Consider the following 230,686-nt stretch of genomic DNA (forward strand, 5'->3'; position numbering starts at 1 on the left):
ATGTTATGGCTAATTTAATATTGATAAAAATAAAGCATAGAAATAAAAATGCTATGTTATTTGAAATTTTTTACTGGGGGATAAATATTTTTATCACATGTATTAAAATTATCTGCTTAAATTCTAAGACCCAACTTAATCTAATAAATATTAGTATAAATAATACATTAATATTAGATTAAGATTGGGTAGTTAATTAACGTTGCTCCATGATTTCTGAAAAAATAACATTAATCATCATTTTTTAAGATTAAATCAAAGCGGAAGCCATCAACTCTTTCAAATTCTAATTCAAATAGTAAGGTATCTGAATTGACTTCAATTTGATTTTTTACAGCATTATAAGTAAGTAGCAGTGTTAAATTTAACTATATTATATCTATCATAAATGACGAGATGAGCAACATGTTTCATACCATCATCAAGAATATCACCAACTGTTACAAAAGCTTTGTCTGAATCGATATATGCAGGTTCGTCGATTCCATGTACGCGGATAAACGCCCGGTAAGGAAAACCATCACCAGTTTTGTTTAAAAAACGAATGGCTAACTGTTCTTTATTACTTGACATATATAACCTCATCTAGTATTTGGTATATTAAAATTTTGCTAATTAGATGCGCATCTATATTTTATATAATACATTAGCTACATTGCTTTAAGTTATATATAAAATCAAATTCAAAATTTAGAATTTTCATTATTAAATTTTGTTATTATTTTTTTATTGTTATTGAAAAAATGGATTTTTGTATAAAGTATAAAAAATAAATTTTATTTATATAAAAATAAAGGTAATGATATAATATCATGATGAAAGTTTTTATATGATTAATGAAGTTATTATAATATTTTTAATCTTTAATTATTAATTATTAATTATTGAAAGTATAAAATAAACATGGTTATAGTTAATAATAAATTTAACGAAGTATTTGATATCACTATTTAATAATTTTTTAGTTATTTAATAAATTAAAATTAGTTTTATTATTTTTGGTTAATTGCTTTCACATATTAGTCATTTTTATTTTTTTTAATCACTAAAAATAATTAGTTAAGTTAGTGATTTTGTAATTAGTGAGCAACAATCTTGGCTTTTGATAATGATATTATATGTAATAAAGTTTTTCGTTTAATATATCCATTCATTTAATAAAATTTTGTGCTATTTTAAATAATCTTTTTAACAAAATGTTTTTTTATCGATATTATATAATAAGTTATTTAATTTTTCGTTAAATTGATAGAGTGCTATAATCGCTTATATCTATGTTATTCTTGCTAAAAGCGAGATGAAAAAATCAATTTTAAGATAAAAAATGATGAAAAAAAGTTACGCTTAATATTATTTACCTAATTATTGATTATTCTATATTATATAAAAAATAAATAATTATTAAATTTTGTTATAATTTGTGATATGTTGGCATTTTGTTTTAAATATTTATTTTATGTTCTTAATTTATTGAAAAAATAAATTTTTTGTTGATTGATTTTTTTAATATTTAAGGATTATTTTAAATAAAAAAATAGATACGTTTTTAATAAAATTGTGACAACATATATCTTTGTATTAGAAAAAGTAGTCTTAGTATTAATACAACAAATAGTATTATAAAGGTCGAAAAATACCATCCAATTATTTGCCAAAGTGTGAATTAATTAATAATTATAAATAATGTCAAAAATGAGATATACCCAGCAGTTTACTTGCGGGTGTTAATCCATTAATTAAACAATCTGGTTGACCATCATAGGCAATTTTTCCATCTGCAATTACGATAGACCGAGTTGCTATTTGGCTAGCATCTTCCAAATTATGGGAAACCATCAGTAAGGTTAATTGTCGTTCATCACACACCTGTTTAAGTAATGTTAACATTTCATTACGTAAAGCTAGATTGAGAGCAGAAAAAGGTTCATCTAACAATAAAATCGGTTTTTGGCGGATCAAACAACGCGCTAACGCAGTACGTTGGCGTTGTCCGCCTGATATTTGTGCAGGTAAACGAGTGATACAATTATTAAGAGAAACTTGTTCTATGATCTGTTTTACTGCGCGATGTTGAGCTCTTTCTAATCTTAAATTTGGTGAAATGCCTAACGCAATATTTTGCCAAACAGTTAAATGAGAAAAGAGGTTATTTTCCTGAAAAAGGATAGAAACTGGCCGCTTGGCGGGTGGTGTAGCAGTATGATTTTGTCTATTTAGCCAAATTTTCCCCTGTTTGGGATATTGAAATCCAGCGATCAAATCCAGTAGAGTACTTTTCCCAGCACCACTAGGGCCTAATATAGCCACCCTTTCAGCTCTATTTATTTGAAAATCAAACTGCATTGTTAGATTTTCATAACAAGAGACAAGTTGATTTAATTTAATCATGCTCTTTTCCTGATAAATATTCTAATAAACTGAATAAGCTGAAACAAAGTAATAGCATTAACAACGCGGTAACTGCCGCATCATTATTACGGTAAGAGCCTAATTGCTGATAGAGATAATAAGGTAGGGTACGAAAGTTCTCATTACCAAACAGTGCAATAATACCAAAATCACCTATTGACAGTATACAGGCAAAAGCGAATGCTTGTCCTATTGTACGTTTCAAAGCTTTTAATTCAATTAGAGCAAGTCGATTTATGCCTTTGATCTGTAATGAAAGGCATAATAAATTATAGCGTTCAGCTAAGTCATACATCTGATTTTCTAATATTTTTAAGGAATAAGGAATAGCCATTAAAGCATTCGTCAAGATGATTAAACTATAAGGCGAGTAGGTTAAATTAATAGTATTATTTAGCAATAAAAAGAAGCCGGTAGCTAAAACTATGCCTGGCATTGCAAGTATTAATAATCCACTTAATTCGAAAGTTCGATAAAGCAGTATTGAGCGGCCCAGACGTAATTCACGACTACTCCAAAGCAACATCATAGTAAGAATAATACAAAGTACGCCAGCACTAATAGCGATAAAAATCGAATTAATGCCGGCTTGCCATAAGCCTGGCTGTTGTAACACGTGTAATAGCGTTAAGTTTAAACCATCAACGATAATAGCCAAGAAAGGCGGAATTAAGAAAAGTATGGTCATACTAATCAGTAATGTATCCCACCATTTCTGCCATCGACTATCAGCTGGATTTGTCCACCGCAATTGTCGACTAGCACCGACGGAAAAGACGACATTTAATTTTTGACTTAATAATACTAGCCCTAAACAGCAAAAAAGTTGGATCAGAGCCAGCAAAGCAGCTTTATTGAGATCAAAATCATAACTTAATGATTGATAGATAGCGAGTTCAATGGTGGTTGCAGCAGGCCCTCCGCCAAGCGTCAGTACGTTAGCAAAACTGGCGAAGCACAACATAAAAATCAGGGCCGATGTTGGTAAAATCTGTCGTCTAAGATAAGGCCATTCAACAATCCGAAAATGTTGCCATTGGTTCATGCCGAGTTGTGCGGCAAGCTGACGTTGCTCAACTGAAATATTCTCTAGCGCGAGCAACAGCATCCGTATAGCTAATGGTAAATTAAAAAAGACATGTGCTAATAAAATGCCTTTTAGGCCGTAAGGGGTAAATTGGTAATTAATACCTAACCATTGACAAAATTGAGCAATCCATCCCACCCGACCATAGACGGTTAATAAGCCAAAAATGGCCACTAGTACTGGCAATACCAGTGTCATCGAACATAAGCGTAAAAACAGTATCCGACCTGGAAAATGGCGTCGAAAAAGGGCTTTGGCGAGAAATATTGCAGGGATAACGGATAAGACGGTCGATAGTAATGCTTGCAAAAATGTAAAGCCAATGACGTGCCATAAATAGCTGTCATCAATAAATTCTTGCCAGCTTATTTGCGGGGCATGTAACCATAAAGTGCTGAAAGTAACTACCGCAATAGTGATTAATAGGCCGGACACAACTATGCCAGGCCAAAGTGAACTCCCTATTGGTGGCTGACGGCATTTTGCCATAAATTGATCCATTGATTGCGATGTTGAGTAATATCTTCTGCATTAAATTGTAATGATTTTTTTGGCACAGGTATTTGTTGATAAACGTCGGGTAAGGGTATATCAATGATTGGATACATCCAATTGGTTGTCGGCAACGTTTTTTGGAACGTTGGTGATAACATAAATTGCATGAATTGTTTAGCTAGCTTAGGCTGCTTGCTGGTTGCTAATTGGGCTGCCACTTCAATTTGTAGATAGTGACCCTCACTAAATAGTGCCGCAGCATAATTATTTTTTTTATCATTTAACAGATGAAAACCTGGTGAAGAGCTATAACTGAGGACAAAATCGCTTTCACCTTTTAAAAACAATCCATATGATTCGCTCCAACCTTTAGTAACGGTTACGGTTTTTTGGGTTATTTTTTGCCAAGCCTGAGCACTGTTTTGCCCATAAATTTTTTGTATCCAAAGTAATAACCCTAAACCTGGTGTACTGGTACGTGGATCTTGGTAAATAATTTTCCATGGTTGGGGGCTATTAATAAGTTCATCAAGACTTTTAGGCACTTCAGCTGATCCGCGTTTTATCATAAATAAAAGCAAAATAACCATAATCGTAAGGGATAAAAATATTGTTATCCCATTTTATGGGTAATTTCAGTTGACTGATGTCAATTTTACTTTCAGTAAATAAACCCGTTTTTTTTGCTAGATCAATTAAGTTATTATCAAGTCCGAGCACAATATCAGCTGGGCTATTTTTTCCTTCCATTCTAAGGCGATTTAATAACGCAACTCCATCACTTAGGCCAATTAGCTTCAGTTCACAGTGACAGATTTGTTCGAAGGCAGGCTTTATTGTAGGCCCTGGTCCCCAATCTGCGATGAAGGAATTATAAGTGTAAACGGTTAATATAGATTTTGCCTGGAGAGCGAAAGCTGAACAACAAATTAAACCAATACTAACTATTTTTAGCAGTACATTCTTCAATATTGAGTTCTCCTATATAATTAAATAAAAGTGATGCTCTAGGATTTGTGGAATGGACAGTAATGAAGCTATTTATTGATGAATAAATCATTAGAGTGGCTCAAATCCCTAGGCCGATGTTAATCGGATCAGGTTCGACGAGTTTTTCTCAGCCAGCTATTAACAGTATTAATCATAGCTTGAGATGGCCTTATTGTAAGATGTTATCTTATAATTGCAAATACTATATTTGATAAAGGCTTACCATATAGAGTAGTATGAAACAATAAGTTATCTTTTAAATTTTTAACGAGGTAGTCAGATGGTTGACAATGATGGCTACCGCCCGAATGTAGGAATTGTAATTTGTAATCGGCAGGGCCAGGTATTATGGGCTCGTCGCTATGGGCAACATTCATGGCAGTTTCCTCAAGGGGGCATTAATCCTGAAGAATCGCCAGAACAGGCAATGTATCGGGAATTATTCGAAGAGGTTGGGTTGGATTGTAAAGATGTTAAAATATTAGCATCTACCCGGAACTGGTTACGTTACAAATTACCTAAACGTTTGGTGCGTTGGGACACAAAGCCAGTTTGTATAGGGCAAAAGCAACGTTGGTTTTTGTTACAATTGGTTTGTAATGAACATAATATTAATGTGCAAACAAGTAAAACGCCTGAATTTGATAGTTGGCGTTGGGTGAGTTATTGGTATCCTGTGCGTCAGGTTGTTTCTTTTAAACGCGATGTTTATCGGCGCGTTATGAAAGAATTTGCTCCGATGGTTATGTCACTGCAAAAATAGTGCAATGATATCAAATAAAAGCCATACCTGTAGGCGTAAACGTGGCTAAATAAATTTAGCGAAAGAAAGTAGGTTTATGTTTATTTTAATAGCCAACTTTTGTCGTTTTGAAAGCGAAGTGAGAGTAGTGAAAGCTACTCTTGTTTATTTTTTGGAAAATTTACTAGCCAAAGTATGCATTAGATAGATTTGTTGATGAATTTAATCAATAAAAAATACTATTAGATTTTAAACCGCATGCAGTCATGCAATTCTATCAAGCTCTATAAAACTAAAGAGTGGAGACGATGAATAATAGTTATATTGTGTTTCCTGATATTGATCCTGTTATATTCTCAATTGGTCCAATAGCCCTTCATTGGTATGGTTTGATGTATTTGGTGGGATTTGTTTTCGCTTTATGGTTGGCAAAACGGAGAGCCGGAAAAGCAAATAGTGGCTGGACCAAAAACGAAGTCGAAAATCTGCTCTATATTGGTTTCTTAGGTGTCTTTATTGGTGGACGTTTAGGCTATGTTTTATTTTATAATTTGCCGGCCTTCCTGAGCAATCCTTTGTATCTATTTAAAGTTTGGGACGGAGGAATGTCTTTTCATGGTGGGTTAATTGGTGTGATATGCGCCATGTGGTGGTATGCACGCAGAACCCATCGCCATTTTTTTCAAGTTGCCGATTTTGTTGCCCCATTAATCCCATTTGGATTAGGTATGGGACGTATTGGTAATTTTATTAATGGTGAACTTTGGGGACGTGTAACATTAGATACACCATGGGCAATGTTATTCCCAGGCTCACGAGCAGAAGACATTCAGATTGTTAGTCAAGACCCTTTTTTATTACCGATTTTAGAGCAGTATGGCGTATTACCACGACACCCTTCCCAACTTTATGAGATGTTTTTTGAAGGGAGCATTTTATTTATTATTTTGAATCTGTTTATTCGTAAACCACGCCCAATGGGCTGTGTTTCAGGATTGTTTTTGATTGGTTATGGGGCTTTCCGTATTTTTGTTGAATTTTTCCGTCAGCCGGATGCGCAGTTGGGGCTATTTGGTGGTGTAAGTATGGGGCAAATTTTGTCAGTCCCTATGATCATTATTGGTATTTTAATGATGATCTGGGCCTATAAGAAAGATAGCCATTGTACGGACTATTCCATTATTAGCAAGGCAGAAAAGAGTAAGTAGCAGAAAATTTTAATACAGTGTTTTTATAGTATTAAATAATAGATTCTAAGCGAGTAATAATAATGAAACAATATCTGGATTTATGTCAGCGTATTATTGATAAAGGTCAGTGGGTAGAAAATAAACGCACAGGAGTTCGGTGTTTAACGGTTATTAATGCTGATCTTGAATATGATGTCGCAAATAACCAGTTTCCTTTAATTACAACTCGCAAAAGTTTTTATAAAGCGGCTATTGCTGAATTATTAGGTTATCTAAGAGGTTATTCTAACGCTGCACAATTTCGTGATATTGGCTGTAATACATGGAATGCCAATGCGAATGAAAATCAGGCATGGCTCAATAATCCGAACCGTAAAGGTGAAGATGACATGGGGCGAGTTTATGGTGTTCAGGGGCGTTCATGGCAACGGCCTGATGGTACTTATTTAGATCAGCTGCAAACAGTTATTAGCAACCTTTCGGTAGGAATAGATGATCGTGCCGAGATAATCACTTTTTACAATCCGGGTGAGTTTGAATTAGGTTGTTTACGCCCTTGTATGCATACGCACACTTTTTCTCTGCTAGCTGATACGCTTTATTTAACTTCATATCAACGTAGTTGTGATGTTCCTTTGGGACTAAACTTTAATCAAATTCAATGTTTTGTTTTACTGGCACTGGTTGCTCAGATCACGGGTCACAAACCAGGTAAGGCTTACCATAAGATAGTGAATGCTCACATTTATGAAAATCAACTTTCGATTATGCGTGATATCCAGTTGAAGCGTACTCCTTATTCTTTGCCGCAACTACGTATTACTCCTAATATTAAAACATTAAAAGATATTGAAACCTGGGTGACTAGTGATGATTTTGAAGTCATTGGTTACCAATATCATGATGCAATTAAATATCCATTTACGGTATGAAATTTTTTGTGGGCGCCTTGATCATTAACATGAATAAGGTGACTACTCATCTTATTTGCTGTTTTTAATTAATATTATGGTTTAATTAATAAATAGCTACTAAAAACATTAAAATCTGGGAGGCGTTTCTATCTTTCCTCCCCAGTTTTTTGTAATACCAATTTTCTAATAGATCTGTTTCTCTTCTATCTTATTTGAGCATTTATTTTTTTATCCTAAATACATAACAATAGTTTGTATTAATTGTGCTACATATGGCAAAAATATATGCGCCAACAAGGGTTCACTCTGCTTGAAATTATGATTGCGATTGTTAGCATTAAGGGGTGGCGAAATTATCAACAAAAAATACATTTAATTGTTGTTACGCAAAAAGTTGCCGCTTTTATTGCCCGTCATCAAATGCAGGCGGCTTATTTGAATCAAGAGAGGCAATTGAAATTGATAGTTCAAATGGATAAAACTTCAAATTGGATGCTGGTAGTTGCAATTAAAGGTAAAAAAGATACCCAGCAAAGTACAGAGATGAAGTGGATTAATAGGCATAATGAAATAGTGTTGCAAAATTACAGTCGAATATCGACCTTGTTGCTAGGTAAAAGAGGAACGGCATTACCGACTACTTTACGTTTTAGCAATCAATCAGCAGAGATCTCGATCATTATTTCGGGTTTGGGACGAGTGCGTTTATGTAGTAATCAAAGGCTGGGGGGAATAGCTAAATGCTAAATAAACACATTTCCTTTAATTGTAAGCAACAAGGTGTTTCTCTGATAGAAGTCCTAATCAGCTTAATAATAAGTAGTATTGTTTTTCTCGCTATCATAACGTTATATCCATTACTGACACAGCAAATCAATCGATTATATCAAGCTTATCATCTTGATATTGTGGCGAGGCAATTCTTATTAATGTTGGAAAAAGATGTTCGACGTTCAGGTTATTGTTTTGGTGATTGTGTCGGAGTGGCATTGAAAATTAGTGAAAAACGAGGAGAGGCTGAGCATTCCTGTATTCATCTTATTTATGATTACAATTTAGATGGCAGATGGCAGATGGCAGATGGCAAATGGCAAATGGCAAATGGCAAATGGCAAATGGCAAATGGCAAATGGCAAATGGCAAATGGCAAATGGCAAATGGCAAATGGCAAATGGCAAATGGCAAATGGCAAATGGCAAATGGCAAATGGCAAATGGCAAATGGCAAATGGCAAATGGCAACTGGCAACTGGCAACTGGCAACTGGCAACTGGCAACAGATGAGACTTCTGATTTCTTTATCTATCGTATTCATCGAGGTAAGCTGGAAATACACCGTAGCGGAGTAGATTGTGAAGGGCAAGGATGGATAAACCTATTTGATCCCAAACAGATAATAGTTTCACAATTTGCTTTAAAAGAGGTGATCATAGATGAAAAACGTTTTTTAGCTATATTTTTAAGTCTATCTCCGCGAGCATATCCAGATCTATTAAGGGAATACCAACTAAAAATTTATTTAAGAAATCAATCGATATGAAACAGATAAATTGGTTTTTCCTCACAAGTTTGAACAGCAAGGGAGCGTTTTATTAATGGCGATAATAATGCTTATTTCTATGAGTTTATTAATGTTAAAAGCGTTGCATCATCATCAGAATAATATATTGCAGATGTTGGAAAGTGAACGAAGTTATTGGCTTTTTTTGAGCAAGCTGAGTCTGCATTGACTTGGGGAAAATATCAACCTTGGGTTATGACTAAGGAAAAAAATGCCTCATGGTCTTGTCTGCAACCGTTAGGCGCTAATTTTAAAAGTTGTGTGCGTTACTATAAAAATGATTATTATCTAATTAGCCGGCCATGCTTATTTTGAGGGTAAAGCTATATTTACACTTTATCAATGGCTTAAGAAAGATAAAAATGCCATATCTGGTTTTGTTCCTCTAAAACAGGGATGGTTGAATTTTTGCCCAGTTAAAAGAGCGGAATTCTGTCAATGAAAAATTCTAAGACTAACAGGCAATCTGGAATGGCAATAACCGAAGTTATGGTAGCTATAGCCTTATTTGCTATTTCAGCTATCGCATTAATAAAATATGTTCATAATCTAATGGCTGGATTTTCTCTCGGATGGCAAAAAACACAGCAATTTCGCATGATGCACACTTTTTTTGAAAGTGGAGAAGCGATGCTAGGCATTGACTCTATTAGTGCCAATATAACAAATAATATGCCTAAAAATATTTATTTATCATATCATTACGTGAAAATTACAGATAATTGTAAGCAGATATTAGTTATATTTAAGATGCCTTATAACCAATTAACTGCTGCATCAAGGTGGTACTGTTCGTCAGGAAAAGATTATGCTACAAATTTATCATTCTAATCAATTAGATATTCACAAAGAGCTTATTTCTAGTTTGATCAAAAATAATCCCTTGACCCAGCCGTTTGAGCAAGAAATTATTTTGGTTCAAAGTCCAGGTATGTCGCAATGGCTACAAATAGAGCTTGCGCAAAGCTTGGGAATTGCCGCTAATATTTCTTTTCCGCTACCGGCAACTTATATTTGGGACATGTTTACTCGGGTTTTATCTGATATCCCATCAGAGAGTGCTTTTACCAAAAAGGCAATGACTTGGAAATTAATGACGATTTTACCTTCCTTGCTACAAGAACCTGAATTCAAGCCTCTTAGACAATATCTTAATGAGGATATGGGTAAACGTAAGTTGTATCAGTTATCAGCTCGGATTGCTGCTCTGTTTGACCAATATTTAGTTTACCGTCCCCAATGGTTAGAAAGCTGGCGTAAAAAACAACTAATTGAGGGATTAAGTGGTAATCAGCAATGGCAAAAACGTCTTTGGTTAGCGTTGACAGAGTATACGGAAAAGCTTAATCAATCTAAATGGCATCGGGCAAATCTCTATCAACAATTTATACAAAGTTTGCATGCTAATCTGCCTTCACATATTAGGTTGCCAAAACGTGTATTTATCTGTGGTATCGCCGCATTACCTCCGGTTTATTTGCAGGCATTAAATGCCCTTGGTCAGCATATAGATATTCATTTAATGTTTACTAACCCATGTCGTTATTATTGGGGAGATATTCAGAGCTATGCTTCTTTGGCAAAACTTGAACGACGCAAATTAAAAAATTATCGAAATAACTATGAAATTGCGCGTTTCAAGGAAGAAAGTTCACCTGATACGTTATTTAATCAACAAGGTGAACAATTTCTGACTAATCCGCTGTTAGCTTCTTGGGGTAAATTAGGCCGTGACAACCTCTATTTCATGTCTCAGTTGGAGCTATCTAATGAAGTTGCTGCCTTTGTAGATTTACCACGTGATTGTTTGTTGCACCAAGTGCAGCGAGATATTTTAGATTTAGAAGATCATGCGCAACTTGGCTTAACCGAAGCGAGTTATAATAATAGTCTTTCAAAAAGACAATTAAGCAAACAAGATAAATCATTAACATTTCATTCATGCCATAGCCCACAACGTGAAATTGAAGTATTGCAAGATTATTTATTGCGTCTCTTTGAAGACGATCCAGATCTAACACCCAAAGATATAATTGTAATGGTGGCAGATATTGATAGTTACGCCCCTTATATCCAAGCGGTGTTTAGTCATGTGTCCCCTGAACGTCGGTTACCTTTTTCTATTTCAGATAGAAAAGCCAGGCAGGTACATCCTATTTTGCAAGCTTTTATTTCGTTACTTGATTTACCCCAAAGTCGTTTTACCACAGAACAAGTATTAGCTTTATTAGAAGTGCCTTCACTGGCTCGTCGATTTTCTATTTACGATGATGAATTACTTTTATTGCGACGATGGATTAACGAATCAGGTATCCGTTGGGGGCTTGATGATGAAAACATTGCAATGCTGGAATTAGCAGCAACAGGGCAAAATACCTGGGCTTTTGGTTTAAATAGAATGTTGCTTGGTTATGCGATGGATAGTCATGTAGGGACTTGGAATAAAATTTTACCTTATGATGAATGTACAGGGTTATCCGCTAAATTAGCTGGGCAGCTTGCCGCATTTATTGATTCGTTGGCTAGTTGGAGAAGTAAACTTAATCAGGAAAGGAAATTGTCAGAATGGTTGCCATTATGTCAATGCCTGTTAGATGCTTTTTTTGAGACTGATGAACAAATTGAAGCGATATTCATATTTATGCTCCAGCAATGGCAAAAAACAATTGAGACTGGAATAGCGGCAAAATATGAAGAAATAGTTCCTCTATCGCTTATTCGCGATGAATTAGCAACCTGTTTTGATGATGAAAAGATCAGTCAACGTTTTCTTGCAGGTGCAATTAATTTTTGTACTCTAATGCCTATGCGTGCTATTCCTTTTAAGGTTGTGTGTTTATTAGGTATGAACGACAGGATATATCCACGCTCAATACCACCACTGGGTTTTGATTTAATGGCTGAGCAGCCCCAACGCGGTGACAGAAAGCGTCGAGATGATGATCGCTATCTATTTTTGGAAGCTTTAAATTCCGCTTCTCAACTATTTTATGTTAGCTATATTGGGCATGCTATACGTGACAATCAAGCACATAATCCCTCGGTGCTAGTAAATGAATTACTTGATTATATTAGCCAAAGTTTTTGTTTAGAGGGTGATGAACATTTAAATATTGATCTTAGTGCTGATAGAGTAAAAGAACATTTAGTGACCAAACATACGCGAGTACCTTTTGCGACAGAGAATTATTTGCCTAATAGCATTCATCAGAGTTATGCCAGTGAATGGTTATCAGTAGCCAGAAAACAAGGTAATCCACGGCCTGAATTCTGTACTCCGTTAACGCCAATGATAGAACATGACAATGAAATATTATTAGAGCAGTTACTCTCTTTTTATCGACACCCAATCCGAGCGTTTTTTCAACAAAGGTTAAAAGTTAATTTTTTTAATGAAGAAGTACAATTACCGGAGAATGAGCCTTTTATTGTAAATAATTTACAACGATATAAATATAATGAACGCTTATTTAAGGCGATGATTTATGAAGAGTCACTGGAGGAGCTTTTAACGACTTTGCGTGCAACGGGTGGATTACCGGCAGAACATTTTGGTCAAATTTATTGGGAAAAACAGATCCAAGATATGCAGCCATTAGCTGATAAAGTAAAGATAAATTGTCATGAATATTTTAATAAACTATTCGTCGAACCCTTTGAGAATATTCGTTTGGCTGGTCAATTACGAAATATTCAGCAAAACGGTATTATTCGTTATCGTCCTGCAAATTTAACGATTAATGATGGTTTATCTCTATGGATAGAACATTTAATTTTTTGTTTAACTGTTAGATCTGGTGAAAGTTACTATTGGGGAAGAGATAATAGTGAATGGTGTTTTGAGTCAGTGGACAAATATCAGGCGAAAGTATATTTACAACAACTTATTAATGGTTATCAAGAGGGGATGAATTCGCCATTACCACTTTTTAATAAAAGTGGTTGGAATTGGTTAATGTCATGCTATAACAAAAAAAGTGAACAATTTGATTTTGAGTCTGAGGCTGTTTTGCAAAAAGCAAAAATGCAGCTTATCCACTCCTTACAAGGTACCTATAATCAGCCAGGTGAAATGGAAGATAGCTATATTGGTCGTGCTTTCAGTAAAATAGATAGTAATTTGCTTGAAACAATACAAAAAAAGGCACGTACTTATTTATTGCCAATGGCAATCTATAGAAAAAATAAAAAGGGTATGTAATAAGATGCTTAAAGTAACAAGGGTTGTTATGAAAAACATGATAGTCGTGCTCTTATCACTATTTAGTACGGTAAGCTTTGCTAAGCAGAATTGGCAAGTTTTGCCTGATAGGATAAACAAAAGTGAAAAAGATACTCGAGGGTATCAGGCGATAAAACTTTCTAATGATATGATTGTATTGCTAATATCTGATCCTAAGGCCAGTAAATCATTAGCTGCGGTTAGCTTACCAGTTGGCACAATGGAAAGTCCTGATCAACAACTTGGTTTGGCACATTACCTTGAACACATGGTATTGATGGGCTCTAAACGCTATCCTGAGTCAGGTGAAATATCAGAATTTTTGCAAAAACATGGTGGCAATCATAATGCTAGTACGGCTTCTAATCTTACTACTTACTATTTAAAAGTTGAAAATGGTGCTTTAAAAGCAGCCACAGATCGCTTGGCAAGTGCATTAGCCGAGCCATTACTTGATCCTAAAAATGCCGATCGAGAACGTAATGCAGTCAATGCAGAATTAACAATGGCACGTGCTCGCGATGGAATGCGATTATGGCAAGTGCGTTCTGAAACACTTAATCCGGCTCATCCTAATTCACGTTTTTCCGGTGGAAATTTAGAAACGTTAAGCGATAAGCCTGGTAGCCATTTACAGACTGAGCTCAAGAATTTTTATTATCGCTATTACTCAGCTAATTTAATGAAAGGTATTTTGTATGGCAATGACTCATTGAGTCAATTAGCCAAAATCGCAGCTGAAACTTTTGGTCGTATTCCAAATCGAAAGGCTATTGTTCCTGAAATAACGGTACCTGCCATAACCGATAAAGAAAAAGGAATAATAATTCATTATGTGCCAGCACAACCTAAAAAAGTTCTGCAACTTGAATTTAGTATTGCAAATAATTTAATAGAATTTCGCAGTAAGTCAAATGAATATATTGGCTATTTGATAGGAAATCGAAGTAAAAATACCCTTGCTGATTGGTTACTAAAGAATGGTCTTGCTGAAGAGATTAATGTTGACGTTGTACCAGATGTTGATTGTAATAATGGCATTTTTTCAATAAACGTTTTATTAACGGATAACGGATTGGGAAATAGAGATAAGATTATTGCGGCAATATTTTCCTATATTGATTTATTAAAAGAACAAGGTATTAAGAGTGGTTATTTTAACGAGATTGCAAATGTTCTGAAGCTTTCATTTCAACATAATTCTATTGTTCGTGATATGAATTATATTCAGCAACTATCTAATCAAATGTTGAATATCCCAATTGCACATGTGCTTGATGCTAATTACATTGCTGATCGTTTTGATCCTAAAGCAATAAGCAGCCGTTTAGCAGAATTAACTCCCTATAATGCCAGAATTTGGTTTATCGCACCGAATGAACCACATAATAAAGAAGCCTATTTTCTCAATGCTCCTTATCAAGTTGATAAAATTAACAGCCAACAATATCAGCGATGGGCTGATTTAAAAGAAGCAATGCATTTTTCGTTACCTGAATTGAACCCTTATATTGCTGATGATTTTTCTTTAATTAAAAGTTCTCGTCATTATCAGCATCCAGAATTCGTATATGAGCAAGGAAATGTGCGGGTAGTCTATATGCCAAGTCAATATTTTGCTGATGAACCTAAAGGCGGGATTGCGATAGATTTACGTAATGAGCAGAGCAGTAAAACGGCAAAAGCTCAAGTTAGTGCAGCGTTATTAGAATATCTGGCCTCTTTAAAATTGTCTCAATTAAGTTACCAAGCTTCTGTCGCCGGAATGGAACTGGTTGTGTCTTCAAATTTAGGCCTGCAATTGAAAACCAGTGGTTATACTCAACATCTAGCGGAATTGACGACAAAAATGGTTAAGGAATTTCTTACCTTCACAATTTCTGCCGACGAAGTTACACAAGCAAAATCATGGTATAGGGAACAGCTTGAAGTTAGCAATAATCTTAAAGCCTTTGAGTTAGCAATGCAGCCAAAACAACGTTTAGAAAAAGTACCTTATTTTGAGCAAGAACAGCGCTTAAAGGCCCTGGAAACGATCACAGCAAGTGACATCCTAAACTACCGTCAAGAGACTATTGACAATGCTGCTTTACAAGCGATTGTATTCGGCAATCTAACACAAAAGCAAGGCATTGATATTATTAAGTCTATTGCCCATTTATTGAATAATAAAGGTAAGAATTGGTGGAGAGGCGATATTATTGTTGTTGATAAACAGCATAAAGCAAATTTCCAACATCAGGCAAATAGTACAGATAATGCGCTAGCAGAAATATTTATTCCGACAGGATATGATCGTTATAGTGGATTTGTCTTATCAAATATTTTGGCCAATATTTTACATCCTTGGTTTTTTGAGCAACTTAGGACGCAAGAACAATTAGGCTATGCTGTTTTTGCCTTTACTACTAGCCTTGGTGAGCAATGGGGATTAGGTTTTTTATTGCAAAGTAATAATAAAACCCCTGCTTATTTGAATACACGCTATCAAAATTTTTATCAATTAGCCTTTAAAAAATTAAATGCAATGCCAAAAAAAGAATTTGAGCAATACAAAAAGGCACTATTGACGGAAATGGGACAGCCTCCGCAAACTTTTTATGAAGAGATAGATCGTTTTTTACCAGATTTTGCGAGGAATAATTTTGCTTTTGATAGCAGAAAAAAATTAATCAAAGTATTGAAAACGGTTACACAGCAAGATCTATTAACTTTTTATAACAATGCCGTTTTGCAACAAACAGGTTTAGCTTTTGTTTCACAAATTATTGCCAAAGAGGTTAATAAAGAAGGCTATGCTCAATTGAAAGATTGGATAACTTATCCGACTGCATCTGAATTACAAAAGATTTTGCCAATTGAGGTAGATGCTAAGTGAGTAATCGGCGAATACAGGCTTATCAACTGGATCCTTATTGTTTGCCTCTCTATGGCCAGCGATTGATAGAAGCTTCAGCAGGAACAGGAAAAACCTATACGATAGCTTTGCTCTATTTGCGATTGCTATTAGGTGTTGGGCAAAAAAATGCATTTTCTCGCCCATTAAGTGTTGAAGAGATTTTAGTCGTCACTTTTACTGAAGCGGCAACCGATGAGCTACGATCACGTATTTGCCACAATATTCATCAGATGAGAATGGCTTGTATTAGAGATGGTATTGGTTTTGAAAAAGAGCCAATGTACCGAACCTTACTATCTTCTATTTCAGATAAAGAGGTGGCTGCTGAATGGTTACTTGCTGCTGAACGTCAAATGGATGAAGCGGCAATTTATACTATCCATGGATTCTGTCAACGCATGTTGGTGCATAATGCTTTTGAGTCAGGTATGCTATTTGAGCAATCAATAATAAAAGATGAATATACCATACAAAAACAGGCTTGTGCTGATTTTTGGCGCTGCAACTTCTATCCACTGAATTATTCTATATCAAAAGTTATTGTTGATGAATGGAGTGACCCAGAGGCCCTTTTAGCCGAAATAAAGCCTTATTTACAAGGCGATATTCCGAATTTTGTTAACCAATCGATTGAAGCGCAATCAATAAAACAGCGTCATCAGACCCTAATTGACACGATAAAAAAAGTAAAAGAGTTGTGGCTTTTAAATTCAGCAAGTTTCATTGATTTAATTACTGATACCGCTATTAATAAACGTAGTTATAGTCGCCGTAATTTACCGGGTTGGATAGCTGCGGTTACTGGTTGGGCTCAATCAGCAACAGTCGATTATAAAACCCCTAAAGAACTAGCTCGTTTTTGCCAATCTGCATTGATAGATAAAACACCGACAGGTCAAGTACCTGAACATGAGGTTTTTCGTGCTATTGATAATTTGATGCAACAATCACTTACATTACGCGATATCATTATTTCAAAAGCGATTATTGACGTTCGTCAAACAATTGTTAAAGAGAAAAGACGACGTGGAGAGATTGGGTTTGATGATTTATTAAGTCATTTAGATCAGGCACTACATGCAGAAGGTGGTGAGCGATTATCTAACACGATCCGTAATCGTTACCCGGTTGTTATGGTTGATGAGTTTCAAGATACTGATCCGCAACAATATCGCATTTTTCAACGTATTTATCAGGGGCATAATCATTGTGGTTTGTTATTTATTGGCGATCCTAAACAAGCTATTTATGCTTTCCGTGGGGCGGATATTTTTACTTATCTTAAAGCTAAAGATCAGATTGAATCACACTATACTCTTGATACTAATTGGCGCTCTTCACCAAGTATGGTAGCAGCTATTAATCAATTATTCAGTCGGGCAACAAAACCGTTTTTATTTGAGCGAATACCTTTTAACACAGTTGATTCAGCCTCTTCAAATCAGCATTTAGCATTTATTCATAAAACAGCAAAATTATCAGCTTTAAATTTTTGTTATTTAGATAAAGAAGCGGTTTCAACCTTGGATTATCAACAAACGATGGCCTATCAGTGTGCTAGTCAGATTTGTGATTGGCTTAAAGGGGGAGAGAATGGAACAACCTGGCTGTATCGAAATGATGTAAAACAGCCGGTAACAGCTGCGGATATTATGGTGTTAGTCAGAAGTCGTCGCGAAGCAGTAATGATACGAGAAGCATTAAGTAAATTTAATATTTCGTCAGTTTTTCTTTCTAATCAAGAAAGCGTTTTTGCTACTGATGAAGCGCGCGATCTATTATGGTTATTACAAGCCGTGCTCTCACCTGAAAAGGAGCGTACGCTGCGTTGTGCATTAGCTACTCGTTTAATTGGACTAAGTGCACAGGATATTGAGCAATTAAATCAAGATGAAAATCAGTGGGAGATGCGGGTTGAAGAGTTTGCCAATTATTTATTGATTTGGCAGCGACATGGTATTTTGCCTGCATTACGAGCTATTATGGTTAACTATCGGATTGCTGAAAACCTACTGATGGATAATATAGATGGTGAAAGGCGCTTGATGGATGTGATGCATCTGAGTGAATTGTTGCAAGAAGCTGAATTACAGCTTGAAAGTGAGCATGCTCTAGTTCGCTGGTTAGCTCAGCAGATCGATCACCCCGATCCGTTAGTAGAAAATCAGCAAATACGTCTAGAGAGTGATAGTCACTTGGTGAGTATTAGTACGATCCATAAATCTAAAGGTTTAGAATTCCCGATTGTTTGGTTACCTTTTGCCTGTCAATTCTCGCAGCAAAAATTGGCCACGTTCCATGATCGTGATAATTTTCAAACTTGCCTTGATCTGACCCAACAAGAAGAGAGCGTCAGGCTGGCTAATGAAGAGCGTTTAGCCGAAGATTTGCGGCTGTTATATGTTGCACTAACGCGCTCAAAATATCATTGTAGTGTTGGTATTGCACCTTTAATAAAAGGTCGTCCTAGTGGGGAAAGTAGTAATACGGATTTGCATCAAAGCGCATTAGGTTATTTATTGCAAAATGGACAGCCAGGTAATGCGACTTTATTGCGTGATGCTCTAGGTGCATTAGCGAGTGAAAATATTAGCATCGCACCCGTTAGTGATATTAACTTATCGCCTTGGTACCCGAAAGAAAATACACCGGTGAAGTTATTGGCTCGAAATTTTACAGGGCAGATCCAAAATACCTGGCGGGTTACGAGTTATTCAGGATTAACCTATCATGATATGTATTCTGATAAATTTACTGCTAGTGATATAAGTATTGAGATTGCTATACAAGATTTGGCACCTAAAATGGACGTTGATGCGCAAGGTGACAGCTCATTGGTTCAAGGTGAAATAGCAGAGTGGAGTGTTCATACCTTTCCTAAGGGGGCCACAGCAGGAACTTTTTTGCATTCCCTGTTGGAATTACTGCCATTTAATCAACATCCACAAGAGTCTTGGTTAGCTGAAAAATTAGAGCAAGCCGGTTTTTCCGCTGATTGGGCACCAGTGCTTAAAATGTGGCTAATAAATATTTTTGACACCCCTTTACTTAGTGATAGCCTCAGCTTGTCAAAGATCACGCCTGAGAATCAATTAAATGAAATGCAATTTCATTTACCGATAGAAAAATTGTTATTGCCATCTACATTAGATAGGCTAACTCATCAATATGATGTTTTATCTCAACGTTGCCCACCGCTTAGTTTTGAGCTAGTAACGGGTGTTTTAAAAGGTTTTATTGATTTAGTTTTTTGCTGGCAAGACAAATTTTATCTGCTTGATTATAAATCAAATTGGTTAGGAGAAAATGGTCTGGCATATAGTCAGGAGGCCATACAGAATACCATGATTGACCATAGATATGATTTACAGTATCAGCTTTATACATTAGCTATGCATCGTTATTTACGGAATCGTTTACCTAATTATGATTATCAAAAACATTTTGGTGGTGTTATCTACCTTTTTTTGCGTGGATTTGATGCGACAAACCCTGGTTATGGTATTTATCATACTATTCCTCCTTATGAGTTTATTAATAGCCTGGATGAGTTATTTAATGCAACTAATCGAGGTGAGCAATGATGATAACTTTACTAAAGCGAGCTGCTGAGCTTAATTTGTTTAGTTGTTTAGACATACAACTTGCTATTCGGTTAGCGGATGATGAAAACCCATTATTGTTATTAATATTTGCAATATTAAGTGCTGAAACTCGAGCAGGCCATGTTTGTTTATTTATTGATAAGCTCGAACCGGCTTATTTATTTGAAGGTAGACAGGCGGAAATGGCTTTTATGCTCTGGGAAATGGCAGGAGTACCTGATAGTAACAGGATTTATACTGAGCTTAAACAATGTAATGCAGTTTGTGAGGCACCGCAATCAGCAGCAAAACCATTAGTATTATCAGATAACAAACTTTATTTTCAGCGGATGTGGGCTGATGAAGGATTAGTGGCTGATTTTTTTTCTCGCCATTTGTTAGAAACCGTTGATGAACAGCGATTAGCGACTATTTTAACTGGTTTTTTTGCGTCCACGAAAACTCAAGATTGGCAAAAAATAGCTGTTGCAGTTGCAGTAACCAGTCGGATCGCAGTTATTTCTGGTGGGCCGGGTACAGGAAAAACCACGACAGTGGCACGTTTATTAGCTACTTTAGTTCAATTAAGTGATGAAAAGTTAATCATTCAGCTAGCGGCGCCGACAGGAAAAGCGGCTGCTCGATTAACAGAATCATTAAATAATGCATTATTAAAACTGAATTTATCTGCTGATGAGTATGCGGTTATGCCAGAACAAGCGCAGACTGTGCATCGATTATTAGGCGCTCAACCCAATAGCCAATTATTACGTTATCACAAAGACAATCTACTTTTGCTAGACGTTTTAATTATTGATGAAGCATCGATGGTTGATCTGTCTATGATGGCTAGATTAATTGAAGCTCTACCAGATCATGCCCGTGTCATTTTGCTAGGTGATAAAGATCAAATAGCTTCTGTTGAAGCGGGCGATGTCCTTGGCGATCTTTGTCGTTTTTCAGAATCGGGATACAGTCGTGAAAGAGCGGCACAACTGACTAAAATCACAGCTTGTAATTTATCTGATTTTATATCGAATGATGGGCCAGAGGTTAAAGATAGGATTTGTTTATTACGAAAAAGTTATCGTTTTGATGCGCAATCAGGAATTGGTCGACTAGCTACTGCAATTAACAAAGGTAATATTAAACAGGTTGAGCAACTATTAGCGCTGCAAAATGCGGATATTGCTTTTCATTCAATTGCTTCGTCTGAGAAATATGGCAAATTACTTTTTGATGCGGCCGAATGTTACCGTTGCTATCTGGATATGATAAAAACGGGTCGAGATCCCGAAGAAATCCTGACTACTTTTAATCGTTATCGTTTATTAGCGGCTTTGAGGGAAGGACCATACGGGGTTACAGGGTTAAATGATAAATTAGAACAGCTTTTACATCGTCAAGGAAGTATTCGACGGCCTGCCTATAGCTGGAATAAAAACTATGAAGGTCGCCCAATAATGATCACCAAAAATGATCGTCCTCTTGGCTTATTTAATGGTGATATTGGTGTTATGTTACGGGATGGTCAACAAGATTTAAAAGCCTATTTTCAATTGCCTAATGGGGTGATAAAAAAAATACAACCTAGTCGTTTACCTCAGCATGAAACTGCGTTTGTTATGACAGTACATAAATCTCAAGGGTCAGAATTTGAACATGCCGCATTAGTTTTACCGCCAATTTTTACTCCTATTATTAGTAAAGAGCTTATTTATACTGCAATTACCAGAGCAAAAATTCAGTTGACGATTTATGCTGAGCGTCATGTTTTTGCTAAAGCGTTAATGACCTCAACGGAACGGCACAGTGGTTTGACTGAGCGCTTACTTTAATGAAAGTAGAACCCATTTTATTCGTTATTTTGTTTGATATTATTAATAGTGAATATCAATAGCGATAAAAGTAAAAAATAATAAATATTTAATTGTAGCGAACTGAATTGAAGTATTGCGATATATAACTTTAGTTTTTGCTTTAATTAATTAGTAACTTATTGCTATCAATTATTTTAATTCTGCTATTGATTGTTTTTTAGAAATATGAATGATTGATATTTGAGATGCTACAAAATATCTTTGCGATTTATTCTTATTCAATGGGAGGATACAAATAAAATGTTAAATTCAGCATCTCAGATTGGGAATTATTCATCTCAAATAGTTAATTAACAGGTTGCTTCTGCGCAAATGGATACGACTACGAATACAGAGAATAAACTTAGCTCTCAATTAAAAACAGTAGGAAATTCTAGTATCGATCTACTTGAGGTAAAAGAAAAGGAAAATGATTTATTTGAGGTAATTAAAAGTAATGAATATCTTCTAACTATTGCCAATACATCTCAATCTACTGAGCAAGCTGACAGGTTTTATCGAGCTGGATTAGCTGTCGGGATTGTTGATGATTTTTCAACCACTGATAAAGAGGTACAAATAGACCACGCAAAAATTAAGACTAATAACATTTGTGGAGTTTTTCCTGTAGAAAATTTTTCTATAGAAAATCAAAGTGATGACCAAAAAACGGCAATTAAATATAGAGGGATAGGTTTTGTAAAGAGTCTTCTATCAGTTGCTTCTAGTACTCCTTTGGACTCGACCGTCTATGCTTAGGCATTAAATATTGGTAGTGTGGCTAAAAATGGGGGATCGACCGACAGTACAATGGTTAAGCATTTTTCAACTATGTGGAATATGCATGATGGTTTACATCAAAAGCAGCCGCACCACTTGCAGCAGCAATAAAAAATAATTAATTAACTGTTATTTTATTTTCGGCTCTTCTCTTCGTTAAATAGAGAGGAGCCGATATTTTTTGTTTTTTGCTTAAGAGTAATAGAAAACGTTATTTATTTAAATAGTGCATTTTTTATTGTAATTGGGTTTATTAATTAAATTTTTAATTAATATTAAGTATTAAAATTTTTGAGCATCGTTGATAATTATAAAGCGTTTGTTTTTTTATTGGCAACATATCAACTTTTGCTGGAAAAAATCCTCTTTCTAGAAACCAGTGAGTACTTCGGTTTGTTAATACAAAAAGTTTTTCTAAATTTAAATTTTTGGCTTGTAGAGTAATGTGTTTAAGCAGTGTTTCACCCCTTGATAAATTACGATAATCAGGATGTACAGCCAGGCAAGCCATTTCTCCAGACTTTTCTTCTAAGTAGTCATAAAGTGCTACGCAAGCGATGATCATATTTTCTCGCTCGATGATAGTAAATTTGTCAATTTCTATATCTAATTGTTCACGTGAACGGCAAATTAATATTCCTTGCTGTTCCAACGGTTGAATTAATTCTAATATTCCTGCTATATCATTGATATTAGCTCGACGAATTTGTTCACAATTTTCCATGATAATTTGGCTACCGATACCCTCATGAGAGAAAAGTTCTTGTAATAAAGCACCATTCTCTTGATAACTTATCAAATGGCTACGACGAACACCTTGTCGGCATGCTTTGATTGCGCTATATAAAAAATGCAGTATGTCAGAATGATTATTTGGCTGTTTTTCTACTTTTCAGCTTCATTCGGCGAGAGTTCCGATAATATATTGCCATTTTTATCACTAATTCCTTGTGAAGAGCAAAATCCAATTAATTTTTCTGCTTTTAATTTTATTGCCAATTGTGTTGCGATAGTTTCTGTCGACAAATTAAAACTTTCTCCGGTGACCGAAACAGCAATTGGCTAATTAATACAATGGAGCCGTTTTTTAAATGATGGTTGATGGATACTTCATCGACTCTTCGTATACCTCCGCTATGACAGTAATCAACACCATCGCCAATCCCTAAAGGTTGAGCAATAATAAAATTACCACTGATGACATTTATATGGGCACTTTGCAATGGGGTATTGTTGAGACTCATTGATAACAGAGCAGTAATATCTAATTGTAATGTCCCCGATATTTGTTTAGCTAACTCTAGGTTATTTGCATCAGTGACGCGAATATTTTTATGGTAGATTATCGGATACTGTTGGTTTATGAGTTTTTTATCTATCTGTGGACGTATGCCATAAACAATAGCTAGCCGAATACCCAGACTGTGTAATAAACCGATATCGCTAATTGATATGAGCAAAATTTTTATCTGCGATAGTGTTACCGTTTAATGTAATAACAAAGGTTTTATCGCGATGTATATTAATATAGGGAACAGAGTGGCGAAATCCATTAACTAAATCAGTACGACGTGCTTTCATATGTTCCTCATATAAATGACTGTTCTTAATGAAAGTATTTTTATGATTTTTGACACAAAATAGCAAGAAGAAATGCATGAAAAATCATCATTATTGCTTCAGAATATATTAGTAGCTAATTATTTATAAAGAACAATTTATTAATGACAGTTGATTAATGATTGGTTAAAGTTTTCTATAGTTATTTTTTTGTTGTTGATAATATTGAGCGGTTTATAATTATTTGATGCTTTAAGTGGATTTTTCGATGGATCATTCAAATCACGGTTTTTCAAGACGACGTCTTCTGCAAGGTGCAGTGGCTACTATGCTGTTAAGTATTAGTCCATTCGGGCTAGCTTTATCTTCAAGTATAGTTGCTATTCGTATCTGGCCTGCCTCTAGTTATACCCGAGTAACGTTAGAATCGAGTATTGCTTTAAAATATCGTCAATTTGCTTTATCTGGGCCTGATCGTATTGTTGTCGATTTAGAAAATATGCAGTTAAATAGTGTGTTGCAGGGCATTAGCCAGCAAATCAGTTCACGTGATCCTTATTTAAAATTAGTCAGAGTAGGCCAATTTGATCAAAAAACGGTTCGCTTAGTTTTTGAAGTAAAAACTCATGTTGAACCACAAATGTTTACTATTGCGCCGGTTGCTGGTTTTAAACATCGTTTAGTGGTTGATTTTTATCCTGCTTCAGGTGTTTACACTGATGATGATCCGTTGTTAGCGCTATTAGAAGATTATAACAAAGGTAAATTGGATAATACGTTGACGGTTAAAGCGAAAAAGCCAGCGGGTAAAGCCGGGAGAGATAGGCCAATTATCATCATGATTGATCCTGGTCATGGTGGAGAAGATCCTGGTGCTATAGGAAAATATAAAACGCGGGAAAAAGATATCGTATTGCAAATTGCACGTAGATTAAAAATATTAATTAATCGTGAACCTAAGATGAAAGTTTATATGACTCGTAATGAAGATGTTTTTATTCCTTTAAAAGTGCGAGTTGCAAAAGCGCGGAAAATGCAAGCTGATTTATTTGTTTCTATTCACGCTGATGCCTTTACTAATCGTAAGGCGAGAGGTTCCTCAGTATTTGCATTATCGACCAAAGGAGCAACCAGTAATACCGCCCGTTATTTAGCTCAAACACAGAATGAGGCCGATCAGATTGGTGGTGTCAGTAAAAGTGGTGATAAATATCTTGATCACACCATGTTTGATTTAGTTCAGACGGCGACTATTAATGATAGTTTGAAATTTGGTACAGAAGTGCTTAAACGGATGGGTAACGTTAACAAATTGCATAAGAACATTGTTGATCAAGCGGGTTTTGCGGTATTAAAGGCACCAGACATCCCGTCCATTCTAGTTGAAACTGCTTTTATTAGTAATATTGCAGAAGAACGAAAACTAAAGACAGCAAAATTCCAACAGCAGATGGCAGAATCTATTTTTCGGGGTATTAAAGCTTATTTCGACAACGGCGGAAAACTGGCTTTGCGTTAAGAGATTTAATTAGATAGATAATAGTCTTGTTGGGAAACTATTTTGATATTGAATGAAAGGTGGTTGCGGGGGCCGGATTTGAACCGACGACCTTCGGGTTATGAGCCCGACGAGCTACCAAGCTGCTCCACCCCGCGTCTGAAATGATTAAGGTTTTTAATATTGGTTGCGGGAGCCGGATTTGAACCGACGACCTTCGGGTTATGAGCCCGACGAGCTACCAAGCTGCTCCATCCCGCGTCCGATAGCGGCTCACTATACTCAGGATCAGATCCGATGCAAGTTTTTTTCTTAAATATTGCGATATTTTTTTATATTTTGTACATAAAAGAGACTTGATGATTGTTTTTTGTTCTTTTATGCAAATTAGCCATCATGCTTATTGATATACTTTGTCAGCAAAAAATCGATAGTGAAATATGTAATCAACAAACATAAATTCATAACTTTTTTAATGGTCATATAAAAATAGTTATTTAATGATTAGCTTAAATCAGTAAAATATTTTATCGGAAATTATCTTATCAAATGCGGTAGGGTATAATTTATTGCTAATTTAAAAATACAGAATAAGATGCAATTCAGTTGATAAGTATGATACAGATAATATGCTCTAGTCGTTATCACATGATTGACTATGCCATGCAGATGAATAGATAACGAATTAGTTTTTGTTATTATAATAGATTAATCAGGATTTGAATTAATAAATTAGTTTTGTTTTTATTATTGGTGAACACGCTATTTTTGTTAGCTAAGGTTAGACATGCAATTACTTCTTTCAGATGCTTGGTTGCGGCGCTTCGCAGGTATTGGCCGCCTCTATGGTCAAAAAGCATTAATGCTTTTTGCTCGTTCTCACATTTGTGTTGTTGGTATTGGCGGTGTAGGCTCAGGGGCAGCGGAAGCATTAGCAAGAACCGGGATCGGCACTATTACTCTGATTGATCTGGATGATGTGTGCGTGACAAATATTAATCGACAATTGCATGCATTAAGCGACACTATTGGTCAATCAAAAGTTGAAGTGATGAAATCACGTATTTTGCAAATTAACCCTGAGTGTCAAGTTAATATTATTGATGATTTTGTCTCGGCCAGCAATCTAGCTGAGTTGATATCTATTCAATTTGATTATGTGATTGATGCTATTGATAGCATGCGGCCTAAAGCTGCTTTATTAGCTTATTGTCGCCGTCATAAAATACCTGTCGTCACAACGGGAGGGGCTGGTGGGCAAATTGATCCGACACAGATCCAAGTCAAAGATTTAGCAAAAACGATCCATGATCCCTTAGCAGCAAAATTACGTGAAAGATTAAAAAGTGATTTTAAAATAGTTAAAAATAGTAAAGGTAAATTGGGTATTGACTGTGTTTTCTCAACCGAACAGCTAGTTTACCCACAAAGTGATGGAACCGTTTGTAAGGCTAAAAGTAATGCCGGAGGAACAATGCGTATGGATTGCGCCGCTGGTTTTGGTGCGGCAACAATGGTAACTGCTAGTTTTGGTTTTATTGCTGTTTCTCATGTATTAAAAAAATTGCAGCGTAAAATGATAGCTAGCGAAAAAGTATGAAAGAATTTTTTTTAATTATTAGCGATCAAAGCTCGTTTTGGGCAATTTAGAGAGTTGATTTTCAGTATAATCTGTTAAGGCAATAGCGTAATTTTCAGCTTGTTGCCAATTAATGGCTTTCATCCAGTCTATAACAGTGTTGAACGCCAACACTCCGGCAATATTTGGCGTACCTGCTTCAAATCGATACAGATACTTAATCCTGTTGGGTCATACAGTTTATGGGCTGAGAAGACATAAAAATCAATGTCTAAAGATTGTACATCAATACCACGATGCACAATACCTTGTGCACCATCAACCATGACTAAAATATTATGTTGATAAGCTAGCCGAGTGATAGCCTGAATATCGGGTTATTCACCGGTAACATTCGACATTTAGCTAATGGCAATGATCCGAGTTTTTGTGTTAATAAGTGTTGTTAGGTGTTTAATTTACAGTTGTTTAAGTTCTTATAAGGGCCATTTAACGACTTTAGCACCAGTCTGTTCAGCCATTCTCAACCATGGGATCAAATTGGCATGATGTTCAATTTCGCTAACAATTATTTCGTCATTAGGTTGCAGGCGAGCGCGAAAATAGCCTTGTGTAATAAAATTAATCGATTCAGTGCTACTTTTTGTCCAAATAATTTCCTCGGCTTGATTGGCATTGACAAGTTCCGCAACATTCTTGCGAGTTTGTTCATAAATATGCGTTGTTGTTTGCGCTGTAGGATGTTGGCCTCGATCAACGGAGGAATTAATATGTTGATAGTAATCAACCGTTGCTGCGCTCATACTCTTGGGCTTAAGGGCTGTTGCTGCGCTGTTTAGAAAAATAGTTTTGTCTTGTTCTTGAATAGCGGGAAAATATTGGCGAAATTGTGTTATATAAAATGTTGTTGTCATGAAAACCGCAGATATCAGAATATTTAGGATCTATATTGTGTAATTATTACAATTTTATCTTGTCATAAATGATCTTTTTCATAAGGTTTGTTATATTTATTTAAATTAGAAAAGTAGTATTAGTTTTGATTAATAATATCTATTCTATCAGTATCATATGTGTATCATCCGATTATATTCGGCGATGAGAAAGATATTTATTTAGCGAATATAAAAAACGCCGCAATAAATGCGGCGCGTTAAAATAACTATGGACAGACAAGGTAAATGTATAGGAGTGAAAATAGTAGTATTAACTACTCAACCTGGAAAAACCAGATAATTTGTAAACACAACATCACAACCATAAAGCCAATAACTTTAAATAAATTAACTGCTTAGCGATTCATTCAGGCCTAGGAAGCAGCCTTACTATAGACATATACTGGTTTCTCTACAATGGACAATTTATAATGCTTCAGATTATAAAAACTAATGGATATATAAGGATGAGTAAGACGCGATCATGTCAAAATGTATGCCTCCTCTTAATGCATTAAGGGTATTTGATGCGGCAGCACGCCATTTAAGTTTTACTAAAGCAGCAGAAGAGCTTTTTGTTACTCAGGCTGCAATAAGTTATCAAATAAAAGGTTTGGAAAATTTCTTGGGTTTGAAATTATTTCGTCGGCGTAATCGTTCATTATTATTGACTGAAGAAGGGAAAAGTTATTATTTAGATATTAAAGAAATTTTTTCTTCGTTACGTGAAGCTACTCGGAAACTATAGGCTCTCAGTGCAAAGGGAGCATTAACTGTCAGTTTATTACCAAGTTTTGCTATTCAATGGTTAGTGCCGCGCCTATCGAGTTTTAATCGTGCTTATCCTGATATCGATGTGCGTATTCAGGCTGTTGATCACGAGGGAGCTAAAATGGCTGATGATGTTGATGTGGCAATCTTTTATGGTAATTGGCCAGGCTTCAGAACAGATCGTTTGTATGCGGAATACTTAATACCAGTCTGTGTGCCAGCCTTATTAGCGGGGCGTTACCCATTAAACCGCAAGATTTGATTCATCATACATTGCTACATGATTCTTCTCGACGTGATTGGCAAGCTTATGCACGTCAATTATCATTACAAGACATTATTAACGTAGAACAAGGACCCATTTTCAGTCATAGTGCTATGGTTATTCAAGCCGCAATTCATGGTCAAGGAATAGCCTCGATTAATAACGTTATGACAAAAAATGAACTTGATACCGGTCGTTTGGTATGTCCGTTTAATGATGTTTTAGTCAGTAAAAAAAGCTTTCTATTTAGTTTGTCATGATAATCAAGCGGAGTTAGGTAAGATTGCTGTATTTCGTCAATGGATCCTTGCAAAAGCAGCTAGCGAGCAACAAAAATGGGGATTTGTTACCGGTGAGTTGTAAACTATATGGTAAGTAAAATAATTAATTTAAAAAGAAAAGGATATTAACGTGAATGCTCGTTTAATGTTGATATTTTCAGGAATTAGTGGATTTTTTTGTGTTGCATTTGGCGCAATAGGTTCACATTTATTATCATCTCTACTAAACCGTGATCAAATAGAATGGATTCGTATTGGTTTACGTTATCAGTCAATGCATACTTTAGTTCTTATGATATTAGGCGCTATCTTATTACGTAAAGTTATTTTATGGTTTTATTGGGGAGGGGGGAATTTTCTTCAGTATAGGCATTTTATTGTTCAGTGGCAGTTTTTATTGTATGGCACTTTTACAAGCAAAATATTTTGCCCATTTGGCACCAGTAGGCGGTTTTTGCTTTTTAATTGGTTGGATATTAATTGTTATTGGTGCAACTCGGCTTAGAAATCCAACAATACGTCATGAATAATAATATTATTTTATATTGTCGTTCAGGATTTGAAAAAGAGTGTGCGGCAGAAATTACTGATAAGGCTACCCAGATCGGCGTTTATGGCTATGCCAAAGTAAAAGATAATAGCGGTTATGTTTTATTTGAATGCTATCAGCCTGCTGATGCAGATTGTCTAGCTAAAGATACCCTTTGGTACATTAATATTTGCTCGTCAACTAGTGGTTGTTAGCCAGTTATTGAAAGATTTGCCATCGAACGATTGCGTATCGCCGATTGTTGCGTTATTGCAAGGTGTGGTTGAACGAGCTGGTGAGTTACGAGTTGAAGTGCCGGATACCAATGAGAGTAAAGAGCTACTAAAATTTTGCCGTAAATTTACTGTACCTTTAGGCCATGGGCTTCGTCAACAAAAAATATTGTTGCTGAAAGAAAACCATCAACGTCCGGTTATACATGTATTTTTTATTGCTGCCGGCTGTTGCTATGTTGGCTATTCTTATGCAAATAACAATTCACCTTTTTTTATGGGGATCCCGCGGTTAAAACGGCGAGCGGATGCGCCAAGTCGTTCAACATTAAAACTGGAAGAAGCATTTCATCTATTTATTCCTTATGATGAGTGGGAAGAGCGTTTATCATCGGGCATGAAGGCTGTTGATCTGGGCGCTTGTCCAGGTGGATCGACCTATCAATTAGTGAAGCGCAGTATGATGGTCGATGCGGTTGATAATGGGTCAATGGCCGAGAGTTTAATGCAAACAGGTCAGGTACGGCATTATCGAACTGATGGTTTTAAATTTACTCGACACACTAAGAATATTAGTTGGTTGGTGTGTGATATGGTTGAAAAACCGGAAAAAGTTGCTGCTTTGATAACAGATTGGTTCTTAAAAGGCTGGTGCAGGGAAGCGATATTTAATTTAAAGCTACCGATGAAAAAACGTTATCAAGAAGTTTCATCAATTTTGAACAAAATATCACAGACACTAAACGAAAATGGTATTAATACTCAAATCCAAGCGAAGCAACTCTACCATGATCGCGAAGAGATCACGGTACATATAAGACGAGTTTGGTCAGCCTTTATACCAGAGCGGGATTAGAAGAGCAGTGATTAACAATAAAGTTTTTATTTTTATTGTGTTATGGCGTAAATCTGAGTTGTTGTAAACTTCCATTTAACTGTAGATCGGTTTTGAGAGAGGCAACCTGTCGGCTAATAAAGGCTATTTTTGCGCCGGTTCAATCCGTTGACGCCATTTTCGGGTAAGGAATGGATATTAGCAAAAATGGCCTCTAATGTAGGATATTGCTGAAGTAAAGTTGCTGCGGTTTTAGGGCCAATGCCGGTTATGCCAGGTATTTTACTACTATTTATGCCAGTTAGTCCCCAATAATCCTGTAGCTGTTCAGGTTTGACCCCAAACTCTTTATTAACAAAGGATAAATCAAGCCAACGTTTTTGAAAATAATCACGAATATAGATCGATGATGAAAGTAGCTGACAATAGCCTTTATCTGTTGAAATGATGGTAACCCGATAGCCAGCGGTGGCCACTTTAATTGCTAACGTTGCCGCCAGTTATTTGTCTGATACTCTTTGTTATCGAATATTGCCACAGCGTGGGTAGGCGAAGTATGGTTAATTAGCTGGCGAAGAGTTGAAACGCAAGCTTGTTCGCAAGGGCTTCGGGCTTCCTTGAACAGCATGAATTCGTCTGATTAGATTTAAAGCATCAACGATAAGTAAGTGGATCATAATTTTTTGTGCATAGTCTTGTCAATTATTTAATAATTTCATAGCATGGTATATAGGCTGCCTTACTAGGTAGTTTCATTCTATGTTGACTAACAAACCCTCGTAATAATGTATTCATATGAGCCATAATTTTGGCATCACCATCAAGTTTATAGGGGCCATGCTTTTCAATTTCTTTCATACCTACTTCTTTCACATTACCGGCAACAATACCCGAAAAGGCTCGTCGTAAGTTAGCGGCCAATTTTTCCGGCTGTTTTGGATCACAAAATAGGTTAAGTTTTGCCATATTATCATGGGTTGGTATAAAGGGTTTTTGTAATTCTGAATTAACTTTTATTGACCAATTAAAGCTATAGGCATCACCAGTATTGAGACGATTTTCTTTTACTTGTAGCACCTGTTTTTTCATTTCACGTGCTACAGTTGCTGGATCATCAATAATAATTGCATGCCTGTTCACCGAGGGTATGCTTAATGAAATCATCGAGGGTGTCAAAATAGGCTTGGCTCTCTTTTGGGCCAGTTAAAATTAATGGTAATGCCTGATTATTATTGACAGGATCCATTAAAATTCCCAATAAATAAAGTAGTTCCTCTGTAGTACCAGTACCGCCAGGAAAGATAATGATACCATGAGCAACCCGAACAAATGCTTCAAGGCGTTTTTCAATATCTGGCATGATAACAAGCTCATTAACTAGAGGGTTAGGTGGTTCAGCAGCGATAATGGAAGGTTCAGTAAACCAAGAAAGCGGCCATTTTTATAACGCTGTTGTGCATGGCCTACTGCGGCACTTTTCATCGGCGCTTCCATTTGCGCCAGGGCCACAGCCAGTGCAAATATTTAATTCACGTAATCCTAATTCATTTCCAACCTGGCGGGCATAAAGATATTCAATTTCATTTATTGAATCCCCTCCCCAGCAAACAATAGTATTCGGATTTTCATCGAGATGTAGTGCTCGGGCATTACGCAGAATGGTAAAAATAATATTAGTGATACTGATGCTATCATGCAGACTTAATGCCAGCAGTTTTTCTGCTGAAATAATCTGGGTATGAACAAAAAGAATATCTCTTAACAAAGAAAATAAGTTTGCTTGTAGTGAACGGATAATTCTGCCATCGACAAAAGCTTTTTCAGGAGGGTTAATTAATTCCAGTTTGACACCGCGTTCACGTTGTAGAACATTGATATCAAAATTGGGATATTTAGCGATTAATTCTTTACTATTATCTGTCTTGCTACTTGAGTTAAGTACAGCTAAGGAGCAGTTTCTAAATAGCTGATAAAGATCGCTACTGGCAGTAGGTTTAAGGATACTAACTTCAATTTGAGATAATAGATCCATTGAGCCTAACGGGCTGACATGTGTTATCAATTTAAACTCCTCACTGCCGTGCTAATCGCATCATTGTTGGCTGAAAATTCTCATTACTACGCCAAGGATTGATGTCCAAGCCGCCCCGACGTGTATAACGGGCATAAACGCTTAACTTATCGGGTCGACATAGCTGAAAAATATCATTGAAAATTCGCTCGACACATTGTTCATGAAATTCGTTATGGTGTCTGAAAGAGACTAAATAACGGAGTAGTTTTTCTCTATCAATTTTAGCGCCACAATAATGAATTTGTATTGAACCCCAGTCAGGTTGATTAGTAATTAAGCAATTAGATTTTAGCAGATGGCTAACTAATGTTTCCTCTGCCTTTATATTCGCGGTTGCGTTGTTAAGATAATCACGATTAAATTCATAATCAGTAATTTCTATCTCTTGCTCATCAATACATTCACCAGACAGATTATGAATAGTTTGATTAGCGAACATGGTGAGTGGCTGTAATTTTACTGTCACTTCTCCTGCAGCGCATGCAGTCAAATCTTGGGTTAGTTGTTTTTCAACTTCTTGCCAGCTAATAAATTGGGTTTGATTGAAACTATTTAGATAGAGTTTAAAACTTTTAGATTCAATCAGATTTATGCTATTAGCATTAATGGTAACATGGCCGATAGCCACTTGAGGAACTCCTCGACTGTTTAGCCACGAAAGCTCATAGAGTGTCCAAATATCTGCGCCATGGAAAGACAATCGGTCTGATGATAACCCTAAAGGTTGTCGATTTAGGCGACGAGGAACCGCTTGTAGTAGATGAGGTGCATAGTTATCTTGATATTCGGTTTTTTTTCCGAGCGTTAGGTGTTGTAGCTCACCATTATCTTGATCAAGTGGCATGTAGTTCCTTCCTAAAATAGAAAATCAGTAAGATAGTTGCTAGTATAATCAATATATTAGAGTAAGTTTGTTGTTTAATGTATAGCTTAACAACAAATTGAACAGATAGATAATAATACCTAATGATACTTTTATATATTAGAATGATTTATTTCTATAATTAGTCACCAATAAGAATAATTTACCATGGAAGTAACGATTTCTCAGATATTAACGGAACTCACACAGCGTTATATTGCTTATTGGCAACAGCAGACGGGTGATTTACCGGCGAGTGATGCTTTTTACAGTATTCCTTCACCTTGCATTGAATATAGCAAAGATGATGTCGTTTATTGGTTACCTAAACCGTTTCCGATGCCAAATGAAAAGTTAGAATCTGTTGAAAAAGCGTTAGACATCCATTTTTATCCTAATATTCACCAATTTTATACAACACAATTAGCTGCTGATATGCGAGTAAAATTTCAAGATCAACAACTTGATTTAATTCAGGTATGGAATATGACCGATTTTACTCGTTTACAAGAAAACTTAATTGGGCATTTAATTACGCAAAAAAGACGTAGACTGACCCCAACTCTCTTTATTGCAAGTTTAGATTCTGAATTTGAAATTATTTCCGTAGATAATATTAATGGCCAAGTTATATTAGAAACATTAGGTCAAACAACACGTAACGTCTTAGCTGGTAGTCTGATTGAATTTTTACAACAACTTATTCCTGTAATTAAAAAGTAATGTGATTAAGATATTTACTTATTTTTTGTGAGATATAACTTACAAATTATGTAAGTTATATCTACGTTTATTGCTTTTTAAACCATGAAGTGAGATGAAATATTTTTTATTTCAGTAGGATAAAAAAATATTCTGTTATTATCGGAAAAAATGGTTAAAAACTATTTTTTCTATTCTTGTATTCCTCAGATAAATCCGACATTCTTATGCCCGCCGATAAGTTAGCATTTATCAAATGAGCCATAAATCGAAATAAGAAGTGGAAATGATTTAACGGGCGTTTATTGCACGGAATAAATTTAGTCATTGTTACTAATAATAAATGGTGAATGTTAGTTTATTTTTTAACTTTGAAATTATTAAATGTTTAATAATATAGAGGAATAAGAAAGGTAGTGTTAGGGATAACGAATGATAAGTATTAGTGCTTACAAATTACTACCTCGTAAATAGTAGGAAGATACATTCAGCAGGAAGCTGATAATGCAGGATGCATAAATATTCTATTTAATAGCGTTACATATTATATAACCAGTCGATTTTATGGACTGGTTTTTTTATGGTTACATGGCTATGCCAAAAATTATTTTTTCTGCAGTCGCGGATAGTAATATAACCCTATAAGTCATTGATGTTGTGCATAATTAGTAAGTCTATTTAAATGATTATAATTTAGATAGATTGGATATTTTATATAGATTTACTAATGAGTAATAAAATTAATATCACGCGATGCTTTTTTGTTTGATAACTAATAATGTTATGATTCATTTGTTTTTACTTATGATACTAGTGTAGGAAATGAATATTAATCTTATCGTTGCTGAAAAACTTCGTCTCATTGAAGTTGAAATGAAAAACCTTAATCTTTGGAGTAATACCCCACCGCCAGAGGAAGCTTTTGCTAGTGATTTGCCTTTTGCTGTAGACACCATGGCGGCACATGAATGGTTGCAATGGGTACTATTGCCAAAACTATATAAGCTTATTGAACAACATATTGATTTGCCAAAGGCATTCGCTATTACTCCCCATTTTGAAGAAATCTATCAAGAAGAACGAGAAAGTCGCTATTGCCAATTATTGGAATATTTAGGTGCGTTAGATGAAATTTTTTCACAAGGTAACTCAACAAATGCTTGAAGTGCTTTATCAGGATCAACATTTGATTGCAATAAATAAGCCTGCTGGATGGCTTGTACATCGTAGTTGGCTTGATCGTCATGAAACTCGTTTTGTTATGCAAACAGTGCGTGACCAAATTGGTCAGCATGTATTTCCTGTTCATCGTTTAGATAAACCGACTTCAGGGGCATTATTGATGGCGCTTTCGAGTGAAGTTGCTTGTCTTTTAGCGCAGCAATTTGAACACCATACAATCGAAAAAAAGTATCATGCGATTGTGAGAGGTTATGTTAATCAAGCTGATATTATTAATTATGCACTGACGGAGGAAAAAGATAAGATTGCTGATAAATACGCCAGCAAAATAAGTCAACCTCAACCGAGCATTACTCATTATTCACCGTTGGCTAAGGTTGAATGTCCGATCGAGATAGGTCGTTATCCTACTTCACGTTTCTCTCTGCTAGCTCTAAGACCAATAACCGGCCGCAAGCATCAATTAAGACGTCATATGGCACATATCCGTCACCCCATAATTGGTGATACTACCCATGGTGATCTGCGCCAGAATCGCGGTGTTTCACACCATTTTGCCAGCAGCCGGTTGATGTTACATGCGAGTTATTTATCTTTTAAACACCCAATGACAGGCGATAAATTGCAGCTGATTGCAAAATGGGATGATGCTTGGATGCATTTGCTATCACAGTTTGGTTGGTTAGGTATTGTGCTTGAACTCGAGCGTCAACATTTATCGATGGTATGAATTATAATGTTAAACGGTTATGCGAGTTTATCTGCTTAAAATACAAATTTGGCCTATCGGCCAGTTAGTATTAGTATAAATACGCAGCAGTGAGTTATTCAGGAGAGTTTTTTTAAATCTGATTTAATTTCCGCAATTTTGCTTATTACGACAGATTCTAAATGGCACAAATCATTTAATATTTTACTTTTTAAATCATGGTTGGTTTGGTCATGTTGACAAATTTGATTTAATTCTTCGATCACATCCCGTAGGTGGAGATTAATTTCATTGATCTCTTTGAGATTGTTATCTAGGTTAACCAGCTTTCGTTGCAGCGGATATTTGAATTTTACACTTTTAGCATAGTGTTCATCTTTATCTTTGCGAAAATAAATCTTTATAATGTCATGATTTGCTTCTTGGCGAAGGGTGTAGTGATCGATATCTTCAGGTTGACTGATCCCTAAGCTTTTTAAGTTATCATACATATTAATACCTAACGGAATAAGGTTATCTAACAATTGTTACAGATTAGCATAATAATAAGACTAAGCGGATATTCAATTGATAATCCGCTATGATAAATTTTAGTCTATTGTTCTTAGTAACTCATTAATGCCAACTTTCTTTCTAGTCTTGTCATCGACTTTTTTGACAATAACCGCGCAATACAGGCTGTAGTTGCCATTTTTGGCCGGTAAATTACCTGCGACGACGACCGAGCCGGCTGGAATTCGGGCATAGAGAATTTCACCGCTTTCCCTATCATAAATTTTGGTGCTCTGGCCAATATAGACGCCCATTGAGATAACCGAGCCTTCTTCAACAATGACCCCTTCAACAATTTCAGAGCGAGCACCAATAAAACAGTTATCTTCGATAATAGTTGGATTAGCTTGCAAGGGTTCTAGCACACCGCCAATGCCAACACCACCGGATAAGTGAACATTTTTACCAATTTGCGCACAAGAGCCAACTGTTGCCCAGGTATCTATCATCGATCCTTCGTCAATATAGGCACCAATATTAACATAAGATGGCATTAAAACGGTATTTCGGGCGATAAACGCACCTTTTCGAGCCGTTGCTGGTGGAACAACTCTAAATCCTTCTTGTTGAAAACGAGCATAATCATACTCAGCAAATTTCATGGCTACTTTGTCAAAATAGCTGCTTTCTGCACCTTCGATTAATCGATTATCATTGATACTAAAAGAGAGTAGCACGGCTTTTTTAAGCCATTGATGTGTTGTCCATTGTCCATCTATCTTTTCAGCGACTCTTAACTGGCCTTTGTCAAGTTGAGTGATCACCTGATTGATTGCATCACTTAGTTGAACATTGGTCGTCGCGGGTGTGATTTCTGCGCGATGTTCAAAAGCATTTTCAATAATGGTTTTAAGTTGCTCCATAAAATTACTCATCCTCTGGGTTGTAATTATTTAATATGTTTACTATTTTCTTTACCTATTGCAGTCAGGGCTTGGGTCAATTGTTCTGCCAGTTTATGTTGTCTATTTTGATCGAGTGCCTGGTTGTTTTGATCAGCAAGTACAAACAAATCCTCAACTCTTTCTCCAATCGTTGTGATCCTAGCTCCGTGTAAGAGCACGGCCATTTCAGTAAATATATTACCGATCTGTGCCAATAATCCGGGTTGATCGAGGGCGACAAGCTCCATATAAGTCCGCCTGCCATTAAAATTGGGCAAAAAATGTACTTTAGTTGATACATTAAAATGGCGAAATCTATGATGGGCGTTACGTGTTTTCAAGGTTTTGCTATTTGGGGTCTTAATAAATTTTAATAAGGCTTGGTGAATATTTTCATAGCGATCATGAGCCAACGGTTGCCCTTTAGGATCTAATACCACAAAAGTATCCATCGTCATATTATCTTTGTTAGTAAAGATTTGGGCGCTATGGATATTAAGATTTCGTCTATCAAGTTCTCCAGCAACCGCGGCAAATAGAGATGGTCGATCTGGACACCAGATAAAAATTTCAGTACCACCATGCACAGATACGGTACTGATCAGTATTAATGGTTCATTTAAATTATGTTTTAATAAAGCGCTAGCGTGCCAGGAAAGTTGCTGGGGAGTATGGCGTAAAAAATAATCAGCATGGCAGCGTGACCATAATTTTTTCAGATCACCTTGATCAATATTTTTTTCGCCTAGCTGGGTTAACGCTTGCAAGCGATTGGATTGGATCCGTTGACGTAAAGTGGGTATTGCTTGCGTATCTTGATTTAATTGATTTTTAGTTAATAGATACAGCTCTTTTAATAGATTCTGTTTCCTGCTATTCCATAAGTTATTATTGGTTGCACATATATCGGCAACAGTCAGACACAAAAGATAATCTAGCCGGTTTATTGATTCCACTTCACTGGCAAATTCTTTAATAACAATCGGATCTTGAATATCACGCCGTTGGGCGGTCACTGACATCAAAAGATGTTGACGTACAAGCCAGGCAATTAGGGATGAATCATGTTCAGATAGGCCGTGTGCTAGGGTAAATTGTTTTGCATCTTCCGCGCCCAGTTCAGAGTGATCACCTTTTCTGCCTTTAGCGATATCATGAAACATAGCCGCCAGACGTAAAATCTCAGGCTGAGCCAGCTTGGTATAAATGGCAAAACACAAAGGATGTTGGTGACTATTATTTTGATCAGCAAATTGATCAAGTTTTTGTAATACGCGAATAGTATGTTCATCGACGGTGTAAGTATGAAAAAGATCAAATTGCATTTGGCCAACAATATTTTGCCAAACTGGCGTATAAGCACTAAGTACATCGTGTAAGTGCATGGGCACAATGGCACCTTTTACCGCTTTGGGGTGGCGCAAAATAGTAATAAAAATTTCACGAGCAATTGGGATTTCACACAGAGGTTTAGTCAGTTTTTGACAAGCAAAACGCAATTGACGCAGTGTAGCTGAGTATATTCCTTGAATATTTTCCTGTTCGGCCATTTGATAAAATAGCTGCAATATGGCTGCGGGTTGACGATCGAAAAGTGTGCTATCAATCAGATCGATGAGATCTCCTCTAAGTTGAAATTGATTATCAAGTTTATGTGGCGCGGCTAGGTTTTTTTCGCTAAGGATGGCTTCATCAAACAGTTGTAGCAGCATGCTATTGAGTTCTCGGGCACGTCGTGTGACACGATAATAGTCTTTCATCATTTGCTCAACGGGCTGATTGTCTTTACCTTGATAACCAAGTAAGCTGGCAACATTTAATTGATGTTCAAATAGTAGGCGATTGTCATAACGTTTTATCATTAAATGCAGCGCAAATCGAATACGAAGCAAAAAATTTAAACATATTTTTAATTCTCGATATTCTGCTTGACTTAGAAAGTAGAAATGAACTGTCTGCTCAATGGTGGTTGCACCAAAATGTCGGCGTGCGACCCATAACAGTATGTGAATATCACGTAAACCGCCGGGACTATTTTTGATATCGGGCTCAAGGTTGTAACTAGTACTATGATAACGTTGGTGGCGCAACTGTTGTTCACTACGTTTGGCGGCAAAAAATTTATCAGACGGCCAAAAATTATCGCTATATATTGCTTGCTGTAATGATAGAAACAAAGCATGATCGCCACAAATTAACCTTGATTCAAATAGATTAGTTGCGATAGACAGATCTGTTTGTCCTGCCTGTAAACACTCTTCTAATGTGCGCACACTATGGCCAACTTGAAAACCTAAGTCCCATAATAGAGTAATAAATTGACCAATCTTAGTGGTGATAGCGGTAGCTAAAGGATGTTGACTTAAAATTAATAAATCTATATCTGAAAGTGGATGTAATTCTTGTCGGCCATAACCACCTACGGCAATTAATGATAATTGGGGAATTAGCTCGAAATGATTAATTTGCCAAAGACGCTGGAGCAACTTGTCAAGATAATTGCTACGGACAGCAATAAGTTCAGCGGCGGTAACTCCCTCCCTGAAAGATTGTTCTAACCATTTTTGCAAGCGCTCTACCTGTTGTTTTAGTAAAGGTAAAGTAAAATCCTCTTGAGATAATTTATCAAGCGCAAGGATGAGAGGGACAGGCTGATTACTTTTCATCATGGTATTATAACCGCGAAATTGCTGGAGGAGATCTGATTATGCGATCACTAGTAAATGGTATGAATAGACAATAAAAAGCAGTAAAACAATATCATTAAGGTAAAAGCCTCCAAAATTATGGAGGCCAATCTGAAAATTATCTATTCACTAATATAGCCGAAATAAATGGCTCTTCTTCTTTCCGTAAGGTAAAAATTTCACACCCATCGTCGGTGACAGCTAAAGTATGTTCATATTGTGCTGACCAACCTCGATCTTTTGTTTTTACTGTCCAGCCATCTTTCATTGTTCTAATACGATGATCGCCGGTATTTACCATTGGTTCGATAGTAAAAGTCATGCCTTTTTGCAGTATTACACCACCGTCATCAGCATCGTAATGTAATACTTGAGGTTCTTCATGAAAAACTCGACCAATACCATGGGCACAATATTCGCGCACGACAGAAAAATGATGCTGTTGAACAAATTGCTGAATTGCCTGACCTATCGTCCGTAAACGAATACCAGGTTTGACCATTTTTAAAGCAAGATAAAGGCTTTCCTGTGTTGCCTTACACAGCCGTTCGCCTTGAATGGTTGGTTTGCCCACAATAAACATTTTGGAGGTGTCGCCATGGAAGCCATTTTTAATAACGGTGACATCAATATTAATGATATCACCTTCTTTTAAGATTTTTTCATCACTCGGAATACCATGACAAATAACATCATTAACGGATGTACAGATAGATTTAGGAAAGCCATGATAATTTAAACAGGCTGGGATAGCTTGCTGTTTTTCGACGATATGTGAGTGACAGATGCGATCAAGTTCACCGGTGGAAATGCCCGGTTTTATGTAAGGTTCAATAATTTCTAACACTTCTGCCGCCAAATGTCCGGCGATACGCATTTTCTGAATATCTTCTTCCGTTTTAATTGAGATAGCCATGAATTCTGCCTATTTATGCTAATTTAAGTGAATAAAAATGCACTTATCAGCGAATTATGTTGATTAAATATAAATACTGTATGTTGACGGTTATGTTAGCAGCGAAGCGCAGTTATGCCAACTAACGACTTAACATATCAATTTTTTTTAAAATATAAAAATAGCCAAAAAGTAATGTTTGGTTATTTTAAATTGAATTATCACTAGTGAACTGTAAAAAAGTCATAAAAATTATGATATTAGCAATATCACACAATAAAATATTGTTAAAGTAAATTTTATTCAGAAATGAATATTATTTATTTCTGAATAAGCAATACTAATTGTCGGTGTTATTTTTTTAATTCAGCTAAATGACTTAAGCGTAGAAAAATATAACTATAGCTGGTGTTTTTGGTTATTTTATGATATAAAGCGTGCCGGCATTCTATGTATTTTATATAGAAAAACATAGACTAGCTTTAACATAAACTTAACTGTGTTATAACACACACAGATCGGCACATTTTCCGGGGTGCTCTTATGTAGGAAAATCTACAGCTAATGAGTCGGGGAAATGGGATCTGTGGAGGCATAACCCCAATTTACTAAATTATAGAGGTTTAAATGGCAACTGTTTCCATGCGCGATATGCTTCAGGCGGGCGTTCACTTTGGTCACCAAACTCGTTACTGGAATCCAAAGATGAAAACTTACATCTTTGGTGCGCGCAACAAAGTGCATATCATTAATTTGGAAAAAACTGTTCCAATATTCAATGAAGCATTAGCTGAATTGACTAAAATTGCTTCACGAAAAGGCAAAATTCTGTTTGTTGGCACTAAGCGCGCAGCAAGCGAATCGATAAAAGAAGCGGCTAATAGTTGTGATCAGTATTTTGTTAACCACCGCTGGTTAGGTGGTATGCTGACTAACTGGAAAACCGTTCGTCAGTCAATTAAGCGCCTGAAAGATCTAGAAGTACAATCTCAGGATGGTACTTTTGATAAGTTGACCAAAAAAGAAGCGTTGATGCGTACCCGTGAGCTTAGCAAGTTAGAAAATAGTTTGGGTGGTATTAAAGAGATGGGCGGTTTGCCTGACGCTTTATTTGTTGTTGATGCGGAACATGAGCATATTGCTATAAAAGAAGCAAACAACTTAGGTATCCCTGTATTTGCGGTTGTTGATACTAACTCTGATCCAGATGGTGTTGATTATATCATCCCTGGTAACGATGATGCGATCCGTGCAGTTAAACTGTATCTGGATGCTGTTGCGAAAGCTGTCCATGAAGGTCGTTCTAAAGATCAGGCGATTAAACCAGAAGAAAATTTGATAGAGACTGAATAATAAGGCCAGCTCTTCGTTAGTATAGAAGAGCCCTTATGGACCAGGTATTACAAGATATTGGTTATAGGGGCCTAATTGGCTCCTTTTTACTTATAAGAATGAGAATTGTCTGCATGGGATGATTTCCCATCAGATAGATTGAGGAATAAATCACATGTCTGGAATTACCGTTGCTTTGGTAAAAGAACTGCGCGAACGTACTGGTGCAGGTATGATGGAATGTAAAAAAGCATTGGTTGAAGCTGATGGAAATATTGAATTAGCTATCGATAATATGCGTAAATCAGGTCAAGCAAAAGCGGCTAAGAAAGCCGGTCGAGTGGCTGCCGAAGGTGTAGTAATGGCGGAAATTTCTGCCGATGGCAAATTTGGTGCATTGCTTGAGTTGAATTGTGAAACGGATTTTGTGGCTAAGGATGCGAGTTTTGTTGCATTTGGTAATGAAGTACTGAAATTCGTCGTGGCAAATAAATTGTCAAATATTGAAGAATTAAAGGCAGAATTTGAAGAACAACGTACAACAATCGTTGCCAAGATTGGTGAAAATATTAATATTCGCCGAGTCGAGATCCTAGAAGGTGAAAAAATCGGCTGTTATTTACATGGTGCTCGTATTGGCGTTCTTGTGTCTGCAAACGGTGCGGATGATGAGCTTATTAAACATATTGCTATGCATATTGCGGCGAGCAAACCCGAATATGTTACATCGGCAGATGTGCCAGCCGATGTTGTCGCTCATGAGCATCAAATTCAATTAGATATAGCAATGCAATCTGGTAAACCTCGTGAAATTGCGGAAAAAATGGTAACTGGCCGCATGAATAAATTTACTGGTGAGATCTCTTTAACAGGTCAACAATTTGTTATGGATCCAAGTAAAACAGTTGGTACGTTGCTAAAAGAGAAAAATGCAACAGTGACTAACTTTATCCGTTTTGAAGTTGGTGAAGGTATCGAAAAAGTAGAAACTGATTTTGCTGCTGAAGTCGCGGCAATGAGTAAATAATGATACCAATTGTTAAATAGAGCCGCCAGTAGGCGGTTCTGTTTTATCTAATATCGATAATTTATTTTTATCTGTCTGATAATACATTATCAATGATAATTTATGTGTAAATATGCAACTAAATTATTTAATTCAGCATATGCTTAATTCAACGGATTAGGGTTAGTTTTTAGACTAAATTATCTTTTTTTAAAGTAATGAAGAAAAGTAATTAATCAAGTATTTTACATTCAGACTTTGAACTAAGAATTTTAAACCTTCAATAATTTATCTGCTCAGGACGAAACACCATGGCAACTAATGCAAAACCAGTATATCAACGTATCTTGCTTAAGCTTAGTGGCGAAGCTCTACAAGGTTCAGAAGGTTTTGGTATTGATGCGAGCGTTTTAAATCGTATGGCACAAGAAATTAAGGAACTGGTAGAGTTAGCGATACAAGTTGGTGTCGTTATTGGTGGTGGCAACTTATTTCGTGGTGCAGGGCTAGCCGATGCTGGGATGAATCGTGTAGTTGGTGATCATATGGGAATGCTAGCGACAGTAATGAATGGATTAGCCATGCGTGATGCTTTACATCGTGCATATGTTAATGCCAGACTCATGTCTGCAATACCATTAAATGGTGTGTGTGACAACTATAGTTGGGCTGAGGCAATTAGTTTGCTTCGTAATGGCAAAGTTGTTATTTTCTCGGCCGGAACAGGCAACCCTTTCTTTACAACAGATTCAGCGGCTTGTTTACGAGGGATAGAAATTGAGGCGGATGTTGTTTTAAAAGCAACCAAAGTTGATGGCGTCTATTCTGCTGATCCATCGAAGAGTTCAGATGCGGTTTTTTATAATAAATTAACGTATCAGGACGTATTAGAACGCGAATTAAAAGTGATGGATTTGGCGGCATTTACGCTGGCTCGTGATCATAATTTACCTATTCGCGTTTTTAACATGAATAAACCCGGTGCGTTACGTCGAATTGTGATGGGTGAAAATGAAGGTACGTTAATCTCGTGTGATTAATCTCCTGAGAGACACGGATGATTTTTGGCGGTATGATATTATCAGCATCGTTAAAATAATTGAATTGGGTTATCGGTTATAGCCTAAATATTTATAACCAGCTGCTAAGGGTTTAAATGTGATTAATGAAATCAAAAAAGATGCTCAAGAGCGTATGGAAAAAAGCGTCGAAGCATTGAAAAGTCAAATTAATAAAGTTCGTGCCGGCCGTGCATCGCCAAGTTTATTAGATGGTATCATGGTTGAATATTATGGTACTGCAACGCCGTTACGTCAGTTAGCAAATATTACCGCTGAGGACTCACGTACACTCGCCATTACTGTGTTTGATCGTACGTTAGCACCAGCAGTGGAAAAGGCCATTATGGCATCAGATCTGGGTCTTAATCCTTCTTCAGCAGGAACCATAATACGTGTGCCTTTACCACCGTTGACGGAAGAACGACGTAAGGATTTGATTAAAGTTGTCCGTAATGATGCTGAGCAGGGACGTGTATCTGTTCGTAATGCACGACGTGATGCGAATGATAAAATCAAGGCATTACTAAAAGATAAAGAAATTAGTGAGGATGATGAACGTCGAGCACAAGATGAAATCCAGAAGTTGACCGATAATTTTATCAAAAAAGTTGATGAAGCTTTGGAACAAAAAGAAAAAGAATTGATGGAATTTTAAACATTTTTATAATAAAGACATAAGTTATATAAAAGTAAGTATGGCTTTATTATATCTTTAAATTTATTGCTCCATTTTATGTTATGCTATATGGCTGAGTTAAGAATAATTCTTTTTTAATTAAATAGTAGAGCATATATATCACAATGATACGTCTGACAATTTTAGGCTCGACGGGTTCAATTGGTAAAACGACACTATTAGTAGTCAAAAAAAATCCAGCGAAATTTGAAATTATCGCATTAGTTGCACATAAAAATGTGGCTACTATGGTTCAGCAATGCTTAGAATTCCAGCCACAATATGCTGCTATGTCAGACGAAAAATCAGCTAATAATCTAAGAAGCATACTAAATAAACACGGATGTAAAACTGAAAGTTTTAGCAGGCCAAAAGGGAGTTTGTGAACTAGCGGCGCTTGATAATGTTGATCAAGTGATGTCCGCAATTACCGGAATTGCTGGATTAATGCCAACATTAGCTGCGATTCGTCAATGTAAGCGTATTTTATTGGCCAATAAAGAGTCATTAATTACTAGTGGGCAACTGTTTTTCGACGCAATTAAAAAATATGGTGCTCAGGTCCTGCCTATTGATAGTGAACATAATGCGATATTTCAAAGTTTACCGACTAAAATTCAGCGTAATTTAGGTTTTGCTAATCTTGAACAACATGGAATAACGCGCATAGTATTAACTGGTTCGGGTGGCCCTTTTCGTGAAATTCCGCTCGCTTCTCTTAAGAACATGACGCCTAATGAGGCTTGCAATCACCCTAATTGGTCTATGGGGCGTAAGATCTCGGTTGATTCGGCAACGATGATGAATAAAGGGCTTGAGTATATTGAAGCGCGGTATTTTTTTAATGCTTCAGCCGAGCAAATTGAAGTTATCATTCATCCACAATCTGTTATTCATTCGATGGTACGCTATCAGGATGGAAGTGTGATCGCTCAATTAGGTACGCCTGATATGAGAACACCGATTTCTTATAGTATGGCTTATCCAGATCGTATCCCTTCAGGTGCAGCGGCACTTGATTTTAAACAATTATCTTCATTAACTTTTATTGCTCCAGATTATCAACGTTACCCCTGTTTGAAATTAGCGATTGATGCTTGTCATCATGGGCAAGCAGCAACCACAATTTTAAATGCTGCGAATGAAGTTTCTGTTGCTGCATTTTTGGCCGGAAAGCTTCGATTTACTGATATTGCGCAAGTTAATTTGGATACAGTAGAAAGGCTAAGTTTGGCCGAACCTGATAGCATTGATGCAGTGTTAGCGATTGATAGCGAAGCGCGTCAAATGGCAATTAATTATATTGAAACATTAGCAATATCCTATTAATAAAGAATTTTAGCTGCTCAAATGTTTCTATATTTATCTCAGATTAAACTTTTATAAAATTATAATGGGGTAAGGATATCAAAAATGAATAAAGAGCTAACTATTAATTTATTAGTAAATATGGAAATTTTTTGATTCATCTTAAGTAATTTTATTTTTATTATCCAAAATAATTAAGCGCAATAGTTATGTTAGCTTATAGTAAAGGAACCTTTTTGGTATGAAACTTATGTATGATAATGATAGCTCACAGCAACGAATTCCGCGGCATGTTGCTATTATTATGGATGGTAATGGACGCTGGGCGAAGCAACATGGAAAGTTAAGAATTAAAGGGCATCGAGCAGGAACAGAAGCGGTACAAAAAGCGGTAAAATTTGCTGTTGAAAATGAGATTCAGTCTTTAACACTCTATGTATTTAGTAGTGAAAATTGGAATCGACCAGAAACTGAGGTTAGTGCTCTGATGGAACTTTTTACTTGGTTTCTGGATGATGAAGTTATAAATTTAAATATTCATAATGTTAAATTAACGATTATTGGCGATATCAGCCGATTTAAAACTAAATTACAAAATCGTATCAAACACGCGGTTGACTTAACCGCAAATAATACCGGATTACATCTCAATATTGCCGCTAATTATGGTGGTCGTTGGGATATTACCCATGCAATGGGACTTATTGCAGAGAAAATTAAAGCGGGTTCATTATTACCAGAAAATATTAACGAAGATACGGTAAATGAATTTATTAGTCTACATGATCAACCAACCGTTGATTTAGTTATTAGAACTGGGAGAGAATATCGCATCAGTAATTTTCTTTTATGGCAGATTGCTTATGCTGAATTTTATTTTACCGATGTGCTCTGGCCGGATTTTGATGAGGAAGCTTTCAAAAGTGCAATTGTGGCTTTTAATCAGCGTGAACGACGTTTTGGTAACACTGAGCCTGATGATATCAATGAAGAATAGGGGACTCTTTTGCTAAACTTAAATGCTCGTATCATAATAGCTATCATACTTATTCCATTAGTTATCGCGGCACTTTTTTTCTTACCTCCTAACTTGTTTGGTTATGTTATCATTGTTATTTGCTCGTTAGCTGCTTGGGAATGGAGCCAATTTATTGGCTGGACAGTGCAGATTAAACGAATTATATCTGCTATTTTATTTGGTATTTGTTTATTGGGTTTACAATTGTTATTTCAAGATCTCAGTCAATTAACAACAGAGCCTTTGATTATTTATATTTTATCGGCTGGGTTAGTTTGGTGGTTAGTTGCGATAATATTGGTTGTCACTTTTCCTACTTCTGCTCGATTCTGGTCTCAGTCAGTAATATTAAAAATGTTGTTTGGTGTTTTAACCATTTTACCTTTTTACTGTGGCATGTTGGTGTTAAAAAGCGTCGATTATCATATTGACAATTTTATCGGTGCTTGGTGGGTGCTTTATGTCATGCTATTAGTTTGGAGTGCAGATAGTGGCGCTTATTTTTTTGGACATTTATTTGGTAAACATAAATTGGCGGCGAAGGTTTCTCCTGGTAAAACCTTGGAAGGTATGCTCGGTGGAATGCTGACAGCAGGTATTATAGCCTGGCTATTTAGTTTATTTGTTCCTGTTTTATTAATATCCAAGAATTTACTATTTTGTTCTGTTATTGTTGTAATTATTTCTGTTTTTGGTGATTTAACGGAAAGTATGTTTAAACGTCAGGCTGGCATCAAAGATAGTAGTCATTTAATTCCAGGACATGGTGGCGTATTAGATAGAATCGATAGTTTGACCGCGGCTATACCTGTTTTTGCAGGATTGACATTGTTATTTTTTTAGTTTTTAAGGTATATCATGGGATTTGTTTGGAGTTTAGCGGCATTTATTATTGCATTAGGTGTGCTAATTATCGTACATGAATTTGGCCATTTCTGGGTGGCTAGGCGCTGTGGTATTTATGTTGAGCGTTTCTCCATTGGTTTTGGCAAAGCCTTATGGCGTAAAGTCGATCGTCATGGTACAGAATTTGTTATCGCCCTGATCCCGTTAGGTGGCTATGTTAAAATGCTAGATGAGCGAGTAGCCGCTGTAGCACCAGAGTGTCGCCATTTTGCTTTTAATAATAAAACAGTAGGACAACGTTCTGCAGTGATTAGTGCAGGGCCAATAGCCAATTTTTTATTGGCAATATTTGTTTATTGGTTAGTTTTCATTATTGGTATCCCTTCCGTGCGCCCAGTCATTGAAGATATTCAGTCAAACTCGATTGCTGAGCAAGCAAATATTTCACCAGGTATGGAATTAAAATCAATAGATGGTATCGAAACCCCTGACTGGAACGCAGTTCGTCTCGCCTTAATTAGTAAAATTGGTGATGAAGAATTAAGCATGAAGGTTTTACCTATTGGAAATTCAACGCCGATAAAAAAAGTGATTGATTTGCGGGAATGGCATTTTGATCTAGAAACTCAGGATCCGGTTTTATCTTTGGGAATTATGCCAGTTAGTGCCAGGCAAGATCCCATTGTGCGTAATATTCAACCTGGCTCAGTGGCGGCATTATCAGGTTTACAAGTAGGAGACAGAATTGTAAAAGTGGGTGATCAGATAATAGATGTTTGGCATCCATTCACCTATTTTGTTCGGCAAAGTCCTAATATTCCATTGTTATTGACGATCGAAAGACAAGGTGAACGGCAGGAATTAACGTTAACACCAGAAGTAAAAACGATAGCTAAAGCCCGGAAAATTGGATTTGCCGGGCTTGAATTATCAGTAATACCACTTGCAGATGAGTATAAAATCACTCAGCAATATGGTCCGTTTTATGCGTTGTGCCAGGCAACGGATAAAACTTGGCAGTTGATGAAGTTGACAGTTAGCATGATAGGTAAATTGGTCACTGGTGATATTAAACTCAATAATCTTAGTGGGCCTGTTTCTATTGCAAAAGGAGCCGGCATTTCCGCTGAGTCTGGGTTAGTGTATTATCTGATGTTTATTGCATTAATTAGTGTCAATTTAGGGATCATTAACCTGTTTCCTTTGTCTGTATTAGATGGTGGGCACTTACTTTTCTTGTTAATCGAAAAGATTAAAGGAAAACCAGTGTCTGAGCGTGTACAAGACTTCAGCTATCGTATTGGTGCTATTGCATTGATATTATTAATGGGGCTTGCACTTTTCAATGATTTCTCTCGTCTTTAAGAGAGAGACTAGTTAGGAATACTCATAACAACAATGGCGATGAAAAAGTTGCTCATAGCATCGCTGCTATTTGGCAGCGCCACTGCATACGGTTCAGACGGGTTTGTAGTTCAAGATATTCATTTTGAAGGTCTTCAACGCGTCGCCGTTGGTGCAGCACTATTGAATATGCCTGTTCGGGTAGGAGATACGATTAATAATGACGATATAGGTCGTACTATTCGAGCGCTATTTACAACGGGTAATTTCGAAGATGTTAGAGTTTTGCGTGATGGAAATACGCTTATAGTTCAAGTAAAAGAGCGGCCAACTATTGCAAGCATTACATTCTCTGGTAATAAGTCGGTTAAAGACGATTTATTAAAGCAAAATCTTGAGGCTTCCAATATTCGCGTTGGTGAAGCCCTTGATCGCACAAAACTGGCGAATATCGAAAAAGCTCTGGAAGATTTTTATTACAGTGTTGGTAAGTATAATGCGACAGTTAAAGCAGTAGTCACACCGCTACCGCGTAATCGTGTTGACTTAAAATTAATCTTTTCTGAAGGCGTTTCAGCTAAGATCCAACAGATTAATATCGTCGGTAGTAAAGCATTTACCACGGGTGAATTGGTAAATCGTTTTCAATTACGTGATGATGTACCCTGGTGGAATTTTATTGCTGATCAAAAATATCAGAAACAAAAACTGGCAGGTGATTTAGAAACCCTACGCAGTTTTTATCTCGACCGAGGTTATGCCAAATTTAATATCGACTCAACTAATGTTAGTCTGACACCTGATAAGAAAGGTATTTATGTCACTATCAATGTGACAAAAGGCGATAAATATACCATATCAGGCGTTGAATTAAATGGCGAAATTGCTGTCCATTATGATGAAATCAACCAATTAATTACCATCAAACCTTCTTCGCTTTATAATGGTACTGAAGTTACTAACATGGAGAACAAAATTAAGGATCTCCTGGGTCGTTATGGTTATGCTTATCCCCGTGTTATTACTCAACCTGAAATCAATGATGAAGATAAAACCGTTAAACTGAATGTGAATGTTGATGCAGGTAGCCGTTTTTATGTTCGCCAAATCCGTTTTGTCGGCAATGATGTTAGTAAAGATTCTGTTTTACGTCGTGAGATGCGTCAGATGGAAGGCGCTTGGTTAGGCAATGATTTGGTTAACCTAGGCAAAGAACGATTAAATCGGACCGGTTTTTTCGAAACCGTTGACGTTGAAACGCAACGTGTACCTGGTACACCTGATCAAGTTGATGTGGTCTATAAAGTTAAAGAACGTAATACCGGCTCGATGAACTTCGGCATTGGTTTTGGTACTGAAAGTGGTATCAGTTTCCAAGTCGGTGTTCAACAAGAAAACTGGCTTGGTTCTGGTAATGCTGTTGGTATTAGTGCAAGCAAGAATGATTATTCGACTTATGCGGAATTATCATTAACCGATCCTTATTTTACCGTTAATGGTGTCAGCTTGGGTGGCCGATTATTCTATAATGATTTTAGTGCCAAGGATGCCGATCTTTCACGCTATAATAAGAAAACTTATGGTGTTGATAGTACCTTGAGTTTTCCTTTTAATGAAAATAATGCGTTTCGAATTGGGGCAGGTTTTGTTCATAACTCCCTGTCTGATATGAAAGCTCAAGTTGGAATGTGGCGTTATTTACAAAGTATGGGCGAAAATCCTAATTTTGATGATAAAGCGCGCTATAATGCTAATGATTTTACTCTTAATTTAGGTTGGACTTATAATAACCTAGATCGTGGTTTCTTCCCGACAGCGGGCAATAAAACTTCATTAAATAGTAAAATCACCATTCCCGGTTCTAATAATCAATACTATAAGATTCGGTTTGATACATCGCAATATTATCCCATTGATGAGGATAACAAATGGGTATTATTAGGCCGGGCACAGTTAGGTTATGGTAATGGTTTTGGTGGTAAAGAATTACCATTTTATGAAAATTTTTATGCTGGTGGTGCTGGTACAGTACGTGGCTTTCGTTCCAATAATATCGGCCCTAAAGCAATTTATCTTGAAGACAAAAATGATGTAAGTCCAAAATCCGGTAGTCCCTCAACGGATGCTGTTGGTGGCAATGCAATGGCAACAGCGTTATTAGAGTTAATTACGCCAACCCCGTTTATTGATGAAAAGTATGCTAATTCGATCAGAACTTCTTTCTTTATTGATGCGGGTACTGTTTGGGATTCGAATTGGAGTAACACCCGGGCAGACTGGAGAGCAGGAATGCCTGACTATGGTAAGGCATCCAATATTCGAGTTTCGACAGGGATTGCATTACAATGGATGTCACCACTTGGCCCGCTGGTCTTTTCTTATGCTAAGCCAATAAAAGATTATGAAGGTGACAAATCTGAAGAGTTTCAGTTTAATATTGGTAGGGCGTGGTAAAACGTCAATTTAATTCAATTCATCGATTCGCTTGTGGTCAGATCATAAGAGATAAGGAGTTTAGTGTGAAAAAATTGTTGTGTGCAGCAGGTTTAGGTTTGATTTTATCTGTATCTGCCAGTGCTTATGCAGAGAAAGTTGCCGTTATTAACGTCGGTGAAGTTTTTCAGAACATAGCAACCAGTAAAGCGGTAACTAAGCAACTTGAAAAAGAGTTCAAAGGACGCGCTAATGAGTTGCAAAATATGGAAAAAGATTTACAGGCTCGGGCAGAAAAATTGCAAAAAAGCGCCGCTAAGCCTAATGAAAAAGCTCTTCAAGCGTTTGGGGCTAAGCGGAAAGATTTTCTTCAAAAAGCACAGCAATTTGAACAAGATAACCAACGTCGTCAGCAAGAAGAGCGCAATAAAATATTGCAAATGATAAAGACGGCAACTAAATCGGTTGCAGAAAAAGAGCGTTACGACGTGGTTGTTGACGTAAATGCGGTTCTCTATCCGGAAAACAGTTCTAGCCTGAAAAATATTACCGATCTGGTTATTAAGAAGGTTAAATAATAGATGGTTTCTATTCGATTAGCTGATTTAGCCCAGCAATTGGACGCGCAGCTACATGGTGATGGTAATATTACCATTACTGCTATTGCGCCTATGCATTTAGCGAAGGAAGGGCAAATTACTTTTTTATCGGATAGCCGTTACCTAACGCAATTGGCAAAATGCAAAGCTGCTGCTGTGGTATTAAAGCAAAAGGATCTAGCTGAGAGTAAAATAGCCGCATTAGTGGTTAAAGATCCTTATCTTGCCTATGCTCGATTAGCTCAAATTTTGGATACCACGCCAAAACCTGCACAAAATATCCATCCTTCAGCGGTTATTGCGGAAGATGCTAAGCTTGGCGAAGATGTTGCCATTGGCGCTAATGCCGTTATTGAGTCAGGGGCGACATTAGGTAATCAGGTTATTATTGGCGTAGGTTGCTTTATTGGTAAAAATGTCAAGATCGGTCAGTCTACGCGTTTATGGGCAAATGTTTCTGTCTATCATAATGTCGAGATAGGTGGACAGTGTCTTATCCAATCTGGAACAGTTATTGGTTCAGACGGTTTTGGCTATGCAAATGAAAAAGGCCAATGGATAAAAATACCTCAATTAGGTACAGTTATTATTGGAAATAATGTTGAAATTGGTGCTTGTACCACCATTGACCGCGGTGCATTAGAGAATACAATAATTGGTAATGGGGTTATCATTGATAACCAATGTCAGATTGCTCACAATGTGATTATCGGTGATCATAGTGCTATTGCCGGTGGTGTTATTATGGCCGGTAGCCTGAAAATGGGCCAATATTGTATGATTGGTGGTGGCAGCGTGATTAATGGACATATGGAAATTTGTGATAAGGTTACTATAACCGGAATGGGAATGGTAATACGTCCAATTAGTGAGCCGGGAATATATTCTTCTGGCGTCCCATTACAGCCAAATAAGGTTTGGCGAAAAACAGCCGCTTTAGTCATGAATATTAATGAAATGGCTAAGCGTATGAAGGCACTAGAACGTAAGGTATTTAGTAAAGATAACTAAATACTGCTGTGTAGATTTGTTAATTGCGGCCTGCAGATTACCTTATTGAGGGTTAAAGCAGGCCGCATTATTAATATATAATTTTTTTAAATTTAAACAAGAAGAGTCTTTTCTATGAGTGATAAACATACTCTGGATATAGAAGAAATTTTAGGTTTGTTGCCCCATCGCTATCCTTTTTTGTTAGTTGATCGTGTATTGGATTTTGAAGAAGGTAAATTTTTACGAGCAGTAAAAAATGTCTCTTTTAATGAACCTTTCTTTCAAGGTCATTTTCCGGGTAAACCAATATTTCCGGGGGTATTAATTCTTGAGGCAATGGCTCAGGCGGCTGGTATTTTAGCCTTCAAGAGTGTGGGAAAATTAGAGCCTGGCGAACTTTATTATTTTGCTGGTATTGACGAAGCAAGATTTAAACATCCGGTGCAACCTGGTGATCAGATGATTTTTGAGGTAACGTTTGTTAAAACTAAGCGTGGTTTGACGCGTTTTAAAGGTATTGCAAAAGTGGATGAAAAAGTTGTTTGTGAAGCGATAATGATGTGTGCTCGCAGCCAAGAAGCGTAAAAATGAGGGCTGATATGATTAATAAAACAGCGATTATTCATCCCTCTTCTATTATTGAAGAGGGCGCGATTATCGGTGAAAATGTCTGCATAGGCCCGTTTTGCTATATTGGTTCTCAGGTTGAAATTGGTGCAGATACCACACTGAAATCTCATGTGGTTGTCAATGGCAATACCAAAATTGGTTGTAATAACCAGATCTTTCAGTTTGTCACGATAGGTGAAATTAATCAGGATCTAAAATACCAAGGAGAGCCAACTCGAGTTGAGATTGGTGATCGCAATCGCATTAGGGAGAGTTGTACCATTCACCGTGGAACCCTACAAGGCGGAGGTTTAACCAAAATAGGTCATGATAATCTATTGATGGTAAATACCCATATAGCCCATGATTGTTCGCTAGGCAATTATTGTATAATTGCTAATAACGGTACGCTTGGTGGACATGTTGAACTAGATGATTATGCCATCATTGGTGGTATGAGTGCGGTGCATCAATTTTGCCAAATTGGTGCTCATGTTATGGTTGGTGGCTGCTCTGGTGTTGCCCAAGATGTTCCGCCTTATGTCATTGCGCAAGGTAATCATGCGACTCCTTATGGTGTGAATATTGAAGGTTTAAAACGTCGTGGCTTTGATAAAGAATCACTACATGCGATTAAGAATGCGTATAAAATCCTTTACCGATATGGTAAAACGCTAGATGAGGCCAGACAAGAATTGGTCGTTCTAGGTGAAAAGAATCAACAGGTAAAAATACTGAGTGATTTTTTAGAAAATTCAGCGCAATCTAACCGCGGGATTATTCGTTAACAAACAACCTGAATAGGAGAAATCTTTGGCGAATAGTCATCAAGTTGCAATTCAACAACGACCTTTGACTATTGGTCTTGTTGCAGGAGAAACATCAGGCGACATACTTGGTGCAGGTCTTATTCGTGCGCTAAAACAGCAAGTCCCTAATGCGCGTTTTGTCGGTGTCGCAGGCCCATTAATGCAAGCTGAGGGCTGTGAAGCCTGGTATGAAATGGAAGAACTTGCTGTAATGGGGATTGTTGAAGTTTTGGGTCGACTAGCGCGATTATTAAACATTCGAGCTGACTTAACTAAACGTTTCGCTAAATTGCGGCCTGATGTATTTGTTGCCATAGATGCGCCTGACTTTAATATTACCCTTGAGAAAAAATTAAAGCAAACAGGGGTCAAAACCATTCATTACGTCAGTCCTTCTGTTTGGGCGTGGAGACAAGATCGTGTTTTCAAGATAGGGGAGGCGACCGACCTGGTGCTTGCTTTGTTACCCTTCGAAAAAAGGTTTTATGACCGTTACAACATTCCCTGCCGTTTTATCGGCCATACGATGGCTGATATCATACCGCTAAAGCCTGATAAACAGGCTGCCAGAGCACAACTAAATATAGCTTATGATGCTAAGTGTTTGGCCATTTTGCCGGGTAGCCGTCGGGCCGAAGTTGAAATGTTAAGTGCAGATTTTTTGCACGCAGCCCAAATTTTGCTAAAAGACTTTCCTCATTTGCAAATCTTAGTTCCTATCGTCAATCAACAGCGCCGGCAGCAGTTTGAAGCGATTTATCGTGAAATTTCGCCAACCTTACCACTGAAAATTTTAGATGGCCAAGCGCGGATAGTTATGATCGCAGCCGATGTAACTTTATTAGCTTCGGGAACAGCTTCATTAGAATGTATGTTAGCAAAATGTCCGATGGTAGTTGGATATCGAATGAAATCAGTGACTTATTGGCTAGCTAAGCGTTTGGTTAAAATCCCTTTTATTTCATTGCCTAATTTATTGGCGGGCGAAGAATTGGTTAAAGAGTATATTCAGCAAGATTGTCAACCTGAACAATTAGCTGGTTCACTTAAGTCTTTACTAATCGACGAAAAAAAGGTCGAGCAGCTAAAACAAACCTTCTTGCAACTTCATGAAAGTATCCGTTTTCATGCTGATCAACAAGCGGCAGAGGCTGTCTTGGAGCTAAGTATAAAATGAATAATTTTATTTATCCTAAAGCAAAATTTATTGCGGGTGTTGATGAAGTTGGTCGAGGACCTTTAGTTGGATCAGTAGTGACAGCCGCCGTGATTTTAGATCCCAAACAGCCAATAATAGGATTGGCGGATTCAAAAAAATTAACCGAAAAGCGGCGTAATGCATTTTATATTGAAATTCAAAACAAAGCATTGTGTTGGAGCATTGGGCGTGCAGAGCCTGAAGAAATTGATAAAATCAACATATTGCAGGCAACTTTTTTAGCCATGCGCAGGGCAGTGGCGGCACTTACCACTATGCCTGATTTTGTTTTGGTCGATGGCAATAAGAGCCCAGGCTTTGCTGTACCTTCTCAGGCGATTATTAAAGGTGATAGTTTGGTGCAGGAAATTAGTGCCGCGTCAATATTAGCGAAAGTAACCCGAGATAGGGAAATGCGCGAGTTAGATATCCTTTATCCAGAATATGGTTTTGCTCAACATAAAGGCTACCCAACGGCATTTCATTTAGAAAAACTGGCTCAGCATGGTGCAACACAGTTTCATCGCAAAAGTTTTGCGCCTGTTCGCCGAGTACTGAGTTGCAAAGAGTATAGCTAAGAAAATGGCCGAACCACGTTTTATACACTTACGCGTGCATAGTGACTATTCCATTATTGATGGATTAGCAAAAATTAATCCACTCGTTAATCGAGTGGCAGAATTAGGTATGCCTGCATTGGCAATAACCGATTTTACCAATCTTTATGGTTTAATAAAATTTTATGGTGCGGCACATTTTGCCGGAGTTAAGCCAATTATTGGTGCAGATTTTTATCTAGAAAGTGAATTACTCGGTGATGAAGTTGCCCATTTAACTATCCTGGCCAAGGATAATAAAGGTTACCATAATCTAACCCTGCTTATTTCCGCAGCCTATCAAAAAGGCTATGGTGCGATCGGACCAACTATCAAACGAGACTGGCTAGTAACCCATAAAGAGGGACTATTATTACTCTCTGGTGGCTGCATGGGAGATGTGGGTAAATTTCTGTTACGCGGAAATCAGCAACTAGTTGAACAATGTTTGGATTTTTATCAAACCCATTTCCCAGATAACTATTATCTAGAAATTGCCAGAACTGGACGGCCTGATGAAGAGAGTTATTTACATGCCGCTGTTCAATTGGCCGCAGAAAAAGGTGTGCCAGTCGTTGCCACGAATAATGTACGCTTTATTAATAGCGATGATTTTGCTGCCCATGAAATACGGGTCGCGATCCATGATGGTTTTACACTCGCTGATCCGAAAAGACCAAAAAATTATAGTCCTCAGCAATATCTACGCAGTGAACAGGAAATGGTTGAGTTATTTGCCGATATTCCTGAGGCCTTGGAAAATAGTGTCGAAATTGCTAAGCGCTGTAATGTAATGATGCGTTTAGGAGAATATTTTTTGCCGCAATTCCCGACCGGCGATATGGCAACCGAAGATTTCCTAATCAAATGTGCAAGGGCTGGGTTAGAAGAGCGTTTACAATTTCTTTATCCCGACGAGAAGGAGAGAGTTGAGCGACGGGTTGAATATGATCAACGTTTAGATATCGAGTTACGAGTAATTAATCAGATGGGATTTCCTGGTTATTTTCTGATCGTAATGGAGTTTATTCAATGGTCAAAAGATAACGCTATTCCGGTAGGCCCGGGACGAGGATCAGGCGCAGGCTCATTAGTCGCTTATGCATTAAAAATTACGGACTTGGATCCGCTTCAATTTGATCTGCTATTTGAGCGTTTTCTTAATCCTGAGCGTGTTTCCATGCCTGACTTTGATGTTGATTTTTGTATGGAAAAACGCGATCAGGTCATTGAACATGTGGCGCAAATGTATGGTCGTGATGCTGTCTCACAGATTATTACTTTTGGTACCATGGCCGCAAAAGCGGTTATTCGAGATGTTGGTCGGGTACTGGGTCATCCGTATGGATTTGTTGATCGTATCGCCAAATTAGTTCCGCCGGATCCCGGTATGACGCTTGAAAAAGCATTCGTTGTAGAACCACAATTGCAAGAAATTTATGATGCTGATGAAGAAGTTAAAGCATTAATAGACATGGCGCGCAAACTTGAAGGTGTGACACGTAATGCAGGTAAACATGCGGGTGGAGTAGTTATTGCGCCGACCAAAATAACAGATTTTGCCCCCCTTTATTGTGATCCTGAAGGACAAAATCCGCTTACCCAATTTGATAAAAATGATGTTGAATACGCCGGGCTGGTAAAATTTGATTTTCTTGGTCTAAGGACTTTGACAATTATTAGTTGGGCGTTAGATATGATTAATCAACGTCGGGCAAAACAAAATTTAGCGCCCATCGATATCGCTACTATCCCTCTCGATGATCAAAAATGTTTTGAGCTATTGCAACGGGCCGAAACGACAGCGGTATTCCAACTAGAATCTCGGGGTATGAAAGACTTGATTAAGCGATTACGCCCTGATTGCTTTGAAGATATGATTGCTCTGGTTGCACTTTTTCGTCCCGGCCCATTACAGTCAGGGATGGTGGATAATTTTATTGATCGTAAGCATGGACGAGAAGTCATCTCTTATCCTGATGTTGAATGGCAGCATGAATCATTACAACCGGTTTTAGAGCCTACCTACGGTATCATTCTTTATCAAGAACAAGTTATGCAGATTGCTCAGGTGCTTGCTGGTTATACGCTAGGGGGAGCAGATATGCTCCGTCGGGCGATGGGTAAGAAAAAGCCTGAAGAAATGGCACAACAGCGCTCAGTTTTTGAGGCAGGGGCGGTTAAAAATGGTATTGACGGTGAGTTAGGCATGAAAATCTTTGACCTGGTAGAAAAATTTGCCGGTTACGGATTTAATAAATCACATTCTGCTGCTTATGCCTTAGTTTCATACCAGACCCTTTGGTTAAAAACACATTATCCGGCTGAATTTATGGCAGCAGTTATGACAGCGGATATGGATAATACCGAGAAAGTGGTTGGTTTAGTTGATGAATGTTGGCGTATGGGGTTGAAAGTATTGCCACCGGATATCAACAGTGGATTATATCATTTTCATGTCAATAATAGCGGTGAAATTGTTTATGGCATTGGCGCCATAAAAGGTGTTGGTGAAGGTCCAATAGAAGCTATTATTGAATCACGTCAAAAAGGTGGTTATTTTAAAGAAATTTTTGATCTTTGTGCACGGGTTGATACTAAAAAGCTTAATTGTCGCGTGATGGAAAAATTGATCATGTCCGGTGCTTTTGATCATTTAGGTCCGCACCGTGCTGCATTAATGTCTTCATTAGAAGATGCCTTAAAAGCGGCAGATCAACACGCTAAAGCTGAAGCAATTGGACAAACTGATATGTTTGGCGTATTAGCTGAAGCGCCTGAGCAGGTTGAACAATCTTATGCTAGTGTAGCTAAATGGCCTGAACAGCTTATATTAGAAGGTGAGCGCGAAACATTGGGTCTCTATTTAACGGGACATCCTATTACGGCTTATTTGTCTGAAATTGAACGTTATACTAGTGGATTAAGATTAAAGGATGTGAATCCAACGCCTCGAGGACAGATATCAACGGTGGTTGGTTTAGCGCTGACCGCTAAAGTAGTAACCACTAAACGTGGTAACAGAATAGGTATATGTACTTTAGATGATCGCTCTGGACGTTTGGATATAATGTTATTTTCAGATGCGTTAGAAAAGTATCAGCATTTACTTGAGAAAGATAAAATATTAATTGCCACAGGTCAGGTCAGCTCTGATGATTTCAATGGTGGTAATAAAATGTCTGTTCGTGAACTGATGGATCTTAGTGAAGCTCGTGAGAAATATGCCAGAGGTATTGCTATTTCATTGACAGATAGACAAATTGATGACCAATTATTAAACCGTCTTCGTAGCACATTGGAACCTTATCGTTCAGGAACAATACCGGTTCATCTTTATTATCAGAAGAAAGACGCTCGCGCTAAATTAAAATTAGGCGTCACTTGGCGGGTTACTCCGACCGATAATCTTTTGACTGAGCTGCGAACTCTGCTAGGTAATCAGCAGGTAGAATTAGAATTTGACTAAATAGGAATATTATGAGCCTTAATTTTCTGGATTTTGAACAGCCGATTGCGGAGTTGGAAGCAAAAATAGACTCGTTAACGGCAGTAAATCGTCAGGATACCAAGCTAGATATTGACCTAGATGAAGAGGTCGCTAGACTTCGCGAAAAGAGTTTAGAGTTAACACGCAAAATTTTTTCTGACTTAGGTGCTTGGCAAATAGCACAACTTGCTCGTCACCCGATGCGACCTTACACTCTGGATTATGCTGGACGTATATTCACGCATTTCCAAGAGCTAGAGGGTGATCGTGCTTATGCTGATGATAAAGCCATTGTTGGTGGATTGGCTAGATTGGATGGGCGTTCAGTAATGATTATTGGTCATCAGAAAGGACGTGAAACAAAAGAAAAAATTCGACGTAATTTTGGCATGCCAGCACCGGAAGGATACCGTAAGGCTTTACGATTAATGGAAATTGCTGAGCGTTTTAAGTTACCAATTATTACCTTTATCGATACACCGGGAGCTTATCCAGGAGTTGGAGCGGAAGAGCGCGGTCAGTCCGAAGCGATTGCCCGTAATTTACGTGAAATGTCCCGGCTCTCTGTTCCTATTATCAGTACGGTAATTGGTGAGGGCGGCTCTGGAGGGGCATTAGCGATTGGCGTTGGTGATAAAGTCAATATGCTGCAGTACAGTACTTATTCTGTCATTTCACCCGAGGGTTGTGCTTCTATTCTTTGGAAAAATGCGGATAAAGCCCCATTAGCTGCAGAAGCGATGGGGATCACTGCTTCACGTTTAAAATCACTTAATCTGATTGATAATATTGTTGAAGAGCCGCTGGGTGGCGCACATCGTAATTATGAACAAATTGCGCATAATCTTAAACAGCGTATTTTAAATGATTTGAGTGATATCGATGTATTTAGTCCTGAAGAGTTGAGAAACCGTCGTTATCAACGTTTAATGGAATGCGGTTATTGCTAATTTTACGCTAGCTAAGGTATAAAAATGGAAATAACTATCAATGGTTATTTCCATTTTTTAATGTTCAAAATTTTTTCATTGTTGATCATCATCAGATATCATGGTTAAAAAATTTATCCCTCAATTTATTTTCTAAATAAATTTTATTTAATACAATAAATTATATTAATACTGGTAATATAATAAGTAGAAAATAGAGCAATAAATAATTACGAGAGAGGTAGTTAGAATAATTATGAATGTTGATGAGGCTGCATTATTGAATCAAATTATAAAAACCATCGGCTCAACACGCCGAATATTGGTAGGCTTCAGTGGTGGACTAGATTCAACAGTTTTATTACATGCCTTAGTGTCATTACGTCAAACCACAGTGCCAAATCTTAATATCCGTGCGGTTTATATTCATCATGGACTTAATGATAAAGCTGATGATTGGGCTATCCATTGCCAGAAAGTTTGTTTCGACTGGCAGGTAGAGTTTTCTTCACAGCATGTTTATATCGACCCAACTAAAAAAGGGATAGAAGCAGCGGCGCGGAATGCACGATATCAAGCGTTTCGTGAAATACTATTACCTGAAGAAATTATTGTTACTGCCCAACATTTAGATGATCAAGCAGAAACTTTTTTATTAGCATTAAAACGGGGCAGTGGGCCAGCAGGTTTATCTGCGATGCCAATTTCTATTCCGTTTGCTGATACCTATTTAATTAGACCCTTATTATCATTCAGCCGTCAGCAATTGCTTGTTTATGCTGAAAAAAAATCACTTTCTTGGATAGAAGATGATAGTAATCAAGATCAGCGCTATGATCGTAATTTTTTACGTTTAACTATAATGCCGCATTTTAACCGGCGTTGGCCGCATTTTTCACAAGCAGTGGCCAGAAGCGTCAGTTTGTGTGCAGAACAAGAAGCTTTAATCAATGAATTACTACAAGATTATTTATCTCAGCTAGTAACGGCAGAAGGAGCTTTGCAGCTTGATACTTTAGCAACTTATTCTGAAATGAAACGTAACGCAATATTACGTCGTTGGTTGAGTTTACATAGAATTTTGATGCCTTCTCGTGTTCAATTAAAACAAATTTGGCAAGACGTCATCTGCGCGCGTCCAGATGCAGAGCCGCAATTTATATTAGCTAACAACAATGTTATTAGGCGCTTTAAACAACAGCTTTGGTTGCTGCCACAGTTTAACGATCTCACTAAAATTTGTTTAGCGTGGCAGCTGCCTGCCGCGGTTAAATTGCCTGATAACTTAGGCACGCTAATAGTAACAGATAAGGGAACCGGATTCCGGGCGCCGTTACCAAATGAGCAGGTTACTATTCGATTTGGATTAAAAGGAAATATTAAAATTATTGGTCGTCAGCACGCCAGACGGAGTAAAAAGCTTTGGCAGGAGTTAGGTGTTGCGCCTTGGTTAAGGGAAAGAACGCCTTTAATTTATTATAATGATGAACTTATTGCGGCCGTTGGTGTATTTATTACTCAATCAGGGCAATCTATTCAAGGTCAGTCTGAATTGAAAGTAAAATGGATAACGGATAAAAAACCCTTACTTTTCAAGTAAGGGGTATTATTGTGCAAGTATAATAAAGGTTTCTTTCATGAACCAGAGTGATCAATAACGATGTCGCCAATTTCCGGATGACTAAAACTAACAATATGATCTAGTCGCAGTTGTTTTTTTCACTAGCAACATCAACAACCAGATATTCAACCTGTTTTTTTAACAGCAAATCAATTGCTTTGCCTTCAATAATCTCTCCATTATCGAGTTTTATGGTTAACTGAAGACTATGCTGACAAGCGAGTTCTAAATAATCATAGTCATCACAGTTAATTGGTTTGTATTCAGTATCTTTAGACATAATCCCTCACCACTATTGTTAAGTGGCGGTTATTGCCGCCTTTGAATATTTGTAATTATAAGCATTTACAGATTAAAGCGCATAATAGCACCATACTTTTTTTCAACCGAAGAGAGAAAAATTAACATGACGCTTGCTAATATTTATTGTACGTAATGAAAATCAATAAATGATTTTAAATATTGTGTAACTAGGTAAAATGATTTGGCGAAAATAACCAAATGTTATTGTAATAGATCTATTTTATCGAATGGATTTTGGAGCGGATAATGAAGCGAAAAGTATTGAATATATTGCTCACAATGAGTGCGATGATCCTTGCTGGCTGTCAGCATAAATTGCCACAATGACAAAGCCAAACAATGGATAAAATTTATACTGGCGTACTCCCTTGTGCAGATTGTTCAGGTATTGAAACAACAGTTCTTTTCAATCCGAATGGTAAATTTATTGAGCAATTAACCTATTTGGGTAAGGAAGAACAAAAAAATACTTTTTTACTACAGGAAATTGGACTAAAAAAGGCACTAAATTCTTTTTGATTCTGATGAGCAAAAAACCTATTTTCAACCTAGCGTTGATGGTAAAAAAATAGAATATCTCGATCAGGAAGGAAATCGAATAGAAAGTAATTTAAATTATACCTTAGAGCAAGTAAAGCCAGATAAAAAGAGCGGGCAATATAGTTATATCGCTGACGCGGCATTATTTAAAGAGTGTAAAAGTGGACGTACTTACAGTGTCAGTAATATCGATTTAGAAAAGGGATATCTGGCAACCGGTATTGAAGCGGGTAAACCTGTTTATGTCGAAGTTGAGGGCTATTACACCATCCGCCCATCAATGGAAGATGGATTGTTTGATGCAACCTTGATCCAGACCGGCGAGATTAAATTTGATAAATTGCGAACTTGTCACTCTCACTAATTATCAGATATATCAAATGCCCAGCTAAAAATAGCTGGGCATTTTGCATCAATAAGGCTGATTAGTTAAGTTTTGTTTTTAGAAAATCAACTATCTCAGCAAGATTAATAAATTCTTTCTCATTATCTCGCCGCTGTTTATATTCAACCTTGTTGTCATCTAAATTACGATCACCGATCACGATGGTATGAGGTATTCCAATAAGCTCCATATCAGCAAACATCACACCAGGCCGTTCTTTGCGATCATCAAAAATGACATCAATACCATTGGCTTGCAAATCGCAGTAAAGTTTTTCAGCAACTTCTTTAACGCGATAGGATTTATGCATATTCATTGGTAAAATAGCAACTTGGAAAGGTGCGATCACATCAGACCAAATAATTCCTTTATCATCATGGCTCTGTTCAATTGCTGCTGCTACAATCCGCGTGACACCGATACCATAACATCCCATCGTTACCGTTTGATTATGTCCATCTTCATTTTGAACGCTGGCCTTCATTACTTCAGAATATTTGGTTCCTAGTTGAAAAATGTGGCCAACTTCAATTCCACGTTTAATTTGAACAGTTCCTTTACCATCGGGACTAGGATCGCCTTCGACCACATTGCGTAGATCATAAACGTCGGGTAAAGGTAGATCCCGTTGCCAATTGATACCAAAATAGTGTTTATGATCAATATTGGCGCCGGCACTAAAATCACTCATCACGGCAACGCTACGGTCGATAATTGCTGGTATTGGCAAGTTAACCGGGCCTAATGAACCAGGACCTGCATGCAGGATTGCACGTATTTCTTCTTCTGTTGCGAATTTCAGTGGACTTGCAACCAGAGGATGTTTTTCTGCTTTAATCTCATTTAATTCATGATCACCACGGATCAATAAGGCAACAAGCTGATGACCACTCTCTTTTGCTGCACTGACAATTAGGGTTTTAACTGTTTTTTCAATAGGTAAATTATGTTGATTAACTAGCTCGGCAATAGTTTTGGCGTCAGGGGTATCGATGAGACGCATATCTTCAGCCGGTGCAGCACGTTCTTCCGTGAGACAAATTGCCTCTGCCAGCTCAATATTAGCGGCATAATCTGAAGCGGTAGAAAAAACAATATTATCTTCACCACTATCAGCTAATACCTGAAATTCATGCGAAGCATTGCCACCAATAGAGCCAGTATCTGCTTGTACTACCCTAAAATTGAAGCCAATACGGGTAAAGATTGTACTATATGCCTTGTACATTGCATCGTAAGTTTGTTGCAGCGAGTTTTGATCGGTATGAAAAGAATAAGCGTCTTTCATAATAAACTCACGGGAGCGCATTACGCCAAAACGTGGCCTTACTTCATCACGAAATTTTGTTTGGATTTGGTAAAGGTTTAACGGCAGCTGCTTATAAGAAGTCACTTCATTACGAATAAGATCGGTAATTACCTCTTCATGAGTCGGGCCCAACACAAAAGGTCGTTCACCACGATCAACAAAACGAAGTAACTCTGGGCCATATTGCTCCCAACGCCTACTTTCTTGCCATAAATCTGCTGGCTGAACTATCGGCATGGAAATCTCAATTGCACCCGCGCGATTTATTTCTTCACGAATAATGTTCTCAACTTTGCGCAGCACACGAACACCGGTTGGTAGCCAGTCATATAGCCCTGAAGCAAGTTTACGGATCATACCTGCGCGAAGCATCAACTTATGACTGATCACTTCTGCGTCGGCGGGAGTCTCTTTTAAAGTAGAGAGAAGATATTGGCTTGTACGCATTATTAGCTTCCATCAACAACGAATTACTTCCAGTTGGTATTAACCAACCATTAAAACAAAATTATCCCCTAGTCTACCAGCGAGTTGCTAATCTCTAAAGAAATAACTTAATTTTGTAGCGTATCTATAGCGAGAACGGCAGTGATATTTGCAGAAACCTGCCATCTAACATTAAAATCAAGCAAATGGACAGCGTAGATTTTTTCGTCAGCTTCGCTTTTTTTATAAGCTGGACGTGGATCTTGCGCTAAAACTTGACGAATAAAACGCTCAAGGAAAGGATAGCGGGTTTGTTGCTCAATCAATTTTTTTTGGGCAGTAGCTGAAAAAACCACTTTCATTTCACTGGCCGGTGCAGCCTGGGCAAATCCAGCAACCGCTTTTGGTAAAGACTCCGCAAACGGCAGATAGGGTTTTATATCAATCACAGGGGTGCCATCAACTAAATCCATACTACCTAAAGCTAAACCTATTTCGTTATCACGGATAATTAAATTTTTCAATTCTATTAATGACATACCTATTGGATTAGGGCGAAATGGAGAACGAGTGGCGAAAACACCCATTTTGGTATTACCGCCTAAACGGGGAGGCCTTACTAATGGACGCCAACCTTCGGTCATGGTTTGATGAAAAATGAAAATAAGCCAAATATGGCTAAATTGTTCCAATCCACGAACAGCATCAGGATGATTATAAGGCGGAAATAGGCGCAAATAACCCTGCCCATCATCAATTAAGCCTGGTTGTCTCGGGATGGCAAATTTTTCTTTATAAGGTGATTCTATCACCCCAATTACGTTAAATTGAAAATTATCCATTAATAATATTCAGCGCAGAGCCTTCACAAATAGCAGTTTGATAACAATCTGGACTACTAATTATTTCACAACGGTGCAATAATACGCTATTCGTGCCGAGAGAAGAGGCCTTTTTCAGCATGTTTTTTTCGCTACGGGAATACTTACACTTGGATCTTGTCGGTTAGGTTGGCATGAAATACCGGAAACAATGCCCAGATCCTTAAATGGTTTACCCAGTAATGCTTCTGTTTTATCAATAATTTTTACCACAGAGCGCTTTTGTGGTGATTTTTTTGATAACATTTTTTGGATTTTTTAGCGAGTTATTTGGTTTATTATATTCAGCTGGAGAAAGTACATTACAGCCTGAGATACAGAGTGTAAAACAACAGAGTAATAGGCGCATATAAATTCCTTATTAAAGAAATCAAATAGAACTACAAATCAGTTTTAGCCATAATAATAGAAACAATTGACTGTATAAAATTTATAATAAAACCAGCGAATATAATCCGCTGGTTTTATTATAATGTCATTTTTTTTGAAAAAGTGCTCACCAGCCTGGAATAGCACCACCGTCAAAAATTTTATTGGCTGCTTCAGCTACTTCTTCGGATTGATAGGCTTTAACAAACTTTTTCACATTTTGATTATCTTTATTATCTTCACGACTCACAATGAGATTTACATAAGGTGAATTTTTGTCCTCTACGAACAACCCATCTTTTGCGGGCGTTAATTTAGGTTCGGCGCTACTAGCCCAAGTTGAATTAATAATCGCTAGTGCAATTTTCGGATCATCTAAACTACGGGGTAATTGCGGTGCTTCAAGTTCAATAAAGTTCAGCTTTTTTGGATTTTCGATGATATCCAATATAGTGGGTTGTAAATCGGCACTGGCATTTACTTTAATTAGCCCTTGTTTTTGTAGCAACAATAGTGAACGTCCTAAATTTGTAGGATCATTCGGGATCGCGATTTGGGCGCCATCAGGTAGTTGTTCAACAGATTTAATTTTTTTAGAATAAGCAGCAATAGGATAAATAAAGGTATTTCCAACAGCGACTAATTTATAATTGCGATCTTTAATTTGTTGCTCTAAATAAGGTTTATGTTGAAATACATTAAGATCAATATCGCCTTTGTCCAGGGATTCATTGGGCAATACAAAATCATTAAAGGTAACTAATTCAACATCTAACTGATATTTTTCTTTGGCGACTTTTTGTGCGACTTCAGCCACTGCTAACTCTTTCCCCATAATAACACCCACTTTGATGTGATTAGGTTTTTCTGTTTTTTCACCACAGCCACTAAAAACTAATATGTTTAATAGCGCTGCAACAGCGGTGATGGTTTTTATTTTGATAGACATAATTACCTCAATAAGACTAAATCTTAGTGCTTTTAAGCAATAATTTTATTTACGGGTTTTTTTCATTACGTGATTACCAACAAATTGAATAGCAAAAACCAAAATAATCAGTAAAGCAAGAACCGTATTCATAACAGTTGGGTTATAGGTATAATAGCCGTATTGCATAGCAATTTGACCTAGTCCACCAGAACCCACTGCGCCGCCCATTGCAGAGTAACCTACTAACATAATTAAAGTAATGGTCGCTGCATTGACTAAACCGGGTAAAGATTCAGGTAATAGAATTTTACCAATGATTTGTAGCGGCGTTGCACCCATTGAACGAGCTGCTTCAATTAAGCCATTAGGGATCTCTAACAGCGTATTTTCAACCATACGGGCAATGAAAGGTGCTGCACCAATAGTTAACGGAACGATCGCGGCCTGAATACCGATAGATGTGCCGACAATTAATTTAGTTAATGGAATAATCCAAACCAATAAAATAATAAATGGAATGGAACGAAACACATTAACCAATGCAGACACTATTCGATAAAGGGTAAGATTTTCCATAACTTGCCCGGGGCGGGTCACATAAAGTAATATGCCAATAGGAAGCCCTAATAAAAACCCCAAAAATCCCGACACAAAAGTCATGATAAGTGTATCTAACGTACCATTTAGTAGCAGAATGATCATTTTTTCAGACATAACCTAAGATCTCCACTTTTACATGGTGCTCTTCTAAAAAAGTAATTGATTTTTCAATACCTTGGTCAAGACCATGAAATTCAGCAAGCATAAAACCAAATTTAACACCACCGGCGTAATCTATTTGTGAGCTCAATATATTGATGTCGATATTAAATTTTCTAACAACCATTGAAATTAATGGTGCATCTACTGACTTACCGGTAAATTCCAATTTCAATAATGGCGATAAATCTGGCGCTGGCACCATCTGCAAACGCGTTTGATAATCTTCTGGAATATCTAATACGAATGTTGATTTAATAAAATTTTGCGCAATTGGTGTCTTAGGATGAGAAAATACCTCACTAACGCTATCTTGTTCTATTAAACGCCCTTCACTGATAATCGCGACTTGATCACATATACGTTTTACAACATCCATCTCGTGAGTAATAAGCAAGATGGTTAAACCTAAACGTCGATTAATATCTTTTAATAGCTCAAGAATAGAACGGGTTGTTGCTGGATCTAATGCACTTGTCGCTTCATCACATAATAATATTTTAGGCGAATTGGCTAAAGCGCGAGCTATAGCAACGCGTTGCTTCTGTCCTCCAGATAGACTAGCTGGATAAGCATCTTTTTTATTTGCTAAACCGACTAGCTTTAATAACTCTGTTACGCGTTGATGGATCTCGGCTTTTGGCGTGTTATCTAGTTCTAGAGGCAAGGCAATATTATCGAAAACATTGCGTGATGAAAGTAGATTGAAATGTTGGAAAATCATGCCGATAGTACGACGTGTTAAGATTAATTGTTTTTCAGAAAAATCTGTCAACGCCTGCCCATCAATCAATACTTCACCTGTCGTTGGGAGCTCAAGCATGTTGACGCAACGAATTAGCGTACTTTTTCCGGCACCGGAAGCACCGATAACTCCGTAAATTTGGCCTTTAGGAACATGCAGATTAATATTGGTTAATGCGTGAATTGCATGTGCTCCTTGGTGAAAAATTTTATTAATGTTAGAAAGTCTTATCATTATTGTGATCTACTAAATAATGGAAATAGAGTGGTGAGAAAATTCGGCTATATTTAACACGGATGTTAAGCTGTCTAGACGTCTAAGTCAACAAAAATATAAATACGACTCTTGTTCTTATTTAGTTGCTTTTCATATAATGAACAAAGTTAAATTTAATGGAGTAATGTGGTGAGTCAAAGTATTCCGGCAATTTTCCTCGATCGTGATGGTACTATTAACCTCGATCATGGTTATGTTTATGAAATAGATAATTTTCAGTTTATCGAAGGCGCAATTGAAGCAATGTTTGAATTAAAAAAAATGGGCTATGCATTGATTCTTGTTACTAATCAATCAGGTATTGCAAGAGGATTATTCACAGAAGCACAATTTCTTGAACTGACTGAATGGATGGATTGGTCTCTTATTGATCGTGGCGTTGAGCTTGGTGGTATTTATTATTGTCCTCATCATCCTGATGCAATTGAACAAAAATATAAACAAATATGCGATTGCCGTAAGCCGAAAGCCGGTATGCTATTGGCAGCGCAAAAACAACTTAATATTAATATGAAGGCTTCTTACATGGTGGGCGATAAGCTTTCTGATATGCAAGCCGGTAAAGAAGCGCATATTGGTACTAATGTATTGGTAACTACAGGAAAATCTGTCACTGAAGATGATAAGAAGTCTGCTGATTGGATTATAAATAGCCTGGCAGATTTACCTAATAAGATAAAAAATCGACAATAAAAAAATAACACTATTGTTCATAAATAAAGCAAATTTATTTTTTTCAAAAAAGTACTTGTACAAAGCTAAAATCAATCTATAATGCCCTCCCGTTAACGCAATTTACTCATCAATTGATGAATAAAAGCGTAAAGGAAAATTAAGGTGAAAAGCGTAATATACGCCACCTCGCGGCCCAGGTCGCACGCTCTTTAACAATTAATCAGACAATCTGTGTGGGCACTTGCAAGACATCATCAAAAAATATTTGGTTTTAAAGTCTTGAAGAGTGACAAAACAGTTAATTCATATATGAACTAATATGCAGTAACGTTATTTTGGTCGGCAGCGGCGAAGGTGGTCAAATATCGGCAAAGCGAGTTGAACAAAAGCGCGTTACGGTCAGTAAAACATTCTTTGAGCATCAAGCTTTTAATTGAAGAGTTTGATCATGGCTCAGATTGAACGCTGGTGGCAGGCCTAACACATGCAAGTCGAGCGGCAGCGGGAGGAAGCTTGCTTCCTTGCCGGCGAGCGGCGGACGGGTGAGTAAGGTATGGGGATCTGGCCAAAGGGGGGGGATAACCACTGGAAACGGTGGCTAATACCGCATAATCTCTAAGGAGCAAAGTGGGGGACCGTTCTGGCCTCACACCTTCGGATGAACCCATATGAGATTAGCTAGTAGGTGGGGTAAGGGCTCACCTAGGCGACGATCTCTAGCTGGTCTGAGAGGATGATCAGCCGACACTGGGACTGAGACACGGCCCAGACTCCTACGGGAGGCAGCAGTGGGGAATATTGCACAATGGGCGCAAGCCTGATGCAGCCATGCCGCGTGTATGAAGAAGGCCTTCGGGTTGTAAAGTACTTTCAGTCGTGAGGAAGGTGTTAAGGTTAATAACCTTAGCAATTGACGTTAGCGACAGAAGAAGCACCGGCTAACTCCGTGCCAGCAGCCGCGGTAATACGGAGGGTGCGAGCGTTAATCGGAATTACTGGGCGTAAAGGGCACGCAGGCGGTTAATTAAGTTGGATGTGAAATCCCCGGGCTTAACCTGGGAATGGCATTCAAGACTGGTTAGCTAGAGTCTTGTAGAGGGGGGCAGAATTCCATGTGTAGCGGTGAAATGCGTAGAGATGTGGAGGAATACCGGTGGCGAAGGCGGCCCCCTGGACAAAGACTGACGCTCATGTGCGAAAGCGTGGGGAGCAAACAGGATTAGATACCCTGGTAGTCCACGCTGTAAACGATGTCGATTTGGAGGTTGTGGTCATGAACTGTGGCCTCCGGAGCTAACGCGTTAAATCGACCGCCTGGGGAGTACGGCCGCAAGGTTAAAACTCAAATGAATTGACGGGGGCCCGCACAAGCGGTGGAGCATGTGGTTTAATTCGATGCAACGCGAAGAACCTTACCTACTCTTGACATCCAGCGAATCCTTTAGAGATAGAGGAGTGCCTTCGGGAGCGCTGAGACAGGTGCTGCATGGCTGTCGTCAGCTCGTGTTGTGAAATGTTGGGTTAAGTCCCGCAACGAGCGCAACCCTTATCCTTTGTTGCCAGCGAGTAGAGTCGGGAACTCAAAGGAGACTGCCGGTGATAAACCGGAGGAAGGTGGGGATGACGTCAAGTCATCATGGCCCTTACGAGTAGGGCTACACACGTGCTACAATGGCGTATACAGAGAGAGGCGAGCCAGCGATGGGGAGCGGAACTCAGAAAGTACGTCGAAGTCCGGATTGGAGTCTGCAACTCGACTCCATGAAGTCGGAATCGCTAGTAATCGCGGATCAGCATGTCGCGGTGAATACGTTCCCGGGCCTTGTACACACCGCCCGTCACACCATGGGAGTGGGTTGCAAAAGAAGTAGGTAGCTTAACCTTTTGGATGGCGCTTACCACTTTGTGATTCATGACTGGGGTGAAGTCGTAACAAGGTAACCGTAGGGGAACCTGCGGTTGGATCACCTCCTTACCTAGATAGATGGAATGTGAGTGTTCACACAGATTGTCTGATGAAGATTGAGCAGAAAGTATCATTAGGCCTGTAGCTCAGGTGGTTAGAGCGCACCCCTGATAAGGGTGAGGTCGGTGGTTCAAGTCCACTCAGGCCTACCAACATTGCTGATGGAAGTGGCTGAAAGGCAAGGTTAGCAGTAAGGTGTAATGATACGACAATCTTAATGGGGCTGTAGCTCAGCTGGGAGAGCGCCTGCTTTGCACGCAGGAGGTCAGCGGTTCGATCCCGCTTAGCTCCACCATATTGCAAGATAAAAATAGAAAAAAAGTTATTCAGAGCAGGCTGGCAACAGTATGCTACGAATAATAATGCTCTTTAACAATCTGGAACAAGCTGAAAATTGAAACACACATTATTGAAAAAATAGTGTGGGGAACTCTCAAACTCCAATTTGAAGTGTTATTCAAATAGGCAGACGAATGGCATGAGCGAGCAGGGTGAAATTTGCGGCGTAGGTGCGCAGTCAGCGCAGTGTACATAAGTACGTGAGCATGACGAGTACCGCACAACAAAAAATTTCGCACGGCGCAGCCATGGCGCTTCCGTATTATTTGATAAGAGACACCTTCGGGTTGTGAGGTTAAGCGAATGAAGCGTACACGGTGGATGCCTAGGCAGTCAGAGGCGATGAAGGACGTGCTAATCTGCGAAAAGCGTCGGTAAGCTGATATGAAGCGTACTAGCCGGCGATGTCCGAATGGGGAAACCCAGTGCATTAATGCACTATCATTTGATGAATTTATAGTCAAACGAGGCGAACCGGGGGAACTGAAACATCTCAGTACCCCGAGGAAAAGAAATCAACCGAGATTCCCCCAGTAGCGGCGAGCGAACGGGGAGCAGCCCAGAGTCAACATCAATATTTACTGCAGGAGAAGGGTCTGGAAAGGCCGGCAATAAAGGGTGATAGCCCCGTATCTGAAACGGTAAGTGTTGTGAGCTCGAAGAGTAGGGCGGGACACGTGTTATCCTGTCTGAATATGGGGGGACCATCCTCCAAGGCTAAATACTCCTGACTGACCGATAGTGAACTAGTACCGTGAGGGAAAGGCGAAAAGAACCCCGGCGAGGGGAGTGAAATAGAACCTGAAACCGTGTACGTACAAGCAGTGGGAGCACCCGAAAGGGTGTGACTGCGTACCTTTTGTATAATGGGTCAGCGACTTATATTCTGTAGCAAGGTTAACCGCATAGGGGAGCCGTAGGGAAACCGAGTCTTAACTGGGCGTTAAGTTGCAGGGTATAGACCCGAAACCCGGTGATCTAGCCATGGGCAGGTTGAAGGTTGGGTAACACTAACTGGAGGACCGAACCGACTAATGTTGAAAAATTAGCGGATGACTTGTGGCTGGGGGTGAAAGGCCAATCAAACCGGGAGATAGCTGGTTCTCCCCGAAAGCTATTTAGGTAGCGCCTCGTGAATTCATCTTCGGGGGTAGAGCACTGTTTCGGCTAGGGGGTCATCCCGACTTACCAACCCGACGCAAACTACGAATACCGAAGAATGTTATCACGGGAGACACACGGCGGGTGCTAACGTCCGTCGTGAAGAGGGAAACAACCCAGACCGCCAGCTAAGGTCCCCAAGTCATGGTTAAGTGGGAAACGAAGTGGGAAGGCTTAGACAGCCAGGATGTTGGCTTAGAAGCAGCCATCATTTAAAGAAAGCGTAATAGCTCACTGGTCGAGTCGGCCTGCGCGGAAGATGTAACGGGGCTAAACCATGCACCGAAGCTGCGGCAGCGACATTTAGGTGTTGTTGGGTAGGGGAGCGTTCTGTAAGCCGTAGAAGGTGGACTGAGAGGTCTGTTGGAGGTATCAGAAGTGCGAATGCTGACATAAGTAACGATAAAGCGGGTGAGAAACCCGCTCGCCGAAAGACCAAGGTTTCCTGTCCAACGTTAATCGGGGCAGGGTAAGTCGACCCCTAAGGCGAGGCTGAAAAGCGTAGTCGATGGGAAACGGGTTAATATTCCCGTACTAAGGGTTACTGCGAAGGGGGGACGGAGAAGGCTAGGCTATCCGGGCGACGGTTGTCCCGGTTTAAGCGAGTAGGAGGGTAGTGCAGGCAAATCCGCACTGCTATAACACTGAGACGTGATGACGAGCCACTAAGGTGGTGAAGTAGTTGATGCCCAGCTTCCAGGAAAAGCCTCTAAGCGATAGGTAATCATTAATCGTACCCCAAACCGACACAGGTGGTTAGGTAGAGAATACTCAGGCGCTTGAGAGAACTCGGGTGAAGGAACTAGGCAAAATAGTGCCGTAACTTCGGGAGAAGGCACGCTGGCATTAGGTGAAGGGTCTTGCATCCGGAGCTGAAGCCAGTCGAAGATACTAGCTGGCTGCAACTGTTTATTAAAAACACAGCACTGTGCAAACACGAAAGTGGACGTATACGGTGTGACGCCTGCCCGGTGCTGGAAGGTTAATTGATGGGGTAAGCCGTAAGGCGAAGCTCTTGATCGAAGCCCCAGTAAACGGCGGCCGTAACTATAACGGTCCTAAGGTAGCGAAATTCCTTGTCGGGTAAGTTCCGACCTGCACGAATGGCGTAATGATGGCCAGGCTGTCTCCACCCGAGACTCAGTGAAATTGAACTCGCTGTGAAGATGCAGTGTACCCGCGGCAAGACGGAAAGACCCCGTGAACCTTTACTATAGCTTGACACTGAACATTGAGCCTTGATGTGTAGGATAGGTGGGAGGCTTTGAAGTGTGGACGCCAGTCTGCATGGAGCCAACGTTGAAATACCACCCTTTAATGTTTGATGTTCTAACTTGGGCCCGTAATCCGGGCTGAGGACAGTGTCTGGTGGGTAGTTTGACTGGGGCGGTCTCCTCCCAAAGCGTAACGGAGGAGCACGAAGGTTGGCTAATCACGGTCGGACATCGTGAGGTTAGTGCAAAGGCATAAGCCAGCTTGACTGCGAGCGTGACGGTGCGAGCAGGTACGAAAGTAGGTCTTAGTGATCCGGTGGTTCTGAATGGAAGGGCCATCGCTCAACGGATAAAAGGTACTCCGGGGATAACAGGCTGATACCGCCCAAGAGTTCATATCGACGGCGGTGTTTGGCACCTCGATGTCGGCTCATCACATCCTGGGGCTGAAGTAGGTCCCAAGGGTATGGCTGTTCGCCATTTAAAGTGGTACGCGAGCTGGGTTTAGAACGTCGTGAGACAGTTCGGTCCCTATCTGTCGTGGGCGAAGGAAGGTTGAGGGGGGCTGCTCCTAGTACGAGAGGACCGGAGTGGACGCACCACTGGTGTACAGGTTGTCATGCCAATGGCATCGCCTGGTAGCTAAGTGCGGAAGAGATAACCGCTGAAAGCATCTAAGCGGGAAACTTGCCTCAAGATGAGTCTTCCCTGACAGTAATGTCCTATAAGGGGTGTTCGAGACGAGGACGTAGATAGGCTGGGTGTGTAAGCGTAGCGATACGTTGAGCTAATCAGTACTAATGACCCGGGAGGCTTAACCTGACAACACCGAAGGTGTTTTGAGAGAGAGAATTTTAGCTTGTTTTGAGATTGAATCTGGTCGGATTTTGCTGAAGGCGCGAAATAAGATGGGATAAATAAAAAAGAATTTGTCTGGCGGCAATAGCGCGGTGGTCCCACCTGACCCCATGCCGAACTCAGAAGTGAAATGCCGTAGCGCCGATGGTAGTGTGGGGTCTCCCCATGTGAGAGTAGGGAGCTGCCAGACTTTGATTATGTTAAGAAAGCCACCCTTGGGTGGCTTTTTGTCGTTTTATTGTTTGATTTTGTAACTCTTATCTATTCTCTATATATCTACATTAATAGACTATATAATTACTATATATTAATTGAGTTTTGATATATGCATTCTGATAATCATAATGAATTAAAAAAATATAATACTTTTAGTCTTGATGCTAAGGCAAAAGCAATATACTCGGCTACTTCAGTAGAAGAGTTGCTTATGTTATGGAAAAATGCACGACTAAAAGGGTGGCCTATTTTATTATTGGGCGGCGGGAGTAATGTTCTCTTCATTGGTGACTTTGATGGCCTGGTTATTTTAAATCGAGTTATGGCGTTAGAGATAACTGAATCAGCTAAGGAATGGTTTATGCATGTTGGCGCAGGAAATAATTGGCATCAATTGGTTGAAACACTTATAAAAAATGGCATCTATGGATTAGAAAATATGGCGTTAATTCCGGGATCTGTAGGGGCTGCGCCTATACAAAATATCGGTGCTTATGGTATGGAATTTAAAGATGCATGTCACTATGTCGATATTGTTAATCTAAATAATGGTCAACAATATCGTTTAGATGCCGCTGAATGTCAATTTGGTTATCGGGATAGTATTTTTAAGCATAAATATCGTGAAAATTTTGCTATTGTTGCAGTTGGTCTGAAGCTTAACAAGCTATGGCAACCCAGATTAACATATGCTGGTTTGACTCCCTTAGCAGCACAAACAGTGACAGCGGAAACTATCTTTGACGCTGTGTGTAAAATCCGGCAAAATAAGTTACCTGATCCATTTTTGGTAGGAAATGGGGGTAGTTTTTTTAAAAATCCCGTTATTTCTAGTATGGCGGCAAATGAAATAAAGGCCCATTATCCTCGATGTCCAGAATATCCTCAAATGGATGGTAAAGTAAAGCTTGCTGCTGGATGGCTCATTGATCAATGTGATCTAAAGGGTTATCAATGTGGTGGCGCGGCAGTACATAAGGAGCAAGCATTGATTTTAATTAATAAAAATAATGCGACTGGAGAAGATATTGTAGATTTAGCCCGTTATATCCGAAAAAAGGTTATAGAGAAATTTGCTATTACACTAGAACCAGAAGTGCGTTTTATTGGTAAATATGGTGAAGTAAATGCTATGGATGCTATTTCATGAAAGATGTAACTATTCCTTTAAAACTCATCAAAATACTTTCTGATGGTAGTATACATTCAGGCGAGCAGTTGGGTGAATTACTTGGCATGACGCGAGCTGGTATTAATAAACATATTCACACACTACGTAAATGGGGTATTGAGGTTAATACTATTACTAGTAAGGGTTACCAATTTACTAGAAAAATGGATTTATTAGACTATGAGCGAATTTATGGTTTAGTGAGACGCGGAAATATAATAGTAAAACCGGTTATTAATTCTACCAATCAATATCTACTTGAGCGCATTGATCAATTAAGTTCTGGTGATGCTTGTGTTGCAGAATATCAAACAGCCGGTAGAGGGAGGCGTGGTCGATATTGGACTTCTCCTTTCGGCTGTAATCTTTATTTATCATTGTACTGGCATTTAGACCAAGGGCCGGCTGCTGCCATGGGTCTAAGCTTGGTTGCGGGGATTGTGATAGCTGAGACCCTTAATAAATTGAGCGGTAGTAATATAAAAGTTAAATGGCCTAATGATTTTTATCTTAATGAAAAAAAACTTGCAGGTATTTTAATTGAAATGGTAGGTAAAACTGGCGATGTGGCACATATTGTGATTGGTATTGGGCTTAATATTGCAATGAGTCGTAATTATGAAACAAATATTAATCAAGGATGGATTAATCTTGAGCAGGCTGGTATTCAAATAGAAAGAAATGTGATCGCAGGTCAGATCATTATGGCATTACGTCATGAATTAGTGCAATTTGAGAAATATGGTCTTGTTCCTTTTATTAAGCGTTGGCTGGCGTTGGATAATTTTTTACATAAAAAAATAAGATTACATATTGGTGATCACCTAGAAATCGGTATCGTGAAAGGTATTAATGAACACGGCGCAATTTTGTTAGAACAAAATGGTGAAATTGTTTTTTATATAGGTGGTGAAATTTCATTACGGCCAGATAATTAGAATAATTGAGTCGAAGCTAATCATCGACTCAATGTTTGAAATTATTTTCTTAATCTAACATTTGTAATTGAATGATTAGAGCCTTTAGTCATGATCAAACTGGCTCTTTCTTTGGTTGGTATTATATTCTCTTCCAAATTTATTTTATTAACTTCTTCCCATATTGTTTTAGCTGTATTGATCGCTTCTTCTTGCTCTAATTTAGAATAATGGTAGAAATAGGCGTGAGGGTTGGAAAAAGCGCCTTGGCAAAATTTCAAAAATCGACTGATATACCATTTTTTCAATAAATTTTCCGGGGCATCAACATAAATTGAAAAATCGACAAAGTCAGATACAAAAACATGATGGGAAGCATGTGGATAATCTATTCCGCTTTGCAAAACGTTTAAACCTTCCAAAATAAGAATATCAGGCTGCTCAATCACTTGCTTTTTATCGGGAACGATATCATAAGTAAAATGGGAGTATACCGGAGCGGTAACCTGTTTGACTCCAGATTTTATATCAGAAACAAATTTTACTAAACGGTGCATATCATAGGATTGCGGAAATCCTTTTTTCTTCATTATTTCACGTTCGTTTAAAATCTGATTTGGGTATAAGAAACCATCTGTTGTAATAAGATCAACTTTACGATGCTCGGGCCACCGACTTAATAAAGTTTGTAATAGACGAGCTGTGGTACTTTTACCAACTGCAACACTGCCTGCAATACCGATAACATAAGGTACTTTAGTACCATTAGTACCTAAGAATTGTTGTAAAACTGTTTGTCTACGTAAATTTGAACTGATATAGAAATTAAGTAGCCGTGAAATAGGAAGATAAATTTTATTTACTTCATCCATTGAAATTTCATCATTGATACCCTTCAGTTCCAGCAGCTCTTTATCCGTTAGTAGTTCTAGTGGAACAGAATCACGTAATGTTGCCCAATGTTCACGGTCAAATTCTAAATAAGGTGTTATTGAAAAGTTTTGTTGTTGTTTCATAAGTCAACATTTACCTGTGTACAGGTTATCATAATCATTCATAACCAATAAAAAAATAGATTGCATAATAACGATTGAATATCTTTAGGCGTAGAGTTTTTTCTGTTTTTTGTATTAATTAAATAATTGATAACAATTCATCCGTTTTTTATTTTTAGCAATGAAATAATATTGTATGTTTTACGATACGTTTTTATTAGTGAGAAAAATTTGATGTCATTTTTCACTAGAGTAAATAGTAAATAAAAAATTTATACTGTTGAGTATTTAAACATTTACTATAGAAAAAAGCAGCAAAAAAGGTTAAAGTGAGTGTTTTATAAGCAAAAGAACAAATATTTTAATTTTTTTGTTGCAACATGCTCGTTCTCTACCTAGAATGCGCAGCACCTGACGCCGGCATAGCTCAGTTGGTAGAGCAACTGACTTGTAATCAGTAGGTCCCGAGTTCGACTCTTGGTGCCGGCACCATTAAAAATCTGGATATAAGTAAAAGGTGGGATTCCCGAGCGGCCAAAGGGAGCAGACTGTAAATCTGCCGTCACAGACTTCGAAGGTTCGAATCCTTCTCCCACCACCATAAGTTTCATCTTAAGTGTTCAGCTTAAAATGCTACCTCGATGCAAAATACTTAAGATAAAATTTGCAGCTGATTAAAGTCAGGTAGCCGAGTTCATCGCGGGCATCGTATAATGGCTATTACCTCAGCCTTCCAAGCTGATGATGCGGGTTCGATTCCCGCTGCCCGCTCCAAGATGTGCTGATATAGCTCAGTTGGTAGAGCACACCCTTGGTAAGGGTGAGGTCGGCAGTTCGAATCTGCCTATCAGCACCACTCCTAGAATCTGTTCTTAATTGTTCCCTGATTTTTTCCTGCGAAAAAACAAGCAACGAGTATATGACTTTTACTGTTTGGTTAATGTGGTGTAACCATCGATTCCGTGTCTTAGAGGGATAATCTAATGTCTAAAGAAAAATTTGAACGTAAAAACCCGCACGTTAACGTTGGTACAATCGGCCACGTTGACCATGGTAAAACAACTTTAACTGCAGCAATCACCACCGTATTAGCGAAAACTTATGGCGGTAGTGCACGTGCATTTGATCAAATTGATAATGCACCGGAAGAAAAAGCGCGCGGTATCACAATTTCTACCTCTCACGTAGAATATGATACGCCAATCCGCCATTATGCCCACGTTGATTGTCCAGGCCACGCAGATTATGTAAAAAACATGATCACCGGTGCGGCACAAATGGACGGCGCAATTTTAGTGGTTGCGGCAACCGATGGTCCAATGCCACAAACACGTGAACATATCCTATTAGGTCGCCAGGTAGGTGTTCCTTACATCATCGTTTTCCTGAACAAGTGTGATATGGTTGATGATGAAGAGTTGCTGGAATTGGTTGAAATGGAAGTGCGTGAGCTTCTTTCTCAGTATGATTTCCCAGGAGACGACACGCCGGTAATCAAAGGTTCAGCGTTGAAGGCGCTGGAAGGCGTTGCTGAGTGGGAAGAGAAAATTCTAGAGTTAGCGAAAGTATTAGATGACTACATTCCAGAGCCAGAACGTGCGATAGATAAACCGTTCTTGTTGCCAATCGAAGACGTATTTTCAATCTCAGGCCGTGGAACCGTAGTAACAGGCCGTGTAGAGCGTGGTGTAGTTAAGGTTGGTGAAGAAGTTGAAATCGTTGGAATTAAAGAGACGGCCAAAACGACGTGTACGGGCGTAGAAATGTTCCGCAAACTGCTGGACGAAGGTCGTGCAGGTGAGAACGTAGGTGTATTATTACGTGGTACCAAGCGTGAAGATGTAGAGCGTGGTCAAGTATTAGCAAAACCAGGTTCAATCAATCCGCATACTCAATTTGAATCAGAAGTATATATTTTGAGCAAAGATGAGGGCGGTCGCCACACGCCATTCTTTAAAGGTTACCGTCCACAGTTTTATTTTAGAACGACGGATGTAACGGGCACAATCGAGTTGCCAGAAGGCGTAGAGATGGTAATGCCAGGTGATAATATCAACATGAAAGTGACGTTGATAGCGCCAATCGCGATGGATGAAGGATTGCGTTTTGCGATTCGTGAAGGTGGCCGTACAGTCGGTGCCGGTGTCGTTGCTAAAATTATTGCTTGATTCGATATTGAATTTGAAAAAAGAGGCGAAAGCCTCTTTTTTATGATCGTTGTAAAATTATTACCGATAATCTAATTTTTTGAGTATATAACTCAAACTAATATTGAAATGAAAATCATTATCATTTATTATTGCTGATGAGATTTTAACTGGTCGGTATTAAAAATGTACGTCTGTCTATGTAATCGAATTAGTGATAAAACAATAAAAACTTTAGTTCGCGATAATCACATAACATCCATTAGTGGATTAAAGAAGTGTGTATCTATTGGTAGACATTGTGGAAAATGCTTGCCTCAAGCAACTCAGCTAATTCAAAATGAGCAAATAAATTTATCTGTTGTTACTGATATTGACGCAGTACAATGAATTAATAGAATAAATTTAAATGCTATCAAAGAACCTTTCTAGTTTTAATTAATCAATTCCTCTTCGCTTTTCAATAAAAATATTTTTCTATTCTGTTCGCCTAATAATTTCTATCTACACTTTAGATACTGGAAGTGGAGGATAAAAAATGAAAGGCGATAAAAAAATGATCACCCATTTAAATACATTATTGGGTAATGAGCTTGTTGCAATCAATCAATATTTTTTACATGCCCGTATGTTTAAAAATTGGGGTTTATTACGTCTTAATGATATTGAATATGAAGAATCTATTGATGAGATGAAACATGCTGATAAATATATAGAAAGGATCCTCTTTCTTGAAGGTATACCAAATTTGCAGGATTTAGGTAAATTAAATATTGGTGAGAATGTTGAAGAAATGCTTAAATCAGATTTACTGCTTGAATTGGATGGGGCGAAAGATTTGCGTTCAGCAATTGCTTATGCGGATTCAGTTAGTGATTATGTTAGTCGCGATTTAATGATTGAAATACTAACGGATGAAGAAAAACATATTGATTGGATAGAAACGCAATTGGATTTGATATCAAACATAGGCCTAAAAAATTACCTACAATCTCAGCTGGGTGAAGAGACATGATTTAATTGGTATTTATTGATTAAGATTTTAACAAATATTATTGCATAAGATTTTTATAAATAAATTTTATGCAATTTTTTTATCTACGGCTTGCTCTTATTCTGAAATTACGTATAATGCACGGGCTCTTTAATTCAAGAGCCTGGCCGTAAGGGCTAGTAAGCAGTGAAACTGCGTTAAAAAAAACAATACCTCCGATTTGGAGGTTATTATGGGAACGATTACACTCCCCTATCAATCGAAATGGGTGCGAGGAGTAATTTTTTACGTTTATAAATAGTTGGAGCTCTGGTCTCATGCAGAACCAAAGAATCCGTATCCGCCTGAAAGCCTTTGATCATCGTTTAATTGATCAATCAACTGCGGGAATCGTTGAAACTGCTAAGCGCACTGGCGCTCAAGTACGTGGTCCGATCCCGTTACCTACACGTAAAGAACGTTTTACCGTTCTGATTTCGCCGCATGTTAATAAAGATGCACGTGATCAGTACGAAATTCGTACTCATAAGCGTCTGGTTGACATCGTTGAGCCAACTGAGAAAACCGTTGATGCTCTGATGCGTCTGGATCTGGCTGCCGGTGTAGATGTGCAGATCAGCCTGGGTTAATCAGGTCGTTGCGCGATTGAGAGGTTGAAACAATGATTGGTTTAGTCGGGAAGAAACTAGGAATGACACGTATCTTCACTGAAGATAGTGTTTCTATTCCTGTAACTGTTATCGAAATTGAAAATAACCGAGTGACTCAGGTTAAGAGCCTGGAAACAGATGGTTATAATGCAATTCAGGTTACTACCGGTAGCAAAAAAGCAAACCGTGTAAAGAAACCTGAAGCTGGGCATTTTGCTAAAGCTGGTGTTGAAGCTGGCCGTATCCTACGTGAATTTCGTTTGAGTGAAAACGAAGAGTTTACTGTAGGTCAAAGCATTAGTGTTGAAATTTTTGCTGACGTCAAGAAAGTCGACGTTACTGGTACCTCCAAAGGTAAGGGTTTTGCTGGTACGGTTAAACGCTGGAATTTTCGCACTCAGGACGCTACTCATGGTAACTCCTTGTCACACCGTGTTCCGGGTTCTATTGGTCAAAACCAAACTCCGGGTAAGGTATTTAAAGGCAAGAAAATGGCAGGCCAATTGGGTAATGAACGTGTAACTGTTCAAAGTCTGGATGTAGTACGCGTTGACGCTGAACGTAATCTGCTGTTGGTCAAGGGTGCTGTTCCAGGTGCAACTGGTAGCAACCTGATTGTAAAACCAGCTGTTAAGGCGTAACGTCGAGGAGATAGGAATGGAATTGGTAATGAAAGACGCGCAAAGCGCGCTGACTGTCTCCGAAACTACCTTCGGGCGTGATTTCAATGAAGCGCTTGTGCATCAAGTAGTTGTTGCGTATGCAGCTGGTGCTCGTCAAGGTACTCGTGCTCAGAAAACTCGTGCTGAGGTTTCAGGTTCTGGTAAAAAGCCATGGCGTCAAAAAGGTACTGGTCGTGCACGTGCTGGTTCAGTTAAGAGCCCAATTTGGCGCTCTGGTGGTGTCACTTTCGCAGCGAGACCACAGGACCACAGTCAAAAAGTAAATAAAAAGATGTACCGCGGTGCTTTGAAAAGCATCTTGTCTGAATTGATACGTCAGGATCGTCTAATTGTTGTCGAGAAATTTGCACTGGAAGCGCCGAAAACTAAGCTTCTGGTACAAAAATTAAGGGAAATGGCACTGGATGACGCATTGATCGTCACGAATGAGGTTGATGAAAACTTGTTTTTAGCAGCCCGTAACTTATATAAAGTTGATGTTCGCGATGCAATCGGTATCGATCCTGTTAGCCTAATTGCCTTCGACAAAGTACTTATGACTGCTGATGCTGTGAAGCAAATTGAGGAGATGCTAGCATGATCCGTGAAGAACGTCTGCTAAAAGTACTACGTGCGCCGCATGTCTCTGAGAAAGCTTCTGCAGCGATGGAAAAAAGTAACACCATCGTGCTTAAAGTAGCGAAAGATGCGACTAAAGCAGAGATTAAGGCTGCCGTACAGAAACTGTTCGAAGTTGAAGTCAAAGGTGTAAATACTTTACTAGTTGAAGGCAAAACCAAACGCCACGGTCAGCGAATTGGTCGTCGTAGCGACTGGAAAAAAGCTTACGTCACTCTGAAAGAAGGCCAGAATCTGGACTTCATCGGTGGTGCAGAGTAAGTCGGAGGAGTAAAGAACAATGGCAGTTGTTAAATGTAAACCTACGTCTCCGGGCCGTCGCCACGTAGTTAAAGTGGTTAACCCTGAGCTGCATAAGGGTAAACCTTATGCTCCGTTGCTAGAAAAAAGCAACAAAACCGGTGGACGTAACAATAATGGCCGTATTACTACGCGTCATATTGGTGGTGGTCACAAACAGCATTATCGTCTAATTGACTTTAAACGCAATAAAGATGGTATTGCTGCTACTGTTGAGCGTCTGGAATATGATCCAAATCGTTCGGCGAATATTGCATTAGTTCTCTATAAAGATGGAGAGCGTCGCTATATTCTGGCACCAAAAGGCTTAAAAGCCGGAGACCAAATTCAGTCTGGTGCAGATGCAGCAATTAAAGCAGGTAATGCTTTACCTATGCGTAATATTCCTGTCGGTTCAACGGTTCATAATGTTGAGCTTAAACCGGGTAAAGGTGGTCAGCTGGCGCGTTCAGCCGGTGCTTATGTGCAAATCGTTGCACGTGATGGTAGTTATGTAACTATCCGTTTACGTTCTGGCGAAATGCGTAAAGTACTTTCTGAGTGCCGTGCGACATTAGGAGAAGTTAGTAATGCGGAGCATATGCTGCGTGTTCTGGGTAAAGCTGGTGCTAGCCGCTGGCGTGGAATTCGCCCTACCGTTCGTGGTACAGCGATGAACCCAGTAGACCATCCACATGGTGGTGGTGAAGGTCGTAACTTTGGTAAACACCCAGTAACACCTTGGGGCGTTCAAACCAAAGGTAAAAAGACCCGTAGCAATAAGCGTACTGATAAATATATCGTACGTCAACGTTCTAAAAAATAATTAGAGGATAAACCATGCCACGTTCTCTCAAGAAAGGTCCTTTTATTGACCTGCACTTGCTGAAGAAGGTAGAGAAAGCGGTGGAAAGCGGAGACAAAAAGCCTCTCAAGACTTGGTCCCGTCGTTCAACGATCTTTCCTAACATGATCGGTTTGACCATCGCTATCCATAATGGTCGTCAGCATGTTCCAGTTTTTGTTACCGACGAAATGGTTGGTCATAAATTGGGTGAATTCGCGCCGACCCGTACTTATCGCGGCCATGCGGCCGATAAAAAGGCCAAGAAACGTTAAGGTAGGAGGAAGAGATGGAAACTATCGCTATGCATCGCCACGCTCGTTCTTCTGCTCAGAAGGTTCGTTTAGTGGCTGATCTGATTCGCGGTAAGAAAGTGTCGCAAGCTCTAGAAATTCTGAACTATACCAACAAGAAAGCTGCTGGTTTAGTGAAGAAAGTACTTGAGTCTGCTATCGCTAACGCCGAGCACAACGATGGTGCTGATATTGATGACTTAAAAGTGACGAAAATTTTCGTTAACGAAGGTCCAACTATGAAACGCATCATGCCTCGCGCGAAAGGCCGTGCAGATCGTATTTTGAAGCGCACCAGCCACATTACTGTGGTTGTGTTCGATCGCTGAGACTCTGGAGACTAGCAATGGGTCAGAAAGTACATCCTAATGGTATTCGCCTGGGTATTGTCAAACCTTGGAACTCTACTTGGTATGCGAATACAAAAGAATTCGCTGACAACCTAGACAGCGATTTTAAAGTACGTCAGTATCTGAATAAAGAACTGGCAAAGGCATCTATTTCACGTATCGTTATCGAACGTCCTGCGAAGAGCATCCGTGTAACTATTCACACTGCTCGTCCTGGTATCGTTATCGGTAAAAAAGGTGAAGATGTCGAGAAACTGCGCAAAACAGTAGCAGATATTGCTGGTGTCCCTGCGCAAATCAATATTGCTGAAGTACGTAAGCCTGACCTGGATGCTAAATTAGTTGCTGATAGTATCGCTTCACAGCTGGAACGTCGTGTTATGTTCCGTCGAGCTATGAAACGAGCGGTACAGAATGCTATGCGTCTAGGTGCAAAAGGCATAAAAGTGGAAGTCAGTGGTCGTTTAGGCGGCGCTGAAATTGCACGTACGGAGTGGTATCGTGAAGGCCGTGTGCCATTGCACACCTTGCGTGCTGATATCGATTATAATACTGCAGAAGCGCACACCACTTATGGGGTACTCGGCGTTAAAGTATGGATCTTCAAAGGTGAGATTCTGGGTGGTATGGCTGCTGTTGAACAGGTAGAGAAACCTACAGTTCAACCTAAAAAGCAGCAGCGTAAAGGCCGCAAGGAGAGTCGCTGATGTTACAACCAAAGCGTACGAAATTCCGTAAAATGCATAAAGGCCGCAATCGTGGTCTGGCTGCAGGTACGGATGTTAGCTTCGGCACTTTCGGCCTGAAGGCAGTGGGTCGTGGACGTCTGACTGCACGTCAGATTGAAGCGGCACGTCGTGCCATGACCCGTGCAGTTAAGCGTCAGGGTAAAATCTGGATCCGTGTGTTTCCAGATAAACCTATTACTGAAAAGCCACTTGAAGTGCGTATGGGTAAAGGTAAAGGTAACGTAGAGTATTGGGTTGCTTTGATCCAACCTGGTAAAGTTCTTTATGAAATGGACGGTGTTCCAGAAGAGCTAGCTCGTGAAGCATTCAAGTTGGCAGCAGCAAAACTGCCTATCAAAACCACCTTTGTAACTAAGACGGTGATGTAATGAAAGCAAAAGAGCTGCGCGAAAAAATCGTTGAAGAGTTGAACACTGAACTGCTTAACCTGCTACGTGAGCAATTTAACTTGAGTATGCAGGCAGAAAGTGGACAGCTGAAACAGTCTCACCTGTTGAAACAAGTACGTCGTGATATTGCACGCGTTAAGACTTTATTGACTGAAAAGGCGGGTGCGTAATGAGCGATAAAATCCGTACTTTGCAAGGTCGTGTAACTAGCGATAAGATGGAGAAATCTATTGTCGTTGCTATTGAGCGTATGGTAAAACATCCTTTATATGGTAAGTTTATCCGTCGTACGACCAAATTGCATGTACATGACGAGAACAATGAATGTGGTATCGGTGATCTAGTGGAAATCCGTGAAACCCGACCACTGTCCAAAACAAAGTCATGGACACTTGTTCGCGTTGTAGAAAAAGCTGTTCTGTAATAGGATAGCCATTTCATAATAGAATAAGCGGCTCTTAATAAAGCGGCCGTTTATTTTTTCTGTCCATATTGATGTTGTGGTGTTATAATGCTGCGCCCTCATGTATGGGTAATTGTGCTGCCTCTTCAATTTATAATAAGAAGCGGCTTAGTTGTAGTTGACATTTAGCGGAGCACTAAAATGATCCAAGAACAGACTATGCTGAACGTAGCCGACAACTCCGGCGCACGTCGCGTAATGTGTATCAAGGTTCTAGGTGGCTCGCACCGTCGCTACGCAGATGTAGGTGATATCATCAAAATTACTGTTAAAGAAGCAATTCCACGCGGTAAAGTGAAAAAAGGTGATGTCCTGAAAGCGGTAGTGGTGCGCACCAAGAAGGGTGTTCGTCGCCCTGACGGTTCTGTCATTCGCTTCGATGGCAATGCTTGTGTGTTGTTAAACAATGCAAGTGAGCAAGTTATCGGTACGCGTATTTTTGGGCCGGTAACTCGTGAACTTCGTACTGAGAAGTTTATGAAAATTATCTCTCTGGCACCAGAAGTACTCTAAGGAGCGGGCACAATGGCAGCGAAAATCCGTCGTGATGACGAAGTTATCGTGTTAGCTGGTAAAGATAAAGGCAAACGCGGTAAAGTAAAACAGGTTCTTTCTTCTGGTAAAGTCATTGTTGAAGGGATTAATCTGGTTAAGAAACATCAGAAGCCTGTTCCGGCTCTGAGTAAACCAGGTGGCATCGTCGAAAAAGAAGCAGCAATTGATGTTTCTAACGTTGCAATCTTTAATGTGACAACTGGCAAGGCTGACCGAGTAGGTTTTAGAATTGAAGATGGCAAAAAAGTGCGTTTCTTCAAATCTAACAGTGAAACTATTAAGTAATTTTTGGAGTATACGATGGCGAAACTGCATGATTACTACAAAGACGAGGTAGTCCAAAAGCTGATGACTCAGTTTGGCTACAATTCTGTCATGCAAGTCCCTCGGGTCGAGAAGATCACCCTGAACATGGGTGTTGGTGAAGCTGTTGCCGATAAAAAGCTGCTTGATAATGCAGCTGCTGATTTAGCGGCAATAACAGGGCAAAAACCATTTATCACCAAAGCGCGCAAATCTGTTGCAGGCTTCAAAATCCGTCAGGGCTATCCAATTGGCTATAAAGTGACCCTGCGTGGCGAACGTATGTGGGAATTCTTTGAGCGTCTGATTTTTATTGCTGTACCACGTATCCGTGATTTCCGTGGTTTATCCACTAAATCATTTGATGGTCGCGGTAACTACAGCATGGGTGTACGTGAACAAATCATCTTTCCTGAAATCGATTATGATAAAGTGGATCGTGTACGTGGTTTAGATATTACTATCACCACTAGTGCCAAATCAGATGATGAAGGTCTTGCACTGTTGATGGCGTTTAACTTTCCGTTCCGTAAGTAAGGCAGGGTATTCATGGCTAAACAATCATTGAAAGCACGTGATGTAAAACGTGTAAATTTAGCTGAAAAATTCTTTGCAAAGCGCACAGAATTGAAAGCTATTATTTCTGATGTGAACACATCTGATGAAGATCGTTGGAATGCTGTTCTTAAGCTGCAAACTCTACCACGTGATTCCAGCCCTTCTCGTCGGCGTAACCGCTGTCGTCAAACTGGGCGTCCGCATGGTTTTCTGCGGAAATTTGGTCTAAGCCGTATTAAAGTCCGTGAATCCGCTATGCGCGGTGAAATCCCGGGTCTTAAAAAGGCTAGCTGGTAATTATCACCAATTGAATCACGGGAGTAAAGACAGATGAGCATGCAAGATCCCATTGCGGATATGCTAACCCGTATCCGTAACGGTCAGGCCGCTAATAAAGCTGCGGTCAACATGCCTTCCGCTAAGCTAAAAGTAGCGATTGCTACAGTGCTTAAGGAAGAAGGCTATATCGAAGATTATAAAATTGAAGGCGACATCAAGCCAACATTGGAAATTACATTGAAATATTTCCAAGGTAAGGCTGTTGTAGAAAGCATTCAGCGTGTAAGCCGCCCAAGTTTGCGCATCTATAAGAAAAAAGATGAGCTACCACAGGTTATGGCTGGTTTAGGCATTGCGATTATTTCTACTTCTAAAGGTGTCATGACTGATCGTGCAGCTCGCCAAGCAGGTTTAGGTGGCGAAATTCTCTGCTACGTAGCTTAATTCGGGAGGAAAGAATGTCTCGTGTGGCAAAAGCACCTATCGTCATTCCTGCCGGCGTAGAAGTTAAACTTGACGGTCAGGATATAGCGATTAAAGGTAAAAATGGCGAGCTTACTCGTACAATCCATAAAGCTGTTGAAGTCAAACATGCTGATAATCAATTAATGTTTGCAGCTCGTGAAGGTTTTGCGGATGCATGGACGCAAGCGGGTACGACGCGTTCTTTATTGAATGCAATGGTTATTGGTGTTACCGAAGGCTTCACTAAGGAACTTCAGCTGGTTGGTGTCGGTTATCGTGCAGCTATTGAAGGCAATACTGTAAGTTTGTCCTTAGGTTTCTCTCATTCGGTAGGGCATGAACTGCCAGCAGGTATTACTGCAAAATGTCCTTCACAGACTGAAATTGTGTTGGAAGGAGTAGATAAACAGGCAATTGGCCAAGTTGCAGCAGAATTGCGTGATTACCGTCGTCCTGAACCTTATAAAGGTGAAGGTGTTTGTTACGCCGATGAAATCGTGCGTACTAAAGAGGCTAAGAAGAAGTAAGGTAACACTATGGATAAGAAAGTAGCTCGTATCCGTCGTGCGACCCGCGCACGCCGCAAACTACATGAACTGGGTGCAACGCGCTTGGCGGTACACCGTACCCCTCGACATATTTATGCGCAGGTTATTGCGCCAAACGGTTCTGAAACTTTGGTGGTTGCTTCTACTACAGAAAAAACCATCAATGAGCAAGTAAAGTACACAGGAAACAAAGAAGCCGCAGCAGCAGTTGGTAAATTAATTGCTGAGCGTGCGTTGGAGAAAGGCATCAAAGAAGTTGCTTTTGACCGTTCTGGTTTCCAATATCATGGTCGAGTCCAGGCACTGGCAGATGCTGCCCGTGAAGCTGGCCTTCAGTTCTAAGGTAGAGGTGTAAGATGGCTCACATCGAGAAACAAGCTTGCGAACTGCAGGAAAAGCTGATCGCGGTAAATCGTGTAGCAAAAACCGTTAAAGGTGGCCGTATTTTTAGTTTTACAGCACTAACTGTTGTTGGTGATGGTAACGGTCGTGTTGGTTTTGGCTACGGTAAGGCACGCGAAGTTCCGGCAGCAATCCAGAAAGCGATGGAAAAAGCCCGTCGCAATATGAAAAACGTCGCTCTCAATAATGGTACTTTGTATCATCCTGTAAAAGGTGCTCACACAGGTTCTCGTGTGTTTATGCAACCTGCTTATGAAGGTACGGGTATCATCGCAGGCGGTGCAATGCGTGCTGTTTTGGAAGTCGCGGGTGTTCATAACGTACTGGCTAAAACCTATGGTTCCACGAACCCAATTAATGTTGTTCGTGCAACGCTGGATGCTTTAGACAGTATGAAGTCTCCAGAAATGGTCGCAGCTAAGCGTGGTAAATCCGTCGAAGAAATTCTGGGGTAATGGACCATGGCTAAGACTATTAAAATTACACAATTTCGCAGTACTATTGGTCGTTTGCCAAAACATAAGGCAACCATGATCGGTTTAGGTCTGCGTCGTATTGGTCATACTGTAGAACGTGAAGATACACCAGCGATCCGCGGCATGATCAATTTGGTTTCCTACATGGTTAAAGTTGAGGAGTAACAGATGCGCTTAAATACTCTGTCTCCAGCTGAAGGTGCTAAACATGCACCTAAACGCGTAGGTCGCGGTATTGGTTCCGGTTTAGGTAAAACTGGCGGACGTGGGCATAAAGGTCAGAAGTCTCGTTCTGGCGGTGGCGTACGTCGTGGTTTTGAAGGCGGGCAGATGCCTCTATATCGTCGTTTACCAAAATTTGGTTTTACTTCACGTAAAGCAATGATTACTGCAGAAGTTCGTTTGTCAGACTTTGCTAAAGTTGAAGGCGATGTCATTGATCTGAATACGCTGAAAGCTGCTAATATAGTTGGCATTCAAATAGAATATGCGAAAGTTATTCTTTCTGGTGAAGTTAATCGTCCAGTAACTGTACGTGGTCTTCGTGTAACAAAAGGTGCACGGACTGCAATTGAAGCGGCTGGCGGTAAAATCGAGGAATAAGTTACAGATGGCGAAGCAACCAGGTTTAGATTTTCAAAGTGCTAAAGGTGGAATAGGCGAACTTAAACGCAGGCTTTTGTTTGTTATTGGGGCGCTGATTGTTTTCCGTATTGGTTCTTTTATTCCTATTCCTGGTATTGATGCCACTGTGCTTGCCAAATTGCTTGAACAGCAAAGAGGCACCATCATTGAAATGTTTAATATGTTCTCTGGTGGTGCACTTAGTCGTGCTTCTATCTTTGCATTGGGAATTATGCCGTATATTTCGGCATCGATTATTGTCCAATTACTGACTGTAGTTAATCCACGTCTAGCAGAGATTAAGAAGGAAGGGGAAGCCGGTCGCCGTAAGATTAGTCAATATACGCGTTATGGTACTTTGGTATTAGCGATATTCCAATCTATTGGTATTGCGACAGGTTTACCAAATATGGCTGGAATGCAAGGATTGGTAATCAATCCTGGTTTTCCGTTTTATTTCACGGCCGTTGTTAGTTTAGTGACAGGAACAATGTTTCTGATGTGGCTAGGCGAACAAATTACTGAAAGAGGTATTGGAAACGGTATCTCTATCATTATCTTTGCAGGTATAGTTGCCGGGCTCCCGCAGGCCATTGGCCATACCATTGAGCAAGCTCGGCAAGGCGATTTGCATTTCCTCCTGTTGTTGTTGATTGCAGTTTTAGTATTTGCTGTGACTTATTTTGTTGTCTTTATGGAACGTGGTCAGCGCCGCATAGTGGTTAACTACGCAAAACGTCAACAAGGTCGTCGCATTTATGCTGCACAATGCACACATTTACCATTAAAGGTAAATATGGCAGGTGTTATTCCTGCAATTTTTGCTTCCAGTATTATACTGTTCCCAGGTACAATAGCTTCCTGGTTTGGTGATGGAACAGGTTGGGGTTGGTTGACAGCTATTTCAATGTATTTGCAGCCAGGACAACCGCTTTATGTGTTACTTTATGCATTTGCAATCATCTTCTTCTGTTTCTTTTATACGGCGTTAGTTTTTAATCCGCGAGAGACAGCAGATAACCTGAAGAAGTCCGGTGCATTTGTACCAGGAATTCGTCCGGGAGAGCAAACGGCCAAGTATATTGACAAAGTAATGACACGCCTAACATTAGTAGGTGCATTGTATATTACTTTTATTTGCTTAATCCCGGAGTTCATGCGTGACGCAATGAAAGTTCCATTCTATTTTGGTGGTACTTCACTTCTAATTGTCGTCGTCGTTATTATGGACTTTATGGCTCAAGTGCAAACTCTTATGATGTCCAGTCAATATGCGTCTGCATTGAAAAAGGCAAATCTTAAAGGCAAATAATTGTCTTTAAATTAATTTGCTTAAGAAATTACGGAGAGTAAAAATGAAAGTTCGTGCTTCAGTCAAGAAATTATGCCGTAACTGTAAAATCATTAGACGTGAAGGTATTGTTCGTGTGATTTGCAGCGTTGAACCAAGGCATAAACAACGTCAAGGTTAAGAAAAAGCATTTTTTTCTTGCAAAGTTGGGTTGAGCTGGCTAAATTAGCCAGCCAAACTTTTTATCTAAAAAAATGTATAACTGCTTGAGTATCCTGAAAGCGGGCTTTTCAGCACAGTTATGCAGTATTTAACTTTAGGAGTGCATAGTGGCCCGTATAGCAGGCATTAACATTCCTGATCAACATACCGTAATCGCATTAACATCGATTTACGGCATCGGCAAAACTCGCTCACAGTCAATCTGTGCAGCAACTGGTATTGCTGAGCATGTTAAGATCAGTGAGCTGTCTGAAGAGCAAATCGACAAGTTACGTGACGAAGTTGCTAAATACATTGTTGAAGGTGATTTGCGTCGTGAAGTTACCCTAAGCATCAAGCGCTTAATGGATCTTGGTTGCTATCGTGGTTTACGTCACCGCCGTGGTCTTCCTGTGCGTGGTCAACGTACTAAGACTAATGCACGTACCCGTAAGGGCCCGCGTAAGCCGATCAAGAAATAGTCGGGGTATTAAATAATGGCAAAAGCACCTATTCGTGCACGTAAGCGTGTAAGAAAACAAGTTTCAGACGGTGTGGCTCATATCCATGCTTCTTTTAACAACACAATTGTTACCATTACTGATCGTCAAGGTAATGCATTGGGTTGGGCAACCGCAGGTGGTTCTGGTTTTCGTGGTTCTCGTAAGTCTACTCCGTTTGCCGCTCAAGTTGCAGCAGAACGTTGTGCTGAGGCAGTGAAAGAGTACGAAATCAAAAGCTTAGAAGTTATGGTTAAAGGACCTGGTCCTGGCCGTGAGTCAACTATCCGTGCGTTAAATGCGGCTGGTTTCCGCATTACTAACATTACTGATGTGACTCCGATCCCTCATAACGGTTGTCGTCCACCGAAGAAACGTCGTGTTTAATTACGTTGCGTTTTTAGGATTGTTGGAGAAAGAAAATGGCTAGATATTTGGGTCCTAAGCTCAAGCTGAGCCGTCGCGAGGGTACAGATCTTTTTCTTAAGTCTGGCGTTCGCGCGATTGACACCAAGTGTAAATTAGAACAGGCACCAGGACAGCATGGCGCACGTAAACCGCGTCTATCTGATTATGGTGTTCAGTTACGTGAGAAACAAAAAGTTCGTCGTATTTACGGTGTTCTAGAACGTCAATTCCGTAACTATTATAAAGAAGCAACACGGTTGAAAGGTAATACGGGCGAAAATTTGCTCAATTTGCTTGAAGGTCGTTTAGACAATACTGTTTATCGTATGGGCTTTGGCGCAACACGCGCGGAAGCACGTCAGATGGTTAGCCATAAAGCTATCATGGTAAATGGTCAAGTCGTTAATATTGCTTCTTATCAGGTTTCCCCGAATGACGTTATCAGCGTTCGTGAAAAAGCAAAAAAACAGTCTCGTATTAAGGCTGCTTTAGAACTTGCTGAACAGCGTGAGAAGCCAAATTGGCTGGTGGCTGATGCGGTTAAGATGGAAGGTGTGTTCAAACGTATTCCTGAACGTGCTGATCTGTCTGCTGACATTAACGAACACCTGATCGTCGAGCTTTACTCTAAGTAAAGCTTAGTACCAAAGAGAGGACACAATGCAGGGTTCTGTGACAGAGTTTCTTAAACCGCGCCTGGTTGATATCGAGCAAATTAGTTCGGCGCATGCCAAGGTAACCCTTGAACCGTTAGAACGTGGCTTTGGCCATACTCTTGGTAACGCACTACGCCGTATTTTGCTTTCGTCTATGCCGGGTTGTGCTGTGACCGAGGTTGAAATTGATGGTGTACTGCATGAGTACAGCACTAAAGAAGGTGTGCAGGAAGATATCCTGGAGATTCTCCTTAACCTGAAAGGGCTGGCGGTAAAAGTTCACGGTAAAGATGAAGTTATTCTGACCTTGAATAAATCTGGAATTGGCCCTGTGACTGCCGCCGATATCACCCCTAATGATGATATTGAAATCTTCAAGCCGCAACATGTTATCTGCCATCTAACTGATGAAAGCGCTGCTATTAATATGCGTATTAAAGTACAGCGTGGTCGTGGATATGTGACGGCTTCTGCCCGTATTCATTCGGAAGAAGATGAGCGCCCAATCGGTCGTTTATTAGTTGATGCATGCTATAGCCCTGTAGAGCGTATTGCCTACAATGTTGAAGCGACGCGTGTAGAACAACGCACTGATTTGGATAAGTTGGTTATCGAGATGGAAACTAACGGCACAATCGATCCAGAAGAGGCGATTCGTCGAGCAGCAACTATCTTGGCTGAACAACTCGAAGCTTTCGTTGATTTACGCGATGTTGCTAAGGTTGAAGTTAAAGATGAGAAGCCAGAGTTTGATCCGATTCTGCTGCGCGCAGTTGACGATCTGGAATTGACTGTCCGCTCTGCTAACTGTTTAAAAGCAGAAGCTATCCACTACATCGGTGATTTGGTTCAGCGCACTGAAGTTGAGTTGCTTAAAACGCCTAATCTTGGTAAAAAATCACTTACTGAAATTAAGGATGTTTTGGCATCAAGAGGCTTATCGCTAGGCATGCGTCTAGAAAATTGGCCTCCAGCAAGTATTGCTGATGAATGAGATCACAGGTTAAGGTTTTACTGAGAAGGATAAGGTCATGAGCCATCGTAAGAGTGGTCGTCAATTGAACCGCAATAGTAGCCATCGCCAAGCTATGTTTCGTAACATGGCTGGCTCTTTAGTTCGTCATGAGATTATCAAGACAACTTTACCAAAGGCGAAAGAATTGCGCCGTGTCGTTGAGCCACTGATTACTCTTGCCAAGACCGACAGCGTAGCTAATCGTCGTCTGGCATTTGCCCGTACTCGTGATAATGAGATCGTGGCAAAATTATTTAATGAACTTGGATCGCGTTTCGCGACCCGTGCAGGTGGTTATACTCGTATTATGAAGTGTGGCTTCCGTGCAGGTGACAATGCGCCGATGGCTTATATCGAGCTTGTTGATCGTACTGTTGAGTCTCAAGCAGAAGTAACTGCAGAATAAATTTGCAATTACATAAAAAACCGGGATTAATCCCGGTTTTTTATTATCTAAAAATTAACTTTTTGTCATTTCATAGTTTGCTATCATAGTGGATAATATTTATACATATATAAGAGGTGGTTATGTATCATATAGGTAAATTAGCTAAGTTAGCAGATGTTACAACCGATACAATTCGTTTCTATGAAAAACAAGGGCTAATGGAACGTCCTAATCGTACAGAAAGTGGTTATCGTCTTTATAGCAAAAAAGATTTACAACGTTTACGTTTTATTCGTTATGCTAAGCAGTTAGGCTTTACTTTGGAATCTATTTCAGAATTATTGTCTATTCGCATTGATCCTGCCCATCATACTTGCCAGGAGTCGAAAAATATTGTAGATGCTCGCTTGCAGGAGATTGAAATTAAAATTATAGAGATGGAGAGAATGAGAAATTCATTAAAAATGCTTAGTGCGGCTTGTTGTGGTAGTAAACATGTTAGTACTGGATGTTCAATTTTAGAGATCCTCGAACAAGGCGCCAGTAAACATTAAATGATATGTCCGTTTTGGATGAAATAAAATTTTATAGATGTTTATTTAAAAAGTCATTGATATTGGAGAATTTGGTATGGCAAATTACCAGCATAAACGAGGCCTTATAAAGAAGAGTGGAGTAGAGGCGATACTGTATGATCCTCTGTTTAGGCGATGAATTGAAAAAACTAAAAAAGGAAAAGGGAGTTATCAAAGAAAAATGAAACATAGTAAAGAGCAAACGAGTGGGTTAGTAATGCTTAATTTTAAAAATTTATTATTACTAACCCACTCGTTTTGATTATTTTTGTTTTTTTAATAAATCACGAATTTCAGTTAATAATGTGACTTCTTTAGTTGGTGCTGCTGGTGCTCCTTCTTTTTCGCGACGCAATTTATTTATAAGTTTTATCGCAATAAAAATTGCTATAGCGATGATTAGAAAATCAAAAACATTTTGAATAAATACACCATAATTCATAGTAACAGCAGGTATATTATCGTGGGCTTCCCTTAAGACAAGATGAAATTGCTTAAAATCAATACCGCCGATAAGTAATCCAAGGGGAGGCATAATAATATCTGCAACAAGAGAAGAAACAATTTTGCCAAATGCTGCACCAATAATAACACCCACAGCTAGATCAATAACGTTGCCTTTCATTGCAAATTCACGGAATTCTTTTAAAAAGCTCATAGTCCCCTCACCGTTAATCAAAATAGAACGTAAAATTTTATAAGAATGTTTAAATTATAATATCTATTAATATATTTCTATCAAAATTTTTACAAAAAGAATGGGCTAGGTTGGAATATCTTTTCTACGTCAGGAACATGCTTTTTATCAGTAATGAACATAATGATGTGATCATCTTGTTCAATAATATGATAGCTATTTGCAATGATGACTTCATCATCACGAACAATAGCACCGATAATTGTGCCTGGAGGAAGCTTTATTTCTGAAATTTTTCTACCAACAACTTTGGATGTGTTTTCATCACCGTGAGCAATAGCTTCTATCGCTTCAGCAACGCCTTTACGTAAGGATGAAACATTGATTATATCTGCTTTACGAACATGTCCTAATAAAGCGGAAATTGTTGCTTGTTGAGGTGATATAGCGATATCAATGACTCCTCCTTGTACAAGATCAACATAAGCAGAACGTTGGATAAGAACCATTACTTTCTTTGCGCCCATTTTTTTGGCAAGCATAGCTGACATAATATTGGCTTCATCATCATTAGTCAGTGCTATAAAAACATCTGTTTGCTCAATATGTTCTTCCGCTAAAAGCTCTTGATCTGAAGCATCACCATAAAACACGATTGTATCATGTAATAGTTCTGCTAATTCGGTTGCTCTTTCTTGATCACGTTCTATTAATTTAACGCTGTAATCTTTTTCTAGCTGTTTTGCTAGGCCTGCACCAACATTGCCACCACCAACTATCATAATTCGCTTGTAGGGTTTTTCCAGTCGTTGCAGTTCGCTCATTACGGCACGAATATGCTCAGTGGCTACAACAAAGAAGATTTCATCTCCTGCCTCAATAATAGTGGATCCCTGTGGTCGAATGGGTCTATTTTGGCGAAATATAGCAGCAATTCGGGTATCAATATGGGGTAAATGTTCGCGTAAATTTAAGAGGGAATTTCCTACTAATGAACCTCCATAGTAGGCTTTTGCAGCAACAATACTTACTTTACCACTTGCGAAGTTAACAACCTGAAGTGCACCAGGATATTGGATTAATTTATAAATATAATCAATGACAAGCTGCTCTGGAGAAATAAGATAATCAATCGGTATGTGATCAGGGGTAAAAAGTTTTTCAGTTTCTTTGATATATTCAGATGCGCGTATTCTAGCAACTTTATTTGGCGTATTAAAAAGAGAATAAGCGATTTGGCATGCAACCATATTAGTTTCATCTGAATTTGTCACAGCGACTAACATATCAGCATCTTCAGCACCGGCTTCCCTTAGGATCCTAGGGTATGAGCCATGCCCACTGACAACTCTTAGGTCGAATTTATCTTGTAGCTGGCGCAAACGTTCAGTATTAGTATCAACGATAGTGATATCGTTGTTTTCATCAACTAAATTTTCTGCAAGTGTTCCACCAACTTGTCCTGCACCTAATATGATAATTTTCATTATATTTTTATCTTACTGCCAGATTGAGTATTTATTTAAAATAGTAGTGTTAATTTTTTATCAGAGAAGCATAAAAGAAACCGTCTCCTCCACGTTGAGTGGGTAATATTTGTTGGCCTAGTTCCATATTGTTATTTAAAGATGCTTCAGGATGATGAAAAAGAAATTTCTGTATTTGTTCTTTGTTTTCATCCGGTAAAATTGAGCAAGTTGCATAAACCAGGATGCCATTGGTTTTTAAATAAGGCCAGATAGCTTCTAGAATTTCATATTGTAATTTAACCAACTGCTGGATATCTGTCGGTTTTCTTAACCATTTTATATCCGGATGCCTACGAATCACACCTGTCGCAGAGCAAGGTGCATCTAGCAATATACGATCAAATTTCGCACCCGATGTCCATTCTAGTGGTCTACGTCCATCGCCAACTATAACTCTTGCATGTAATTTTAGTCGATTAAGATTTTCTTGGATACGTTTTATTCGTAGTTCATCAATATCAATCGCTAAAACATCAGCTTTTGGAGCAAGTTCTAGTATATAAGTTGTCTTACCACCTGGAGCTGCGCAAAGATCAAGGATATATTCACCATTTTTAGGTGCTAGTAATTCAATGCATTGTTGAGCAGATAAATCTTGAATTGTTACCCAACCTTGGTCAAAGCCTGGTAATTTGTTAACCGCACACGGTTTTTGTAATTTGATAGCGAATTTACTGTCTTTGCTTAAACTGGCCTCTATACCTGCTTGTTGTAATAGTATTAGATAATCGTGAGTAGAATGATACAATTGATTTACTCTTAGCCACATAGGTGGTTTTTGGTTATTGGCCTCAAGAATCTTTTCCCACTGAGCAGGATAAACTTGCTGAATTTTTTCTAATAGCCATTTAGGATGTAAATAATTGCTGTCATTATTATTTGCTTTTGCATTTAATGTTTGTTCTTGCCGTTGAAATTGTCTTAATACACCATTAATTAAGTCTTTTAGTTGAGGGTGTTTCAGTGTGATAGCACCATCAACAGTTTCTGCTAGTGCGGCGTGTGGGGGAATACGAGTAAAATGAAGTTGGTAAATTCCTACCATAATAAGATAATGAATAATGCGTTTTTTTCCCTTTAATGGTTTAGTTATTAATTGTTGAATAAACCATTCCAATAAGGGTAACACTCTAAGCACACCAAAACTTAGTTCTTGTAAAAGAGCTTTATCTTTATCTGATATATTTTTTTGCCATTCGGGAAGTACAGTGCTTAATGATTGTTTTTGATCAATAACCTGGGCAATGACTTGGGCACAAATGCTTCTAAGATTATATTTTTTATTCATGTTAAATATAATTACCCGCTAATCATAAATGTAAACAAGAAATTTATTACTAATTTGGTTGCAATGCTGAATTTATTATTCTGCCAGGAATAAACCATCCGTGACGAGAGTTTAGAAAATCACTAGCTAACATTATTTTTTTACCGGCCGGTTGTATTTTTAAGATATTTAAAATACCTTTCGCGGTTGCCACTTTAATCCCTGTTTTATCGGCACTTAAAATTGTTCCCGGTGAAGCGTCAATTTCATGATCAATGACTTCGGCATACCAAACTTTAATAGGTTGATCTGCAACAATAAAATAACTTACTGGCCAAGGATTGAATGCCCGGATACATCGCTCAATTTCTTCAGCTGAAAGTGTCCAATCAATTAATGCTTCATCTTTACTCAGTTTTTCAGCATAGTTAGCGAATGTATCATTTTGTTCTTCTGGTTTTGCTTGACCTGAAGTGAGTAAATCAAGAGTATGTAGGAGTGCAATAGGGCCTAGTTTTGCAAGTTTTTGATATAGGGTTGCGCTAGTATCTTTTAGTTCAATAGGGCAGCTAACTTTGTAAAGCATATCTCCGGTATCCAGACCAATATCCATTTGCATAATTGTAATACCGGTTTCTTTATCACCAGCCCAAATTGAGCGTTGAATTGGCGCTGCGCCTCTCCAGCGGGGTAGTAGTGAGCCATGAACATTCAGGCAGCCCATTGGTAGCATATTTAATACAATTTCAGGTAAAATTAGGCCATATGCGACAACAACCATAACATCGGCATGCTGATTTTCAATGCAGCGCTGACTGTCTGCTGTTTTTAGAGTTGTTGGCTGAAAAATAGGAATATTATTTTCTTCGGCTAGCGTTTTTACTGGGCTTGATGCGAGTTTTCGCCCTCTTCCAGCTGGTTTATCAGGTTGTGTCAGAACGCCAACAATTTGATACTTATCCTTGATACCAAGTAATGCAGCTAAATGTTGTGCTGCAAAATCTGGGGTGCCGGCAAAAATGATTCGTAGACAGTCTGACACGTAAAGATCCCTATATTATAAAATATGATAAATATCATTTTGTTGTTTTAGCTTTTAGACGTTCAAGCTTTTCAATTTTCTGCCTAATGCGTTGGCGTTTTAATGCAGAAAGATAGTCAATAAATAATTTGCCATTTAGATGATCTATTTCATGTTGAATACAGATAGCAAGTAGATCATCAGTTTCTAATTCAAACTCTTTCCCATTGATATCTAAGGCTTTAATTTTGACCCATTTAGCACGAGATACAAATGCCCGTTGTTCAGGTACAGAAAGACAGCCTTCTTCAATTCCAATTTCACCAGCTGTTTCTAGGATAACAGGATTTATAAGTACCAATCTTTCATTACGAGATTCTGAAACGTCTATAACAATAATTCTTTGATGAATATTAACCTGTGTTGCGGCTAAACCAATACCTTCTTCTTCATACATCGTTTCAAACATATCATTCACGATACGTTGTATTTCTGCATCAACTTTTTTTACCGGTTCTGCAATTTTGCGAAGACGCTCATCTGGGTAATGTAATATATTTAATACTGACATAAATGTTTAAAGCTATATCCAAAAAGTGAAAGTTATTTAATACCTATTCTAGACATTTCTCATTATGATTGACAGTATTGGTTATAAATGGAACACACTTATTGCCAATTAAGTCTGGAAAATATATGGATCCAATGGAAATATGGTTACGTATGATAATGGTCTCTCATCTTTCAACTGTCAATGCTGCTGCAATTGTAGAGAAACTTATTGCATTAAATAATGTTAAAATTGTTTCTCTTTGGGCATGTGGGTTATCACCGAATCAATGTATACAATTTACTCATGCAAATTCAAAAGCTATTTATGCGGCAATAAAATGGCTTGATGTAAGCGAGCATAAACTCATTACGTTATCCGATCCAAATTATTCATATTTATTAAAACAGATATATTCGCTACCAATTATACGCTTCGTTGCTGGTAAAGAGAAAAAACTTTCTTCTACACATAACGCCATTGTGCGAACCTGCGTTTATAATGTTAATAGGCCAGGAATGTTTCTTGGTATTTTTCAATAAAAATGAGGAAGAGGTTTCAAATTTGTTTGAAATCCCGTGAGATATTCAACAAATAAAGCGAGTTAAAATATTGTAGACTATCATTTTAAAAGGTTTACTTAAGAATAAACCTATTAACTTTGATTTTTTAGAAGGAGTTAATTATGTCTATTAGTATCGGTTCAGGTTATTTTCACACTTACATCAGTAATGAAAAAATTAACGACATTTTAGAGAAAAATACGCCTCCTCACATGAGTTTATGGGAGAAAATAAAGGATTTTTTTTTGTTCAACACATCAGGCTGAAGCACAAGAATGCATTTATAAACTTTGCCATCCACCAATCGGAACAACACCGGATGATGTAGAAAATATTTTTGAAAGGCTTAGTGAATTAGTCCATCCTAAATGGGAAGGTAATTTTCTGAACAGAGTGAAATATTTTGAGGATAATAGTTTCTATATTAAGGACAAAAATGGAGATGAAATTTTATCTATAATCATCGACTATGACTATAAAGTCACAACGGGTACGTATCGTTGTTTTTATATGGATGGGCCTAGCTATAGTTACCCCTTGAAAGGTTCAATAGACCAAACAATAATTGATGGTCAAAGAAAAAAGACCGTTTTATCAATTTACTAAAAACAACCAATCCAGTATTCCAGTAGATGCAGAATTAACTTGAAATGTAGGGCAGTAAGACCAATGACCTTACTGTTTGTTCTATCAGCAGAATACGTGACTGTATCTTGAAGTATTTTGAGTATGGTTATAACTTTTGTTAGTTTGCTTCTTAAAATTTCCTATAATGTGCAACGTCGTTATGTTGATATGATTGTCTGGGTATATTTATTGATATTCTCATTTTTTATTTCCACATTTAATAACAATGATATTGCTATTTTATCTATGCTTTCCTGACAGTTTTTTTAGCTATTATATCTTTTACTGCATCATCAAGATAATTATCTATAAGATAACTTACTAATTCTGATTGTTTTAGTATATCTCCTGTTTTATTTCCTATTTCTAGTATTTTCCTTTTTAGTTCTAGCTTTCTTTCTTCGTTTATTCTTACTGTTGTATCTGCTCTCTTGGATGTCATAACGAATTTCCCCTTTTAGTTATTAATCATATCTTTTTTTATTCAATATTTTATGCATGTGTATTTACAACATGCAAATATTCCTTATATCATGTGTGCATGATGTAAATATTGAGATTTGTACATGATAGATTTCCTTGAATTGCAGATTCCATTTAAAGATGAGTATGTGATGAGAACGTCTCGTGATAGGGAGAATGGAGGAGGTTCTATCGATTTTATGCATATTGCTAAATTAAGCGGTATTCGACTGCCTGCTCGTGATGTGGAATTTGAAATAAAAGGTGATACTATCTGTTCACGGATTAGCGCATCCTTTTGAATCGTTAGCAACCCATTTTGCCAGTCTGGGCATCAAGATTTATCAGGGAACCCATTTGATTTTTCCGCGCGTCAATCTTAAGCCTTCACCAGCTAAGCTCTTACAGGGGCATCAACCAATATTGCATTATGTGGTTTGGAGTTAATCACTAATTTAGCGGCTTCCATTCCACATCTTTTTAATTTGTTAGATGTAGCGAATACCGAAGTTTCTGAGCTTCACCCAACTTTATCAGTAAGATTAGCGACGGAAAGTCTTTTTTTTTCAGCGCTCTGTCTTTATCAACAACACTATGAGCGTGATGGGGCTAATTTAATTTACGATCTGTGGATGAAAAGTTTTGATGATTTGCTAACGGCGTTAACGGGAATGGAAATGAATATTTATGATGATGAACATATTTTTGAACGATTAAAATCGCATTATTATTCTACCACGCCAAAAGGCAACATTTCCTATGCCAAAGCCCAACGGATATTTGGTTTTTATCGTCCGTTTAGTGAATGAAGGATTTTACAATGTCCTTAATTCTATGAGTCGAATGACATTTTGGCGTTATTTAGCTTTATTAACCGATATTGGCATCAGCAAATCACAATTAAAAAATCACAGAACAGCTATAGGTTATTATCGGTTGGTATATACAATGGTGTTGCAGTACGTAAATCGGTGGCTGTGACTATACTCGTCGTAAGTTTTGAGTATAATACCTGATATTGAATATCAATAAGTATAATTAAGATATAAATTGACTTAAATTAATAGGGAGATTATTTCATGAATAATATAAATGTTTTTTCATCTATTTCTTCACCAGAGCGACAAGAGCTCAATATTGTTAATAATGCTCCTGTTATTAAATCACAGTTACCGCAATCCCCTACGCCAAATGAAATGTTATTAAATATGGTAGGTGAGAAAAAAACAGGGAAAATCACCTATCAGCAGGCAGACGAGGCTTTAGGAAGGGTGTTAACTGTTTTCCACAATACAGAGAATCTGACTCTAAAAAATATCGAAAAAGTATCAATTAACGATTTGTTTTTACTCTCATCAACCCTTAGTTTAAAGATATTCGGTGATACGGCAAATTCAGTTGCTAAGTCTAGTAAATTGATGACGGATACTCAAGCATTTTTACGTGATCAACAAGTTAAGGAATTTCAAGAACAATTGGCAAAAAAAGTTGAGCAATCCGAAAAAAATAAATGGTTAGTTCTTTTTGATTGGGTAGTTGGTGTGGCTGAAATAGCTTATGGCGCAGTGTTGACTTATCTTGGACAACCCGCAGGACCAGTTTATATAGCCGCTGGTGTGGCGGGTATAGTCAAAGCTATTGCTGAAACAGCAATATATTTTGGTATAGGCGATAAAGAAATGTGGCAAAAAGTGGCTGATGTCGCATTTTACGCGCAAACAGTACTTGAAATTGGTGCAATTGTTTTAGATGTTTGCAAAGCCGGAGCATTAGTAACGTTAGGTAGAGGGATCATGAAAGGAACACAAATTATTTTAAAAGAGATGATCCCCCAATTAACTCAAGCAGTTTTAAAGAACTCAATAGCCGAAGGTTTCAAAATTATGAAGGTCCTCGCTGAGAAATTTTATGAGATGTTTGTTCGTGAAATAATTCCTTATATTAAAAATCTTAAGTCAACGAAAAACGCTATACAAACAGGTGCTGCCGTTTTAACTGGCGTGACTAATGGTGGTCTAACCACTGCTAGAGGAAGTATTAATTTAGAAAAAGCTGGACTTCAAAAAGAGATTGAAGAGTTAATGCTTAGACAAAACTTCTGCGAATTTTGTTTTGACGGGTATGATAAAATGAAAGAACAGCAACAAAAAATGCTTAAAAATCTTATAGATAAGCAATCCGATAGTTTGGAAGGTGCCAGTAAAAACATAAGTGAGACAGGTATGCTACAGGCACGTATTGCTAGCTCAATTGTTTAGTAATTTAGTTTTCTTAATAGAGTAGCCAATATTTTTTGATGTCCGTCAGGGCATGGAAGGCGGCAGATTGAAATTGCAAAGATAACCGAATGGAAAACCGCCGAAGCTAGAGGGGACTTATCGGGTAGCAAGGATCCCCCGCGTCGGCGTTCCTGCTAAGCCATCTTTTTACGATAAATAAAGCGACTCAGTAGTTTGAGGGTCGAAGACAAGCGAATCGTTTAGCGACAGATTGATTTTTTTATTTGCTTTTATTTATTGTTTAATTTTACGCTAAATCAATAAAATTAATATTCCGTAAAATGCCATTAAGGTTCGCATAATCTACAACGCCGTTATGTTGAATAGCCGTCTGCGAAAATATCTCCTCGCAGACGGCGGCCATTTACACATAACGCCATTGTGCGAACCTGCGGTTACTTACCTTTTGTATTTGATATCATTCTCATTTTTAGCGGATATTTTGCGCAATTGATTTGTTCATTTCTCCTAGCATAGTTTGCATACTATTGAGTAAACTAACGGTAACATTGTAAGTCTGCATGACTTTTTGAATTTGTAATTGTGATTGAGAAACAAAATCAGAAGCTCTGTCTGATACGGTTTTGATTGCGGCTTTTACTGCCTGTAATTGACCTTGATCTAAAGCTTGACCTTTTGGCGCGTAATCGTTGATGTTTTTTCCGTCAACAGTGATATTATTTTTTTCCATAAATATTCTGACATCGTCAGGAATTTCTGCTTTTGCTTTATCGCCTTCCTTCGCTACCTTAGCGATGATTTCATCAACTCGATTAGCCATTTCTTGAGAATCTCTTGAAAAATCGGCTCTTTTTCTCATTTCAAGATATTTTGCGTTGGCTAAATCTGTGAGTAAGTTCATGAAAGTATATAATATTTCTATACCTTGAGATAATATAGGATCTTCTTTATAGCCATGTGTAACACTATACGATCCTGAAATAGCATTACTGCTGAATGAATCCACTGATGAAGTAATCATAATTTATCCTCTTAAATTTATGATGGTTCTTTTGTTTTTTTCATATCTTAAAAAATACATACAGTGAGTTTATTAACTTTAATTGTTAAAACAAATTTTAATGGCGAATGGCCGAATTTATTCGACTATGTAACTCAACTAAATCTTTCGTAAAAGCTCTCATTTGCTCAGAAACTTGCCGAATTTTGTCTGCTAAATCATTAGTATTTTTTGCGTAATTTTGCGCATTAGTTGTTTGAAGTTCTCCTGTCAATTTATCTAGTTCTGCTAATTTTGTGTCGTTAGCCGATTGTATTTGTGTAATGCCTTGTGTGCCATGACCTAAACCTGATCCAATCTGTCCTCCGACTGTTAAACTTGTTTGCATTGCCTGATTGGCTTTATCAACTGTATTTGCAGCTACCGCGGCGGAACGACCATATAATGCTCCAGCCCCTGTTCCAGCTAGGCCGATCCCGCCTGCAGCTATTTGTCCCCATGCTGCCCATTTTGCCGCAGAATTTGCGTTATCTATGCCTTCACGTTTTTTATCCATTGAAGCAACCTGGATATTCCATCCTAGTTCTTGTTGTTTCTGGTTAAATTCTTGCAAGGTATTACGGAGTTTTTTTAGCATTTCAGTTAGCATCATCATCAGTTCGTTGATTTGAGAAATGCTCTCCATACCATCACTATATGATGATGTATTATATTGAGTTACTGAATTTGTAGCCGGTAAAGTTGATTGAATATCATTCATCATTTTTTCCTTTTTCATAAGAGGCATTGAAGCAAAATATATGATAATTTTGCGTGTACTTGGTTAACCTAAACTCCTTTATCTTCCAATATTCAAAAGCGATCAATCAGTTAAATACTGGAGTTGTTTGCTGTAAACATTTGCTTTATTAATCTAGATAGCCTGACTTGACGGTAAGCCCAAATAAGGGATTTTCGATTAACGGTATTAAACAGGGTATAACCGATGACGTCAGGGTTATTTTTTCTAAATTCAATTTCTAGTTCTTTTAGTTGTTTTATTATTTTTTTCTTTTCCATTTACATCAGCCATTTGTTAATTAAATGTTGCGTAATCAAGAGTGCATGACTCAAAATTATGTACTCTTGTTGCAAATTTTTAACCTTATTAATTATTTAAAATAACATTTATTTTACATTATTTTTTATCTAGTTTTTCTGATTCTGCTGTGAGAATCCACATTTTTATTAGTTTTTTTATCATTTTTTGATCTTCATTCGGTAGCCTGCTTATAGCTTGTGTTAGATAACTGTTTGTTGTGCTTTCTTCTCCAAATATCAATTCTTCTATTGTTAGATTCAGTGCGGTTGCTATTGATATAACAGTTCTTATTTGTGGATTATTTTGTTCTCCGTTTTCGATTCTTGATATTTGTGTTTTTGAAATACCACTTTTCTCTGCTAAATCTTGTTGGCTTAGATTTAACGTTCCTCTGATGTTTTTAATTCGTTCACCTAAATGAGGCATTTTTACCTCCTAAAATACTTTAATATCATTTTAACGCCTTTTTGTTGCATATATGACATCATATAGTTACTTATATGGCGTTTCGATGATAGATTTACTTGAGTTACAGATTCCATTTAAAGATGAGTATGTGATGAGAACGTCTCGTGATAAGGAGCATGGAGGAGGCTCTATCGATTTTATGCAGATTGCTAAATTAAGTGGTATTCGACTGTCTGCTCGTGATGTGGAATTTGAAATAAAAGGGGATTTATCTGTTCAGGGATTAGCGCATCCTTTTGAATCGTTACCAACGCATTTTGCCAGTTTGGGCATGAAAATTTATCAGGGAACTCATTTGATTTTTCCGCGTGTCAATCTTAAGGCTTCACCTGCCAAGCTCTTACAGGGGCATAACGTATTTGGTTCAACCAATATTGCATTATGTGGTTTGGAGTTAATCACTAATTTAGCGGCCTCCATGCCACATCTTTTTAATTTGTTAGATGTAGAGAATACCGAAGTTTCTGAGCTTCATACAACTTTATCAGTAAGATTATCGACGGAAAGTATTTGTAAACAGGTGATTGCTTATTTCAAAAATATCAGTCATGGACAAACCAAAGCCACGAAATCAAACGATTATGAATCAACCGTCTATTTTAACCGTGGCTCTAAACATAGGGAATTGTGTATTTATTATAAAGCGTTTGAATTGGCAAAACGATTAGGTGAAATACAAAGAAAATTACGGGTTAATCCTAATGATGAGGTTTTGCTTAATCAGTTTGCCATTTTAAATGATAAACGCCTGACGGATTTTGCTAATAATTTGTTGCGGTTAGAAGGGCGATTGAAAAAACGGTTTTTAAAAGATAATCAGATCCCGGTTAATTTTTCAGCGCTTTGTCTTTATCAATAACACTATGAACGTGATGGGGCTAATTTAATTTACGATCTGTGGATGAAAAGTTTTGATGATTTGCTGACGGCACTGAGGGGAATGGAAATGAATATTTATGATGATGAACATATTTTTGAACGATTAAAAACTCATTATTATTCCACTACGCCAAAAGGCAACATCTCCTATGCCAAAGCCCAACGGATATTCGGTTTTTATCGCCGTTTAGTCAATGAAGGCTATTTTAATGTTTTAAATTCTTTAGAACGAACTACTTTTTGGCGTTATTTGACCTTATTAACTGATATTGGCATCAGTAAATCACAATTACAAAATCTCACGGGCGATAAATCTAACGTCATTCCTTTTTATAAAGTTATTCATATCGATTTTTCTCAACAACGGCCTGACTGGTATGTTGAGCCTGTGAGTGTTTTTGAACGTCAAAATACTATTTATCCATTTAAACAAGTTGCAAACGCTTAAATCAAGAAAGGTGAACCATTATGGCTGCATTGCCCTTATATCAAACGGTGATTAGTGGAAAAGTGACCCGTGTCAGTACGTCTAATGATGGACATGTTTATACCACCGTTATTTTACCCGCTCCTGACCCTTATTCTAAACCGCCGGTTGTAAAAATACGTTCTAAACGGCGTGTGGGGGCGATTGATTCAGAAATTAATGAACTGGTTTGCCGTATTTCGGGTTTTGAACGTTCATTTAGATATCATGATAAGCAGACAGGGCAACCCTTAACGGGTCATAACGTTGAAATGTTTCTCGATTTAGTGGAATAGGTGATCGCTATGGCTACTCAGGAAAATAATATTGTCGGTGAGATTTGTTCAAAAGTCACCAATGACTGCCAGACAATGGCATTGACGATAAAAGAGTTGCCATATCAGGAACTCCTTAATATTGATTATTCAGTCGCGGCACAATTTTGGGGGATTCCTTTTACCTCGGTAATCGGACTTTGGTTATTTTCCAAAGGTCTTGGTGCAGTAATTAATATGTTTAAAGGTGTTTAATTATGTTGATTAAATTAGGTTTAAATAAGTTTTTTAACAAACTTAATCTCCGCACTTTATATTTAAGTATAGGTATTGGTTTATTCGGTGCTTTTAGTTCTGGATGGGTGCTTGCTAATCCACCTGCAGGTGGTGCAACTGTTGACTACAGTACGTTAACTAATTCGCTTAACTTTAACTCTGTCATGACGGGTATTTTAGCGGTTGCAGGTGGTCTTATTGCCGTTTATGCAGGTATGGCAGGTGTTAAGTGGGTTTTGCGTATGGTTCGTGGTGCGTAACAAGGAGAGGGGCAGATTAATGCCCCTTTATATCGATGCTGACAATCGGATTTTATTTTCTGTGTTTTTTGTGGGGACTGTTATGCGCCTGGGCAGTCATACAAGGGTTGGATTGATATTGTTGTTTTTAACGTCTTATGCTTATGCTGAAACGTGGGAGACTTTGTATAAAAGTACGTTTGATAGCGATGTTATTTCTAAATCAAAAGATGTTAAGGGTGAAGACGGAACGCTTAAACGTGTTGAATATATTGATTCAACTATGCAACAGCAGGCTTGTAATGAAGCTAAACAATCTGCTCATAATTTATTCGATGATATGAAATCTACTTATGCTGAAGTTTACCCTGATTCACAATTTAAACTTGAGGTAAGCGAGTGTTCTTATGATGGTTCTCCGACTGAGAAAGTTGCTGATTCTTACGGTGATAGTTTTTGGTTAAAAGCATCTGTTATCGGTGAGATTAAAAGGGCGGTTTCTGGTACTGAAAATAATAATAAAGATTTACAAACGCCGGAAGAAGTTTGCATGAATAAAAGTTCGTTATCGGGTTCGTTTTATACAAAAAAAGTGGGTAGTAATTATTATGCTAGTGTTGATGGGTGTGAATATATTGCTGATGATGATTTATTGCTCTGTAGTGAAAAGAAGGGCACTTGTCATGCTAAATGGAATCCAACAGGAAAAACGGTAGAAGATGGAAATGGCGAAGATGATGAGAAACAAAAAAGTGATAGTAAAATTTCGGGTCAATTGCCAAATGTCAATAAGGTTTTAGAATCATCTTCAAATTTCCCACCTATTCAGCACGTTTATAATCCGGTTTCGGGTCAATCTGATTTTATTTCACCCAGTGAAAGAGAATGCGCTGATATTGTCTATCCGACGTATGAAAATGTGACGAGTTATGATGATTTGGGCAATCCTGTTGTTCGTAAAGAGCCAATCAAATATTATAATACCTTTAATTTTATGGAGAATAATTATCTTCAAAAATATGGCTGTTTATATGTACGCACATCAGGAGGGTATAAGCCGAGTACATCTCGTGCAGTTTATGAGGCTTTTGATACAGGTAAATTAAATGACTGTACTTGGAAAAGTGGTTTTACGGAGGTTCATAACTGCTCTTATCGTGCGGAACGCCCAAAAACACAGACAGATTCAACTAAATCTTCGGGTAGTACGGGTATAAATGATGTAATTCCCTCTAATACTGGCAACGCTAATAGTAAATCCAGTTCCAGTAGTTTAGGCAGTGCGGCTAATATTTTTCCTTCATCAGGAACCCGTCAATCGGGTGTCAGTTCATCTTCAGGTGCTCTGGTCAATCTTCTGGCTCAACAGGTAACGGGCAAGGAACCGATTTATCGTATCCTGATAATAATGAGCCGGATTTAGATTCACCGACGGCAGAATCAATATTATCGCCATTACAGCATCTCTTTCCATTTTTGGAAAATTTTAATTTACCTGAACGGGCAGCATCATGCCCGGTAGCGACTTTTGAAGTGTTTGAGCAGCGTTTTGTCATTGATGCTCATTGTACCTTGTTTGAAAGCATTCGTGGTTTGTTAACCCTGTTTTCAATGATTATCTGGTCATTTCTGGGATTACGGATTGTATTGTCTTCTTAAGGGGATTAAGTGATGTATGCCTTGATTGTATCCGCATTTAATTTTTTATTAGGGTTTGTCTTTAGAACACTGACGATTAAATTTATTGTGTTTTCAGCGCTGTTTTTAGTGGTCACCGAATTTGTCCCTGTTTTATTAGTTTTACTACCCACGTCAACGAATTTACCGGAGTTGATTGGTCAACTTCCTGATAGTGTCTGGTATTTCATGAATCTGTTTGCGGTGATAACGGGGATGAAGATTGTGATTTCGGCTTATCTGACCCGTTTTATTGTGCGACGCATTCCGGTGATAGGGTGATGTATGGCGATTTCAGCTTATGTCGGTATCCCAAGAAGCGGTAAATCCTACGAAGTGGTTTGTAACGTTATTATTCCCGCTTTTATGAAAGGTCACCGGATTGTGACGAATATCTACGGCATTTCAGCAGAAAAAATCAGGGTTTATTGTCTTGATAAAAAGAAAGCCGATGGGTATCAATTAGGTGAGATTATCTGCGTTGATAATGAACAGGTTAAAGAGGCTGATTTTTTTCCATTTAAAACAGAAACGGGTATTGCAGAAGACACTTTTTGTCAGGCGGGTGATTTGATTTGCATTGATGAAGCGTGGCGTATTTGGGAAAACGACAGGATACCGCAACAACATCGCTCATTTATAGCTGAGCATGGTCATTTTGTGAATGAAGAAGGTATTACCTGTGATTTAGTGGTATTAAATCAATCGGTGGCCAATTTACCGCGTTTTATCAAAGATAGGATTGAGACGACTTACAGAATGACCAAACTGGTGGCGTTAGGGTTACGAAATCGCTATCGGGTCGATGTTTATTCAGGGATTAAACTGTTTAAAAATAATCGCACTTCATCCTATCAGTGCAGTTATGACAAGGCGATTTTTCCACTTTATCATTCTTATGAAGGTGGTCAAGGACAAGAGCAGGTGGTGGATAAACGCCAGAGTATTTTTAATCAATCTAAATTCTGGGTATTAACATCAGGGCTGTTGTTGCTGGTCATTGCTTCCGTCTATTTTCTTTATCAATTCTTTGGCGGTAACGGGATAACGCCTAAGAATCCGTCTGTCTCTGAATCAGTTGATAAATCAAAGACTACCCAAAAATCACATCAAAATCCGTCACCACAAAATTTATCCGCTCAATGGCGTATTGCTGGCAAAATTAGTCAGCGAGGGCAAGCATGGGTGGTGTTACTTAATCAGCAGGAGCAAATTCGGCTTGAGCCGTTATCGCAATTTCGTTTTTATGGTTTGCGGATGAAGGGCAACATTGACGGTGAGATTGTCACAACCTATTCAGGAGGCATTAAATGAAAAGGGCATGGATAGGGTTGTGGTTAACGGTAAGTCCGTTATTGATGGCTAAAGGCGTGATGATGGAACTGGATAATGTTCCTTTACCGCAAGCTTTAAATGTGCTGTATAGGCAGGTTTTTGAGCGTCCTTTCATGTTATCGCCAGAATTAATCAATGACCCTCGTAAAGTGACTTTTCGTATTACGCCAGAAATTGATGAACGGGCTTTTATTAAGCGCTATCTAAATAATTTACAGATTGCCATTCATGAACGTAATGGGATTGATTATTTAGTTTCCTTTACGCCAAAAACATCCACAGTACCTAGAGAAACTTATGTTTATCAGCCTCGTTATCGTTCGGTTGAGTATTTATCGGATTTATTACGCAGCCAGTTTGATGGTAATTTTAATTCGTCTCGTAGTGGTATTTCAGTGGGCAAATCGCACCAGAAAAAGCCGTGGCGGGGACGGCTTCGGATTTCTTGAACCGGACAGGGGGTGTACTGGTTTATTATGGTACTAAAGCCGATATTGCCCGATTAAAAGTATTGTTACCTAAAATTGATACCGTGACGGATGAGGTTGTTGTTTCTGCCTATGTTTTTGAGGTACAAACTGCTGAGCGTAATGGGTCAGGCTTGGCATTGGCTGCCAAATTGGTTTCTGGTAAATTTAATGTTGGTATCGGTAAAGAAACAGGATTTGATAATTTTATTCGCTTTAATTTAGGTTCATTAGATGCGTTATATGAATTGTTCCGTACTGACAACCGTTTTCATGTGGTGAGTTCGCCCAGACTACGGGTGAAAAATGGGGCGCAAGCATCATTTTCTGTCGGTTCTGATGTACCTGTGTTAGGCAAAGTAAGTTATGCTGATAATAAGCCTGTTCAGTCGATAGAATATCGTTCCAGTGGGGTTATCTTAAATGTACGTCCGCAAATCCGGCAACAGGGTGTGGATTTAACCATTGACCAGCAATTATCAAATTTTGCCAAAACTGAAACGGGCGTAAATAATAGTCCAACGTTGATTAAACGTCAGGTCAATACGCAAGTGAGCGTTGCCGATGGTGATATTATTTTGTTAGGCGGTTTGGCTGAGAATAAAGTGACCGAAGCGGATACCGGATTTTCATTTTTGCCGAAGGGCTGGTTCACGGGTGCTTCGACAGAAAATAATAAAACCGATATTTTAGTGATTTTACAGGTGAAGAAGGTTCAACGATGAAGGCAGGCCGCGTACCACAGCATTAGCGAGGAACGCGGCCTGTCTGAAGAGGCGAACCGACGTAGTCGGTAAGAGAATAAAACGTCGGTTTTGTTGTATTACATGTTGTTTGTTATGCGTTAAGTTGTTTTTTAGCGCTGTATAGCCAGACTCCATATCTGACTACACAGCTATCACATAAACCTAAGAGAGAGGTCTATATGACTGTGTTCGATCCTACTCAATATCCTGAGTTACGCAATCTTTTTCCTGAATTAACGCCTGTGCAGTTTGAAACGGCAATGTTATATGCTTTAGGATTAACTAAAAAAGAGATTGCCTGGGCGCGTGATGTTTCTTATCCGGTGGTAAGAGATACGTTACAAGACATTAAGAATAAATTTCAATTTTATTCATTGAGTAACCTTATTTCGACGTTTCATATCCGTTTGGTCTTGTTCGCATTTTATCAATGTACCTTGCCAAATAGAAAATAGCCGTTTTTTTCTTTAAAGTGCCCTACATTTTGTAGGGTGCAATTTTTGATTGTCATTTTTTATACTGACTGGGTATTAGGTCATAACTTCTAAAATCAATTATGAAATACCGCCACTTCTGATTTTGAGTCGCGTCACACCAGATATCAGGGAAACCCGCTTCTTCTTGGCGGGCTTTTTTTATGCTTGGAGATGCTGGATGTGTGTTCCCCTAAATATGGCAAGGTCAGATATTGGGGCATCCAGCCTTAAAATTATAGCGGATATTTTTAAAATGTCCGTCAGGACATGTAAGGCGGCAGGTTGAAATCGCAAAGATAACTGAATGGAAAACCGCCGAAGCCAGGGGGACTTATCGGGTAGCAGGAAACCCTGCGCTTGCGCCTCCTGCTAAGCCTGTTTTTTTACCATGCCAATTGTTAGTATTAGCGCTTAAGTAAAGATACTGAGTAAAAACAATGATGAAATGGTTATTGGTGTTGACTCTGAGTTCGTTGATTCTGGTTGGGTGTAAAAATGGTTTTTCTGAATACACGCTAGAAGAAAAAAAAGCGACCATAAAAAAACATGATAATGAATGGAGAAAGCGACAAATTTGCGAGCGCAGATATAGAGAGAAACCATCATTGTTATTAGATTGTGTCAGTGATATTGATAATCCCGATTTTGAACGTATGTATTAAGGGTCGCATAATTTATTTCATACAATGCTAGGATGGTAGCTAATTATTACATATAAGCATTTTAGAAAGATTAATTTTATCGAACTAAAACAAGTGAAGAGTTAAATTATATGGTTGCTTCTTTAAATTATATGGTTGCTTCTTAATTAACATTGATAAAATGCAAAAATAAGAATAGGGTGTATTAGATAAAGGTTAATATTAAATATTTTATTATCTAACTCTGAATGAGGAATTAATAATGAATATTAATAATATGCTTAACATATGTGATATGGCTTGCACTACAGGTTCAGCTATGAGAGACGCAACCTCTCCACGCAATATACTACAATATATAATTAATTTTTTTACTTTTGGAGGTGTGCGTAGAAATAATGAAAAATTATATACGGATCTGATAGATTCTATGGTTAGCGCTTTGCAAAAATGGGATACTGACGAGCTCGAAGAAAACATAAAGAGATTAATGGCTCCAGAGTTGAAATTGGATAACATTTTAGGCTGCTCAGTATCATTTACCCCCATAGAAAGGAATGTTGTTAAGGTCAAGGTTTGTAAGGGAAATGATTCTATATCCACTAAAATCCCACTAGGAACATACGTAGATGTATGCCGCACACTAAAGCTTAGAGATGAGCTTAAAATTTACCAAAATCCGTTGATATTAACAGAGCAGGGTAAGATGAATCTAAGGGGAGTGGATATGTCCAATACTGATTTGACGGATAAAAACCTGTCAAACGCAGATCTATCTAACGCAAACCTATCGAACGCAGACTTATCACAGAGCAATTTATTCCGAGCTAACCTACAGTATACAGACTTATCGAATGCAAGACTATCACAGTCAATTATGATTCGTGCTAACCTACGGGATGCAAATCTAAGAGGTGCTGATCTATCGAACGTAGACCTATCTAGCGCAGAGCTATCTGACGCAGACCTAACTTGTTCCAATTTGTCTGGTGCTAATCTATACGATGCAGACCTGTTTCGTACTAATTTAACTTGTTCCAACATGACTAGCATAAACATGTCTAATGTCGATTTATCCCTAGCTAAAATGCCTGGGGCTAACCAAACTAATGTTCACTGGCCAGTAAAATACATCAGATATGGATAGGTCTATTCAAATATAAAATTTATGTATGTCGTTCGCTACCAATGCGAAAATTGTACTCAACAAATCTTAAGTTATGACCCTAGAAGCTCTTGTATCGCTCTGTAAAACGTTTTATCGTTATTATTATGGCGATACCGGTTGTTATAAGATGAATAGATTTCTTGAATTCTAAATTCATCATCAAGGTTCGCACAATGATTTTTATGGTGAGAAATGGGCTCAAATATTTAGCCAGGAACTGGTACATGACAAATTTACAATTACCAGTGGTTTAGCAATAGGTATTGATGGAATTAGCCATAAAACTGCATTAAAGCATGATGGAATAACTGTTGCTGTATTAGGTAGTGGTTTAAATAAATTATATCCAACCCAACATACTAGTTTGGCGGATAAAATTAAGGAGCAAGGGGCGTTAGTATCAGAATATCTACCAGATACTCCTCCATTAGCCAAGAATTTTCTGCGGCGAAATCGTATAATTAGTGGCTTAAGTAAAGCAGTCGTTGTGATTGAGGCTGGATTAAAAAGTGGTTCATTAATTACAGCTAAATGTGCATTGGAGCAAGGTAAAGATATTTTTGCTTTACCAGGTGCGTTAGGAAATACCTTATATGAAGGTAATCACTGGTTAATTCAACAAGGGGCTTATTTAGCCGCTTCGCCCCAAAATATTATTGAATATTTAAACAGTGGACTACAATGGTTACCAGAAAATAAAATCCTATCTAATAACCTATCAATCGATAATTCTATGAATAATATATTGCGTTATATTAATTATGAACCAACGCCTATAGATTTAATTGCTGAAAGAAGTGGCTTATCAATTACTGAGGTATCTGCTCAATTATTGGAATTTGAATTGATGAGTAAAATTATCTTTGTGTCTGGTGGATATATTAGAGTTGAGTAATTAAAGTGAGATGAGAATGCAAAAGCAAACCCTTTTTAGAAAAATGGCAGGTGAAGATAAGGAGCATTGCCCTAAATGTCAAAGTGAACTTATTATTCGAAATGGGGGCTATGGGCCTTTTGTAGCTTGCTCTAATTATCCTAAATTTGATTATGTTCGGCCATTAAAACAAGCAGCAGACAGCCAAATAATTAAAGAATTACCGGATTTTTTTGTCCCAAATGTGGACATAATTTGGTGTTGAAGCAAGGACGTTTTGGTATGTTTATTGGTTGCAGTTATTATCCTAAATGTGAACATACAGAGTTAATTGATAAACCTGATGAAACATTAGTTGGATGTCTACAGTGTCAAGGTGGTGAATTACTACAAAGAACATCACGTTTTGGCAAAGTATTTTATGGTTGTAATTGTTATCCTAAATGTCAATTTGTGCTGAATGCTAAACCAATTTCTGGTAAATGTTCTTTCTGTCAGTATCCATTATTAATAGAAAAAAAGGTTTCACAAAATATGAAAATATTTTGTGCAAATAAATTATGTAATAAACAGCAGTAATAAAAATAAATGGAATAAATTGGTATGGTTGATGAAATATCCCCTTCATTTCGGAATATTATTTTAGCGCTAAATGAAGGTAAAATTATAGCTTATCCGACAGAAGCTGTTTTTGGCCTCGGATGTGAGCCTGATAACGATAAAGCAGTCCGTAAGTTATTATTATTAAAACAGCGTTCATGGAAAAAAGGACTAATTTTAATAGCTGGAGACTATAAACAATTAACACCTTATATTGATGATAATAAATTAACTAATTTACAAAAAGAAATGATGGTTTCAACGGGGTCTGAGGCTATAACTTGGGTAGTGCCCGCTAGAAAAGACATACCAAAATGGTTAACAGGAAAATTTGATTCACTTGCGGTTCGTATTACAAATTTTGAATTAATTAAAAAGCTTTGTTTTTTATATGGCAAACCATTGATTTCTACTAGTGCTAATTTAAATGGATTATCACCATGCAGAACAAAAGAAGAAGTTATTGCTCAGTTTAATGGCCAAGTATCCGTTTTAGAGGGTTCTGTTGGAGGACGTAAGAATCCATCTGAAATTCGAGATATAATGACAGGTCACTTGTATCGAAAAGGTTAATGCAAATGGAAGAATTTGCAGTATTTGGAAATCCAGTAGTACATAGTAAATCACGACTTATTCATAAATTATTTGCAGAGCAAACTGGTATTAAATATGAATATGGAAAAGTGCTAGTTCCTTTAAATAAATTTGAAGAAAAATTAGATGATTTTTTTTGCCGAGGAGGAAAGGGAGCAAATATTACTTTACCCTTCAAGGAATTAGCCTACCATAAAGTTGATGAATTAACTGAGCAAGCTCAAATATGTGGTTCAATTAATACTATCAAGAGGTTAGATGATCATAGATTACTTGGTGATAATACTGATGGAATAGGTTTAGTTTTAGATCTTGAGCGTTTGCGCTTTATTGAAAAGGGAATGCATATATTAGTAATTGGTGCTGGTGGTGCCGCGCGTGGTGTTATAGCTCCTATTTTAAATTACGGCTGTCGAATAACGATTACGAATCGAACATTTAGCAAAGCAGATAAACTAGCAGAACAATTTTCTGCTATAGGGCATATTAATTCATTGATGTTGGAGTCTATTCATTCTGCTGAGTATGATTTAGTGATCAATGCGACATCTTCTGGTGTTGCAGGGGAAGTTCCTGCTATTTCATCCAATATATTTAAGCAAAATGTTTTTTGTTATGACATGTTCTATCGATTAAATGAAACACCATTTTTAACATTAGCGAAAACCCACGGAGTATTAAAATATGCTGATGGTATTGGTATGTTAGTCGGTCAGGCGGCTTTTGCTTTTAAACTATGGCACGGTAAATTACCTGATATTTCATCTGTATTACAGCGATTAAAAGAAAATGCTGCCATAAATTAGTTGGTATATTTATACGGAAAAAATGATAACGATATCAGGTAACAATTAAGGATAGCATCTTTAATAATACACTTATAAGTAATTATTTTTCCAATTGTCATAATTAGTTGCGGACTGAACTAAGCCTTCTAACTCTTCTGACGATAATTTTCTAATCTGTTTTACAGGACTACCAATATATAAATAACCACTTTCTAATTTTTTGCCTTGAGTGACTAAACTACCTGCACCGATAACGACATCAACCTCAATCTTTGCGCCATCTAAAATAATTAATCCCATTCCAACCAAAGTTCGGTTACCAATAGTACATCCATGCAATATAACTTTGTGTCCAATGGTAACGTCTTCGCCAATAATAAGAGGATATCCTTGGGGATTAAGTTTATTTTTATGAGTAACATGAAGTACTGAACCATCTTGAATATTAGTTCTTGCTCCGATAGATATATAATTGACATCACCACGTATGACAGTTAGTGGCCAAATACTTACATTATCAGAGATACGTACATCGCCAATTATCACAGCAGTTGGATCGATAAACACACTATTTCCAATAACAGGTTTTGAATGCAAATAAGGTCTTATATTAGAAGTCATTGCTATTTTTATCCTAAGTAAACTATTTGAATTAGTTAACAAACAGTGAATAGATAAATTTGTATTTTATATTATTAAATATTCTTTTAATCAAATTAAGTGAATTTAGATCTAATAAAATACCATATAGTCTTATCTTTGAATTTTTTAAATCATAAAGTTGAATGGATACTATAAGATCGAGCTAATTTCGTAGAATTTTAATTCATTATGACGAAAATATATTCATATAAATTAAAAACGCAAAAAAATAGTTGAGTAAATTTTTAGGCGCTCTATAATGCGCCCCCACTGAGTCAGTATAGAACGAATCAATTGAATTGAATTTTCTTGACGCAGGGTAAAGAAGAGTAGAAATAACTACTTGACTTTACAGGTGAAAAGCGTAATACACGCCACCTCGCGGCCCAGGTCGCACGCTCTTTAACAATTAATCAGACAATCTGTGTGGGCACTTGCAAGACATCATCAAAAAATATTTGGTTTTAAAGTCTTGAAGAGTGACAAAACAGTTAATTCATATATGAACTAATATGCAGTAACGTTATTTTGGTCGGCAGCGGCGAAGGTGGTCAAATATCGGCAAAGCGAGTTGAACAAAAGCGCGTTACGGTCAGTAAAACATTCTTTGAGCATCAAGCTTTTAATTGAAGAGTTTGATCATGGCTCAGATTGAACGCTGGTGGCAGGCCTAACACATGCAAGTCGAGCGGCAGCGGAGGAAGCTTGCTTCCTTGCCGGCGAGCGGCGGACGGGTGAGTAAGGTATGGGGATCTGGCCAAAGGGGGGGGATAACCACTGGAAACGGTGGCTAATACCGCATAATCTCTAAGGAGCAAAGTGGGGGACCGTTCTGGCCTCACACCTTCGGATGAACCCATATGAGATTAGCTAGTAGGTGGGGTAAGGGCTCACCTAGGCGACGATCTCTAGCTGGTCTGAGAGGATGATCAGCCACACTGGGACTGAGACACGGCCCAGACTCCTACGGGAGGCAGCAGTGGGGAATATTGCACAATGGGCGCAAGCCTGATGCAGCCATGCCGCGTGTATGAAGAAGGCCTTCGGGTTGTAAAGTACTTTCAGTCGTGAGGAAGGTGTTAAGGTTAATAACCTTAGCAATTGACGTTAGCGACAGAAGAAGCACCGGCTAACTCCGTGCCAGCAGCCGCGGTAATACGGAGGGTGCGAGCGTTAATCGGAATTACTGGGCGTAAAGGGCACGCAGGCGGTTAATTAAGTTGGATGTGAAATCCCCGGGCTTAACCTGGGAATGGCATTCAAGACTGGTTAGCTAGAGTCTTGTAGAGGGGGGCAGAATTCCATGTGTAGCGGTGAAATGCGTAGAGATGTGGAGGAATACCGGTGGCGAAGGCGGCCCCCTGGACAAAGACTGACGCTCATGTGCGAAAGCGTGGGGAGCAAACAGGATTAGATACCCTGGTAGTCCACGCTGTAAACGATGTCGATTTGGAGGTTGTGGTCATGAACTGTGGCCTCCGGAGCTAACGCGTTAAATCGACCGCCTGGGGAGTACGGCCGCAAGGTTAAAACTCAAATGAATTGACGGGGGCCCGCACAAGCGGTGGAGCATGTGGTTTAATTCGATGCAACGCGAAGAACCTTACCTACTCTTGACATCCAGCGAATCCTTTAGAGATAGAGGAGTGCCTTCGGGAGCGCTGAGACAGGTGCTGCATGGCTGTCGTCAGCTCGTGTTGTGAAATGTTGGGTTAAGTCCCGCAACGAGCGCAACCCTTATCCTTTGTTGCCAGCGAGTAGAGTCGGGAACTCAAAGGAGACTGCCGGTGATAAACCGGAGGAAGGTGGGGATGACGTCAAGTCATCATGGCCCTTACGAGTAGGGCTACACACGTGCTACAATGGCGTATACAGAGAGAGGCGAGCCAGCGATGGGGAGCGGAACTCAGAAAGTACGTCGAAGTCCGGATTGGAGTCTGCAACTCGACTCCATGAAGTCGGAATCGCTAGTAATCGCGGATCAGCATGTCGCGGTGAATACGTTCCCGGGCCTTGTACACACCGCCCGTCACACCATGGGAGTGGGTTGCAAAAGAAGTAGGTAGCTTAACCTTTTGGATGGCGCTTACCACTTTGTGATTCATGACTGGGGTGAAGTCGTAACAAGGTAACCGTAGGGGAACCTGCGGTTGGATCACCTCCTTACCTAGATAGATGGAATGTGAGTGTTCACACAGATTGTCTGATGAAGATTGAGCAGAAAGTATCATTAGGCCTGTAGCTCAGGTGGTTAGAGCGCACCCCTGATAAGGGTGAGGTCGGTGGTTCAAGTCCACTCAGGCCTACCAACATTGCTGATGGAAGTGGCTGAAAGGCAAGGTTAGCAGTAAGGTGTAATGATACGACAATCTTAATGGGGCTGTAGCTCAGCTGGGAGAGCGCCTGCTTTGCACGCAGGAGGTCAGCGGTTCGATCCCGCTTAGCTCCACCATATTGCAAGATAAAAATAGAAAAAAAGTTATTCAGAGCAGGCTGGCAACAGTATGCTACGAATAATAATGCTCTTTAACAATCTGGAACAAGCTGAAAATTGAAACACACATTATTGAAAAAATAGTGTGGGGAACTCTCAAACTCCAATTTGAAGTGTTATTCAAATAGGCAGACGAATGGCATGAGCGAGCAGGGTGAAATTTGCGGCGTAGGTGCGCAGTCAGCGCAGTGTACATAAGTACGTGAGCATGACGAGTACCGCACAACAAAAAATTTCGCACGGCGCAGCCATGGCGCTTCCGTATTATTTGATAAGAGACACCTTCGGGTTGTGAGGTTAAGCGAATGAAGCGTACACGGTGGATGCCTAGGCAGTCAGAGGCGATGAAGGACGTGCTAATCTGCGAAAAGCGTCGGTAAGCTGATATGAAGCGTACTAGCCGGCGATGTCCGAATGGGGAAACCCAGTGCATTAATGCACTATCATTTGATGAATTTATAGTCAAACGAGGCGAACCGGGGGAACTGAAACATCTCAGTACCCCGAGGAAAAGAAATCAACCGAGATTCCCCCAGTAGCGGCGAGCGAACGGGGAGCAGCCCAGAGTCAACATCAATATTTACTGCAGGAGAAGGGTCTGGAAAGGCCGGCAATAAAGGGTGATAGCCCCGTATCTGAAACGGTAAGTGTTGTGAGCTCGAAGAGTAGGGCGGGACACGTGTTATCCTGTCTGAATATGGGGGGACCATCCTCCAAGGCTAAATACTCCTGACTGACCGATAGTGAACTAGTACCGTGAGGGAAAGGCGAAAAGAACCCCGGCGAGGGGAGTGAAATAGAACCTGAAACCGTGTACGTACAAGCAGTGGGAGCACCCGAAAGGGTGTGACTGCGTACCTTTTGTATAATGGGTCAGCGACTTATATTCTGTAGCAAGGTTAACCGCATAGGGGAGCCGTAGGGAAACCGAGTCTTAACTGGGCGTTAAGTTGCAGGGTATAGACCCGAAACCCGGTGATCTAGCCATGGGCAGGTTGAAGGTTGGGTAACACTAACTGGAGGACCGAACCGACTAATGTTGAAAAATTAGCGGATGACTTGTGGCTGGGGGTGAAAGGCCAATCAAACCGGGAGATAGCTGGTTCTCCCCGAAAGCTATTTAGGTAGCGCCTCGTGAATTCATCTTCGGGGGTAGAGCACTGTTTCGGCTAGGGGGTCATCCCGACTTACCAACCCGACGCAAACTACGAATACCGAAGAATGTTATCACGGGAGACACACGGCGGGTGCTAACGTCCGTCGTGAAGAGGGAAACAACCCAGACCGCCAGCTAAGGTCCCCAAGTCATGGTTAAGTGGGAAACGAAGTGGGAAGGCTTAGACAGCCAGGATGTTGGCTTAGAAGCAGCCATCATTTAAAGAAAGCGTAATAGCTCACTGGTCGAGTCGGCCTGCGCGGAAGATGTAACGGGGCTAAACCATGCACCGAAGCTGCGGCAGCGACATTTAGGTGTTGTTGGGTAGGGGAGCGTTCTGTAAGCCGTAGAAGGTGGACTGAGAGGTCTGTTGGAGGTATCAGAAGTGCGAATGCTGACATAAGTAACGATAAAGCGGGTGAGAAACCCGCTCGCCGAAAGACCAAGGTTTCCTGTCCAACGTTAATCGGGGCAGGGTAAGTCGACCCCTAAGGCGAGGCTGAAAAGCGTAGTCGATGGGAAACGGGTTAATATTCCCGTACTAAGGGTTACTGCGAAGGGGGGACGGAGAAGGCTAGGCTATCCGGGCGACGGTTGTCCCGGTTTAAGCGAGTAGGAGGGTAGTGCAGGCAAATCCGCACTGCTATAACACTGAGACGTGATGACGAGCCACTAAGGTGGTGAAGTAGTTGATGCCCAGCTTCCAGGAAAAGCCTCTAAGCGATAGGTAATCATTAATCGTACCCCAAACCGACACAGGTGGTTAGGTAGAGAATACTCAGGCGCTTGAGAGAACTCGGGTGAAGGAACTAGGCAAAATAGTGCCGTAACTTCGGGAGAAGGCACGCTGGCATTAGGTGAAGGGTCTTGCATCCGGAGCTGAAGCCAGTCGAAGATACTAGCTGGCTGCAACTGTTTATTAAAAACACAGCACTGTGCAAACACGAAAGTGGACGTATACGGTGTGACGCCTGCCCGGTGCTGGAAGGTTAATTGATGGGGTAAGCCGTAAGGCGAAGCTCTTGATCGAAGCCCCAGTAAACGGCGGCCGTAACTATAACGGTCCTAAGGTAGCGAAATTCCTTGTCGGGTAAGTTCCGACCTGCACGAATGGCGTAATGATGGCCAGGCTGTCTCCACCCGAGACTCAGTGAAATTGAACTCGCTGTGAAGATGCAGTGTACCCGCGGCAAGACGGAAAGACCCCGTGAACCTTTACTATAGCTTGACACTGAACATTGAGCCTTGATGTGTAGGATAGGTGGGAGGCTTTGAAGTGTGGACGCCAGTCTGCATGGAGCCAACGTTGAAATACCACCCTTTAATGTTTGATGTTCTAACTTGGGCCCGTAATCCGGGCTGAGGACAGTGTCTGGTGGGTAGTTTGACTGGGGCGGTCTCCTCCCAAAGCGTAACGGAGGAGCACGAAGGTTGGCTAATCACGGTCGGACATCGTGAGGTTAGTGCAAAGGCATAAGCCAGCTTGACTGCGAGCGTGACGGTGCGAGCAGGTACGAAAGTAGGTCTTAGTGATCCGGTGGTTCTGAATGGAAGGGCCATCGCTCAACGGATAAAAGGTACTCCGGGGATAACAGGCTGATACCGCCCAAGAGTTCATATCGACGGCGGTGTTTGGCACCTCGATGTCGGCTCATCACATCCTGGGGCTGAAGTAGGTCCCAAGGGTATGGCTGTTCGCCATTTAAAGTGGTACGCGAGCTGGGTTTAGAACGTCGTGAGACAGTTCGGTCCCTATCTGTCGTGGGCGAAGGAAGGTTGAGGGGGGCTGCTCCTAGTACGAGAGGACCGGAGTGGACGCACCACTGGTGTACAGGTTGTCATGCCAATGGCATCGCCTGGTAGCTAAGTGCGGAAGAGATAACCGCTGAAAGCATCTAAGCGGGAAACTTGCCTCAAGATGAGTCTTCCCTGACAGTAATGTCCTATAAGGGGTGTTCGAGACGAGGACGTAGATAGGCTGGGTGTGTAAGCGTAGCGATACGTTGAGCTAATCAGTACTAATGACCCGGGAGGCTTAACCTGACAACACCGAAGGTGTTTTGAGAGAGAGAATTTTAGCTTGTTTTGAGATTGAATCTGGTCGGATTTTGCTGAAGGCGCGAAATAAGATGGGATAAATAAAAAAGAATTTGTCTGGCGGCAATAGCGCGGTGGTCCCACCTGACCCCATGCCGAACTCAGAAGTGAAATGCCGTAGCGCCGATGGTAGTGTGGGGTCTCCCCATGTGAGAGTAGGGAGCTGCCAGACTTTGATTATGTTAAGAAAGCCACCCTTGGGTGGCTTTTTTTATCTGAAAATAGCTATATTAAATATAAAACTTGCATAACAACTTTAATACTAATGCAATTTTTTATATCAATAATAAAAGTGATATTTATATTAATTTTAATAATTTCATTTGTTCATAATTAATTACGAGAATTATCTTGTAATATATTTATTTGATATTAGCGACATTATTATTCTATTTTTTTAACAAAATTTAGCCTATAAACATTTATCTATTGAATATTTGATATAAGATTAAATAACCTCAAAAAAAGGATAATGATTAAGGTAAACATATGTTAGCTGAACCGATGCTAAGTATTGTTGTTGCTGTATTTAATGGCGAAACATTCTTACCAAAATTTTTTAATTGTCTTGAACAACAAAAATTAGAAAACTGGGAACTTATTTTAGTCAATGATGGTTCAACGGATAATAGCACTTTATTATTAGAGGAATGTATAGAGCGATTTCCGAATACTAAGATTTTATATCAGGAAAATCTCGGCGTATCTGTCGCCCGTAATGTGGGAATGAATATTGCTACAGGTAAATATATAGCCTTTCCTGATATTGACGATATTATTCATTTAGGTATGTATAACCGTTTATTAACGTTGGCAAAATTCGGTAATTTAGATGTTGCGATGTGTAATGGTACTTATGTTTATATGGATGGCTCACCCTCTAAATTAATTTTTCCCTTAAAAAAAGTTCCATCGACAGGCATAATTTCAGGAACTGAATGGTTACAAAAAGGTTTAAGTTCAGGTAAATTTTTACACGTGACTTGGCTGAATATTTATAAGTTAAGTTTTATTCGTGAACATCAGTATCAGTTTGAGCCGCAACTTCATCATCAAGATATCCCTTGGACAACAGAAATATTACTTAATGCAAAACGCGTTCAGTTTATTAATGAATCTTATTATGATTATTTTATTCATAGTAAATCAGTTTCACATTCATTATGCGTTGATGCTTTACGAGTATGTAAGGTTAATACTTATTTGAAAATTATTGATATGTTAATGGATATATAAAAAATATCCTAATGCGGTAAATCAAACTCCAGCTTGTTGGTGGCAAATTAGTAAGGAAGGTTTTGGTGTTGTATTGTCTATTCAAGCGATTAAATCGCCAAAAATTAAATATGAGATGGTTAAGCGCTTTTTTGACGAAGGATATTGGCACATTATCTGGCAACATGCGACAACGCTAAAATTAAAATGGCGACTATAAGCCGACGTTATTTAAAACTAAAATCGTGACTTAAATACAAAACGTAGTATTATGTAAAAAAAGGCTTTAGTAATGAGAAAATATCATAATGCTCATTATTATTTTAAAATAAATCGATGATCTAGATGTTAAATTTATACCAGAGTTTAGTATTCTTACTAGACAAATGTGATGCATTTAATGGATAAAATAGTTTTTTGCTTTACAATGAAATATTCTATGGATATTAAATAAATTTCCCAAGTAATGAATAATGTTTGCCACTGTTTGTTTAAACAAACAGTGGCAATTTTTTGTATCAGCGTTAAAAGAAAGTTGATATCATTTTTATTAAAAGAAAAAAATAACATTTTTTAATAAAGCATTTAAATAAAGTGAACAAATGGTTGCAAATGCTAATATAAAAGAGCCAATATGAATATAATGAGTTGTAGACAAATAGTATGGATAATTAATGTTAACATTAATTGAATTATTATCATCAGTGGCTTTATTGGTATGGGGCACATATATTGTCCGAACTGGTATTATGCGAGTTTTCGGTAGCGATTTACGCCGAATATTAGGCAAAAGTATCGGTAAAAAATCGCGCGCATTTTTGGCGGGTATTGGTGTCACTGCTTTAGTACAAAGTAGTAATGCGACGGCATTATTGGTTATTTCTTTTGTGGCACAAGGTTTAATTTCTATGACGCCAGCTATGGTTATTATGTTGGGTGCTGACGTCGGTACTGCGATAATGGCCCGGGTGTTAACTTTTGATTTGGTATGGTTATCACCATTGTTAATTTTATTTGGTGTTATTACTTTTCTTAAGTCAGAAAAAAAATCGTTCTGGTCAATTAGGGCGAGTTGCTATTGGCCTAGGACTGATTTTATTAGCTTTAAAGCTTATTGTTGGTTCAGCAACACCAATTACTCATGCATCCGCTATCCAATCAATTTTTACCTCTTTAAGCGGTGATACCATTTTAGCACTACTAGTTGGTACGGTATTTGCTATGCTCACCTATTCCAGTCTGGCAGCGGTTTTGTTGACAGCAACATTAAGTGTAGAAGGACTCGTACCGCTTTATATCAGCCTCTCGATTGTTATTGGCTCTAATATCGGTAGTGGTTTATTAGCTATGATAGGTAGTAGCCAGCAAAGCGGATCGGCACGGCAAGTGGCTTTAGGCAGTTTATTATTCAAGCTTATTGGCGCAATAATTATTTTACCCTGGATTAAACCATTAGCTGCCTGGATTGGTCATTATAATTTTAATGCCTCTGAAGTGGTGATCTATTTTCATGTGTTTTATAATTTACTGCGTTGCTTAGTTATGCTGCCATTTGTCGAATTCATGTCGCGTTTATGCCAACGTATTATTCCTATTTCTCCTGTAGAGATCGAGGTTTTTGCACCTCGTTATTTAGATAAAGCGGCGTTGGAGACACCTTCATTAGCGATTGCCAATGCGGTAAGAGAGACACTACGTATGGGGGATATTGTTGAGCAAATGGTTCAACGTTTGGCTGAAGTTCTAAAGGGCAATAAAATACAGCGGCGTTATATTACACACCTGGAAGAAGAGATCGATATGCTACATAGTAGTATTAAACTCTATTTGGCTCAAATTCAGCAAAATCAACTAGGGGAAGCTGATTCTCGTCGCTGGGCTGAAATTATTGATACTGCTTTGAATTTACAGCAATCAGCCACCATCATTAATCGTATGGCAATAGAAGTGGTTAAAAAATATTTGATAAGCAACATTTTTTCTCCCCTGCCGGTACTAAAGAACTGAATACTCTGATGGAACGATTGCAGAATAATTTGAGTTTAGCTATGTCGGTATTCGTATCTGGAGACATAGATAATGCACGTCGATTACGAAGAGCTAAACATCGATTCCGATTATTAAATCAACGTTATGCTTATGTGCATGTTGAGCGCCTACATAAGCTAAATGTACAAAGTCTCGATACCAGCAACTTACATGTTAGTTTACTAGGGGATATGAAAAGATTAAATTCGCTTTTTTGTGCAATCGCTTATCATGTATTAGAAGATGTAAGTGAAAACCGCGCTGAACAAATTAATCCTGAAAGTGATAAAAATATATAATTAGTTATTCATTAAATAATAATTGAAATGCCAATGACAGAGAGATGATTTAAATCGTTATCTTCATCGTCCTTTGCCATTTGAAAATGAATTATTTATGCTAAATAAAGTTGCAGTTAAATATTGTTACCGACTTCCATTCTCATCTCTCATTTGCTTAAAACGAAAGTGGTAACAATGTTGTTCAAATAATTAATTATTTTGCTAAAAACTTATCGTATCAGATTTAACGAAATTTGCTGGCTTGATAAACCTTGAATTTACCTGTTTGAGCAAGTATTTCATGGCGACTAAACGCTTTATCTAACCAATCTGGATAAGGTAAGAAGGCATTGGCAACCATTCTAAATTTTCCACCTGGTTTTAGATGATTTGATGCTTGTTTGATGATCGCTTCAGCGGCTGAATAATCCGTTTTTAATCCATCATGAAACGATGGGTTGCCAATTATCCAGTCGTAACTATCTTCAATCGCAGAGTAGATATCACTTGCTATAACATTGCCAGTTAAGCCATTTATTTTTATGGTTTCAATAGAGGATGTGACCGCCGCAGCATGAGTATCGCAGAGAATCAATTTTATGCCAGGGTTTCTCTTGCCAATAACCGTTGCAAGCACACCGGAGCCGGATGCGATATCTAATAATTTACCCTTGATAGGTTTATCAAATGTAGAAAGAAGTAGTTGACTTCCGGCATCCAGCGCTTGTTGACTAAATACGCCAGATAGGGTTTTGATAGATATATCAGCGACCTTATAGATATTCCACCAATCATTTAAATGAAAGTGAGGTTGTTTTTCTAGCTGGCAATAATAGAGGCTACAGCGCCGTGCTGCATCAATTTTGCGTACACTGCCTATTTCTTCTAGAATTTTATCGGCGCTATTTACACCACTACGATTTGCACCAACAATAAAAATATCACTACCTACTGGTAAAACTGAGCAAATATTGTGTAGTTGAAAATGGGCTTATTGCTTGTTTTTAGGCCAAAAATAGATCAGAGTATTAAATTGTCTTGCCACTGTTTTTTCAAGCGTTAAGTCATAATGGACTCTTTCGCCTAGCGCTTTATTAAATGATAGCCAGTAGTGATATTGATTAGTTAAAATATGTAAAATTTCAGTGCTAATATTATCTTGTAAGTTACCAGCCATTAAAACACGACGGCCGATAGAATATTCATCATGGCGTAAAATCACTTCACTAGCGGGCGTCAGTGAAGACATAAATGTTGGCTCCTGTATTAGATTAGGTTTCCTTTTACCAACTATAAAAGGAAAATATTCGCCGTAAGCGTAAAAAATATTGCTCATAGAATCGTAAATTTTGATAAATTTGTGAGATATGAACTTATTATCGCGATTGTATCACTATTATTAGATTTCAATCCAATGGTTACTTATTATCTACTATTTAGTGATCATATTGTTTCTTGAGAACTTAATAATTTGTCTATTTACCCTATTTATTTGCAGTTTAGATTCAGCAAATAAATATAGTTAGAGAGAATGAGTAATGGTGTTTATATTGCTAGGTTTTGCAATGTTATTATTTTGATTTATATAGCTCGGTTTGATAAGGTGGCTCGGTATATATTGTGGTGGAGTAGTTTGATGACGATTAGAGATCAATTACTAAAGCAGATGGGAATTGTGCAATGGACATTACGTGATCCTGCGCTACTACGTGGTGAACATGCAGTGTGTATTCCTGACGCTACCCAATTGATTATCATAGCTGATGAACGCATTGATTTAGGTAACCTTTTTGTCAAAGATATTTTACGAGCGATGATGATAGACTGTCGTCAGGTATGCTGTTTATTAACTAAAGAGGTATCGCTGTTACCAAAAGAAATTCTTTGGCCTTGCTGGATCATAGGCAAGCAATTACCAGTTAGTTCAAAAACATGGGTTATTCATACTTTACCATTGCCAGAAATTTATTCTGATCCTCAGTCAAAACGCGCTTTGTGGGCGCAAATATGCCAGCATGAAAATAATTTCGAATTTAGAACAAACTGATTTAGTCTCTGCTTTTGCTATTGAAAACATGAGTCATGCTTTTCCTTGGAGTGAAAAGGTATTCTACAGTAATCAAGGAAAGCAATATATTAATTTAAAAATTAGTCTTAAAAATCAATTTGTTGGTTTCGTTATCACACAATCTCTGTTAGATGAGGCAACCCTCTTTAATATTGCTATTCATCCTGATTATCAAGGACAAGGTTATGGTGAATGTTTACTACGCTATTTGATCGAACATTTGGCAACCAAAGATATCAAAACTTTATGGTTGGAAGTCCGGCAATCAAATCATGGGGCAATTCAGCTATATGAAAAACTGGGTTTTCATATTGTCACAATAAGAAAAAATTATTATCCGGCGACAAAAAAGGGTGAAGATGCGGTGGTTATGGCGTTAACTATTTTGCCTGATAGTATCCTTGCCTTATAAATTTAAATACTTAATTAAGATAAAAAAATAGTTTAGATTCGATAATAGTACCATTGATAAGCGCTATGAAGTGGTAATTTGTGTATCAATATTCGCTTAATAGGCCTATTTGTAATGAAACAACATAGAGAAATTATCCCGCTTTTTTATAAAAAATTTAAATGTATAGGCGATCAGTGTTTGTCTCATTGTTGTCATGGTTGGACGATTAACCATTGATAAGAAGACTTATAAAAAATATAAAACTGCCCATCAAATTGAGATCAAAGAGATCACTGATAAACATCTGATTAAATATCCTAAAGTTAGTGGTATTAACAAATACTCTTTTATTGCACTTGATAAAGAGGACAAATGTCTATTTTTTGGTGGTGACAAATTGTGTGGGATTTACAAAATGTTAGGACCCAGCGCATTAAGCTACACTTGCCAGACTTACCCGAGATTAAAAACGCAATTTGATGGTTATACGCAACATTCGTTAAGTTTTTCTTGCCCAGAGGTAGTTCGCTTAGTGTTATTTCAGCCGGATTTGATGAAATATGAAGAGAACACGGTGTTTGAAAAAGTTAGAATTACTGAGAAACGAGTGATTGATCAAAGTACAGTGATGACGCAAGAGCATCAAATTATACAGCTATTTTGTAGTCATTTAATTATGGCTGAAAGTCCTTTCTTTTATTGAAGATAACCTTTATGCGCTTACGCAGTTTATTGTGTTTTTACAATCAATTGATTATCAAATAGAAGCAAATTATCCAAAAGTTGAAAATATATTTATGTCATTAGTGGAAGGATTAATTAATGGAGAAATATATCAACAGAGAAAACAGCTAACATCCTCAGTCGGGCATCAGTTAAAGTTTTCTTTATTATTGATTATGTCACGTTTTTTTACTACCACAGCTCGCTCTAAACATTATTTATTACCGGCTTTTAGCAAAACCATGCATTTTTTTGATTTAGAATCAGAATCGCTAAATGAAAATATGGCGGTTAATTGGGAAAAACTGGATAGTGAATGGCAAAAAATTCTATCAACTAGTTGCTTAGCTGAACCATATGTATTAAAGAACTATTTTCTTTATCGAATATATAATGAAAAATTTGGTTTATATGATTTAAAAAAGAGTTTACGATCACTTTACTATTATATTGTTGATTATTTTTATATTAAAACATTATTGTCTGTCCAGTCAGTTTATGATATTGAGGTGTCAATGGAGAGTATTCAATTAATGTTTTGTCATTATTCGACCGTAATTCAGCATACTTTTAATTTACACCAACAGCTTGATGAGTTAATTGATAAATTTAATTATGGTGATGATTTATCTTGCTTGCTGTTATTAAACTCATTACCTTTTTTAGAAATGTTTTTTCAATGCCATCTTAAATTGATGGCATTTTTATGTTATTTCATATTTTTATTAGGTAATGATTAAATTTATATTACTCACTTTCATAAATAATATTAACTTATTAAATATTAATTTAAATTTTTATATCAGTTAGTTTAAGTTGCTTGTTATATAATATTATTTAGCTTACCTTTTATCAGCATAAATTGTCTAATGTGATAATCCTATTTTGTAATTAATTATTTTTATAAAGTATTAGAATCTATTTTTAATATTAAATTACCTTAATAAGGAGAGATTATGTCGACGAAATATCCTATTATTTTAGTTCATGGATTCTTTGGTTTTGATAGAATAGCTGGCTATTCATATTTTTTTGCTATTGAAAGTCGATTGCAAGCACAAGGTTATAATGTATATATACCTACGTTGTCTGGAGCTAATTCAAATGAAGTAAATGGAGAGTAACTTTGGGAATTCATCGATGAGATCAAAAGAAAAGCAGGCTGTGAAAAAGTCAACTTGATTGCTTATAGTCAAGGGGCTTTATATTCACGTTATGTTGCTGCAAATTATCCAGCCAGTATTGCTTCAGTAACAACAATGAACGGAGTTAATTATTGTTATTAAATAGTTGATATTATTATAAAAAATTTTGCTAACAGGCATGTTAACAGAAAGATTGGTTACCACTACTGCTGAAGTATTTTTCAAATTTATTTCTCTTTTGTCATCGGGTACATTGAAACCGGAAGACGGTGTCAAGGCATTAGAATCATTGACGACAAAAGTGGTCAATGAATTTAATAAAAAATATCCGCAAGGTTTGCCAACAGAATGGGGAGGGGAAGGTGATGAGGTTGTTAATGGTGTGCATTACTATTCATACGGTAGTTTTATTAAAAATTCATTGCTTGATATAGGAATAAATATGTTTGATATTTCTCATCTACCATTGCGATAGTTGAATAAAATTTTTGTAAAAGAAAAAGAAAAAGAAAAAGAAAAAGAAAAAGAAAAAGAAAAAGAAAAAGAAAAAGAAAAAGAAAAAGAAAAAGAAAAAGAAAAGGGCTTGTAGAACGTTATAGTATGCGGTTAGGTAAATTAATCCGTGATGATTATAATATGGATCATTTTGATATCGTTAATCAAATTGCTGGATTTTTTTCAAATAAATATGATGTCCCTTAAATTTATGTCAATCATGCAAAAATATTAGCAAAAAGAGGCTTATAAAATAAAATAGTAAAGAACACCATTTGGTAATAATATTAATCGATTATTTATTAACATTATTCTTAATAACTATTAATCATATGTATTATAAGAGTAATATGTTAATATATGACATATTATGTAAAAATTTTCATTTAATCGTCTTGTTTATTCTAATAAATATTTTAATTAGTGACTTTAATATAATCAGTAATAGATTTTCTGGTTTAATTAAATCATCTATATTTAGTTAAAAACAATTTTCTTTACTTTTTTTATATTTAATTTTATCGGTTAACTAAAAAATATTTTTTAATGAGTTAGTAATTGTTTTCAAAATGGCTTTGTCAGTGTAGAATTTTCGCCAATTTTTATACATCATGTTGTGTATGTGTATGTGTATGTGTATGTGTATGTGTATGTGTATGTGTATGTGTATGTGTATGTGTATGTGTATGTGTATGTGTTGTGTTGTGTATGTTGGGTAGTTATAATGAAAGAGAATAATTTTTGTCAGAAAATAGCGCGGCGCAGAACCTTTGCTATCATTTCTCACCCTGATGCAGGGAAAACCACGATCACAGAAAAAAGTACTGTTGTTTGGCCAAGCTATTCAAAAAGCGGGCACAGTGAAGGGGCGTGGTTCGAATCAACATGCAAAATCTGACTGGATGGAAATGGAAAAACAGCGCGGGATCTCGATTACCACTTCGGTAATGCAATTTCCTTATCAAAATTGCTTGATTAATTTGCTAGATACCCCAGGGCATGAGGATTTTTCGGAAGATACTTATCGGACTTTAACGGCGGTCGATTGTTGTTTGATGGTGATTGATGCAGCTAAAGGCGTTGAAGATCGTACGCGTAAATTGATGGAAGTAACACGGTTACGTGATACACCTATTTTAACCTTTATGAATAAATTGGATCGCGATATTCGCGATCCAATGGAATTAATGGATGAGGTTGAAAGTGAATTGAGTATCGCTTGTAGCCCGATTACCTGGCCAATTGGTTGTGGCAAGTTATTTAAAGGGGTTTATCATCTTTATCGTGATGAAACTATTTTATATCAGAGTGGGCGAGGGCATGCTATTCAAGACGTTGTTATTATTAAAGGATTAAATAATACCGAATTGGACAAAGTTATTGGAGACGATTTTGCTGCTCAGTTACGAGAAGAGCTAGAACTAGTAAAGGGTGCTTCTCATGAATTCAATTTAGACGCATTTTTACAAGGCAAGTTAACACCCGTCTTTTTTGGCACCGCTTTGGGTAACTTTGGTGTTGATCATATGTTAGATGGTTTGGTCAATTGGGCGCCAACTCCCATGCCTCGGCAGGCTGATAGTCGTATTGTTAATGCTCAGGAAGAAAAATTTTCTGGTTTTGTGTTCAAAATACAAGCCAATATGGATCCCAAACATCGTGATCGAGTGGCTTTTTTGCGGATTGTGTCTGGTTGTTATCAAAAAGGTATGAAACTTTATCAGGTACGAAATAAAAAAGAGGTGGTTATTTCAGATGCGCTTACTTTTATGGCCGGTGATCGTTCCCATGTTGAAGAAGCGTTTCCAGGTGATATCATTGGCTTGCATAATCATGGCACTATTCAGATTGGTGATACTTTTACCCAGGGAGAGGTGTTAAAATTTACCGGTATTCCTAATTTTGCGCCTGAACTATTCAAACGCATCCGTTTACGTGATCCGTTAAAGCAGAAACAGTTACTTAAAGGATTGGTTCAGTTATCCGAAGAGGGTGCGGTTCAGGTATTTCGCCCTTTAGCCAATAATGATCTTATTGTTGGTGCTGTTGGTGTGCTTCAGTTTGATGTGGTGGTAGCGCGCTTGAAGAGTGAATACAATGTTGAAGCTATTTATGAGCCAGTAAATGAGTCAACCGCACGTTGGATCGAATGTGATGACGTAAAAAAATTAGAAGAGTTCAAACGTAAAAATGAACAAAACCTGGCTTTAGATGGTGGCGATAACCTCAGTTATATTGCCCCAACGATGGTAAATCTTAATCTAACCCGCGAACGCTACCCTGAGGTTCGGTTCTGCAAAACGCGTGAGCATTAATTTATGGCATATTGATTTTTTATTACATTACCCTCACTTCTTATTAGTGGGGGTATGACTATTTTTCAATTGCTGTATTTATTGGTTTCTCCTAAATTTTTAAGCCGCTAAAAATCTTACTATTAAACCCAATAGTAGATTTTGAATAGCAGATTGTATTTAGAGGGTCTACTATCAGTTTTAAGGGGGAAAGGAATATGGGAAGACATATATCAGTCACATTGGGTAATATTGAGCCTTTAGCCTTCGATAATAATGCATTTTCTCGGTAAAATAGCATTAGTCTGTGAGGGGGGGTGGACAGCGTGGTATTTTTACCGCCGGTGTATTGGATGAATTTCTCTGTGTTGGTTTCAACCCATTTAACATCATGATAGGGACATCGGCCGGCGCACAAAATTTATCGGCCTATCTTTGCCAACAGCGTGGTTATGCCCGTAAGGTGAGCACTGATTATACCACTAAATCTCAATTTTTTAATCCACTACGTTTTATTCGTGGTGGTCATATGATTGATTTAGATTGGCTAATTGATATTACCTCCCGTGAATTACCCCTTGATTTCTCTACTGGATTGTCTTACTTAGACAGCGGGCGTCAATTTTTAATCAGTGCATGTCGCTACGAGGATTTTAGTCCGGTTTATTTTCAATCAACACAAGATAGTTGGCTAGATATTATTTGGGCGTCAAGTGCTATCCCCGGCTTTTATCGCCAGGGAGCGGTATTTAATGGGGCGCTTTATCATGATGGTGGTATAACGGCTTCAATTCCTGTTGAAGAAGCTTATCGTCGTGGGGTAAAAACAATTGTGGTAATTAGAACGGTTCCTTCGGGAATTTATTATACATCTGAATGGTTAAAGAGGATGACTCGCTGGTTGGAACACCGCAATATACGGCGGATGGCTAAGATGATAAAAGTACATATTAAAAGCTATCAACAGACACAAAAATTTATTGCTGCACCACCACCAGGTATCTAAATTTTCGAAATTTATCCACCGAAACCTTTAATGAGTTGTGCATTAGGTAGCCGTGCTTCAACCTTAGAGACTGATTATCATTCTGGGCGTCAATGTGGCAGCTATTTTTTAACTAGTTTAAAACACTATTTTTCTACTGATAATTTAGCATCTTACCCGTATTCTATTGAAAATGATCAGGTTGCAAATTCGGCATCTTTGTCTGCTGAGATAATTTCTAATCAACAAGATGAAGAACCAAAATCAGGTGATGTAGGATTAGCCATTGATGTTCGTTGACATCCATTGTCATTTTGTTTTTCCTCCTTTTATCCATGATATTGAAGATAGTTTTTCGCGCGCGGTGAAAGCTGGCGTGACTGATATCATTGTCCCGGCGGTTGGTATTGAGAATTTTGAGCGAGTATATTCACTGGCACAACAATATCCGCATTTGTATGCCGCATTAGGTTTTCATCCTTTGTATATAGCAGATTTTTTACCTGATCATTTTGCTAAATTAGTGGCATTATTGCAGCAAAACAGCAATAAATGTGTTGCTATTGGTGAAATAGGTTTAGATTATTTTGTTACTAATGCTGCGGTTAAGCAACAACAAGCATTGCTGATCCAGCAATTACAGCTGGCTAAACAGTATGATTTACCGGTTATTCTTCATTCGCGTAAAAGTCATTGATCAACTAGCTGCTTTATTAAGACGATTTGACGTGCCGAAAAAGGGAGTCATTCATGGATTTGCAGGCAGTTTGTCGCAAGCGAATGCTTTTATCCGTTTAGGTTATTTTATCGGTATTGGTGGCGTTATCACCTATCAACGGGCTAAGAAAACCAGAGTAGTAGCTGCGCAATTGCCGCTGTCGTCATTAGTACTTGAAACTGATGCCCCTGATATGCCATTAGCTGGATTTCAGGGGCAGGTTAATCGTCCTGAAAGAATAGGTTTGGTATTTGAGGCACTATGTAACCTTCGGCAAGAGTCAGCAGAGGAAATTGCAACACAGCTTTATAATAATAGTTTACAACTCTTTAATATTAAAAAAGAGCAGACTAATATGGCTAAATAATCATACCAATAAGTTATTTAATTATAATTATGGTATTTTTTAGATAATTTTTGCCGGCAATATCGCTTTTCGTAAGTGAATATGTGTCGCAAAATTTATTTTTTCGTGATTTTTCGTTATGATTATTTGTGATACCGACTGTCAGTTATTAATGCGAAATCGTTATAATGTCTGCGCATTAAACTGGCAGCTTATTTTTTAAACTATATAAATTTTCATTTGTTATATAATACAAAGGGATATTATTCATGCAACTCATTATGAGCCTGCTAGGGATGGTAGTATTGATTTTCATCGCTATCATTTTTTCCAGTAACCGTCGGGCAATTAAATTCCGTACCGTATCTGGTGCTTTTGTTATTCAAATGGCAATTGGCGCATTTGTTCTTTATATCCCTGCCGGTCGCCGCACTTTGGAAACTGTATCAGATGCAGTCTCTAGTGTGATTGGTTATGGACAAGTTGGCATGGATTTTGTCTTTGGTGGTTTAGTCTCTAATAAAATGTTTGAACTGTTTGGCGGTGGTGGTTTTATTTTTGCCTTACGTGTCTTACCGGTCATTGTTTTCTTCTCGTCATTGATAGCCGTACTTTATTATCTTGGTATTATGCAGTTTTTTATCAAAATCTTAGGTGGACTTTTGCAATGGATATTAGGCACCTCACGTACTGAGTCATTATCAGCGACCGCTAATATTTTTGTCGGTCATACAGAGGCGCCTTTGGTTGTCAGACCCTATATTGCCACCATGACAAACTCTGAATTATTTGCTGTTATGTGTGGTGGATTAGCTTCGGTTGCTGGCTCGGTATTGGCCGGCTATGCGCAAATGGGGGTGCCAATGGAATATCTGATCGCAGCATCTTTTATGGCAGCACCGGGGGGATTGTTATTTGCCAAATTGATGGTACCGGAGACAGAGAAAACTCACGATGCAGTGAATATGGTCAGTGTGGCGAGCGGCGAAGAACGCCCAGTTAACATTATTGATGCTGCCGCCACTGGCGCTTCTTCCGGCATGCAACTTGCTTTAAATGTCGGTGCGATGTTGCTGGCATTTGTTGCATTGATAGCGTTACTTAATGGTATTTTGTCGGTGATTGGTGGCTGGATCCATATACCAGGCTTATCATTAGAATTGATTTTAGGCTGGATCTTTGCGCCAATTGCCTATTTGATTGGTATACCCTGGCATGAAGCGACAATTGCCGGTTCGTTCATTGGGAAAAAGTTAGTGGTCAATGAATTTGTTGCATATATGAATTTTGGCGAATACTTAAAACCAGATAGTGAAGTTATTGCCGCCGGTAAGCAAGTACTTTCTGAACATACTAAAGCCATAATCTCTTTTGCATTGTGTGGTTTTGCTAATTTAGCGTCAGTAGCCATATTACTGGGTGGTTTAGGTGGAATCGCCCTGAACCGTCGTAAAGATGTTGCTCGATTAGGTTTGAAAGCGGTATTAGCCGGTTCGTTATCTAATTTGATGAGTGCCACTATTGCAGGCTTCTTTTTATCGTTAGCGATTATGTAAATTAATCTGCTTGGTATATTAAACATTGAACAATTGTTTAATCGCTGAAGCAATAATGTCAGTATCTTTGAGAATTATATGATGGAATTAAAACTTGCTGCACAACGCGCATTAAATTTGATGGATTTAACTCTGCTAAATGATGACGATACTGATGAAAAAGTGAAGATTTTATGCCATCAAGCCAAAATCGCACAAGGCAATACTGCCGCGATATGTATTTATCCTCGCTTTATTCCATTAGCACGTAAGATGCTAACCGAACAAAAAACCCCGAATATTCGCATTGCCACGGTAACTAATTTTCCATTTGGTGGTTATGATGTTGTGATTGCTACAGCTGAAACACAAGCTGCTATTGCTTATGGGGCAGACGAAGTTGATGTTGTTTTTCCCTATCGAGCATTAATAACCGGTAATAAGCAAATTGGTTTTGACCTGGTTAAAGCGTGTAAAGAAGTTTGTCTACCGAGAGGTGTCTTACTGAAAGTTATTATTGAAGCCGGTGAATTAAAACAGTCTGATCTTATTCGACAGGCAGCAGAAATTGCTATTGCTGCCGGCGCTGATTTTGTTAAGACATCAACGGGTAAGGTTGCGATAAATGCCATCCTAGAGAATGTTGAAATTATACTTAAAGTTATTCGAGATATGGACGTTGCTAGTCAGGTGGGTTGTAAGGTGGCAGGTGGCGTTCGTACGGTAGAAGAAGCTGCCCAATATCTGGTTTTAGCCGATCGAATCATGGGAAAGAAGGGGTAAATATTCGTCATTTTCGTTTTGGGGCGTCAAGCTTATTGTCTAGTCTATTAAATACATTAGGATGCCCAATAGATAATTTTACTGGCGACTATTAATTTTTATTGATCTTTTTATGCACTGTTTCAGTAATTATTGGCTGGCAGAAAAATGAAAATGTCTATTTTAATAATCTATGAAAATGATTGTTAATAAATGATCGTTAATAAAAGAAGTTTTTAGATAATAGCATCGATTAGTATTTTGTATTTATTGACGATAGTAAATAGTTATTATGAGCTCGAATTATGGAATGCGTTATTTTTTGTTTAATAATGGATTAATTGAATTTGGACTAACCAAGGGTAGTTATGAAACGTGTATTCATTATGGTGCTTGATTCTTTTGGTATTGACGCTACGCCGGATGCGGATAGATTTGGTGATGCTCGGGCGAACACTTTAGGCCATATTGCGACCGCTTGTGCGCAAGGGAAGGCTGATAAGGGTCGTAAAGGTAAACTTTTTTTGCCCAATTTATCGCGTTTAGGGTTAGCAAAAGCCGCTGAGGGGTCATCAGGAACATTTCCAATCGGCCTGGATGAAGACGCTGAGATTATCGGTGCCTATGGTTTTGCGAGTGAGTTATCTTCCGGCAAAGATACCCCATCAGGTCATTGGGAGATTGCCGGGGGATACCGGTTTTATTTGAACGGGATATTTTAAACAGCAAAAAAATAGTTTTCCGCAACAATTATTGGATATGTTAGTTGAAGCGGCTAATTTGCCCGGTTATCTGGGAAATTGTCACTCGTCAGGCACGGTGATCTTGGATCAATTAGGTGAAGAGCATATGAAAACAGGTAAACCTATTTTCTATACTTCAGCCGATTCAGTCTTTCAGATAGCATGTCATGAAGAGGCTTTTGGGGTTAAAAATCTTTATCAGCTTTGCGAAATAGCGAGAAAGACGCTAGATGAAGGTGCTTATAATATTGGACGTGTTATTGCTCGTCCTTTTATCGGCAATAAAGCTGGCTGTTTGCAGCGTACCGGTAATCGTCGAGATTATTCAGTTGAACCACCTGCACCAACCATCCTGCAAAACTGGTTGAAGAAAAAGCCGGCCAGATGGTTTCAATTGGCAAAATTGCAGATATTTATGCCAATGTCGGCATTACTAAGCAAGTGAAAGCAACCGGTATTGAAGCGCTATTTGCGGCAAGCCTTGAGGAGATCAAAAAAGCGGCCGACAATACCATTGTGTTTACTAATTTTGTTGATTTTGATTCTTCATATGGACATCGTCGTTATGTTGCGGGTTATGCGGCCGGACTAGAGTTATTTGATAGTCTTTTACCTGAAATGCTGGCATTAATTGAGAATGAGGATGCTTTGATTATTACCGCAGATCATGGTTGTGACCCGACCTGGCCAGGAACTGATCATACGCGGGAAAATATTCCTATTTTAATTTATGGTCCGAAAGTAAAACCTGGGGTACTAGGTCATCGACAGACCTTTGCTGATATTGGTCAAACCGTTGCGCAATACTTTGGTTTATCGCCGATGGCATATGGCAAAACTCTATTTTAAGTATGATGGGTAATATTTGTTCATATTCCCGATTTTATCGATAAGTAATAAAAGGAAATTTATTTATGGCCACCCCACATATTAATGCTGAGTTGGGCGATTTTGCGGAAGTTATGCTGATGCCAGGCGATCCTCTACGCGCAAAACATATTGCAGAAAATTATTTGACCGACAGCCGTCAGGTAAATGATGTTCGTGGTATGTTAGGTTTTACTGGTAATTATCAAGGTCGTAGCATTTCTGTGATGGGACATGGTATGGGGATCCCTTCCTGTTCAATTTACATGAAAGAGCTAATTACTGACTTTGGTGTTAAAACAATAATGCGAGTAGGATCCTGTGGTGCTATTAGCCATCAAGTAAAGTTACGCGATATTATTATCGGCCTGGGAGCATGCACCGATTCTAAAGTTAATCGACTAAAATTTGATGGTAATGATTTTGCGGCTATTGCGGATTATCAGCTGGTTCATAATGCTATAACTGCGGCTAAAGCAAAGAATCTAAACGTTCTGGTAGATAATATTTTTTCTACTGATCTTTTTTATACGCCTAAAACGCAAGTTTTTGATAAAATAGAAAAATATGGCATTTTGGGGGTGGAAATGGAAGCTGCTGGTATGTATAGCATTGCGGCGGAATATGGTGTCAAGGCACTAACTATTTGTACGGTTTCTGATCATATTCGTCGAGGCGAAAAGACAACTTCAGCAGAACGGCAAACGACATTTAATGAGATGGTTGAAATTGCGTTAGAATCAGTATTATTACTGGATTAAAAATAAATCATTAAATTTTAATCTGCTTTCTTTTTAGCAATTTTTATTTCTTTTGCTGATTGTTTGCCGAGCGACTATTGCTTATTGATAAAAAAGGTAACTTTGGCCAGTGTATTGAAATTGATTTAGATAAAATATTAGCCAGAATAAAACCGATAGTGAGTGCTAAAAGTAACATAATCCTTAATAAATTAGCCATATTATCTATTTGTTTAAATCCTATACTAAATTGATGAGCATCAATGGTTAAACGTAAAAAGCCTTTTGGTTTTTTGGTATCGAAGATTGGAACAACCAATTGATAGATAACATAGTTGTGGCATGGAGGGTGATTAAGGGATAACCGCTGTCGTAAAGCAACTTTTTCACCTGTATGCTGAATTTTGGTTCCATCATTAAGATAAACACTTGCATCGAGAATATGTTCATTAATTGTTAATTGATTAAGAATGGCCAGGATCTGTTTATTATTAAAATTCTTACCATCACTTTGTATATAATTGGATAAGCTAAAAGCAACTTGTTCAGCATGTGTATGAGCCAATTCTTTAAATTGCTCGACTCTGGTTTTCTGATGTAACTGACTAAAATAACTAACCTTTTGGATTAGAATAATGAGCAAGAAGAGGCAAATTAAAATGATAACAGTTTTATGTAATCGAAACTTTAATTTCGTTTTAATCATAATCGGCTCTTTTAAACTTAGTTCATTATCATATTGCCAGAAGTTAAGATGATAGGATAGTTTGAAAAGCCGTTTTTTTTGTTGGCTAATTGTCGTGATTGGATGACAGGAGTATGAATTAATGTCGACGAGTTTAACCTATTGTTATTTGCCTAATGAGATCCAAAAATGGCCTGGATTACCGCTTTCACTAAGTGGTGAAGAGGTTATGCCTTTGGATTATCGGGCTGGGGATAGTGGTTGGTTGCTTTATGGACGAGGACTGAATAAGCAACGTATCAGTCAATTTCAACAACGCTCTGGTAATGCGATTGTGATTGTTTCTTCTTGGCGTATTGATGATTATCAAGTCGTTCGTATCGCGGGTAGCTTAAGCGCAAAAATAAAGAAAATAGCTGAAGAGTGTGGTTTAGATGTTGTACCGCTGGGTAATATTCCCCGTTTACGTGTGCCAGGCTTGTTGGTGATGGATATGGATTCAACGGCAATTCAGATCGAATGCATTGATGAAATTGCTCGTTTGGCGGGAGTTGGCCAGCAGGTTGCTGAAATTACAGAACGCGCAATGCAAGGGGAAATTGATTTTAGTGAAAGTTTAAAAGCTCGGGTTAAGTTACTTGCTGGAGCCGACATGCAAATTTTGCAAAATGTATTAGAGCATATGCCACTGACACCAGGCTTAACCAGTCTTGTCCGTAAGTTGCAGGCATTTGATTGGCATGTTGTTATTGTTTCAGGTGGATTTAATTTTTTTACTAATTATTTGAAGGAAAAATTAAAATTAACCGCTGCGGTGGCTAACAAACTTGAAATTAAAGATAACAAATTGACCGGTAAGGTGAATGGCAACATTGTAGATGCTAAAGTCAAAGCACAAACCTTAATAAAATTAGCTAGACAATTCTCTATTCCAATCGAGCAAACCGTTGCTATTGGTGATGGCGCAAATGATGTAAAAGTGATCCGTAAGGCGGGATTGGGTATTGCTTATCATGCTCAATCTAAAGTACAGGCTAGGGCAAAAGTAGCGATTCAACATGCAGATTTGATGGGTGTACTTTGTGTTTTAAGTGGTGGCTTAAAGCATGAAGAGCGTTAACGATCAAATCAATAAATAAAAGAGGCAATAACGGTGGCAAAAACAATAAAAAGAGCATTTGTCTGTAATGAATGTGGTGCAGATTATCCACGCTGGCAAGGTCAATGTATCGCTTGTCATACCTGGAATACGATCACAGAGGTAAGATTAGCTGCCAGTTCTACCTCGCGAGCAGAACGCCTTAATGGTTATGCCGGTAGTGCTGCAGGTAACCAAGTACAGAAATTGTCTGCCATTAGTTTAGAAGCATTGCCACGTTTTTCTACTGATTTCAAAGAATTTGATCGTGTTCTCGGTGGTGGTGTGGTACCTGGTAGCGCGATTTTAATTGGTGGTAACCCAGGAGCTGGTAAAAGCACATTGCTTTTGCAAACTATATGTCGGCTTTCATCGCAGATGAAAACTTTATACGTCACCGGTGAGGAGTCTTTACAGCAAGTGGCGATGCGAGCGCATCGATTAGGGTTACCGTCCGATAATCTCAATATGTTATCTGAAACCAGTATTGAGCAGATTTGTTTGATTGCAGAGCAGGAACAGCCAAAATTGATGGTGATTGATTCTATTCAGGTCATGCATATCGCGGATATACAGTCATCACCTGGTAGTGTGGCACAAGTCCGAGAAACTGCGGCTTATCTTACCCGATTTGCTAAAATACGAGGGATCGCCATTATCATGGTAGGGCATGTCACAAAAGATGGTTCTTTGGCCGGCCCGAAAGTACTTGAACACTGTATTGACTGTTCGATAATGCTCGATGGTGAAGCAGATTCACGATTTCGTACCTTAAGAAGTCATAAAAATCGATTTGGTGCGGTTAATGAATTGGGTGTATTTGCCATGACGGAAAAAGGGTTAAAGGAAGTGAGTAATCCATCGGCTATTTTTCTCAGTAGAGCAGAAGAGATCACTTCGGGCAGCTCGGTGATGGTTGTTTGGGAAGGAACGCGACCATTGCTGGTGGAAATTCAGGCGCTAGTGGACTATTCAATGCTAGCTAATCCGCGACGCGTTGCTGTCGGTTTAGAGCAGAATCGATTAGCGCTTTTGTTGGCTATTTTGCATCGGCATGGTGGATTACAGATGTCGGATCAAGATGTTTTTGTTAATGTTGTTGGTGGGGTTAAAGTGATGGAAACCAGTGCTGATCTTGCTTTACTCTTTTCTTTAGTCTCCAGTTTCCGTAATCGTCCATTGCCGCGTGATGTTGTGGTTTTTGGTGAGGTTGGATTGGCGGGTGAAATCCGTCCAGTACCTAGTGGCCAAGAACGGATCATTGAAGCGGCAAAACATGGTTTTAAACGAGCGATTGTCCCTTATGCTAATGTGCCCAAAAAACCATTACCCAATATGCAGTTATTTGGTGTGAAAAAACTGTCAGAGGCATTAACGGTTATGGAAAACTTTGATTAACCCGAGAAGCGATGAAACAGTTTGATTATTTGAAACTGGCTATTAAGCAAACAGGTTGTACTTTACAACAGATTGCGACTGCTTGCGGCATGACAAAAGGTTATTTAAGCCAATTAATTAATGAAAAAATTAATAATCCTAGCGCGAAAAATTGTTGCATTGCATCGTGTTTTAAATATTGAATATCCATTAAAGCCTAAACGTATTGGTGTGGTATTTGGTAAGTTTTATCCATTGCATACAGGACATATTTACCTGATACAGCGTGCGTGTAGTCAAGTTGATGAATTATATGTCATTCTTTGTCATGATGAACCTCGTGGTCGGGCGCTTTTTATCGACAGTTCGATGTCACAGCAACCGACAGTAAGCGATCGGCTACGATGGTTATTATAAACTTTCAAATATCAAAAAAATATTTATATTCATTCCTTTGATGAGCAAGGTATAGAACCATACTCACATGGCTGGCAAGTATGGAGCGAAGGAATGAAAAAATTTTTAATGGCCAAAAATATTCAACCACAATTTATTTATTCTGGAGAAGTGGATGATATTGTGCATTATAAAAAATATCTTGAGGTAGAAGTGGTGCTTATTGATCCTGAGCGCACATTTATGAATATTAGTGGCAATCAAATTAGGCAAGCGCCATTTCGGTATTGGTCATATATTCCAACGGAAGTAAAACCATTTTTTGTGCGTAAGGTAGCCATATTAGGAGGGGAATCAAGTGGTAAATCGACTTTAGTTAATAAGCTTGCGAATATTTTAACACCACCAGTGCATGGGAATATGGTCGTGATTATGTTTTCTCTCATTTAGGTGGCGATGAGATGGCGTTACAATATTCTGACCATTGGGTCATGAAAAATATATTGATTTTGCCGTTAAATATGCCAATAAAGTTGCCTTTATCGATAATGATTTCATTATCACCCAAGCTTTTTGTAAAAGATATGAGGGGAAACCACATCTTTTTGTGCAAGCATTAATTGATGAATATCGTTTTGATCTGGTTATTTTATTAGAAAATAATACCCCATGGGTTGCTGATGGATTACGCAGTTTGGGTAGTGATGAGGAACGTATAACATTTCAAAATTTATTGATTGAACTACTGATTGAAAATCAAGTGGAATTTGTGGTGGTTGATTCGCTTAATTATGATGAGCGTTTTTACGCTGTATTGAGTTGGTTCAGCAACTACTTATGATGGATGAAAAATCTCCGAATTTTTAAATGATAAGGCTCGCTTTAGCAAGCCTTATTTTATTTGGCTATTTATTTGCTCATCTTTTTATATTTGATGCGATGAGGTTCTAGCGCATCAGCGCCCAATGTCCGTTTTTTATAATCTTCATATTCACTAAAATTACCTTCAAAGAAAGTGATTTTTCCTTCATCCTGATAATCAATAATATGAGTGGCAATACGGTCAAGAAACCAGCGATCGTGGGAAATAACTAATGCACTGCCAGGAAATTCCAGTAATGCGTTTTCTAACGCGCGTAATGTTTCGACATCCAAATCGTTAGTTGGCTCATCAAGTAGTATCATATTACCACCAACCTGGAGTAGTTTTGCCAAGTGTAAACGGCCACGTTCACCACCAGAGAGTTCTCCAACTCGCTTACCCTGATCAACCCCTTTGAAATTAAAGCGTCCAACGTAAGCTCTACTTGGAATTTCGAAATTACCGATACGCATAATATCTTGTCCGCCGGAAACCTCTTCCCACACGGTTTTATTGTTGTCCATGGTGTCACGAAATTGTTCAACTGAGGCAACTTTGACGGTTTCACCTAAGGTTATTGTGCCAGAGTCAGGCTGTTCTTGACCTGAAATCATGCGAAAAAGGGTTGATTTCCCCGCGCCATTTGGCCCGATAATACCCACGATAGCCCCTTTAGGGATCGAGAAACTAAGGTTATCAATTAAAACCCGATCACCATAGGATTTACTGAGATTTTCAACCGTTAAAACTTTGTCTCCTAGACGAGGTCCTGGCGGAATGAAGAGCTCGCTGGTTTCATTACGTTTTTGATAGTCAACACTGTTTAACGCTTCAAAACGGGCTAAACGGGCTTTTCCTTTTGCTTGCTGGCCTTTAGGATTTTGTCGGATCCACTCAAGTTCTTTTTCGATCGATTTGCGGCGAGCAGCTTCGCTGGAAGCCTCTTGTGCTAAGCGAGTCTCTTTTTGTTCTAACCAAGAGGAATAATTACCTTCCCATGGAATACCTTCTCCGCGATCAAGTTCCAGGATCCAACCTGCTACGTTATCTAAGAAGTAGCGATCGTGAGTGATAGCAACAACAGTTCCTTCGTAATCATGTAAAAACCGTTCTAACCAGGCAACGGACTCTGCATCCAAATGGTTAGTTGGTTCATCAAGTAATAGCATATCGGGTTTTTCCAGCAGTAAACGACAAATAGCTACCCGACGCCGTTCTCCACCTGAAAGTTGTTCTATTTTTGTCTCCCAGACTGGTAGGCGTAATGCATCGGCTGCACGCTCCAACTGGTTATCCAAATTGTGTCCGTCATGTGATTGCAAAATGGCTTCTAACTGGCCTTGCTCTTTTGCCAGTTTATCGAAGTCAGCATCAGGTTCAGCATAGGCCGCATAGACTTCATCAAGGCGAGTAAGAGTATTTTTTATTTCACTAACTGCCTCTTCGACTGCTTCACGTACGGTATGATCAGGATTAAGTTTTGGTTCCTGGGAGAGATAGCCAATTTTGATCCCTGGATTGGGGCGTGCCTCACCTTCAATTTCAGTATCGATACCAGCCATAATACGAAGTAATGTTGATTTACCCGCTCCATTAAGGCCAAGAACACCAATTTTGGCACCTGGGAAGAAACTAAGAGAGATATTTTTTAAGATATGTCTTTTCGGTGGGACAATTTTTCCCACTCGATGCATGGAATAGACGAACTGTGCCAATTTATTCTACCTTTTAGCTAATTGAATAATTTTAGATATCAACGGGTTGCTTATTTCATTTGAAGAAAATATTCAGGCACTTAATTAAACTTTGCCTAAATTGCGATTAATAATATTAATAAGAACTAATCAAAAATTTATTGCAGATCTTTAGCATAAAGTTTTATTAAAATAAATGATTACCTTATTCACATTGTAATGAGCCATGTAATTAAGCGGGTAGGTTGCTGAGTGGTTATTATACACGATCCTATTTACTAACATTAATAGTTTAATTTTTTATGTAGGATATTGTTCATCAAGCGTACTGGCAGTCATTTTGCAATCCTAAGGAATTTTATTTTTATGATCTATTTTCTTAAATTAGTTTAGTAATTATATTTGTTTTGGATAATAATATTTTATATAGAAATAGTTATCTTAAACAGGAGTAAATAATGGCGTCGAGAAAATGGTGGTCAGAGATAATATTGCTGATAATACTCTGGTTACCTTTCCATGCCCTAGGTGATTCATTAACCGCTCAACGTGAGCGTTATCAGGCAATTAAGCAAGCCTGGGATGCTAATGATAATCATCGAGTCGCAAGTTTGATGCCAACATTAACCGAATATCCGCTTTATCCTTATCTGGCATATCGGCGATTGACGCAAGATCTTAATACCATTTCTGGAGCGCAAGTTGAGACTTTTATCAAACAATATCCCCATTTTCCCCTCAATCAAAAGTTGTCTACCGTTTTTGTCAATCAGCTTGCCCAGCGTAAAGAATGGCATAGCCTGCTAGCTTTTAGCCCTTCACCGCCGAGGCCGATTATTGCTCGTTGTAATTATTACTATGCCAAATGGCAAACAGGTAATAAGCAAGCGGCGTGGCAGGGAGCAAAACAGATTTGGTTACACGTCTATCTACTACCCCAAGCGTGCGAACAGCTTTTTACCCGTTGGCAACAAGCTGGACAATTAACCACTGAATTGATTTTGCAACGTATTTTTTTAGCTATTAAAAGCAATGATGCTGCTCTGGTTACCAGCCTAGTCAATCGGTTGCCAACTAAAGATCAAATTATCGGCCAGCGCTTGGCCAAATTACAGCAAGATCCCTCTTTAGTGGTGAAATTTGCCAGCCTGGTCAAGCCATCGGTGTTTAATCGACAAGTTATATTGTTGTTTTTTTAACCGCTTTGTCAGCCAGTCGGTAGAGAAGGTCAAGGCTGCGATACCGATTATTATCCACGCACAGAAAATGAGCCCTTTACAACAGCAGCAATTGAAGGATGATATCGCCTGGCAATTATTCGGTGAGGTGACGCTACAACAAGCTAAGTGGCGTGATACTGTTATTCAACATTCATCTTCAATTTCTTTACGTGAACGAAGGGTGCGTTTAGCGCTGGCAAGTAATGATATGGTTTCTCTTGCGCAATGGTTAAAGCGATTACCTAAAGAAAGCCGAAATAAGGAAGAGTGACAATATTGGCAGGTTATTACCCTAATCGCTCAAGGTAAGCCTAAACAAGGTAAAAAGATATTATTCAACTTGGTGAAACGGAGGGGATTTTATCCTATGGTTGCAGCACAAAAATTGAACATTCCGTATCCTATAAATATTGCGGTTGCCGCTAAACCTGAAAATGATATCGATTTATTGCCTGAAGTACAGCGAATAGGTGAATTGTTGTTTTGGAAAAAGGAAAATTTAGCCCGCGCTGAATGGATTAATCTGCTTATCAGACAGAAAAAAATCCGCTAACAGCAACTAGCACGCTATGCATTTGAACATCGGTGGGCTGATTTGAATGTACAGGCGACAATTATTGCCAAACTATGGGATCATTTAACAGAGCGTTTTCCTATTGCCTGGGAACGCGAATTTGAACGGCACACAAAAGATAAAAAATTAATAAAAGTTTTGCCATGGCGATTGCCAGGCAAGAAAGTGGTTGGAATCCACAGGTGCGTTCTGCTGCGGGTGCGATTGGTTTGATGCAATTAATGCCACAGACAGCACAACAAGTGGCAAAATTGAATAGCATTGCAGATTATACCGATAGTAGTAAGTTCATTGATCCAGAAAAAAATATTGAGCTTGGTATAGCATATCTAGAGACAGTTTTTCAGCAATTTGGATTTAATCGGGTATTAGCTTGTGCCTGCTTATAATGCTGGGCCTGCCAGAGTGGCGCGTTGGTTAGCAATCAGTAACGGAAAATTAGATGTTATCTCTTTTATTGAAAATATCCCATTTTCTGAAACGCGACGTTATGTTAAAAATGTACTTGTCTACAATCTTTTTTATCAATATTTTCTCGGTAAATCAGTTAAAATATTAACAAAAAGCGAATGGATGATGAACTATTAGTGCTCTTTATGTCCATCACCGAGCTGTTTATGTTATGCTATTGTACTAGTTAAATAGTATGGCGGTATATATTATGGAAAACTATCTTATTGATCCAGCTCTTCAACCAGAAGAAAATAGTGATTGGCAACGCTTTGTCGAATTATTGCGTAGTGCTTTCCAACAAGAGTTACAGCAACCCATTTTACAATTATTTTTAACCCCAGATGAACGTGTGGCATTGGGGACTAGAGTTCGGATTATTCAGGCATTAATGGACGGTGAAATGAGTCAGCGAGATCTTAAAAGTGAGTTAGGTGTCGGAATTGCAACCATCACGCGGGGTTCTAATAGTCTGAAGAGTGCGACTAAAGAGGTGAAAGTTTGGTTGGAACAGCAGTTACTCAAGCCGTAAACATCTTTTATTAAATTGTAAAATGTACACCTTTAGCCACTCTTTATACGATTTGGTTACGCTGACATGAGTTAGCCGTCATGTAGCACATTAAGTTCTTTATAAATTTCATGTTGGATAGGCGCTAATGCTAAAATAAGCGCTTGTTGGTAGACACTGGTACGGCTGAGTAAACCATTGGTAAAAAAACCAATTGCCCCTTCGTTGTGTTTAATATTAGCCATACCAGTGATATTCGCCATCACATCGCCTAACTCGCGGCCTTGTTGAATACTAAACAAAATTTGCTCAGGTAACATAATACTGGCAGAACGCGATTCACCGCGAATTTGTTTATGTTCGATGGTTATCCAGGCAAAAGTCATTTCATCTTCAACCCCAGCTTCAATACCTACCCAAAAATCGGCTTCAGGCCGAACTTGACGTGAAGCCATAACACGCTGGCGTGCACCTGTGCGGGCTTCCGTATTACCAATTGGTTTTTGGGCTACATTACTACTAACATTGATACTTTCTATTTGATAATTGCCAGCACCAAAAACAGCTTCAAATGCTAAATGAATAGCGTTTATTTTGGCCGGATTTGCGGTTGCTGCGATTACTTTATACATTAATTAGTATCCTTTAAAATATTATTTTGTGAAGTATAACGGAAAATTATTATGTTACAGGTCTATCTTGTTCGCCACGGAGAAACTGAATGGAACGTGGCTCACTGTATTCAGGGACAATCTGACAGCCCGCTCACTGAAGTTGGCATTAGACAAGCTAAATTGGTTGCTGAAAGAGTGAAATCAATTGGCATCACTCACATTATATCCAGCGACTTAGGGCGCACTCAGAAAACGGCAGAAATTATCGCGCAAGCTTGCCATTGTAACATTATTCTTGAGCCACGGTTAAGGGAATTGAACATGGGGATCCTTGAAGGGCGGGCAATTAGTTCGTTAAGTGACGAAGAAGAGCGTTGGCGTCGAAATTTAGTTAATGGCTCTCCTGGAGCACGTATTCCCGATGGTGAATCTATGGGAGAGATAACAGAACGCATGTTTACTGCGCTAGAGAAGTGTCGTTCTTTACCAGCAGGGAGTATACCTTTATTGGTTAGTCATGGGATAGGGTTAGGAGCACTGCTTAATCGCATACTGGGTGTGCCGACTTACGCTGAAAGGCATTTACGTTTACGTAACTGCTCTATTTCAAAGGTAGATTTTCAGGAAGCGCCTTGGTTGGCCAATGGCTGGGTAGTAGAAACCGCAGGGGATATCTCTCATTTAGTGGAGCCAGCATTAGATGAACAGCAAATTTAACTCTGGTAATAATTAAATAATGTAAGAATAATTTTGCCAAGGGAAATATTCCCTTGGATTTGATTAGGGAGTAACTATTATAATCAATTCGTTTTAGCTGGTGGAAGGCGTTCTTTTAATCGGCACAAAATAATCAAATGAGACCATATGGTTTTCTGGATTATTGTAGTTACATTAAGGATTATTAGGATCTTTCAGCTGATAATGTTCTATATCGTGTCCCGCGCGACGGGCTAGATTGAGATTAGGCATATAAACACCATAAATCATATATAAAAACTGTTGTAGATCACTTTTTGTTGGTTTTTCTTCAAAAGTAAAGCGGGCATAATCACCGCCTTCGATGATAACTGAATGGTATAAATTATTTTCATTATCAGCATATTGTTGTTCGACTGCAGTGATATATGAAACCGTTTGTTCATCATCCTTTTCTGAGCTATGCACGACACGATATAATCCATAAACTTCATTAGGTATAATTTTTGTTTTATCTTGATAATGTTGGCGCATTTCAGCACAGGCAGTAGACCATTTTTCTAATATATATGAGCAAGTTTGTTCTATTCCCATTAAATGTTTCGGTGCTAGTGTGACAAAGGACACATTTGGTAATTTTTGTTCTTCTAGAGTGATTGGTGGTTGCAGACTTGTAGCACACCACTCTTCACTGCGACGATAGAGAGCTGGTGTAATGACAAATTGTTTTTTTAAACGCATGAGTAAAGGTTTGCTGTGAATCAAAACGGTATTGCAGTGCAATATCAAGAATTGGCCGACTAGTCAGCCTAAGAGCAACAGCCGCACGGGAAAGTCGGAGAGCACGGATATAAGAGCCAATAGCTTGCTGAGTAATGTTTTTAAACATCCGCTGTAAATGCTATTTTGAATAACCAGCTTTAGCTACGACGTTATCGAGAAATAGCGGCTGATCTAGATGTGTGTCTATCCAATACAGTAAATCGCGGATAATATTGCTTTGATCCATAGAAGTACCTGGTTTAAATAATCACCTATAAATAGTATAAAGACTTTATAATAAACATCCATTTAATACTAAATTGCTTTATATAGCTATTTTATTATTTTTATGGATATTAATAATGTAAAAATAATTTTATTATTTAATGAGTGTTATTAAGGAAAATTGATATCATGCGAAATTTATCAAAATTACTATCTATTTTAATAATATTTTTTCTACCAAATTCAATATTGGCATAAGAAATCGGTTCTGTTGATACGGTATTTAAACTTTTTGGTCCTGATAATAAAATTGTTATTGAAGCATTTGACGATCCGGATATTAATAATATAACTTGTTATCTGAGTCGAGCAAAAACAGGCGGTATTAAAGGAGGTCTCGGCCTGGCAGAAGATACTGCTGATTCGGCAATTCCTTGTGAACAGCTTGGGTCAATAATTATAGATGACAAAATTAAATTAAATAATAAAAAGGGGCAAGTTGTTTTTCAAAAACGTACTTCATTGATTTTCAAAAAACTACAAGTAGTACGTTTCTACGATAAACAACGGAATGCACTTATTTATTTAACTTATTCAGACAAAATAATTGATGGATCGCCTAAAAATGCTATTAGTGCTGTGCCAATTATGCCATGGCATTAATATATTTATTAACCCCCCCCAACACCTAAAAAAGGGGTTTAATATGTTATATTTATTCTTTAATATCACCACAGAAGCGATAACCTTCACCATGGATGGTGGCAATAATTTCTGGTGTATCGACTATCGATTCAAAGTGTTTACGAATACGGCGGATAGTCACATCAACAGTTCTATCGTGGGGCTTTAATTCACGTCCGGTCATTTTTTTCAATAGTTCTGCACGTGTTTGAATTTTACCTGGATTTTCACAAAAATGTAACATAGCTCTGAATTCACTACGTGGTAATTTATATTGATCACCAATCGGGCTGACTAAAGAGCGACTGTTAATCTCCAGTTCCCAGCCATTAAATTTATAACTTTCTACCTGGCGGCGTTCACCACTGATTTGGCAAAGATTCATTGTGCGCGAAAGTAAATTTCGGGCACGAATTGTTAATTCGCGAGGGTTGAAAGGCTTCGTTATATAATCATCGGCCCCAATTTCTAATCCTAATATCTTATCAACTTCATTATCACGCCCGGTAAGAAACATCAGCGCAACATGAGCTTGCTCACGTAATTCGCGCGCAAGTAGCAGACCATTTTTGCCTGGCAAATTAATATCCATAATGATCAGGTTAATATTATTATCAGATAAAATATTGTGCATTTCGGCTCCATCAGTAGCTTCATGTACAATATAGCCTTCTGCTTCGAAAATGCTTTTTAAGGTATTGCGTGTGACAATCTCGTCTTCAACAATCAAAATATGTGGGGTTTGCATATGTGCTACCTAACTCTCTACAATATAAATTACCAGATTTGCACACTAATGTTTCAAAAGCATGCTTTCTCTAATTTCATTTTATAATACTAATGAAAGCTTAGCGAATATCATTAAAGTTCATATAATTTTTTTGTAACAAAAAAACAATTATGCCGAACCTAAAAAAAATTTACTAAACAATTCTTTTCTCATTTTATGTTAACAGCAATATAACAGCTAAAAGCCTATTTACCACCTAAAAAAATGACTTTTGTTGATACACGTCAAAATCGAAATAAAGCTATTATAAAGATTATTACTTAAATTATATGATTTTTTGTGTCATAAAATATTGTATTTAAATTAAAATAGGCACTGATATAATTTATATGAAAAATATAAACGCCAAGCTTCATATTATTATTTATCTGTTAACATACAAGCGTTGCTGATTGTAAATAGATAAAAATTCTCATTTATTCGGTTATGTTTTTTATCTGCTTAAAGTGAAATGTATTCTATTGGTAATAGTTACTTAACAAAGAAATGAATATGTTTAATTAGTTTTAGTAATTAAAGAACAAATTATTTGACTTTGCATTAAAATTGTTTTAACCAGTATATAGCTAAATATTTTTTAATAGAAACTTAGGACAGTGATGCGTAAGACCAGCTTCAATACCACCATTATTACCACTACCGTAACCATTGGTTATGGGGCGGGCTGACGCATAACTAAAATCAAAATCGAACATAAAGCCCGCATTCAAGCAAATGATGCGGTTTTTTTAACCCAATTTCAGGAGGAAAAAACCAGTGCGTGTGCTCAAATTTGGTGAAACGTCGGTTGCTAATGATAATAAAATGCTCAACGTTGCTAATATTGTCGCGGATAAATTTACACAAGGGCCGGTGGCTTTAGTTTTGTCAGCACCAGCGAGGATCACGGATTATCTTGTTGCTATGATCGATGCGGCGACGTCGGGCGCTGATATTACTGTGCATATCAAGGCGGCGAAGGACATTTTTTCTACCTTGCTGTCCGGTTTGAAGAGCAAGCAATCTGATTTTGAATATGAAAAAGTCAGGCAAATGATTGAAAATGAGTTTATTTAAATTGATCAAATCTTACATGGCATTTCGCTATTATGATTGGGACAATGCCCAGAAAATATTCATGCCGGATTAATATGTCGCGGCGAAAAAATTTCAATTGCTATTATGGCATCGATACTGCGTGCTCGTGGCTATCTAATAACGATTATTGATCCAGTAGAAAATTTATTCGCTGAAGGCTACTATCTTAGCGCGACAGTGGATATCCGTGAATCAAGCCAGCGCATTAGCGCGTTGAATATACCTGAAGATCATCTTATTTTGTTAGCGGGTTTTACCGCCGGTAATTTGCACAATGAACCGGTAATATTAGGACGTAATGGCTCAGATTACTTTGCCGCTGTTCTTGCTGCTTGCTTACAGGCAGATTATTGTGAAATTTGGACCGATGTTGATGGTGTTTATACTTGTGATCCCCGTATTGTACCAGAGGTTCGTTTGCTAACAGAAATATCCTATCAAGAAGCCATGGAGCTCTCCTATTTTGGCGCTAAAGTCCTCTATCCTAGAACAATTGCTCCGATTGCCCAATTTCAGATCCCTTGTTTAATTAAAAATGCCTCAGTGCCTAATGGCAATGGCACTTTGATTGGTAATGTTGAAAACCGTGAGTGTATGCCAATTAAAGGGCTCACCAGCCTAAATAATATGGCGATGATTAATGCCTCTGGGCCGACATTATTTGCAATTTGCTATGAAAAAAAACAGCAGAAAAAGTAATGCAATGGCTGACACAATATTACCTACAAAATGGAGCAGGTTTTGTGCACATGTGTCGTTTAGATCAAGTTGGTGCAAGAGTGATAGGCTAAAAATGAAATTATATAATTTAAAAAATCAAAGTGAGCAGGTCAGTTTTTTGCAGGCAGTTAAGCAAGGGCTTGGTCAGCAGTAGGGCCTTTTTTCCCCGCTTAATGTACCAAAACTGAATGTATGAACAGCTAGCTAAATGGTTACAGTGCGATTTTATCACCCGTAGTAGCTATATCTTATCAGCTTATATTGGCAAATGCCGTTAGAACAAGTGACAGAGTGTGTTAAACAGGCGTTCAATTTTCCGTTAGTTGTTAGACCAATAGAAGAAAATATTGCCAGCCTGGAGTTGTATCATGGCCCAACCTTAGCATTTAAAGATTTTGGTGGCCGATTTATGGCACAAATTGCCAGTAACCAACCCATTACTATTTTAACCGCTACTTCAGGTGATACTGGCGCCGCCGTAGCCCATGCTTTTTATCGTATTAAAAATGTTCAGGTTATTATTCTCTATCCGGAAAATAAGATCACGTCTTTACAGGAGAAATTATTCTGTACACTAGGGGAAAATATCCACACTATTGCAATCAAGGGTGACTTTGATGATTGTCAAAGGCTGGTAAAACAGGCTTTTGATGATGAAGAATTAAAACGGCTATTATGCTTAACCTCCGCAAATTCTATTAATATTAGCCGATTATTGGTGCAAATTTGTTATTATTTTGAGGCTGTTGCACAGTTAGCGGTTGAAAACCGTCAACAGTTAGTTATTTCCGTACCCAGTGGTAATTTAACCGTCGGCTTATTTGCCAAAGCAATGGGGCTACCGGTGAAGCGTTTTATAGCTGCTACTAATGTTAATGATACTGTTCCACGCTATCTGTCTGAGGGCAAATGGTTACCTAATCAGACGATAGCGACTCTGTCAAATGCAATGGATGTCAGCCAACCCAATAATTGGCCACGGATAGAGACACTTTTCCAGCGCCAAAAATGGGGGACTTGATGAGCTTAGTTATGGTGTTGTTGACGATAGAATGACCGAAAAAACCGTTCAACAACTGGCTAGTAAAGGCTATATATCTGAGCCACATAGCGCAGTTGCTTATCGTATTTTACGTGATCAGTTGCAAGATGAGGAATATGGGCTGTTCTTAAGTACCGCACATCCAGCAAAATTTAAACAGAGTGTCGATCGTATTCTTGCTAAAACATTACCATTACCAGCTGTTTTAGCAAAACGAGCTAATTTACCGATATTTTCCCATCAATTACCCGCTGATTTTGCTTTGTTGCGTAAATTTTTATTTATGCATGCGACTTAATAACAATGATCTGAAATGGAAGCGTTAGCTTCCATTGTTAACCTTGTTGTGATCGTTTAAACGCTAGCTGATTATCCTTGGAAGCAGCGTTATCAAATTGATAACCAGCTAAGTTAAATTCAGTCAGTTGTTCAATATTTTTTAGTTGATTTTGAATAATAAAGCGACTCATTAATCCGCGCGCTTTTTTTGCATAGAAACTGATGACTTTATATTTCCCCTGTTTTTCATCTAGAAAAATAGGTTTCACAATATAAGCATCCAGTTTTTTGCTATTAACGGCATTAAAATACTCATCTGAAGCTAAGTTAATCAGAATATTATCACCTTGCTTGCTTAGGGCCTGATTAAGATTTTCAGTAATGATATCCTGCCAAAAGGCATAAAGATCTTTTCCTTGTTTATTATTGAGTTTAGTTCCCATTTCCAATCGGTAAGGTTGCATCAGATCAAGTGGCCGTAATACACCATATAAGCCTGATAGAATACGAAGATGTTTTTGGGCAAAGGTGAAATCTTTTGGCTTAAAATTTTCCGCTTGCAGGCCGGTATAGACGTCACCTTTAAAAGCTAAAATAGCAGGTCGGGCATTTTCTGGGGTAAAATTAGCATGCCACTGTCCAAAACGCGCTGCATTTAAACCGGCTAATTTATCACTAATATGCATTAGACTGGCAATTTCCGCCGGTGTCAGTTTACGACATATCTGAATCAATTGCTCAGCCTGTGATAACAGGGTTGGCTGACTATATTCTGTGGTGGCAAGCGGACTTTCATAATCAAGTGTTTTGGCAGGTGAAATCGTGATAAGCATAATTAATACCTAGTAAAATTCATAAATAAACAACTTTAATCAAAATAGTAAATGGCTATCATTAGGCTTATTTGTAGCATTTAACGTTAATTATTGCTATATAAACGATAGTAGGGTGTGAAAATAAGCTAACAAAATTTGTTATCGACAACAAAACAATGGTGGTGAATTTATTTGTTGTAATATCAATGAATGATATTATCACAGCAAGATAGGATTTTTAGCCTCGGCTTCATCTCAATAACAACGGGATTAAAAAGTGACCGATAAATTAACCTCTTTACGAAAAATAACGACGGTTGTAGCAGATACAGGTGATATAAGAGCAATAAAGCTTTATAAACCTGAAGATGCAACAACTAACCCTTCTTTGATCCTTAATGCGGCTCAGATCCCAGAATATCAGCCACTCATTGATGAAGCGATCTCATGGGCACGGCAACAAAGTCAATCACGTGAGCAACAAATTATTGATGCGTGTGATAAATTGGCTGTTAATATTGGGTTAGAAATCCTACAATTAATTCCCGGAAGAATTTCAACGGAACTTGATGCGCGCCTTTCCTATGATACCGAAGCCTGTATTAATAAAGCGCGGCATATTATTGAGCTTTATAATCGTGCCGGCATTAAAAATGAGCGTATTTTGATAAAATTGGCTTCAACCTGGCAAGGGATCCGCGCGGCAGAGCAGTTGGAAAAAGAGGGTATTAACTGTAATCTAACGCTATTATTCTCTTTTGCTCAGGCACGAGCTTGTGCTGAAACTGGTGTTTATCTGATTTCACCTTTTGTCGGTCGTATTCTTGATTGGTATAAAGCGAATACCGATACAAAAGAGTATGCGCCACAAGAAGATCCTGGCGTTATTTCTATTACACAAATTTACAATTATTATAAGCAGCACGACTATAAAACGGTTGTCATGGGGGCAAGTTTCCGCAATAGCGGTGAAATTTTGCAACTGGCAGGCTGTGATCGTTTAACAATTTCTCCAGCATTACTTAAAGAGCTTTCTGAAGCCCAAGGTGAAGTGCCCCGCAAATTGGCATTTAATGGTCAAATTCAGTCACCGCCTAAGCCGATGACAGAAGCAGAATTCTATTGGCAACATCATGCAGATGCCATGGCAACGGACAAACTGGCTGATGGTATTCGTAAATTTGCTATTGATCAGGAAAAATTGGAAAAAATGGTTGCCCAGCAGCTGTAATTAACATTTCTCTGTTATAACCTAAAAGCCTAGTGGATTATTGTACTGGGCTTTTTGCTTTTACTTGCTGGTCTGATTGTGCTCAAGGGCAGTAAACAATATTATTTACCTTTGTATCGCTACAGCATAAGTTGAATAGATTTAGTATTAAACATCTTGTTTTCAATATCGAATTTGAGGATCTCATGGATAAATTGCGGATAGGTTTGGTTTCTGTTTCAGATCGGGCAGCCAATGGAATTTATCAAGATCAGGGGATCCATGCACTTAAAAACTGGCTTTCAATGGCACTACAAACCCCTTTTACGGTTGAGCCACGTTTGATCCCTGATGAACAAAAAATTATTGAACTTACACTCTGTGAGCTGGTTGATGAATTTGCTTGTCATTTAATTTTAACCACCGGTGGCACTGACCCAGCGCTGCGTGATGTAACACCGGATGCGACACTGGCGATTGCTGATCGGCAAATGCCTGGTTTTGGTGAACAAATGCGGCAAATTAGTTTGCATTTTGTGCCAACGGCGATCCTCTCACGCCAAGTTGGCGTGATCCGCAAGCAAACATTGATTTTGAATTTACCTGGACAACCAAAATCAATTACAGAAACATTAGCCGGTTTAAAAGATGAACAGGGACGTGAAATTGTTACCGGAATTTTCGCTAGCGTGCCTTATTGTATCCAATTACTAGAAGGTCCCTATGTTGAAACTGATCCCAACGTGATTAAAGCATTTAGACCTAAATCAGCCATGCGATAAAATGAATCAATCTGGCTATTTTTGGCATTAGGAAATAACTTTAGTAATGATTAAAGTCGCTGTTAAATTGCGCTGCCATCAATTAGCGTCAATTTTAAAGCCAAAATTTCTCTTATTGTTGTCATAGTGGCGAATAGAGCAGGGTGTTAATAAAGCAGTATAAACTGCTTTATTAATGTGGTAGGATGCTGTTTAAGGCCTATTACCAATAGGTAATATTGTACGGCCAAATTGTTCATTAATGACTTCTGCCATAGCAAGGTAAAAAGCGCTGGCGCCACAAATGATACCTTCGTAACCAGCAATAGTAAGAATGGTTTGATTTCCATACATATTACTGATTGCTAATAGTGCAAAAAGTACTGTCAGACTAGCAAAAACGAATTGTAGTGCGCGATTAGCCTTTAACATGCCAACAAACATAAATAAGGTAAAGATACCCCACAATACCAAGTAAACTGCCAGAAAATCTGCGGATGTTACTTGCACCGACGCTATTTCAGGCAGCATTAATAAACCAACTAAGCTGAGCCAAAACAAGCCATAAGATGAGAATGCCGTTGCGGCAAAGGTATTTTTTTTATATTCAAAAATACCGGCAATAATCTGGACAATACCACCATAGAAGATACCCATACTTAGTATTACTGAAGTTAATGGAAAAAATCCAGCATTGTAAATATTTAATAAAATTGTTGTCATACCAAAACCCATCAAACCTAATGGGCCTGGATTGGCAATATTATTTGAACTCATACATTCCTCTAAATGTCACTAAATATATAATATTCAATAGGATATAAATTTTATAAGCTATCAGGGCTTACATAAAGCAAGTATAATAGGTAGTGTTTGGTTCAAAACAAAGATTAAAATGACTTTTCATTTAAAAAATATTTTTTACTTTCCCCTTGATGAATATTTTTATGTCCCCACTTTAATGAATAGCGTAGTTACCAATGGTCAATCTATCAACCTGTCACAAGGTGTCTCGTTAGGTAGATTTTTTTTGAGGTCAGGGAAAAAATCCCTTGAAAAAAATTCATTGAGCCTCATATAGGTTGGTAACTAGATTGGTTAAGAATTCCCTTTGGAGGCTGTTTAGATGGGTAAAATTATCGGGATTGACCTGGGTACAACTAACTCTTGTGTAGCTATTATGGATGGCACAAATGCGCGGGTATTGGAAAACAGTGAGGGTGATCGTACCACACCTTCTATTGTTGCATATACTCAAGATGGTGAAATTCTTGTGGGACAGCCGGCAAAACGTCAGGCCGTGACAAACCCACAAAATACATTTTTTGCCATTAAGCGTCTGATTGGACGTCGCTTTGAAGATGAAGAAGTTCAACGTGACATTTCTATTATGCCTTATAAAATCATTGCTGCAGATAATGGTGATGTTTGGTTGGATGTTAAGGGGCAAAAAATGGCTCCTCCTCAGGTTTCCGCTGAGGTGTTGAAAAAAATGAAAAAAACGGCTGAAGATTATCTGGGTGAATCCGTTACTGAAGCTGTTATTACTGTACCGGCTTATTTTAATGATGCTCAGCGTCAAGCAACTAAAGATGCAGGTCGCATTGCTGGTTTAGATGTAAAACGTATTATTAATGAACCAACGGCAGCGGCGCTTGCTTATGGTTTAGATCGTGAAGTAGGTAACCGTACCATTGCGGTATATGACTTAGGTGGTGGTACTTTTGATATTTCAATTATTGAAATTGATGAAGTTGATGGTGAAAAAACCTATGAAGTGCTGGCCACTAATGGTGATACTCACTTAGGTGGTGAAGACTTTGATAATCGTCTGATCAACTATTTGGTCGATGAATTCAAGAAAGAACAAGGTTTTGATCTACGCAATGATTCACTAGCAATGCAACGCTTAAAAGAAGCAGCAGAGAAAGCCAAAATTGAGCTCTCTTCTGCTCAGCAGACTGATGTCAATCTGCCTTATATTACTGCAGATGCAAGTGGTCCTAAGCATATGAATATTAAGGTGACTCGAGCGAAACTTGAATCACTGGTGGAAGATTTGGTTAAGCGCTCAATGGAGCCGCTGAAAGTTGCATTGCAAGATGCCGGCTTAAATGTTAATGACATAAACGACGTCATTCTGGTTGGTGGTCAGACGCGCATGCCAATGGTGCAAAAAGCGGTTGCTGACTTTTTCGGTAAAGAACCTCGTAAAGACGTTAACCCTGATGAAGCGGTTGCTATGGGTGCGGCGGTGCAAGGTGGTGTATTAGCTGGTGATGTGAAAGATGTCTTGTTACTTGATGTAACTCCACTATCTTTAGGTATTGAAACCATGGGTGGTGTAATGACAGCGTTAATTGCCAAAAATACCACTATTCCGACTAAACATAGTCAGGTGTTTTCAACCGCAGAAGATAACCAGTCGGCAGTAACCATTCATGTATTGCAAGGTGAACGTAAACGCTCAGGTGATAACAAATCATTAGGGCAGTTCAATTTGGATGGTATTCAAGCGGCACCGCGTGGTATGCCACAAATTGCAGTTACCTTTGATATTGACGCTGATGGTATCTTACATGTATCAGCTAAAGATAAGAATACTGGCCGCGAGCAAAAGATTACCATTAAGGCTTCTTCTGGTCTGAAGGAAGATGAAATCCAAAGAATGGTAAACGATGCAGAAGCAAATGCGGAATCAGATCGTAAGTTTGAAGAATTAGTTCAGGTCCGTAATCAGGCTGATCAATTGATTCATGGTACGCGTAAACAAATTGAAGAAGCGGCTGATAAGTTACCTGCTGATGATAAAGCTAACATAGAGAAAGCCATTTCTGAGTTGGAAACTGTGGTGAAAGGTGAAGATAAAGCCATCATTGAAGAGAAAATTCAAGCTTTAGTTCAAGCTTCGGCCAAGCTACTCGAGTTAGCTCAACAGCAGGCTCAAGCAGGTACCGCTGATGCTGGCGCAGGCGCCCAACCTAAACAGGATGATAATGTTGTTGATGCTGAATTTGAAGAAGTCAACGACAAGGATAAAGATAAAAAATAGTGGCCCTTAGCGGGCACAGTAATGGCGTTAAGGATCATTTTCTCTGTTACTGAAAACCGAGTACGGGCGTTGGGGGAACTCTACGCCCGTTTCCGTGTGTTAAGGGTAAAATAAATATGGCAAAAAGAGATTATTATCAAGTTTTAGGCGTTACTAAAACCGCTGACGAGAAAGAGATCAAAAAAGCGTATAAACGTCTGGCAATGAAGTATCATCCAGATCGAAATCAGGGTGATAAGGAAGCAGAAAGTAAGTTTAAAGAAATTAAAGAAGCTTATGAAATTTTAACTGATGCGCAAAAACGCGTTGCTTATGATCAATATGGACATGCAGCTTTTGAACAAGGTGGCATGGGCGGTGGATTTAGCGGCGGTTTTGCTCCGGGCGCTGATTTTAGTGATATTTTTGGTGATGTATTTGGTGATATTTTTGGTGGTGGTAGGCGTCAGCGATCGGCTCGTGGGGCTGATCTCCAGTACGAAATTACCTTAACCTTAGAGGAAGCAGTTCGCGGGGTCAGCAAAGAGATTCGTATCCCGACTTTAGAAAAATGTGATGTTTGTAACGGTAGTGGCGCTAAACCAGGCACTAAACCAGAAACTTGTTCAACTTGTCATGGGGCAGGTCAGGTTCAAATCCGGCAAGGATTTTTTGCAGTTCAACAAACTTGTCCAACTTGCCATGGTCGTGGTCAAATCATCAAAGAACCTTGTATTAGATGTCATGGTCATGGCCGAGTAGAGAAATACAAAACTTTATCAGTAAAAATGCCACCAGGGGTTAATACAGGCGATCGTATTCGCTTAAATGGTGAAGGTGAGACCGGAAACGGCGCGCCAGCCGGTGATCTATATGTTCAGGTCAATGTCGCAAGACATGCTATTTTTGAGCGCGATGACAATAATTTATATTGCGAAGTACCCATTAATTTTGCGATTGCGGCTCTAGGTGGTGAAATTGAGGTACCGACACTTGATGGTCGGGTAAGTCTCAAAATTCCAGCTGAAACACAAACAGGAAAAATTTTCCGCATGAAAGGAAAAGGTGTGAAGCCTGTTCGTGGTGGTATGACGGGAGATTTAATGTGCCGTATTCTGGTGGAAACGCCGGTTAAACTAAATGAAAAACAAAAAGCATTGTTGAAGGAATTTGGTGAATCTTTGAATGGCGAAAGTGATGGCAGGAACAGCCCTCGTTTCAAAGAGTTTCTTAGATAGTGTGAAAAAGTTTTTTGATGATCTGACCAAGTAACGATATTTAGTTAAATAGATAGAGCATCGATAGTCAGTGATCGGTGCTTTTTTTATTGATTAAAAATAAGAACATTCAATTTGATTTACGGAATAGAAGAGGTAGTTATAAAATCGCAGGTTAATTGTGGTTATTTAATTAATGTAAGTTATTTAATTCGTTCAATTTATGCAAATTATATTTAAAAATTTTAATTTTCAAGATTAATTTTGCCTGTTTTATGCAAGTTTCCTGCTTAAATTTCTATATAAAAATAAATTAAGATTAATTCCAACAAGTTAAACGTGAGCTTAACAAAACTTTCTATACAATTTAATTTAATTTTTAATTAATTAATTAATTAATTAATTAATTTATTTATTGGATTGGAAATAGTTATGTCAGCATCATTTGGAATGATAATCAGAGATTCGTTTAGACAATTTTCTTTTAACAGACCCGCTATCACTACACAAAATTGTGAAGAATATTTGACAAATAAATTAATTAGCAGGTTTGAATCTGAATTAAAAAATAGTAACTACATTTATAGAATTGATAAAAGACTTATTAGTGCGGCTAATCTATATTGTTCTGTAGATAACAGTGAATTAGAAGCGATTTTTAATCGAAAATTTATTGCACTCAATTTGGATAAGGTAGATATAGGAAATTTGCAAAAATTTCAGCATTTATTAGATTGCATTAAGGGTGTAAAAAATACAGGAGAATTGGGCTGTTCAGTATCTAAAAAATATTAGTGATTTAATAGAACTAAAATCTATCTATGTAAATAGAGATAAAAATAATAATATAGATGACAAGAGTCCAAATACTGAGAATAAAATTGGTCATACAACAATAAAATATCAACAGGAAGATGAAGAAGAAGGTTTAACAGCAGCTGAATTCAATCGAATAGAATGTTATCTTGAACAAAATCGATCACTCGCAGAATTAAAGGGTAAAGAATCAGAATATTTTATTAGGGTTTATCAAGAAATAAAAGAAAATAGGGATAAGAAAAATGAACAATTAATTGTTACTAATCAAACCGGCCAGCCATTGCAAAGCGGAACGACAGAGTTAAAAATGGAATTGGTAGTAGATAAAGAAATAGGACAAAATATAGCGATTGTGGAATTAAAGCAAAATAATAAGATAGGGACAAAAGAAGCCGTAGGTTCAACTTTTTGGCAAAAACTAAGCCAAAAAACCACCCAGTTATTTGCAACATCATGGAGTTTTATCAAAACTAAACTTATCGGATTTTTATTACCTACTTTTTTAGTACCAAGATTAACTAATTGTTTTTCAATACTAGCTTAATTTTAAACAGCTAATCGGCTAAATAGCGTCAAAATAGTTAGTAACTACTCGGTATAAACGAATTATTTACGTTAAAAAAAATGGTTTTCCGAATTGTATGGATTAGCGTAAAATTAATTAAGCTAATTAACACTGAGGTTATAGTAATGACAGCAATTATACGACAGTTTTTAAAATTAGAAGCAGCAAGTGGGGTGCTGTTAATTATTGCTGCCATCTTAGCTTTGATTATGGCTAATACCCCATTGCAAGGTATTTATCAGCAATTTCTTAATATTCCCATTGCGGTTAAAATCAGCGTATTAGATATTGATAAACCTTTTTTATTGTGGATCAACGATGGTTTAATGGCCATTTTCTTTTTGGTTGTTGGCCTGGAAGTTAAACGAGAACTGATAGAAGGCTCGTTAGCCGGTCGTGATAAAGCAATATTTCCTGCTGTTGCTGCGGTAGGCGGTATGTTATTACCCGTTCTGGTATATCTATTTTTTAATGCTAATGATGAAATTGCCCGGCAGGGGTGGGCGATCCCAGCGGCGACAGATATTGCATTTGCATTGGGTATTATGGCGCTATTAGGTAAACGTGTACCAACGGAGTTAAAAGTATTTCTACTGGCGTTGGCAATTATTGATGATCTTGGCGTGATTATCATTATTGCTCTCTTTTATACTAAATCTGTTTCTATCATGGCATTAGGGCTAGCTATGCTTTCTCTATTGGCATTAATATGGATGAATTGGCGTAAAGTTGTAAATACTTCTGCTTATTTGGTTGTTGGCATCATTTTATGGGTCTGCATATTAAAATCAGGTATTCATGCAACGTTAGCTGGTGTCATTGTGGGCTTTTTGATACCGCTTAAAGGGGGACAAAATAATTCACCCTCTGAACAGTTAGAACATCTTTTACATCCTTGGGTTGCTTATTTAATTTTGCCATTATTTGCCTTTGCTAATGCAGGCATACAACTTGATGGTGTTACCCTAACTAATCTTGCCAGTGCTTTACCGATCGGTGTCGCGTTAGGTTTATTAATTGGTAAACCAACAGGTATTTTTCTGTTTAGTTGGCTAGCGTTAAAATTAGGCGTTTCAAAATTACCCGCCAAAATTAACCTTAAGCAGATATTTGCTGTTTCAGTACTCTGTGGTATTGGCTTTACCATGTCAATTTTTATTGCGGGTTTAGCATTTGAAGGTTTAGATAATTTTAGTAATTATGCACGGTTGGGGATCCTAATTGGTTCGACGCTAGCGGCTATTTTAGGATTATTATTATTGAATAGTGTATTACCTAAAAAGCCAATTAGCACTAAAGCAGCTAATCAGGCAGGATAACGTTAATTTTAAGTTATATTTGCGTGAGATAAATAGTATTTTTGTGTTCGCAATACAATATTTTATTTTTGTAGCGAGAGTATCTTATTTAGGTAAAATGAAATGAATCGTTTATCTTCTAATGTTCAGAAAATAACGAATATAAACAGTTATCGGTGGTACAAAAAGGAATCGATATGAGAGTGTCGCATCTCAATTTTAATCATCTCTATTACTTCTGGCATCTTTGTAAAGAGGGATAGGTTGTTGGCGCCGCTGAAGAACTTTATTTAACGCCTCAGACAATAACGGGTCAGATTAAGGCATTAGAAGAACGTTTAATGGTAAATTATTTAAAAGGCAAGGCAGAGGGCTGGCTCCTTCAGAACTAGGGCAACTAGTTTTTTCGTTATGCTGATAAAATGTTTGTCCTAAGCCAGGAAATGCTAGATATTGTTAATTATAGTCGTGAAACTAATTTGTTATTTGATGTTGCTGATGCTTTAAACGGCTGGTAAGCCGCGTCCTTGAAACAGCTATTGTTGAGCATGAGCGGATCCATTTACGCTGCTTTGAATCGACACACGAGCTTTTATTGGAGCAATTAAGTCAACATAAGTTAGACATGAGCTTATCTGATTGCCCGGTTGATTCGTCCAACAAAAGGGGTTATTTCCGTCAAGCTTGGAGAGTGTGGCGTTAGTTTTTTCTGTCGCAAACCAATACCGGAGAAACCTTTTCCACTGTGTCTAGAAGAGCGGGGATTATTAATCCCAGGTCGGCGTTCTATGTTAGGTCGTCACCTGCTTTCTTGGATCCAGAATAACAATTTGCAGGTAGAAATCCTGGGCGAGTTTGATGATGCTGCATTGATGAAAGCATTTGGCATGTATCATAACGCAATATTTGTTGCGCCATCGCTTTATGCTTAGATAATGAAGTAGTTGAAATTGGTCATATGGATAAAGTAGAAGAAGAATATTATGTTATTTTTGCTGAACGTATGATCCAGCATCCAGCAGTGCAACGTGTCTGTAATAAGGATTTTTCTGGTCTATTTGATCAAAGCTTTTATAAACAATAAGAGCCATTTGTAATAATAATAAAAAACCGGCTGAAGCCGGTTTTTTAGCAAAATCAAAATAAATTACATTGATTTGATTTGCGCTACTAAATTTGCTTTATGACGTGCAGCTTTATTTTTGTGGATCAAGCCTTTGCTAGCATAGCGATCAACAATAGGTTGCATGTCGTTAAATGCTTTTTGTGCTGCTTCTTTATCGCCAGTAGCAATAGCGGCATAAACTTTTTTGATAAAAGTACGCACCATAGAACGACGGCTAGCATTATGCTGACGGCGTTTCTCTGATTGTATGGCACGTTTCTTAGCTGATTTGATATTAGCCAAGGTCCAACTCCCAAATATTTATTCTATCGAGGACAATCTAAAGGCCGAGGAATATGCCTTTTTAGCCTTCATTTGTCAATGAATTTGTGTAAATAAGCATCGTGTACAGCAATGCGATCTGTTGTGATGACCCGGGATTTTATCAGTTTACTGAGTGAGAATACAGTTTTAAATGAGAAAAACCGGATGAAATTGTAGGAAAGTGGTTAGATTAAGTATTTTTTACTGACAAACAACCATTTATTATCTTTGTTATAAATATTAATCAAATGGTGACTTAACCTTCAAGGTAGTAAGCGGTATAATCCAGCAATTTTTATTATATTGAGCCGATTATGAAGTTAGTACGTGGTATACATAATATTCGGGCATATCATCATGGTTGTGTGTTGACTATTGGCAATTTTGATGCTGTTCATCGAGGGCATCAGGCATTATTGAAACATTTAAAACAACAGAGTCAGCGTCTCGGGCTGCCAACGATGGTCATGAATTTTGAACCTCAACCATTGGAGTTTTTTTTGGGCGCAAATGCGCCAGCACGTTTAACGCGTTTACGTGATAAGATAAAATACTTTACCGAATATGGCGTTGATTATTTACTGTGTGTTAAATTTAATCCAACATTCGCTTCATTGACACCGCAGGCTTTTGTTTCACAATTGCTGGTGGAAAAATTGGGGGTTAAATTTTTGGCGATAGGTGATGATTTTCGTTTTGGCAAAGATAGACAGGGTGATTTTAAATATCTTCGTGAGGCAGGGGAACAATATGGTTTTGAAGTGGCCAATACTGAAAGTTTTTGTGATGCCGGCCAGCGAGTTAGTAGTACGGCTGTCAGGCAAGCACTATTAAGTGATAATCTTACCCTTGCTGAGAATCTTATGGGACACCCCTACCGATTGAGTGGTCGAGTGGTACATGGTCGCCAGCTTGGTAGTTCGATCGGTTTCCCAACCGCGAATATACCATTTAAATGTTTAGTTATGCCTGTTAAAGGCGTTTATGTGGTAGAAGTATATGGATTAGCCGATCACCCTTTGCAGGCAGTGGCAAATATTGGCACACGCCCAACCGTGAATGGGGTAGATCAGCAAATTGAAGTTCATTTAATAGATGTGCATATGGATATATATGGACGTCATATTGATGTTGTATTGCGTAAAAAATTGCGTAACGAGCAGCGATTTGCTTCTATTGATGAATTAAGACAGCAAATCGGTAAGGATATAATGGCTGCGAGACAATTCTTCCAGTCGTCATAATTTAGATATTTAGCAGAAAATTGGAGCTGAGAATTTAGATGAGTGACTATAAAAATACCCTGAATTTACCGGAAACAGGGTTCCCTATGCGCGGTGATCTCGCTAAACGAGAACCCCAAATGTTAGCCCGTTGGTATAAAGAAGGTTTGTACCAAGCTATTCGTCAGGCCAAAACAGGCAAACAGATGTTTATATTGCATGATGGTCCTCCTTATGCAAACGGTAGTCTTCATATTGGTCACTCAGTTAATAAAATTCTCAAAGATATTATCATTAAATCTAAAGGACTGGCCGGATTTGATTCGCCATATATTCCTGGTTGGGATTGCCACGGTTTGCCAATTGAACATAAAGTTGAACAAATTATCGGTAAACCCGGTGACAAGGTTTCTGCAGCTGTTTTTCGTGAAGAATGTCGCAAATATGCCAAAGAACAAATTGGGGGCCAGAAAGCTGATTTTATCAGAATGGGCGTACTTGGTGATTGGGAACAGCCTTATTTAACCATGGATTTTAGTACCGAAGCCAATATTATTCGTGCGTTAGGTAAAGTGATTGAAAATGGCCACTTAGTGAAAGGTGCTAAACCGGTTCATTGGTGTACTGCTTGCGGTTCTTCCTTAGCGGAAGCGGAAGTTGAATATTATGATAAATCATCACCTTCCATTGATGTACGCTTTAGCGCGGTGGATGCTAACGCTGTTTATAGTAAATTTGGCGTAAAATCGTCGGCTTTGCCGGTTTCAGCCGTGATCTGGACGACCACACCTTGGACGTTACCCGCCAACCGTGCGATTGCGGTTAACGCTGATTTTGAATATCAATTAGTGAAAGTCAATAATAATGAATGTTTAATTTTGGCAGAATCACTGGTTGAAACAGTAATGCAGCGTATTGCAGCAACAGAGTGGCAAATTTTAGCACAATGTAATGGCTCTGAATTGGAATTACTGCGCTTTCATCACCCATTTATGAATTTCGATGTGCCTGTTATTTTAGGTGATCACGTTACTTTAGACGCGGGTACCGGGATTGTACATACGGCATCAGGCCATGGTCCGGATGATTATATTGTTGGGCAGAAATATAAACTTGAAATAGCAAATCCCGTCGGTCCAAATGGTTGTTATTTACCTAATACTTATCCTGGTTTGGACGGTGTTTTTGTATTTAAAGCAAATGAATTAATTATCGAACTTTTAGCGGCAAAAGGGGCATTACTACATAAAGAAATATTACAGCATAGTTATCCTTGTTGCTGGAGGCATAAGACACCGGTTATTTTTCGTGCTACACCTCAGTGGTTTGTTAGTATGGAAAAAAATGGTTTACGTGAACAATCGCTAAAAGAGATTAACGGGGTTAAATGGATCCCAGATTGGGGACAAAGCCGGATTGGCTCTATGGTTGCAAATCGTCCAGATTGGTGTATTTCTCGTCAGCGCACCTGGGGTATGCCAATGGTATTATTTGTGCATAAGCAGACAGAACAATTACATCCACGGACGTTAGAATTGATTGAAGAAGTCGCTAAACATGTTGAAAAAGCAGGTATCCAGGCGTGGTGGGATCTTGATCCCGTTGCCCTATTAGGAAGTGATGCAGCTGATTATGTTAAAGTCCCGGATACGCTTGATGTTTGGTTTGATTCTGGTTCTACACACTATGCGGTTGTAGATGTTCGCCCTGAATTTAAAGGCCATTCTGCTGATTTATATTTGGAAGGCTCTGATCAACATCGTGGTTGGTTTATGTCGTCTCTAATGCTATCAACTGCGATGAAAGGAAAAGCGCCTTATCGAGAAGTATTAACCCACGGTTTTACGGTTGATGGACAAGGCCGTAAAATGTCAAAATCTTTGGGTAATACCATTAGCCCACAAGACGTCATGAATGATTTAGGGGCTGATATTCTGCGGCTATGGGTTGCTTCAACCGATTATACTAGTGAAATTGCTGTTTCAAATGAGATTTTAAAACGTTCTGCCGACAGCTATCGGCGTATTCGTAATACAGCACGCTTCTTATTAGCCAATTTGAACGGTTTTGATCCTGCTTCACATCAAGTTAAACCAGAAGATATGGTGATATTAGATCGCTGGGCATTAGGGCGGGCGAAAGCCGCTCAAGCGGAAATCGCTATGCATTATGCTAATTATGATTTTCATGCAGTCGTTCAACGTTTGATGCATTTTTGTTCAGTTGAAATGGGTTCTTTCTATTTAGATATTATAAAAGATCGTCAATATACGGCAAAAAGTGATAGCTTGGCACGTCGCAGTTGTCAGACAGCCTTATTTCATATCATAGAGGCCTTGGTACGCTGGATTGCGCCGATCCTTTCTTTCACGGCCGATGAGATTTGGCAGCAATTGCCTGCTAGACAGAGCAAATATGTCTTTACTGAGGAATATTATGCTGACTTGTTTGGCCTGGATGTTAATGAAACGCTTAATGATGAATTTTGGAATAAGTTATTAATTATCGGTAGTGAGGTTAATAAAGTTCTCGAACAAGCGCGTGCAGACAAACTTATCCGTAGCTCGTTGGAGGCCGCAGTGATTTTATATGCTGATACAGAACTGGCTGAAATACTTAATCGTTTAGGTGATGAGTTACGTTTTGTATTGTTAACTTCACAAGCTAAAGTAATTGATATTAGCCAAGCCCCAGTTCAGGCACAGAATAGTGAACTGAGTGGATTGAAAATTGCTTTCCAGCAGGCGGAAGGTGATAAATGTCCTCGCTGTTGGCATTATGCAACGGATATTGGTCGGGAGGCGGAGTATGCAGAATTATGCGGCCGCTGTGTTACTAATGTAGCCGGTAACGGTGAAATACGTAAGTTTGCCTAATGAAAAATCCTATTTGCTCTACTGGCTTACGCTGGTTATGGTTAACGGTTGTGATATTAATTGTTGATCTTGGTAGTAAGCAACTCATTTTGAATAATTTTCAATTATATGAGTCGATACCATTAATGCCTTATTTCAATTTGGCTTATGTTCAAAACCCTGGTGCAGCATTTAGTTTTCTAGCTGATAAAGGGGGATGGCAGCGTTGGTTCTTTGCCTTGGTTGCGATTGTCATTTGTGTAGTGCTTATCGTAATGATGTATCGCCAAAGCGTGAATAAAAAATTGAGTAATATTGCTTATGCATTAGTTATTGGTGGAGCACTAGGGAATTTGTGCGACCGCTTAGTCCATGGCTTCGTAGTTGACTTTATTGATTTTTATGTTGGTGACTGGCATTGGCCAACATTTAACATTGCGGATATGGCGATTTGTCTTGGTGTGGCACTCATCATTCTTGACAGTTTCATCAATACAGATAAAAAAGCGAGTGGATCTTAGTTTATCATTCGTTTACGTTGATAACAGGTTGATTTATTTCTAGCAGTGGGTTTTTATTGTCATGTTAACCTTAGTACAAGCAAATAGTGCCGTGTTGCTGCATTTCACTATCAAACTTGAGGATGGTTCAATTGCTGATTCAACCTATAATCAGGATAAGCCGGCACTTTTTCGCCTTGGCGATAAAAGCCTATCGCGAGCACTTGAAAAACAATTAATTGGTTTAAGTGTTGGTGAAAAAAAGACATTTACTTTAGGCGGAGAGGGCGTTTTTGGTAAACCAAACCCAGATATGATCCAATACTTTATGCCAAAAGATTTTATTCAGGTCGGTATACCTGAAGTCGGTGCCATCATATTATTTACCACGATAAATGGCAGTGAAATGCCAGGGATCGTAACAGCAGTGACGGAAGAGTCTATCACTGTTGATTTTAATCACCCGTTAGCGGATCAGAATATCATTTTTAACATTGAAGTGTTGGAAATTGACCCGAAATGGGAGGAATCAAATGCAAATATTGCTGGCTAACCCTCGGGGTTTCTGTGCAGGTGTTGATCGGGCAATTAGTATTGTTGATAGAGCACTGGCGCTTTATGGTGCGCCGATTTATGTTCGTCATGAAGTTGTCCATAACCGTTATGTGGTTGACAATTTACGGCAACGTGGTGCGATTTTTATTGAACAAATCTCTGAAGTCCCTGATGGTGCTATTTTGATCTTTTCTGCTCATGGTGTCTCTCAAGCAATTCGACAGGAAGCTAAGCAACGTCATCTGACCATGTTATTTGATGCAACTTGTCCATTGGTGACTAAAGTGCACATGGAAGTTGCGCGTGCCAGTCGTAAAGGTAAAGAAGCGATTTTAATTGGTCATGTTGGGCATCCTGAAGTAGAAGGCACAATGGGGCAATATAATAATCCAGCTGGAGGTATGTATCTGGTTGAATCGCCGGAGGATGTCTGGAAATTACAAGTAAAAGATGAAAATAACCTCTGTTTTATGACCCAGACTACCTTATCAGTTGATGATACTGCTCATGTTATTGACGCGCTAAATACCCGTTTTCCAAATATTATCGGGCCACGCAAAGATGATATCTGTTATGCGACAACGAATCGTCAGGAAGCAGCGCGTGAATTAGCTAATAAGGCTGATATTGTACTAGTTGTTGGCTCTAAAAATTCTTCTAATTCCAATCGTCTTGCTGAATTGGCTCAAAGAGCAGGCAAGCCGGGCTACCTGATTGACTCTGCTGATGATATTCAAGAACATTGGCTGGAAAATATGCAGATTATTGGTCTTACTGCTGGCGCATCTGCACCAGATATTCTTGTTCGTCAGGTTATTGAACGCTTAATGGTTTTAGGTGCCAGTGAAATGATCGAACTTGCTGGTCATGAAGAAAATATTGTTTTTGAAGTATCAAAAGAGCTAAGTGTTGAAATCAAGCAAATATAATAATAGCTATTTGGGTATTTTATTAAATGAATTTTTTAGCGTAGCAATTGATCTATTAATTAAGCCAACTCTAATGGCTTTTTTTGTCACTGACGGTTGCTGTATGCGTTAAGCTAGGATGATTGTTAACCTTATCGAAATCAGGATACTTAATCTGCTTTTAATCAAGAGAGATAAACATGACTAATTCAGATATTCGTGTTGCTATCGTTGGTGCGGGTGGCCGCATGGGACGTGAACTAATTAAAGCAGTTTCACAACAGAATGGCGTTGTTTTAGGGGTTGTGTTAGAAAGAAAAGGTTCAAGTATAGTAGGTACTGATGCTGGTGAATTAGTCGGTATTGGCGGTTTAAATGTTATAATTAGTGATGATCTAATTAATGTTTTAGATAAATTTGATATTTTGATAGATTTTACCCGTCCCGAAGGTACGCAATATTACCTGTCAGTTTGTAAAAAATATGCCAAAGCGATGATTATTGGCACTACAGGTTTTAATGAAATTGAACAGAAGTCGATTGAAGAAGCGGCGAAAACAATCCCTATTGTACTAGCAGCCAATTTTAGTGTTGGCATTAATTTGATGTTGAAGTTATTAGAAAAAGCCGCAAAAGTGATGGGCGAATATAGTGATATTGAAATTATTGAAGCTCATCACAGGCATAAAGTCGATGCGCCCTCAGGAACAGCCTTAGCAATGGGCGATGTTATTGCCAAGTCAATTGGCCGTGATTTAAAAGATTGTGCAGTGTATGGTCGCCAAGGTATTACTGGTGAAAGAAAAAATAACAGCATTGGCTTTGCAACGATTAGAGTTGGCGATATTGTTGGCGAGCATACGGCGATTTTTGCTGATATAGGTGAAAGAATAGAGATAACTCATAAAGCATCAAGTCGGATGACGTTTGCAAATGGGGTTGTGAAGGCCTGTTTGTGGTTAAAAGGTAAAAAAAATGGTTTATATAGCATGAAAGATGTATTAAATTTAGAAAATATTTAATTTTTTTATATATTTATCTATTTGATAAGTAAAGGTTAATTTTAATATTGTAATTTTTTTGGCGGTTATTAAGTTTTTTATTTTATAACTTCCATTTATATTATTTAAAATAAAAATTTTATTGACTTAAGATGATTTTTTGCGCATTTACTATAATGAAATTTATCTAAACCATACTTTTACAATTATCATGCTATGCAATCGATTATTTTGCTAAGATAATTTATTATTTTACTAGTTATATTGATTTTTTATTATAAATTAACTAAAAAAGTAATAAAAAATTATTTTTTACTAGACAATCACTTTTCTCATCATTAGAATGCGCGCAATTTGCCAAAAATTTGCTTAAATTCCATTTTGGCACGAATTTATTGACTTACGCGCGAATAAATATGCTAAATAAATTTTTTTTATTCTCCTGGAGGGTATTTTGATTAAGCCAGCTATATTGGTTCTGGAAGACGGAACCCAGTTTCATGGTCATTCCATTGGGGCTGAAGGAATTGTTGTTGGAGAAGTAGTTTTTAATACATCAATAACTGGATATCAAGAAATCCTCACTGATCCTTCCTACTCCCGCCAAATTGTTACACTCACTTATCCCCATATTGGAAACACAGGAATTAACCCAGATGATGAAGAGTCCGCAATCATTCATGCTCAAGGGCTTGTTATACGTGATTTACCGTTAATTTATAGTAACTTTCGTGGAAAAGAGAGTTTATCTGATTATTTAAAACGCCATAAAACAGTCGCCATTGCTGATATTGATACCCGTAAGCTTACGCGGCTATTAAGGGAAAAAGGCGCGCAAAATGGTTGCATTATTACTGGTGAAAATTTAGACATCGATTTAGCATTAGAAAAAATTAAATTATTTGGTGGAATAAAAGGGCTGGATTTAGCTAAAGAAGTTACTACTAAAGACATTTATACTTGGCAGCAACAGAGTTGGCATCTTGGTGCCGATGGATTATCGGCTACTAAGTCACGGGAGCAACTGCCTTATCATGTCGTTGCTTATGATTTTGGTGTTAAACGAAATATTTTACGTTTACTCGTTGATCGTGGCTGCTATTTGACGGTTGTGCCAGCAACAACAGCGGCTGATGAAGTATTCAAAATGGCACCTGATGGCATTTTTCTTTCTAATGGTCCGGGTGATCCAGCAGCCTGTGATTATGCAATTAAAGCAATTAAACAGTTTATAACAACAGAAATACCTATTTTGGGTATTTGCTTAGGTCATCAATTACTGGCATTAGCCAGTGGGGCTGATACCGTTAAAATGAAATTTGGCCACCATGGTGGTAACCATCCAGTAAAAGATTTAGTTAATAATCGCGTTATGATCACTGCACAAAATCACGGTTTTGCAGTCGATGAAGCAACCTTATCTGACAAATTGCGCGTGACCCATAAATCACTGTTTGATGGAAGTTTACAAGGCATACATCATACCGAGAAGCCTGTATTTGGATTTCAAGGGCATCCCGAAGCAAGTCCAGGCCCTAAAGATGCAGAACCCCTATTTGATTATTTTATTGAGTTGATTAAAAAATATCGTCAAACAAATTTAGATACTCAAGTTGATTAATCAGGAGCGAAAAATGGCGAAGCGGACAGATATCAAAAGCATCCTGATTTTAGGTGCAGGTCCAATTGTTATTGGCCAAGCTTGTGAATTTGATTATTCAGGTGCACAAGCGTGTAAAGCACTACGAGAAGAGGGTTATCGAGTTATTTTAGTTAATTCCAATCCGGCGACAATCATGACGGATCCGGATCTAGCTGATGCGACTTATATTGAGCCAATTCAGTGGGAAGTGGTACGCAAAATTATTGAAAAAGAACGTCCTGATGCGATTTTGCCTACGATGGGAGGGCAAACTGCTTTAAACTGTGCTTTAGAATTAGAGAGTAAAGGCGTATTAAAAGAATTTGCTGTTACCATGATTGGCGCAACGGCTGATGCAATTGATAAGGCAGAAGATCGTCAGCGATTTGATAAAGCAATGAAGAAAATCGGCCTTGAAACAGCACGTTCAGGAATTGCTCATTCCCTGGAAGAAGCGTTAGACGTAGTAGCAAAAGTAGGTTTCCCATGTATTATTCGCCCTTCATTTACCATGGGCGGTTCGGGTGGTGGTATTGCATACAACCGTGAAGAGTTTGAAGATATTTGTCTGACAGGTTTAGATCTTTCACCGACCAACGAATTATTGATAGATGAATCGCTGATTGGTTGGAAAGAGTATGAAATGGAAGTGGTGCGTGACAAAAATGATAATTGCATCATTATCTGTTCTATTGAAAATGTCGATGCAATGGGGATCCATACGGGAGATTCTATCACTGTCGCACCTGCTCAAACATTAACTGATAAAGAATATCAAATCATGCGCAATGCATCGATGGCAGTGTTGCGAGAAATTGGTGTAGAAACTGGTGGTTCAAATGTTCAATTTGCCGTTAATCCTAAAACTGGCCGCTTAATTGTTATTGAAATGAATCCACGAGTATCACGTTCTTCGGCCTTGGCATCTAAAGCAACCGGTTTTCCTATTGCTAAGGTTGCAGCAAAACTTGCCGTAGGTTATACACTTGATGAATTAATGAATGATATTACCGGAGGACGGACACCTGCTTCTTTTGAACCTTCTATTGATTATGTCGTGACTAAGATCCCACGCTTTAACTTTGAAAAATTTCCGGGTAGTAATGATCGTCTGACAACGCAGATGAAATCTGTTGGTGAAGTAATGGCTATTGGGCGAACTTTTCAAGAATCAATGCAAAAAGCATTGCGTGGACTAGAAGTTGCCGCAATGGGTTTTGATCCTAAAGTAGATTTGGATGAATTCGACTCGTTAACAAAAATTCGCCGTGAATTGAAAGATGCTGGTGCTGAACGTATCTGGTATATAGCCGATGCTTTCCGCGCAGGTATGTCTGTGGATGGTGTATTTAATCTAACCAATATTGATCGTTGGTTCTTGGTACAAATTGAAGAGCTTGTTCGTTTAGAAGAGAAAGTTACCGAGTTTGGCATTAATGGCTTATCAGCAGAATTCTTGCGGCTATTGAAACGAAAAGGGTTTGCTGATATTCGTTTGGCTAAATTAGTTGGTGTTTCTGAAGCTGAAATCCGTAAATTACGCCAAAATTATAAACTGCATCCTGTTTTTAAGCGAGTTGATACTTGTGCAGCAGAGTTTGCCACAGATACCGCTTATCTCTATTCCACTTATGAAGATGAATGTGAAGCCAACCCTGACAATAGCAAATCTAAGATTATGGTACTCGGTGGTGGACCAAACCGTATTGGTCAAGGAATTGAGTTTGATTATTGCTGTGTTCATGCTGCGTTGGCGCTACGTGAAGATGGCTATCAAACAATAATGGTAAACTGTAATCCTGAAACGGTTTCTACTGATTATGATACATCTGATCGTCTTTATTTTGAACCAGTAACGTTAGAAGATGTATTAGAAATAGTCAGGGTCGAACAACCTGAAGGTGTAATTGTGCAGTATGGTGGCCAGACACCTTTAAAATTGGCGCTTGCCTTAGAAGAAGCGGGGGTTCCAATTATTGGCACTAGCCCGGATGCGATTGATTGCGCTGAAGATCGTGAACGTTTTCAACAAGCAGTGGCCTGTTTAGGACTTAAGCAACCAGAAAACGCCACGGTTACGACAATTGAACAGGCTATAGAAAAGGCTCACAGTATTGGTTATCCATTAGTTGTACGTCCTTCCTATGTTTTAGGCGGGCGAGCAATGGAAATTGTTTATGATGAAAATGATTTACGTCGGTACTTTCAGACCGCGGTAAGTGTTTCCAATGATGCACCAGTATTGCTCGATCATTTCCTGGATGATGCCATTGAGGTTGATGTAGATGCCATTTGTGATGGGGAAACCGTATTAATTGGTGGTATTATGGAGCATATTGAACAGGCGGGCGTTCACTCTGGTGATTCGGCCTGTTCCTTGCCACCTTATACCTTGAGTCAGAATATACAAAATGTCATGCGTGAACATGTAAAAGAACTGGCCTTTGAACTACGCGTTCGAGGATTAGTGAATGTTCAATTTGCGGTTAAAGATAATGACGTCTATTTAATCGAGGTGAATCCTCGTGCTGCGCGTACAGTGCCTTTTGTATCAAAAGCAACAGGAATACCACTGGCAAAAGTAGCTGCTCGTGTCATGGTCGAGCAATCCTTAGCTAAACAGGGTGTAACGAAAGAAATTATTCCACCTTATTACTCGGTAAAAGAAGTCGTATTACCATTTAATAAATTCCCTGGCGTTGATCCTATTTTAGGGCCAGAAATGCGTTCCACCGGTGAAGTTATGGGTATTGGTCGCACTTTTGCCGAAGCATTTACTAAAGCTATGTTTGGTTGTTCTTCTACTATGAAAAAATCTGGCCGCGCATTACTTTCAGTAAGAGAGAATGATAAAGCTAAGGTTGTTGATTTAGCGGCTAAATTAATTGCGCATGGTTTTGAGTTAGATGCAACTCATGGTACCGCAATTGTGCTGGGTGAGGGCGGAATTAACCCGCGTTTAGTTAATAAAGTGCATGAGGGACGGCCTCATATTCAGGATAGAATAAAAAATGGTGAATACAGTTATATTGTCAATACTACCGCGGGCCGTCGTGCAATAGAAGATTCGAAGCTGATTCGTCGTAGTGCATTACAATATAAAGTAAATTATGATACCACTATCAATGGCGGTTTTGCGACCGCGATCTCTCTCAATGCTGATCCTACAGAGCAGGTTATATCTGTCCAAGAGATGCATAAAATGATCCAGCATTAACTATTACTGACTATTTGAAATGGCCTGTTTAACCGGGCCATTTTCTTATTCTGGGCGAATAAAATCCATAATATTTAACTGCTTTTTTTATGTTTCCAATATACGACAAGTGAGCCGATAAATCCGCTAATGAGTAGCAGTATCGGTAAAAATATTAAAATATTAAAATATTCATAACGATATTCTCATGGCGTTTTATAAAAGGAATTTGATTTATTGCGTAACCCAGAGAAACAATGATCCCAATCCATAATAGGTCGCTAAGCCAATTGAATTATTGAAAGCGCCGGTGGCTTAAAGTCGAAAGTCCTGCTAAAACTGGCAAAAGTGTTCGCACAAAAGCTAAAAAACGAGCGACCAAAAGCGCATACAAGCCTTGGTTGTTAAATAATCGGTTTGCACGATCGTGATACTCTTGTGGGATCTGTTTTAATCATTGTTTTACTAAATGGGTATCACTAAGCCAGCGTCCTTGTAAAAAACCTAACCAGCAACCTAAGCTAGCAGCAATAGTTAAAATAATAATTGTGGGAATAAAAGAAAGAACACCTTTTGCAATCAAAGCACCGGAAAGAATAAGCAACGTATCTCCTGGCAGAAATGCGGCAGGAAGAATACCGTTTTCTAATATAATAATGGTAAAAAGTACAGCATAAATAATCCATAAAATATCGGGATTATTTAGTTTAGCAAAATCATGATGCCAAATTGCCATCACGATCTCATTGAGAACTTGCATAGCTTACCCTGTTAGGAACAACCAAATGAAAAATCGATATAGTTGCCAGTTTACCTTAAAAAACTGAATTATGTTGGATTTATTCAAGCGTTAAGTATAAAAGCCAGTTAGATAAAAAATGTTTATTTGAGATAAGGGAGTATTAAAAATGGCAAATATCTGTTGCGATTATCAGTTATTAGAACAAGTCAAATTGCAGCAAAACTTATTGATAGCAGTTAAATAAATAAAAAATTCATCAAGTAATAATGATAATTGCTATCAAATGATTTAATGTCTGGTATGATCACTCAGTTTTTCATAATGTAAGCGTGGTAAATCAAAATTTACTACCAATAGACTAGCTGGTATAAGTTATGATCAGCTAAAAGGATCACATTAAATAACCGAAGAGTGATAGCCAACTGATGCGTAAATTGATAGCTTCTATTTTATTGGCAATGAGTTTGATAAATATAACATTCGCCGAGACAAATCCGGCAGGTCTGTCTGATCAGTTTCAGCCTGTTAATACACCTAATCAGCAAGATATATCCACTACAAATCAAATCCAAACGACTTAAGTTAATGAAGAGCAATAGAGCGAAAAACAGCTTGCTGCGGAAAAAATTTAGTGAGTCTACAACAGGGGCCTAATTTATTAACTGCACAAGGAGGATTTGATCAAGATCTTTCGATTTGGAGTATGTATCAACATGCTGACATGGTTGTAAAGGTAGTAATGTTAGGATTAATTGTTGCTTCAATCATTACCTGGGCACTGTTTTTCTCAAAAGGCATCGAATTGATTGGAGCATACCGACAGCTACGAAAAGAACAGCAAAAACTATCTAAAGTAAAACCACTCGATGATGCGGTAGAAATTGCTGCAACATTTAAAAAAACTAGTGTTACTAGAAAATTATATGATGAAGTTGTGGCAGAAAAAACATTATCTGCTGGCAGTCATGATTTAAATGGAACCAAAGATCGCGCCAGTTTTCGCCTTGAAAGAGTGGTTGCTTCAATTATTCGTTACATGGGACGAGGTAATGGTTATTTAGCAACTATAGGGGCAATTTCTCCCTTTATCGGTTTATTCGGTACTGTTTGGGGAATTATGAATAGCTTTATTGGTATAGCCCATTCTCAGACGACAAATTTAGCAGTTGTTGCACCTTTAGCGACAGTTGATATTAAAGTTGATTTACCGGCTTCTGCAGCTAAACCCCAACATAGACCGGAAAAACCGTTATTTTTGACAGTGAAAGCGAATGGTCAAATGTATGTTGGAGAGCAAAATGTCTCTCAAGAACAATTGGCATCAGCATTGGATCTAATAACCGGTACAAATAAAGAAACCACTATTTTTTTCAAGCAGATAAAACAGTAGATTATGAAAGGATAATGGATGTAATGAACTTATTACGTAAATCTGGCTATCTTAAAGTGGGATTAGTTGGCATGGAAATGTCACAGAGTACAAAATAGAGTATTGCTAATAATGTCAAAGCTGGGTAATTAAATACCCAGTATTTATTCAATTAGGTTATTAATAAATCAATAGTGTTATATATTTTTATATTTCATATCCATGTTAATTATATGGTTAATAAAATAATATAATTAATAATTCCAAATTTATTAATGTAGCAAAATAATAAACTATTAATTGAAATTAAAATATAACAACAAAAAATTTATATTCATATTTTATATTATTTAAGGTTATTAATTTCATTTTTCTTAAGCTAATAAATTGGAAGTAAACATTAGCAATTTTTTATTCATATACTAGTTAAATTCTATTTATAATATATATAATTCTAATGAATGCACTAAGTAAGATCAGTTTTATGTGCAGTATAATTACCTATAAAAAATAAGGTGATTTAATTGCGTTATAAACTGACAAAATAATTTAACAAAAAATACTTGCATCAAAATAGATTTTAATTATAGAATAATTATTATAAATATTAGATAATGTATTATTAATATTGAGGATAATCACTATTGATAGTAGAATTTTTGTATTTATAAATCATTTGTATAAATAATATAGTTATGTTTACAATAGAAGTTATATCTAATTGTATTTATTAGCTAATTAACATAGGCATTTCCTAAGCTAGCTATGATTTACAGCTATTTTTTAGAAATTTTAATGGGCTGACAGTTTAATCACTACATACAGCAAAGTATATCAATAATATTTAACTATATTAGTATTAACGTTATCTAGCCAATATAACGTTTTTTTAATCTATTTAATATTTTCAATATAAAAACCGGTATAATCAATTCTCTGTTAAGTAAATAAGAAAAATTCTTATTTGCTTTTTAATATATTTATATTATTGATTTTAATAAAATCGCCGGCCTTATATAACTAAAACAGTTATTACTATTATTTTTAGCGATAAAATCCTAATCTGAGGATCATAAATAATAATCTATTTAGCTGGCAATTTTGTAATAAAAAAATATGAGTTATTACAAATAATTATATTTATTCATTTAAACAAGTAAAGGTATAGTGATATGAGTTTATTTATCATTCAGCCCATAAGGGGGAATTTACCTAGTCGATAAAATTAAATTGGCGATTAAAAATCGCCATTCCCAATGATTTTAGTGCATTAAAAAGCCAATCACATTAAGTATTCATTTCTGCACCTAAAGCATCAATTAGGCATTTTATCAACGCACTTATTTCGTTTGTCATCAAGATATAATCAGCATCAAAACGTTGGGCAAAATCTGTTTTATCAATATCATCATTTTGTTCTTTTATTAGATCACTAAATTTTAGTCTTTTAACAGTTCCGTCGTCCGAAAGAATGAATTGAATATGCTCTTCCCATTCTAATGCTAATTTTGTTACCCGTTTTTTAGCTTCAATATGGGCAATAATTTCATCGCAGCATAAATCTTGTTTTTTACAACGGATCACGCCCTCTTCTTCAACAGGTGCTTTTAATTCAGCTTCGTCCGATAAACTAAAACCATTGGCTGGTTGGCCCGAGCGTACCCACTCAGTTAATGTCAGTTCGATCGGATTTTGATAACTTAAAGGAACAACTGGTAGTGAACCTAATGTTTTACGTAAAAAAGCCAGGTTATCTTCAGCACGCTTAGTACTGGCTGCATCTACGATAATCAGGTTATTGATTATATCTAACCAGATATAAGTATGACTGATTTTACTAAAAGCTCTGGGCAAAAGCGCATGAATTACTTCGTCTTTCAATGGATCTTTTTCGCTGTTTTTCAGTTTTCGCGCCTGAGCTGTTTCTAGTTTTTTAATTTTTGCTTGTAACTCTTGTTTGATAATTTGTGCTGGCAGTAGTTTTTCTTCTTTCTGTGCACAAAGTAGAATTTGATTATTAACTGAGTGTATTAGCGCTTCACTGAGAGGCCCCATCGGTGATGTCCAACCTATTTTCATCATATCTTGGCTTCCGCATGGGCTATAAGCCAGTGTGGCAAGTTGTTTTTCAAGCTTATCGACGGATAATGTAAATTCCCGATTTAAGCGGTAGATCATTAAATTTTTAAACCACATCTCAAGGCTTCCTCGTTATTCCTTTTCAAAAAATCGTGGATATAATAACGGATCACACACTTCGACCCTAGTTTTCAATTGCAATTTTTATTGCTTAAGTCAATTTTAATGGGTTTTAACCATCTAGGTATGTCACTCTTATCTTAAATAATAATGTATTTATAGCGATAAATTGATTTTAAAATTAAACTTTTACAATATAATGTAATATTTTGTTATCCATTATGATTAAAATAAACTTATAACAATAAAAGGATAACTATTAATAATAGGAAAAAGAATGAAAACAATATCTTATTTTACTGATTAAATTTACTAAATAGATTGATTAATTATAATATAAGGTTTTATGCCAACTAATAGAATATAAATATAATGTTATTTTAAACATAAAAATAATTTTTTATTGTATTATCACATTTAATTTATTAGTAACTTGCTTATTTTATTTATTAGTTTATCATTTCACTAGTGGTGATATTTTAATAAATCCTTATTCTTTGTTTATTTTTAAAAATATTTTCTATTTATTATTTCAGTGTAAATTTTTAAATTACCTTAAAGCAAATGGATTAACTTTATTATTCGAAGTGAGATTTTTTAATTATTTTATTAGCTTAAATTAATGGGTGTTCTTATGGTAAGAAAATTAAAACCCATCATAGCATTTATTGTTACTTTATCTTTAGCACAGATTACACAGGCAACAAGTATTTATGATGATCAATATACTCGTTTTGATATTTATGGGCAGATTAGATTAATAAATAGTTGGGATACTGAAAAGAATAAAACCATTATTGGTGATGATGGAAGCCGTATTGGTTTTTATGCCGAGCATAAGTTGCCTCATGAGGTTAAAGTATTTGGCAATATTGAATTAGGTTTAGATACGCAAAAATCGAATAGTAATAATCCCAACAGTCGGTTTGAACTCTATAATCGGGTTGGATATATTGGTGTTTCCCATGCAGAATATGGTAAGGCACAATTTGGTCGTACTTATATGCCTATCGATTCCGTTGCAAAATCTAATTTAGGTTATAATAATACTGGAGTGCTTTATTTTGCTGATGTACTAGGTCGTAATACCGGTATATCTTCCGGTTTTGTAGCGCAACAAAATGGTAATACCATCTATCGTGGTACTGGACAGGATAATTTTACCATAGGTTTACCTCATACAATTTTTTAGAAACACCTTCATTTAAAGGCGTTACGCTAGCAGGCAGTTATTCTAGATCCGCAGAAGGCGGTGTTGAGTGCGATTTCGGTGATATTATTCATGCATATTCATTGGGTTTTTTTTATCAGAACGCTTTAGGTTTCGAACTGGCTACTGTTTGGGCAGAAGCGGTAGGCGAAAAAAAAACCAGACAGGAAAAAAAACCGCAAGACAATATGTTTGCATTGGGTGTCAAATATGTTTTTCCTGATAAAACCGCTTCAATCGGGGTTGATTATGGTCGATTACAATCAACTAATGTTGTGGTTGCAGGGCAAAAACTATCGCCAACTGCAGTTACCGGGGATTGGGCGGCTCACCTTTATGGCATTACTGCAAAGTGGTACTGGCCTCAATCCGAGACAGGCTTATATGCTGGTTATGGACTAAGATCGGGTGATAAAAAAACCTTTGACTATACAAAGCAGACTTATACGTTAGGGGCAGATAAAGACTTTGCAGTAATAAAAAGTTCGCAATTACTTTTATATATGGAGATGGACTATAACCATGTTCATAGTAAAAATCACGCTTACGAAAAAGATAATTGGCTTTTGGTTGAGACCGGTCTACGTTTCTTTTTCTAATCAAATCGGTAAATATTTACCTTATTGGTCAAAGTGATTTAGTTTATTACATAAAAGTAAAAATTAATAATAACAGCCATTTTGGCTGTTATTTTTTATTTTCGATTCAATGACCAGAGTTAATATATTTGGCAAACTTTATCTTATTAATTGATATCTTATTGTTATAAGAATGGCACTAAAAAAACATTTAGTTTTGTTACCCTAATGCCGTTTTGCTAATAGTTGTGACTATGGGCAAAATAAATTTTGCCGCAAATTGAGTTAATTTTTTCCAAAGACTTTGAAACGCACATCATCGTCAATATATGTTTTTTCATTGGATGGTTGTTTAATTGCACCAAAAACTAATTGAGCGCGTAATTTCCACGAGTTTGGGATATGCCAACTGGCATGCACTTTTTCATCAATTAATGGATTGTAGTGTTGCAGAGATGCATCCACTTTTTCTTGCGCCAGGCTAGTCCAAACCGCATATTGTGCCATACCACTACTCTGTTCTGACCAAACTGGAAAATTATCGGCATAAAGTGGAAATTTTTGCTGTAATTGTTCGATAACATTTTGTTCTTCAAAAAATAATACCGTACCTGCGCCGGCAGCAAAACTATCGATTTTTTTTCTGCCGTGGTAAATATCTCTTTAGCCACAATTTCTTTTAGTGTTTCTTTGGTAATGTTATGCCACAGTTTTTTATGTTCATCACCAAATAGAATAACTACACGCGATGTTTGCGAATTAAATGAAGAGGGTGTTTCTTTAACCGCTTCTTTAACTAATGTAATAAGTCTTTCTTCAGAGATAGGTAATGAATTATCTATATTATAAATAGTTCTTCGTTTTTTTATCATTTCAATAAATTTGTTTGGCATTATATTTTCCTTATATTAATAAGGTTATAAATTAATTATGTGTAGATAGGTTATTGATAGCTATAATCTGGTCGATAAAAAATCATAGATAAAAATTTTAACCATATCGTTCAAAAATTCAGTTATTAATTAATTTTGTGAATTAGATATGAAATCTCATATCTCGTATTTAGCCTGAAAATTTGCAACTTGACGAAATTCGCCACAATATTTCATAAAATGGTCATAAATATGAAATAATGGCGCCTACTAATTTGATAATGAAATAATGATAGGATCAATCATGGTAAGACGTATTCTGGTCGTCGAAGATGAAACCGCGATCCGTGAGATGGTTTGCTTTGTATTAGAAAGAATGGATTCCAAACCATTGAGGCTGATGATTATGATTCAGCTATTGCGTAGCTCATAGAGCCTTATCCGGCACTCATCTTGCTAGATTGGATGATCCTGGGTGGTTCGGGTATCCAGCTTATTGCCCATATAAAGGGTGATCAACTGATCCGAAATATCCCGATTATGATGTTAACTGCAAGGGGAGAAAAAGATCGGGTGCGAGGTTTAGAAATTGGGGCAGATGATTATCTGACAAAACCTTTTTCACCTAAAGAGCTGATTGCTAGAGTAAATGCAATTTTGCGTCGCGTTTCAGTTATGGTTAGCGACGATGTTATTGAAATGAAGGGGTTGAAGCTAGATCCTACCTCTCATCGGGTAACAAGTGATACAACATCGATAGAAATGGGGCCGACAGAATACAAATTACTGCATTTTTTTATGGCCCATCCAGAACGAGTTTATAATCGTGAGCAATTATTAAATTATGTTTGGGGTGGGAATATTTATGTTGAGGATCGGACAGTAGATGTGCATATTCGTCGTTTACGTAAAGCACTTGCTGTGGGTGGTCATGATAAAATGATCCAGACAGTTCGAGGTACAGGCTATCGTTTCTCTGTCCGTTATTGATTGTTGGTTATAAGGAAAAGTCGGCGTGCTTGAACGTTTGTCGTGGAAAAAATTAGTGGTTGTTCTGATTTTATTCTGTTTACCGGCATGTGGATTATCACTGTTTATTGGTCATCTATCTTGGTTGCTCGTGATTTTATTATTAGCCGCTTTGTGTTGGCATAGTTATCATTTACTGAAATTATCTGATTGGCTTTGGCTTGAACGTCGTTTACTGCCACCAACTGGACAAGGTGTTTGGGAGCCGATTTTGTATGGTATTTATCAGTTACAACAACGCAATCGTAAACGTCGGCGTGAGTTGATACAGATTATTAGGCGATTTAGTAGTGGTGAAGAATCTTTTCCTGATGCCGTTATTATTATGACGGCAGAAGGTAATATTGTTTGGTGTAATCGTTTAGCTGAATATTTATTGGGGTTTCGTTGGCCAGAGGATAGTGGGCAATCTATTTTCAATTTACTCCGTTATCCTGATTTCAACCGTTATTTTATGTTGGTCGACTATTCTGTGCCGTTTACGATAGCCTTAAATAACGGTGCGATGGTTGAATTTTAAATTATGTCTTATATTGACGACCAAGTATTAATGGTTGCAAAAGACATAACGGAAAAGATGAAATTGGAAAAATTACGCGGCGAATTTTTTGCTAATGCTAATCATGAATTACGCACATCATTGACTGTTTTACAAGGTTATATGGAAATCATGGATGAGCAAATCGATAGTCATTCGGCTAACAAAAAAGCTTTATACTCAATGCGTGAACAATTGGCACGCATGGATAGTTTAATTAAACAATTACTTCAGCTTTCCCGCATTGAAATAGCACCACATATTAATTTGAATGAGCAGATCAATATTCCGGCAATGCTAAATACAATAAAACAAGATGTAATAAATTTAAGTTTGGGAAAGCATGAAGTTATTTTTGATGTGGATAAAAAATTACAAGTTTATGGTAATGAAGAGCAACTGAGAAGAGCCATTTCAAATCTTATCTATAATGCGATTAACCACACACCGGTTGGAACATCTATTCACATTGGTTGGCAACAAGTTAAACAGGGAGCACTTTTTTGTATTCGCGATAATGGCCCGGGAATAGCTTCAGCGCATTTGACTCGGTTAACTGAACGTTTTTATCGAGCAGATAAATCGCGTTCACGTCGAGTGGAGGGTGGTAGCGGATTGGGATTGGCAATTGTCAAACATGCATTAATACACCACCATACCCAATTAGATATTGAAAGTCAATTAGGTAAGGGGTCGGTGTTTAGTTTTATTTTTACCGTCTAGTTTAATTGTAACAACAAAAAATGGCCAAAATTAAATTTCATTTGCTGAATTTTAGTTAAACAGATTTAGCTAATAATGCATTTGCATGAATAGATGTTAGTGTTGATTAAATTTTATGCAAATCATATAACGTATATTGAGTAAACACTAAAACCAATCACTAAATAAAAAATTTATTTCAGATGTTTATTCTGCTTTTTCGATTTACTATTGTCTTTTATCATTATAAAAGTTTTACTTGTAGTTTGTTATTGGCGGATTTTTCTGTTTCTACTAAATTTATCAGGTTAATTAAATATTCTTATTGATTAAAAATCAGCAGAGATCAGTGTCAATAAATAATAAGTGGTTTAAGTTTTGGTTCTACTTAAGCTGAATTATAAATAACAACAAATTAACAAATAATTATGGCATATCGTTTAACATCTCGAGATATTTTAGCGTTAGGGTTTATGACCTTTGCGTTATTTGTAGGGGCAGGAAATATTATTTTTCCTCCTATGGTTGGATTGCAAGCTGGTGAACAAGTATGGACAGCGGCAGCTGGATTTCTGCTAACAGGTGTCGGTTTGCCTGTTATTGCAGTTATTGCGCTAGCAAAAGTAGGTGGTGGCATCGAACAGCTTAGTGCTCCAATTGGTAAATGTGCGGGGCTATTGTTAGCTATTGTCGCCTATTTATCTGTTGGGCCATTATTTGCCACACCTCGTACGGCAACAGTTTCTTATGAAGTCGGAATTGCCCCACTAGTAGGCGGTGTTTCATCGATTTCATTGTTTATCTATAGCCTAGTTTATTTTGCTGTGGTGATAGCTATTTCACTCTATCCAGGACGAATACTCGATAGCGTAGGACATATCTTAGCGCCAATAAAAATGATTGCATTGGCTATTTTGGGCATTGCTGCAGTACTTTGGCCGGCGGGTGAACGCATTATATCAACGCCATCATATAGTGAAATGGCATTTTCTAATGGTTTTATTAATGGTTATCTGACAATGGATACCTTGGGTGCGATGGTGTTTGGCATTGTTATTGTTAATGCTGCCCGTTCACGTGGTGTCGAAAATTCTGCTCTTTTAACCCGTTATACCATGTGGGCTGGATTAATTGCCGGCGTGTTATTAACATTGGTTTATGTTTCACTGTTTAAACTGGGTGAGAATAGCGGCACCTTATTACCTAATGCCAGCAATGGTGCTGATATTTTGCATGTCTATGTGCAACATACTTTTGGTAATTTTGGTAGCTTTTTCTTAGCGATACTCATTTTTGTTGCTTGTTTGGTAACTGCGGTTGGACTCACTTGTGCTTGTGCGGAATTTTTTGCCCTTTATGTGCCGATTTCTTATCGTAAATTAGTCTGGATACTTGGCATCTTTTCTATGGTGATCTCGAATTTAGGATTGAGTAAACTGATTGAATTTTCTATTCCTGTACTAATCGCGATTTATCCACCATGTATTGTATTGATTTTAATAAGTTTTACCTTGAAATGGTGGAAGTGCCCATGCAGGGTGGTTGCGCCAACTATGTTGACCAGTCTAATCTTTGGCTTATTAGGTGCGATGAAATCTTCTGAGCTTTTGCAAGCATTTATTCCTGATGTTGCGAAGAAATTACCACTTTATGTTGATGATTTAGCCTGGTTGGTACCCTCATTAATCGTTTTAGTGATTTTTGCATTCTATGATCGTATTAGCGCTAAACAACACTGATATAAAGCGAGCTACCTAAATAGTGTTATTTTATCGGTAATAAACCCTAGCCTCTAATCAGCTAGGGTTTATTTGTTTTCATTAATGGCGCTCTTTTTTCTGATAGAGTTTCGGCAAAAGCGATCATTGCTGGATAAAGTTGCCAAAAAAAGCAGAAAAATCGTGGTAATGCAGAATAAAATCATCAAATGAGCCGATTAAATTAACCAGTTTAGGACGCCTGCGCGCCAAGCTGTTTAATACATTATTAATATATTCAGGTTCTGCATAATGGATCAGCCAGTTTTGTGACCATAAATACTCATTTAATTCTTGAAATTTTTCTGGGGTATAATATAGGTTTGGTTCAATTTGCAGGCGAGCATAATGAACAAATTGGGTAGAGTCTGTTTTGCTTCGATTTGATCCCAAACTAAATCGAGAGTGATCGCTGCGACTCGGCGGTATGGCGGTCGAAAAAGTTGCTTGGCATTAATCACAATGGGGTGCTGGTCGGTGAATTTATCTACCTGACGATGCATTCTGATCCCGGCCACAACATCTGGTGAATATAAGCCTTCAGGATCACCGCGAACGAAATTCTCCATTAAATTTCCTAATAAGGAACTTTGTGCTCGTTGAGCTAAATGTAAGTGTGCAAGAAAATTCATAGTGTCATTATAAGTGAATTTTTAATTTTCGTGATGCTTATTTGTTGCACTGTGTTTATCGCCGCACTAGACTAATGCGCTTGTTTTGATCAAATAGTATAAAGAAATGCGTGTCTCTGATTTTGCTTTTAAATTACCTGATGAGTTGATAGCCCATTATCCCTTAGCCAAACGTAGTCATTGCCGGCTACTTTCTTTGAACGGTTCAACAGGTGAACTGGCACATGATATATTTACTGATATTGTTGATAAATTAGAATCAGGTGATTTGCTGGTTTTAAATAATACTCAGGTTATACCGGCTCGTCTTTATGGTCGTAAAATGTCTGGCGGCAAAATTGAAGTATTGATTGAACGCATATTGGGAAGTCATCGGGTGTTGGCGCATATTCGTGCTTCTAAAGCACCCAAGGTGGGAACTGAATTATTATTAGGTGATGATGAAAGTGTTAAAGCCATTATGTTGGCAAGACATGATACGCTATTTGAAATTGATTTTCAGGATAAGCGAGATGTGTTAGCTATTTTAAATGATATTGGTCATATGCCATTACCACCTTACATTGACCGCCCTGATGAAGAGGTTGATAGAACACTTTATCAAACAGTTTATGGCCAACGGCCTGGTGCCGTTGCTGCGCCGACGGCAGGATTACATTTTGATGAATCATTACTAGCGGCGCTGCAGCAAAAAGGGGTAGCAATGGTGTTTGTGACGCTACATGTTGGTGCCGGCACATTTCAACCGGTGCGGGTGGAGAATGTTGCTGAACATACCATGCATGCAGAATATGTTGAAGTATCGCAACAAGCTGTTGATGCAATATTGGCGTGTAAAGCGAGAGGTAAACGGGTTATTGCAGTTGGCACAACTTCGATTCGATCATTAGAAAGCGCGGCTTGTGCATGTAAAGAAGGTATTATTGGCCCCTTTTTTGATGATACTCGAATTTTTATTTACCCAGGCTTTCATTTTAAAATTGTTGATGCATTAATTACTAATTTCCATTTACCTGAGTCTACTTTGATTATGTTGGTATCTGCTTTTGCTGGTTATCAAAATACGATGAATGCCTATCAACAAGCAATCGCAGAAAAGTACCGTTTTTTTAGTTATGGTGATGCCATGTTTATCACGCACAATCCTAAAGCAGAGAGTGAAAAAGTGGCTAACTAGTTGTTAACTATTAAATTGATATCAGCAATTTATTTAACTGAATATGTAACTAACCCATCAGACTGTTTTTCTGATGCTAGAGAGGCAAAGTGAAATATGAATTACAAAGCCAAGACGGCCAAGCTCGTCGTGGTCGCTTGATTTTTGAGCGTGGGATTGTCGAAACGCCTGCTTTTATGCCGGTTGGCACTTATGGTACAGTCAAAGGGATGACGCCAGAAGAAGTTAAACAAACCGGGGCCCAAATCCTGTTAGGCAATACTTTTCATTTATGGTTGCGTCCTGGACAGGAAATAATGAAATTACATGGCGATCTGCATGATTTTATGCAATGGCAAGGACCAATTTTGACTGATTCCGGTGGATTTCAGGTTTTTAGCCTTGGTGCCATGCGTAAAATTAAAGAAGAGGGTGTTTATTTTCGCAATCCAATCAATGGCGAAAGGGTTTTCCTGAGCCCTGAAAAGTCGATGGAAATTCAGTACGATCTTGGTTCGGATATTGTCATGATTTTTGATGAGTGCACACCCTATCCGGCAGAATGGGATTATGCCAAAAAATCGATGGAAATGTCTCTTCGCTGGGCAAAACGTAGTCGCCAACGATTTGATGAGTTAGCTAATAAAAATGCGTTGTTTGGCATTATTCAGGGCAGCGTTTACCCGGATTTACGTGATATATCCGTAAAAGGCCTGGTCGAGATTGGTTTTGATGGTTACGCTGTTGGTGGTTTAGCTGTCGGTGAATCTAAAGCGGATATGCACCGTATTTTAGAGCATGTTTGCCCACAAATTCCGCACAATAAACCACGCTATTTAATGGGGGTCGGTAAACCGGAGGAACTGGTTGAAGGGGTTCGGCGCGGTATTGATATGTTTGATTGTGTAATGCCAACTCGGAATGCTCGAAATGGCCATCTATTTGTCACTGAAGGTGTAATTAAAATCCGTAACGCTAAATACAAATCGGATACTTCGCCGTTAGATGCCCATTGTGACTGTTATACTTGCTCTCACTATAGCCGTGCTTATTTACATCATCTTGACCGATGTAATGAAATTCTTGGTGCCAGGCTTAATACCTTACACAATTTGCGTTATTATCAACGGCTAATGGCTGAAATTCGACAAGCGATTGAAAAAGGTGAATTTGAGGCTTTTGCAGTAGAGTTTTATCGACGGATCAATAAATCGATTTCATCAGACTAGAGTATAATTTCAGTCGTGCTAATTGAATCAAATCAGTGTAGGATTTATAGGCTTGGATTAATTTTTTGAGCTAGAAATATTGTTTTAATCACAATGAGGAAATTTTGATGAGTTTGTTTATTTCTGAAGCAGTCGCTTCAGCTGGTGGTCAAGCGCAAGGAAACCCATATTCTTTGATGATCATCATGCTGGTTGTTTTCGGATTGTTTTTTTATTTTATGATCTTACGCCCACAGCAGAAGCGAGCTAAAGAGCACAAAAAATTAATGGATTCTATTGCTAAAGGTGATGAGGTACTAACAACCGGTGGATTAATTGGCCGCGTCACTAAAGTATCTGAAACGGGTTATATTGTTGTTGCATTAAATGACACCAATGAAGTAACCATTAAACGTGATTTTGTTGCTGCTGTACTTCCAAAAGGTACAATGAAATCTATCTAATTTCTGATTTTCCCGAAGGGAATTGCCGTGCTAAATTGTTATCCTTTGTGGAAGTATTTGATGCTGATCGCTGCGTTGCTCATCGGTCTGCTGTATGCGCTTCCCAATCTTTATGGAGAGGATCCGGCTGTTCAGATTACTGGCGTGCGAGGAAACGCAGCCAATGAACAGACTTTGGATCAAGTTCGCAATATTTTAAAGAAAGAGAAAATCGAAAGTAAATCAATTGCACTGGAAAGCGGTGTAATTCTTGCTCGTTTTAATAATCCAGATGTCCAACTACATGCACGCGAAACCTTAGTTGCCGGTTTAGGAGAGCAGTATATCGTAGCGTTAAATCTGGCACCTGCAACCCCTCATTGGTTAAGAGCATTGGGCGGTGAACCAATGAAATTAGGGTTAGATTTGCGTGGTGGTGTTCACTTCTTAATGGAAGTGGATATGGAAACGGCATTGGGTAAATTGCAAGAACAGAATATGGATGGCCTGCGTAGTGATTTACGTGAAAAAGGGATCCCATATTCAACTATACGTAAAATAGACAATTACGGTGTTGAAATTCGTTTTCGTGATGATAGTGGACGTTCGCAAGCGGAGTCTTATTTGACACCACGTTATCGCGATTTGGTTTTTACTGCTGGCAACAACAATCTATTAACGGCAGTAATGACAGATGAACGGATCCGTGAAGCCCGTAATTATGCAGTATCACAAAATATTAATATTATCCGTAATCGTGTTAACCAATTAGGCGTTGCTGAACCATTGGTACAGCGTCAGGGCGCTGATCGTATTGTCGTTGAATTACCGGGTATTCAAGATACGGCGCGAGCAAAAGAGATCCTTGGTGCTACTGCAACGTTGGAGTTTCGCTTAGTTAATGTCGGCATAGACAGTTCGGCTGTTCAACGTGGCCATATTCCGGGTGATTCTGAAATTAAATATACTCGCGATGGTGAACCTGTTGTTCTTTATAAACGCGTTATTTTGACAGGCGATCATATTACTGATTCGACATCGGATTTGGATGAAATGGGTAGCCCGCAGGTAAGCATTGGTCTGGATAGTGTTGGTGGTTCAATTATGTCTGATTTTACCCGTGATAATCAGGATAAATTGATGGCAACCCTATTTGTTGAATATAAAGATAGCGGGCGAAAGGATGCCAATGGTCGAGCTATTTTGGTAAAAGATGAGAAAGTCATTAATGTCGCCAGAATTTCTGCCCGCTTTGGTAGCAAATTTCGTATTACTGGTATCAGTAACCCAACTGAAGCTCGTCAATTATCTTTATTATTACGCGCTGGCGCATTAATTGCACCTATTCAAATTGTTGAAGAACGTACAATTGGGCCAACATTAGGATTGCAAAATATTGAGCAAGGAATGAAAGCATCATTAGCCGGTTTGCTAGCTTCAGTTCTATTTATGGTCATTTATTATCGCAAGTTTGGTCTGATTGCCAGTTCTGCATTATTAGCAAACTTGATCCTCATTATGGGGATTATGTCGCTATTACCGGGGGCTACTTTAACCATGCCGGGAATTGCTGGTATTGTTTTAACGCTTGCTGTTGCTGTTGATGCGAATGTGTTGATTAATGAACGTATTAAAGAAGAATTAAAGAATGGTCGTTCAATACAGCAAGCGATACATGAAGGTTACAAGGGGGCATTTTCCAGTATCTTAGATGCGAATTTGACAACTGTGATCACGGCAACTATTTTGTATGCGGTAGGCACCGGCTCAATTAAGGGTTTTGCCATTACTACGGCGGTTGGTATTGCCACCTCCATGTTTACTGCAATTGTAGGAACACGTGCTATCGTGAACTTATTGTATGGTGGTAAACGTATTAAAAAGCTGTCTATTTAAGGAGCGTGGTTGTGGCGCAAGATTACACAGTAGAACAGTTAAATCATGGCCGTAAAGTTATCGATTTTATGCGTTGGTATTATTTAGCTTTTGGTATCTCAATTGCTTTATTTATTCTTTCGGTTACGGTTATTTCATTGAAAGGATTTAACTGGGGATTGGATTTCACCGGCGGGACTGTTATTGAAATTAATCTCAGTCAAACTGCGGATCTTGATAAAATTAGAGCTAGTTTAGCGAATAATGGCCATCAAGAGCCGTTGATTCAAAATTTTGGTAGTGGCCGAGATATTATGATCCGATTGCCTCCTACTGAAGGCGTGGCAGGTCAAGAAATCGGTAAGTCCATTATTTCAGTCATTAACAAAAATGTTGATGATCAAGCAACGGTTAAGCGCATCGAATTTGTCGGGCCAAGTGTAGGCAGTGAATTAGCTCAAACCGGTGCAATGGCACTGTTAGCTGCTTTGATCTGTATTTTGATTTATGTAGGTTTCCGCTTTGAATGGCGTCTGGCTGCTGGTGCAGTAATATCATTAGCGCATGATGTGATCATTACATTAGGCATTGTATCGCTTTTTCAGATTGAAGTTGATATGACTATCGTTGCTTCATTAATGTCGGTCATCGGTTATTCATTAAATGACAGCATTGTTGTCTCTGATCGTATTCGTGAAAATTTCCGCAAGATCCGCCGCGGTACTTCTTACGAAATAGTTAACGTTTCATTGACCCAAACATTGAGTCGAACACTTATTACATCAGGAACTTCTTTATTGGTGGTATTGATGCTCTATCTTTTTGGTGGGTCAATACTGAAAGGATTTTCTCTAGTTATGTTAATTGGCGTGACGATTGGAACCGTTTCTTCTATTTATGTTGCTTCTGCTCTATCATTAAAGATGGGAATGAAACGAGAGCATTTGCTTCTTCCTAAAGTAGAAAAAGAGGGAGCGGATCAACATTCTCTGCTGCCTTAAAGGCAAATTTTGTTAACTCACACCCTGTTAGATTGCGCTAGCAGGGTGTTTTTCATTGATAGCTGAGTTAAACTGAAAAACCGGACCCTAAAATCAGGAAATTTTATGCATTGCCCATTTTGCACCGCTGTAGATACCAAAGTGATTGATTCACGTCTGGTTGGTGATGGTTCGCAGGTTCGTCGTCGTCGACAATGTCTTGAATGTCATGAGCGTTTTACTACTTTTGAAGTGGCTGAATTAGTCATGCCGCGTGTGGTAAAACGTGATGATGTACGTGAGTCATTTGATGAACACAAACTTAGACGAGGTATGCAAAAAGCATTAGAAAAACGCCCGGTAAGTTCCGATGATGTGGAAACAGCTATTAACAATATAAAATCGCAACTTCGCGCAACCGGAGAGCGAGAAATTCCGGCGAAGATGATTGGGAAAATTGTCATGGATGAGTTGAAAAAGCTGGATAAAGTTGCTTATATACGTTTTGCTTCGGTATATCGTAGTTTTGAAGATATTCGTGAATTTGGCGAAGAAATTGCTAAGTTACAGGATTAATAGTAAAAATGACCACGTTTGATAAGCAGTTTATGAGCCGTGCGTTGTCATTGGCCAAGCAAGGACGATTTATTACCTCACCAAACCCGAATGTAGGCTGTGTCATCGTACGCAACGGTGAAGTTGTGGGTGAAGGTTTTCATTGCAAAGCAGGCGAGGTGCATGCTGAGATTCATGCTTTACAAATGGCGGGTGAAAAAGCGAACGGAGCAACTGCTTATGTCACATTAGAACCCTGCAGTCATTATGGTAAAACGCCACCTTGTGCAGATGCGTTAATTAGAGCAGGTATTCGGCGAGTTGTTGTGGCGATGCAAGATCCAAATCCACAGGTTGCAGGACGTGGTTTACTTAAATTACAGCAGGCTGGCATCGAAGTATTACATGGTTTACTGATGGATGAAGCTGAACAATTAAATCAAGGCTTTCTAAAAAGAATGCGAACAGGTTTTCCCTATGTTCAACTTAAGTTAGCCGCATCACTTGATGGGCGGACAGCCCTTGCATCAGGTGAAAGTAAATGGATCACTTCGCCAGTAGCTCGCCAAGATGTACAAAGTTTCAGGGCCCAGGCGAGCGCAATTTTAACTACCAGTGCTACTGTTTTAGCTGATAATCCAGCTTTGAATGTTCGTTGGACAGATTTTACGCCTGAGCTACAAAATCTTTATCCTAAAGAATGTCTTCGACAACCAATAAGAATTGTTTTGGATAGTGAGAATCAAGTAAAACCAGAACATATTATAACAAAATCAGATGGTAAATGCTGGCTTATTCGCCCTAATCCCATATCGCAAAATTGGTGTGGTGATGTTGAGCAAATCGCCATCCCAACCTACGAAAAAGGCATTGATTTAGTTTTGCTGATGATGCAGCTGGCTAAACGTAATATTAATTCAGTTTGGGTCGAAAGCGGTCCAACACTTGCCGGCGCTTTGTTAACACTAGGATTAGTTGATGAATTGATTGTTTATATTGCGCCTAAAATTTTAGGTGGAACCGCAAGAGAATTAATTAATATTCCAGTATTACAAAAATTGAAAGATGCACCTGCATTTGAATTTATTAATATTGAACTTATTGGACCTGATTTACGTTTAACACTTCGACCATTGTGATGTCATATTCATTAACTGGTTAGCTTAATATAGCGAAGTAGTATAGTTAAAGTAGTGTAACATTAAATTGATTAAATTTAGCGTTCCTAATGACTGTTTTAAAGTTAGCTAAATTCAGCAGCGCAGTATAGAAAAGAATATGATAAAATTGTCGTTTCTGTAAAGAATAATTAGTATTTAAGGAAGGCTATGAAGGTAATAAAAGGTACGGTCGCAGTACCCAAAGCTCGTATAGCAATCGTTGTTGCACGTTTTAATCATTTCATCAACAATAGCTTGCTGGAAGGCGCTATTGATACCTTGGAACGTGTTGGCCAAGTTGCAAAAGAAAATATTACGGTAGTTTGGGTGCCAGGTGCTTATGAACTGCCTTTGACGATTAAAACATTAGCAGAAACCAAAAAGTATGATGCAGTTGTTGCACTTGCTAGCGTTATACGTGGTGCAACCTCACATTTTGAATATGTAGCCGGTGAGTGTAGTGCTGGACTTTCTAATGTTGCGATGACAAGTAATATTCCTGTTGCCTTTGGTGTATTAACCACCGAGGATATTGAGCAGGCAATTGAGCGCGCAGGTACAAAAGCGGGAAATAACGGTGCAGGTGCTGCATTAGCTGCACTAGAAATGGTTAATGTAATTCAAGCCATTAAAGGCTAACTATTTTATTTAAGGGGAATTTTGTGAAACCTGCTGCTCGTCATCGCGCGCGTGAGTGTGCTGTTCAGGCGATTTATTCTTGGCAATTATCGGGTAATAGTATTGCTGATGTTGAAGTGGAATTTTTATCTGAACAGGATATGTCAGATGTTGATGTGACTTATTTTCGTGAACTACTTAATGGCGTTTCAGCTCATGTGTTAGAACTGGATAAAAAAATGGCTCCTTATCTTTCTCGTCAGCTTGGGGAGCTTGGTCAGGTAGAGAAAGCGGTTTTACGTTTAGCGATGTTTGAACTCTGTTATCGTGATGATGTACCTTATAAAGTTGCTATTAATGAAGCGATTGAATTAGCAAAAGTTTTTGGTGCCGAGGAGAGTCACAAATTTATCAATGGTGCGCTCGACAAAGTTGTTGCTACTGTGCGTAAGAAGTAATGGTGTTCAGGCTTTTCGAATAATCTGATGTTCATTTTGATTATAAGGTGCAGTGATATCCTTATAGCAATCGGAGCATGGTATATTGGAATATTATTATGGTTTGTGGCGAATTTGATATCATCGCGGGTTATTTTAATCGTCAACAGCAAAATCGGCATGACGTTAATATCGGTATTGGTGATGATTGTGCATTGATAACAATACCGGAAAGACAGCAATTAGCGATTACTACCGATACATTAGTTGCAGGTATCCATTTTCTTGATAGTATTTCACCTGAAGATTTAGCCTATAAATCTTTGGCGGTTAATTTAAGTGATTTAGCCGCTATGGGAGCCGATCCTGCCTGGGTTTCTCTGGCGTTGACATTGCCACAAATGAATGAAGATTGGCTGGCAAGATTTAGCTCTAGCCTATTTGAACAGCTTAATTACTATGAAATGCAACTTATTGGTGGCGATACAACACGAGGGCCAATGAGTTTAACCTATACAGCCCATGGTTTGATTCCGACAGGAAAATCACTAACCCGGTCTGGAGCCTGTAATGGTGATTGGATTTATGTTACCGGAACATTGGGTGATAGTGCTGCAGGTCTTGCGATTTTACAATCACAGCTGGTTGTCAATGATGTAAAAGATCGTCATTGGTTGATCCAACGTCATTTAAGGCCACAGCCTCGTATTTTGCAAGGGCAGGCTTTACGTCATCTTGCTTCTTCTGCGATTGATATTTCTGATGGCTTGATTTCTGATCTTGGACATATTCTCAAAATCAGTGGCCGTGGCGCTAAAATTAAATTAGATTCTTTGCCACTATCAGAGGCATTGCGCAGACAAGTTACCTTAGAACAGGCGTTAACCTGGGCGTTAAGTGGTGGAGAAGATTATGAACTGTGCTTTATAGTGCCTGAGATAAATCGTGGTGCATTAGAGTCAGCACTAGCGCATACTGGGGCAAATTTTCATTGTATCGGCCAGATAACACCAGAATTAGAAGGGATCCGCTATTTTTATGGGAATAAAGAGGTTTCACCTAATTTAACTGGTTTTGATCATTTTATTGTGGAAGCTTGCTATGACTGATGCAAAATCTCGTTTAAAGCTATCAAATCCCTGGCATCTATTGGCAACCGGATTCGGTAGTGGTTTATCACCCATCATTCCTGGAACAATGGGATCGTTAGCTGCTATTCCATTCTGGCTACTGATGTATTGGTTATTACCCGTTTGGTTATGTTGGTTTATTATTTTATTTGGTTTTGTTGTTGGTATTGTTATTTGTCAACGGACATCCGATGATATGCAAGTTCACGACCACGGTAGTATTGTGTGGGATGAATTTATTGGCATGTGGATGACCCTGATGGTGATACCGTTAGTTAGTTGGCAATGGGTATTGATAGCGTTTGTGCTTTTCCGTTTTTTTGACATGCTAAAACCTTGGCCTATAGGTTGGTTTGATCAGCAAGTAGGTGGCGGGCTAGGTATTATGTTAGATGATATTATCGCGGCTATTTTTGCTATGGTTATCGTGGCTGCGCTTGCACACTGGTTACCCGTTTTATAATGTAAGTGAATTACTAAAAATCGAAAGCGCTTGGTAAATCGCTGCTTTTGATTTTCAATATATTTATTAATTTATTTGGCGTAATAGTTGTTAATTGATTTTACAATTCCTTCCGCATTAAGTCCTAATTCAGCTTGAATTTCTGTTTGATTTCCTTGTGCGATATAGTGATCAGGCAAGCCAAGGTTAATGATAGGCATAATGTGATGGGCTTTTAATAAAAATTCATTAACACCGCTACCGGCTCCCCCCATAATTGCATTTTCTTCTAATGTTACTAATAGCTTATGGTTGTGAGCTATTTCCAATATCAATGTTTCATCCAACGGTTTTACAAACCGCATATCGACCACGGTGGCATTGAGTAATTCTGCGGCTTTCATCGCTTCACTAAGTAATGTGCCAAAATTTAGGATGGCAACTTTTTTTCCTTGGCGTCGAATTATTCCTTTACCGATTGGAATTTTTGCTAAAGGTTGTAGAGTGGCGCCAGAGCCTGTTCCCCTTGGATAACGAACCGCAACAGGGCTATCCTGATAGTGATAACCCGTATGTAGCATTTGCCGGCATTCGTTTTCATCACTCGGCGACATAATGATCATATCTGGTAGACAACGTAAAAACGATAGATCGAAAGCACCTTGATGGGTTTGTCCGTCGGCACCAACAATGCCTGCTCTATCTATAGCAAACAGGATAGGCAATTTTTGAATGGCGACATCATGGATCACTTGATCATAGGCGCGTTGTAAAAAAGTAGAATAAATAGCAACGACAGGTTTATAGCCTCCAATGGCAAGGCCAGCAGCAAAAGTCACAGCGTGTTGTTCTGCAATAGCAACATCAAAATATTGTTTGGGATAGGTTTTGGAAAATTCAACCATTCCCGATCCTTCTCGCATGGCTGGTGTGATAGCCATCAGTTTAGGATCATCGGCTGCTTCTTGGCATAACCAATCGCCAAAAACTTGTGAAAATGTTAATTGACTATTATTGTTTTTTGGAAGGCTAAAAGTTGCTGGATCAAATTTAGGCACCGCATGCCAGCTGATAGGATCTTTTTCGGCGGGCTCATACCCCTTGCCTTTTTTGGTCATGATATGTAAAAGCTGCGGGCCTTTTAACTCACGCATGTTTTTTAATGTTTGTACTAATGTGAGTACATCATGGCCGTCAATGGGGCCAATGTAGTTAAAGCCTAGTTCTTCGAACATAGTACTAGGGATCACCATACCTTTAAGGTGCTCTTCGGTTTTCTTTAACAATTCTTTGATTGAGGGAATATTGGAAAATACCTTTTCCCCCCTTCACGTAAACTAGTATATAGATTGCCCGATAACAGTTGCGCTAAATGATTATTTAACGCCCCAACGTTTTCTGAAATTGACATTTCATTATCATTGAGGATCACTAACATATCTTTATGAATGTCACCCGCATGGTTCATTGCTTCAAAAGCCATACCTGCGGTAATAGCGCCATCACCAATAACACAAACCGTTTTACGATCCTTATTTTCATATTCAGCAGCTACCGCCATGCCAAGTCCAGCACTGATAGAAGTCGAAGAATGACCGACACTGAGAATGTCATATTCACTTTCTGCTCGCCAGGGGAAAGGATGTAAACCATTTTTTTGTCGTATGGTATCAATCCGGTCGCGGCGGCCAGTTAATATCTTATGTGGATATGCCTGGTGACCGACATCCCAGATAAGATTATCAAATGGGGTTTTATAGACATAGTGTAAAGCGACAGTGAGTTCAATGGCTCCTAATCCAGAAGCAAAATGTCCACTGGAACGGCTAACACTATTTAATAAAAATTGTCGCAACTCTTCACATAATTTGACCAGACTTTCTTTTGGTAAAAGTCGCAATTCTTCCGGCGTTTCTATTAATGCTAAAGTTGGATAGGAAGTGATATCAATGCTCATGTCTGCCCATTAAATAATTGTTTTTTTGTTTATACCCATGACGCTGTAGTAGGCCGCGAAAAGATTATTTTGAATTTTTATTACTGGTAAAACATTCTGTTTTTGAATCAAGAAAATTAGCTTTTTCGTTCAATAATAAAGTGTGTTAAATTTTGTAGTGTTTCCGTATTTAATCCATACTGTTGTTCTAACCTATAAAGCGCATCCAGTGCTTGTTCAAATAAATTGTTGGCTTTTTTTTGTGCTTGTTCAACACCGATTAATGATGGATAGGTGCTTTTTTTATGTTTTTCATCAGATCCCTGATTTTTACCTAAAGTGTCTGTATCACCGGTAACATCAAGAATGTCATCGTGGACTTGGAATAGCAGTCCAATCGCATTGGCATAATTATCTAATAATTGTAGTAATTTGTAGCTTTGGCTGCCAGCCGCAAGTGCACTCATTCTGATGGCGGCACGAATTAAAGCGCCGGTTTTATGATGGTGAATAGATTCTAAGGTTGCTATATCAATTTGTTGACCTTCTGATTCCATATCGAGCGCTTGACCGCCACACATGCCGGCTGCTCCACTAGCAGTAGCTAGCTCAGCTATCATTGCCAGCTGATTAGTATCACTAACATCAGGCATAGCGGAACGAGACAAGATGTCAAAGGCAAGTGTTTGCAGGGCATCACCAGCCAAAATGGCATGAGCTTCACCGAAGGAAATGTGGCAGGTAGGCTGGCCACGACGTAAATTATCGTTATCCATTGCGGGTAAATCATCGTGGATTAATGAATAAGCATGAATACATTCAACGGCCACAGCAGGTACATCCAGGTTTTCCACGGCAACATTTAACATATCACCTATAGCATAAACTAAAAAAGGTCTTAGGCGCTTTCCACCAAGTAATGTGCCATATTTCATCGCCGTGACCAGTTGACTTTGATTAAACGGTAGGCGCTGGAATTGCTTTAGTAATGTTTTATTGACGCGATCTTGTACCCATTGGAGTTGATCCGCAAAAGAAAGTGTCACTATTTCAGACATGATTTATTTATCTTCCGGCGTAAAGTTGTCTAGTGGTGCATGGTCATCGGCTTGTAATAAAATTTGGACGCGTTGTTCTGCCTGTTGCAACGCTTTCTGGCCTTGTCTGGCTAATTGGATCCCTTGTTCAAATTCACTTAATGCTTTTTCCAGCGGAAGTTCGCCTGATTCTAAGCGTGTGACTATCTGCTCTAACTCTGTCAGAGAAGTTTCAAAAGATAGCGGATCTTGTCTATCAGATATTTTCTTTTTAGCCATAATAGTTTTACTTGCCTTAATATCAGGTGAATATGCGCGTCAGGCGATTTATTTTTACTACATTTATGCAGACAATTTATTCTTTTTGTGATTTTTAGCGACGAACAGCAATATAGTGATATACTTCTCGTCTTAAAATCAAATGCTCTGCTAATAAATATGCATAATATGCGTTTATTCGCAAAAATAAAAACCGACTTTTATACAAAATTATGAAGTTTATTATTAAACTATTTCCTGAAATTACCATTAAAAGCCAATCAGTGCGCTTGCGCTTTATTAAGATCTTGGATAGCAATATTCTTAATATATTGAAGGTGTTAGATGCGGAATTAACCGTTATTCGCCATTGGGATAATATCGAAGTTCGCACCAAAAAAAACACATATCATGATGAAATTTGCGATGCCTTAACCAGAATTCCTGGCATCCATCATATTCTGTTAGTTGAAGAATATCAATTCCGCGATCTCCATCATATTTTTGAGTTAGCTTATGCAACTTATGCTGAATTGCTAACCAATAAAACTTTTTGTGTACGCGTTAAGCGTCGTGGTCAGCACGACTTTACTTCAATTGAAGTAGAGCGTTATGTTGGTGGGGGATTAAATCAACATATTTCATCAGCTAAGGTAAAACTCAATCAGCCTGATATCACCATCAATCTTGAAATTGAAAAGGATAAAGTCATGCTTGTTAAATCCCGTATTCAAGGGATTGGTGGCTTTCCTATTGGTACTCAAGAAGATGTTTTGTCGTTGATATCGGGTGGCTTTGATTCAGGTGTGTCTAGCTACATGCTAATGCGGCGTGGTTGCCGAGTTCATTATTGCTTTTTTAATCTGGGTGGCGCCAGTCATGAGATTGGTGTCAAGCAGGTTGCTTACCATCTTTGGCATCGTTTTGGTCGTTCACATAAAGTGCGTTTTGTCGCGATAGATTTTGCTCCGATTGTAAGCGAAATTCTTGAAAAGATTGATGATGGCCAGATGGGCGTGGTATTGAAAAGGATGATGGTTCGCGTCGCATCTATTATAGCAGAACGTTATGGGGTTCAGGCTTTAGTAACCGGAGAAGCGTTAGGACAGGTTTCTAGCCAGACATTAACCAATCTACGTGTAATTGATAATGTTACCGATACATTGATTTTGCGGCCATTAATTTCACATGATAAAGAAAATATTATTAATCTTGCTCGTGAGATAGGGACGGCAGATTTTGCCCGTACGATGCCTGAGTTTTGTGGCGTGATTTCGAAAAAGCCAACCGTGAAAGCAGTAAAAGCAAAAATTGAAGTGCAGGAAACTAATTTTGATTTTTCTCTGCTTTATCATGTTGTTAGTACAGCACAAAATATTGATATTCGTCAGATAATGAATGATAGCGAAGATAAAACTCCAGAAGTGGAAATTGTCACTACATTTTCAGGCGATGATATTGTACTGGATATTCGTTCCCCTGATGAACAGGAAGCGCGTCCACTCAAGCTTGAAGGTGTTAAAGTAAGGTTATTACCATTTTATAAGCTAAATAACCAATTTGGTGAGTTACCACAAGAAAAACCCTGATTTGCTCTATTGTGAGCGCGGTGTTATGAGCCGCTTACAGGCACTTTATTTACATGAACAAGGTTTTAAAAATGTAAAAGTGTATCGCCCTTAGTGGTAATCCATTGACTTTTTCGTCTCAAGGATAGGCGAGTTTCAAGTGAATATACACAATTTGCCATATCACCGTTAGTTGGCATAGTTGTAAATACCAGGCGGCAGGACAAGCTGCGAAGCAACTTCTGCTGCCTTTTTTTTGCCAACTAATAGCTCGATAAGTTTAAGTGAAAAGTCAATAGCTGTGGCAGGTCCTTGGCTAGTGAGTAGTTTTACCCGTTCATCATAGTAGACACGACAATCAACGCGTTTGTGGCTGGCAATTTCACTTTGTAAAGCTGGATAACCGGTCATATTGCCGATTGGAAATAAATTATGGTGTTCTAGTACGATTGCCGGCACGGCACAAATAGCGGCAATGATTTTACCCAAATGATGGGATTGGCGAATTTTTTCAATGATCAGCGGATTATCACGAAACGCCTCCGCGCCTTTCAATCCACCAGGTAATACAATAGCAGTAAAATCCTGTTCAATGATATTGACTAATTGAGTGTCAGCAACAATTTTTACTCCTCGTGAGCAAGTTAACACCAATTCGCCATTATTTGCGGTACTTGCAGTTGTTACTGGGATCTCGGCTCTAGTTAACAGATCAATCACTGTTACGGCTTCTATTTCTTCGCTACCATGCGCCAGGCAGACGAGAACGGTTGGTGACATTAGAGTTTCTCTCGGTCTAATTAATGGATAAATAATCGGATTTAGCATGTTGTCAGCCATAACTTGCTAACAGCGCCAGCACTAAAGATCGCTATTGTGTTTTTTATCTGACTGAATCAATTATGCTTTTTGGGGAATTTATTTAACATTAAGTATAGAGCTTTTGCTGATAATAAAAAGTAGTATTATGCTATTTTATGAGTAATAAGGAGATCATGAAATATGCCATCATTTGATATAGTTTCTGAAATTGACATGCATGAAGTGAGTAATGCCGTTGAAAATGCGCAACGTGAATTGGCTAGTCGTTGGGATTTTCGCGATGTTGAAGCCAGTTTTGAACTCAATGAAAAGAATGAGTCGATTAAAGTAACGAGCGTGTCCGACTTTCAAGTAAACCAATTGGTAGATATTTTACGCGAGAAATTAGCTAAGCGTGGAATAGATGGTGCTGTCTTGAATATACCTGACGATATTGTTCATAGTGGCAGAACTTATAGCCTCGAGGCTTCGTTACTGCAAGGCATTGATTCGGTAATGGCAAAAAAGAATCATTAAACTAATTAAAGAAAGTAAATTGAAGGTTCAGGCGCAAATTCAGGGAGAACAAGTACGAGTAACCGGTAAGTCACGCAATGATTTACAATCTGTGATAGCGATAGTGCGAGAGGCTGAACTTGGTCAACCTTTTCAATTTACTAATTTTCGTGACTAAATTTATCATTCCTGCTGTATCTTACAGCAGGTATTGTGTTATTGATTATTAATAATAGTTTCCAACTGTTGCCGACTGACAATTTTTTTATTTATTTTAATGTAGGCACTAAGCGCTTTAAGATCGAACATCACTTCGCGTACACCGGGCTCATTCATTAATTGGCTTTGTAGTAAATTAACATCTTTGATCTGTTGGGGTAAAATTAAACGAATGCTACTGGTATAAGCAGGTTCATGCATATTTAAGCTAATAAAAAACCAACATGTACAAAGTATCAGTCCGGCCATAAAGACCAAGGAAGCACCATTTAATTGAAAAAGCCATCCCCCTAAGATCCCGCCTAAAGCAACGCCTAGAAACTGACTGGTTGAGTAGAGACCCATCGCGGTTCCTTTATATCCGGCAGGCGCTTCTTTACTTATAAGTGAAGGCAATAATGCCTCCATAACATTAAAGGCAATAAAAAATAGCTGAAGACCTAATACGATTAACCAAAATTGTTGTTTGGAAAAACAAAATGTTAATTCAGAGATAAATAAGATGCCAATGCATAATAGAAAAACTTGTTTCATTCGACGCTGTTTTTCAGCATAGATCACAAAAGGTAGCACCGTAATGGAAGCAAGAAGTAAAGTTAGTAAATATATTTTCCAATGTTGATTAGCTGCCAGACCTGAATTGATCATCACTAACGGTAAAGCAACAAAATTTGCCATCAACAACGTATGTAAACAAAAAATGCCAAAATTAAGTTTAACTAGTTGGCGATTATTAATGACTGTTTGTGCACTATTTTTTATAAAATGGGTTTCGCGATTAACGCTATGATATCGGCTATCTGGTACGGCAAAGCGAATTATTAATATCCCGCCAAAGGCAAGTAAGCTTATTCCCCAAAAAAGGCCATGTAGACCGATAGCATGGGTGATAATCGGGCCGAGAACGAGTGCAATAGCAAAAGTGATGCCAAAGCTTATTCCCATAAAAGCCATCGCTTTAGTTCTATTTTGTTCGCTAGTCAGATCGGACAGCAACGCCATAATTGCAGCAGAAATAGCCCCTGCGCCTTGTAACGCGCGACCGATAATGATACCCCAGATAGAATTTGTCATCGCGGCAATCACACTACCGGCAATAAAAATGAGTAAGCCGGCGATAATTAATTGCTTACGACCAAATCGGTCGGACATTAAACCAAATGGGATTTGACAGATAGCCTGACTGATACCATAAATGCCAATAGCCAGACCAAGTAACAATTCATTAGCATCTTTCAGTTCGCGCCCATAGCTCGCTAAGATGGGTAATACCATGAACATGCCTAACATACGTAATGTGAATACCGCGCCTAACCCCCAGGTTGCCTTTAATTCAGTAGGCGTCATTTTACTATCATTCATGGTTTATCTCAGAAATTTTACAAGTGAACATTGTAAAATGGTTTAATCGATTAGTTAATCTATTTGTCGAGTAAGCATTAGCAAGATATGGATAAAAGAGTGGGGAATTCATTCGCATATTGGATGTTTTAACCGTGAAGGTAGTGGCAATTATCTGCCACTATTTAAGATAAATTATTATTTGAGATAGACAAAAATCTGTTCAGCGGTAACAGTTGGATCAATCGACATCATGACACTGAGAGAAGTAATTGCCACGATAGAGAATATAAACAGTTTCCGTGCCCAAAGACGATCATCATTCTGATTTTTAAAGCCAGAAATTGCCATACCAAGCCACCATAAACTCACCGCGGCGGCAACAATAAGATATTTGTAGCCGGCATAGCCACTAATGGTCAGCATAATGGTTGCTACCATAAAAGCAAGGATATATAAAAAGATATGAGTTTTGGCGACCGAAATTCCTTTAATCACTGGTAATACGGGAATATTGGCGGTTTGATAATCTTTGAAGCGAAAAATAGCAATTGCATAAGAGTGTGGCATTTGCCATAAGCTAAAGATCAATAGCAGAATCAATGCTCCCATATCAAATTGATCAGCAACAGCGCAGTAACCAATAACTGGCGGCGCAGCGCCGGACAAGCTACCTACCAGGGTGCCATAAACCGATTTACGTTTCATATAGAGACTATAAATACCGACATATATGATAAAACCGATAACGGCCAGTAGTGCCGCTAAGGCATTGGTGGCAATATAAAGTAAAGCTATGCCAGCAATACCCAGTAGGGTGGCATAAATTAGGCAAAATTTCGGCGCAATAAGCCCTTTAACTAAAGGTCGATTTTTGGTTCTCTCCATCATTCGGTCGATATCTCGGTCAATATAGTTGTTAAAAACACAACCAGAAGCGATAACCAGAGATACGCCGAGTAATGTGGCAATAAATAGTGGGTAATCTATTATACCTTTAGCTGCGAGCAGAAAGCCGCCAATAACAGAAATTAGATTACCGAAAATAATGCCTGGTTTGGTCACTTGTAGATATTGCTTCATTAGATCCACAACTCTTTAGTTGAGCATCATATTGATGTTCAGGTTATACATTATCCACAGCGAACCAATAACGACAATGCCTATAATTAGCATTGTGAACAGGAAGGCAACCAGATTCCAACGGCCATCTGAAGATGTATTCATATGTAAGAAACAGACAAGATGTACCAGAATCTGGCTAATTGCCGTAACAACAACGATCCATAAGATAGTGTCATGGGATGCAGTACTATTCATTACCATCCAAAAGGGGATGACCGTTAAAATGACCGAGAGTATAAAGCCAATTAAATAAGTCTTCATACTGCCGTGGCTAGCACCAGAGTGCGGTGTATTTGTGTCACTCATGCAAGTGCCCCCAGCAGATAAACAACGGTGAATACACAGATCCAAACAACATCTAAGAAATGCCAAAAAAGACTTAAACAACTTAAACGGGTTTGATTAACGGCAGTGAGGCCATGACGTGAGATATGGATTATCATGATGATGATCCAGGCTAAACCAAAGCTTACATGAATACCGTGAGTACTAACTAGCGTAAAGAAAGCGGAAAGGCAAGCGCTGCGATCAGGCCCATAACCTTCAGAAATGAGCTCATGAAATTCGTAAATTTCCATGATAACAAAGCCGAATCCGAATAAAAAAGTAATCAGTAGCCATAATTTCACCAGATTTATTTTCTGCTTATGCATCGCAAGCATGGCAAATCCATAAGTGATGCTACTAAACAATAACAGGAAGGTTTCGACCAAGACAAAATTGAGGTTGAAAATCTCCTTTCCTGTCGGGCCTCCGGCAGTACCATGAACTAGAACAACGTAGGTAGCAAAAAGGCAAGCAAACAGGATCAGATCGCTCATTAAATAAATCCAAAAACCAAATATTTTTGTTGCGCCTATGTCATGATGCCCATGATTTTCATGGGTAATATGTTGATTAGCTATTGAATTAGTTGACATGATGGATACCTGCTTTTTTCAGTTCATCGTAATGGTGTTTTTCAATACGTTTAATTTCTTCTACAGGGACATAATAATCAACATTGTCATCAAAACTTTTACCAATCCAGATGGCGATAATACCAGCAAAACCAATAATCGCTAGCCACCAAATATGCCAGACCATAGCAAAACCGAAGATTAAACAAAACGCTGAAATAATTATTCCGGCAGAAGTATTTTGTGGCATATGAATGGGTTCATATTTGGTTGGTTGTTGATATGCAATCCCTTTTTCTTTCATATCCCACCAAGCATCACGCGTATCAATTTTTGGTTCTTTCGCGAAGTTATAAAAAGGTGCAGGGGACGATGTTGACCATTCTAATGTACGACCAACCCATGGATCGCCGCTGAAATCGCGATTTTTGTGGCGATCGCGAATACTGACAATTATTTGAATGACTTGGCAGAAAATTCCGATAGCGATCAGCGCAGCACCGAGTGAAGCGACCATCAGCATCGGATGATATTGTGGATCAATGTTTTGACTTAAACGGCGAGTCATTCCCATGAAGCCCAGTATATAAAGTGGCATAAAGGCAATAAAGAAACCGCTGATCCAAAAACAAAAAGCACGAACGCCCCATTTTTCATTTAATGTAAAGCCAAATGCTTTCGGGAACCAGTAGGTTATACCAGCAAAGCAACCAAAGACCACTCCACCGATAATGACATTATGGAAATGGGCAATCAGAAATAAACTATTGTGCAGCACAAAATTTGCACCGGGAACGGCCAGTAGTACGCCAGTCATCCCACCAATCGAAAAGGTAACAATAAAACCAATCGTCCAGAGCATTGGTGTTTTAAATTCGATACGGCCATGGTACATGGTAAATAACCAATTGAATATTTTTACTCCAGTTGGAATAGCAATAATCATGGTAGCTATACCGAAGAAGGCATTGACATTTGCCCCACCTCCCATGGTAAAGAAGTGATGTAACCAGACGACAAACGACATTACAGTAATAACAATGGTCGCCCAGACCAGAGACGTATAACCAAATAAACGTTTTTTACAGAATGTCGCAGTGACTTCCGAAAATACGCCAAAAACAGGTAACACTAATATATAAACTTCAGGATGTCCCCAAGCCCAGACCAAATTGATATACATCATCATATTGCCGCCCATATCATTAGTGAAGAAATGGGTGCCTAAATATCGGTCAAGTGTGAGTAGTGCGATAGTAACGGTTAGGATAGGGAATGCTGCAATAATCAGTACATTAGTACAAAGCGCTGTCCAAGTAAAAACAGGCATTTTCATCATTGACATACCAGGCGCCCGCATCCGTAGAATGGTGGCAAAAAAGTTTATTCCGGTTAGGGTGGTGCCAATGCCTGATATTTGTAAACTCCATATCCAATAATCTACCCCGACACCAGGATTGTATTCCTTACCTGATAATGGGGGATAAGCTAGCCAACCGGTCTGCGCAAATTCCCCGACACCTAAAGATAGGTTAATCAAGATAACGCCAACGACAAATAACCAAAGACTGAGAGAATTTAAAAATGGAAAGGCTACATCGCGAGCACCAATTTGCAATGGTACAACTAAATTCATTAAGCCAACCACGAAAGGTGTTGCCATGAAAAAAATCATGATCACACCGTGAGCGGTAAAGATTTGATCATAATGATGAGGAGGTAAAAAACCGGCCTCGCCGGCTGACGCTAATGCTTGTTGACCTCGCATCATTATGGCATCAGCAAAACCGCGTAGTAGCATTACCATGGCAACGAGAATATACATAATGCCAATTTTTTTATGATCTACACTAGTTAGCCATTCGCTCCACAGCCACTTCCATTTACCAAAATAGGTGATAACGCCTAAAATAGCTATGCCAGCTAATAAAATACAGATCACAGTGATGACAATAATTGTCTCGTGAATAGGGATTGCATCGAGCGTTAATTTACCCAACATACTATTTATTCCTTAGCATCGACATGAGCAGAGTGGTTCATATGCATTATTTGATTGCCAGACATTTCATGTTCGGTTTTGTTAGCATGATTGATATGATGTTCATGGCCGAATTTTAATATCAGTTCTTCATAGAGGTTTGGTTTTACGCTTGAAAAATAGGTAACAGGCGCATTGTGGCTAGGTTTAGCTAATTGATTAAATGTAGCCATGCTATCTAGCGTTTTGGTAGATGTTTTTACTTTTTGCACCCATTTATCAAAGCTTGCCGTATCAGGTGTTGCAATTACATTAAATTTCATGTCTGAAAAGCCGTGACCGCTATAACTTGATGAGAAGCCTTTATAGGTACCAGGTTCATTAGCGATTAAGTGAAGCTTCGTTTGCATACCAGCCATCGCATAAATTTGACCACCAAGTGCAGGGACAAAGAAAGAATTCATCACTGACTCGGCTGTCACTTTAAAGTTAATTGGCACACCGACAGGAATGGCGATTTCATTAACGGTAGCGATATTTTCTTCTGGATAGACAAACACCCATTTCCAATCGGTAGAAATGACCTGAATGGTAATCGGTTTTTTATCGCTTTCTAATGGTTTATAAGGATCCAGTTGATGTGTTGTTTTCCAGGTTATCACGGTAAGAATGATGATGATGATGATAGGAACTGTCCAGCAAACTAACTCAATTTTATTTGAATGTGCCCAATCTGGCCAGTAGGTTGCTTGTTTATTGCTTGCTCGATATTTTCTGGCGAAGATAATTGCCATAAAAATGACTGGAATGACAACAATTAACATTAAACCAAGCGCAGTCAGTATCAGTCTTTTTTGTTCAACACCAATGGCGCCCTTGGGATCCATTAATACCATATCACAACCAGTTAGCAGGAAAACAATAGTAAGCAGTGAGATGACTCCAATACTTCCTTTATATTTTATAAGTCTCATTTAGCGACCCCAAATGACAAAGATGGTTATTGTCGTTTTGTTCAGTGTGGGTATTTTACGGTAAGGTTATATTAGTGTAAACAATTGTAAGGCGCACAAATATAATTGTTATTACTTTCTGTTAAAGTGATCACAAGTAAAATTGAATTCATTATAGAATTGTTTAAATGATTATTTTTTGGTTCACAATTATTTACATTAAATAATTTTATTATTAATAAAAAGAAGTAGATAAAAGGAAATCAAAATGTGATTTTATAGATTGAAAATTAATTATTATGCTAAATAATAGTTAGTTTTAAATATTTATTATTTAGCATTAGTTAAAAAATGGTGTTCATTTTCAAATAAGCTGGCTTTACGTTAGCTTACGTGATTAAAAATCATATTTGATGGTATAAATGATCCCATCGTGATAAAAATCATCACCAAGTTTGTTATCAGCATAGCGATATTGAATACCTGCAGATAAGGTTTCAAAAGGCGTCCACCATAAGGCTATCGCACCGTTAATACCTTCTTTGCCGCCATTGCCATAGCCTTTTGCGCGATTAAATTCCATCTCATGCCCATTAGTGATAGAAAAGTTTTGTGACCATAATTGAAAACTATAGCCGGCAACCCAACCAATGACATAGCCATTGTTGCCAGAATAGAAAGTTTGATCAACATAATGTAAGGCTAAGAAGGGTTTTAGCCAAAAATCGCCTAGTGAGAAATTTTAGCCAAAACCATAAAGTGTATTAATTTTGTGGAAATTACCACCGTATTTATAACCGGGTAAAGACCAAATACCATAAAGATGCCCATATAGATTAAAGCCACTGTCACCTAAGTAGAAACGACCGGTTGTTTTAACGGCGTAGCGTTGGTTTTTACTGGGCTCTGTTTTACGTTGATGAAATGGATTTTCAACATCAAAGAAACCATAGAGTTCACCCCAATTAAAGTTAGCGCCTCCTTCCAGTTCAAGATAGGCAAAATCTTTTTTACCGGTAGTGTGAGCCGATTTATTTTCTGCTCGTTGTGACCAGTTAAAATAATTTAGACTGATATTAGCGAAACCATTTTGATAACCAACGGAATTTTCTGTTGTAGTACTAGCCATGGTAAACGGAGTTAGCGACGTCAATATCGCAATAGGTAAAAACTTTTTACTCATAAAATTTGTTAACTTAATTTTAAATAAATTTAAACGCATTTTAATATAATGAAATGCGAAAGTGAAAGCTGCGAGATGATAGAGTTTGTTTTTGTAAATAGAAATCTGATCTTTTGCATACAGTGATAAAGATCACTCTGTATCAATGATTATTTTATAGCAGTTAATAATAAATCATTAATATAAATATTTTGTAATATAACTATTTGTATTTTATATATATTCTAATGTCTATTGTGGCATTGTTTTGGTATGCCTGTTTTACGTATCGCCAGATAATCCAGGATTCTACCTAAAATAAAACCAACAGTCCCAATTATGATACTTAAATTAATCAGTTGATCTTTATAAATTAACATTTTAAACCATAGTTCAATCGGTTGTGTAAATAAATTGATCTTGCCTGCCGAAAAATAACTTAAAATTGTTATTATTAACCAAAATATAAATATACCTGCTGAGACGGCAAGACACACAATAGCTAATTTATAGGATTGCTTAAAATAAGTCCGACGCATAAATTTGCCGGTTTGTTGGATATAAGATAACGATTGTTTGCATATCAATATTAAAAAAATACTCGGTAATGAAATAACGACAGAAATAAGATAAAAAGCGGGCCAATCATATTTGCTCACTAGCGTGCTTGCCATGGGCCCAACATAGACCCGCCCAATAGCCGATAAGGCCGATAGTAAAGCAAATTGAGTTGCAGAAAGCGAATGATTGCAAAGCGTCATTAGCAGTGCGACAAAAGCGGCAGTGCCCATGCCAGAAAAGATATTTTCAATAAAGATAACGCTGTTGGTGGTATAAATATTGGCGGGAGTTACTGCCAGAAACCAATAACCAAAATTAGAAATAGTCTGTAAAATACCGAAAATAAGTAAGGCTTTAAATAACGACATTTTTTGCATAATATAGCCGCCATATAAAGCGCCAAGAATAGTTGCAAATAGTCCAAAAGTTTTATTAATGGTGCCAACTTCAGCCAGCGAAAAGCCAAGTTTATTTAATAGGAAATTGGTACTCAGTGCCATAAAAAATGCATCACCCATTTTATAAAAAATGATCAATAACAAGGTGATCCAGGCATTATTACGACTAAAAAATTCGACAAAGGGTCCATAGATAGCTTCATAAAGTGTTTTGGGTGGTGGCGATTTTATTAGTGGTTCTTTAGCGGACAGTGTTGCATAGACACCAATTAGCATTAGGCTGGCCATCAGTAGATAGAGTTGCTGCCAAGTAACAAAATGGTCGACCAACCATAAAGCTAATCCGCCTGAAACCAATATACTAATACGATAACCTATAACGGATATTGCCGCGCCGGCGCCGCGGTCTTCTGTTGACAATAAATCGGTTTTATAAGCATCAAAAACAATATCTTGTGAGGCAGAACAGAAAGCGACCAGCACCGCAGCAGCTGCCAACCACCAAAGGTGCTCTTTGGGATCGATAAATCCCATCGCGGCAATGCTGATAATCAGTAAAATCTGAGTGGTTAATAACCAACCACGCCGGCGACCTAGCCAGGGCAGGGTGTAGCGATCCATTAATGGTGACCAAAGAAACTTTAATACATAAGCCTGGCCGACTAATGAAAAAAACCGATCGTTTTAATATCAATATTTTCGACGGTTAACCAGGCTTGCAAAGTATTTGCGGTAAGTGCCAGCGGTAACCCTGACACAAAACCTAGCAAAAGCAGCACTCGGGAACGATGTTGGGTAAAAACGGTCAGGTAGTTTTTTTTCATAGTCGTCCTGTTGCGCTGTTATTGTCAGACAGAGCTATTGCTGGCAGCACTCTCACTTAACACGCTGAAAAATTCATTGTGCGTTTTGTTTTATAAACTGGCTTGTTTCAGGATCATTAGCCATATCAGCAATAATGTCGGTTAACGCTTTATTGATAGCTGAAGCAATTTTTTCGTTACTAGCATCAAGAGGCCCTTGCTCATTATAGCTACGCGTATAGGTACGTGTACTGGTTGACCCATTAGATGCCATAGCTACGACACTAATCGCAACATCGACAGTGATATTATGACGTAAGCTGCCTTCTTGTACATCGGCATACAGCTTATTTAGCGCAATTTGTAAATTAATATTAGCCGGTGCACTAACCGTATAACCTCTGGTGATCATCTGTTTTTCTAATGCTTCTTGGAAAAGATAGCGTAAATCGCGAGAGGGCTTCAATACCGCTAGTGCTGCATTACGATTAACTTCGGCAAGTGCCGTTGAGCTTCTTTTATCAATGCTAGTAATATTTATTGAAACTGCTCTTATGGTTGAATCTTCAGTTGGCAGGGTAATATTTGGCTCGATAGACAGGGTGTTACTTGGGGCAAAACATCCTATTAAACTCAATGAGATTAACAGAGCAATGATTAGATGAAAGGTATTTTTTAACATGTTTTCTCAACCTATTTTGGTATTACTTGATTTAATCGTTACCATACTTTGGTATTTTACTGTTAGTATGCCAGAAAGTTATCGGCATTTGGTGAAGAAACCTACTAAAAAATTGGTCTGGATTATGCTTTAATCGTAATTTAGTAATATCTAATCCTATTTCTAACCGATATTGGATAAATCGTAGTAAGTCATAATAAAAAAACAGATTAATCATTTTTGCTGGCATATATATTTACTTAGTAAATTAAGTCGAAAGAGTCTATTAATATGGTAACTAAACCTATGCAAACCATGTGTAAGCAAATTGAAGAAAAACTGGAATACGCTTTTTCACCGGTATATTTGATGGTATTAGATGAAAGTGATCAACATAATGTTCCGCCAGGTACGGAAAGTCACTTTAAAGTTATTTTAGTGACAGAAAAATTTGCAGCACAAAGGATGGTTGCTCGTCACCGAGCTGTTTATCAATTATTAGCAGATGAATTATCTAATAGTGTTCATGCATTGGCATTACATACTTATACTCCAACTGAGTGGCAACAGCGCCAACAGAAGGCTTTTTCTTCACCAGCTTGCCGTGGTGGAGAGTAGGTCAATCGAGGTTAAGAAATAGATAATTATGCTGACTTAACCAGATATTATTTAGCAGTAATTGCTGGTATAAAATATTTTTATCGTTATCTTATACCGTGTTAGTCATATCAATTTTGCTACAAAAGCCAGTATTTAGAACGTTTACTATTTATTATTCACCTTTGCTCGACTCACCCCATATGCATCTGTATAATGTCGCGTCTAATTTTCTATAAGGTTTTCGGAACGCTTCTACTTAACAGGGAGCCTCAAAAATAGAGGGTAAACCCGGGTTTGGGGAGAAGTATGTTATCAGGAGATGTCTGATAACATTCACTCTGGAGTTGTCCGAGTACTAAGATTCTTTTGAGGTAACAAGATGCAAGTTTCTTTTGAAACAACTCAAGGCCTGGGGCGTCGTGTAACAATTACCGTTCCTAATGCTGATATTGAAAAAGCGGTGAATAGTGAATTAATTAATGTGTCAAAAAAAGTGCGCATTGATGGTTTTCGTAAAGGCAAAGTGCCAATGAATATCGTTAAACAACGTTATGGTACTTCTGTATTGCAGGACGCGCTGGGCGATATAATGCAGCGCAATTTTGTCAGTGCAATCATAGAACAAAAAATTAATCCAGCTGGGGCACCAAAATATCAACCTGAACAATTCAAAACGGGTGAAGATTTTACTTATACCGTTGAATTCGAAGTCTATCCAGAAATTGAGTTAAAGGGTTTAGAAAATATCAAGGTTGAAAAACCTATTGTTGCGGTAAAAGATGAAGATGTTGACACCATGCTGGAAACATTACGCAAGCAACAAGCTACTTGGCAAGAGATAAAAGAAAAAGTTGCTGCAGATTCGCGAGTGACTATCGATTTTAAAGGCACAATTGATGGTGAAGTTTTCGAAGGTGGTAATGCGAACGATTTTGTGCTGGTAATGGGTGAAGGTCGTATGATACCTGGTTTTGAAGATGGTATTATGGGTCATCAGGAAGGTGAAGAATTTACTATCGATGTCAATTTTCCAGCCGATTATCACGCAGAAAATTTAAAAGGTAAAGCGGCTAACTTTGCTATCACTTTGAAGAAAGTGGAACAACGTGTATTACCAGAACTGACTGAAGAATTTATCAAACAATTTGGTGTTCCTGACGGTTCGATGGAGAGTTTACGTGCAGAAGTACGCAAAAATATGGAACGTGAACTAAAAACAGCTGTTCGTAATCGAATTAAGACGCAAGTACTTGATGATTTAGTTAAGGAAAACGAAATTGAGGTGCCTATTGCTGTTGTTGACAGTGAAATAAATGTACTACGTCGACAAGCTGCACAACGTTTTGGTGGCAACGAAAAACAGGCGTTAGTATTACCACGTGAAATATTTGAAGAGCAAGCTAAACATCGCGTTATTGTTGGTTTATTATTAGGTGAAGTTATCAATAAAAACTCGCTAACTGCAGATGATGTTCGTGTAAAGTCACTGATTGAAGAGATGGCTTCAGCTTATGAAGATCCCTCTGAAGTGATCGAATACTATAGCAAAAATAAAGAGTTAATGGATAGTGTCCGTAATTTGGCGCTAGAAGAACAAGCCATTGAAATATTATTAGAAAAAGCGGAAGTAACAGATAAAGAAACTCAATTCCAAGAGTTAATGAATCAGGCTCAGATTAGGTAATTGCTGAGTAGTGAAATGCTATTATCTGGTTTTGTGAAAACCCGTGGTTTTATGCTACGGGTTTTTTATCGTTAAAAAACTTTTCTTTTTTCTTAAAAAAAGAAAAGAATAACCCCAAATAATTTTCTATATTGTTGTATGACTTTCTTCATAAGGGCGAATATCCCTTTATGAATAATGGTTAAGTTTGTAATTATAGTCATTCTTATTTATCTCGAGTAGAATTAGATAGATTGGGCACCATAAAGCGTTTAATTAGGAGATGGAAATGTCATATCATAACAATCAAGATCAACTTGCGCCGCATATGGCATTGGTGCCAATGGTAATCGAGCAGACTTCACGCGGTGAACGTTCTTATGATATTTATTCGCGCCTACTTAAAGAAAGAATTATTTTTTTAACAGGTCAGGTCGAAGATTACATGGCAAATTTAGTGGTTGCTCAAATGCTGTTTTTAGAAGCTGAAAACCCTGATAAAGACATTCATCTTTATATTAATTCACCGGGTGGCATCATTACGGCAGGTATGTCAATTTATGACACGATGCAATTTATTAAACCTGACGTTAGTACAATTTGTATGGGGCAAGCATGTTCGATGGGCGCTTTTTTGCTTACCGCCGGTACTAAAGGAAAACGTTATTGTTTGCCCAATTCTCGTGTCATGATCCACCAACCTTTAGGCGGATTTCAAGGACAAGCGTCGGATATCGAAATTCACGCCAAAGAAATTTTAAAAATTAAATCGCGTATGAATGAATTAATGGCTAAACATACGGGTAAAAAAATAAAAGAGGTTGAGAACGATACTGAACGGGATCGTTTTTTATCTGCAGAGGAAGCAGTTAGTTATGGTTTGGTAGATAAAATTTATACTAATCGTAATTAATTTACATAAATGTATGGCATGCCTGATACAGTTATATACATGATTAATTAGTAACAGTTTTCTGTTACCCTCTTTGTTGAAATTAGGGTGATGGTTAAAAAAGTGAGGTTATCTGAATGACAGATAAACGCAAAGAGAGTTCAGGAAAGTTGCTGTACTGCTCCTTCTGCGGAAAAAGCCAGCATGAAGTTCGTAAGTTAATTGCTGGTCCGTCAGTTTATATCTGTGATGAGTGTGTTGAGCTCTGTAACGATATTATTCGAGAAGAAGTTAAAGAGATTGCACCACATCGTGAGCGCAGCGCATTACCGACACCCCATGAAATTCGTTATCATCTTGATGATTATGTTGTTGGCCAGGAAAATGCCAAGAAAGTATTGGCGGTAGCCGTTTATAACCATTATAAACGCCTACGTAATATTTCTAACGAAGGGATGAATGGTGAAGGGGTAGAGCTAGGTAAAAGTAATATTTTGCTTATTGGGCCGACGGGCAGTGGTAAGACACTATTAGCTGAAACTTTGGCTCGTTACCTGGATGTACCATTTACCATGGCTGATGCGACAACATTAACGGAAGCGGGTTATGTTGGCGAAGATGTAGAAAATATTATTCAGAAACTTCTACAAAAATGCGACTATGATGTAGAGAAAGCACAGCGTGGTATCGTCTATATTGACGAAATTGATAAAATATCCCGTAAATCTGACAACCCGTCAATTACACGCGATGTTTCAGGTGAAGGCGTTCAGCAAGCTTTACTTAAACTTATTGAAGGTACAATTGCAGCAGTGCCCCCTCAAGGAGGCCGTAAACATCCACAACAGGAATTTTTGCAAGTCGATACTTCTAAAATTCTATTTATTTGTGGTGGTGCATTCGCAGGTCTTGATAAAGTGATTGGCCAACGGTTAAATACACGTTCAGGTATTGGTTTCTCTGCTGAGGTCAAAAGCGAATCCGAGCGAGCGACTGAAGGTGAGTTACTTTCTCAAGTGGAACCAGAAGATTTAATTAAGTTTGGTTTGATTCCTGAATTTATTGGTCGTTTACCTGTCGTAGCTACTTTAGGCGAATTAAGTGAAGAAGCATTAATTCAGATTCTGAAAGAGCCTAAAAATGCGTTGACTAAACAATATCAAGCACTTTTTGAACTTGAAGGCGTTAATCTTGAGTTTCGTGAAGAAGCATTGAAAGCAATTGCGAAAAAAGCCATGTCGAGGAAAACCGGAGCACGTGGTTTACGTTCTATTGTGGAAAGCGCTTTGCTAGAAACTATGTATGATTTGCCATCAATAGAGCATGTTGAGAAGGTAGTGATTGATGAAATGGTGGTTGCCGGTCAATCAGAACCTTTAGTGATTTATAGTCAACCTGATATACAAGCATCAGGTGAAAAATAAATCTTAATGCTTTTCTTAGTTGAATTGTGTAATGCAAAATGAGGGTTTTCCCCTCATTTTGTGTTTAATACCGAATTAGGCTATTGAATATCAAAATTTTGTCCCCATGTAACTCTATATTTAAACTGAGGTTTCTCAAAACTTTTAAGGAAACCCTAAAATTGGCATAAGCTAAACGAAGAGAGAACCTTATGAATCTTGAGCGTTCCGAACGCATTGAAATTCCTGTACTGCCTCTGCGAGATGTCGTGGTTTATCCACATATGGTGATCCCATTGTTTGTTGGCCGCGAGAAATCGATTCACTGTCTTGAAGCTGCAATGGATCAGAATAAACAGGTCATGTTGGTGGCTCAAAAAGAAGCATCGACTGATGAGCCAGGAGTAAACGATCTTTTCTCTGTAGGGACAGTTGCTTCTGTTTTGCAGATGCTAAAACTACCAGATGGTACGGTTAAAGTCTTAGTTGAAGGTCTGCGTCGTGCAAAAATCACTACGCTAACAGATAATGGAGAATATCTCATTGCCCAGGCTGAGTATTTTAGTTCTCCGACTGTTGATGAAAAAGAGCAAGAAGTCTTAAATCGGACAACCATTAATCAGTTTGAAGGCTATATTAAACTGAATAAAAAGATCCCACCTGAAGTATTAACATCATTGCATTCTATTGAACAATCGGACAAATTGGCTGATACAATCACTTCTCATATGCCGTTAAAACTAGCGGATAAACAGCGTGTATTAGAAATGGCTGATGTGGTTGAGCGCCTTGAATATTTGATGGCAATGATGGAGTCTGAAATTGATTTACTGCAGGTTGAAAAACGTATTCGTAATCGGGTTAAAAAGCAGATGGAGAAAAGTCAGCGCGAATACTATTTGAATGAGCAGATGAAAGCAATTCAGAAAGAATTAGGTGAGATGGAAGACGCGCCTGATGAATATGAAATGTTCAAGCGCAAAATCGAAGAAGTTAAAATGCCTAAGGAAGCTCGGCAAAAAGCGGAGGCAGAATTAAAAAAATTGAAAATGATGTCACCTATGTCTGCTGAAGCGACAGTTTTACGGAGCTATATTGATTGGATGGTGCAGGTCTCGTGGAATGCTCGTAGTAAAGTTAAAAAAGATTTGCTGAAAGCTCAGGAGACACTGGATAGCGATCATTATGGTTTAGAACGTGTTAAGGAACGTATTCTTGAATACTTAGCTGTGCAAAGTCGCGTGAGTAAAATTAAAGGGCCAATTTTATGTTTGGTGGGACCGCCTGGTGTTGGTAAAACATCATTGGGTCAATCAATTGCTAAAGCGACAGGGCGTAAATATATTCGTATGGCACTTGGTGGTGTCCGTGATGAAGCAGAAATTCGTGGACATAGACGAACATACATTGGCTCTATGCCCGGGAAACTTATTCAAAAAATGGTAAAAGTGGGTGTTAAGAACCCCTTATTTTTGTTAGATGAAATTGACAAAATGTCTTCGGATATGCGTGGTGATCCGGCATCGGCTTTACTTGAAGTACTTGATCCAGAACAGAATGTTGCGTTTAATGATCACTATTTAGAAGTTGATTATGACCTTTCTGATGTGATGTTCGTTGCGACTTCGAATTCGATGAACATTCCAGCACCGTTATTAGATCGTATGGAAGTGATCCGTCTTTCAGGTTACACCGAAGATGAAAAACTTAATATTGCCAAAAAACATTTGTTACCTAAACAGATTCAGCGAAATGCATTGAAAAAAGGTGAGCTTACGATCGACGATAGCGCAATTATTGGTATTATTCGTTATTATACCCGCGAGGCTGGTGTTCGTGGTTTAGAACGTGAAATTTCCAAATTATGCCGTAAAGCAGTAAAAGCACTACTGATGGATAAATCATTGAAACATCTTGTCATCAATGAAGATAATCTAAAAGACTATCTTGGTGTGCGTAAAGTTGATTACGGTCGTGCAGATACCGAAAATCGTATCGGTCAAGTGACGGGTTTAGCTTGGACAGAAGTTGGTGGTGATCTATTAACTATTGAAACCGCTTGTGTACCTGGCAAAGGTAAACTCACTTATACCGGATCCTTAGGTGAGGTTATGCAAGAATCGATTCAAACGGCGTTAACTGTAGTTCGGGCACGAGCAGAAAAGCTAGGTATTAATGCTGATTTCTACGAAAAACGGGATATTCATGTGCATGTACCTGAGGGGGCAACACCAAAAGATGGTCCCAGTGCAGGAATTGCAATGTGCACAGCGTTAGTTTCTTGTTTGACCGGTAATCCTGTACGAGCAGACGTAGCGATGACTGGTGAGATAACATTACGAGGATTAGTGTTACCAATTGGTGGTTTAAAAGAAAAATTGTTAGCCGCTCACCGTGGTGGTATAAAAATCGTGCTAATTCCCGATGAAAATCGTCGAGATTTGGAAGAAATACCCCAAAATGTTATCGCAAATCTAAAAATTTACCCAGTAAAGACCATTGAAGAGGTTTTTTTTATTGCACTACAAAATCCACCCTTTGGGATGGAAATAGTGACTAAGAAATGCTCTTAATGCATTGATTTAAATTGAAAATTTAACATAAACTTAAAGCTGATAAATCTTAAATGATTTATCAGTTTTTTTTATCCACTAAATAATTTAAGTAAACAAATCTATAATTATTTGGCTGTAATATGTTTTCTTGCCATACTTTTGTAGTATTGATACGACGGTGTCATCTTTTTGTGAACCGTCAGCAATATGTTTGTTTAATCCATAATTAATAAAATGGGGGATGATAGGCGTGAAAAAGAAAGAGCTAATAGAAAAAATTGCTAAAGAGTCAAAGGCTGCTAAATCAGTCTCTGAGAGCGTGTTAAATGCATTTCTCAAAATTGTATCTCAAACTCTCAAAAAAGGAGATAAAGTTCAGTTAATAGGCTTTGGCTCTTTTGAAGTTAAAAATCGTCCAGCACGTCCTGGACGTAATCCTCAAACAGGCAAGGCCATTAAGATAGCTGCGGCAAAGGTACCGTCATTTAAAGCTGGCCAAGGATTAAAAGATACGGTTAACGGCCACAAGAAAAAATAAGGATTGAGGCATACTGTTAACGGATAAACTAAAATTGAATCAATTGTTTTAGTAAGTTAGGATCGAGCGTATCATAAAGGTGATGCGCTTTTTTCTTTTACGCTAAAATAGCGTATTATGCGTGTATTTACTTTGACTAAAACGGAGAGTAGCCTCTTTATGATGGACAACCTACGCACGGCGGCGAATAGTCCTGTGCTAAAAATAGTATTTGTGATTATTATCCTATCTTTTGTGCTTACCGGCGTTGGTGGTTACCTGATTGGCGGTTCAAGTAATCACGCGGCGAAAGTGAATGGCACAGCAATTAGTCAAGTTCAATTACAGCAAGCTTTTCAGCAGGAAAAGCAAGCATTACAAGAACGACTAGGTGATCAATTTACTGAAATTGCCAGCAGCGAGCAAGGGATCCAGATGTTGCGTCGTCAAGCTTTAGAACGTTTAATTGGTGTGACATTGCTTAATCAATATTCAAATCAATTGGGTTTAACGGCGAGTGATGAGCAAATTAAGCAAGATATCTACAACATGCCGATATTTCAGACTGACGGGTATTTTGATAGTGAAAAATATCGGGCTATTTTATCTCAACATAATGTTAATGCCGATGATCTTGCCCAAGAAATACGACAAAATTTGATTAACCGTCAACTCAGTAAAATGTATGTGACAGATGAATTTGTCTTACCTGAAGAAATTAAGTCCTATGCTGAGTTACTTTTACAGCAACGTGAAGTGAAAACAGCAACTATATCGCTTGCTAACTATCAATCTAAACAAACGGTTACAGATAAAGAATTACAAGATTACTATAATACACATCAGAACAGTTTTATTTCACCCGAACAGGTACAGGTTAGTTATATTAAGTTAGATGCCGCTTCTCAACGTGAAAATGTGGCAGTCAAAGATGAAGAGCTGAAAAGCTATTATGAGCAAAATATAGCTAATTTTACGCAGCCTGCGCAAAAACATTACAGCATGATCCAGTTGGCAACAGAAAAAGAAGCCGATTCCGTTGCTAAAGAATTGGCTGGTGGGGCTGATTTTAAGCAATTAGTTACCGAAAAATCGACAGATAAATTTAGTGCAGCAAATCATGGTGCTCTTGGTTGGATGGAGGCGACTTCAACGCCAAGTGAAATTATTGCTGCGAATCTAACTAAAAAAGGACAGATTTCTGGCGTAATAAAATCGGCTAGCAATTATATTATATTTCGTCTTGATGATATTAAACCTGAAGTAATAAAACTTTTTCAGTCAGTAAAAACTGAGATTGCCGATAGCCTAAAAAATGAAAAAGCGATTAATGCATTTTATTCATTACAGCAAACTGCAAGTCGCGCGGCGATGGATGATAACGAATCGTTAGCAGCAGCTGAAAAAGTTACTGGTATTAAAGCGGTAACAACAGATTGGTTTAGTCGTAATAATCTTCCTGAAGAAATAAGATTTGATAAAGTGGCTGATTCTATTTTTAACGGCAACTTATTAGATAAAAATGGGCCAACAGGTATTAACTCAGATGTTATTAATGTCGATGGTGATCGTGCGTTTGTGATTCGAGTTGAAAAATATAAACCAGAGGTAACACAACCATTCGATGAGGTGAAAAAATCAGTAGCTGAATTAGTCAAGCTTAATAAAGCTACAAAAGGGATGGAAGCAGAGGGCAATAAATTGCTGACCGCATTAAAACAAGGGACAGGTGAAGCGGCTTTGGCAAAACAGGGTATTACCTTTGGTGAGGCAAAGATTATCAAACGTTTTGATCAAAATGACTCATTGGCTGAGCAAATTTTTCAGATGCCAATTCTTAAAGAAAATACACCGACTTATCTCAGTAGCAAAGATAGCAAAAATAATTTAGTGATTATTCAATTGGTCAAAGTTACTCAGGGGCAACCGATGGAAGATG

At 38.2% G+C, this 230,686-nt stretch carries 189 protein-coding genes, 10 tRNA genes, 6 rRNA genes and 44 pseudogenes (1 of these 249 only partly in view); 189 read left to right on the plus strand and 60 right to left on the minus strand.

The genetic code is table 11. The annotated features are described in order from the left end of the window. Window positions 1-339: 339 nt before the first annotated feature. The 4 genes and pseudogenes from AC01GB_RS09815 to thiB form a co-directional block, all read right to left on the minus strand. Window positions 340-573 carry a hypothetical protein gene (locus tag AC01GB_RS09815; protein ID WP_474451685.1) on the minus strand — a complete coding sequence of 78 codons (234 nt, stop codon included), beginning with the start codon at window positions 571-573 and terminating at the stop codon, window positions 340-342. 1,113 nt (window positions 574-1,686) lie between these two features. Next, window positions 1,687-2,388: a thiamine ABC transporter ATP-binding protein ThiQ gene (gene thiQ, locus AC01GB_RS09820; RefSeq protein WP_474451686.1), complete on the minus strand. Its 702-nt coding sequence runs from the start codon at window positions 2,386-2,388 to the stop codon at window positions 1,687-1,689. Further along, the gene (gene thiP / locus AC01GB_RS09825) at window positions 2,381-3,985 is read right to left on the minus strand and encodes a thiamine/thiamine pyrophosphate ABC transporter permease ThiP (RefSeq protein WP_474451687.1); all 1,605 of its coding nucleotides are present in this window, start codon (window positions 3,983-3,985) and stop codon (window positions 2,381-2,383) included. Before thiP ends, thiQ begins: the two co-directional genes overlap by 8 nt. Continuing rightward, window positions 3,958-4,948 (minus strand): annotated as a pseudogene (thiB, locus tag AC01GB_RS09830) (thiamine ABC transporter substrate binding subunit). The gene thiP and the pseudogene thiB overlap by 28 nt, the downstream one beginning before the upstream one ends. A gap of 313 nt (window positions 4,949-5,261) precedes the next feature. On the opposite strand from thiB, the pseudogene rppH reads away from it, so the two are divergent. From rppH to AC01GB_RS09900, 14 genes and pseudogenes are all read left to right on the plus strand, one after another. Next, window positions 5,262-5,793 (plus strand): annotated as a pseudogene (gene rppH, locus AC01GB_RS09835) (RNA pyrophosphohydrolase). 238 nt (window positions 5,794-6,031) lie between these two features. Further along, window positions 6,032-6,931, plus strand: a complete 900-nt coding sequence (gene lgt, locus AC01GB_RS09840; RefSeq protein ID WP_474451688.1) for a prolipoprotein diacylglyceryl transferase — start codon at window positions 6,032-6,034, stop codon at window positions 6,929-6,931. Between the two features lie 62 nt (window positions 6,932-6,993). Beyond that, window positions 6,994-7,845, plus strand: a complete 852-nt coding sequence (locus AC01GB_RS09845) for a thymidylate synthase (RefSeq protein ID WP_474451689.1) — start codon at window positions 6,994-6,996, stop codon at window positions 7,843-7,845. Window positions 7,846-8,112: 267 nt separating this feature from the next. Continuing rightward, entirely contained in the window at window positions 8,113-8,574 is a 462-nt protein-coding gene (locus tag AC01GB_RS09850) for a prepilin-type N-terminal cleavage/methylation domain-containing protein (protein ID WP_474451690.1), read from the plus strand. Next, on the plus strand, window positions 8,568-9,110 hold the full coding sequence (locus AC01GB_RS09855) for a prepilin-type N-terminal cleavage/methylation domain-containing protein (RefSeq protein WP_474451691.1): 543 nt from the start codon (window positions 8,568-8,570) through the stop codon (window positions 9,108-9,110). Before AC01GB_RS09850 ends, AC01GB_RS09855 begins: the two co-directional genes overlap by 7 nt. Continuing rightward, window positions 9,055-9,366, plus strand: coding sequence for a hypothetical protein (locus AC01GB_RS09860; protein ID WP_474451692.1), 312 nt, complete (start codon window positions 9,055-9,057; stop codon window positions 9,364-9,366). Before AC01GB_RS09855 ends, AC01GB_RS09860 begins: the two co-directional genes overlap by 56 nt. A 156-nt stretch (window positions 9,367-9,522) precedes the next feature. Next, on the plus strand, window positions 9,523-9,702 hold the full coding sequence (locus AC01GB_RS09865; protein WP_474451693.1) for a DUF2509 family protein: 180 nt from the start codon (window positions 9,523-9,525) through the stop codon (window positions 9,700-9,702). After that, window positions 9,701-9,829: pseudogene (locus tag AC01GB_RS09870) on the plus strand (DUF2509 family protein); the annotation flags it as partial. The gene AC01GB_RS09865 and the pseudogene AC01GB_RS09870, both read left to right, overlap by 2 nt. Then, window positions 9,826-10,218 (plus strand): prepilin-type N-terminal cleavage/methylation domain-containing protein, encoded by a 393-nt coding sequence (locus AC01GB_RS09875; protein ID WP_474451694.1) that lies wholly within the window; start codon window positions 9,826-9,828, stop codon window positions 10,216-10,218. The pseudogene AC01GB_RS09870 and the gene AC01GB_RS09875, both read left to right, overlap by 4 nt. Further along, window positions 10,196-13,588, plus strand: coding sequence for an exodeoxyribonuclease V subunit gamma (recC, locus tag AC01GB_RS09880; protein WP_474451695.1), 3,393 nt, complete (start codon window positions 10,196-10,198; stop codon window positions 13,586-13,588). The genes AC01GB_RS09875 and recC overlap by 23 nt, the downstream gene beginning before the upstream one ends. A gap of 4 nt (window positions 13,589-13,592) precedes the next feature. Beyond that, window positions 13,593-16,487: a pitrilysin gene (ptrA, locus tag AC01GB_RS09885; protein WP_474451696.1), complete on the plus strand. Its 2,895-nt coding sequence runs from the start codon at window positions 13,593-13,595 to the stop codon at window positions 16,485-16,487. Further along, entirely contained in the window at window positions 16,484-20,092 is a 3,609-nt protein-coding gene (gene recB / locus AC01GB_RS09890; protein ID WP_474451697.1) for an exodeoxyribonuclease V subunit beta, read from the plus strand. The genes ptrA and recB overlap by 4 nt, the downstream gene beginning before the upstream one ends. Next, window positions 20,092-21,930, plus strand: a complete 1,839-nt coding sequence (gene recD, locus AC01GB_RS09895; protein WP_474452377.1) for an exodeoxyribonuclease V subunit alpha — start codon at window positions 20,092-20,094, stop codon at window positions 21,928-21,930. The genes recB and recD overlap by 1 nt, the downstream gene beginning before the upstream one ends. Before the next feature lie 354 nt (window positions 21,931-22,284). Then, window positions 22,285-22,710, plus strand: coding sequence for a hypothetical protein (locus tag AC01GB_RS09900; RefSeq protein ID WP_474451698.1), 426 nt, complete (start codon window positions 22,285-22,287; stop codon window positions 22,708-22,710). Window positions 22,711-22,996: 286 nt separating this feature from the next. Here AC01GB_RS09900 and argA read toward each other — a convergent pair. Next, window positions 22,997-24,312, minus strand: a pseudogene (gene argA / locus AC01GB_RS09905) (amino-acid N-acetyltransferase). A 247-nt stretch (window positions 24,313-24,559) separates the two neighbouring features. Here argA and amiC point away from each other — a divergent pair. After that, window positions 24,560-25,810 (plus strand): N-acetylmuramoyl-L-alanine amidase AmiC, encoded by a 1,251-nt coding sequence (gene amiC / locus AC01GB_RS09910; protein WP_474451699.1) that lies wholly within the window; start codon window positions 24,560-24,562, stop codon window positions 25,808-25,810. A gap of 60 nt (window positions 25,811-25,870) precedes the next feature. Here the strand turns inward: amiC and AC01GB_RS09915 are convergent. Together AC01GB_RS09915 and AC01GB_RS09920 are read right to left on the minus strand one after the other, a co-directional pair. Next, window positions 25,871-25,947, minus strand: a tRNA-Met gene (locus AC01GB_RS09915). Between the two features lie 26 nt (window positions 25,948-25,973). Then, window positions 25,974-26,050 (minus strand) — tRNA-Met (locus tag AC01GB_RS09920). Between the two features lie 526 nt (window positions 26,051-26,576). Here AC01GB_RS09920 and tcdA point away from each other — a divergent pair. After that, window positions 26,577-27,389 (plus strand): tRNA cyclic N6-threonylcarbamoyladenosine(37) synthase TcdA, encoded by an 813-nt coding sequence (gene tcdA, locus AC01GB_RS09925; RefSeq protein ID WP_474451700.1) that lies wholly within the window; start codon window positions 26,577-26,579, stop codon window positions 27,387-27,389. Between the two features lie 18 nt (window positions 27,390-27,407). On the opposite strand, the pseudogene AC01GB_RS09930 reads toward tcdA, so the two are convergent. After that, window positions 27,408-28,282: pseudogene (locus tag AC01GB_RS09930) on the minus strand (aminotransferase class V-fold PLP-dependent enzyme). Window positions 28,283-28,787: 505 nt separating this feature from the next. Here AC01GB_RS09930 and AC01GB_RS09935 point away from each other — a divergent pair. From AC01GB_RS09935 to rlmM, 3 pseudogenes are all read left to right on the plus strand, one after another. Continuing rightward, window positions 28,788-29,702: pseudogene (locus tag AC01GB_RS09935) on the plus strand (transcriptional regulator GcvA). Window positions 29,703-29,750: 48 nt separating this feature from the next. Next, window positions 29,751-30,150 (plus strand): annotated as a pseudogene (locus AC01GB_RS09940) (DUF423 domain-containing protein). Continuing rightward, window positions 30,143-31,238 (plus strand): annotated as a pseudogene (rlmM, locus tag AC01GB_RS09945) (23S rRNA (cytidine(2498)-2'-O)-methyltransferase RlmM). Before AC01GB_RS09940 ends, rlmM begins: the two co-directional pseudogenes overlap by 8 nt. A 40-nt stretch (window positions 31,239-31,278) precedes the next feature. Here rlmM and AC01GB_RS09950 read toward each other — a convergent pair. The 3 genes and pseudogenes from AC01GB_RS09950 to queF form a co-directional block, all read right to left on the minus strand. Beyond that, window positions 31,279-31,894, minus strand: a pseudogene (locus tag AC01GB_RS09950) (5'-3' exonuclease H3TH domain-containing protein). Window positions 31,895-31,919: 25 nt separating this feature from the next. Further along, window positions 31,920-33,279: pseudogene (ppnN, locus tag AC01GB_RS09955) on the minus strand (nucleotide 5'-monophosphate nucleosidase PpnN). Window positions 33,280-33,289: 10 nt separating this feature from the next. Continuing rightward, window positions 33,290-34,135: an NADPH-dependent 7-cyano-7-deazaguanine reductase QueF gene (queF, locus tag AC01GB_RS09960; RefSeq protein ID WP_474451701.1), complete on the minus strand. Its 846-nt coding sequence runs from the start codon at window positions 34,133-34,135 to the stop codon at window positions 33,290-33,292. A 186-nt stretch (window positions 34,136-34,321) separates the two neighbouring features. Here queF and syd point away from each other — a divergent pair, with 186 nt between their 5' ends. The 3 genes from syd (at window position 34,322) to truC (ending at window position 36,767) form a co-directional block, all read left to right on the plus strand. Next, window positions 34,322-34,876, plus strand: coding sequence for a SecY-interacting protein (gene syd / locus AC01GB_RS09965; protein WP_474451702.1), 555 nt, complete (start codon window positions 34,322-34,324; stop codon window positions 34,874-34,876). An 801-nt stretch (window positions 34,877-35,677) separates the two neighbouring features. Next, window positions 35,678-36,019 carry a YqcC family protein gene (locus AC01GB_RS09970; RefSeq protein WP_474451703.1) on the plus strand — a complete coding sequence of 114 codons (342 nt, stop codon included), beginning with the start codon at window positions 35,678-35,680 and terminating at the stop codon, window positions 36,017-36,019. Beyond that, entirely contained in the window at window positions 36,012-36,767 is a 756-nt protein-coding gene (truC, locus tag AC01GB_RS09975; protein WP_474452378.1) for a tRNA pseudouridine(65) synthase TruC, read from the plus strand. Before AC01GB_RS09970 ends, truC begins: the two co-directional genes overlap by 8 nt. A 98-nt stretch (window positions 36,768-36,865) precedes the next feature. On the opposite strand, the gene AC01GB_RS09980 is transcribed toward truC, so the two are convergent. The 4 genes from AC01GB_RS09980 to map form a co-directional block, all read right to left on the minus strand. Then, the gene (locus tag AC01GB_RS09980; protein ID WP_474451704.1) at window positions 36,866-37,237 is read right to left on the minus strand and encodes a DUF3461 family protein; all 372 of its coding nucleotides are present in this window, start codon (window positions 37,235-37,237) and stop codon (window positions 36,866-36,868) included. A 99-nt stretch (window positions 37,238-37,336) separates the two neighbouring features. Then, window positions 37,337-38,161 (minus strand): 2,3,4,5-tetrahydropyridine-2,6-dicarboxylate N-succinyltransferase, encoded by an 825-nt coding sequence (dapD, locus tag AC01GB_RS09985; RefSeq protein WP_474451705.1) that lies wholly within the window; start codon window positions 38,159-38,161, stop codon window positions 37,337-37,339. Between the two features lie 26 nt (window positions 38,162-38,187). After that, on the minus strand, window positions 38,188-40,848 hold the full coding sequence (gene glnD / locus AC01GB_RS09990) for a bifunctional uridylyltransferase/uridylyl-removing protein GlnD (RefSeq protein WP_474452379.1): 2,661 nt from the start codon (window positions 40,846-40,848) through the stop codon (window positions 38,188-38,190). A 139-nt stretch (window positions 40,849-40,987) separates the two neighbouring features. Further along, window positions 40,988-41,785, minus strand: coding sequence for a type I methionyl aminopeptidase (map, locus tag AC01GB_RS09995; protein WP_474451706.1), 798 nt, complete (start codon window positions 41,783-41,785; stop codon window positions 40,988-40,990). Between the two features lie 606 nt (window positions 41,786-42,391). Here map and rpsB point away from each other — a divergent pair. From rpsB to tilS, 18 genes and pseudogenes are all read left to right on the plus strand, one after another. Then, on the plus strand, window positions 42,392-43,117 hold the full coding sequence (rpsB, locus tag AC01GB_RS10000; protein ID WP_474451707.1) for a 30S ribosomal protein S2: 726 nt from the start codon (window positions 42,392-42,394) through the stop codon (window positions 43,115-43,117). A gap of 154 nt (window positions 43,118-43,271) precedes the next feature. Next, complete coding sequence (gene tsf / locus AC01GB_RS10005) at window positions 43,272-44,123, plus strand: translation elongation factor Ts (protein ID WP_474451708.1); 852 nt, start codon at window positions 43,272-43,274, stop codon at window positions 44,121-44,123. A gap of 290 nt (window positions 44,124-44,413) precedes the next feature. After that, window positions 44,414-45,142, plus strand: coding sequence for a UMP kinase (gene pyrH / locus AC01GB_RS10010; protein ID WP_474451709.1), 729 nt, complete (start codon window positions 44,414-44,416; stop codon window positions 45,140-45,142). A 118-nt stretch (window positions 45,143-45,260) separates the two neighbouring features. Then, window positions 45,261-45,818 carry a ribosome recycling factor gene (frr, locus tag AC01GB_RS10015; protein ID WP_474451710.1) on the plus strand — a complete coding sequence of 186 codons (558 nt, stop codon included), beginning with the start codon at window positions 45,261-45,263 and terminating at the stop codon, window positions 45,816-45,818. A 146-nt stretch (window positions 45,819-45,964) separates the two neighbouring features. Beyond that, window positions 45,965-47,168 (plus strand): annotated as a pseudogene (gene ispC, locus AC01GB_RS10020) (1-deoxy-D-xylulose-5-phosphate reductoisomerase). Between the two features lie 220 nt (window positions 47,169-47,388). After that, a complete protein-coding gene (gene uppS / locus AC01GB_RS10025) occupies window positions 47,389-48,144 on the plus strand; it encodes a polyprenyl diphosphate synthase (RefSeq protein WP_474451711.1) in 756 nt (251 codons plus the stop codon). A gap of 9 nt (window positions 48,145-48,153) precedes the next feature. Then, window positions 48,154-49,008, plus strand: coding sequence for a phosphatidate cytidylyltransferase (cdsA, locus tag AC01GB_RS10030; protein WP_474451712.1), 855 nt, complete (start codon window positions 48,154-48,156; stop codon window positions 49,006-49,008). A gap of 12 nt (window positions 49,009-49,020) precedes the next feature. Continuing rightward, a complete protein-coding gene (gene rseP / locus AC01GB_RS10035) occupies window positions 49,021-50,376 on the plus strand; it encodes a sigma E protease regulator RseP (protein ID WP_474452380.1) in 1,356 nt (451 codons plus the stop codon). Between the two features lie 33 nt (window positions 50,377-50,409). After that, on the plus strand, window positions 50,410-52,809 hold the full coding sequence (gene bamA / locus AC01GB_RS10040; RefSeq protein ID WP_474451713.1) for an outer membrane protein assembly factor BamA: 2,400 nt from the start codon (window positions 50,410-50,412) through the stop codon (window positions 52,807-52,809). A gap of 65 nt (window positions 52,810-52,874) precedes the next feature. Further along, window positions 52,875-53,366, plus strand: a complete 492-nt coding sequence (locus AC01GB_RS10045; RefSeq protein ID WP_474451714.1) for an OmpH family outer membrane protein — start codon at window positions 52,875-52,877, stop codon at window positions 53,364-53,366. Window positions 53,367-53,369: 3 nt separating this feature from the next. After that, complete coding sequence (gene lpxD / locus AC01GB_RS10050) at window positions 53,370-54,398, plus strand: UDP-3-O-(3-hydroxymyristoyl)glucosamine N-acyltransferase (RefSeq protein WP_474451715.1); 1,029 nt, start codon at window positions 53,370-53,372, stop codon at window positions 54,396-54,398. Between the two features lie 114 nt (window positions 54,399-54,512). Beyond that, the gene (fabZ, locus tag AC01GB_RS10055) at window positions 54,513-54,965 is read left to right on the plus strand and encodes a 3-hydroxyacyl-ACP dehydratase FabZ (protein WP_474451716.1); all 453 of its coding nucleotides are present in this window, start codon (window positions 54,513-54,515) and stop codon (window positions 54,963-54,965) included. Between the two features lie 14 nt (window positions 54,966-54,979). Continuing rightward, entirely contained in the window at window positions 54,980-55,777 is a 798-nt protein-coding gene (gene lpxA / locus AC01GB_RS10060; RefSeq protein WP_474451717.1) for an acyl-ACP--UDP-N-acetylglucosamine O-acyltransferase, read from the plus strand. 49 nt (window positions 55,778-55,826) lie between these two features. Continuing rightward, window positions 55,827-56,975, plus strand: a complete 1,149-nt coding sequence (lpxB, locus tag AC01GB_RS10065; protein WP_474452381.1) for a lipid-A-disaccharide synthase — start codon at window positions 55,827-55,829, stop codon at window positions 56,973-56,975. Beyond that, window positions 56,972-57,574: a ribonuclease HII gene (rnhB, locus tag AC01GB_RS10070; RefSeq protein WP_474451718.1), complete on the plus strand. Its 603-nt coding sequence runs from the start codon at window positions 56,972-56,974 to the stop codon at window positions 57,572-57,574. The genes lpxB and rnhB overlap by 4 nt, the downstream gene beginning before the upstream one ends. A 4-nt stretch (window positions 57,575-57,578) precedes the next feature. Beyond that, window positions 57,579-61,061: a DNA polymerase III subunit alpha gene (gene dnaE / locus AC01GB_RS10075; RefSeq protein WP_474451719.1), complete on the plus strand. Its 3,483-nt coding sequence runs from the start codon at window positions 57,579-57,581 to the stop codon at window positions 61,059-61,061. An 11-nt stretch (window positions 61,062-61,072) separates the two neighbouring features. Next, entirely contained in the window at window positions 61,073-62,032 is a 960-nt protein-coding gene (accA, locus tag AC01GB_RS10080; RefSeq protein ID WP_474451720.1) for an acetyl-CoA carboxylase carboxyl transferase subunit alpha, read from the plus strand. A gap of 235 nt (window positions 62,033-62,267) precedes the next feature. After that, window positions 62,268-63,611: a tRNA lysidine(34) synthetase TilS gene (gene tilS, locus AC01GB_RS10085; protein WP_474451721.1), complete on the plus strand. Its 1,344-nt coding sequence runs from the start codon at window positions 62,268-62,270 to the stop codon at window positions 63,609-63,611. Window positions 63,612-63,646: 35 nt separating this feature from the next. On the opposite strand, the pseudogene rof reads toward tilS, so the two are convergent. Beyond that, a pseudogene (gene rof, locus AC01GB_RS10090) lies at window positions 63,647-63,912 on the minus strand (Rho-binding antiterminator). Window positions 63,913-64,274: 362 nt separating this feature from the next. Here rof and AC01GB_RS10095 point away from each other — a divergent pair. Both AC01GB_RS10095 and AC01GB_RS10100 read left to right on the plus strand, forming a co-directional pair. Further along, window positions 64,275-64,454, plus strand: coding sequence for a copper resistance protein NlpE N-terminal domain-containing protein (locus AC01GB_RS10095; protein WP_474451722.1), 180 nt, complete (start codon window positions 64,275-64,277; stop codon window positions 64,452-64,454). Between the two features lie 148 nt (window positions 64,455-64,602). Next, a complete protein-coding gene (locus AC01GB_RS10100; RefSeq protein ID WP_474452382.1) occupies window positions 64,603-64,839 on the plus strand; it encodes a hypothetical protein in 237 nt (78 codons plus the stop codon). Between the two features lie 61 nt (window positions 64,840-64,900). On the opposite strand, the gene proS is transcribed toward AC01GB_RS10100, so the two are convergent. The 6 genes and pseudogenes from proS to metN form a co-directional block, all read right to left on the minus strand. Continuing rightward, on the minus strand, window positions 64,901-66,616 hold the full coding sequence (proS, locus tag AC01GB_RS10105; protein ID WP_474451723.1) for a proline--tRNA ligase: 1,716 nt from the start codon (window positions 66,614-66,616) through the stop codon (window positions 64,901-64,903). A gap of 107 nt (window positions 66,617-66,723) precedes the next feature. After that, window positions 66,724-67,437, minus strand: coding sequence for a tRNA (N6-threonylcarbamoyladenosine(37)-N6)-methyltransferase TrmO (gene tsaA / locus AC01GB_RS10110; protein WP_474451724.1), 714 nt, complete (start codon window positions 67,435-67,437; stop codon window positions 66,724-66,726). After that, window positions 67,430-67,722: pseudogene (rcsF, locus tag AC01GB_RS10115) on the minus strand (Rcs stress response system protein RcsF). Before rcsF ends, tsaA begins: the two are co-directional and overlap by 8 nt. 250 nt (window positions 67,723-67,972) lie before the next feature. Continuing rightward, a complete protein-coding gene (locus AC01GB_RS10120; protein WP_474451725.1) occupies window positions 67,973-68,794 on the minus strand; it encodes a MetQ/NlpA family lipoprotein in 822 nt (273 codons plus the stop codon). Between the two features lie 45 nt (window positions 68,795-68,839). Beyond that, entirely contained in the window at window positions 68,840-69,490 is a 651-nt protein-coding gene (metI, locus tag AC01GB_RS10125) for a methionine ABC transporter permease MetI (protein WP_474451726.1), read from the minus strand. Beyond that, the gene (gene metN, locus AC01GB_RS10130; RefSeq protein WP_474451727.1) at window positions 69,483-70,514 is read right to left on the minus strand and encodes a methionine ABC transporter ATP-binding protein MetN; all 1,032 of its coding nucleotides are present in this window, start codon (window positions 70,512-70,514) and stop codon (window positions 69,483-69,485) included. Before metN ends, metI begins: the two co-directional genes overlap by 8 nt. A gap of 171 nt (window positions 70,515-70,685) precedes the next feature. On the opposite strand from metN, the gene gmhB reads away from it, so the two are divergent. From gmhB to birA, 8 genes are all read left to right on the plus strand, one after another. Further along, entirely contained in the window at window positions 70,686-71,249 is a 564-nt protein-coding gene (gene gmhB, locus AC01GB_RS10135) for a D-glycero-beta-D-manno-heptose 1,7-bisphosphate 7-phosphatase (RefSeq protein WP_474451728.1), read from the plus strand. A gap of 412 nt (window positions 71,250-71,661) precedes the next feature. Beyond that, window positions 71,662-73,206 (plus strand): 16S ribosomal RNA (locus tag AC01GB_RS10140). Window positions 73,207-73,272: 66 nt separating this feature from the next. Continuing rightward, window positions 73,273-73,349, plus strand: a tRNA-Ile gene (locus AC01GB_RS10145). Between the two features lie 67 nt (window positions 73,350-73,416). Then, window positions 73,417-73,492, plus strand: a tRNA-Ala gene (locus AC01GB_RS10150). Window positions 73,493-73,829: 337 nt separating this feature from the next. Further along, window positions 73,830-76,733, plus strand: a 23S ribosomal RNA gene (locus AC01GB_RS10155). Between the two features lie 110 nt (window positions 76,734-76,843). After that, window positions 76,844-76,959: ribosomal RNA gene (rrf, locus tag AC01GB_RS10160) — 5S ribosomal RNA — on the plus strand. Together the 16S, 23S and 5S rRNA genes with 2 tRNA genes alongside form the textbook arrangement of a ribosomal RNA operon. Before the next feature lie 135 nt (window positions 76,960-77,094). Beyond that, complete coding sequence (gene murB, locus AC01GB_RS10165; RefSeq protein WP_474451729.1) at window positions 77,095-78,135, plus strand: UDP-N-acetylmuramate dehydrogenase; 1,041 nt, start codon at window positions 77,095-77,097, stop codon at window positions 78,133-78,135. Further along, window positions 78,132-79,094, plus strand: coding sequence for a bifunctional biotin--[acetyl-CoA-carboxylase] ligase/biotin operon repressor BirA (birA, locus tag AC01GB_RS10170; protein WP_474451730.1), 963 nt, complete (start codon window positions 78,132-78,134; stop codon window positions 79,092-79,094). The genes murB and birA overlap by 4 nt, the downstream gene beginning before the upstream one ends. A gap of 41 nt (window positions 79,095-79,135) precedes the next feature. Here the strand turns inward: birA and coaA are convergent, their stop codons facing one another. Then, on the minus strand, window positions 79,136-80,089 hold the full coding sequence (coaA, locus tag AC01GB_RS10175) for a type I pantothenate kinase (protein WP_474451731.1): 954 nt from the start codon (window positions 80,087-80,089) through the stop codon (window positions 79,136-79,138). A gap of 395 nt (window positions 80,090-80,484) precedes the next feature. On the opposite strand from coaA, the gene AC01GB_RS10180 reads away from it, so the two are divergent. From AC01GB_RS10180 to arfA, 37 genes are all read left to right on the plus strand, one after another. Next, window positions 80,485-80,560 (plus strand) — tRNA-Thr (locus AC01GB_RS10180). A gap of 24 nt (window positions 80,561-80,584) precedes the next feature. Further along, window positions 80,585-80,669 (plus strand) — tRNA-Tyr (locus tag AC01GB_RS10185). A 98-nt stretch (window positions 80,670-80,767) separates the two neighbouring features. After that, window positions 80,768-80,842: transfer RNA gene (locus AC01GB_RS10190), tRNA-Gly, on the plus strand. 6 nt (window positions 80,843-80,848) lie between these two features. Continuing rightward, window positions 80,849-80,924, plus strand: a tRNA-Thr gene (locus AC01GB_RS10195). A gap of 127 nt (window positions 80,925-81,051) precedes the next feature. Then, the gene (tuf, locus tag AC01GB_RS10200) at window positions 81,052-82,236 is read left to right on the plus strand and encodes an elongation factor Tu (RefSeq protein WP_474451732.1); all 1,185 of its coding nucleotides are present in this window, start codon (window positions 81,052-81,054) and stop codon (window positions 82,234-82,236) included. Between the two features lie 165 nt (window positions 82,237-82,401). Beyond that, a complete protein-coding gene (gene bfd / locus AC01GB_RS10205; RefSeq protein ID WP_474451733.1) occupies window positions 82,402-82,605 on the plus strand; it encodes a bacterioferritin-associated ferredoxin in 204 nt (67 codons plus the stop codon). A 148-nt stretch (window positions 82,606-82,753) separates the two neighbouring features. Then, complete coding sequence (gene bfr, locus AC01GB_RS10210) at window positions 82,754-83,230, plus strand: bacterioferritin (RefSeq protein WP_474451734.1); 477 nt, start codon at window positions 82,754-82,756, stop codon at window positions 83,228-83,230. 296 nt (window positions 83,231-83,526) lie between these two features. Next, window positions 83,527-83,838, plus strand: coding sequence for a 30S ribosomal protein S10 (rpsJ, locus tag AC01GB_RS10215; RefSeq protein ID WP_474451735.1), 312 nt, complete (start codon window positions 83,527-83,529; stop codon window positions 83,836-83,838). 32 nt (window positions 83,839-83,870) lie between these two features. Continuing rightward, a complete protein-coding gene (rplC, locus tag AC01GB_RS10220; protein ID WP_474451736.1) occupies window positions 83,871-84,500 on the plus strand; it encodes a 50S ribosomal protein L3 in 630 nt (209 codons plus the stop codon). Window positions 84,501-84,516: 16 nt separating this feature from the next. After that, window positions 84,517-85,122: a 50S ribosomal protein L4 gene (rplD, locus tag AC01GB_RS10225; protein WP_474451737.1), complete on the plus strand. Its 606-nt coding sequence runs from the start codon at window positions 84,517-84,519 to the stop codon at window positions 85,120-85,122. Further along, window positions 85,119-85,421, plus strand: a complete 303-nt coding sequence (gene rplW, locus AC01GB_RS10230) for a 50S ribosomal protein L23 (RefSeq protein ID WP_474451738.1) — start codon at window positions 85,119-85,121, stop codon at window positions 85,419-85,421. The genes rplD and rplW overlap by 4 nt, the downstream gene beginning before the upstream one ends. Before the next feature lie 19 nt (window positions 85,422-85,440). Next, complete coding sequence (gene rplB, locus AC01GB_RS10235; RefSeq protein ID WP_474451739.1) at window positions 85,441-86,265, plus strand: 50S ribosomal protein L2; 825 nt, start codon at window positions 85,441-85,443, stop codon at window positions 86,263-86,265. 14 nt (window positions 86,266-86,279) lie between these two features. Continuing rightward, the gene (gene rpsS / locus AC01GB_RS10240; RefSeq protein WP_032116386.1) at window positions 86,280-86,558 is read left to right on the plus strand and encodes a 30S ribosomal protein S19; all 279 of its coding nucleotides are present in this window, start codon (window positions 86,280-86,282) and stop codon (window positions 86,556-86,558) included. A 14-nt stretch (window positions 86,559-86,572) separates the two neighbouring features. Continuing rightward, window positions 86,573-86,905, plus strand: a complete 333-nt coding sequence (gene rplV / locus AC01GB_RS10245) for a 50S ribosomal protein L22 (RefSeq protein WP_474451740.1) — start codon at window positions 86,573-86,575, stop codon at window positions 86,903-86,905. A 17-nt stretch (window positions 86,906-86,922) separates the two neighbouring features. Then, the gene (rpsC, locus tag AC01GB_RS10250; protein WP_474451741.1) at window positions 86,923-87,633 is read left to right on the plus strand and encodes a 30S ribosomal protein S3; all 711 of its coding nucleotides are present in this window, start codon (window positions 86,923-86,925) and stop codon (window positions 87,631-87,633) included. Further along, entirely contained in the window at window positions 87,633-88,043 is a 411-nt protein-coding gene (rplP, locus tag AC01GB_RS10255) for a 50S ribosomal protein L16 (RefSeq protein ID WP_032116388.1), read from the plus strand. Before rpsC ends, rplP begins: the two co-directional genes overlap by 1 nt. Then, window positions 88,043-88,234 carry a 50S ribosomal protein L29 gene (gene rpmC / locus AC01GB_RS10260; protein WP_474451742.1) on the plus strand — a complete coding sequence of 64 codons (192 nt, stop codon included), beginning with the start codon at window positions 88,043-88,045 and terminating at the stop codon, window positions 88,232-88,234. Before rplP ends, rpmC begins: the two co-directional genes overlap by 1 nt. Continuing rightward, on the plus strand, window positions 88,234-88,488 hold the full coding sequence (gene rpsQ / locus AC01GB_RS10265; RefSeq protein WP_026823171.1) for a 30S ribosomal protein S17: 255 nt from the start codon (window positions 88,234-88,236) through the stop codon (window positions 88,486-88,488). The genes rpmC and rpsQ overlap by 1 nt, the downstream gene beginning before the upstream one ends. 180 nt (window positions 88,489-88,668) lie before the next feature. Beyond that, window positions 88,669-89,040 carry a 50S ribosomal protein L14 gene (gene rplN, locus AC01GB_RS10270; RefSeq protein ID WP_474451743.1) on the plus strand — a complete coding sequence of 124 codons (372 nt, stop codon included), beginning with the start codon at window positions 88,669-88,671 and terminating at the stop codon, window positions 89,038-89,040. Window positions 89,041-89,052: 12 nt separating this feature from the next. Then, complete coding sequence (gene rplX / locus AC01GB_RS10275) at window positions 89,053-89,367, plus strand: 50S ribosomal protein L24 (RefSeq protein WP_474451744.1); 315 nt, start codon at window positions 89,053-89,055, stop codon at window positions 89,365-89,367. 15 nt (window positions 89,368-89,382) lie between these two features. Next, the gene (gene rplE / locus AC01GB_RS10280; protein WP_474451745.1) at window positions 89,383-89,922 is read left to right on the plus strand and encodes a 50S ribosomal protein L5; all 540 of its coding nucleotides are present in this window, start codon (window positions 89,383-89,385) and stop codon (window positions 89,920-89,922) included. A gap of 12 nt (window positions 89,923-89,934) precedes the next feature. Continuing rightward, complete coding sequence (gene rpsN, locus AC01GB_RS10285) at window positions 89,935-90,240, plus strand: 30S ribosomal protein S14 (protein ID WP_474451746.1); 306 nt, start codon at window positions 89,935-89,937, stop codon at window positions 90,238-90,240. A 33-nt stretch (window positions 90,241-90,273) separates the two neighbouring features. Next, window positions 90,274-90,666 carry a 30S ribosomal protein S8 gene (rpsH, locus tag AC01GB_RS10290; RefSeq protein WP_026823166.1) on the plus strand — a complete coding sequence of 131 codons (393 nt, stop codon included), beginning with the start codon at window positions 90,274-90,276 and terminating at the stop codon, window positions 90,664-90,666. A gap of 14 nt (window positions 90,667-90,680) precedes the next feature. Then, a complete protein-coding gene (gene rplF, locus AC01GB_RS10295; RefSeq protein WP_474451747.1) occupies window positions 90,681-91,214 on the plus strand; it encodes a 50S ribosomal protein L6 in 534 nt (177 codons plus the stop codon). 9 nt (window positions 91,215-91,223) lie between these two features. Next, window positions 91,224-91,577, plus strand: coding sequence for a 50S ribosomal protein L18 (gene rplR / locus AC01GB_RS10300; RefSeq protein WP_474451748.1), 354 nt, complete (start codon window positions 91,224-91,226; stop codon window positions 91,575-91,577). Window positions 91,578-91,591: 14 nt separating this feature from the next. Then, window positions 91,592-92,092 carry a 30S ribosomal protein S5 gene (rpsE, locus tag AC01GB_RS10305; protein WP_474451749.1) on the plus strand — a complete coding sequence of 167 codons (501 nt, stop codon included), beginning with the start codon at window positions 91,592-91,594 and terminating at the stop codon, window positions 92,090-92,092. 6 nt (window positions 92,093-92,098) lie between these two features. After that, window positions 92,099-92,278, plus strand: a complete 180-nt coding sequence (gene rpmD, locus AC01GB_RS10310; protein ID WP_290608042.1) for a 50S ribosomal protein L30 — start codon at window positions 92,099-92,101, stop codon at window positions 92,276-92,278. A 3-nt stretch (window positions 92,279-92,281) separates the two neighbouring features. After that, entirely contained in the window at window positions 92,282-92,716 is a 435-nt protein-coding gene (gene rplO, locus AC01GB_RS10315; RefSeq protein WP_026823161.1) for a 50S ribosomal protein L15, read from the plus strand. A 7-nt stretch (window positions 92,717-92,723) separates the two neighbouring features. After that, window positions 92,724-94,049 (plus strand): preprotein translocase subunit SecY, encoded by a 1,326-nt coding sequence (secY, locus tag AC01GB_RS10320; RefSeq protein WP_474451750.1) that lies wholly within the window; start codon window positions 92,724-92,726, stop codon window positions 94,047-94,049. A 43-nt stretch (window positions 94,050-94,092) separates the two neighbouring features. Then, window positions 94,093-94,209: a 50S ribosomal protein L36 gene (rpmJ, locus tag AC01GB_RS10325; RefSeq protein ID WP_032116397.1), complete on the plus strand. Its 117-nt coding sequence runs from the start codon at window positions 94,093-94,095 to the stop codon at window positions 94,207-94,209. Between the two features lie 148 nt (window positions 94,210-94,357). After that, a complete protein-coding gene (gene rpsM / locus AC01GB_RS10330) occupies window positions 94,358-94,711 on the plus strand; it encodes a 30S ribosomal protein S13 (RefSeq protein WP_032116398.1) in 354 nt (117 codons plus the stop codon). A 15-nt stretch (window positions 94,712-94,726) separates the two neighbouring features. Beyond that, window positions 94,727-95,116, plus strand: coding sequence for a 30S ribosomal protein S11 (rpsK, locus tag AC01GB_RS10335; RefSeq protein WP_474451751.1), 390 nt, complete (start codon window positions 94,727-94,729; stop codon window positions 95,114-95,116). A 35-nt stretch (window positions 95,117-95,151) separates the two neighbouring features. After that, window positions 95,152-95,772, plus strand: coding sequence for a 30S ribosomal protein S4 (gene rpsD, locus AC01GB_RS10340; protein ID WP_474451752.1), 621 nt, complete (start codon window positions 95,152-95,154; stop codon window positions 95,770-95,772). A gap of 25 nt (window positions 95,773-95,797) precedes the next feature. Further along, window positions 95,798-96,787, plus strand: a complete 990-nt coding sequence (locus tag AC01GB_RS10345) for a DNA-directed RNA polymerase subunit alpha (protein ID WP_474451753.1) — start codon at window positions 95,798-95,800, stop codon at window positions 96,785-96,787. 37 nt (window positions 96,788-96,824) lie between these two features. After that, the gene (gene rplQ / locus AC01GB_RS10350) at window positions 96,825-97,214 is read left to right on the plus strand and encodes a 50S ribosomal protein L17 (protein ID WP_474451754.1); all 390 of its coding nucleotides are present in this window, start codon (window positions 96,825-96,827) and stop codon (window positions 97,212-97,214) included. A gap of 122 nt (window positions 97,215-97,336) precedes the next feature. Then, window positions 97,337-97,750 (plus strand): Zn(2+)-responsive transcriptional regulator, encoded by a 414-nt coding sequence (zntR, locus tag AC01GB_RS10355; RefSeq protein ID WP_032116402.1) that lies wholly within the window; start codon window positions 97,337-97,339, stop codon window positions 97,748-97,750. Window positions 97,751-97,910: 160 nt separating this feature from the next. Further along, window positions 97,911-98,033, plus strand: a complete 123-nt coding sequence (gene arfA / locus AC01GB_RS10360) for an alternative ribosome rescue factor ArfA (protein ID WP_474452383.1) — start codon at window positions 97,911-97,913, stop codon at window positions 98,031-98,033. Here arfA and mscL read toward each other — a convergent pair whose 3' ends face one another. From mscL to def, 5 genes are all read right to left on the minus strand, one after another. Next, window positions 98,034-98,429 (minus strand): large-conductance mechanosensitive channel protein MscL, encoded by a 396-nt coding sequence (gene mscL, locus AC01GB_RS10365; protein WP_474451755.1) that lies wholly within the window; start codon window positions 98,427-98,429, stop codon window positions 98,034-98,036. 89 nt (window positions 98,430-98,518) lie between these two features. Beyond that, entirely contained in the window at window positions 98,519-99,895 is a 1,377-nt protein-coding gene (gene trkA / locus AC01GB_RS10370; protein ID WP_474451756.1) for a Trk system potassium transporter TrkA, read from the minus strand. 49 nt (window positions 99,896-99,944) lie between these two features. After that, a complete protein-coding gene (gene rsmB, locus AC01GB_RS10375) occupies window positions 99,945-101,225 on the minus strand; it encodes a 16S rRNA (cytosine(967)-C(5))-methyltransferase RsmB (RefSeq protein ID WP_474451757.1) in 1,281 nt (426 codons plus the stop codon). 49 nt (window positions 101,226-101,274) lie between these two features. Continuing rightward, window positions 101,275-102,246: a methionyl-tRNA formyltransferase gene (gene fmt / locus AC01GB_RS10380; protein WP_474451758.1), complete on the minus strand. Its 972-nt coding sequence runs from the start codon at window positions 102,244-102,246 to the stop codon at window positions 101,275-101,277. A 34-nt stretch (window positions 102,247-102,280) separates the two neighbouring features. Beyond that, window positions 102,281-102,796, minus strand: a complete 516-nt coding sequence (gene def / locus AC01GB_RS10385; protein WP_474451759.1) for a peptide deformylase — start codon at window positions 102,794-102,796, stop codon at window positions 102,281-102,283. Between the two features lie 125 nt (window positions 102,797-102,921). Between def and AC01GB_RS10390 the strand changes: the two genes are divergently transcribed. Then, window positions 102,922-103,317 carry a hypothetical protein gene (locus AC01GB_RS10390; RefSeq protein WP_474451760.1) on the plus strand — a complete coding sequence of 132 codons (396 nt, stop codon included), beginning with the start codon at window positions 102,922-102,924 and terminating at the stop codon, window positions 103,315-103,317. Window positions 103,318-103,460: 143 nt separating this feature from the next. Next, window positions 103,461-103,604, plus strand: coding sequence for a hypothetical protein (locus AC01GB_RS10395; protein ID WP_474451761.1), 144 nt, complete (start codon window positions 103,461-103,463; stop codon window positions 103,602-103,604). 605 nt (window positions 103,605-104,209) lie between these two features. Here AC01GB_RS10395 and AC01GB_RS10400 read toward each other — a convergent pair. Further along, the gene (locus AC01GB_RS10400; RefSeq protein WP_026823657.1) at window positions 104,210-104,407 is read right to left on the minus strand and encodes a hypothetical protein; all 198 of its coding nucleotides are present in this window, start codon (window positions 104,405-104,407) and stop codon (window positions 104,210-104,212) included. 124 nt (window positions 104,408-104,531) lie between these two features. Here AC01GB_RS10400 and AC01GB_RS10405 point away from each other — a divergent pair, with 124 nt between their 5' ends. The 5 genes from AC01GB_RS10405 to sctE all read left to right on the plus strand — a co-directional run bounded on the left by AC01GB_RS10405 (window position 104,532) and on the right by sctE (window position 106,685). After that, complete coding sequence (locus AC01GB_RS10405; protein WP_474451762.1) at window positions 104,532-104,729, plus strand: hypothetical protein; 198 nt, start codon at window positions 104,532-104,534, stop codon at window positions 104,727-104,729. Further along, on the plus strand, window positions 104,692-104,874 hold the full coding sequence (locus tag AC01GB_RS10410) for a phage/plasmid replication protein, II/X family (RefSeq protein ID WP_474451763.1): 183 nt from the start codon (window positions 104,692-104,694) through the stop codon (window positions 104,872-104,874). The genes AC01GB_RS10405 and AC01GB_RS10410 overlap by 38 nt, the downstream gene beginning before the upstream one ends. After that, window positions 104,865-105,236: a phage/plasmid replication protein, II/X family gene (locus AC01GB_RS10415; protein WP_474451764.1), complete on the plus strand. Its 372-nt coding sequence runs from the start codon at window positions 104,865-104,867 to the stop codon at window positions 105,234-105,236. Before AC01GB_RS10410 ends, AC01GB_RS10415 begins: the two co-directional genes overlap by 10 nt. Next, entirely contained in the window at window positions 105,187-105,408 is a 222-nt protein-coding gene (locus tag AC01GB_RS10420; RefSeq protein WP_474451765.1) for a phage/plasmid replication protein, II/X family, read from the plus strand. The genes AC01GB_RS10415 and AC01GB_RS10420 overlap by 50 nt, the downstream gene beginning before the upstream one ends. Before the next feature lie 98 nt (window positions 105,409-105,506). Beyond that, window positions 105,507-106,685: a type III secretion system translocon subunit SseC family protein gene (gene sctE / locus AC01GB_RS10425; protein WP_474451766.1), complete on the plus strand. Its 1,179-nt coding sequence runs from the start codon at window positions 105,507-105,509 to the stop codon at window positions 106,683-106,685. Between the two features lie 451 nt (window positions 106,686-107,136). Here the strand turns inward: sctE and sseB are convergent, their stop codons facing one another. From sseB to AC01GB_RS10445, 4 genes are all read right to left on the minus strand, one after another. Continuing rightward, the gene (gene sseB / locus AC01GB_RS10430) at window positions 107,137-107,688 is read right to left on the minus strand and encodes a type III secretion system translocon protein SseB (RefSeq protein WP_474451767.1); all 552 of its coding nucleotides are present in this window, start codon (window positions 107,686-107,688) and stop codon (window positions 107,137-107,139) included. A 97-nt stretch (window positions 107,689-107,785) separates the two neighbouring features. Then, a complete protein-coding gene (gene sseD / locus AC01GB_RS10435) occupies window positions 107,786-108,430 on the minus strand; it encodes a type III secretion system translocon protein SseD (RefSeq protein ID WP_474451768.1) in 645 nt (214 codons plus the stop codon). 107 nt (window positions 108,431-108,537) lie between these two features. Then, window positions 108,538-108,726, minus strand: coding sequence for a hypothetical protein (locus AC01GB_RS10440; protein WP_474451769.1), 189 nt, complete (start codon window positions 108,724-108,726; stop codon window positions 108,538-108,540). Window positions 108,727-108,844: 118 nt separating this feature from the next. After that, window positions 108,845-109,174: a helix-turn-helix domain-containing protein gene (locus tag AC01GB_RS10445; protein WP_474451770.1), complete on the minus strand. Its 330-nt coding sequence runs from the start codon at window positions 109,172-109,174 to the stop codon at window positions 108,845-108,847. Between the two features lie 85 nt (window positions 109,175-109,259). Between AC01GB_RS10445 and AC01GB_RS10450 the strand changes: the two are divergent. From AC01GB_RS10450 to aroE, 17 genes and pseudogenes are all read left to right on the plus strand, one after another. Further along, window positions 109,260-110,543, plus strand: a pseudogene (locus AC01GB_RS10450) (phage/plasmid replication protein, II/X family). Window positions 110,544-110,563: 20 nt separating this feature from the next. Further along, window positions 110,564-110,857 (plus strand): DNA-binding protein G5P, encoded by a 294-nt coding sequence (locus AC01GB_RS10455; RefSeq protein ID WP_474451771.1) that lies wholly within the window; start codon window positions 110,564-110,566, stop codon window positions 110,855-110,857. A 9-nt stretch (window positions 110,858-110,866) separates the two neighbouring features. Next, window positions 110,867-111,091 (plus strand): hypothetical protein, encoded by a 225-nt coding sequence (locus AC01GB_RS10460; protein ID WP_334472804.1) that lies wholly within the window; start codon window positions 110,867-110,869, stop codon window positions 111,089-111,091. A gap of 2 nt (window positions 111,092-111,093) precedes the next feature. Beyond that, window positions 111,094-111,372 carry a major capsid protein gene (locus AC01GB_RS10465; protein ID WP_310512970.1) on the plus strand — a complete coding sequence of 93 codons (279 nt, stop codon included), beginning with the start codon at window positions 111,094-111,096 and terminating at the stop codon, window positions 111,370-111,372. A 19-nt stretch (window positions 111,373-111,391) separates the two neighbouring features. Continuing rightward, entirely contained in the window at window positions 111,392-112,774 is a 1,383-nt protein-coding gene (locus tag AC01GB_RS10470; RefSeq protein WP_474451772.1) for a hypothetical protein, read from the plus strand. 53 nt (window positions 112,775-112,827) lie between these two features. Next, the gene (locus AC01GB_RS10475; protein ID WP_474451773.1) at window positions 112,828-113,010 is read left to right on the plus strand and encodes a hypothetical protein; all 183 of its coding nucleotides are present in this window, start codon (window positions 112,828-112,830) and stop codon (window positions 113,008-113,010) included. Window positions 113,011-113,022: 12 nt separating this feature from the next. Next, window positions 113,023-113,310 carry a DUF2523 family protein gene (locus AC01GB_RS10480; RefSeq protein WP_474451774.1) on the plus strand — a complete coding sequence of 96 codons (288 nt, stop codon included), beginning with the start codon at window positions 113,023-113,025 and terminating at the stop codon, window positions 113,308-113,310. 3 nt (window positions 113,311-113,313) lie between these two features. Then, window positions 113,314-114,342 carry a zonular occludens toxin family protein gene (locus tag AC01GB_RS10485; protein ID WP_474451775.1) on the plus strand — a complete coding sequence of 343 codons (1,029 nt, stop codon included), beginning with the start codon at window positions 113,314-113,316 and terminating at the stop codon, window positions 114,340-114,342. Next, complete coding sequence (locus AC01GB_RS10490; RefSeq protein ID WP_474451776.1) at window positions 114,339-114,812, plus strand: hypothetical protein; 474 nt, start codon at window positions 114,339-114,341, stop codon at window positions 114,810-114,812. Before AC01GB_RS10485 ends, AC01GB_RS10490 begins: the two co-directional genes overlap by 4 nt. After that, complete coding sequence (locus tag AC01GB_RS10495; RefSeq protein WP_474451777.1) at window positions 114,785-115,555, plus strand: type II secretion system protein GspD; 771 nt, start codon at window positions 114,785-114,787, stop codon at window positions 115,553-115,555. Before AC01GB_RS10490 ends, AC01GB_RS10495 begins: the two co-directional genes overlap by 28 nt. A gap of 200 nt (window positions 115,556-115,755) precedes the next feature. Continuing rightward, window positions 115,756-116,031 carry a helix-turn-helix transcriptional regulator gene (locus AC01GB_RS10500; RefSeq protein WP_474451778.1) on the plus strand — a complete coding sequence of 92 codons (276 nt, stop codon included), beginning with the start codon at window positions 115,756-115,758 and terminating at the stop codon, window positions 116,029-116,031. 479 nt (window positions 116,032-116,510) lie between these two features. Continuing rightward, entirely contained in the window at window positions 116,511-116,714 is a 204-nt protein-coding gene (locus AC01GB_RS10505) for a hypothetical protein (protein ID WP_474451779.1), read from the plus strand. Window positions 116,715-116,955: 241 nt separating this feature from the next. Then, window positions 116,956-117,840 (plus strand): pentapeptide repeat-containing protein, encoded by an 885-nt coding sequence (locus tag AC01GB_RS10510; RefSeq protein WP_474451780.1) that lies wholly within the window; start codon window positions 116,956-116,958, stop codon window positions 117,838-117,840. 172 nt (window positions 117,841-118,012) lie between these two features. After that, the gene (gene dprA, locus AC01GB_RS10515) at window positions 118,013-118,756 is read left to right on the plus strand and encodes a DNA-processing protein DprA (RefSeq protein ID WP_474452384.1); all 744 of its coding nucleotides are present in this window, start codon (window positions 118,013-118,015) and stop codon (window positions 118,754-118,756) included. Window positions 118,757-118,772: 16 nt separating this feature from the next. Next, window positions 118,773-119,314, plus strand: a pseudogene (locus tag AC01GB_RS10520) (DNA topoisomerase family protein). Between the two features lie 24 nt (window positions 119,315-119,338). Further along, a complete protein-coding gene (gene tsaC, locus AC01GB_RS10525; RefSeq protein ID WP_474451781.1) occupies window positions 119,339-119,908 on the plus strand; it encodes an L-threonylcarbamoyladenylate synthase type 1 TsaC in 570 nt (189 codons plus the stop codon). 5 nt (window positions 119,909-119,913) lie between these two features. Then, entirely contained in the window at window positions 119,914-120,735 is an 822-nt protein-coding gene (gene aroE, locus AC01GB_RS10530) for a shikimate dehydrogenase (RefSeq protein WP_474451782.1), read from the plus strand. A 72-nt stretch (window positions 120,736-120,807) separates the two neighbouring features. On the opposite strand, the gene AC01GB_RS10535 is transcribed toward aroE, so the two are convergent. Further along, complete coding sequence (locus AC01GB_RS10535) at window positions 120,808-121,338, minus strand: gamma carbonic anhydrase family protein (RefSeq protein ID WP_474451783.1); 531 nt, start codon at window positions 121,336-121,338, stop codon at window positions 120,808-120,810. Window positions 121,339-121,982: 644 nt separating this feature from the next. Between AC01GB_RS10535 and AC01GB_RS10540 the strand changes: the two genes are divergently transcribed. From AC01GB_RS10540 to AC01GB_RS10580, 9 genes and pseudogenes are all read left to right on the plus strand, one after another. Next, window positions 121,983-123,525: ribosomal RNA gene (locus AC01GB_RS10540) — 16S ribosomal RNA — on the plus strand. 66 nt (window positions 123,526-123,591) lie between these two features. After that, window positions 123,592-123,668 (plus strand) — tRNA-Ile (locus tag AC01GB_RS10545). 67 nt (window positions 123,669-123,735) lie between these two features. Further along, window positions 123,736-123,811, plus strand: a tRNA-Ala gene (locus AC01GB_RS10550). Window positions 123,812-124,148: 337 nt separating this feature from the next. Continuing rightward, a 23S ribosomal RNA gene (locus tag AC01GB_RS10555) occupies window positions 124,149-127,052 on the plus strand. A gap of 110 nt (window positions 127,053-127,162) precedes the next feature. After that, window positions 127,163-127,278: ribosomal RNA gene (gene rrf, locus AC01GB_RS10560) — 5S ribosomal RNA — on the plus strand. Between the two features lie 317 nt (window positions 127,279-127,595). Continuing rightward, window positions 127,596-128,570: pseudogene (locus tag AC01GB_RS10565) on the plus strand (glycosyltransferase). Between the two features lie 425 nt (window positions 128,571-128,995). Continuing rightward, window positions 128,996-129,505 carry a Na/Pi symporter gene (locus AC01GB_RS10570; RefSeq protein ID WP_474451784.1) on the plus strand — a complete coding sequence of 170 codons (510 nt, stop codon included), beginning with the start codon at window positions 128,996-128,998 and terminating at the stop codon, window positions 129,503-129,505. Then, a complete protein-coding gene (locus AC01GB_RS10575; protein WP_474452385.1) occupies window positions 129,399-130,328 on the plus strand; it encodes a Na/Pi cotransporter family protein in 930 nt (309 codons plus the stop codon). The genes AC01GB_RS10570 and AC01GB_RS10575 overlap by 107 nt, the downstream gene beginning before the upstream one ends. Window positions 130,329-130,336: 8 nt before the next feature. After that, on the plus strand, window positions 130,337-130,648 hold the full coding sequence (locus AC01GB_RS10580) for a hypothetical protein (RefSeq protein ID WP_474451785.1): 312 nt from the start codon (window positions 130,337-130,339) through the stop codon (window positions 130,646-130,648). A gap of 226 nt (window positions 130,649-130,874) precedes the next feature. Here AC01GB_RS10580 and rsmC read toward each other — a convergent pair. After that, window positions 130,875-131,879 (minus strand): annotated as a pseudogene (gene rsmC / locus AC01GB_RS10585) (16S rRNA (guanine(1207)-N(2))-methyltransferase RsmC). 387 nt (window positions 131,880-132,266) lie between these two features. Between rsmC and AC01GB_RS10590 the strand changes: the two are divergent. The 14 genes and pseudogenes from AC01GB_RS10590 (at window position 132,267) to deoD (ending at window position 144,466) form a co-directional block, all read left to right on the plus strand. Then, window positions 132,267-132,677, plus strand: a complete 411-nt coding sequence (locus AC01GB_RS10590; RefSeq protein WP_474451786.1) for a DNA polymerase III subunit psi — start codon at window positions 132,267-132,269, stop codon at window positions 132,675-132,677. Next, on the plus strand, window positions 132,646-133,110 hold the full coding sequence (gene rimI / locus AC01GB_RS10595; protein WP_474451787.1) for a ribosomal protein S18-alanine N-acetyltransferase: 465 nt from the start codon (window positions 132,646-132,648) through the stop codon (window positions 133,108-133,110). Before AC01GB_RS10590 ends, rimI begins: the two co-directional genes overlap by 32 nt. Before the next feature lie 196 nt (window positions 133,111-133,306). Next, the gene (gene fliB / locus AC01GB_RS10600; protein ID WP_474451788.1) at window positions 133,307-133,795 is read left to right on the plus strand and encodes a flagellin lysine-N-methylase; all 489 of its coding nucleotides are present in this window, start codon (window positions 133,307-133,309) and stop codon (window positions 133,793-133,795) included. 31 nt (window positions 133,796-133,826) lie between these two features. Then, entirely contained in the window at window positions 133,827-134,555 is a 729-nt protein-coding gene (locus AC01GB_RS10605) for a hypothetical protein (protein ID WP_474451789.1), read from the plus strand. A gap of 216 nt (window positions 134,556-134,771) precedes the next feature. Then, window positions 134,772-134,939: an esterase/lipase family protein gene (locus tag AC01GB_RS10610; protein ID WP_474451790.1), complete on the plus strand. Its 168-nt coding sequence runs from the start codon at window positions 134,772-134,774 to the stop codon at window positions 134,937-134,939. A gap of 12 nt (window positions 134,940-134,951) precedes the next feature. Next, window positions 134,952-135,101 carry an esterase/lipase family protein gene (locus AC01GB_RS10615; protein ID WP_474452386.1) on the plus strand — a complete coding sequence of 50 codons (150 nt, stop codon included), beginning with the start codon at window positions 134,952-134,954 and terminating at the stop codon, window positions 135,099-135,101. A gap of 37 nt (window positions 135,102-135,138) precedes the next feature. Next, entirely contained in the window at window positions 135,139-135,435 is a 297-nt protein-coding gene (locus tag AC01GB_RS10620; RefSeq protein WP_474451791.1) for a hypothetical protein, read from the plus strand. A gap of 744 nt (window positions 135,436-136,179) precedes the next feature. Continuing rightward, window positions 136,180-137,770: pseudogene (prfC, locus tag AC01GB_RS10625) on the plus strand (peptide chain release factor 3). A gap of 197 nt (window positions 137,771-137,967) precedes the next feature. After that, window positions 137,968-139,034: pseudogene (locus tag AC01GB_RS10630) on the plus strand (patatin-like phospholipase family protein). Beyond that, window positions 139,024-139,819: pseudogene (locus tag AC01GB_RS10635) on the plus strand (TatD family hydrolase). Before AC01GB_RS10630 ends, AC01GB_RS10635 begins: the two co-directional pseudogenes overlap by 11 nt. A 248-nt stretch (window positions 139,820-140,067) precedes the next feature. After that, on the plus strand, window positions 140,068-141,354 hold the full coding sequence (locus tag AC01GB_RS10640) for a NupC/NupG family nucleoside CNT transporter (RefSeq protein ID WP_474451792.1): 1,287 nt from the start codon (window positions 140,068-140,070) through the stop codon (window positions 141,352-141,354). A 78-nt stretch (window positions 141,355-141,432) separates the two neighbouring features. Beyond that, window positions 141,433-142,211 (plus strand): annotated as a pseudogene (gene deoC / locus AC01GB_RS10645) (deoxyribose-phosphate aldolase). Window positions 142,212-142,463: 252 nt separating this feature from the next. Beyond that, a pseudogene (gene deoB / locus AC01GB_RS10650) lies at window positions 142,464-143,687 on the plus strand (phosphopentomutase). Between the two features lie 65 nt (window positions 143,688-143,752). Then, window positions 143,753-144,466 (plus strand): purine-nucleoside phosphorylase, encoded by a 714-nt coding sequence (gene deoD, locus AC01GB_RS10655; RefSeq protein WP_474451793.1) that lies wholly within the window; start codon window positions 143,753-143,755, stop codon window positions 144,464-144,466. A gap of 43 nt (window positions 144,467-144,509) precedes the next feature. On the opposite strand, the gene AC01GB_RS10660 is transcribed toward deoD, so the two are convergent. Next, window positions 144,510-145,151, minus strand: coding sequence for an AhpA/YtjB family protein (locus tag AC01GB_RS10660; protein WP_474451794.1), 642 nt, complete (start codon window positions 145,149-145,151; stop codon window positions 144,510-144,512). Window positions 145,152-145,272: 121 nt separating this feature from the next. Between AC01GB_RS10660 and serB the strand changes: the two genes are divergently transcribed. From serB to nadR, 3 genes and pseudogenes are all read left to right on the plus strand, one after another. Beyond that, the gene (gene serB, locus AC01GB_RS10665) at window positions 145,273-146,250 is read left to right on the plus strand and encodes a phosphoserine phosphatase (RefSeq protein WP_474451795.1); all 978 of its coding nucleotides are present in this window, start codon (window positions 145,273-145,275) and stop codon (window positions 146,248-146,250) included. Between the two features lie 33 nt (window positions 146,251-146,283). Beyond that, window positions 146,284-147,666, plus strand: coding sequence for a DNA repair protein RadA (radA, locus tag AC01GB_RS10670; protein WP_474451796.1), 1,383 nt, complete (start codon window positions 146,284-146,286; stop codon window positions 147,664-147,666). An 11-nt stretch (window positions 147,667-147,677) separates the two neighbouring features. Then, window positions 147,678-148,908, plus strand: a pseudogene (gene nadR, locus AC01GB_RS10675) (multifunctional transcriptional regulator/nicotinamide-nucleotide adenylyltransferase/ribosylnicotinamide kinase NadR). Between the two features lie 42 nt (window positions 148,909-148,950). On the opposite strand, the gene ettA reads toward nadR, so the two are convergent. Next, window positions 148,951-150,618 carry an energy-dependent translational throttle protein EttA gene (gene ettA, locus AC01GB_RS10680; RefSeq protein WP_474451797.1) on the minus strand — a complete coding sequence of 556 codons (1,668 nt, stop codon included), beginning with the start codon at window positions 150,616-150,618 and terminating at the stop codon, window positions 148,951-148,953. A 437-nt stretch (window positions 150,619-151,055) separates the two neighbouring features. Here ettA and sltY point away from each other — a divergent pair. Both sltY and trpR read left to right on the plus strand, forming a co-directional pair. Further along, window positions 151,056-152,979: pseudogene (gene sltY / locus AC01GB_RS10685) on the plus strand (murein transglycosylase). 73 nt (window positions 152,980-153,052) lie between these two features. Continuing rightward, a complete protein-coding gene (gene trpR / locus AC01GB_RS10690) occupies window positions 153,053-153,373 on the plus strand; it encodes a trp operon repressor (protein ID WP_474451798.1) in 321 nt (106 codons plus the stop codon). 71 nt (window positions 153,374-153,444) lie between these two features. On the opposite strand, the gene yjjX is transcribed toward trpR, so the two are convergent. Beyond that, window positions 153,445-153,984 carry an inosine/xanthosine triphosphatase gene (gene yjjX / locus AC01GB_RS10695; RefSeq protein WP_474451799.1) on the minus strand — a complete coding sequence of 180 codons (540 nt, stop codon included), beginning with the start codon at window positions 153,982-153,984 and terminating at the stop codon, window positions 153,445-153,447. A 51-nt stretch (window positions 153,985-154,035) separates the two neighbouring features. On the opposite strand from yjjX, the gene gpmB reads away from it, so the two are divergent. After that, window positions 154,036-154,683, plus strand: a complete 648-nt coding sequence (gpmB, locus tag AC01GB_RS10700) for a 2,3-diphosphoglycerate-dependent phosphoglycerate mutase GpmB (protein ID WP_474451800.1) — start codon at window positions 154,036-154,038, stop codon at window positions 154,681-154,683. Between the two features lie 93 nt (window positions 154,684-154,776). Here gpmB and robA read toward each other — a convergent pair. Further along, a pseudogene (robA, locus tag AC01GB_RS10705) lies at window positions 154,777-155,671 on the minus strand (MDR efflux pump AcrAB transcriptional activator RobA). 236 nt (window positions 155,672-155,907) lie between these two features. Here robA and creA point away from each other — a divergent pair. Beyond that, window positions 155,908-156,312, plus strand: a pseudogene (gene creA, locus AC01GB_RS10710) (protein CreA); the annotation flags it as partial. A 52-nt stretch (window positions 156,313-156,364) separates the two neighbouring features. On the opposite strand, the gene arcA reads toward creA, so the two are convergent. Further along, on the minus strand, window positions 156,365-157,081 hold the full coding sequence (gene arcA, locus AC01GB_RS10715) for a two-component system response regulator ArcA (RefSeq protein ID WP_474451801.1): 717 nt from the start codon (window positions 157,079-157,081) through the stop codon (window positions 156,365-156,367). Window positions 157,082-157,722: 641 nt separating this feature from the next. Between arcA and thrL the strand changes: the two genes are divergently transcribed. From thrL to thrC, 4 genes and pseudogenes are all read left to right on the plus strand, one after another. Then, window positions 157,723-157,791 (plus strand): thr operon leader peptide, encoded by a 69-nt coding sequence (thrL, locus tag AC01GB_RS10720; protein ID WP_072012858.1) that lies wholly within the window; start codon window positions 157,723-157,725, stop codon window positions 157,789-157,791. Window positions 157,792-157,879: 88 nt separating this feature from the next. Next, a pseudogene (locus AC01GB_RS10725) lies at window positions 157,880-158,854 on the plus strand (aspartate kinase); the annotation flags it as partial. Continuing rightward, window positions 158,837-158,991, plus strand: a pseudogene (locus AC01GB_RS10730) (homoserine kinase); the annotation flags it as partial. The pseudogenes AC01GB_RS10725 and AC01GB_RS10730, both read left to right, overlap by 18 nt. A 2-nt stretch (window positions 158,992-158,993) precedes the next feature. Beyond that, window positions 158,994-160,260: pseudogene (gene thrC, locus AC01GB_RS10735) on the plus strand (threonine synthase). Between the two features lie 37 nt (window positions 160,261-160,297). Here the strand turns inward: thrC and yaaA are convergent. Continuing rightward, window positions 160,298-161,074: a peroxide stress protein YaaA gene (gene yaaA, locus AC01GB_RS10740; protein ID WP_474451802.1), complete on the minus strand. Its 777-nt coding sequence runs from the start codon at window positions 161,072-161,074 to the stop codon at window positions 160,298-160,300. Between the two features lie 259 nt (window positions 161,075-161,333). Here yaaA and tal point away from each other — a divergent pair, with 259 nt between their 5' ends. Together tal and mog are read left to right on the plus strand one after the other, a co-directional pair. After that, window positions 161,334-162,287: a transaldolase gene (tal, locus tag AC01GB_RS10745; protein WP_474451803.1), complete on the plus strand. Its 954-nt coding sequence runs from the start codon at window positions 161,334-161,336 to the stop codon at window positions 162,285-162,287. Window positions 162,288-162,472: 185 nt separating this feature from the next. After that, complete coding sequence (gene mog / locus AC01GB_RS10750; RefSeq protein ID WP_474451804.1) at window positions 162,473-163,048, plus strand: molybdopterin adenylyltransferase; 576 nt, start codon at window positions 162,473-162,475, stop codon at window positions 163,046-163,048. A 192-nt stretch (window positions 163,049-163,240) separates the two neighbouring features. Here the strand turns inward: mog and satP are convergent, their stop codons facing one another. Then, the gene (gene satP / locus AC01GB_RS10755; protein WP_474451805.1) at window positions 163,241-163,804 is read right to left on the minus strand and encodes an acetate uptake transporter; all 564 of its coding nucleotides are present in this window, start codon (window positions 163,802-163,804) and stop codon (window positions 163,241-163,243) included. Between the two features lie 349 nt (window positions 163,805-164,153). Between satP and dnaK the strand changes: the two genes are divergently transcribed. The 6 genes and pseudogenes from dnaK (at window position 164,154) to nhaR (ending at window position 171,041) form a co-directional block, all read left to right on the plus strand. After that, window positions 164,154-166,079, plus strand: coding sequence for a molecular chaperone DnaK (dnaK, locus tag AC01GB_RS10760; RefSeq protein ID WP_474451806.1), 1,926 nt, complete (start codon window positions 164,154-164,156; stop codon window positions 166,077-166,079). A gap of 116 nt (window positions 166,080-166,195) precedes the next feature. Further along, a pseudogene (dnaJ, locus tag AC01GB_RS10765) lies at window positions 166,196-167,330 on the plus strand (molecular chaperone DnaJ). A 377-nt stretch (window positions 167,331-167,707) separates the two neighbouring features. Then, complete coding sequence (locus AC01GB_RS10770; protein ID WP_474451807.1) at window positions 167,708-168,070, plus strand: hypothetical protein; 363 nt, start codon at window positions 167,708-167,710, stop codon at window positions 168,068-168,070. Between the two features lie 331 nt (window positions 168,071-168,401). Continuing rightward, the gene (locus tag AC01GB_RS10775; RefSeq protein ID WP_474451808.1) at window positions 168,402-168,638 is read left to right on the plus strand and encodes a hypothetical protein; all 237 of its coding nucleotides are present in this window, start codon (window positions 168,402-168,404) and stop codon (window positions 168,636-168,638) included. 146 nt (window positions 168,639-168,784) lie between these two features. Beyond that, on the plus strand, window positions 168,785-169,978 hold the full coding sequence (nhaA, locus tag AC01GB_RS10780; RefSeq protein ID WP_474451809.1) for a Na+/H+ antiporter NhaA: 1,194 nt from the start codon (window positions 168,785-168,787) through the stop codon (window positions 169,976-169,978). Between the two features lie 176 nt (window positions 169,979-170,154). After that, window positions 170,155-171,041, plus strand: a pseudogene (gene nhaR / locus AC01GB_RS10785) (transcriptional activator NhaR). Window positions 171,042-171,104: 63 nt separating this feature from the next. Here the strand turns inward: nhaR and rpsT are convergent. Then, a complete protein-coding gene (rpsT, locus tag AC01GB_RS10790; protein WP_026821429.1) occupies window positions 171,105-171,365 on the minus strand; it encodes a 30S ribosomal protein S20 in 261 nt (86 codons plus the stop codon). A gap of 335 nt (window positions 171,366-171,700) precedes the next feature. Between rpsT and ribF the strand changes: the two genes are divergently transcribed. From ribF to carB, 8 genes are all read left to right on the plus strand, one after another. Further along, complete coding sequence (gene ribF, locus AC01GB_RS10795) at window positions 171,701-172,630, plus strand: bifunctional riboflavin kinase/FAD synthetase (RefSeq protein ID WP_474451810.1); 930 nt, start codon at window positions 171,701-171,703, stop codon at window positions 172,628-172,630. 38 nt (window positions 172,631-172,668) lie between these two features. Continuing rightward, window positions 172,669-175,485, plus strand: a complete 2,817-nt coding sequence (gene ileS, locus AC01GB_RS10800) for an isoleucine--tRNA ligase (RefSeq protein ID WP_474451811.1) — start codon at window positions 172,669-172,671, stop codon at window positions 175,483-175,485. Then, entirely contained in the window at window positions 175,485-175,985 is a 501-nt protein-coding gene (lspA, locus tag AC01GB_RS10805) for a signal peptidase II (protein WP_474451812.1), read from the plus strand. The genes ileS and lspA overlap by 1 nt, the downstream gene beginning before the upstream one ends. A gap of 61 nt (window positions 175,986-176,046) precedes the next feature. Continuing rightward, window positions 176,047-176,517 carry an FKBP-type peptidyl-prolyl cis-trans isomerase gene (gene fkpB / locus AC01GB_RS10810; protein ID WP_474451813.1) on the plus strand — a complete coding sequence of 157 codons (471 nt, stop codon included), beginning with the start codon at window positions 176,047-176,049 and terminating at the stop codon, window positions 176,515-176,517. Then, entirely contained in the window at window positions 176,498-177,448 is a 951-nt protein-coding gene (ispH, locus tag AC01GB_RS10815) for a 4-hydroxy-3-methylbut-2-enyl diphosphate reductase (protein WP_474451814.1), read from the plus strand. Before fkpB ends, ispH begins: the two co-directional genes overlap by 20 nt. A gap of 179 nt (window positions 177,449-177,627) precedes the next feature. Beyond that, on the plus strand, window positions 177,628-178,449 hold the full coding sequence (gene dapB, locus AC01GB_RS10820) for a 4-hydroxy-tetrahydrodipicolinate reductase (RefSeq protein ID WP_474451815.1): 822 nt from the start codon (window positions 177,628-177,630) through the stop codon (window positions 178,447-178,449). Window positions 178,450-178,882: 433 nt separating this feature from the next. After that, on the plus strand, window positions 178,883-180,049 hold the full coding sequence (gene carA, locus AC01GB_RS10825) for a glutamine-hydrolyzing carbamoyl-phosphate synthase small subunit (protein WP_474451816.1): 1,167 nt from the start codon (window positions 178,883-178,885) through the stop codon (window positions 180,047-180,049). A 13-nt stretch (window positions 180,050-180,062) separates the two neighbouring features. Then, the gene (gene carB, locus AC01GB_RS10830; protein WP_474451817.1) at window positions 180,063-183,287 is read left to right on the plus strand and encodes a carbamoyl-phosphate synthase large subunit; all 3,225 of its coding nucleotides are present in this window, start codon (window positions 180,063-180,065) and stop codon (window positions 183,285-183,287) included. 74 nt (window positions 183,288-183,361) lie between these two features. On the opposite strand, the pseudogene AC01GB_RS10835 reads toward carB, so the two are convergent. Then, window positions 183,362-184,026 (minus strand): annotated as a pseudogene (locus AC01GB_RS10835) (DedA family protein). Between the two features lie 407 nt (window positions 184,027-184,433). Here AC01GB_RS10835 and AC01GB_RS10840 point away from each other — a divergent pair. The 3 genes and pseudogenes from AC01GB_RS10840 to AC01GB_RS10850 form a co-directional block, all read left to right on the plus strand. Beyond that, window positions 184,434-184,589: a hypothetical protein gene (locus AC01GB_RS10840; RefSeq protein WP_474451818.1), complete on the plus strand. Its 156-nt coding sequence runs from the start codon at window positions 184,434-184,436 to the stop codon at window positions 184,587-184,589. 158 nt (window positions 184,590-184,747) lie between these two features. Further along, window positions 184,748-185,125, plus strand: a pseudogene (locus AC01GB_RS10845) (MotA/TolQ/ExbB proton channel family protein); the annotation flags it as partial. 48 nt (window positions 185,126-185,173) lie between these two features. After that, window positions 185,174-185,496 (plus strand): annotated as a pseudogene (locus tag AC01GB_RS10850) (biopolymer transporter ExbD); the annotation flags it as partial. A 1,168-nt stretch (window positions 185,497-186,664) separates the two neighbouring features. Here the strand turns inward: AC01GB_RS10850 and rdgC are convergent. After that, window positions 186,665-187,573: a recombination-associated protein RdgC gene (rdgC, locus tag AC01GB_RS10855; protein WP_474451819.1), complete on the minus strand. Its 909-nt coding sequence runs from the start codon at window positions 187,571-187,573 to the stop codon at window positions 186,665-186,667. Between the two features lie 637 nt (window positions 187,574-188,210). Between rdgC and AC01GB_RS10860 the strand changes: the two genes are divergently transcribed. Further along, a complete protein-coding gene (locus tag AC01GB_RS10860; protein WP_474451820.1) occupies window positions 188,211-188,768 on the plus strand; it encodes a porin in 558 nt (185 codons plus the stop codon). A 14-nt stretch (window positions 188,769-188,782) separates the two neighbouring features. Then, a pseudogene (locus AC01GB_RS10865) lies at window positions 188,783-189,385 on the plus strand (porin); the annotation flags it as partial. 264 nt (window positions 189,386-189,649) lie between these two features. Here the strand turns inward: AC01GB_RS10865 and AC01GB_RS10870 are convergent. Beyond that, window positions 189,650-190,257: pseudogene (locus AC01GB_RS10870) on the minus strand (nitroreductase family protein). Window positions 190,258-190,540: 283 nt separating this feature from the next. On the opposite strand from AC01GB_RS10870, the pseudogene phoB reads away from it, so the two are divergent. The 3 genes and pseudogenes from phoB (at window position 190,541) to brnQ (ending at window position 194,244) form a co-directional block, all read left to right on the plus strand. Next, window positions 190,541-191,226, plus strand: a pseudogene (gene phoB / locus AC01GB_RS10875) (phosphate regulon transcriptional regulator PhoB). A 25-nt stretch (window positions 191,227-191,251) separates the two neighbouring features. Continuing rightward, window positions 191,252-192,560, plus strand: a pseudogene (phoR, locus tag AC01GB_RS10880) (phosphate regulon sensor histidine kinase PhoR). Window positions 192,561-192,933: 373 nt separating this feature from the next. After that, a complete protein-coding gene (gene brnQ / locus AC01GB_RS10885; RefSeq protein WP_474451821.1) occupies window positions 192,934-194,244 on the plus strand; it encodes a branched-chain amino acid transport system II carrier protein in 1,311 nt (436 codons plus the stop codon). Between the two features lie 61 nt (window positions 194,245-194,305). Here brnQ and AC01GB_RS10890 read toward each other — a convergent pair. Further along, window positions 194,306-194,894: pseudogene (locus tag AC01GB_RS10890) on the minus strand (acyl carrier protein phosphodiesterase). Between the two features lie 106 nt (window positions 194,895-195,000). Here AC01GB_RS10890 and queA point away from each other — a divergent pair. The 11 genes from queA to pgpA all read left to right on the plus strand — a co-directional run bounded on the left by queA (window position 195,001) and on the right by pgpA (window position 204,919). Then, window positions 195,001-196,071, plus strand: coding sequence for a tRNA preQ1(34) S-adenosylmethionine ribosyltransferase-isomerase QueA (gene queA, locus AC01GB_RS10895; RefSeq protein ID WP_474451822.1), 1,071 nt, complete (start codon window positions 195,001-195,003; stop codon window positions 196,069-196,071). Window positions 196,072-196,160: 89 nt separating this feature from the next. Then, on the plus strand, window positions 196,161-197,279 hold the full coding sequence (tgt, locus tag AC01GB_RS10900; RefSeq protein ID WP_474451823.1) for a tRNA guanosine(34) transglycosylase Tgt: 1,119 nt from the start codon (window positions 196,161-196,163) through the stop codon (window positions 197,277-197,279). A gap of 107 nt (window positions 197,280-197,386) precedes the next feature. Further along, window positions 197,387-197,722, plus strand: coding sequence for a preprotein translocase subunit YajC (gene yajC, locus AC01GB_RS10905; protein WP_474451824.1), 336 nt, complete (start codon window positions 197,387-197,389; stop codon window positions 197,720-197,722). Window positions 197,723-197,749: 27 nt separating this feature from the next. Beyond that, window positions 197,750-199,597: a protein translocase subunit SecD gene (gene secD / locus AC01GB_RS10910; RefSeq protein WP_474451825.1), complete on the plus strand. Its 1,848-nt coding sequence runs from the start codon at window positions 197,750-197,752 to the stop codon at window positions 199,595-199,597. 11 nt (window positions 199,598-199,608) lie between these two features. Further along, window positions 199,609-200,577, plus strand: coding sequence for a protein translocase subunit SecF (gene secF, locus AC01GB_RS10915; protein WP_474451826.1), 969 nt, complete (start codon window positions 199,609-199,611; stop codon window positions 200,575-200,577). Between the two features lie 105 nt (window positions 200,578-200,682). Next, window positions 200,683-201,132, plus strand: a complete 450-nt coding sequence (gene nrdR / locus AC01GB_RS10920; protein ID WP_474451827.1) for a transcriptional regulator NrdR — start codon at window positions 200,683-200,685, stop codon at window positions 201,130-201,132. Between the two features lie 8 nt (window positions 201,133-201,140). Beyond that, entirely contained in the window at window positions 201,141-202,250 is a 1,110-nt protein-coding gene (gene ribD / locus AC01GB_RS10925; protein ID WP_474451828.1) for a bifunctional diaminohydroxyphosphoribosylaminopyrimidine deaminase/5-amino-6-(5-phosphoribosylamino)uracil reductase RibD, read from the plus strand. A 189-nt stretch (window positions 202,251-202,439) separates the two neighbouring features. Continuing rightward, window positions 202,440-202,910 carry a 6,7-dimethyl-8-ribityllumazine synthase gene (ribH, locus tag AC01GB_RS10930; protein WP_474451829.1) on the plus strand — a complete coding sequence of 157 codons (471 nt, stop codon included), beginning with the start codon at window positions 202,440-202,442 and terminating at the stop codon, window positions 202,908-202,910. Window positions 202,911-202,933: 23 nt separating this feature from the next. Continuing rightward, window positions 202,934-203,347: a transcription antitermination factor NusB gene (gene nusB / locus AC01GB_RS10935; protein WP_474451830.1), complete on the plus strand. Its 414-nt coding sequence runs from the start codon at window positions 202,934-202,936 to the stop codon at window positions 203,345-203,347. Between the two features lie 98 nt (window positions 203,348-203,445). Continuing rightward, a complete protein-coding gene (gene thiL / locus AC01GB_RS10940) occupies window positions 203,446-204,435 on the plus strand; it encodes a thiamine-phosphate kinase (protein WP_474451831.1) in 990 nt (329 codons plus the stop codon). Next, window positions 204,428-204,919, plus strand: a complete 492-nt coding sequence (pgpA, locus tag AC01GB_RS10945; protein ID WP_474451832.1) for a phosphatidylglycerophosphatase A — start codon at window positions 204,428-204,430, stop codon at window positions 204,917-204,919. The genes thiL and pgpA overlap by 8 nt, the downstream gene beginning before the upstream one ends. A gap of 71 nt (window positions 204,920-204,990) precedes the next feature. On the opposite strand, the pseudogene dxs reads toward pgpA, so the two are convergent. The 3 genes and pseudogenes from dxs to xseB all read right to left on the minus strand — a co-directional run bounded on the left by dxs (window position 204,991) and on the right by xseB (window position 208,150). Beyond that, window positions 204,991-206,855: pseudogene (dxs, locus tag AC01GB_RS10950) on the minus strand (1-deoxy-D-xylulose-5-phosphate synthase). Window positions 206,856-206,971: 116 nt separating this feature from the next. After that, the gene (gene ispA, locus AC01GB_RS10955) at window positions 206,972-207,892 is read right to left on the minus strand and encodes a (2E,6E)-farnesyl diphosphate synthase (protein WP_474451833.1); all 921 of its coding nucleotides are present in this window, start codon (window positions 207,890-207,892) and stop codon (window positions 206,972-206,974) included. A 3-nt stretch (window positions 207,893-207,895) separates the two neighbouring features. Continuing rightward, entirely contained in the window at window positions 207,896-208,150 is a 255-nt protein-coding gene (xseB, locus tag AC01GB_RS10960) for an exodeoxyribonuclease VII small subunit (RefSeq protein ID WP_032115113.1), read from the minus strand. Window positions 208,151-208,362: 212 nt separating this feature from the next. Here xseB and thiI point away from each other — a divergent pair. Beyond that, a pseudogene (gene thiI / locus AC01GB_RS10965) lies at window positions 208,363-209,812 on the plus strand (tRNA uracil 4-sulfurtransferase ThiI). A 74-nt stretch (window positions 209,813-209,886) separates the two neighbouring features. Here the strand turns inward: thiI and yajL are convergent. After that, window positions 209,887-210,477, minus strand: coding sequence for a protein deglycase YajL (gene yajL / locus AC01GB_RS10970; protein WP_474452387.1), 591 nt, complete (start codon window positions 210,475-210,477; stop codon window positions 209,887-209,889). A gap of 222 nt (window positions 210,478-210,699) precedes the next feature. Here yajL and AC01GB_RS10975 point away from each other — a divergent pair. After that, window positions 210,700-211,192: pseudogene (locus tag AC01GB_RS10975) on the plus strand (YajQ family cyclic di-GMP-binding protein). Window positions 211,193-211,230: 38 nt separating this feature from the next. Here the strand turns inward: AC01GB_RS10975 and AC01GB_RS10980 are convergent. The 9 genes and pseudogenes from AC01GB_RS10980 to AC01GB_RS11020 form a co-directional block, all read right to left on the minus strand. Then, on the minus strand, window positions 211,231-212,595 hold the full coding sequence (locus AC01GB_RS10980) for an MFS transporter (protein WP_474451834.1): 1,365 nt from the start codon (window positions 212,593-212,595) through the stop codon (window positions 211,231-211,233). Between the two features lie 177 nt (window positions 212,596-212,772). After that, entirely contained in the window at window positions 212,773-213,657 is an 885-nt protein-coding gene (gene cyoE, locus AC01GB_RS10985) for a heme o synthase (RefSeq protein ID WP_032115117.1), read from the minus strand. 15 nt (window positions 213,658-213,672) lie between these two features. Next, window positions 213,673-214,005 (minus strand): cytochrome o ubiquinol oxidase subunit IV, encoded by a 333-nt coding sequence (locus AC01GB_RS10990; protein ID WP_474451835.1) that lies wholly within the window; start codon window positions 214,003-214,005, stop codon window positions 213,673-213,675. Next, entirely contained in the window at window positions 214,002-214,619 is a 618-nt protein-coding gene (locus tag AC01GB_RS10995; protein ID WP_474451836.1) for a cytochrome o ubiquinol oxidase subunit III, read from the minus strand. Before AC01GB_RS10995 ends, AC01GB_RS10990 begins: the two co-directional genes overlap by 4 nt. After that, window positions 214,609-216,600, minus strand: coding sequence for a cytochrome o ubiquinol oxidase subunit I (gene cyoB / locus AC01GB_RS11000; protein WP_474451837.1), 1,992 nt, complete (start codon window positions 216,598-216,600; stop codon window positions 214,609-214,611). The genes AC01GB_RS10995 and cyoB overlap by 11 nt, the downstream gene beginning before the upstream one ends. A 5-nt stretch (window positions 216,601-216,605) precedes the next feature. Further along, window positions 216,606-217,553 (minus strand): cytochrome o ubiquinol oxidase subunit II, encoded by a 948-nt coding sequence (gene cyoA / locus AC01GB_RS11005; protein ID WP_474451838.1) that lies wholly within the window; start codon window positions 217,551-217,553, stop codon window positions 216,606-216,608. 376 nt (window positions 217,554-217,929) lie between these two features. After that, window positions 217,930-218,715, minus strand: a pseudogene (locus AC01GB_RS11010) (nucleoside-specific channel-forming Tsx family protein). Between the two features lie 224 nt (window positions 218,716-218,939). Beyond that, a pseudogene (locus AC01GB_RS11015) lies at window positions 218,940-220,477 on the minus strand (AmpG family muropeptide MFS transporter). Between the two features lie 73 nt (window positions 220,478-220,550). After that, window positions 220,551-221,138 (minus strand): YajG family lipoprotein, encoded by a 588-nt coding sequence (locus AC01GB_RS11020; protein WP_474451839.1) that lies wholly within the window; start codon window positions 221,136-221,138, stop codon window positions 220,551-220,553. 294 nt (window positions 221,139-221,432) lie between these two features. Between AC01GB_RS11020 and bolA the strand changes: the two genes are divergently transcribed. The 7 genes from bolA to ppiD form a co-directional block, all read left to right on the plus strand. Then, entirely contained in the window at window positions 221,433-221,735 is a 303-nt protein-coding gene (gene bolA, locus AC01GB_RS11025) for a transcriptional regulator BolA (protein ID WP_474452388.1), read from the plus strand. A 361-nt stretch (window positions 221,736-222,096) separates the two neighbouring features. Next, complete coding sequence (gene tig / locus AC01GB_RS11030) at window positions 222,097-223,401, plus strand: trigger factor (protein ID WP_474451840.1); 1,305 nt, start codon at window positions 222,097-222,099, stop codon at window positions 223,399-223,401. Window positions 223,402-223,669: 268 nt separating this feature from the next. After that, window positions 223,670-224,293, plus strand: coding sequence for an ATP-dependent Clp endopeptidase proteolytic subunit ClpP (clpP, locus tag AC01GB_RS11035; protein WP_474451841.1), 624 nt, complete (start codon window positions 223,670-223,672; stop codon window positions 224,291-224,293). 116 nt (window positions 224,294-224,409) lie between these two features. Beyond that, window positions 224,410-225,696, plus strand: a complete 1,287-nt coding sequence (gene clpX / locus AC01GB_RS11040; protein ID WP_474451842.1) for an ATP-dependent protease ATP-binding subunit ClpX — start codon at window positions 224,410-224,412, stop codon at window positions 225,694-225,696. A 191-nt stretch (window positions 225,697-225,887) separates the two neighbouring features. Further along, window positions 225,888-228,248, plus strand: a complete 2,361-nt coding sequence (lon, locus tag AC01GB_RS11045; RefSeq protein WP_474451843.1) for an endopeptidase La — start codon at window positions 225,888-225,890, stop codon at window positions 228,246-228,248. Between the two features lie 232 nt (window positions 228,249-228,480). Then, window positions 228,481-228,768: an HU family DNA-binding protein gene (locus AC01GB_RS11050; RefSeq protein WP_474451844.1), complete on the plus strand. Its 288-nt coding sequence runs from the start codon at window positions 228,481-228,483 to the stop codon at window positions 228,766-228,768. Window positions 228,769-228,927: 159 nt separating this feature from the next. Then, on the plus strand, window positions 228,928-230,686 hold the 5' portion of the coding sequence (ppiD, locus tag AC01GB_RS11055) for a peptidylprolyl isomerase (protein WP_474451845.1). The gene runs 113 nt beyond the window's last position; only the first 1,759 of its 1,872 coding nucleotides appear in the window; its start codon is at window positions 228,928-228,930; its stop codon lies beyond the right edge, outside the window.

The organism is Candidatus Arsenophonus phytopathogenicus (genome assembly GCF_056113345.1).

Coding starts and splice junctions, on each gene's coding strand:
- rplR (WP_474451748.1), top strand. CDS start 91,224: ATGGATAAGAAAGTAGCTCGTATCCGTCGTGCGACCCGCGCACGCCGC.
- ribD (WP_474451828.1), top strand. CDS start 201,141: ATGACCACGTTTGATAAGCAGTTTATGAGCCGTGCGTTGTCATTGGCC.
- AC01GB_RS09900 (WP_474451698.1), top strand. CDS start 22,285: ATGGATACGACTACGAATACAGAGAATAAACTTAGCTCTCAATTAAAA.
- thiL (WP_474451831.1), top strand. CDS start 203,446: ATGGTTTGTGGCGAATTTGATATCATCGCGGGTTATTTTAATCGTCAA.
- AC01GB_RS10390 (WP_474451760.1), top strand. CDS start 102,922: ATGGATCCAATGGAAATATGGTTACGTATGATAATGGTCTCTCATCTT.
- AC01GB_RS09980 (WP_474451704.1), bottom strand. CDS start 37,237: ATGTATGATAACTTAAAAAGCTTAGGGATCAGTCAACCTGAAGATATC.
- cyoA (WP_474451838.1), bottom strand. CDS start 217,553: ATGAGACTTATAAAATATAAAGGAAGTATTGGAGTCATCTCACTGCTT.
- cyoB (WP_474451837.1), bottom strand. CDS start 216,600: ATGTTGGGTAAATTAACGCTCGATGCAATCCCTATTCACGAGACAATT.
- tcdA (WP_474451700.1), top strand. CDS start 26,577: ATGCAATTACTTCTTTCAGATGCTTGGTTGCGGCGCTTCGCAGGTATT.
- AC01GB_RS10775 (WP_474451808.1), top strand. CDS start 168,402: ATGGAATTGGTAGTAGATAAAGAAATAGGACAAAATATAGCGATTGTG.
- brnQ (WP_474451821.1), top strand. CDS start 192,934: ATGGCATATCGTTTAACATCTCGAGATATTTTAGCGTTAGGGTTTATG.
- AC01GB_RS09850 (WP_474451690.1), top strand. CDS start 8,113: ATGCGCCAACAAGGGTTCACTCTGCTTGAAATTATGATTGCGATTGTT.
- yajL (WP_474452387.1), bottom strand. CDS start 210,477: ATGTCACCAACCGTTCTCGTCTGCCTGGCGCATGGTAGCGAAGAAATA.
- AC01GB_RS10995 (WP_474451836.1), bottom strand. CDS start 214,619: ATGTCAACTAATTCAATAGCTAATCAACATATTACCCATGAAAATCAT.
- AC01GB_RS10580 (WP_474451785.1), top strand. CDS start 130,337: ATGGAACGATTGCAGAATAATTTGAGTTTAGCTATGTCGGTATTCGTA.
- rpmJ (WP_032116397.1), top strand. CDS start 94,093: ATGAAAGTTCGTGCTTCAGTCAAGAAATTATGCCGTAACTGTAAAATC.
- dapD (WP_474451705.1), bottom strand. CDS start 38,161: ATGGAGCAACTTAAAACCATTATTGAAAATGCTTTTGAACATCGCGCA.
- zntR (WP_032116402.1), top strand. CDS start 97,337: ATGTATCATATAGGTAAATTAGCTAAGTTAGCAGATGTTACAACCGAT.
- birA (WP_474451730.1), top strand. CDS start 78,132: ATGAAAGATGTAACTATTCCTTTAAAACTCATCAAAATACTTTCTGAT.
- rdgC (WP_474451819.1), bottom strand. CDS start 187,573: ATGTGGTTTAAAAATTTAATGATCTACCGCTTAAATCGGGAATTTACA.
- ispH (WP_474451814.1), top strand. CDS start 176,498: ATGCAAATATTGCTGGCTAACCCTCGGGGTTTCTGTGCAGGTGTTGAT.
- AC01GB_RS10990 (WP_474451835.1), bottom strand. CDS start 214,005: ATGAGTGACACAAATACACCGCACTCTGGTGCTAGCCACGGCAGTATG.
- ileS (WP_474451811.1), top strand. CDS start 172,669: ATGAGTGACTATAAAAATACCCTGAATTTACCGGAAACAGGGTTCCCT.
- accA (WP_474451720.1), top strand. CDS start 61,073: ATGAGCCTTAATTTTCTGGATTTTGAACAGCCGATTGCGGAGTTGGAA.
- AC01GB_RS10770 (WP_474451807.1), top strand. CDS start 167,708: ATGTCAGCATCATTTGGAATGATAATCAGAGATTCGTTTAGACAATTT.
- secY (WP_474451750.1), top strand. CDS start 92,724: ATGGCGAAGCAACCAGGTTTAGATTTTCAAAGTGCTAAAGGTGGAATA.
- dnaE (WP_474451719.1), top strand. CDS start 57,579: ATGGCCGAACCACGTTTTATACACTTACGCGTGCATAGTGACTATTCC.
- AC01GB_RS10345 (WP_474451753.1), top strand. CDS start 95,798: ATGCAGGGTTCTGTGACAGAGTTTCTTAAACCGCGCCTGGTTGATATC.
- AC01GB_RS10420 (WP_474451765.1), top strand. CDS start 105,187: ATGCCAAAGCCCAACGGATATTTGGTTTTTATCGTCCGTTTAGTGAAT.
- trpR (WP_474451798.1), top strand. CDS start 153,053: ATGGAAAACTATCTTATTGATCCAGCTCTTCAACCAGAAGAAAATAGT.
- ispA (WP_474451833.1), bottom strand. CDS start 207,892: ATGTCTGAAATAGTGACACTTTCTTTTGCGGATCAACTCCAATGGGTA.
- sseD (WP_474451768.1), bottom strand. CDS start 108,430: ATGATGAATGATATTCAATCAACTTTACCGGCTACAAATTCAGTAACT.
- rpsE (WP_474451749.1), top strand. CDS start 91,592: ATGGCTCACATCGAGAAACAAGCTTGCGAACTGCAGGAAAAGCTGATC.
- deoD (WP_474451793.1), top strand. CDS start 143,753: ATGGCCACCCCACATATTAATGCTGAGTTGGGCGATTTTGCGGAAGTT.
- tsaA (WP_474451724.1), bottom strand. CDS start 67,437: ATGGATAATTTTCAATTTAACGTAATTGGGGTGATAGAATCACCTTAT.
- yajC (WP_474451824.1), top strand. CDS start 197,387: ATGAGTTTGTTTATTTCTGAAGCAGTCGCTTCAGCTGGTGGTCAAGCG.
- glnD (WP_474452379.1), bottom strand. CDS start 40,848: ATGAAAAGTAATCAGCCTGTCCCTCTCATCCTTGCGCTTGATAAATTA.
- lpxD (WP_474451715.1), top strand. CDS start 53,370: ATGGTTTCTATTCGATTAGCTGATTTAGCCCAGCAATTGGACGCGCAG.
- metI (WP_474451726.1), bottom strand. CDS start 69,490: ATGTCTGAAAAAATGATCATTCTGCTACTAAATGGTACGTTAGATACA.
- murB (WP_474451729.1), top strand. CDS start 77,095: ATGCATTCTGATAATCATAATGAATTAAAAAAATATAATACTTTTAGT.
- AC01GB_RS09815 (WP_474451685.1), bottom strand. CDS start 573: ATGTCAAGTAATAAAGAACAGTTAGCCATTCGTTTTTTAAACAAAACT.
- AC01GB_RS10640 (WP_474451792.1), top strand. CDS start 140,068: ATGCAACTCATTATGAGCCTGCTAGGGATGGTAGTATTGATTTTCATC.
- AC01GB_RS10470 (WP_474451772.1), top strand. CDS start 111,392: ATGCCCCTTTATATCGATGCTGACAATCGGATTTTATTTTCTGTGTTT.
- AC01GB_RS10460 (WP_334472804.1), top strand. CDS start 110,867: ATGGCTACTCAGGAAAATAATATTGTCGGTGAGATTTGTTCAAAAGTC.
- yaaA (WP_474451802.1), bottom strand. CDS start 161,074: ATGCTTATCACGATTTCACCTGCCAAAACACTTGATTATGAAAGTCCG.
- ptrA (WP_474451696.1), top strand. CDS start 13,593: ATGCTTAAAGTAACAAGGGTTGTTATGAAAAACATGATAGTCGTGCTC.
- AC01GB_RS10485 (WP_474451775.1), top strand. CDS start 113,314: ATGGCGATTTCAGCTTATGTCGGTATCCCAAGAAGCGGTAAATCCTAC.
- clpP (WP_474451841.1), top strand. CDS start 223,670: ATGTCATATCATAACAATCAAGATCAACTTGCGCCGCATATGGCATTG.
- AC01GB_RS10490 (WP_474451776.1), top strand. CDS start 114,339: ATGAAAAGGGCATGGATAGGGTTGTGGTTAACGGTAAGTCCGTTATTG.
- AC01GB_RS10570 (WP_474451784.1), top strand. CDS start 128,996: ATGTTAACATTAATTGAATTATTATCATCAGTGGCTTTATTGGTATGG.
- tuf (WP_474451732.1), top strand. CDS start 81,052: ATGTCTAAAGAAAAATTTGAACGTAAAAACCCGCACGTTAACGTTGGT.
- queF (WP_474451701.1), bottom strand. CDS start 34,135: ATGCCACTTGATCAAGATAATGGTGAGCTACAACACCTAACGCTCGGA.
- rpsK (WP_474451751.1), top strand. CDS start 94,727: ATGGCAAAAGCACCTATTCGTGCACGTAAGCGTGTAAGAAAACAAGTT.
- ribH (WP_474451829.1), top strand. CDS start 202,440: ATGAAGGTAATAAAAGGTACGGTCGCAGTACCCAAAGCTCGTATAGCA.
- AC01GB_RS10535 (WP_474451783.1), bottom strand. CDS start 121,338: ATGACTTCTAATATAAGACCTTATTTGCATTCAAAACCTGTTATTGGA.
- AC01GB_RS09855 (WP_474451691.1), top strand. CDS start 8,568: ATGCTAAATAAACACATTTCCTTTAATTGTAAGCAACAAGGTGTTTCT.
- pgpA (WP_474451832.1), top strand. CDS start 204,428: ATGACTGATGCAAAATCTCGTTTAAAGCTATCAAATCCCTGGCATCTA.
- rpmD (WP_290608042.1), top strand. CDS start 92,099: ATGGCTAAGACTATTAAAATTACACAATTTCGCAGTACTATTGGTCGT.
- syd (WP_474451702.1), top strand. CDS start 34,322: ATGGAAGTAACGATTTCTCAGATATTAACGGAACTCACACAGCGTTAT.
- fkpB (WP_474451813.1), top strand. CDS start 176,047: ATGTTAACCTTAGTACAAGCAAATAGTGCCGTGTTGCTGCATTTCACT.
- cyoE (WP_032115117.1), bottom strand. CDS start 213,657: ATGAAGCAATATCTACAAGTGACCAAACCAGGCATTATTTTCGGTAAT.
- dnaK (WP_474451806.1), top strand. CDS start 164,154: ATGGGTAAAATTATCGGGATTGACCTGGGTACAACTAACTCTTGTGTA.
- bamA (WP_474451713.1), top strand. CDS start 50,410: ATGGCGATGAAAAAGTTGCTCATAGCATCGCTGCTATTTGGCAGCGCC.
- sseB (WP_474451767.1), bottom strand. CDS start 107,688: ATGATTACTTCATCAGTGGATTCATTCAGCAGTAATGCTATTTCAGGA.
- rpsS (WP_032116386.1), top strand. CDS start 86,280: ATGCCACGTTCTCTCAAGAAAGGTCCTTTTATTGACCTGCACTTGCTG.
- bolA (WP_474452388.1), top strand. CDS start 221,433: ATGTGTAAGCAAATTGAAGAAAAACTGGAATACGCTTTTTCACCGGTA.
- AC01GB_RS09845 (WP_474451689.1), top strand. CDS start 6,994: ATGAAACAATATCTGGATTTATGTCAGCGTATTATTGATAAAGGTCAG.
- serB (WP_474451795.1), top strand. CDS start 145,273: ATGTCGACGAGTTTAACCTATTGTTATTTGCCTAATGAGATCCAAAAA.
- tsf (WP_474451708.1), top strand. CDS start 43,272: ATGTCTGGAATTACCGTTGCTTTGGTAAAAGAACTGCGCGAACGTACT.
- rplN (WP_474451743.1), top strand. CDS start 88,669: ATGATCCAAGAACAGACTATGCTGAACGTAGCCGACAACTCCGGCGCA.
- lon (WP_474451843.1), top strand. CDS start 225,888: ATGAATCTTGAGCGTTCCGAACGCATTGAAATTCCTGTACTGCCTCTG.
- rpsH (WP_026823166.1), top strand. CDS start 90,274: ATGAGCATGCAAGATCCCATTGCGGATATGCTAACCCGTATCCGTAAC.
- fliB (WP_474451788.1), top strand. CDS start 133,307: ATGGTTGGACGATTAACCATTGATAAGAAGACTTATAAAAAATATAAA.
- tilS (WP_474451721.1), top strand. CDS start 62,268: ATGAATGTTGATGAGGCTGCATTATTGAATCAAATTATAAAAACCATC.
- map (WP_474451706.1), bottom strand. CDS start 41,785: ATGGCTATCTCAATTAAAACGGAAGAAGATATTCAGAAAATGCGTATC.
- AC01GB_RS10620 (WP_474451791.1), top strand. CDS start 135,139: ATGTTAACAGAAAGATTGGTTACCACTACTGCTGAAGTATTTTTCAAA.
- rplE (WP_474451745.1), top strand. CDS start 89,383: ATGGCGAAACTGCATGATTACTACAAAGACGAGGTAGTCCAAAAGCTG.
- AC01GB_RS10500 (WP_474451778.1), top strand. CDS start 115,756: ATGACTGTGTTCGATCCTACTCAATATCCTGAGTTACGCAATCTTTTT.
- yjjX (WP_474451799.1), bottom strand. CDS start 153,984: ATGTATAAAGTAATCGCAGCAACCGCAAATCCGGCCAAAATAAACGCT.
- AC01GB_RS10860 (WP_474451820.1), top strand. CDS start 188,211: ATGGTAAGAAAATTAAAACCCATCATAGCATTTATTGTTACTTTATCT.
- rpsQ (WP_026823171.1), top strand. CDS start 88,234: ATGAGCGATAAAATCCGTACTTTGCAAGGTCGTGTAACTAGCGATAAG.
- rplP (WP_032116388.1), top strand. CDS start 87,633: ATGTTACAACCAAAGCGTACGAAATTCCGTAAAATGCATAAAGGCCGC.
- bfd (WP_474451733.1), top strand. CDS start 82,402: ATGTACGTCTGTCTATGTAATCGAATTAGTGATAAAACAATAAAAACT.
- arcA (WP_474451801.1), bottom strand. CDS start 157,081: ATGCAAACCCCACATATTTTGATTGTTGAAGACGAGATTGTCACACGC.
- AC01GB_RS10660 (WP_474451794.1), bottom strand. CDS start 145,151: ATGATTAAAACGAAATTAAAGTTTCGATTACATAAAACTGTTATCATT.
- fabZ (WP_474451716.1), top strand. CDS start 54,513: ATGAGTGATAAACATACTCTGGATATAGAAGAAATTTTAGGTTTGTTG.
- truC (WP_474452378.1), top strand. CDS start 36,012: ATGCTTGAAGTGCTTTATCAGGATCAACATTTGATTGCAATAAATAAG.
- AC01GB_RS10120 (WP_474451725.1), bottom strand. CDS start 68,794: ATGTCTATCAAAATAAAAACCATCACCGCTGTTGCAGCGCTATTAAAC.
- AC01GB_RS10510 (WP_474451780.1), top strand. CDS start 116,956: ATGAATATTAATAATATGCTTAACATATGTGATATGGCTTGCACTACA.
- dapB (WP_474451815.1), top strand. CDS start 177,628: ATGACTAATTCAGATATTCGTGTTGCTATCGTTGGTGCGGGTGGCCGC.
- rnhB (WP_474451718.1), top strand. CDS start 56,972: ATGAATAATTTTATTTATCCTAAAGCAAAATTTATTGCGGGTGTTGAT.
- recD (WP_474452377.1), top strand. CDS start 20,092: ATGATAACTTTACTAAAGCGAGCTGCTGAGCTTAATTTGTTTAGTTGT.
- queA (WP_474451822.1), top strand. CDS start 195,001: ATGCGTGTCTCTGATTTTGCTTTTAAATTACCTGATGAGTTGATAGCC.
- thiQ (WP_474451686.1), bottom strand. CDS start 2,388: ATGATTAAATTAAATCAACTTGTCTCTTGTTATGAAAATCTAACAATG.
- AC01GB_RS10405 (WP_474451762.1), top strand. CDS start 104,532: ATGATAGATTTCCTTGAATTGCAGATTCCATTTAAAGATGAGTATGTG.
- thiP (WP_474451687.1), bottom strand. CDS start 3,985: ATGGCAAAATGCCGTCAGCCACCAATAGGGAGTTCACTTTGGCCTGGC.
- rplX (WP_474451744.1), top strand. CDS start 89,053: ATGGCAGCGAAAATCCGTCGTGATGACGAAGTTATCGTGTTAGCTGGT.
- lpxA (WP_474451717.1), top strand. CDS start 54,980: ATGATTAATAAAACAGCGATTATTCATCCCTCTTCTATTATTGAAGAG.
- AC01GB_RS09970 (WP_474451703.1), top strand. CDS start 35,678: ATGAATATTAATCTTATCGTTGCTGAAAAACTTCGTCTCATTGAAGTT.
- rpsN (WP_474451746.1), top strand. CDS start 89,935: ATGGCTAAACAATCATTGAAAGCACGTGATGTAAAACGTGTAAATTTA.
- sctE (WP_474451766.1), top strand. CDS start 105,507: ATGAATAATATAAATGTTTTTTCATCTATTTCTTCACCAGAGCGACAA.
- AC01GB_RS09875 (WP_474451694.1), top strand. CDS start 9,826: ATGAAAAATTCTAAGACTAACAGGCAATCTGGAATGGCAATAACCGAA.
- coaA (WP_474451731.1), bottom strand. CDS start 80,089: ATGAAACAACAACAAAACTTTTCAATAACACCTTATTTAGAATTTGAC.
- AC01GB_RS10400 (WP_026823657.1), bottom strand. CDS start 104,407: ATGACATCCAAGAGAGCAGATACAACAGTAAGAATAAACGAAGAAAGA.
- AC01GB_RS10455 (WP_474451771.1), top strand. CDS start 110,564: ATGGCTGCATTGCCCTTATATCAAACGGTGATTAGTGGAAAAGTGACC.
- AC01GB_RS10590 (WP_474451786.1), top strand. CDS start 132,267: ATGACGATTAGAGATCAATTACTAAAGCAGATGGGAATTGTGCAATGG.
- AC01GB_RS10395 (WP_474451761.1), top strand. CDS start 103,461: ATGTCTATTAGTATCGGTTCAGGTTATTTTCACACTTACATCAGTAAT.
- rplO (WP_026823161.1), top strand. CDS start 92,282: ATGCGCTTAAATACTCTGTCTCCAGCTGAAGGTGCTAAACATGCACCT.
- aroE (WP_474451782.1), top strand. CDS start 119,914: ATGGAAGAATTTGCAGTATTTGGAAATCCAGTAGTACATAGTAAATCA.
- tsaC (WP_474451781.1), top strand. CDS start 119,339: ATGGTTGATGAAATATCCCCTTCATTTCGGAATATTATTTTAGCGCTA.
- rplC (WP_474451736.1), top strand. CDS start 83,871: ATGATTGGTTTAGTCGGGAAGAAACTAGGAATGACACGTATCTTCACT.
- trkA (WP_474451756.1), bottom strand. CDS start 99,895: ATGAAAATTATCATATTAGGTGCAGGACAAGTTGGTGGAACACTTGCA.
- satP (WP_474451805.1), bottom strand. CDS start 163,804: ATGAGTTCAAATAATATTGCCAATCCAGGCCCATTAGGTTTGATGGGT.
- xseB (WP_032115113.1), bottom strand. CDS start 208,150: ATGGCTAAAAAGAAAATATCTGATAGACAAGATCCGCTATCTTTTGAA.
- rpsB (WP_474451707.1), top strand. CDS start 42,392: ATGGCAACTGTTTCCATGCGCGATATGCTTCAGGCGGGCGTTCACTTT.
- gpmB (WP_474451800.1), top strand. CDS start 154,036: ATGTTACAGGTCTATCTTGTTCGCCACGGAGAAACTGAATGGAACGTG.
- rplW (WP_474451738.1), top strand. CDS start 85,119: ATGATCCGTGAAGAACGTCTGCTAAAAGTACTACGTGCGCCGCATGTC.
- AC01GB_RS11020 (WP_474451839.1), bottom strand. CDS start 221,138: ATGTTAAAAAATACCTTTCATCTAATCATTGCTCTGTTAATCTCATTG.
- AC01GB_RS10095 (WP_474451722.1), top strand. CDS start 64,275: ATGGATAAAATTTATACTGGCGTACTCCCTTGTGCAGATTGTTCAGGT.
- rimI (WP_474451787.1), top strand. CDS start 132,646: ATGAAAATAATTTCGAATTTAGAACAAACTGATTTAGTCTCTGCTTTT.
- def (WP_474451759.1), bottom strand. CDS start 102,796: ATGTCAGTATTAAATATATTACATTACCCAGATGAGCGTCTTCGCAAA.
- AC01GB_RS10440 (WP_474451769.1), bottom strand. CDS start 108,726: ATGGAAAAGAAAAAAATAATAAAACAACTAAAAGAACTAGAAATTGAA.
- clpX (WP_474451842.1), top strand. CDS start 224,410: ATGACAGATAAACGCAAAGAGAGTTCAGGAAAGTTGCTGTACTGCTCC.
- carB (WP_474451817.1), top strand. CDS start 180,063: ATGGCGAAGCGGACAGATATCAAAAGCATCCTGATTTTAGGTGCAGGT.
- rpmC (WP_474451742.1), top strand. CDS start 88,043: ATGAAAGCAAAAGAGCTGCGCGAAAAAATCGTTGAAGAGTTGAACACT.
- AC01GB_RS10465 (WP_310512970.1), top strand. CDS start 111,094: ATGTTGATTAAATTAGGTTTAAATAAGTTTTTTAACAAACTTAATCTC.
- AC01GB_RS10610 (WP_474451790.1), top strand. CDS start 134,772: ATGTCGACGAAATATCCTATTATTTTAGTTCATGGATTCTTTGGTTTT.
- AC01GB_RS09860 (WP_474451692.1), top strand. CDS start 9,055: ATGGCAAATGGCAACTGGCAACTGGCAACTGGCAACTGGCAACTGGCA.
- AC01GB_RS10840 (WP_474451818.1), top strand. CDS start 184,434: ATGCGTAAATTGATAGCTTCTATTTTATTGGCAATGAGTTTGATAAAT.
- AC01GB_RS10980 (WP_474451834.1), bottom strand. CDS start 212,595: ATGAATGATAGTAAAATGACGCCTACTGAATTAAAGGCAACCTGGGGG.
- nhaA (WP_474451809.1), top strand. CDS start 168,785: ATGACAGCAATTATACGACAGTTTTTAAAATTAGAAGCAGCAAGTGGG.
- mog (WP_474451804.1), top strand. CDS start 162,473: ATGGATAAATTGCGGATAGGTTTGGTTTCTGTTTCAGATCGGGCAGCC.
- tig (WP_474451840.1), top strand. CDS start 222,097: ATGCAAGTTTCTTTTGAAACAACTCAAGGCCTGGGGCGTCGTGTAACA.
- recC (WP_474451695.1), top strand. CDS start 10,196: ATGCTACAAATTTATCATTCTAATCAATTAGATATTCACAAAGAGCTT.
- rplD (WP_474451737.1), top strand. CDS start 84,517: ATGGAATTGGTAATGAAAGACGCGCAAAGCGCGCTGACTGTCTCCGAA.
- rplQ (WP_474451754.1), top strand. CDS start 96,825: ATGAGCCATCGTAAGAGTGGTCGTCAATTGAACCGCAATAGTAGCCAT.
- AC01GB_RS10445 (WP_474451770.1), bottom strand. CDS start 109,174: ATGCCTCATTTAGGTGAACGAATTAAAAACATCAGAGGAACGTTAAAT.
- rsmB (WP_474451757.1), bottom strand. CDS start 101,225: ATGAATAAAAAATATAATCTTAGAAGCATTTGTGCCCAAGTCATTGCC.
- mscL (WP_474451755.1), bottom strand. CDS start 98,429: ATGAGCTTTTTAAAAGAATTCCGTGAATTTGCAATGAAAGGCAACGTT.
- lspA (WP_474451812.1), top strand. CDS start 175,485: ATGAAAAATCCTATTTGCTCTACTGGCTTACGCTGGTTATGGTTAACG.
- amiC (WP_474451699.1), top strand. CDS start 24,560: ATGGATCATTCAAATCACGGTTTTTCAAGACGACGTCTTCTGCAAGGT.
- AC01GB_RS10480 (WP_474451774.1), top strand. CDS start 113,023: ATGTATGCCTTGATTGTATCCGCATTTAATTTTTTATTAGGGTTTGTC.
- lgt (WP_474451688.1), top strand. CDS start 6,032: ATGAATAATAGTTATATTGTGTTTCCTGATATTGATCCTGTTATATTC.
- pyrH (WP_474451709.1), top strand. CDS start 44,414: ATGGCAACTAATGCAAAACCAGTATATCAACGTATCTTGCTTAAGCTT.
- rplV (WP_474451740.1), top strand. CDS start 86,573: ATGGAAACTATCGCTATGCATCGCCACGCTCGTTCTTCTGCTCAGAAG.
- proS (WP_474451723.1), bottom strand. CDS start 66,616: ATGCGTACAAGCCAATATCTTCTCTCTACTTTAAAAGAGACTCCCGCC.
- bfr (WP_474451734.1), top strand. CDS start 82,754: ATGAAAGGCGATAAAAAAATGATCACCCATTTAAATACATTATTGGGT.
- ribF (WP_474451810.1), top strand. CDS start 171,701: ATGAAGTTAGTACGTGGTATACATAATATTCGGGCATATCATCATGGT.
- rplB (WP_474451739.1), top strand. CDS start 85,441: ATGGCAGTTGTTAAATGTAAACCTACGTCTCCGGGCCGTCGCCACGTA.
- rplF (WP_474451747.1), top strand. CDS start 90,681: ATGTCTCGTGTGGCAAAAGCACCTATCGTCATTCCTGCCGGCGTAGAA.
- rpsD (WP_474451752.1), top strand. CDS start 95,152: ATGGCTAGATATTTGGGTCCTAAGCTCAAGCTGAGCCGTCGCGAGGGT.
- uppS (WP_474451711.1), top strand. CDS start 47,389: ATGAAACTTATGTATGATAATGATAGCTCACAGCAACGAATTCCGCGG.
- rpsJ (WP_474451735.1), top strand. CDS start 83,527: ATGCAGAACCAAAGAATCCGTATCCGCCTGAAAGCCTTTGATCATCGT.
- rpsC (WP_474451741.1), top strand. CDS start 86,923: ATGGGTCAGAAAGTACATCCTAATGGTATTCGCCTGGGTATTGTCAAA.
- metN (WP_474451727.1), bottom strand. CDS start 70,514: ATGATAAGACTTTCTAACATTAATAAAATTTTTCACCAAGGAGCACAT.
- nrdR (WP_474451827.1), top strand. CDS start 200,683: ATGCATTGCCCATTTTGCACCGCTGTAGATACCAAAGTGATTGATTCA.